Here is a 226,534-nt window from a genome sequence, read left to right on the forward strand (position 1 = left end):
GCGTTCTCGACGTAGTCGGCGTAGCGCTCCATGTCGTCGACGCCCTCGGGCAGGCGCAGCGTGCGCTTGGGCGCCTCGCCGTAGGGGTCGAGCTGTTCGGCGCTCCACGGGGCGCCGGAGAAGCAGGGGATGAAGACGAGGGTCGGGTTCTTCTCTGCAGTGTTCATATCGAATACATTACACGACATATATGCCGTGACATAAGTTATCTGGGTCACACTTGAATCCGCTCCGTGCGCTCGTCCGCCTCTCAGCGCCGCGTCGCCGGGCAGCGGCCACACCCGCGGTGCCGTAGGCGGTCGCGAGGGCGTCCCACCCGACGACGGCGAGCTCAGGGTCTACCGCTGGGGCGGTAACAGCCTCCGGGACGCTGTTACCGATCCCCCTCAGCGCCTGGGCCGTGAGCGACCACCCAGAGCCGAACCGCTGGACCAGGCGGTGGGAATCCAGGCGCGACAGCGTGCGGTAGAGACCAGGGGTGGTCCACTCCCCAAACTCCCCGTCGGGGGGCACTGACTGGGCTGATCACGAGACACACCATCCCGCCGCAGGTCTGCAGGGCCGTCCGCGAGGTACCAGGTCGAACCCTCGGTGCCGTAGCCGACCCGCAGCCGACGCAGCCAACCGCCTGGCTTCAGCACGAGCTCATGGGCCTGGCGCAGGGTCTGCCGGGAGATCCCGGCCTCCTCCGCCGCCTGCCGCTCGCTCGCGGGTCAGGAGCAGCCGTCCGACGCGCGGTGAGCCGAAGGATGCCGGGTCCGCGCCGGCCAGGGCCGGGATGGATGTGGCGACCTTCCCCCGTGCCGCAGTCGCCCGTACTGCCTGCTGCAGTCCGTCCAACACGGTCTGATACCGCACGACTTCCCCCGAACGACGCAATTGTCGCCGCCACGACAAGCTCCGCGACCTCACCGACCCCACCCTGCTCGGAACCGCGCACCGGCGCGCGCCCGAGGACTGGGAGATCCGCACCGCCCGGGACGCGCAACTCCCCTGCACCGCCGACCTGCTCCACGCCATCGCCCCGCTGCACCAGGCGCAGTGGCCCCCGTGCGACCAGCCCCCGGCGCCCATCACCTGAGCTGCCGGGCTCCGGGACGCGAGGCGGTCCGTCGTGCTCGGCGGGAGACCGGCCGGTGCGCAACTGTCGACCCGACGGCGGGCGGAGGACTGCCTTCCTGCCGCATCCAGGGGGCCACAGAGGGCTCCCCGGAGGAGTTGTCAGGCGTCCGGCGCCTGGCTGGTTCCGGTGAGGATCGCGCGGCCGAGGGTGTGCGGAATCATCAGGATGTTGAACATGGCGAGGCTGGCACCCTCGGGGACGTCCAGCGTCGGGACGTCGAGGGCGGTGGCGCAGATGTACAGGCGGTGGGTGCCGGTGCCGGGTGGCGGGTTGACTCCCGAGTAGCCGGCCTGGCCGAGGTCGTTGGGCAGCGGCGCTCCTGGGTGGGCGCCGCCGGGTCGGCCCGCGCCCCGGGACAGGCCGGGCAGGGATGCGGGGATGTCCTTGACGGCCCAGTGCCACAGGCCCCCTGGGATGGGCGCGTCGGCGTCGAAGGCGGCCACCGCGAGGCTACGGGTGCCCTCAGGGAGGTCCGTCCAGGCCAGTGCGGGTGATTCGTTCGCGCCGCCCTCGGTGTTGTAGGCCGAGCTCGGCAGTTCCCCTCTTGCGGGGAAGTCACTGCTGGTGAGCGTGAACGCCCGTGCGGGCACGGCGAGGTCGTACGGGTTGTAGGGCACAGGGGTCTCCTTCGCGAGAAATGTACAGCAGCGCTGTATAAAAAACGTACAGCGGTGCTGTACATTGAGCAAGTGGAAGAAGAAGACGGACAGGCAGAAGCCGAGGCCGAGCTGTTGCGAGTCTCGGTCGGGGAGTTCGTCCGCTGGGCCCGCGCCGGTGACGTCATGCCGGGCGGCCAGGCGGCGGTCCTGGGCCATCTGGCACGGGTCGGCGCTCTGTCGATCACCGACCTGGCCGCCCGCGAGAGTGTGCGCCACCAGTCCATGGCGCGCACGGTGGGGCTGCTGACAGATCAAGGGCTCGTCCAGGTCGAGACGGACCCCCTCGACCGCCGCCGAGTCCTGGTGCAGATCACCGGGGAGGGTCTCGCCCGGCTGGGCGACGAGCGTCGGCACCGGGCCGCCGGCATCGCGGCGGCCATGCAGGCCACCCTCGACGACGAGGAGCGGGCACTGTGCCGGCGCATCCCCGGCCTGCTGGACAAACTCAGGGGCCACCCTTGAGGCGACGCGCACTGACGCCGTCGAAGTGATCGCTGCAGCCCCGCCTCCTGCCGCGGGGGTGTGGATCTCGTCGTCCCCCATCGTTTCTCTTCCTCGTACGGGCGAAGTCCGGGCTGCCAGGCCAGGTCCCAGTTGCCCTCTGCGCCCAGGTTCGAGGAGGTGCCGACGTCGAAGCGGACGAACGCGGTCTTTGCCCGTCAGTCGTAGCTGACCGAGACCGTCGTGAAGCCCAGCGAGCGCAGCAGGCCCTGGAGCATCGTTGTGGTGTTCTGTTGCGCACGGGTCGTCAGACCGCTTGCCGCGGCGGCGGTCTGGATGTGACCGACCGCCAGCAGGTTGAGTTCCTGCTGGTCGCCCGGATTGCCGGAGAAGAACTGACCGATGCGGTCGAACAGGCCACGTTCCTGGGCGACGACGTAGGAGCGCTTCGCGTCCAGCGCCGCCGACGCGAGCTGCGCATGCGGCAGGGTGATGGTCGCGCTCAGACGGTCCGGCGAGACCGTGACCTTCGCCTTGGCGAGGTCGACGTACGAGTCGACGGTGCCGGCGGCGACGTAGAGGGTGCGGTTCCCGAGCAGGGCGGAGGGCAGGAAGGTCGCCTCCTTGTCGAGATCGACCACCACTTGGAAGTTGCCCGCCGCCGCGTCGTAACGGCTCATGTCCTGCACGGACTGCAGCACCGCCGGGCCACTGCGGTCAACGCTTCGCTCACCGAAGGGGTTGGGCAGTCCGGGAAACCAGTCGAAGTGGCCCGCGACCACGAACAGCGCCGTGATCAGCGCGACAGTTATCAGGATGCTCACGTACCAGGGCACTCGGCGGCGGACGGTGTCGCTCACTTGCTCCTCCTGCGAAGGACGGGAGTTGGGCGCTTCGGGGCAGCGCCGGAGCGCCCGCCCCGAAGGGTCTTGTACCCGGAGCCGAGGGGGCTCAGCGGCCTGATCAATCGACAAAGCGCGCGCGGCCGGGGTGGTATCGGGCCGCGGCGAAAGGCCGTACAGTCCGCAGTGGAATACCTTGGCGCGAGCGTCGGTAGCCGTTCTCATCGGCTGGCCCGACCGACCGAGAGGGCCGCTTCGGCGGCGATGGTTCCGGCTGCCCCAGACCCCGGCGGCGTCCCACAGGAGACGGCCGAGGAGACCTGGATGTCCACCAACGGCATCACCGCCCGATCGATGGCGGTCCGCCATCGCCCGCCACCCCAGCGCGGGGCCGGGAAACCGACAGCTACGCTCACCGTTGAGCGGCACGACTGGCACGGCCGGGCAGAGATCACATTGACCGGCGAGGTCGACCTGGACTCCGCGCCGCTCCTGCGCCGGGCGCTGACGCAGTGCCTGGCCGGCGGCGTGCGGACCATCGAGGTGGATCTCGCCCGGGTCACCTTCTGCGACTGCAGCGGCCTGAGCGCGCTCCTGCAGGCCCGCCACCGCGCCGCGATACTCGGAGCATCCCTACGGCTGCATCACCCCAGACCCACCATGGCCAAACTGATTGCGCTGGCCGGCACCGACACCGGCCTGCTGCCCCGGAACGGCGTGGGAGAGAGCCGCCCCTCTCTTCGCTCCCTGCCGGCTCGTGACACGGCAGTTGACTGCACCTTGACGGTGGGAGAGCGTCGGCTTCGGTGGTAGATCGAAACGGCATGGGCCGACCCTGGCCCGAGGGGTTCCGGCTTCGGGAGGACCTGTCCCCGTGCCCTTCGACACGGCTGAATGCGTCCCAGGTGATCGCGTACCTGGTGCAGGCTGTCCGGTGCGGCGATGCGCGGATGGTCCAGGAACTGCTGTGCCGGTTCAGCACGCTCGCCGACTTCGATGACCTGATGCAGTTGCGGGCGGCGCTGGAAGCGGACCTGTACGCGGACCGGACCAGCCCTCGCTCGGGGGATCCGGGGTCCAAGGCCGGTCTCGTGCCCGCGCCGATGGCCGTTGAAGCAGAGATGGCTGGTTGCGCGCCGCCGACGTCGTCACCGAGGCCGCCAGCCGCCGCACCCACGGTCAAGAGCCATTGACGGACCGCGGCCAGTGAGCTCAGGCTTCGGCGCTGAGCGAGTACAGGATCTGGGTGGGCCGGGTGGTGGTCTGCTCATGGAACTGGTCGAACCGGTCCGGTGGTTGGGGAGGTGTCGTGGTCGCGTCCGTCACGGGAACCCGGCGGGCGGCCAAGTCCCCACGTGCTCTTCAGGTCGGCCATCATCTGGCTCACCAGGGCGGGGACGTCCGGCTCGGGGAGGTAGGTGTCCACCGCGGTGGTGGTCGTGCGCTGCGCTGATTCGACGTACCGCCAGGTGCCCGCGTCGAGCCAGACGTCGAACTCGTGGTCGGCGTGGGTGAAGCGGACGGTCGAGGTGCCGGCCACGGTGAGCACCTGGCCGTTCAGGCGACGGGCGAGGTCCTCGTGCGCGGGCGGGCGCGGCTTGTCGGGCACCTGGTAGCTGACGGCGAGCAGTGATGACAGCGGCCCGGCGAAGGCCTCGCCGTCCGGTGTCCCGAACACGAAAGCCGCCGGCCACTCGACGACCGCGTCGTCCTTCTCCGCCGGCGCGTCGGAGGCGAACTGCACGGAGTCGAAGCGGAAGGTGCCGCGTTCGACGGCGTGCCAGCCGTCGGCGAGCTGCACAGCCCGCACCTGGTCGCACTGAACGCGCATCATGATCCTCCGTTGCGTCGGGCCTGCTTGGCTCGGGCGGCCTTGTCGGCTTTCGCGCGCTCTTCGGCCACGCGCTGGACCTCGCGGGCCCGCTCCGCCCGCACGGCCAGCTCGACCTCCTCCTCCGTCGGAAGGCCTGGCTCAGGTTCCCGCAGCGTGTACGGGGGCGGGGTGTAGTCGGTGAAGTGCTCGACCCTGTGTCGGCTGCGCTCGCCGCGTGGCATCCCGTACTTGCGCCGCCGCTCGTCACGCATCGCTTCGGCCAGCTGGGCCGCGTACCTCGGGGACGCCGAGGGGGCGTCGCGGTGGTCCTCACCGGTCATGTGGAACACGCTGGACGGCTTGCGACAGTGCGGGCAGGACCCGGAGTCGTCCCGCAGCCACCCGTCCTCGCATTCCGGGGCCGGGCAGTCGCCCGGGGCCACCAGGTCCCATGCGATCTGGTCCGCCCGCGCCTTGAGCTCGGGCTGCGTGAGGTTGGAGAAGAGCTTGAACCAGCGGCGCTCGATCCGGTCCCGGAGCTCGGCGGCGGTCCGGTACTGGAGCTGCTGGTCGACCAGCCGGAACACGTTGTGCGGCACCCCGCCGCGCTTGCCCAGGACCTCGGTCAGCGGGCCCGGCATCGCCTGCAGCACCCACACCGCCGGGGACTGCCCCGGGCGCTGGAAGGCGGTCACGGCTGCTCCTCCCCCGCGCGCTTGGCGCGTTCGTCGCGGACCTGCCGCCGAGCGAGGGGCGACGCCGCGTCAGGGAAGCCTACCTCCGCCCAGGCCGACTCCTCCTGACTCTCCAGAACCCCTGCCACCCGGCTCAACACCAGGTATACGGCACTGCTCGCACGCCGCACACAGGCCCGACGCCGGGCGGGTCCACTCGAACGAGCGACGGTGCCCCGAGCGGCGCCGGCGGCGCTCAGCTGCCGTGAACCGGACAGTGGTCCGGCTGGAGAAGGCCCCACGGTGTCGGCCGGTGCAGGAAGGCCGGGCGCGTCAGCGGGTCGGGCGGGTCGTAGTAGCGGTGGAAGACCGCGGTGGCCCCGCCGGAGAGCGGGGGCACGATCCAGCTCCAGTCCGCGGGGACGGCGCGACCGTGGCGGCGTTCCCGGTCGATGTGTGTGAGGAACCGCGTCGATTCGGTATGGTGGTCGGCCATCGTCACACCTGCCTGGGCGAACGAGTGCAGCACCGCGAGGTTCAGTTCCACCAGCGCGCGGTCGCGCCACAGTGTGCGCTCACTCGAGGTGTCGAGACCGAACAGCCTGGCCACGGCCGGTAGTCGGTCGTAGCGGTCGGCGTCGGCGAGGTTGCGTGAGCCTATCTCTGTGCCCATGTACCAGCCGTTGAAGGGCGCGGCCGGGTAGTGGACGCCGCCGATCTCCAAGGTCATGTCCGCGACGGCGGGCACGGCGTACCAGCGCAGGCCCAACGCCGCGAAGCCGGGGTGGTGAGGGTGTGTCAGTGGGACTTCGAGAACGGCGTCCTCGGGGAGTTCGTAGAACTCCGGGGCACGGTCGGGCGCCGCCTGGATCAGCAGCGGCAGAATCTCGAACGGCTCCTCACCGCCCTTCCAGCCTGCTTCCTTCGCGAGCGCGCGGCGTTCCGCGCTGCGCGGGTCGTCCGCATAGCGCACCAGCTGCTCGCCGAGGATCCGGGCCGCCGGGCGGCCGGGGGCGTCGGGGGCGAAGACGCTGATGACGGGTCGGATCCGGCCGTCGTTGGTGGCGATGCGCAGATGCTCGAAGCATTCGCGGGCTATGTCGTCGGGGTGGGTGAGGTGCCGCAGGTCCCGGACCGTCAGGTTGTTCCAGTAGAGCCGACCGATGCAGCGTGCGGCGTTGCGCCAGGCCACGCGGGCGCCGTAGCCGAGCTCTGCGGGGGTGTGCGTGTAGGTTCCTTCGGTGGCCACCGCGGCGGCTATCTCGCGCAGTCGGGCCTCGGGGTCGACGGCCCCGGGGTGTTCGCGGGCGAAGTCCCGGATGAAGGAGTCGGCGGCCGTCAGCAGCCTGGTGGTCTCTGCTTCTCGGGTCGTCATCGGCCGGCCTCCGGACGCAGCCGATCGGACAGCAGCGCGGCTTCGAGCACCGGGACGTCGAACGGGTCGTAGTGGATGTTCTGCTGAGGCACTCCCTGGCGCAGCAGTACCCGGGTTGAGCTGGTGACCATGTCGACCGGACCGGACAGGTAGACCTCGCGGCGGTAGAAGGGGCCGAACTCCTGCAGCGCTTCGGGCAGGGAGCCGCGCCAGCCGGGCACCTGCTGGTCCGAGAGCACGCCACGTACCTTGAGCCAGTGGTTCCGCTGTGCCAGTCGCAGCATGTCGTCCAGTCCGTAGAGTTCGTCGGCGGTCCGGGCTCCGACGAAGACGTCGACGAACCGCCGGCCGCCGTCCTGGACGGTCTGCTCGACCAGTGCCTGAATGGGGGCCAGACCGGTGCCTCCACCCACGCAGAGCAGGTCGCCCTCGTGGCGGGGGTCGAGGACCATGTCGCCCTGGGCCGAACCGAGCGTCAACTGGTCGCCGGGGCGTGCCCGGAACACGAGGTGGGGGCTGACCAGACCGCCCTCGACCGCGCGCACGTGGAAGGTCAGCGTGCCGTCCTCGCGCGGGGCGTTCGCGAGGGAGTAGTAGCGCCAGGAGCGGGGCTGCCAGGGCGTCTCCACGCTCGCGTACTGGCCCGCCCGGAACGGGTAGGGGCTGTGTGGCCGAAGGGTGATCTCGGCGATGCCCGGTCCGCGCAGGCGGTGGTGGACGATGTCGGCCTTCCAGACGGCGGGCCGCAGCGCCGCGTCCTCCTCGGCGGCGCGGATCATCACGTCGGACACGACGCCGTAGGCGCGCGTCCACACGTCGGCGAGCCGCGGTGTCCAGGCGTCCCCGGCGAATCGGGCGAGCGAGTCGAGCAGGGCGGCGCCGACGGCGGGGTAGTGTCCGTTCAGGGCCCCGAACTTGCGGTGATCGCGCCCGAGTCGGCTGCAGAAGTGCACGAGGTTCTCCGGGTCGTCGACGAGGTCGACGACCCGGAGCAGCCCGCGGAGCAGCCGGTCCCGCTGCACGTCCAGGCTTGCGGGGAAGAGTGGGCGCACCTCGGGATGCCGTTGGAAGAGGATCGCGTAGAAGTACACCGTCAGGTCGGGCGCGAGCGGGCCGACCAGCGCCACGCTCGCCCGCAGCAGCGCGATCTCCTCGGCGTCGAGCGCAGCCGGTGGAGGCGCGGCTGGTGACCCGGACTCAGCCCGGTTCGGACGCGGCGCGGCAGCCGGTGCGGAAAGCGGCGCGGAATCTGTCCCCGCGTCACTCGCCGGAGCTGCAGCGGACTGCCGACGTCCGAACCTCATCGGCCGCCTCGATTGTCTCCCGGCAAGGGATATATCACGCGACGTCCGATCCTTCGGGGGCAGATGACGGCTACAGCCGTGTTGCCCTCCGGGCTTGGGAAGGAAGGCGGTCGGCATTGGCCAGGCGTGCACGCTAGCCCTGATCGAGGCTGACGAACAACCAATGTCGGAGGTTGGTCAGCATCTCCCCGGACATGGAGGTCTAGCCCGACTCCCGGGGCAGCAGCCTGGAACGGAGTGGTTTGCCTACGTCCCGTTTCGACCCCTCCGCAGGACCCTCACAAGGTTCTTACCCTTACCAACTGGTAGGCAGACGCCCTCGACGACGACGTCGCCGACCTCAGGCCGGATGCGCCACCCGACGGGAGGCGGTTGGCCGATGTGCGGCCGCCTCTCCCGGTCGACGACGAAGGCCCTCTGTGCGATGTGCTCAGCCTCGTGGAGCTTATGGACCGCGTGCCTTTGTGGTGAGGGTGTCGGACCGGGTGTTCACGACTCCGGGCAGGTGCACCGTGAGCGGTCCATGGGGCCGAGCCGCTCGGCGAGGAAGTCGAGGGCGCCCTGGTCGTCGTCCGGCCCTCCCGCCTCGTGCCCGTTGTAGCGCCAGACGGTGATGTCCTTCGGGCCCGCGTAGGCGTGGTAGGCGGCGAAGACGGTGGAGGGTGGCACGATCGCGTCCATCAGGGCCGCCGAGAAGCGGGCCGGGACCGTGGCTCTGCGTGCGAAGTTGACGCCGTCGATGTAGGAGAGCGTGCGGTGCACGGTCTCTTCCTGGTCGCGGTGGATCGACAGGTAGTCCGCGATCTCGCGGAAGGGTGCGGCGTCAGTGACTTGAACGGCCCGGGGGAAGTCGCACAGGAAGGGCACGTGGGCGACTGCCGCCGCCAGGTCGGGGACCAGGGCGGCGACGGCGAGCGCGACGCCACCGCCCTGGCTCTGTCCGACCACGGCAACCCGGCCGGGGTCGACGCAGTCCAGCTCGCGGACGGCCTCGGCAGCTCGGACCGCGTCGGTGATGAGGCGCCGGTAGTAGTAGGTGTGCGGCGACCCGATGCCCCGGGTCATCACGCCCGGGACCTGCGGCCCGCAGGGGCCGGAGTCGGGGGTGGCCCCCCGACTCCAGCCCGAACCCTGCCCGCGGGTGTCCATCTGCAGGTGGGCGTATCCGGCGGACGCCCAGAGCAGGTTCTCCAGGACGTGTCCTCGGCCGCCGCCGTAGCCGACGTACTGGACGACGGCGGGGAGCGGGCCGGTGGTCGTACGGGGCAGGCGCAGCCACGCCTTGACCGGTTCCCCGCCGAAGCCCGGGAAGGTGACGTCGAAGGTGTCGACCGTGCTCAGTCCGGTGCTCACCGGAGTCAGCTCGACCGTGCCCCCGAGCGCCCGGGTCTCGGCGAGTGTCTCCCTCCAGAAGGCGTCGAAGTCGTCCGGTGCGGTCTGGCTGCTGCGGTAGCGCCGCAGTTCCGCCTCGGGCAGGTCGGTGTGCACGGGGTCCTTCCGCTGCGTCAGGGGTGTTCGACGGTGACGACGGGGTGAAGGCGGCGGGTGTGGTCGACCTGCCGGACGGGGCCGGTCAGGCGGAGCGGGACCGTCAACCGGTGGTCGGTGCTGCTGGCGGAGATCCGCAGTTCCAGCTCGCCCGGCTCGACCAGGCGTCGCCCGTCGCGTCCGGTGAACGAGGCGAGATCCGCGGGGAGTTCCAGCAGCACCCGGCAGCGTTCTCCGGCTTCCAGCGGGAGGCGTCGGTAGCCGACCAGGCGCTGCACCGGCTGGACCACGGAGGCGACGGGGTCGTGCAGGTAGAACTGCACGACTTCGGCGCCGGAGCGCTCGCCGGTGTTGCGGACCTCCAAGCCGATACGGAAGCTGCTGTCGGTGCCGGCCTCCGCGACGGTGGCGTCCAGGGCGGACCACTCGAACCGGGTGTAGCTGAGTCCGTGTCCGAACCCGTAGGCGGGGCTGGTGCTGGTGCTGGAGACGTCGCTGTCGTGCGCCAGCCGGGCGGCCAGGTAGGTGGAGGGCTGGACACCCTTGTGGCGCGGCACGCTGACGGGCAGTCGTCCGGAGGGGTTGACCCGTCCGGAGAGCACGCCGGCGATCGCCTCGGTGCCCGCCTCCCCGGGGAAGAACGACTGGACGATCGCGGCCGCCTCCTCCTGGGCGCGCCCCAGCCCGTACGGGCGGCCCGCCAGCATGACCAGCACCAGGGGCGTCCCCGCGTCCAGCAGCGCGTCCAGCAGCGCGTCCAGCAGTTGCTCCTGGACGCCCGGCAGTTGGAGCGACTCCGCGTCACAGCCCTCGCCGCTCGTCCCGCGTCCGAAGAGGCCGGCCCGGTCTCCCAGAGCGAGCACGACGACATCGGCGAGGCGGGCGGCAGCGATCGCCTCGGCGAAACCCGCTGTGCTGTCGCCGTCAACCGTCGCCCCCGCGGCACAGAGGATCTCGGCGTCGGGGAATTCGGCCGCCAGGGATTCCCGCAGCGTGGGCAGTTCGATGCCGGTCGGGACCTCAGGGTGCTGCGCGCCGACGTGCACGGGGAAGGAGTAGCAGCCCAGCACGGCGGTCGGGGTGTCGGCGTTGGGGCCGACGAGCGCGATCCGGCGGGGGCGGTCCAGCGGCAATCTGCCGTCGTTGCGAAGCAGCACGACGGCCTGCTCGGCCAGCTGTTTGGCCAGCAGGCGGTTGGCGGGGCGGTCCAGGTCCACGGTGCCGCGCAGTTCCTGGGCGGTGTCCAGGTCGGTGCCGCGGAGGGCGGGGGGCAGCGGGTCCCAGTCGGGGTCGAGCATTCCGAGCTGTGCCTTCTGGATCAGTATCCGGCGCAGGGCACGGTCGATCAGTTCCTCGGGGACGGCGCCGGTCTGGACGGCGTCGAGCAGCGGTTGCCCGAAGGTCTTGATGGTGGGGAGCTCGATGTCCACACCGCTGGCGAGCGCGAGCCCCGCGGCCTCGCCCCAGCTTCCGGCAACGCCGTGCAGCATCTTGAGGAAGGCGATGCCGAAGTAGTCCGCGACGACGGTTCCGTCGAAGCCCCAGGTGTCGCGGAGCAGGCCGGTCAGCAGCGCCTCGTCGGCGGCGGAGGGGATGCCGTCGGTGTCGGTGTAGGCGTGCATGACGGAGCGGGGGCCACCGTCGCGGATCGCCATCTCGAAGGGCGGCAGGATCACGTCGGCCCGTTCGCGCGCGCCCATCGTGACCGGGGCGAGGTTGCGTCCGGCCCGTGAGGCGGAGTAGCCGGCGAAGTGCTTGAGTGTCGCGACGATCCCGGCGGACTCCAGGCCCTGCACATAGGCGGTGGCGATGGTGCCGACGAGGTAGGGGTCCTCGCCGATGGTCTCCTCCACGCGTCCCCAGCGGGTGTCGCGTACCACGTCGAGCACCGGGGCGAGACCCTGGTGGATGCCGACGGAGCGCATGTCGGTGCCGATCGCGGCGGCCATGGTGCGCACCAGTTCGGGGTTGAAGGTCGCTCCCCACGACAGGGGAACGGGGTAGGCGGTCGCGCCCCAGGCGGCGAAGCCGGCGAGGCATTCCTCGTGGGCGAGCGCGGGGATGCCGAAGCGGTTCGCAGCCGTGATGCGTTGCTGGGATCGGGCGAGTGAGAGGGCGCCGACGGCCGCGTCCACCGGGACGGTGCCGAAGGGCCGGGTGAGCTGGCCCAGACCGTGTGGCAGCAGCTCGTCCAGGTCGGGAGGCTCCTCCAACTCGTGCTGGTGCGGTGCGACCTCGCCTCCCTCGTCGGAGGCGCCCACCCAGACGCCGACGAGTTGGGCCGTCTTCTCACGCAGCGTCATGGCCGCGATGAGGGCGTCCGCCCTGGCTCCGGGGTCGAGGGCGACGTCCCGCCACTGGGGGGTGGTGAGTTCGGCCCCGAGTGCGGGATTCATGTTGCCGGTCACTTTCCTCCGACCCCCATCAGCCCCTGGACCAGGGCACGGCGGGCGAACAGGTAGACGACGAAGATGGGGAGCATGGACAGCACCACGGCACTGAGCAGACCGGGGACATCGACGCCGTGCTCGGTCTGGAAGTTGTACAGACCGAGGGTGATGACTTTGGTCGAGTCCGACTGGGTGAGGATGAGGGGGAAGAGGAAGCCGTTCCAGGCCTGCAGGGCGGAGAAGACGACGATGGAGGAGAGTCCGGCCTTCGAGAGCGGCAGGACCAGCTGGAGGAAGACCCGCCCGGGTGAGGCACCGTCGATCGCCATCGCCTCGTAGAGGTCGGGGGTGATGTCGCGCATGGCGCCGGTCAGCACCAGGGTGCACACCGGGAGCGAGAACGCGGCGGTCGGCAGGATGACACCGATCAGGTGGTCGTACAGCCCGGCCTGGCTGATCACGTAGAACATCGGCACGATCACCGCCTGGGCGGGCACCGCGAGCCCGAGCAGGAAGACCCGGAACACCAGGCCGATGGTCCGCCCCCGGGCTCGCACGATGGCGTAGGCCAGTGGCGGGACCACGAGCAGGACGATCGCCACGACGCTGGCGGTGACGATCACCGTGTTGAGGAAGTCCTGTCCGAAACCGTTCGAGAAGGCGTTGGCGTAGTTGCTCAGGGTCAGCTGTGAGGGGAAGCTCAGCGGCCCTTGGGTGGAGTAGTCGGAAGTGGTGCGCAGCGTCGAGAGCAGCAGGACGTAGAGCGGCAGACCGACCAGGAACAGCCAGATCAGGGAGCCCAGTCCGGCGAGGTAGTTGGGCCTCCGTCTCATGAGATCCCCTCCGTCGTGCTGCGCATCTTGTCGTAGCCGGAGAGTCGGACCACGGCCAGGGAGATGAGGGTGGCGACGACGACCAGGACCAGCGCGATGGCCGAACCCGCGCCGAAGTCGAAGTTCTTGAAGCCCTGTTCGTACATGTAGTAGGCGCTGACCGTGGTGTCGGTGCCCGGTCCGCCCTGGGTGAGGATCAGCACCGTGTCGAAGGTGGTCAACCCGCCGACGACCATGAGGATCACCGAGGTGATCATGGTGTTGCGCAGCTGCGGCAGGGTGATGTGGAAGAACTGCCGCACCGTGCCGGCACCGTCGATCGCGGCTGCCTGGTAGAGGACCTGCGGTACGGCGCGCGCGCCGCCCTGGTAGAGCAGCGCGTGCAGGGGCGTGAACTGCCACATTCCGACGAAGGTCAGCACCGCGATCGAACCTGACTGGCTGCCCAGCAGGTTGCCGTTGCCGAAGAGCCACGGGAGCTGACCGGGGATGCCGAAGTTGGGGTCGAGCAGGGCGCGCCACAGCACGGAGACCGCGGTGGCCGACAGGAGCAGCGGGACGAAGAAGATGGCGGACAGCACGGCCCGGTTGCGCTGCGGTCCGGCGGCCCACACACCCAACAGGATGCTGATGGGCGTCTGGGTGACGACTCCCAGGACGGTGAGCAGCAAGGTGAGCCAGATGCTCTGGGTCATCACCGGGTCGTGGAACAGGGTGGTCCAGTTCGCCAGGCCGTTGAAGTGCGGCGAGGTGATGCCGTCCCAGCTGGTGAAGGACAGCACGGCGACCAGGACCAGCGGGAGGATGGCGAAGAGCAGGAAGAAGACGGTCGCGGGTGCCGCCCAGACAAAGCCTGGGCGGGTCACCCCGACGCCGACCCTGCGCGCCTTGAGGCGACGGCGGCCGAGCTCGACTGCGGAGGAGAGTGCGCTCATGGGTCCGGTACTCAGGAGGTGGCCAGGGACTGCATCGCCTGGATGAAGCCGTTGGTGTCGGTCTTGCCGTCGAAGAACTCCTGGACGGCCGTGTGGATCGTCGTGGTCGCCGCCGGCGGGTAGGCCTGGTCCCAGGAGAGCTGGAACGAGGGCGCCGCCTTGACCAGGTTGAACTGGAACTGGGAGTAGCCCGGGCTGGCCGAAGTGGACAGGAAGGTGGGCGTGTTGGTGGTGGTCGGCAGGTTGCCTATGGCCAGCTGGGCCTGGACGAACTCGTCCGAGTACATGAGCTTCAGGAACGCCGCGACCGCGTCGGGGTGCTGAGTCTTCTTCAGCACCGAGTAGAAGTTGTTGGTGTTGCCGACGATGTCGGCCGGGTCGCCCTTGCCGCCGGTGATGGCCGGGAACGCACTCCAACCGAGGCCGTTCTTGGCGAAGTCGGGGTCGCTGGACTGCTCGGTGGAGTACTCCCACGAGCCCATCAGCTCGAAAGCGGCCCTGCCCTTGGCCAGCAGCGCCGGGGAGCCGCCGTCGGTGAACTTCACCGAGTCGAAGTTGCTGCCGAAGGCGCCGGCGTCGACCAGCTGCTTGACCATCCCGAGGGCCTTCACACTGTCCGGGCTGGACCAGGCAGCCTTGTCACCGGCGAGCGCCTGCTCGAACAACCCCGGACCGGCGACCCGGTCGTAGATGTACTCGAACCACATCTGGGTGGGCCACTGGTCCCCGCCGCCCAGTGCGATCGGGATGATCCCCTTGGCCTTCAGCACCGCGACGTCGCCCAGCAGGTCGTTCCAGGTCTGCGGGACGCTGAGGCCTGCGCTCGCGAGGACCTGCTTGTTGTCGAAGAGCAGGACCGGCTGCGTACCGCGCATCGGGATGCCGTAGGACTTGCCGTCGACCACCGCGGTATTGAACACGGAGGGGAGGAAGTTGTCCTTCAGCCCGGGGTCCTTGGCGATCATGCTGTCCAGCGGAAGCAGCAGGTTGTCCTTGACGTACGGAGCGATGCTGCCGCCGCCCCAGTTGAAGAAGATGTCGGGGGCCTGCGGGGTGTTGATGATCGTGTTGAGCTTGGACTGGTAGTCAGCGCCGGGGATGGTGTACAGCACCGCCTTGACCTTCGAGGTCTTGTTGAACGTGTCGACGATCTGCTGCTCGACCGTGTTGCCCGAGTCGCCGTAGACCAGGACGTGGATCGTCCCGGAGTCGGCCGAGCCCGACGTGGACCCGCCGCTGGACCCGCAGGCCGCAGTCAGACCGAGCACCAGCGTGGTCGTAGCCGCGATCGCGGCGAATCTGTTCCGGGACGCACCGCTGCGTATGCGCACACGAAGAGAATCCATGGCCTGCCACTCCGTCGATTGTTTCGAAGAGATTGCCGAACGCTGCGGGAAACTTAGGCGCAACACCAGCCACCGTCAAGGTCCTGGAAGGTCTCGGTTCGGGCGTGCCAACAGGGCTTCCGACCAGCTAGCATCCGACCCATACCGTCGCAACGACTGCGTACTTCAGGCACCAGGGCAGCACAGGAGGGGCTCGTGACCAGAGCGGCGACACTCGCCGAGATCGCGCGCGAGGCAGGGGTGTCCACACCGACTGTTTCGAAGGTCCTGAACGGCCGCGCGGACGTGGCACCAGCGACCCGGGAGCGGGTGGAGGAGCTCCTGCACCAGCACGGCTACCAACGCCGACGCAGCAACAGCGCTCCTTCCAGTCCACTGCTGGAACTGGTCTTCCACGAGCTGGAGAGCGCGTGGGCGATGGAGGTGATCCGCGGGGTGGAGAACGTCGTCCGCGAGGAGGGCCTCAGCGTCGTCCTGTCGGAGTCCTCCGGCCGACTCAGCCTCGGGCAGTCGTGGATGGACGGAGTCCTCGCCCGCCGCCCCACCGGCGTGGTCCTGGTGCTGTCCGGGCTCGACAAAGCGCAGCAGGCACAGCTGACCAGCCGTGACATCCCGTTCGTGGTCATGGATCCGGCCGGGGACCCCGGCCAGGATGTGCCGGCGGTCGGCACGACCAACTGGAACGGCGGCCTCGCCGCCACCCGCCACCTCCTCGACCTCGGCCACCGGCGTATCGGGATGGTGGCCGGACCGCGTCGGATGATGTGCAGCCGCGCCCGCATCGACGGCTACCGGGCCGCACTGGAGACGGCCGGCGTCGCCTTCGACCCCGCGCTCGTTCATGAGGGCGACTTCCATCACGAGACCGGCTACCGGGTGGGTCTGGAGCTGCTGCGCCGCCGGGACCGGCCCACCGCCGTCTTCACCGGCAACGACCTCCAGGCGCTCGGACTCTACGAGGCGGCACGGGAACTGGGTCTGCGCATCCCGGAGGATCTGAGCATCGTCGGCTTCGACGACCTGCCCATCGCCCGGTGGGTCGGCCCGCCGCTGACCACCGTGCGCCAGCCGCTCACCGAGATGGCCGAGGTCGCGGCGCGCATGGTGATCGATCTCGCCCGCGGCAACAAGCCGTCCACGCTGCGCGTGGACCTGGCCACCAGCCTGGTCGAGCGCAGCAGCACCGCGCCGCCTCCAACTCGGACGCGCGTCTGAGGCTGCACCCGACTCCGCGCCCCGGTCTGACGCCGAGGTGCAGAGCCCTCCGCGCGCGAGGGCCACTCGCACCCAGCCGGACCGGCGGCGGCCGAACTTTCCTACGCCCTGTGGCAAGGCCGACGATCGATCCGGGGCACCGGGACGCTCGGCACTGACCTGACCCGCCTGCCGTCTGCGACGGCGGGCACTGAACGAGAGGCGCACACGTGCACAACTGGGCAGGCAACATCGCCTTCCGGGCGACACGGGTCCACCGACCCCGGACCGTCGACGAGACCCGTCATCTCGTCGCCGCCTCCGACCGGGTCAAGGTGCTGGGCAGCGGCCACTCCTTCAACCACATCGCGGACACCGCGGGCGAACTGGTGCTGCTGGACGGATTGCCGCGTGGGCTGGAGGTCGCCGCCGACCTGACCACCGTCACCCTCACCGGCACCATGCGCTACACCGAGCTCGCCAGGGAGTTGCAGGCACAGGGACTGGCTCTGGCCAATCTGGCGTCACTCCCCCACATCTCGGTCGCCGGATCGTGCGCCACCGGTACCCACGGCTCGGGAAACGGCCTGCCCGGTCTCGCCTCAGCGGTGACCGCGCTGCGGCTGATCACCTCGGACGGGGAACTGCTCGACATCGGACGCGCCGACGACCGCGACCGCTTCGCAGGAACGGTTGTCAGCCTGGGCGCCCTCGGCGTCGTCGTCGGCCTCACCCTCGCAGTCGAGCCCACCTTCGAGGTGGCCCAGTGGGTCTACGACGCCGTGCCGCTGGACCGCATCGCCGACCGGTTCGACGATGCGTTCGGCGCCGCCTACAGCGTCAGCGCCTTCACGGACTGGAGCGGAGACACCGCCAACGTGTGGGTCAAGCGACGAACCGATCACGAGGGCCCCGCTCACCTGGGAGACCGATGGCTGGACGGCCGCCTCGCCGACGGCCCCCGGCATCCGGTTCCGGGCGTCTCCCCACGGCACTGCACCGAGCAGCTCGGCGTTCCCGGCCCGTGGCACGAACGACTGCCGCACTTCCGGCCGGACTTCACCCCAAGCGCCGGCGAGGAACTCCAGTCGGAGATCCTGCTGCCGCGCGAAGCGGCACCCGCCGCCGTCGCGGCGATGCGCGCCCTGGGTCCGCGCATCGCGCCTCTGCTGCTGACCTCCGAGATCCGCACCGTGGCGGCGGACGACCTGTGGCTCAGTCCCGCAAACGGTCGGGACTCCATGGCGGCCCACTTCACCTGGCGCCCCGCCGAGGAAGCGGTGGATCAGGCGATCGCCCTGGTCGAGGCGGAGCTGCTGCCACTGGGTGGCCGTCCACACTGGGGCAAGCTCTTCGCGCTGCACCCCGAGGCCGCCGGAGCCCTGTACGAGCGGCGCGATGACTTCCACCGCCTGATGCGGGGCCTGGATCCACGCTCCGCCTTCCGCAACGACTTCATCGACGCGGTGTTCCCCCAGTCATAAGCTTCATGACGCTCTCCGGTGTCACCACCGAGAAAGGAAGAGCTCCGCCGAAAGTTTCGCTGATGCTTCCGTGCATGCCCTCACACAGCAGCACTCGACGCACCGTCAGCAGGGGCTCTGGAATGGTCCGAGACCTATCGGGAGTCTCCAGTCCCATCAGCTGGACCGCCCCACCAACTCGGCGTGCTCGTCCGGCGGCAAGGTGATCGACCGGCAGAAGGCCAAGGTGGCGACCCCGATGCTACGGCGGTCGCAGGGTTGCCCACGATACGTCACATAGTGCTCAGAGCAACCGAGTTCACCATCCGTCGGCTGCTCCAGGACATGCAGGAGAGGCCCGGTAGTCCCTGCGGCGAGCGGCGTCTTCCTCCGGTCCGGGAGCAGCTCGTCGGCGCGCCGGCCCCCTCGGCGGTGCGGCCGACGCTCATGTTCCCGAAAGTTTCACGCAGCCTTCCAGAGAAGAACTCCGCGGCGAAGCTGGGCAAGTCCGACATGGGCGTTGCTCCGCCACGGCCCGACCGGAAGGATAAGTGATCTCCTATGACCTTCCCCAAGGATCGCTTACATGCGCCATGCTGTCTCGTCGTCCGCTGCGCTGATCGCAAGCGGATCGCTCGCCCTGGCCGTCTTCGCCCTTGCCACCACGTCAACCGATGCACAGGCCGCGCCCAGTACCGGCCAATGCGGTAACCCACTTGGAGCGGCCGCGAGTTACACCGAGTTCGTCCACGGCGACTCCCAGCGCACCGCCGACGCGGAAGGCGCTGTCGCGGTGGGCGGCGACGCCGACTTCAGCCACAGCTTCAGCGTCGGAGCAAAGTTGACGTCCAGTCAGATCGCAGCCCTGCCGTCCGGGGCCGCGCTCGTGATCGGCGGCACCCTCGAACTGGGCTCTGCCGATGTCGAGGTCGAGCGCGGCAACGCCGTGTACGGCTCGTTGCACGGCAGCGGCCGTCTCTCGGAGGCGGCCGGAGCAGCACGGCAGGCCGCGACGCCGATCGACTTCGACCAGACGTTCGCGGCATTGCGCGCGGCCTCTGCCCAACTGGCCGCGCTCCCCGCGAACGGCTCCACCGCCGTGACCCATGACGGTGGCGAGAGCGTCCTCACCTTCACCGGCAAGGACGCGGCGACGAACGTCTTCTCGCTGACTGCCGACACCCTGCAGGCAGCGCAGGAGATCAGGATCGACGTACCGGCCGGTTCCCGAACCGTGGTCAACGTCTCCGGGGCCCGCTACGACATGAACGCGGGCGCGACGAGCTCCGTCTTCCTGAAGGACCCCCAGACCGGCGCCTGGCACGAAGAGGACTACACGGAGCCGGACACGGCCCTCTCCGGCATCCGAGGCGGCCTGCTGTGGAACTTCAGCCAGGCGGTGGCCGTCGTCAAGCGGGACGGGACCGCCTGGCCCGGGACACTGCTCGCTCCCGAGGCCGCCGTCCACCTCGGCAGCGGCAACCAGAACGGCCAGGTCATAGCCGCCTCACTGACCAGCTCCTCCGGCGCGGAGACCCACGACTTCCCGTTCACCGGATGCGTCGCCACCACACCGTCGCCCACGCCCTCCTCATCCAGCGCCTCCCCCTCGGCCAGCCCATCGGCATCCAGCCCGGCGGGGGTGCCGTCCGGCGCGCCGACCCCCACGCGACCGGCCACCACCAGCAGCGCAACGCCGAGTTCGCCCGGTGGCTCACTCGCCCACACCGGTGGCGGTGACGACACCGTGGCACTGCTCGGCGTGGGCACCGGCGTCGTCGCACTCGGAGCAGGCCTGGTCACGCTCTCCCGCCGGAAGCGCTCCAGCACCGGAGCTCACCGGTAACAGGTGGCACCGGCCACGTCGGGCTGCGAACCGGGGAACCAGACCGGAGAAGCCGCAGTCACCCGAGGGCTGAGGGGCGGCAACCCCTTGAGTAGCCGCCCCTCAGCCCTCGGCGAATACCTCCATGGCACCGTGTCAGCGCGTGCCGGTCGACGGCCGCACGCGGCGGCGAGGATGCTGACACGTCGAAGGTCCGGCGTGCGGCGCAGCGAGCTCCCCCACGCGAGCGCAGCGGCGTCTCCGGCCTACCGGTCGGGGCCGCGGCGGTGCTGCCGTGCTGCCCTGTCGTGGCGTGGATCACGTCGACCACGCGGCACCACGCCGGCCCGGGGCCACCTCCACGACTGCCCAGCCGCTGCTCCAGACCGCTCCGCACCCTGGAAGGCGCTTTCCCTGCAGCTCTTCGTGCCCTAACATTGGTACAGACCACTTCCTCGTCTCTCTCGGCCGCCCGGAACGTCAACTCCCCTATGACGGACTGGGCTTCCCCTCAAGCAAGGCCTGACCTGTGTCGGCAGAAGGGCGCACGTGTGAGCGGTAGTGACCGGGTCACCGTACTCGGCGCCGGGATGACCGGATTGACCGTGGCCGTGACTCTGGCGGAGCGGGGGCACCCGGTGGTCCTGAAGAGTGCCGAAGCCTCGCATGAGAGCTCCTCATGGAATGCCGCTGCACTGTGGCGCCCTGCCCGCAGATGTCCCGACTGGAACTACCTGCGGCGTGCCCTCGCCACACACGATCGACTGATGCGACTGGAGTCCGAAGTCTCATCAGGAGTGCGGTTGCAGAACCTGAACGAGGTGTGCGCTGAGCCCTCGGACGTGCCCTGGTGGATCAGCGCAACGCTCGACAGACCGTTCGCACCCAGCTCGACAGCACTGGCAGGTGGCGCCCGCGCCCATATGGTCAAGGTTCCTGTCGCAGACTCCGCGCACTATCTGAACCGGCTGGAACAACGCTTCCTCGAGATGGGCGGGAAACTCAAGCGCGGGCTGGCGACGAGCCTGGCGGCCGAGACCCGCGTTGCACGCTCTGTCGTCAACTGCACCGGCTTTGGAAGCTCCCGACTCGTCACCGACCCCTACCTGAGCCTGACGCGTTTTGTGGTGGTGCGCTGCGCCAAACCGCGACAGGCGATCGGATGCTGGGTCGAGGAGACAGATGGACGACCCTCCGTCCACATCGTCGAGCGTGATCGGGACCTCCTGCTCTACGGGCCAGGAATTCCGGGGCTGGTCTCCACGGTCGTCCCGCCGTCCCACATCACCGACACCGTGCGGCGCTGCTCCGCCCTGGTGCCTGAAATCCAAGGCGCGCGCGTCCTGGACGCCACTTTCGCGCTCCTGCCCGAGCGGCCCTGTCCCCGGGTGGAACGTGACCCGCTGCTGCCTGCGGTGATTCACAACTACGGCCACGGCTCCGCCGGCTTCACCCTCTCGTGGGGCTGCGCCAGCGAGGTGGCACGCTTGGTCGAAACAACTCCCGCTCCTGGCAGTCAGCGCCGTCGCAGGGGACCTGCGCCCTCTGCCCGGCAGCCGCACAGAGGCGCTCCCCCATATCCCGCCGAGTAGGCCTCGGCAGCCGAGGCTGATGCGTCCTTCGCTGGTCAGGGCCAAGGCTTGCGACAGGAGTTGGCGTCGTCGTGTCTCCTCGATCGAGGATCTGCGCGTGGAGAAGTGCCTGTCGGAGGGAGTGTCTGATCCTTTGTGGGTGGTCTGGTGTTCGGTCTGGTCTAGCGATCGGTGACACGTTCGCCGTAGTAGCCGGCGAGGCAGTTGATGGCCTGCTTCCAGGACTGGGTCCTGCCGGTGACGTTGGCGTGGTTCTTGATCAGGTTCTGGATCACGAGGTAGAGGACCTTGAGGGCCGCCTCGTCGTCGGGGAAGTGCCCGCGACGGCGTGAGGCCTGCCGGAACCGCGCGTTGAGGGACTCGATCATGTTCGTGGTGTAGACGACGCGGCGGATCGGGGCAGGGAACCGCATGAAGACGATCACGTGCTCCCAACTGCGGCGCCAGGTGTCGATCACCGCCGGGTAGCGCTCACCCCACTCCTCCTCGAAGCGGGCGAACCGCTGCTCGGCCTCGTCGGCAGTCTTGGCCGTGTAGACCTCCTTGAGCTGGCGGGCGATGGCACCCCAGTGCTGCTTGGCCGCGTAGCGCAGGCTGGTGCGGACCATGTGAACGACGCACAGTTGAACGTCGGCCTGGGGCCAGACGTCGTTGATCGAGTCCGGTAGGCCCTTCAACCCGTCGCAGCAGGCGATCAGGACGTCCTGGACACCGCGATTGCGCAGTTCCGTCAGCCAGGTCATCCACTGCTTGGCGCCCTCGCCGCCCGTGCCGACCCACATGCCCAGCACGTCGCGGTCGCCGTCGAGGTTGATGCCGACCGCGATGTAGACGGGCTTGTTCGCTACGGCGCCGTCGCGGATCTTGATGTAGATGCAGTCGATCAGCACGACCGCGTACACGCGGTCGAGCGGGCGGGTCCGCCAGGCGGCCAGATCCTGGGCGACCTGCGCGGTGGCGCGGGAGACCAGGTCGCGGGAGACGTCGATGTCGTAGACCTCGGCGAGGTGGGCCTGGATCTCACCGGTCGTCAGGCCCTTGGCGTAGAGGGAGATGATGGACTCGGAGAAGCCGTCGACGCGGCGGGCGTGCTTGGGGACGATCTGCGGGTTGAAGTTGCCGGCCCGGTCGCGGGGGATGTTGATCTGGACCGGGCCGACCTGGGAGAGGACGGTCTTGCGGCTGGTGCCGTTGCGGTGGTTGCCCGACCCAGCGGCGGCAGGGTCGCCCTTGTCGTAGCCGAGGTGTTCGGCCATCTCGGCCTCCAGGGCGCCTTCCAGGACCAGCTTCACCAGCCCGGTCAGCAGCCCGTTCTCGCCGACGAGCTGCAGGCCGTCGCGGCGGGCCCGCTCGATCAGGTCTTCGGCCAGTTCCCGGTTCTGCTCGGTCGCGATGCGTGCCAACTCCGCCCCCGTCTGCACATGGTGCTCGTTCTCGTGGGGGCTCTGCTCGTTCGTGGTGCCCATGGGTGATCCTTCCCGGCAGAGAGGTCATCTCATGCCATCTCGGGTCACACCAGACCAACCACAAAGTTCAGGACAGTCCCCGACCTGGTCATCGGCGAGGAGCTCGGCGGCCACGGGAACGCATCACGGCGATGGATCGTCGATCCGATCGACGGCACCGCCAACTTCTCGGTCGGCCGACCCCAGTGGAGCACTCTGGTCGCGGTCGAAGAGAACGGCGAGGTGGTCACCGGCATGATCTCCGCACCGGCGCTCCAGCGACGTTGATGGGCCACCCGTTCGAACGGTGCCTGGACCAGTTCATCCGCCAACACGGACCACGGGCGCCGCCAACCACTGATGGTCAGCCCCACCGCAACGCTCGACAAAGCGATGATCGCCGTCTGGCCGCTCAGCGCGTGGGTACCACCACAGCGGGCTGCGGCAGGCCGGCGCCTGATCGAACTCAGCGCGGACGGCGGCCCGCTGTCGAACTGGGCCGACACTTGCCACGGAGCCATGCTGGTGGCCGCCGGAACAGTCGACGCCTTCTTCCACATGAGCGCGAGCCCCTGGGACATCGCAGCCGCCGTCCCGATCGTCGAGGAGGCGGGAGGGGTGGTCACCGACCTGGACGGTGAGCGCGACATCTCGTCGGGCGCGGCCGTCTACAGCAACGGCCACATCCACCGCCAGGTTCTGGACGCGCTGCGATCCACCGCAGCGGCGACCTGACGCGAAACCACGACGAGGGGCAGGTTCCTGACGCGATGTGTCCGGCCCCGGCAGCCTCGCCCGCGGTCGGGCCGAGACAGGTGCCGCCGGTGACGTCGAAGATCTGGCCTCACACCCATCGACCCTGCGGACCCGCCAGAAACCCCACCACATCTGCGACCAGCTGCGGGCCGGGCAGTCCAGCGTCTACGACCACCTTCCCGTCACCGCGCGTACGGAGTTTCCGGCGCCGGAGGCCTTGGGCGTGTCGCAGTGCAGCAGGACACCCAGAGGCGTGAGCTGCGCCGCGTCGGCGCCCGTCGCCCCTTGGGTGTCCGAGGCGCCGACGAGCAGCACCCGCCAGGGACTCGTCGCGTCCTCGGTCTCGACGGTCAACGTGTCGCCCTCGCAGCGGGTGCGGAACGTGGCTGCCGTCGAGCCGTCCGGCGCTGGAACCGTCGTCACCGTCACGTCGCCGTCGGCCGGGGCGTGCACATGCAGCGTCACGCCGTCGGCCCAGTCGTACTCGGGCTGTTCCTGCTCGGCGCCGAACGGGATCACGGAGCCCGGCCTGGCCAGGAGCGGCAGGCTGTCGAAGCCGTGCCGCTCGCGTCGCCAGCCCGGGCCGGTGATCCGCTCACCGCTGAGCAGGTGCGTCCACGTGCCTTCGGGCAGGTAGTACTCGACCTTGCCGTTCTCGGTGAAGACCGGCGCCACCAGGAGATCGTCGCCCAGCATGTACTGCCGGTCCAGCTGCCGGCAGGCAGGGTCGTCGGGGAACTCGAGCACCATCGCCCGTAGCACCGGGGTGCCCGCATCACGCGCCTGCAGTGCAGCGCGGAACATGTACGGCATCAGACGGTGCTTGAGACGGGTGAAGGAGCGCACGACGGCGACCGCCTCGTCGTCGCCGTCTTCGTCGAACGCCCACGGCACTCGGTACGACTTGCTCCCGTGCAGCCTGCTGTGTGAGGACAGCAGCCCGAACTGTGCCCACCGCTTGAACACCGCGGGGGTCGGCGTCCCCTCGAAGCCGCCGATGTCATGGCTCCAGAAGCCGAAGCCGGACAAGCCCAACGACAGTCCGCCGCGCAGCGACTCGGCCATGGCGCCGAAGGACGACTCGCAGTCGCCACCCCAGTGGACGGGGAACTGCTGGCCGCCTGCGGTGGCGGAGCGCGCGAAGAGCACGGCTTCGCCCTCGCCCCGCTCCTGCTTCAGTGCCTCGAAGACGGTCTCGTTGTACAGCTGCGTGTAGTAGTTGTGCATCCGTTCCGGGTCGGAGCCGTCGTGCCACGCCACGTCGGTGGGGATGCGCTCACCGAAGTCGGTCTTGAAGCAGTCGACGCCCTGGCGCAGCAGCGTCCGCAGCTTGCCGGCGTACCAGCGGCGCGCCGCAGGGTTGGTGAAGTCCACCAGGCCCATGCCCGGCTGCCACCGGTCCCACTGCCACACGTCGCCGTTCGGCCGCTTGACCAGGTAGCCCTCCCGCATGCCTTCGGCGAACAGCGGCGACTTCTGCGCGATGTAGGGGTTGATCCAGACGCAGACGCGCAGTCCCCGCTCCTCCTTGAGGCGACTGAGCATGCCTTCAGGGTCGGGGAAGACCCGCTCGTCCCAGGCGAAGTCGCACCACTGGTACTCGCGCATCCAGAAGCAGTCGAAGTGGAAGACGCTCAGCGGGATGTCGCGCTCCGCCATGCCGTCGACGAAGCCGCGCACGGTCGCCTCGTCGTAGGAGGTGGTGAAGGACGTGGTGAGCCACAGGCCGAAGGACCAGGCTGGCGGCAGCGCGGGCCGTCCGGTGAGTGCCGTGTAGCGGGTGAGGATCTCCTTCGGTGACGGCCCGTGGACGACGTAGAACTCCAGCGACTGGTCCTCGACGCTGAACTGCACCTGTCCCACGGTCTCGGAGCCGACCTCGTAGCTCACTTTGCCCGGGTGGTTGACGAAGACGCCGTAGCCGCGGTTGGTGAGGTGGAACGGGATGTTCTTGTAGGCCTGTTCGCTGCTGGTTCCTCCGTCGTTCTGCCAGATCTCCACCGTCTGGCCGTTCTTGACGAACGGAGTGAACCTCTCGCCGAGTCCGTAGACCAGTTCTCCGATGTCGAGGCTGTGCTGGGCGATCATGTAGTGGCGCCCGGACCCTTCGGTGGCGAATCCTGTGCCGCGGGCGCCGAAGGAGGTGAGCGCGCGTCCCGCCGCGGAGAAGTCGAGTCGCCACGGCGCCGCAGTGTCCACCCGAAGCGCGAGTTCGCCGCTGACGAGCTCGAGGACGGAGCCGTCGCGGGAGGTCTTGCCCGACGGCTGGTCGCCTTCCCGCACCGAGAACCGTGGGCCGCGCTGCGCCGCCCCGGCGAGATGGGTGCATCGCACGCCGATCACGCCCTCCGCCGGGGACCAGCATTCCACGGCGATCAGCGGGCTGTTGAGCGTGTCACCCCGATGCGCGACATCGCGAACCGGCGCGAACAGGGTGATCCTGTCCTCGTCGACGGCGACGTCGGTGACCGACTTCGCGAAACGGGCGGTGACGCCCTCGCGCATGTGCCAGTAACCGTCAGTGAACTTCATCAGGTTCCTTAGGTGCTTGCCTACTTGACAGATCCGCCGGTGACGCCGGCGGCCACGTACTTCTGGGCGACGACGAGCAGCACGGCGGCGGGTACCGCGGCCATCACCGCTGTGGCCATCACCGCGCCCCAGTCGCTGACGTGTGCGCCGACGAACTCGTAGATGCCCACAGTGATCGGCTTGACGCCGTCGGTGGTGTTCAGCGTCAGCGCGAACATGAAGTCCGACCAGGAGAAGAGGAATGTGAACAGCCCCGCGGTGATCAGCGCGTTGCGGCTCATCGGGAGCACGATGCGGACGAAGGCGACGAAGCGGTTGGCGCCGTCGACCAGCGCCGCCTCCACCACCTCCGAGGGAAGCGCCACCATGAACGCGCGGAGCAGCACGATCGAGAACGGCAGTCCGAGGGAGGCGTCCGCGAGGATCAGCCCGAGGTAGGAGTTGATCAGATGTACGTCGACGTAGGCGCCGTACACGGCGTTGGCGATGACAATCCCCGGCACCATCTGCGTGATGAGCGTTCCGAAGACGATCGTGCGGGTACCGCGCAGCGAGAACTTCGCCAGTCCGTAGGCGGCCGGCGCCGCAAGGCAGAGGCAGACCACGACCGCCCCGAGAGCGACGACGAGGGAGGTCAGCAACGAGCCGCCCTCACTGCTCAGCGCCGTACGGAAGTTGCCCAGGCTCAGCGACGTGGGCAGCCATGACGTGGTCGCAAGCGACGGGCCCGGTTGGAGCGCGATGTTGACCATCCAGTACAAGGGGAAGAGCAGCACGATCAGGATGACGAGTGCGACGAGCGTGTTGCCCCAACGACCTATTCCGGTGAGATGCGCACGGGACATGTCGGTTCACCCCTCCTTTCCGAGGTCGGAGCGGCCGGCCCGCAGGTAGAACACGGCGAACACCGCGCTGATGAGAATGAGGACGTTGCCGACAACAGCCCCTTGTCCGAAGTTCAGCTGCAGGAAGGAGAGCTGGTAGGTCACGGTGCCGAGAGTCTGTGTGGCGTCGGCGGGGCCGCCGTCGGTCAGGGCCAGGATCAGGTCGAGGATCTTGACCGTCGACATGAATCCGAGGACCAGGACGACGGTGACCACCGGACGCAGCATCGGCAAGGTGATGCTGCGGAACGTACGCCAGGCGCTCGCACCGTCCAGCGACGCCGCCTCGTACAGATCACGTGGAATCTCCTGCAGCCCTCCGTAGAGGATCACCATGTTGAACGGGATACCGATCCAGATGTTGACCAGGATCGCCGAGGCCAGCGCCGCGTTCGGGCTGCTGAGCCAGGGCAGCGGGGCACCGATCAGATGCAGGTCCATCAGGAGGGAGTTGAGGATCCCACTTGCCGGGTCCAGCAGTTTGCGCCAGACCACGGCCGAGACGACCATCGGCACCAACCACGGCAGGAGCAGCACCGCGCGAGCGGTGCCCGACAGCGGGAACCGCCGTGAGAAGAACACCGCCAGCGCGAGGCCGATGGCGAACTGGCCCAGCAGCGATCCCGCCGTGAACACCAGCGTGTGCCACAGCGAATCGGTGAACAGCGGATCGTCGAAGACCGCACGCCAGTTGGCGAACCCGACGAAGGGGGCGTGACCGTCGAAGAACGTGGCCGGCGTGTACCGCTGAAAGCTCATCACCACGTTGCGGACCAACGGATATCCGAAGAACGCCAGCATGTAGGCGACAGCTGGGGCGATGAAACACCAGCGCAGCACGACGCTGCGCCGGTCCGGCCCGGTGCGCGGCCGTGAGCGTGTGGCGCCATCCGCTGGTGCGGATACGGCGACTGTCGGTGCAGTGCTCATGACCGGCTCCTCAACTCCCTGCCTTCACTTGTGCCTGTGCCTGTTGCAGCGCCTGCTGCGGCGTGGACTTGCCGGTGATGACGTCCTGGAAAGCCGACCCCAGGGCGGTCTCGACGGTCGGCCAGTTCTCTCCGACGCGCTCGACACGGGTGCGGGCTGTCGGGATCTCCGAGACGAATCCGGCGAGCTGCGGGTTGTCCTTCTCGTACTGAGCCGCGGCGTCGGCGCGGGTCGGGATGTAGTACTCGGACTCACCCCACGCCAGCTGGTTCCTCGCGGTGTTGAGACAGTCGAGCACCTTTGCTGCGGCCTTCTCCTTCGCGAGGTCCCCCGTACGCGGGATGGTCATCACGGTGCCGCCGAGCGGGGGTACGACCGGATCACCGGCCTTCGGCACGGGGATCGGTGCGACGGCCCAGTGGAGGGTCCTGACCGATCCGAGTACCGGCACCTGCCACGGCCCGTTGATCATCATCGCCGCATTCCCCGCGACGAACTGGTCGTTGATGTCCTGTTGGTTCCAGGTGACCACAGCGCCTGACGCCGAGCCGTCGTCGACCAGGTCCTTCCACAACTGGAGTGCGGGGGCACCTGCGCCGTCGCCCAGGTGGGCCTCGTTGCCCCCTGCGGACCAGAAGAAGGGGAGGAACTGGAAGACGCCGTCCGCGTTCGGCGTCGCACTGAACGCCATGCCATAGGTGTGGCCGTGGGTGAGCAGCTTCGCGTCCCGCTTCAGTTCGTCCCAGGTCGTGGGCGGAGCGATGCCCGCCTTCTCCAACAGGTCGGTGTTGTACATCAGGCCGAGCGAGTCGACGGCACGGGCGATCCCGTACTGGGTGCCCTGGTAGCTGCCCATCGCCAGCGCGCTCGCGGACTGGTCGGAGAAGGTGACTCCCAGTGGCTTGAGCGGTTGCAGCCCGCCGATGGCTGCGAATGTCGGCAGATCCGAGCCGTCGAGGTCGAGGATGTCGGGGAGGGAATGCGACGACGCCATCCGCAGCGCCTTGGACGGCACCTGGTCGGCCGGCACGCTCTCCTGGACGACCTTCAGGCCGAGCGGCCCGGCGCACTGGTCGAACAGCCGTTGCTGGTCTGCGGCTTCGTGGGGCTCGGTCGCGGAGTTGAGGATGATCAGGGTGTTCGGATCGGCGCTGCTCGCGCACCCGCTGAGTCCGAGTGACGCCGGAAGGGCGGCGAGAGCGAGCGCGAGCGCGGGCAGACGTATGCGCCCATGAAGGACATGCATGGTGGAGCTCTCCGTTCGGTTGCGGCTCTGGAACAGGCGGACGAAGAGAGATCGGAGGTAGCCGGGTCAGGTGGCGCGACCGGGGAGCAGCACGGGGGGAATCAACCGGTAGGGCACCTGGTCCCCGGAGGCGCCTTCGGTGATCGCCTGCACGGCCAGTCGGGTCACCTCTCCGGCCACCTCGGAGACGGGCAGTTCGATCCGGGGCAGTTCGTGCCCACCGACGTCGTCCGGGAGGTTCCCGACTGCGACGACCCACAGGTCCTCTGGGACACGGCGGCCGACCGCCGCACAGGCGGCGAGGATGTGCGGCAACACCGACACGTGCTGGACCACGAGCGCGGTGGGGGCGTCGGCGGCGGTCAGCAGGGCGCGGACCCGCAGGTTGAGTTGCGCCATGTCGGCGGTGGAGTGATGGACGGTGACGTGGGCGCCGGTTTCGCGCGAGCCCCGGCGGGCCCCTGCCACACCCCTCACTGCGTAGCCGCGGCGGGCCGTGATCTCGTCCTCAGTGGTGGCGAGGTAGGCGATGTTGCGGTGGCCGGCCGTGGCCGCCTCCTGGACTGCGAGCGCTGCGGCGGCCTCCCAGTCCAGGTCGGTCCACGGCAGCCCGGCCCCCTCCGACGTGCTGCCCAGCAACGCCGTCGGAAACCCGATCTCGCGCACCACGTCGATGCGCGGATCATCCATCTCCACCGCCATGAGGATCGCGCCGTCGGCGAGCCCGCTGCCGGCGACTCTGCGCAGGGCCGATACGCCGTCCTGGTCGGTCATCAGCAGGACACCGTAGCCAAGGGCACGTGCGGCGTCGCTGATCTCGATCGCGAACCGGCCGTCCACCGCCCGGTGGTAGCCACCGGGCGCGCGCGGCAGCGCGAGCGCCAGGACATTGGTGCGGCTGCTGCGCAGCGAGCGAGCGCTGGCGCGCGGGTGGTAGCCGAGCTCGTCGATCGCTGCCTGGACGGCCCGGCGTGTGTCGTCGGAGATCTTCCGGGAGCCGCTCAGCACGTACGAGACAGTGCTCGGCGCGACGCCTGCGCGGACGGCGACGTCCTTGATGGTGACCACGGTGTCCTCTTCCACGTCGAATCGATTCGTCGAATCGATTCACTGGTCGAGGATGCTAGATGCTCGACTACCGGCACGACAAGATCCCGCGCGAAGTCCGAGCCTGAAGCGGGCCGCATTCTGAGCCGTCCCAGAGCCTTGCCCGCCCTCGGCACCAGGACCGATCAGCCCCTGGAACCGCATCGGCCACGCCGGCCCCGGTGGCGCGCGATCGGGGCGGGCTGCGGAGTCGGCCCAGGCCTTCGTGAGCTCGCTCGCGCCGGGAACCCATCGCCTGACCGCCCGGTAGGGCCCGCGTCGCGCCACATCCATGACCGCGTGGGCGATCGCCTGGTTCGCGTCGCCCGAGAAGCGCTCGATGTTCCTGCGGGCGACCCGCACATCGTCGGCACCGGTCACCGGAGCGCCGGGGGAAGCCGACCGGCTACCGGGGTGATACGTTCCTATTTGACGGGAAATGCGCATCTTATTCGAGCGTCCGGAGGGCTTATGGCCACCGTGAGCGTCCGTTACATCGTTCACGACGTGGACGAAGCCATCGCCTTCTACACCGGAGAGCTCGGCTTCACCGAGGTGATGCATCCGGCACCGGCCTTCGCGATGCTCGCCCTTGGGGATCTGCGGCTCGTGCTCTCCTCCCCGGGTGCCGGCCCCGGCGGCGGGCAGGCCATGCCCGACGGCACCATGCCGACGCCGGGCGGCTGGAATCGGTTCGCCCTCGAAGTCGACCACCTTGAAGACCTCGTCGCCCGGCTGCGCGGTGCTGGGGTGCGGTTCCGCGGCGGGATCATCCACGGCGTGGGGGGCAACCAGGCGATCGCCGAAGACCCCTCGGGAAACCCGATCGAACTTTTCGAGCCCACCAGGGACGAGGCCAGACTCTGACACTCGCCCCACTGCCTACTGCGGGCCACTGACGCGCGGTCAGGGTCGAGGAGGCGCGCTGCCCGGGCCCAGATGCGAGGCACAGCCTCGACCGGGTGTCCGTCGTCTGAGCCCAATCCTGTGCGTACGCAGGGCGGCTCGCGGCCGAGCCTCCGCTGTCACCAGTCCTCGACCCGGCCTCCGGGCGGCGGGGTGGTGAAGGGGCCATCGGCGACCGAGTCCCGGTCAGGCCGAACACCCGGCGTCCCCCAGATCTCCGGCTCCGCCGACGATCTGCTGAGCGTGTCGCCCTGGACGGCCGGGTCCCCGTCGGCCGAGGGCCGAGTCGGCGCAGTGGTCCCTGCGGTGAAACTCGGCGCGTAGTCGAAGGAGATGAAGGTGAAGAAGACCAAGAGCCCGAAGCCAAGGAGCAGGGGAACGACGAACTCCGGGAGAGCAGCTCCCTGCGGAGCCATGGCGGCGCCACCGTCCGTCATCTTCACGCTGACCGCGGCCATGCCTGTGTAATGCATGGCACACACGGCCACGCCCATGATCAGGGCTGCGCCCACCACCGATGCCGTGCCCTGCACATTGACGGTGGCCCAGAGTGCGGCCGTGGCCGCGGCGACGGCAATGAGGACCGAGATGCCCACGGTCTGGCTGTTGTAGACCATCTGGGCCTGCATCCGGATCGCGTCCATGCCGAGGTAGTGCATACCCGCGACGCCAAGCCCGGTCGTCAGGCCACCGAGCACGATGCGCAGGCCGCGTCGTCGACCGTAGCCGACGACGAAGATGCCGACGGCGACCATCACGATGGCAACCAGCAGACTCAGTACGGTCTGTGACACCTCGTACCGGATGTCCATGCCCGACACGGCGAATCCCAGCATGGCCACGAAGTGCATGGTCCAGATGCCCGACCCCAGGGCGACAGACCCGACGGCCAACCAGTAGGGCCTGCGCCGGTGGTCACTTGCCAGGGCCCACCGCACGCTGCGCAGCGCGATGGCGGAGCCGGAGCAGGCGCTGATGTAGGCGATGACGGGAGTCACCCAGCCGTAGGCGAGCTGATTGATCTGTCCCACAAGATGTCTTTCTGTCATCAGTCGAATGCCAGGAACCGTCCTGCCATGCGGCTGAGAGTTCGGCTGCGCAAGGGTCCTGAGCCGCGCCGTCCGGACGCGAGGGTCGCACCGAACCCCTGACCCGTGCAGGTAAATTGGCCTCGCCCGATCCCGCCGGTCAAACCCTTCCCTGGGACTTCACTGGAAGTTTCCTGAGAACTGACCTCACGGAGAACGGACGGCGAACCTCGTCCCGAGGCCTGATAGAGCCTCTGGAGCCGCCCCCGGGCAGGAATGCAGGCATGCCCGGCCTCATAGAGAACTTCCATGACTACCCGGATGGTGAAGTCCACCGCGGCGCCCTCGCGAGCTCGTCCATCCGGCAGCCGCGTCGACCGGGCATCGCCGTCTCCCGACGGGGACTCACGCCCCGCACCGGTACGGGCGTCCGGACCGCCCCCGGAATCTGTGAATCCGCAGCAGTGGCACTGGATTGGTACAGACCAATGACTAGACTGAGGGGACACGACAAGTAGCGTCTCGACTACGACCTGTGGGGGGTCTCCTCGGCATGCTCACGTACCCGACCGATACAGCGGTCACCGCCCGCACCATCTCTCGCGACCTCAAGGAGAAGATCCGTGCTGGTCATCCGGCGCCCGGACTCGACCTACCCTCCGAACGCGACCTGGCCGGCGCCTACCAGGTCACACGCCAGACCGTCCGCGCCGCAGTCTCACTCCTCCAGAACGAGGGCTGGGTACAGCGTGACCGGCTGGGCACGTTCGTCCTCAAGCGCGCACCTGGCACAGTCCACAGGGTTGCCGACGAAAGGGACTTCCCCGGCAGGCTGCTGCGCGCCGAGGCCGTCGTCGACACGGCCGTCAGCGGGACGCTGCGCGAAGCGCTCCTGCCTGAGGAACCCGCCCAGGACCTCGGTGCCACCGCAGGCGTCACGACGCTGGTGCACGACCACCGCGTCCACGGCCCTCATGGAGAGATACTGCAGAACACGCGGACGTACCTCGCGCCCGACCTGCCGGAAGTGCTGCCACAGCTCTCCACCCTGCGGTCCGCGCTCCGCATGATGTGGACGCAGCACTGGCCCAGTGGACTGGGTGAACCCAGCACAACGGGCGAGCTGGGCATCGGAGTCGATCTCGTCGATCTCTACCGCTGGCTGCGGGGGCAAGGCCGGGTCGTCCGCTTCCTCGACCAGGCCCCGCGCTCGTCGTCGCATCCCGGGACGATCACGGTGCTGCGCCACATCGTCGACGACGACGGGCACTCACTCGCCCGGTCCTCCATGACCGTGGCCACCGGGAACGCGGACCCGTCCACACTCGCCCGCGGTGCGCACCCGACATCGGAGAATCGGCAGTCCCCTCCCTTCAGCTACTCGCTGAGCCCACAGGACCGGTCCTGGCTCGAAGCCTGGACGCTGTCCCGCCCCGCTGAGCGAGGGCTGGCGCTGCGGGCTCGGATCGTCCTCCTGGGCGAGACGCGCAGTCCGCATGCGGTGGCTTCGGCCCTGGGCATCTCCCCCCGCGTGGTCTGCGCCTGGCTGGACCGGTTCCGTGCCGGAGGCCTACCGGCTCTCCGAGCCCGGTCCCGCCGCGGGCGGCCCCGCCGAACGGAGCCGGCGGCACGGGACTCCGGGCTCGACCGCCGACCCGCTACGTGACCGACGCGACGTCCCTTTCTGCCCGGGCCAGTTGCCTGAGCATGGCTTCGGCATGGGGCAGCAGCACCGAGCCGGCTTCGGTGAGCTCCGCCCCACGTACGCCACGGTCCACCAGCCTCGCCCCGAAGTACCGTTCCATCCGGGCCAGGTGGTAGCTGATCGTCGGCTGGGAGTAGTGCAGTCGGCGCGCAGCGGCGGAGAGGGACCCTTCAGCCGCCACGGCCGGAAGGATCCGCAGATGGTGAAGCATGAGCACGAGGGGCTCCTTGCCGTCGACAACGGGGAACGTGTGACCGCCTTCCGAGCCTAGGCCGGGCCCGGGGGCGAGGGGATCGGCCGAAATGGCGGAAGGGATCGGCCGAAAAGCCGATCCCTTCCGCCCCAGGAGGGGCGGCAGGGAGTTCTGTCGCGGCACTTCCGCCGGGGCTCGACAAGGCCTCCGGAAGACGCCGCGGCGCTCGTCCGGCTCACGACGGATCGAGGCCGCACGGTCGATATCACGCCCGCCGGCGATCCACCTCTGCCTGATCCCCGTCCTTGACCCCAGGACCCGGGGACGCGCGACGGGCGGCCCGGCCTCCGTGGCCGGACCGCCTCGTGCGCGCGAGCTCGGTCAGCCCGTGTAGGCGGACATGGCCTGCCCGAACGCGCCGGGGCTCTGCAGGATCGAGGAGCAGCCCGGGTCCGTGTAGGTCACCGCGCCCGCCGAACACTGCCGGTCACGCCCCGCAGACCAGAAGGAGAGCCAGGCCAGGTGCTTGGACGCGGCGAAGTCGACCAGCGTCGTGGCATCGGCGACGGTGAAGGTCTCGCTGGTGTCGTCGTTGAGGCCGATCATGGGCGTGACGGCGACCTCCGACCAGGCCTGGGCGTCCGTCAACGTGGTCCACACGGACTTGATCTGCGCCTGGGTGGCGGTGGCGGCGTCCACGGCGTCCTGGCCCATGTCGCTGGAGAACGAGGGGCCGTAGTCCATAGCCATGATGTTGACCGCGGCGATGCTCGCGCCGTTGTTCTTCGCGCTGGTCAGTACGTTGACGCCTTCGGCGGTCAGACCGGTCGGGAGTACCGGCAGGGTGTAGGAGACCTTCAAGCCGGGGTTGTTCTGCTCCAGGATGGCGATGGCCCGGTTGCGTCGGTCGATGGACGCCGTGTCGCTGATGGCCGCGCCCTCGACGTCGAAGTCGACGTATTTGAGCGAGTACTGGTTGATCACCTGCTGGTAGGCCGCGGCGAGCGCGCTGGCGCTGCCGCAGTCGAGGGCCAGCTCCGTGCCGCTCTGACCGCCGAAGGAGACGCGCACGTCCCCGCCCAGCGCGCGCAGACCGGCGATGTTCGCGGTGGTGGCCGAGTCGGTGATCGCGGTGGTGCCTCCCCACTCGGGGGTACAGGAGCCGCCGTCGGTGATGAAGGCGAGGTTGAAGTACTTGGTGCCTTCGGTGGTCGCCCCGGAGGCCAGATCGAAGGTCGGCCATGCCGACAGGTCGGTGTACGGCGCGAAGGCACCGAGACTCCCGGAGGGCGATCCGGTACCGGTTGCAGTCGGTGAGGCGCTGGCCGACGCGGAGGCGCTGGCCGAGGCGGACGCCGAGGGTGAGGCCGAAGCTGAGGCGCTGCTGGTGGAGTTGACGCCTGCCGTCAGCGCGAGGTCATCCGCGTCGACGGTGCCCTCGCCGTACCAACCGTGCACGTAGATCTGGACCGAGGTGGTCGAGGCGCCGGTGGTGAAGGTGTCGGTCAGCTGGGTCCAGGAGGGGGCGGACGCCGTCCAGGAGCTGGTGTCCGTGGTCCCCGAGCCGGTGACGCCGAGGTAGGCGTACGCGCCCTCGACCCAGCCGGTGAGGCTGTAGGTGGTGCCGGGTTGCACCGCCACGGTCTGCGAACACTGGGCGTCGTCGGAGGAGGAAGCCGCCACCTTGAGCGCGTAGCTGCCGCTGTGCACGGGCGAGCTGACGACGCCGTCCAGGCTGCCGCAGGTCCAGCCGCTGAGACTGCCGGTCTCGAAGCCGGGGTTGCTGAGCAGGTTGGTGGTGGCCGCCGAGGCCCCGCCGGTGGTGGTGACAAGCGAGAGGGCTCCGGCCGCGACGAGGGTTGCGGCCGCGGTGAGCGCGGTGGCTCGGCGGCTGCGGACCGGCCTGGGTGCGGGGGCGGAACCGGTGGGGGTGACGCGCACGGACATGCACACTCCTGGGGGCGAGCGGGTCGTGTGGGGTGCGCATAATTTGGTCTGGACCAATACCGGGTGTCAACCCCCTGATCTGCATGGCCGACCCACAGCTGATCCCACATCAGTGCTTCCACGCAGCAGAATCACTCGACCGCCACCCACTCCCACCTGCGCGTACGGGCCCCGCCCGGCGACGTCGGCGCGTCGGAGCCCGGATCCCGGCACACGCCAGTCAATGGGTGCTACAGAACTCTTCTATGGCTCGTGACGGCCGGACCCCACGGCCGCGACGTCCCGCTCGGCCTTCCGCAGCGTCTCGAGCACGGCTTCGGCGTGCGGCAGCAGCACGACACCGGCCTCGGTCAGGGCGGCTCCGCGGGAGCCGCGTTCGACGAGTCGGACTTGGAAGTACCGCTCCAGGCCTGCCAGATGGTAGGTGATGGTGGGCTGGCTGTAGTGCAGCCGGCGCGCCGCGCCCGAGAGCGAACCCTCGTGAGCCACGGCCTGCAGGATGCGCAGATGCTGCAGGGCGAGCATGGAAGCACCTCCTGTCCTTACGTCGTCGACGTTGCGCGTCTCTCCAAGAGAGCCTAGGAGGGCCGCCACGGCCGGCCGATCGGCCGATCGGCCGGTTTCCCTCGGTCGATCGGCCGTTCGTCCCAGGCCTCAGCCGCCGAGCCGGTAGACGCGTGCGGCGTTGCCTCCGAACACGGCTGCGGACTCTGCGGGCGAGAGTGCCGCCGTCAGCTCCCTGGCGGCGCGCACCACGCGGGCGTAGTCGGCGGCGAGGACGCACACGGGCCAGTCGGAGCCGAACAGGAGCCGCTGCGGCCCGAAGGCATCCAGTGCGGTGTCCGTCCAAGGACGCAGCTGGGCAGTCGTCCAGGTGTTCCAGTCCGCCTCGGTGGGCAGGCCGGAGACCTTGGCGACGGTGTTCGGGAGCGCGGCGAACGCACGCAGTCGGCGGGCCCACGGCTCCGGTTCCGACTGTGCGATCGGCGGCTTGCCGAGGTGGTCGAGCACGAAGGTGACCGTGGGAAGCCCGGCTGCCGCCGCAGTCGCGGCAGGCAGCTGCTCGGGTCTGATCACCAGGTCGTAGGCCAGTCCCGCCGCCGAGACCGCGAGCAGACCGCGGCGGACGTCGGCGCGGAGCAGCCACTCCGGATCGGGCTCCCCCTGCACCTGGTGGCGGATGCCGACCAGGTGCGTGCCACCGGGGCCTTCGCGTAGCACGGCAAGCGCGTCCGCGACGTCCGGCGCGGTCAGATCGACCCACCCGACGACGCCCGCGACCAGCGGGTCGCCCGCGGCCAGGGCGAGGAGCTCGGGGGTCTCCTCGGGAACGCAGACGGTCTGGACCACGATCGTGGCGTCCACCCCGGCCGCCTGCGCCTGGGGCCGCAACTCGTCGAGGTCGAAGTTGCGTCGCAGCGGGGCGAGTTCGGGTCCGGTGATCCAGTCCTGGTCGCGGACGGTGAGGTCCCAGACGTGGTGGTGGGCGTCGATGACCCGCGACGCGGGCGTGGTCACAGCTGCCAGACCACGGGGAGGGGGGCGTCCGCCCCGCCTGCGGAGTAGTCGTGGGCGACCTCCAGCAGCTCGCCCATCCGGGCCTGCCAGGCGGTGTTGACGGGCAGTTTCCCCAGCTCGGCGATGAGTGCCGGATAGTCGTCGACCTCCAGCAGGTGGAAGAGGTCCGTGCCGCTGCGCCAGATGGTCCACTGGGTCGCCCCGGCCGCGCGGATGGCGGCGGTGAGCTCCTCCGGCACTTCCCGGTGGGCCTGTTCGTACTCGGCGATCCGGTCGGCGCGGACGCGGGTGTGCAGGGCGACTCTCACGCTTGCTCCTCGGTGATGACCAACACGTGCAGGGTGCGCGGTCCGTGCACGCCTTCGACGCGGTCGAGCTCGATGTCGCTGGTGGCGGATGGGCCGGAGACGAAGGTCAGCGGCCGGGCGGGGCCCAGCACGGTGATCGCGTCGGGGACGTCGCCGACGATCTGCTCGGCGCGGACGACGCAGAGGTGGTAGTCGGGCAGCAGGGTGAGCACCCGGCGGCCCTGGCCGAGACCGGCGTCCAGGACGATCGTGCCGGTGACCGCGATACCTGCCGCCGCCGTGGTCAGGACGGCGTCCGCGGCCTCCAACTCGGCGACGGACAAGGGCTCGTCGTCGCGGAGAAGCTGCCAGGAGCCGCCCTGCGGCAGCAGCTCCTCGGGGAAGCCGGGCGGTACGACGAGGCTGGTCACGCCGCGCTCACCCAGCAGCTCCGCGACCGTCCGGGCGGCGTCGGCCGCGGTGGCCCGGACGACGTGGGCGCGGTAGTCGGCGACCCGCTCGGCGAAGAGGGCGACCAGGTCGCCGTCGGCATGGCTGCGGCGGTAGGCCCGCTCCACCACGACGTCCTCGGGAGCCTCGCCGTCAGGGACATCGGCCAACGCGGTGCGGATGCGCTGCAGCACGGTGTCACGGGCGCTCATCGGGGTTGCCTCCCTGGTTCCTGGTCCGCTTCCACCAGCCGCGGAAGGACTCGGCGGGTGGTGCGGGGGTGTCGCGTGCGTCGGTCCAGCCGTGCAGCGGGCCCGGCAGGGGGCCGATGACGCCCTTGCGCCCGAGCACGCGACCGCCGAGCGAGGCGGCGCGCTGGGCCGCGGCGAGGCGGTCGGGGTTGGCCAGGACGGCGGTGGCGGCCTTCATGGCGAGGGCCTCGGCAGTGGGGGTGCGGCGCTTGGCGCGCTTGGTCTCGACGACCTCGGCGCGGAGGTGGGTGAGGACTTCGGGGATGTTGATCTTCACGGGGCACGCCTCGTAGCAGGCCCCGCAGAGGGTGGAGGCGAACGGAAGCGTCTCCACGTGGTCGACGCCGACCAGTTGCGGGGTGAGGATCGCGCCGATCGGGCCCGGGTAGACCGAGCCGTAGGCGTGGCCGCCGGTGCGCTCGTAGACCGGGCAGACGTTGAGGCAGGCGGAGCAGCGGATGCAGCCCAGCGCCTGGCGGCCGACGGTGTCGGCCAGCGTTGCGGTGCGGCCGTTGTCGAGCAGGACCAGGTGGAAGGTCTGCGGCCCGTCGCCGGGGGTGACGCCCCGCCAGGTGGACGTGTAGGGGTTCATCCGCTCGCCGGTGGAGGAGCGCGGAAGCAGCTGCAGGAACACCTCCAGGTCCTGCCACTTGGGCAGCACCTTCTCGATGCCCATCACCGTGATCAGCGTCTCGGGCAGGGTCAGGCACATCCGGCCGTTGCCCTCGGACTCGACCACGCCGACCGTCCCGGTCTCGGCGATGGCGAAGTTGGCGCCGGAGACGGCGACCTTGGCGCGCAGGAACTTCTCGCGCAGGTGCAGCCGGGCCGCCTCGGCCAGGGCGCGCGGGTCGTCGGTCAGGTCCTCGGGCGCGGGACGGCCCCATTTGGCCATCTGCTGCCGGAAGATCTCCCGGATCTCGGCCCGGTTGCGGTGGATGGCCGGGACCAGGATGTGCGAGGGACGGTCGTCACCGAGCTGGACGATCAACTCGGCCAGGTCGGTCTCGTAGGCACGGATCCCGGCCGACTCCAGTGCCTCGTTGAGGCCGATCTCCTGCGTGGCCATCGACTTGACCTTGACCACCTCCGACTGCCCGGTGGCGCGGACGAGTTCGGTGACGATCCGGTTGGCCTCGGCGGCGTCGGCCGCCCAGTGGACCACGCCGCCCGCCTTGCTGACGGACTCCTCCAACTGCAGCAGATAGGAGTCGAGATGACGCAGCGTTCGCAGCTTGAGCGCGGCACCGGCCTCGCGCAGCTGCTCCCAGTCGTCGAGTTCGGCGGTGACGGAGAGGCGCTTGTCGCGGATCGTCGTAGTGGCCTTGCGCAGGTTGCGGCGCAACTGCGGGTCGGCCAGGGCCGTGTGGGCCGCTTCGGGAAAGCCGGGACTGCCCAGCCAGACCACGTTCGTCCCGGTATCGGAGCTCACCGTGCGTCCCCTTCGGTCGAGGCGAGGATCTCGGCGAGGTGCAGCGTCCCGATGCCGGTCCGCAGCCGGGAGAGACCGCCGCCGATGTGCATCAGGCAGGAGTTGTCGGCCGCGCAGAGCACGTCCGCGCCCGTGCTGACGACGTTGCGCATCTTGTCGCCGAGCATCGCGGTCGACGTCTCGGCGTTCTTCAGCGCGAACGTGCCGCCGAAGCCGCAGCAGGAGTCGGCGGCCGGAAGCTCGACCAGGTCGATGCCGCGCACCGCCCGCAGCAGCCGCAGCGGCTTGTCACCCAGGTGCAGACCGCGCAGCGAGTGGCAGGTCGGGTGGTAGGTGACCCGGTGCGGGAAGAACGCGCCGACATCGGTCACCCCGAGCACGTCCACCAGGAACTCGGCGAACTCGTACACGCGCGGCGCGACTTCGGCCACCTGCGCACGAAGGGCACGGTCCCCGTACTGCTCGGCGAGCACCGGATGGTTCTCCCTGACCATCCCGGCGCAGGACGCCGAGGGGGTGATCACGGCGTCGTACTCGGCGAAGGCGTCGGCGAACCCGCGCACCAGCGGCATCGCCTCCGGGCGGTAGCCGGTGTTGAAGTGCATCTGGCCGCAGCAGGTCTGCGCGAACGGGAACTCGACCGTGTGGCCGAGCCGCTCCAGCACCGCGACGACGGCCTTGCCGGTCTCGGGGAACATCGTGTCGTTGAAGCAGGTGATGAAGAGCGCGACGCGCATCAGCTCGCCCCCTTCGTCCAGTCTGCGGTGGGCAGCGGCGCGTCCCAGGGCAGCAGGCCCGCCTCACGCAGCCGGTGCCACAGGTCCGCCGGGATGTCGTGGCGCGCCATGGCGGCGGCGTCGGCGGCCTCGGACGCACTGCGCGCGCCCACGAGCACGGACGCGACGGCCGGGTGCCCGAAGGGGAACTGGATCGCAGCCGCGCGCAGCGGCACGCCGAACTCCTGGCACTGCGCCTTGATCCGCAGCGCCCGGTCCAGCAGGTCCTGGGCGGCGGGCGCGTAGTCGAAGGTCGCCCCGGGTCTCGGGTCGGCCAGCAGGCCGGAGTTGAACACGCCGCCCACCACCACCGAGACGCCGCGCCGGGCGGCCTCGGGGAGCAGATACGTCAAGCCGGTCTGGTCCAGCAGCGAGTAGCGTCCCGCGAGCAGCACCACGTCGACGTCGGTCTCGCGCACGAAGCGGTCCAGCATCCGGGTCTGGTTCATGCCGGCGCCGATCGCGCCGATGATCCCCTCGCCCCGCAGCCGCTCCAGCTCCGGGTAGGCGGAGCCGAAGGCCTGCTTCTCGTGGTCGTCCGGGTCGTGCAGGTAGGCGATGTCGATCCGGTCCAGGCCCAGCCGGGTCAGGCTGTCCTCGATCGAGGACCGCACGCCGTAGGCGCTGAAGTCCCAGACCCGCCGGTGGGTGGCCGGAACGGCGAAGCCGTTGGCGAGGTCGTCGCCGGAGTTCGCGCCGGAGTTCTCGCCGACCGGGCGGAGCAGGCGGCCGATCTTGGTGGAGAGCGTGTACTCGTCGCGTGGCCGATTGCGCAGCGCCGCGCCCAGCCGGCGTTCGGACAGGCCGAGGCCGTAGTGGGGTGCGGTGTCGAAGTAGCGGACGCCCGACTCCCACGCCGCGTCGACCGTCTCCGCTGCCGCCTCGTCGGAGACCTCGGTGAAGAGGTTGCCGAGGGCCGCCGCGCCGAGGGAGAGGGTGGTGACCGGTACCGTCGAGCGGCCTAGGGTGCGCCGTTGCAGGGGGTTCACCTGGATCAGCCTTCCACAGGTCGCAGGCGCAGTCCGGCCATGCCGCCGTCGACGGCGATCGAGGTGCCGGTGGTCGACCCGGCCAGCGGGCTCGCCAGGTAGGCGATGGCGGCGGCGACCTCGTCGGCGGCCACGAGTCGGCCGTGCGGCTGACGGGCGTTCAGTGCGGCGCGCTCGGCTGCCGGGTCGGGCGCGGCGTCGAGCAGGCGGCCGACCCAAGGGGTGTCGACGGTGCCGGGGTTGACGCAGTTGACCCGGATTCCCTCACGGACGTGGTCGGCGGCCATGGCCAGGGTGAGTGAGAGCACCGCGCCCTTGCTCGCCGAGTAGAGCGCCCGCTGCGGCAGCCCGGCGGTGGCGGCGATGGAGCAGGTGTTGACGATCGCGGCATGGGCGGACAGCCGCAGGTGCGGCAGCGCGGCACGAGTGGTGCGGACGATCCCGAGGACGTTGACGTCGAGGACGCGGTGCCACTGCTCGTCCGGGTTGTCCTCGACGGTGCCGGCCGCGCCGATGCCGGCGTTGTTGACCAGGATGTCCAGGCCGCCCAGCGCCTCGACGGCCGCCGTGACGGCGGCGCGAACGGAGGTGTCGTCGCTGACGTCGGCGGCGAAGCCGTGCAGGGGCTTCGGGGCGGCGTCCGGGTCGAGGTCGAGCACGGCCACCTCGGCGCCGCGGTCGGCCAGCAGCCTGGCCGTGGCCAGGCCGATGCCGGAGGCGCCGCCCGTCACGATGGCCCGCAGGCCCTGAAGATCGCTCATGCGTTCACCGTCCCAGGTGTGATGGTGGCGAGGTCGGCGGCCCAGAAGGTGCCGTGCGGATAGGTGTAGGTGTCGATGGACGCCTGGTGCATCTGGGCGGAGAAGCCGGGAGCCAGCGGCGCCCGGTAGTGCCCTTCCTGGATGACCGTGGGTTCGAGGAAGTGGTCATGGAGATGGTCGACGTACTCGACGACCCGGTCCTCGGTGGTCCCGGAGAGAGCGACATAGTCGAACATCGACAGGTGCTGCACCAGTTCGCACAGGCCCACGCCGCCCGCGTGCGGGCAGACCGGGATGTCGAACTTGGCGGCCAGCAGCAGGATGGCCAGGTTCTCGTTGACCCCGCCGACGCGGGCCGCGTCCAGTTGGAGGACGTCGATCGCGCCGGCCTGGAGCAGTTGCTTGAAGACGATGCGGTTCTGCACGTGCTCGCCGGTGGCCACCTTGACCGGGGCCACGGCCTGGCGGATCGCGGCGTGGCCGAGTACGTCGTCCGGGCTGGTCGGTTCCTCGATCCAGTACGGGTCGAACTCGGCGAGCGCCCTGGTCCAGGCGATCGCCTCGGCCACGTCCCAGCGCTGGTTGGCGTCGATCGCCATCCGGACGTCGGGGCCGATCGCGGCACGGGCGGCGCGGCAGCGTCGGATGTCGTCGTCCAGGTTGGCGCCGACCTTCAGTTTGATCTGGGTGAAGCCGTCCGCGAGTGCCTCCTTGGCCAGCCGGGTCAGCTTCTGGTCGCTGTAGCCGAGCCAGCCGGGTGAGGTGGTGTAGGCGGGATAGCCGCGTTCCAGGAGGGTGTCCGTGCGCTCCGCGCGCCCGGTACGGGCGCGCGTCAGCAACTCCAGCGCCTCGGCCGGGGTGAGCGCGTCGGTGAGGTAGCGGAAGTCGATCTGGGAGACCAGCCACTCCGGCTCCGCCTCGGCCAGGAACCGCCACAGCGGCAGCCCCGCCCGCTTGGCGGCCAGGTCCCACACCGCGTTGACCACCGCGCCGATCGCCATGTGCATCACGCCCTTCTCGGGACCGAGCCAGCGCAGCTGGCTGTCGCCGATCAGCTCGCGACTGAGCGAACCCGGGTCCGCACACAGCTCGCTGACGGACTGTCCGATCACGTGGTCGCGCAGCGCGTCGATCGCGGCCACCTGGACGTCGTTGCCGCGGCCGATGGTGAAGGTGAAACCGTGGCCCTCCGGCCCGTCCTCCGCGTCGGTGCGCAGGACGAGGTAGGCGGCGGAGTAGTCGGGGTCGGGGTTCATCGCGTCCGACCCGTCCAGCTCACGCGAGGTCGGGAAGCGGATGTCGTAGGTGTCCACGGCGGTGATCCGCGCGGATGCTCCAGGCATGCTTGCTCTCTTCAGGCTCAGGATGGGGCCCTCGGGCTCAGGACGGGGCCCAGGCCGGGCAGGGGTTCAGGCTTGGCGGAAGGTCTGCCGCTGGCGGCCGAGCCGGTCGATCTCCAACTCCACGCTCTGCCCCGGTCGGAGGTAGGGGTGGTCGGGCAGGCCGAGGGCCACACCTGCCGGCGTGCCGGTGTTGACCACGTCGCCGGGCTCCAGCACCAGGTACTGGCTGAGGTAGCGGACGATCTCGGCGACGTCGAAGATCATGTTCTTGGTATGGCCGTCCTGGCGCTGCACGCCGTCGACGGAGAGCCGCAACCCGAGACCGGACGGGTCGCCGACCTCGTCCGGGGTGACCAGCCAGGGGCCGAGCGGGTTGAAGGTCTCGCAGGACTTGCCCAGGTCCCACTGTCCGGAGAACTCCAGCTGGAACTCGCGCTCGGAGACGTCGTTGCTGATCGCGTAACCCGCGACGCAGTCCATTGCCTCCTCGCGGGAGCCGAGGTAGCGGGCGCGGCGGCCGATCACGACGGCGAGTTCGACCTCCCAGTCGGTCTTCGTCGAGCGGCGCGGGATCAGCACGTCGTCGTAGGGGCCGACGACGGTGCCCGGGTCCTTCATGAAGACCACCGGCCGCTCCGGGATCGCCGCGCCCGTCTCGGCCGCGTGGTCACGGTAGTTGAGACCGATGCAGACGACCTTGCCGGGCCGGGCGACCGGCGCGCCCACCCGCCACTCGCGTGCGGCGGAGACGAGCACGGGCAGCTCGTCGGCCTCCATCGCGGCGCGGGCGCGGGCGATGCCGTCGGCGGCGAGGAAGCGGCCGTCGATGTCGTGGGTCAGCCCGGACAGGTCGAGCAGCCGGTCCCTCTCGTCCAGCACGGCCGGGCGCTCGGCCCCGGCGGGTCCTAGCCGCAGCAGTCTCATCGTGTGTCGGAGTCCTCTCGAAGGCCTCGGAAGCGGAACGAGGCGTGAACAGGGCGTACGGGCCCGGCAGTGAGGACGATACGAGCCCTGACGCGCATTCGGCAAGGAGTCATCGGACCTTTGATGCGCCAGCGTGATTTTGTTGCAACACGTAACCGCAGGTCGAACCCGATATACCAGGGATATTGCGTCAAAGGGATTGACCGCCATGATGAACATCCGCAGAGTCATCGGCAGAGTCATCCGATGAAACCCCTACCTGCCGACCTGGAGTGACCCTCATGACCCTCCGCGCCTCCCGAGTGACCTCGGTCCTCGCCGTGACCCTGCTCGTGGGCGGGCTCGCGACCGCCTGCAACCGCGGCAGCACCGTCAGCGGCTCCGCTGCCGGCAAGCCCGCCATAGGCATCGACCTGCCGCGCGCCGACTCGGACTTCTGGAACTCCTACGCGCAGTACGTCAAGAGCGACATCACCGCGGACGGGCTCAACGCCCTGCCGATCAGCAACTCGCAGAACGACATCACCAAGCTGGTCGCCAACGTCCAGGTCTTCGAGAGCACCGGCGCCAAGGCCGTGGTCATCGCCCCGCAGGACACCGGAGCCATCGTCAGCACGCTCAACCAGCTGGCGGCCAAGAACATCCCGGTGGTCAGCGTCGACACCCGCCCTGACGCGGGCAAGGTCTACATGGTCGTGCGCGCCGACAACCGCGCCTACGGCACCAAGGCCTGCCAGTACCTGGGCAAGGCGCTCAACGGCAAGGGCAGCGTCGCGGTCCTCGAAGGCGACCTGACCTCGATCAACGGTCGCGACCGCTCCGAGGCCTTCGCCTCGTGCATGCAGCAGCAGTTCCCCGGCGTCACCGTCTACCCACTGGCCACCAACTGGGACCCGGCCGTGGGCTCCAGCAAGCTGCAGACGCTGCTGGCCCAGCACCCGGACCTGAACGGCGTCTACATGCAGGCCAGCATCTACCTCCAGCCGACGCTCTCGCTGCTCCAGTCCAAGGGCCTGCTCAAGCCGCTCGGCACCCCGGGCCACATCGCCATCGTCTCCAACGACGGTGTGCCGCAGGAGTACGACGCGATCCGCAAGGGCGAGATCGACGCCACCGTCTCCCAGCCCGCCGACCTCTACGCCAAGTACGCGCTCTACTACGCCGAGGCGGCCGTCGAGGGCAAGACCTTCAAGCCCGGTCCGACCGACCACGGTTCGACCATCGTCCAACTACCCAACGGCCTGGAGGACCAGCTGCCCGCACCGTTGGTGACCAAGGCCAACGTGGACGACAAGAGCCTGTGGGGCAACCAGCTCAGCCAGTGACCGTCGGGGGCCGGACGTCACGCACCCCGTGACGTCCCGCCGTGAACCGGATCAACCTTCCCTGCTCAGTGCTCAGAAAGGACGGCACCATGGCGGACACCGCGAGCGCCGCTGCTGAGACTCCCCCGCGCGCGGTCCCCGTGGTCGAGGCGACCGGCATCTCCAAGCGGTTCGGTGCCACCGTAGCCCTCAGCCAGGCCTGGATCTCCATCGCCCCTGGCGAATCCCACGCCCTGGTGGGCCGCAACGGGGCCGGCAAGTCGACCCTGGTCTCCATCCTCACCGGCATGCAGCAAGCCGACACCGGCACCCTGCGCTTCGCCGGCGAGCCCGCACCCGCTCCTGGCGACACCGACGCATGGCGCGCGAAGGTCGCCTGTGTCTACCAGCGTTCCACCGTCATCAGCGAACTGACGGTCGCCGAGAACCTCTTCCTGAACCGTCAGAGCGGCCGGGCGCTCCGGCCGATCCGGTGGAAGTCGTTGCGCGCCCGCGCCGCGGCACTGCTCGCCGAGTACAACGTGGAGGTCGACCCCGCCGCGCGCATCGCGGAACTGACGGTCGAACAGCGGCAGTTCGTGGAGATCGCCCGCGCTCTCTCCTTCGGCGCCCGGTTCATCATCCTGGACGAGCCGACCGCGAAACTCGACGCCCGGGGCATCGACCGGCTCTTCGCCAAGCTGCGCCAACTGCAGGAGCAGGGCGTCGCCTTCCTCTTCATCTCGCACCACCTGCAGGAGGTCTACGACCTCTGCGCCACCGTCACCGTGTACCGCGACGCCCGCCACGTCCTGACAGCCCCGGTCGCCGAGCTCGGCCACGAAGCCCTGGTCGAGGCCATGACCGGGGAGAGTGGCGAGAGTGCCCCGGAGCATGCCACGGCCGTGGCCGCCGCGGAGCGCGGCGCGGCCGGGGACAGGCAGCTGCTGGACGTCTCCGGAATCAGCCTGCCGGGCTGCTACACCGACGTCTCGCTCCAGCTGCGCGCGGGCGAGGTGGTCGGCCTGGCCGGAGCCACCGCCAGCGGCAACGTCCAGGTCGGCGAGACCGTGGCGGGCCTGCACCGCCCCCGGACCGGGCGGATCGAGCTGTCGGGCGCGCCGCTGCGGCTGGGTGACATCCCCTCAGCGCTGGCCGCCGGCATCGGATTCGTCCCCGAGGACCGGCACCTGCAGGGCCTGGTCGCGGACCGCAGCGTCGCCGAGAACGCCACCCTGACGGTCACCGACCAACTCGGCCCCTACGGCACCGTGCTCCCGTCGCGGACCAGGGCCTTCGCCCAGCGGATGATCGAGGATCTGGACATCAAGACCCCCGACGCCACCACCGCGGTCTCCGCCTTGTCGGGCGGCAACCAGCAGAAGGTCGTCGTCGCCCGGGCCCTGGCCACCCGTCCCGACGTGGTGGTCGCCATCCGGCCCACCAACGGAGTGGACATCAAGTCCAAGGAGTTCCTCCTCGGCCGGTTCCGACAGGTGGCCGACGAGGGCCACGCCGCGCTGATCGTCTCCGACGAACTGGACGACCTGCGCGCCTGCGACCGCGTCGTCGCGATGTTCCACGGCCGGGTGGCGGCGGAGTTCGCCGCCGGCTGGCGCGACGAGCAACTCGTCGCCGCCATGGAGGGCATGGAGGGCACGGAGGGCATGCAGGACCCGACCGGCACGCACGACTCGTACGACATGCACGACACGAAGGGAAACCCCAGCCATGCCAGTCACGAGTGAGGCCGTCGCCACCGCGGCTCCCACCGAGCCGCCGGCGTCCCCCGCCGGTCGGCGCCGCCTGGACCTCGCCCGCTACCGCGACCTGTCCCTGGTCCCGGTACTGCTGGTACTGGGTCTGATCGGGTTCATCGTCTCCCCGGCGTTCCTGACCTCGGCCAACCTGATCGGGGTGGCCCAGCAGTCCACCGAGCTCAGCCTGCTGGTGCTGGGCGAGGCGCTGATCCTGATCGTCGGCCGGATGGACCTCTCGCTCGAGTCGACCATCGGCTTGGCCCCCTGCATCGCCATGTGGCTGGTCCTGCCCGCCGGCGGCGGCCGGTTCCCGGGGCTCGGCCTGCTGCCCACCTGGACCGCGATCCCGGTCTGCCTGCTGGTCGGCGCGCTGATCGGCGCCGTGAACGGCTTCCTGATCCTCAAGCTTCGCCTCAACGGCTTCATCGTCACGCTCGGCGGGCTGACCATGCTGCGCGGTCTGCAGGTGGCCATCTCGCAGGGCCAGTCGATCGTCGAGGTCCCCAACTCCTTCCTCTACCTGGGCGAGACCTCCTGGCTGGGCGTCCCGGCGTCGGTGTGGATCTGCCTGCTGCTGTTCGTCGGCGGCGGGCTGGCGCTGGCCTGGCTGCGCCACGGCCGGGCGCTGTACGCGATCGGCGGCAACGCGGAAGCGGCCCGGACCGCGGGCATCCGGGTGGACCGGATCACCTGGGTGGTGCTGATCCTCGGCAGCCTGCTGGCCGCCTTCGCGGGCGTCCTCTACACCGGCCACTACGGCTCGGTCTCCGCCGACCAGGGCAGCGGCTGGATCTTCCAGGTCTTCGCCGCCACCGTCATCGGCGGCGTCAGCCTGAACGGCGGCCGGGGCACCCTGTTCGGCGCGCTGACCGGCGTGCTGACGCTGCAACTCGTCGTCAACGTGATGACGCTGGCGGGCGTGCCGCCGCTGTGGAACCAGTTCCTCAACGGCGCGATCATCATCGTCGCGCTGATCATCTCCCGCTACGCCTCCGGCGAGAAGCAGGAGTAGCGACCTGATGCGCGACAGCCCGCTCGCTGTCGCGCAGCAGGTCGTCACCACCGAGCCCCGTGGCCCGAAGCACATCCCCCACGCTTCGGGCCACGGCTGTACGTGCACACGGTGCACGCGTGCACCACCGGATGCACCCCCACCCACCCCCTCAGGAGTGCCATGTCGATACATCGTCGTGTCGCCGCTCTGTCCGGTCTCCTCGCCGGAACCCTGCTCCTCGCCTTCGCCGGACCCCCGGGCACCGCCCAGGCGGCAACCGGCACCACGCTCTACGCCTCGCCGACCGGTTCGGGAAGCGCCTGCACGGTCAGCGCACCGTGCAGTCTGACCGGGGCACAGCGCACCGTCCGCGCCGTCGACGGCTCGATGAGTTCCGACATCACCGTCTACCTGCGCGGCGGCACCTACACCGAGACCACCCCGCTCTCCTTCGGCCCGCAGGACTCCGGCACGGGCGGACACACCGTCAACTGGGACGCCTACCCGGGCGAGGTCCCGGTGATCAGCGGCGGGAAGAAGGTCACCGGCTTCAGCCTCTACGACAGCTCGAAGAACATCTACCGCGCCGCCGTACCCGCTGGCACGCAGAGCCGCCAGCTGTTCGTCAACGGGGTCCGCGCACAGCGGGCGCGCGGTGCGCTCAACCCCTCCGGGTTCACCCTCTCCGGCTCCTCCTTCACCACCAGCGACGCGTCCTACACCTCGTTCACCAACCCGAGCCAGACCGAGATAGTGGACGACAACGACTGGAAGCAGATGCGCTGCCCGCTGCAGAGCATCACCGCGACCAGCAGCGGTGGCTCCAGCCTCAACGTCGACCCGACCTGCTTCGCGAACAACAACACCGACGTGCAGAACCCGGGCTACCCGTTCAACGGCGCCGGCGTGCTCAAGCTCACCGGCATCAGCTGGATCGAGAACGCCTACCAACTGCTCACCCAGCCCGGCCAGTTCTACCTCGACAGCAACGCGGGCTACCTCTACTACATCCCGCGCACCGGCGAGAACCTGGCCACCGCCGACGTCGAACTGCCCACCGCGCAGGAGCTGCTGGACCTCTCCGGCACACCCGGCCACCTGGCCCCGGTCAACGACACCGACCCGAACGCCGCCTACTCCGGCTCCTGGTCCACCTCCACCGGCCGCGCCTACGGCGACCTGGGCGGCGACGTCCACTACACCACCACCAACGGCGACTCCGTCAGCTACACCTTCACCGGAACCGGACTGCAGGTGCTCAGCGAGGTGGCCCCCGACGAGGGCGGCATCGACGTCTACGTCGACGGCGTCAAGACCCAGTCCGTGAACGCCGAGGCGGCCACCCGGCTGGCCCAGCAGGCCATCGTGTCGGTGACCGGCCTGGCCAAGGGTTCACACACCGTCAAGCTGGTCAAGACCTCGGGCACCTACATGCTGATCGACGGCTTCACCGTCATCCCCGACACGGTCACACCCGTGCAGCACATCGGCTTCCAGGGCGTCACCTTCGCCTACGACACCTGGAACCAGCCCACCACCTCCGGCTACGTGGACAACCAGGCCGGCGTGCTGTGGGACCCGGTCACCCACGCCCCGACCCGCATCCCCGCGGCCGTCCAGGTGCACCGCGGCAACGACATCAGCTTCACCCGCGACACCTTCACCCATCTCGGCGGTACCGGCCTCGACCTGGCCGACGGCACCCAGAACTCGAACGTCACGGGCAGCATCATCACCGACACCTCCGGCGGCGGCGTCTCGCTCGGCGAGGTCGACGACTACTACCAGACCCAGACCGACCTGATGACCACCGGCGACACCGTCGCGGACAACACCATCAGCTACGTCGGCCAGGACTACCACGACGCCGTCGGCGTCTGGGCCGGCTACACCCGCAACGCGTCGATCGCGAACAACGACATCGGCTACACCCCCTACTCCGGCATCTCCCTGGGCTGGGGCTGGGGTTGGGCCTCCTGCACGCTGAAGTACACCACCTGCCACCACGGCACGATCTACGCCGGCGGCAACCGGATCACCGGCAACTCCGTCCACAACGTGATGCGCACCCTCCACGACGGCGGACCCATCTACACCAACGGCGGCCAGGGCGGCGGCGACGGCTCGATGACCTCGGTCCTGTCCGGCAACGTGGTCGCCGAGGGCAACGACACCAACAACATGCTCTACCAGGACGAGGGCAGCTCGTACTGGGACACCTACGACAACGTCACCCGCTTCGGCGGCAGCAACTGGATCGGCATGTGGATCTCGACGATCCACGACATCGACATCCACGACAACTACTCGGACAACGCCAGCTACAACAACGCCGGAACCAACATCACCTTCAACCAGGCGACCATCGTCAGCAGCGGCGCCTGGCCCGCCGCCGCACAGGGCATCATCGCCGCGGCCCGGCCCAGCGGGCAGTACCGGCCACTGACCGGCCGGATCGACGACGACGAGCCGACCATCGCCTACACCGGCTCGTGGTCCGCCTCCGCGAACCGCGGCTACGGCGACTTCGACGACGGCGTGCACTACACCACCACGAACGGCGACTCCGCGAGCTACACCTTCGCCGGCACCGGCGTCCAGATCCTCGGCGAGAAGAGCCCCGACCAGGGCAACGTCGAGGTCTACCTCGACGGCGTCTCCCAGGGACAGGTCGACACCTCGGCCACCGCCAAGCAGGCCCAGCAGGTCGTCTACAGCGTCCAGGGCCTCACCCCCGGCAGCCACACCGTCCAGCTCGTCAAGCGCAGCGGCACCTACACCACCCTGGACGGCTTCGAGATCACCCGCACCGTCGACGACACCGACGCCGCCCTGCAGTACACCGGCTCCTGGACCGCGTCCACGAACCGCGGTGACGGCGACTACGGCGACGACGTCCACTACGCCGAGACGGACGGCGACTCGGTCACCGTCAGCTTCTACGGCACCGGCATCTCCTACGTCACGGAGACCAACACCGACGAAGGCACCGTCGACGTGTCCCTCGACGGCGCCTCGCAGGGAAGTGTCAGCGCGAACGCCTCCAGCCGTCACGCCCAGCAGACCCTCTACACGGCGAGCGGGTTGGGCCTCGGCTACCACACCCTCACCCTCACCAAGGCCGGCGGCACCTACCTCGTCGTCGACCGCTTCGACATCAGCTGAGGCTCCCGCCCCCACGCTGATCTGATGTGGTGTCCCTGGCGCCGCCACACCCTCGCCAGGGACACCACACCGCCACCACCCCCCGATGGAGCCCACCTTCATGGCCGTGACCGACGACGCGATCGACAAGATCAAGTCCATGATCGTCGCCGGCGAGTTCGCGCCCGGCACCCGCCTGCCGAAGGAGGACGACCTCGCCCAGCGCCTCGGCCTCTCCCGCAGTTCGCTGCGCGAGGCGGTCCGCGCACTGACGGCCATGCAGATCCTCATCACCAAGCAGGGCGACGGCACCTACGTGTCCAGCCTCGAACCCCATCTGCTGCTGCAGACCCTCTCCTTCGCCTCCGACGTCTCCAGTGGCGAGACCGCCCTCCAACTGCTCCAGGTCCGGCGTCTGCTCGAACCCCCCGCCACCGCCCTGGCCACCGCCCGCGTCACCGAGGACGACCTCGCCGCACTCCGCGAGATCCTCCAGCGCAGCCGTGCGGCGACCGGCGTGGAGGAGTTCATCCGCTGCGACATGGAGTTCCACCGCACCCTGGTGGCCCTGGTCGCCAACCCGGTCCTCTCCATGCTGCTGGAGATCCTCTCCACCCAGACCCAGCGCGTCCGCATCCTGCGCGGCACCCGCGTCGGCCGCGCCATCGAGCATGTCCACCGCGAACACGAGGCCATCCTCACCGCGCTGGAGTCACGCGACCCCCAGCTCGCCGCGTCCGCCTCCGCCGTGCACGTCGCCGCCGTGGAGCAGTGGCTCGCCGACAGCCTGCAGACCGTCCCCGAAGGGAAGAGCGACGCTCAGAACACGGACCGGGCGGACCGGAACGCCGGCTGAGCGCTCGGCCCTCCGGCCGGATCGGCTCGGCCGATCGGTCGACCTGAGCGCCGCCGTGACCCCACCCATCAGGGCGGGACGGACAATGGTCGACAGGACCCGTCCGCAACCGGGAGGAACAGAATGGCGATCACCGTGGTCGTCGCCGACGACCAGGAGATGGTGCGCGGCGGCTTCCGGGCCATCCTCGCCGCCCAGCCCGGGATCACCGTCCTCGCCGACGTCGCGGACGGGGTCGAGGCGCTGTCGGCCGTGGCCGAACTGCACCCGGACGTGCTGCTGCTCGACATCCGGATGCCGCGCCTGGACGGCCTGGAGGTGCTGGAGCGGCTCGGCTCCGCGAAGACGGAGGAGGAGCCCGGGCCCAGGGTCGTGGTGGTCACCACGTTCGACCAGGACGACTACGTCTGGACCGCGCTGCACCGGGGCGCCTGCGGCTTCCTCCTCAAGGACGCCGGACCCGGCCTGCTGATCGAGGCCGTGCGGGCCGCGGCTGCGGGCGACTGCCTGATTTCGCCCTCACTCACGGTGCGGCTGCTCTCCGGCCACCAGCCGTCCCCGCCGCAGCGCGAACGCGGTCGCTGGCTGACCGATCGGGAGTTGGACGTGGCCCGCGCGGTCGCCCAAGGGGCGACCAACCAGGAGATCGCGAGCCGGCTGTTCCTCTCCCTGTCCACGGTCAAGACGCACCTGAGCAAGATCCAGGAGAAGCTCCGGGCCCGCAACCGGGTGGAGGTGGCCGCCTGGGCCTGGGAGTCGGGCCTCATGCGCCAGTCCTGACCCGCCCGAGAGACGAGGCCACCACTCATGCCAGGACATCGGGCCACCCCGTCCTACGACCCACCCGCGCCGCAGGAGGACGCAGAGAACGCGCACCGCTTCTGGGCGATCTCCGACTGGCCCACCCGTACCGTCGCCGGACACTTCGCGCTCGCGGTCGTGCTCGCGCTGGCCGTCATCTTCGAAACGCTGCACTTCGCGACGCGCTTCGGCGCGGCGAACTTCACCATCCTGGCCTCGGGCCTGTTCGCCAGCGCGTGCGCCACACCGCTGCGGCGCCCCCCGCTCGCGGTCCGGGGACTGGCCGCCGCCGTCGTCTCGCTCGCCTGCACGGCGATCATGCTCGGGCTGCGACCGTCCATCTACCTCTGGGGGGTCGGGGAGTCGGTCGCGCTGCTGGTCCTGCTGTCCGGGGTGCTGCGCCGGGCTCCGACCTCGAAGGCGCTGTGGCTCGGTCCGGTGATCGCACTCGCCGCCGTGAGCACGCCGGCCCGCGACGCCCACCCCGGCCCGGTCACCGCCACCATCGGCATGACGACGGTGGCAACCGTCGCGCTCGCCCTCTACCTGCGCCACCAGGACGCCGAGCACAGCCTCGCCGTCGAGCAGGCGCGCGGCGCCGAACGCCTGGAACTGGCCCGGGAACTCCACGACTTCGTCGCCCACCACGTCACCGGCATTCTGGTCCAGGCGCAGACCGCCCGCGCGGTTCCCGACGACGAGCCGGGCAACCGTCTGCGCATGGCGCGGATCGAGGAGGCCGCCAACGAGGCGCTCACCGCGATGCGGCGCGTGGTTCGGGTCCTTCGCGACGAGAACAGCAGCACGGGCCCGCTGGCGGGGCTCGACGACATCGCCGCGCTCGCCGCCGAATTCCGGCTGGCCGGGCCCCCGGTCGACCTCGACATCGACCCGTCGCTGCGACGGCACCTGGCCCCGGACCTGGCGGCCTCCGCGCACCGCATCGTGCGCGAGGCGCTCACCAACATCCGCAAACACGCCCCCGCCACCACGCACGTGGAGATCACCCTGCATCGCACGGCGCGCGGACTGCGTGTCGAGGTGCGCAACCACGACGACGGATCACCGCGTGAGCCGACCCCGCCGCAACGACACGGCACCGCCCCGAGGTTCGGCCTGCTCGGCCTGTCCGAGCGGGCCGCCGCACTGGACGGCCGCTTCGACGCGGGCCCGACCGCCGACGGCTGGCAGGTCGTCGCCGAGTTCCCGGAGACAAGCGCCGAACACCGGGCCTGACCGGGCAGTCGGCAACCCCCGAGGACGAGACGGGCCGAGACCCGGCGCAGTCGCAGACCCCGCCATCGGTCGGACGGACATCCCGGATCGGCCGAAAGGCCCAGGTCAACTGACTCGTCCTTTCAGCCGATGCCCTCTGGACGCGCGGCCGATCCCGGGTGGGCGACCCCGAACCTACGGTTGTCTGTGGCGGGGGGCCGAGTCCGAAGGAGAGACCGCACATGCCCGCCCACCTGGCTGCGCAGCTGACGCTGTCCGCCTCGCTCACCCTGCCGGCGCTGGCCTGCTCCGTCAGCCGTGCGCGCCGCACGTTCACGGCGCTGTGCGCGGACCACGAGTCCGTCGACGACGGCCGGCTGCTGCTGTCGGAGGCGGTGGCCAACGCGGTCGAGCACACCGACACCGAAGAGGTGCGCGTGGTGATCCAGCACCACCCGCCGTCCGGTCGGCTCATCTGCGCGGTCCACGACAGCGACTGCGAGGTGCCCGCATCGCCCGCGCAGACCCCCGGCGCGGACGCGGACGCGGAGTCGGGCCGAGGCCTGCACCTGATCGAGTCCATGAGCGAGGAGTGGGGCCACCTGGTCCGACCCGACGGAAAGTGGACCTGGTTCAGCCTCCGCCCGGCCGACGCGGACAGCGCACCTCGAAGCGAAAGCACACCCGGAGAGAGACCATGACAGTGAAGAAGGCACCGACCCTCACGCCAACTGAGGGGTCCGTCGCGCAGCTCCTTGAGGCGATCGCGGATCCGGCACACCGGACCGACGCCGCCCAGCTCTGCGCCCTGATGCGCGCGATCACCGGCGAGGAGCCGACGGTGTGGGGCGGCGGCATCGTCGGCTTCGGCAGCTACGACTACCGCTACGCCTCCGGTCACGAGGGCACCGCGCCGCTGGCGGGGTTCGCTCCGCGCAGGCAGCACCTGGTGGTGTACCTGGCCCCGGGTTTCGTGGAGCGGCACCCGACAACGCTGGCACGGCTCGGACCGCACCAGGCGAGCAAGGGCTGCCTCTACCTCAGGACGCTCATCGACGTGAACTTCGCAGCGCTGCGGCAGCTGATCGCCGCCTCGGTGCAGGAACGCCGAACCCCCGTGGGCTGACGCTTCGGACGTCCCAGCCAGGGCCTGTCCGGGCCCTCGCCGTCAGGGCCAGATCTGGAAAGCGTCCACCTGGACGTAGGTGCCGCCGGTCTTCACCAGCTTGAGCGTGTGCGAGCCCGGGGCGAGGCCTCTGACCTGGTAGAGGAACTGCTGGGGGGTGTAGCTGCCGGAGTAGGCGGCGTCGGTGGTGCCGACCTGGGCGCCGTCGAGCAGGATGTTCGCGGTTCCGTCGGCGGCCTCCATCGGCGCGATGACGTCGATTCCGGTCCCGGTGAAGGTGATGGTGGCGCTGTCCCCGTTGGTGGACGTCCAGTGCACGTCGTCGCCGTAGTCACCCACGCCGCGGCCGGTGGAGTGGGTCCAGGTGCCGACGTAACTGACGGCGGCGTCCGCGTCGTTGACCATGGTCGGGTTCGGGACGGTGCGCAGCGCGTCGAGTTGCAGGTAGCCGCCGTCGACCTTGGTGACGGTGACCGTGTGCGTCCCGGGGTTCAGGTGCCGGGCGCCGTACAGGACGGCCTGCGGGGTGTAGCTCGCGGCGTACTGGCTGAACTGACCGATCGTCACCCCGTCGACGGCGACGCTGAAGTGCTGGCTGACGCTGCTCCTGGGTCCGATGACGTCGATTCCGGTGCCGGTGAAGGTGTAGGAGAAGGAGTCGCCGTCGGTGGACGTCCAGTGGACGTCGTCGCCCAAGTCTCCCGCGCCGCGGCCGGTGGAGTGCGTCCAACTTCCGGTGTAGGTGATGCCGGTGTCCGTGTCGTTGACCGTCGTCGTACCGGTGGGCACGGAGGGCGCGGTGCCGCGGACGGCCTGGCGGACGTCGCCGAGGATGCGCAGGTCGTTCGGGTTGACCGTGCCGTCCTGGTACATCATCAGGTCGAAGCTGATCGGCACGTTGCGGCTCACGGCGCCGGTGGCCCAGCCGATCGCGGCGGCGCTGGTGACGGTCGAGGCCGTGCTGACGGTCGTGTTCTGGGTGTGCACGCCCCAGTCGTCGTCCATGGTGAACATGCCGTGCTGGAGCAGGCCCTGGTACGGGCCGGAGGTGAAGACGCCGTTGCCGCCTGCTGCGGCGCTGCCGGTCTGCGCTCCTCCGGTGCTGCCCTCGCCGAACCAGACGTCCTGGAAGTCGGTGACGGCGGGCAGGATCCAGTTGTTCCAGGAGACAAGTCGCTTGCTGTTGCCGGCGCGGGCGGCCTTCTGCAACTGCTCGTAGGCGGCCGGGTAGTAGAGCACCATGCCGTCGTCGAAGAAGAAGCCGTCGAGGTTGCTGCCGTAGCGGTTGCCGATCTCGGTGACGACCTCGGTCCAGTTGGCGAAGAAGGTGCTGCGGTCGCCGGTGCCGTTGGTGGCGAAGGTGGCGGGCCAGTTCTGGTAGGGCCACCAGGCGGAGTCCTCGTCGCCGGTGTGGTAATAGAGCATGAAGCGGATCCCGGCGGCCTGGCAGGCGGCTGCGACGTCGCCGATCAGGTCGCGGGTGGAGGTGAGGCCGGGGCTCGCGGGTCCGCCCGCGGCGGTGACGATGGAGTCCGGGGAGCTGAGCGGCGCGTCCAGGTGGTAGCCCCACCAGCTGATCGACCAGACGACGTAGCCGGCACCGGTCTCCTGCACCATCTCCACGAAGGCGGGGACATCGAAGTCGGCGGCCTGCTGGTCCAGTGACTTGGCGGGGCCGACGTTGTGCGGGTAGCCCCAGGAGCCGTACTGGAACATCAGGCCGTAGCCCGCCTTGCTGAGCCAGGTGGTGTCGGCGCGTGCGGCCGTGATCCGGGTGTTGCGGGCGGCCACGTCGGAGGCGCGGATCAGCTCCAGTGACTTGACGTAGACGTCGTGGGTGAGCGAGCCGCGGGTGAGCCGGATGGTGCTGCTGCCCGTGGGCAGCGCGAGGTCGCCGACCAGGACGCGGTTCCAGCCGGCCGGGGCGGTGAAGGTGAACGAGGAGGAGGTGCCGTCCACGGAGAGGGTGAAGGTCTCGCCCGCGTCCGTGTCGACGAGCAGCGACGCCTGGTAGGAGGCTCCGGCGGCGACCTGCACGTCCCAGGTGAGGTAGTCCGACGAGGTCAGGAAGTTGTCGATGTAGAAGTTCTTCCTGGTGTCCCCGCCCTGGACGGACATGTCCGGCATCCGGCCCGCGGCGGTGGCAAGCAGCACGGTGACGTTGTCCGTGGTGGCGGTCTGGTCGATGACGACCGGATCGGCACCGGCCTGCGCGACGCCGGAGGCGGCGAAGGCCCGGGAGGGTACGGCGACACCGAGCGCCACCGCCCCGAGGGCCGTACCTGCGAGCATCCGCAGGGCTCCGCGTCGGGAGAGCTCCAGCCGGGATCCTTCTGCGGGCATGCGGGCATGCGGCATGGCGAGCCTCCTTGCTCGACGGGGTGGGCAGGTGCAGCCGAAGGCGCGACGCAGGCGGACTCCGGGCGTCCCGGCCCGGGCGGCCTGGCGGTTGTCGCGCTCGGCGCGGTCGCCTGGTTGAAGCGTGAACCTACGGCCCGCCCCACTGCCGGTCAAGAGTTTCGTCTATAGAAGAGATTAATTACCGGCGGGGAAGGTCCGCGCCCCGTCCGCATAGGAGAGCAGCACGGCCAGGGCGGCCCCTTCGACCGGTGCCCAGGCTCCGAGGGCCGAGACCTGGAGCTGCTCGCGGTCGTCACCGGGCAGCAGCAGCGACTGCCGGAACGCCTCCCGGGCAGGGTCCAGCAACCAGGGCGCGAGCCGCGCATAGTGGCCGCCGAGCACGACGGAGTGCGGGTCGAGCATCGCGCAGACGAGCGCCGCGCCCCGTCCGAGCCAGCGTCCCGCCTCGGCCAGCGCCTCGATGACGCCCTGGTCGCCCGCCTGGGCCAGGGCGGCGACCTGGTCCACCCCGGCCGACAGGGTGAGGGGCACCCGGCTGGGTCGGCGGATCCCCTTGGCCGCCGCGAGGGCGGTGTCCAGGATCGCGGACACGCCGGCCCGGGTGTCCAGGCAGCCGTTGCGACCGCAGACGCAGCGCAGTCCCCCGGCCTCCACGATCAGGTGACCGACCTCGCCGGCCATGCCGCGTTCGCCGCGCCACAGGTTGCCGCCTGCGACGATGCCCGCGCTGATGCCGTAGGTGCCGGTGAGGTAGACCAGGCTCGCCTCGGTCCCTCCGCTGCGGCGGCGCTGGCGGAGTTCGGCCAGGGCGGCGTAGTTGGCGGTGTTGTCGATGAGCACGGGAACCCGGCCGCCCAGCGCCTCGGCCACGCCCTCACGCAGGGCGATGTCGCGCCAGCCCAGGCTGGGTGCGTACTTGATGGTGCCGCTGGCGGCGTCGACCAGACCGGCGACGCTGACGCCGACGCCGAGCAGGTCGCGGTCGTCGTCCTCGACCAGGTCGAGCGTCTCCTGCAGCACCATCGCCGCGCGCCGGAGCAGGGCGCGCGGGTTGACCGCGTCGGCCTCGGCCGGGCGTTCGATGCGCAGCAGCTCGCGGCCCTGCAGCGTGTGCACCGAGGCGAGGATCTTGTCGAAGCCGATCTCGATCCCGGTGACGGCGTAGTGCGTGTCGTCCAGGTCCAGCAGCGTGACCGGTCGTCCGCGCTGGCCGCTGCGCGGGGTGTTGACCTCGGCGACCAGGTCACGTCGCATCAGGTCGTTGACCACGGCGGAGGTGGTGGCCCGGGCCAGTCCGGTGCCCTGCTGCAGGTCGGGGCGGCTGAGCGGCCCGTGGTCGACCAGGTGGCGCAGCACCTGCAGGGCGGTGGCGTCCGGGCCTGCGGCCATGGGGGGTCTCCTTCGACTCTGTCGATCATGTTGCTGCGCGGCCGTAAATCTAACAAGCCCGTAACGAGGGATTGTTTTTGTCGTCACCGTAGACATTAATGGGGCCCACTCCGGTCCACCCCCTGGATCCACCCCCTGGGAGGGAAAGCATGCGCAACGATGCGCAGGTCCGCCGCGGCCTCGCGGCGGCCGCCACCGCACTGGTCCTCAGCCTGTCCGTAGCCGCCTGCGGCAACAGCGGCGGCGTCGGCGGCAGCGCCAACGCCGGCCAGGCCAGTGTCGGCGCCGGCCAGAAGGTCACCCTCAACTACTGGACCTGGTTCCCGGCCCAGGCGACGCTGCAGAAGTCGATCGCCGCGTTCGAGGCCGCCAACCCGAACATCACGATCAACCTGCGCGAGTTCTCCAACACCGACTACCAGAAGGAACTGCCGCTCGCGCTCGACGGCGGGCAGTCCCTGGACATCGTCGGCGTGCAGGTGTCGGCCATGACCAACACCGTGCGCACCCAGCTCCGGCCGGTCAGCGACTGGACCGGTGACCTCCCGGCCGGCTGGCAGAGCAAGATCAACTCGACCATGCTCGACCAGACCCAGAACATCGCCAAGGACAAGACCCTCTACTCGATCCCGATGGGCTCGATCGGCAGCGCGGTCGTCTACTCCAACGCGGACGTGCTCAAGCGGCTGGGCCTGTCCTTCCCCAGGACCGAGGCCGACCTCACCGCCGACGTGATGAAGATCAAGGCGGCCGGCGGCGGCATCGCGCCCGTGGTCTTCAGCGGCGAGTCCTGGTGGCAGGACGAGATGTTCTTCACCGTCGCCGACCAGATCGACCCCAAGCTCTCCGACGAGCTCTACACCGGCAAGGTCGCCTGGAACAGCCCGCAGTTCGTGCAGGCTCTGGCGGCCTATCAGAACCTCTTCAAGAACGGCGTCCTGGACAAGGGCACGCTCAGCCTGAAGGAGGCGGACGCCGACAACGCGTTCAACTCCGGCAAGGCCGCCTTCCTGGTCGAAGGCTCCTGGAACAGCTCGGTGCTCTCCGCGGCCTACCGCAAGGCCAACGGCATCACCGTCGGCAACGTCGGCGCCGGCGCCTTCCCCGTCGTCGTCCCGGGCGGGCAGCCCGCCGCCCGCACCTTCGCCGAGGGCGGCCTGGCCATCCCGAAGAGCTCCAAGTACGCGGCGCAGGCGGCCAAGTTCATCCAGTTCATGACCATGGACCCGGCCGGCGTCAACACCTGGGCCTCCGACCTGGTGCTGGTCCCGTCCCTGAACGGCTACACCGTCGACCCCTCGGTGCTGACCACCCCCGAGGCCCAGTCCGGCTACGCGGCCGTCCAGTCGCTGATCAGCGCTCCCGGCTCCGGTCGCGGCCAGTACTCCACCACCTTCACCACCGACGTGCTGGACAACACGCTGCTCGACGTGGCCCGCGGCAACACCGCCCCGCAGGCCGCGGCAAGCAGCCTCCAGTCGGCCTGGACCAGCGGACGGTACCCGGTCCAGTGACGTCGCACCTCACCACGCCGTCGCCTGACGCACTCCCCCACGGGGCGCGGCAGGCGGCGCCGGATCCCACCGCGACGGCCGAAGCCGCCTCCGCCGCGCGTTCACGCGCACGGGCGCGTCGCCGCGCCCTGCTTCCCGCCGCAGTCTTCCTCGCGCCGCTGCTCGCCCTCTACGGCGTCTACTACCTCTACGCGTTCGTCTTCCTCGGGCAGACCAGCCGCCAGTCGGTGGACCTCTCGTTCACCGGCGCCACCGATGTCGGCTGGCGCAACTTCCAACTGGTGCTGACCGACCCCGTCTTCTGGCGGGACATCGGCAACAACCTGCTGTTCGCCGCCGTCTCCATCCTCGTCGCGCTCACCCTGGGCTTCTTCCTGGCCGTGAGCCTGGCCAGCGGGGTGCGGGCCCGCAAGTTCTTCTTCGTCGTGTTCCTGCTGCCCTCGCTGGTGCCGATGTCGCTGTTCGCCACGGTCTTCGGGCAGCTGATCCAGACCAACGGTGGTGCGATCAACCAGACGCTGCGCGCCGTCGGCCTCGGCGCGCTGGCCCAGGACTGGACCGGCAACACCACCTCGGCGTACGTGGCGGTCTTCATCCTGCTCACCTACCTCGTCGGCCTGCCGATCATGTACTACACCTCGGACCTGACGACCGCGAACACCGCCGTCCTCGAGGCCGCGATGATCGACGGCGCGGGCACGTGGCAGATGTACCGGCTGATCCTCTTCCCGATGCTGCGCGGCACCCACAGGACCGTGATCCTCTCTGTGCTACTGGGCAGCTTCCGCTGGTTCGAGCTGATCTACTTCTCCACCGACAGCCAACCCGCCGGCCGCACCGGCATCCCCGGCACCTACATCTACGACCAGATGTTCCCCTCCACCGGCGGCGGCCAGATCGGCTACGCCTCCGCCGCCTCGCTGGTGGTCCTGGTCGTCGCCGTCGCCGTGTCCGCCGTCAACGTTCTCGTCCAGCGGAGGCGCTGATGTCCGCAACCACCGGCTCCGAGCAACTCAACCCGTTGCACCGGCTGCGCCAGAAGCCCCGCGACAGTGTCATCGTCTACGCCACGCTCGCCATCGGCGCCGCCCTGTGGCTCTTCCCGCTGGTCTCCACGGTGCGTCAGTCGGTCCAGTACGGCGGCCTCGGCAACTACCTGACGGTGCTCACCACCGACTACAACGGGGTCAACCTGGTCCGTGCGTTCGGCAACAGCCTGCTCATCGCGGCCCTCACCGTCGTGCTCACCTGCGGCATCGCCGCACTGGCCGCCTACGCCTTCGCCAAGCTCGACTTCCCCGGCCGAGAGACGCTCTACCACGCGACGCTGCTGCTGCTCGCCGTCCCCGCGGTCGCGATCATGGTGCCGGTGTACTGGATCACCGGCAACCTCGGCCTGTTCAACTCCCCCGTCGGGGTGGCCCTGCCCGAGGTCGTTCTCACGCTGCCCTTCGCGGTGCTGCTGCTGCGCAACTACGCCGACGGCATCCCGAACGAGCTGATCGAGGCCGCCCGCGTCGACGGCGCCGGACACGCCCGCATCTTCCGGCACGTCTTCCTGCCGCTGTGCCGACCCGCGCTGATCAACCTCGCGGCGCTGTGCGTGGTCTGGTCCGTGCAGGACTTCCTCTTCCCCTCCATGCTGCTGAGCAGCGCGGACCAGACCACCGCCGCGCAGGCCGTGCAGACGATCAAGGGAGCGTTCGCACCGACGCCCTTGCAGACCTCGCAGTACTTCGCCGCACTCATGCTGCTGGCAGTGCCTGCCATCGTCATCGTGGTCGTCGGACTGAAGTTCATCACGCAGGGCATCACCGCAGGGGGAGTCAAGGAATGACCACCACACAGACACAACCGGACACGACCGGGAGCAGTACCGACACCTCGTGGTTCCGGGGCCTGGGCCTGGGCGTCTTCATCCACTGGGGACACGCCAGCACCCGTGGCTGGGAACTGTCCTGGCAGATGACCGGCGGCGTGCACCGGCAGGAGCCGGCCCTGGACCCGGTGAGCTGCAACGACTACTTCGACAACGCCGCCGGCTTCGCCCCGGAGCGCTTCGACCCGACCGTCTGGGCCGATCTCGCCTGGCGCGCGGGCGCCCGCTACATGGTGTTCACCGCCAAGCACCACGACGGCTTCGCCATGTTCGACACCGGCCTGTCCGACTACTCCGTCACCAGGCACGCCCCGCTCGGACGGGACGTCACCCGCGAGATCGTGGAGGCCTTCCGGGCCCGCGGCTTCCGGATCGGGCTCTACTTCTCCATCATCGACTGGCACCACCCCGACTACCCCCGCTACACCGACGAGACGATCACCAAGCCCTACGTCGTGGGCAGCTATCCCCGGGTCTCCCCCGCCAAGTGGGACCGGTACCGTGCCTTCATGCTCGGCCAGCTGGGCGAACTCCTCACCGGGTACGGCGACATCGACATCGTCTGGCTGGACGGCGAGTTCGAGCACACCGAGGAGGAGTGGCGCTTCGACGAGATCCGCGCCTTCATCCGCGAACGGCAGCCGCACGCCCTGGTCAACGACCGCTGCCTGGGCCACGGCGACTTCACCACCCCCGAGCAGCAACTGCCCATGGTCCCGCCGCAGCAGCCGTGGGAGACCTGCCTCACCATGAACAGCAGCTGGGGGCACCGGCCCCAGGACGACACCTGGAAGTCGCCGGCGTTGCTCCTGCACACGCTGATCGAGGCGGTGTCGATGGGCGGCAACCTGCTGCTCAACGTCGGCCCGACCGGCGACGGGGAGTTCCCGCACGAGGCCGTCGAACGGCTGGAGGCCCTTGCCGGGTGGCTGGAGCACAACGCCGAGAGCGTCCAGGGCACGGAGCCCGGCCTGACCCTCTGGCAGTTCCACGGCCCCTCCACCCGCCGCACCCGCCCCGACGGGACCACCCGCGTCTACCTGCACCTGGTCACCCGCCCCTACGAGCGCGTGACCGTGCGCGGACTCCGGGTCTCCCGAGTCGAACGGGTGACGCTCCTGGACGGGGATCGCGACCTCCCCTGGCGCGTCCAGCCCCGGCTCAAGGACGTCCACTCGGGCACGGACGACCCGACCGGCGAACTGCACATCGACATCCGCGGGACAGAGCTCGACCCGTTGTGCACGGTCCTCGCCGTCGATCTGCGCAGGTGACCCGCCCGGCGGCACGGCGCGTCGCCACCCCGACGGCCGGGTTCAGGCCTACCCCGACAGCGCGCTCGCCCGACAGGGCATAGCGTGGACAAAGGGGCTCGCCGATCCGAGGAGGCCCTTGTCCATGAGCGTTCGAACCCACATCGTCGCCGAGGTGCCGTTCGGCCGGGTGGCCGAGGCGGAGCTCTACCTCCGCCATTTGGCGCCGGGCGTGACACCCGCTCCCGTCCAGCGTCCGGGAACCGGCGTCACCTTCCTGGAGGCGGTGCTGCCGGTGGATTGCGTGAAGGAGACCGAGGCGACTCTGGGCAACATCAACACGCACGGGATCACGTTCACGGTGTCCACGACGACGTAGCGGCCGAGCTCCCGCCCGGCCCGCTCGGCGGCGCCGTCGTGCTGTCGGTGCGACTGGCGCGCGTCCTGCCCACCGCACTCACCCGGAGGCGGCCGATCGCGGCGGCCGGACCGGGCTGCACCATGGATCTGCCTCAACTCCGTTGGGAATCTGCACTATCGTGCTGAGATGGACCCGTTGACCGCCGGAGACCCGACCGTCATAGGCCCGTACCGACTGATCGCCCGGCTGGGCAACGGAGGCATGGGCCTGGTGTATCTGGGCCGCCACTCCGACAACGGACGGGCCGTGGCCGTGAAGGTCGTCAAGACCGAGTACGCGCGGCATCCGGAGTTCCGCAGACGCTTCGCGCGCGAGGTCGCCGCAGCCCGGAGGGTGGACGGGAGTTGGACGGCGGCCGTGCTCGACGCGGATGTCGCGGACTCGACCGAGGTCCCCTGGGTGGCAACCCAGCACATCGCCGGGCTGGACCTGCACACCATCGTCTCCGACCAGCACGGGGCACTGCCCGAGGACACGGTCCTGGTCCTGGCCAACAGGCTCGCACTCGCCCTGCAGGCCGTCCACGAGGCAGGGTTGATCCATCGTGACCTCAAGCCGTCCAACGTCGTGGTCACGGTCGACGGCCCACGCGTCATCGACTTCGGCATCGCCCGCGCCTTGGACAGCCTGACCGGAACGGCGGACAGCCGGCTGACCGGCACCGGCATGCTGATCGGCTCTCCCGGATTCATGTCACCCGAGCAAGTGCGCGGCAAGGAACTCACCTTCGCCAGCGACGTGTTCTGCCTCGGGGCGGTCCTCGTCTACGCCGCCACCGGACGCCTCCTCTTCGGGGCCGGCGAAAGCGGTCTGCAGGCCCACATCTTCAGCGTGTGGGAGGACGAACCGGACCTGACCGGGGTGCCGGACACACTCGTCGACCTCGTCCGGGCCTGCCTGCACAAGACCCCCTCCGAGCGACCCACATTGACGGAGCTGGCCGAGCGCACCAGCACCAACCACCCCGAGGCCTGGCTCCCCACCGCCGTATTGACGCAACTGGCCCGTCACGCCTCGGCGTTGCTGGACTACACCCCCGAGCCGCGCACCGGGCCTCCTCCAACGCCCAAGGCACCTCCGGCATACACCCCGACGACGCCGGTCAGCCCGGAGCAGGTACCGGTACAGGCACAGGAGTTCTCGTCCGCGCCGACGGCCCCGGCCTCGGTCCTGCAGCCGCCGCTCCCGCCTCGCCGGGAGGAGCAGGAAGCCTCTCCTCAGCGCGAGCCGCGTGCGTCCAGGCGCTGGCGGGGGCTGGTCGTGGCCGTTCTGGCGCAGTTGCTCGTCGCTGTGCAGGCCGGGGCCTTCATCGAGGAGACCCCCTGGGTCCTGCGCGACCTGCGCGACCTGCGCCGACTGGATACCGTCAGACACCGGTCGTTGCTGGACCTGACCTACACCGTCGCCTTCGTCGGGCTGTTGATCCTCGCTAGGCACGCCGTGGACCGGCTCGGGCGCCGGCTGACGCTTGTCGCCGGTCTTTTCGGCTTCGCCGCGGCGTCCTTGCTCGCTGTGCTGGCCGGTGACTTCCCACTCATCGTCAGTGCCCGTGCCCTGCAAGGGTTTGCCGCCGCGTTGGTGACCGTGTCCACCCTCTCCGTGACCGCCGGGTTCACCGAGCCGAGGGCCCGCAATCGCGCCTACGGGGTCTATGCGGTGACGCTCGGAGCCGGACCGGCGCTCGGGCTGCTCGTCGGCGGTTGGTTCGTGGAACTCCTGAACTGGCGGGTGGCCATGTTCGTGGTGGCCCTGATCGCCACCGTCATCGCTGTCAGCGCCCTCAGCCTGCTCGACAAGGACGCCAAGCACGGCAAGGGCGGCAATGTCGGCCAGGAAAACCAGAACACGGGAACGGCCCGCACCGGCGCCCCCGCCCGCTTCGACTTCGTCAGCGCTGAGCTGGGCCTCGGGGGGCTCCTCGCGCTCGCGTACGGCCTCTTCCAGGGCGCGACAGGTGGCGACGAGGCGACGCGGGCTCTGGTCGCCATCGGTGCCTGCCTGTTCGTCGCCTTTCTGTGGCGGCGGACCAGTGCGGCGATCGACGCCGACGACGCGCGGCCCGGCCTCGCGCCCAAGGACCGCCCGCGCCGCCTCCCGAGGCGCCACGATCTCTTCGGTGCGACCTTCGTCCTCCTGCTGGCCGGCACCGGCCTGGTCGTGCTCCTGGCGTCGCTGACCTACTTCCTGCAGGTGTTCCAACTCCAGTGGCCGCTGCGAGCCGGGGCTGCCTTGCTGCCTCTGGTCGTTGCACTGCTCGTGGGCTCCGTCCAGGTATCCACCCGGCTACTGGGCCGGGTCGCGCCCGTGGTCCTGCTCACCTGCGGCCTGGTCACTCTGGCGCTCGGGCTGTGGCTCCTCACTCGCCTCACTGTCGCCGCCGCCTACACGACCCAGGTGCTGCCCGCACTGCTGCTGACCGGCTTCGGCGTCGGGCTGGCTTTCATGCCGCTCCTCGTCACAGCCACGGCCGGGCTCACGCCACATCGAGTCGGAGCAGCCGCATCGACGGTCGCCACGGCCCTGCAACTCGGGGCGGCCGGCGGATACGCGCTCTTCACTCCCTGGTTCCTGTTCCCGAACGACCACAAGCTGGAGGGAATGATCGGCGTGGTCGATCAACTGGTGCAGCAGTGCACCACGTCACTGTGGTGGGGGTTCGGGTGCATCGCACTGGCTTGCCTGGTGGCGCTCTCGACGATCAGGGTCCGGCCCGCGGCGCCCGAGTGAGGTGTGCTCCGAGGGTGTCCTCGGCTCCGGTACGGGTGCCTCGTCGAGTGCCCGGTCGGGCATCCGGTCGAGTGCCCGGTCGGCGTCGTTGCCGCGGCTACCGGTGCGACCCATCAGCCGCCGGTCCAGGACCGTGAGCAGCAGGACCGCGACGCCGGTGCCGACCAGGACCAGGCCCAGGCCGTGCAGCCCGTGGTCGGTGACCCCGTGGTTGAACACGAGGCCGGTGATCACGGACGAGACGATGGTCCCCAGGTAGGAGAAGGTGCGGAACAGGCCCGAGGCGGTGCCGATCTGCTGCGGCGAGGCCTCCAGGTAGAGGGCGGTCTGGTTACCTACCGTGGTGGCGGCGCTGGTGACGCCGAAGACCAGGGTGACCAGCACGATCACCAGCGCCGAACTGCGCGAGGTGAGCAGCACCATCGCGGCCGACCCGACCAGCATGGTGACCGCCGAGACCACGAGCGGCCCGCGCACCAGATTGCGGCTGGACAGCGGTCGCGCGAGCAGTGCGGACACCCCGGCCATCGGCAGCAGGAGCAGCCCGGCAACGATGGCGGAGTAGCCGTGCGCCGCCTCCATCCACTCGGTCATGCCGTACATCACCGTGTAGACGCCGACCAACGTCAGCGCCTGGCGCAGATAGGTACGGGTCAGCGGGCCGTTGGCGGCAAGTCCGCGCAGGTCGAAGAAGGGCTCCGGGGCGCGCAGTTCCCACCGCACCGTCGGGACCGCGACGACGACGAAGGCGGCGAGGGCGATCCAGTCGACCGTCGGCAGGTTCATCAGGAAGATGATCAGCGCGGTCAGCGAGCCGGCGAAGCCGACGATCCCGGTCAGGTCGATCCGCTGGGCGACGTCCCGGAAACCGCCCGGCGCGCGCTCACTTGGCGCGCGCTCACCCGGCGCGCGCTCGGCCGGTTCGGGCGCCGGATCCTTCGGCACCCAACGGGTGGTCACCGCAAAGGCGATGGCGGTGACCGGGATGTTGATCAGGAAGGCCCAGTGCCACCCCGCAGCGCCCACCAGCAACCCGCCCAGCGGCGGGCCGACGGCGGCGGTGGCCATCCCGGCGATGGCGAGCCCGCCGAGGACCGACCCGGGCGGCGCCCCCAGCCCCGCCTGCGCCGACCGACGCCTGATCAGCACCATCGCGGACGGGTATCCGGCCGAGGTCCCGATGCCGATCAGCACCCGGGCCACGGTCAGCGTCGCCAGGTTCTGCCCGAACCCGCCGACCACGCCGCCGAGCAGCACCAGCAGGATGCCGCCCAGAAAGACCCGGCGCGGCCCCACGACCTCCGCCAGCTTGCCCGCGGTGGGCTGCGCGACGGCGCTGGCCAGATACAGGGAGGTGACCAGAACCGCGGTGCTGCCCGCCGAGACGTGCAGGCCCTCGGCGATCGGGACCAGCGCGGTCGCGATGATCGCGCTGTTGATCGGGTTCAGGCTGGAGCCCACGTACAGCGGGGCGGTGAAGCGCCACGGGAAGGGGTTCGGCCCAGCCGAGGAAGAGGAAGAGGAGGGGGACGAGGACGAGGACTCGCCGCTGACAGCGTGCTCGGCGCTCATATCCCGGCCCGCCACGGATCCGCGACGGCGAGTCGCTCCAGCAGCTCGATGGCCTTCTCTAGATCCGCGCGCTCCTCAGGAGCCACCATCTGCTCGATGGCCCGCTCCAGGAACGAGGAGCGGCCCTTCATCAGACGGTCGATCAGCTCGACTGCGGACGGGTCGGCGCTGACCAGCTTCTTGCGACCGTCCTGCGGGTCGGGCTCCTGGCGCACCAGCCCCTCGGCCTTCAGCGCCGCCAGGCTCTGCGAGATCGACTGGGGAGTGACATGCTCCAGCTCCGCGAGCCGGGCCGCCGTGATCGGCCCCTCATTCGAGATCGTCGCCAGCACGGTCAGCTGGCTCTGGGCCAGCCCCACCGAGTGCTGGCCGGACTCGGTGCGCAGCCGGGCACGCAGGCGTTTCATCGCACGCTGAAGCCGCTCCGCCGCCGACTCGTCCCGCCCAGAGCTGCGGCGCGGGTCCTCGCCGAGCTCCTCGTCCTTCGAACCGTTCATAGCGCCGTTCATAAACCCCATCGTAGAACTCGACAAGTAACTTTGCAAAGTTACTTGTCGAGTTGCGCGACGAGCGTCCAGGCGAGGACGCCCGCGCTGACGGCGATCCTGGCCCGTATGGGCGACCGTCCCAGCACGGGTCGAGCTCACATGACGCGACGGGCCGCCCGCCGTGCAGGCGGGCGGCCCTGACGTGTGGTCGGCGCAATGTCGACTACTACTGCTGCGGGCCAGGCAGTTCGACCAGGGCGGCCAGCCGGGCGCGGTGGGAACCGGCCGTGCCGAGGGCGATCTGGTCGGCCTTGGCGCGCTTGAGGTAGAGGTGGGCCGGGTGCTCCCAGGTCATGCCGATGCCGCCGTGCAGCTGGACGGCCTCCTCGGCAGCCAGCACCGCGAGGTCGCTGACGTAGGCCTGGGCCACGCTGCTCGCGACGGCCAGGTCCGCGTCGCCCGCCGCCAGGGTCGCGGCGGCGTAGCGGGCGGCGGCCGTGGCCGACTCGACGCCGGTGGCGAGGTCGGCGAGGCGGTGCTTGATCGCCTGGAAACCGCCGACGGAGCGCCCGAACTGCTTGCGCTCCTTCAGGTAGGCGACGGTCGTCTCCAGACACCACTGCGCGACGCCGACCTGCTCGGACGCCAGCAGCGCGGCACCCGCCACCAGCGCGTCCCGGACGGCCGGTTCAGCGTCGGCGAGGACGCGTGTGCCGACGGCGCCGTCCAGGCGGACGTCGGCGAGCTGCCGGGTCATGTCGAGCGAGACCACCGGGGTGACGGTGACGGTGGCGTCCGCTGCCGGGACGGCGTAGACGGCGAGGTCGCCGAATTGGCCGGACTCGCCGGACTCACCGGACTCGCGGGCGAGCACCAGCAGCACGTCCGCCTCGATCGCGCCCGCCACGCTGGTGACCGTGCCGGTCAGTCGGCCGTCGGCGCCGGAAACAGCAACGGAAACGGCAGGCAGCGCAGCGTGCGGCGCGGTGGACAGCGGCACGGCCAACGCCGCCGTCCGCTCCCCCGACGCGAGCTCGGCGAGCAATGCGCCGTCGCTGTCGCGCAGGACCAGGGTGGCGATGACCGCGCTGGTCAGGAACGGCACCGGAGCCGCCCCCCGGCCGAGCTCCTCCAACACCACGGCCGCCTCCAGCGCGGAAGCGCCCGCGCCGCCGTGCTCCTCCGCCACCAGTAGTCCGGCCAGGCCGAGTTCACCGGCCAGGGCCCGCCACAGGCCGTCGACGACCGACCGGTCCCCGTCGTAGAGGGCGGTGACGGCCACCGGGTCGCAGCGGTCGGTGAGCAGCTTGCGGACGGTGGCCCGCAGGTCGTCCTCGACCTCGGTGTAGAGCAGGCTGTGGTCCTTCAGGTTCGGGTCGCTCACTTGGCCAGGTCCTTCCAGGGCACGTCCTTGTCGACGCGGGGCTCGGACGGGAGACCGAGCACGCGCTCGGCCATGATGTTGCGCAGGATCTCCGAGGTGCCGCCCTCGATGGAGTTGCCCTTGGCGCGCAGATAGCGGTAGCCCGCGTCGCGGCCGGTGAAGTCGACGTGGTCGGGGCGGACCATGGTCCAGTCCGAGTAGCGCAGGCCGTCCTCGCCGAGCAGCTCCAGCTCCAGGCCGGACAGCTGCTGGGCGATCCGGGCGAAGGTGACCTTCAACGCGGCGCCCTCCGCCCCGGGCTGACCCTGTGCCAGCTTCTGGCGGACGCGCAGGCCGGTCAACCGGGAGACCTCCGCCTCGACCCACAGCCGCAGCAACCGGTCGTGCAGTTCCGACGTGCGCAGCTCGGGATGCTCGCGCCAGGTCTGCGCGACGACGCCGATCATGCCGCCCTCGCGCGTCGCGTTGCCGCCGATGGAGACGCGCTCGTTGCTCAGCGTCGCGTTGGCGACGGCCCAGCCCTGGCCGACCCCGCCGAGCCGCTGGGCGTCCGGGACGCGCACGTCGGTGAGGAAGACCTCGTTGAACTCGGCCTCGCCGGTGATCTGCCGCAGCGGGCGGACGTCGACACCGGGGTCGGTCATGTCGCAGAGGAAGTACGTGATGCCCTGGTGCTTGGGCAGGTCCGGATCGGTGCGCGCGACCAGGATCGCGAACCGGGCGTTGTGCGCGCCGGAGGTCCACACCTTCTGGCCGTTGACGATCCAGTCGCTGCCTTGGCCGTCCTGCACGGCGCGGGTGCCGAGCGCGGCGAGGTCCGAGCCGGCGCCGGGCTCACTGAACAGCTGGCACCACACCTCCTCGCCCGTCCACAGCGGACGCAGGAAGCGCTGCTTCTGCTCGTCGGTGCCGAAGCGGAGGATGGTCGGGGCGGCCATGCCCAGGCCGATGCCGTTCGCGCCCCGGTTGTTGTCCGGCGCGCCCGCCCCGTCGAACATCGCGTCCACAGCAGGCTGCCACGCTCGCGGCAGGCCGAGACCGCCGTGGCCCTCGGGGTAGTGCACCCACGCCAGACCGGCGTCGTAGCGGGCGCGCAGAAACTCCAGGCGCTCGGTGGTCTCCGGGTCGTGCGCGGCGAGGAACTCCTCGACCCGCCGCCGCAGCCCCTGTTCGTCGATGCTCATCCTGCCGCCTTCCCGTGGCTCAGCGCGTAACTAAGCGCTTGCTTAGGCACTCTCCTGGGTAGGACCCCCACTCGTCAAGAGACTCCCCCGCTCAACCGCCTCACGCCACCACACAGGGATACTCGTGCCACCTCACAGGGATAATCGACGCGTGAACCCCGACACGTCCGACCTGCCCCGCGCCGACGCGACACGTGCCCGCCTGCTGGAGGCGGCCGTCGCCGCTTTCGCCGAGAAGGGGTTCCGGGGCACCACCACGCGCGACATCGCCGCCGCCGCAGGCATGAGCCCGGCCGCCCTCTACGTGCACCACAAGTCCAAGGAGGAGCTGCTCTACCTGATCTCCAAGGCGGGGCACGAGTCGACGCTGCAACTGGTCCAGGACGCGATCGGCCCCGCCGACGACGAGCCCACCGCCGCACTGCGCCGGGTGATCCATGACTTCGCCGCGAGCCACGCCCGCGGACAGACCGTCGCCCGCATCGTGAACTACGAGCTCAACTCGCTCACCGACGAGCACCTCACGGAGATCAAGCAGATCCGCCACCGGACCGAGGCCGAGATCCGCGCACTCGTCGAACGCGGCGTCGCGGCCGGTGACTTCGACGCACCCGACCCGCGGATGGCCGCTGTCGCCCTGCTCTCGCTGGGCATCGACATCGCCCGCTGGTACCACGACGGCGGCCGGTGGAGCCCGGAGGACGTCGCCGACCAGTACGCCGCGATGGCGCTTCGGATCGTCGGTGCCCGTTCGCCGCGTTCGCCGCATTCACCGCGTTGACGCACGTGCGTTCGGTCACTGTCCGTGTAGGTGCTGGTCACTGGGCGTGGTAGCGTCGTCCGCGTACCAATCGAATAGTTGACCCCGGCGGTGCTACCAACACCCCGGGGTCCGGCACCAGGAGCAAGACCTCCGATGCACATTCATCGTAACCGTCATATGCGCGCGTTCTCGACATTGCCCAACTACTTGTTGCAGGACCACCGGATGTCGTACACGGCCCAGGGCGTCCTGACCTACCTCCTCTCGCTCGCGGACGGGACGCGTGAGGACGGCCGCAGGATGGCCGATGCCCGTCCGCAGGGACGCGGCGCGGTCGCCAAGGCGCTCCGCGAGCTCCAACGCCTCGGGTACTACCGGGTCGAGACGATCCGAAAGCCGGACGGCAAGCTGATCAGCGCGTCCCACGTCTACGACAGCCCGCAGCCGCCCCAGCCGCAGCCGAGTGCCAGGAAAGCGGGCTCCGGCGCGGCGACGAGCGGCGCGACTGACGGCCAATCAAAGAACCAGGGAAAGAACCACCCCTCCCTCCCCTCCCTCCCGGCCGAGCCCGCCGACGACGCCGTCGCCGACGGGGCGTCAGCAACCCCCGAACGTGCCGAGCCCGCCACACCTCCCGCTCCCGCCGAGCAAGTCCCGCCGGAAGTCCGGGTGGCAGTCGCCACGCTCTTCCGCGTGCTGCGCCCGGAGCCACGCCTACGGCTCGGAGAAGCCGAAGCGCTTGCTCTGGCGCCACTGGTCGCGGAGTGGTTGGAACACGGCGCGACCGAACACGACCTCGCCACCGCGCTACTCCCGGGCCTGCCGCAACGCGTCCACGCGCCGGTCGCGTTCCTCCGCAACCGCCTCACCCGCAAGCGCCCACCAGCGCCTTCCCGGCAACCAGCCGTCCCCGCGCAGCGCTGGCACGAATGCGCACAATGCGCCGACCCCGTCCCCCGACCCGGCATCTGCCGCACCTGCGCAGGCCTGCCCGCGCCTCCACCCACCAACAGCTTCGCCACAGCAGCCGCCGCACGCGGTGCAGCCCTGGTCAGAGCCGCCCTACGCGGCAGCATGCCCGGGACGGTGTCGACCGCCTGAGCCGAACTGGAGGCTCAGCTCGCCTGGCCGTCGTCCCAGTGGACGCTCTGCCAGGCGCCGGAGCCTTGACCGTCGAGGTGGCCGTCGAGGTTGGCCTGGTAGTGGGCGAAGGCCGCAGCGAGGTCCGCGTACGCCGGGATGTCGTCGACGGCGACCGGTGGGGCGACCAGTTCCAGGGCGCGGCGTTCGCCGTCCAGGGAGCGGGCGGCGGCGCTGACCGCGGCGGCGCCTTCGGTTGACCAGCCCTGCAGGCGGGTGCAGTCGACGAGCAGCGTGCGCTCGCCTCGGGCGAGGGCCCAGCCGATCGCGCCGTTGAACCGGGTGACGGCGTCGTCGCCGAGGAAGCCGCTGATCTGCAGGACATCGACATGCTGCCCGGTACTCAGGTGCCACTGGATCGTCATGGGGGCGAGGCTCCTTGCGAGGGTGTTCAGTGGTGCGTCAGTGGTGGTTCATGCCGCCGACGTAGAACAGCAGCATCACAAGACCGGCGAAGATGTGGAAGCCGATGACGTAGATGAACGCGCGCAACCACACACCCTTGTTGGCGCGGCGCCCGCCGCCCTCGCTGCCGTCGTCCACGGGTTCGGGCCGCGGCCCGGACGCAGGCAGGGGGGCGTTCTGGTCGGACACTGGGTCTCCCTGGGTGCTAGGAGCTGGAAGCGAAGCCAAGAGCTGGGCGGGTTCGGGGCTGCGGGGCGCGGGCTGCGGGCCGCGGGCGCGGGGGCGCGGGGGCGCGGACGGTCGCGTCAGGTCAGCGAGCTGTCGCTCCGGCGGTGTCGGCCTGGCGCAGCTCGGCAAGCAGGTCCTGCTGACCCGCGATCAGCTCGGTGAGGATCCGGCGGGCCGCCCGCAGCAACTCGGCCACGTCGGGACCGGCCAGGGAGTACACGACGGTGTCGGCCTCGCGCACGGACCTGACGATGCCGGAGCGGCGCAGCACGGCCAACTGCTGGGACAGGTTCGAGCGTTCGACCTCGATCTCCGCCAACAGCTCACGCACGGGCTTCGGCCCGTCCGACAGCAGCTCCAGGACCCGGATGCGGACGGGGTGTCCGAGCATGCGGAAGAACTCCGCCTTGGCCTGGTACAGCGGAACCGGCACCCCGCTCAACTCCCGTCCTCCTCGCCCTGGCCGCATGTCCCGACCGGGATCGACGCGGCTAGCACTATTGCAGGAATTGAAGAAATCTTCAATTCGCCACATGGGCACCCACCGCTGCCTCAGCGCGCAGCTCGCCCGGGCGGAGGCGGAGATCGCGCTGTCCCAGCTCCTGGCCCGCTTCCCCACTCTGCTCCTCGCCGTCCCGCGCGACCAACTCACCTGACAGCCGACGCGGTTGGTCCGCACGCTCACCTCACTGCCGCTGTCGGTGGGCGCACGTGTCAACTTTGGTTGACATCCGCTGCTCGTCAACCTAAATTGACAGACATGAGCGAGACCAAGACGCTCGCGGACGCCGCGAGCAGCAGAGACCCCGCTGTGGGCCTGAAGGCCGTGCACGCGCTGCGCGAACTGGCCGAGCGACTGGAGGACCTGCAGGTCGGCAACGCCCGGAGGCAAGGGTGGACCTGGCAGATGATCGCGGACTGCCTCGGCGTGAGCCGCCAGGCAGTGCACAAGAAGCACGGCAGCGGCAGCCGCTTCGGCCGCAGGAAGGAAGACTGATCATGTTCGAGCGGTTCACCGCCGACTGCCGGCGCACCGTCGTCCTCGCCCAGGAGGAGGCGCGGATGCTGCGCCACCCCATGACGGGCTCCGAGCACCTGCTCCTCGGCCTGCTCGGGCTGCCGGACGACGCGTCCGTGGCGCTCCTCGCCGACGGCGGCCTCGACCTACCGACCGCCCGCCAGTCGGTCCAGCGCCTGCACGACGCCACCGGCCCGGAGTTGGACGCCGAGGCGTTGGGCACCATCGGCATCGACCTCGACACCGTCCGGGAGAAGGTGGAGGCGGTCTTCGGCGTCGGCGCGCTCAGCGCGACCGCAGGGCCGGGCGACCGCCGGCGCGGGGGCCGGAGTGTCCCAGGCGGTCACCTGCCCTTCACCCCGGACGCCAAGAAGGCCCTCGAACTCTCCCTCCGCGAAGCGCTCGCCCTCAGCAGCCGGGAAATCCTCCCGGGCCACCTACTCCTCGGCCTCCTGCGCGACGAACAGGCCCCGGCCGCCCGCGTCGTGCGCGACCACGGCTTCGACCTCCCCACCCTGCGCGACCGCATCCGCACCACGCTCGCCTGACACAGCGTCAATGTGGCCAAGTACAGGCCGTGCAGCTCGCCGAAGACGACACCGTCGCCGCCGCACGCACTCTCGCCCTCGACCGGGCCCGCGCGGTGGATCGAGCCACTAGCCGGGCTCGGCCGGAGGTGGCGCGGGCACCCGGAAGGCGTTGAGCAGGGCCGAAGTCGCGAGGTATGCGCCGATCAGGTTGACCATGTCCAGGACGCCGGTCTGCCCCACCGCCTCGACCGCGAGGCGGTACGTGTCGTCGCAGACGGACCGCGTGCGTGCCAGTTCGTCGGTGAAGCGGTGGACGGCCGCCTCGGTGGACGAGAAGTCGACACTCGATCGCCCGGCCAGGACGGCCTCGATCACCGGCTCCGCGACGCCGGTGTGCCGGGCCATCGCGGTGTGGACGTAGATCTCGTACGCGCAGTTCCACACCGCCCCGACGGTGAGGATGACGATCTCACGCAGGGGCGCGGCCAGGGACGACTGGGCCTGGTCGGCGAGGACCCAGTCCAGGTAGGGCATGCCGACGGCGGGACGGTGCACGAACGCGTTGAACGGGCCGATCAGATCTCCCTCGGCCGTGGCCACGGCGACCCCCGCCTCCCGGGCCCACGGCACCACCTCGGCCCGTATGCGCCGCTGCGCGGCGAGCTGGTCCTCGGTGAGCGGACCACGGGAGGCCAGGGGCAGTCGCCCGCCCCAGTCCCCGTCCCCGTCCCCGCCCCAGTCCCCGTCCCTGTCTCCGTCTCCGGTCGACGGCTGGGCGGCGCGGGTCATGACCCGGCGAAAGCGGTGATGAGGTCGGACAGGGCCTGCGGGGCCTCCAGCGGCACCTGGTGGCCGGAGTCGATCGATACCATCGTGACGTTGGACAGGTAAGGCACCGTCAGCTTCTTCTGCATCTCCGTGCCCCAGACCGGGTCGTGGTCCGCCACGATCAGCAGGGTCTCGACGTCGATCGGCGCGGCGCGCTCGGTCCAGTCCTCGTAGATCCCCTTGTTCAGCCATGCGTCCCAGGCCTTGCGGTTCATCCGCGCGTAGTCCTCGCAGGTGCGGTCGAACACCTGCGGCGTCAGCGGCACGGCGGTGCGGTCCAGCACGAACTTCTCCGCGTCAGCGCGGTCCCTGCGGCTCTCGAACAGTTCGCGCGGCAGGTCCTCGCCGCCGACCTCCTGCCCGAGCGGCGTGGGAGTGACCAGCACCAGCTTCGCCGGGGGATGCCTGAGCCCCAGCTCCGCGCCCGCGCGGCTGGCGAGGATCTGCATGACCTTGCCGGTCATCGAGTGGCCGACCAGCACGTAGTCGGTCAGGCCGAGCTCGTTGATCGTGGCGGCGAACGCGGCGGCCATCTCGCCCATCGTGTAGCCGGGGATCTCGCGCGCCTCGCCGTGGCCGGGCGCGTCCACGGCGACGACCCGGAACTGCTCCGACAGCGGAGCGCTGGCTTCGATCCATTCGCGGCGGGCGAAACTGAACGAGTGCGAGGCCACGAGGGTGCGACCGGGGCGCTTCGCATGGGGCTGCTGAGGAGTGTCGGTGATGGGAAGCACGATCTAACCTCCGGTTGCCTTCGGTGGGAGGGACGGGGTGGTCGGTCGCGTGAGGATCAAGCCCTGTACGGCGGTGCGGGCCAGGTGGACGCAGGAGTCCACGTCGACGGGCTGGTGGCCGAGCAGCAGGCGGAACGCTGCCGGGCCGAAGAGCAGATCGATCGCCGCATCGGGCTCGACGTGCGGGTCGAGCTCACCGCGCGCGACCCCGCGTTCCCACAACTCGCGCAGCGCCGCGCGGCGCGGCTCGAAGAACCGGGAGTTGAGCAGGTCGGCGGTGCCGGGCTCCAGCACGGCGGCGGCGACCAGCTGGGCGAAGACGATGCCGTCGCGACCTTGGTAGTACTCAGCCAAACGGGCGACGGCCTGGACCAGGTCGTGCGCACTGTCCCCGGTCTCGACCAGCGGCACCAGGCGGCCGATGTGCGCGGCGAAGGCCTCGATCGCCAGCGCGGTGCGGTGCGGCCAACGCCGGTAGATCGTCGGCTTGCTCACACCGCTGCGGCGGCTGACCGCCTCGACCGTGCATGCGGCGACGCCGCCTTCCAGGAGCAGTTGCGTGGCGGCGGTGAGCACGAGCTCCTCGTACGCCTGCTCGCGAGGCCGACCCCGGCCTCGGGTGTGCGGGCCGGTCACGGCTGAGCCTGGGGTCGGACGGCCTGCAGCGGGCCGTGCGCGGTGTGGCGCATCGCCACCTCCTTTACGTTACGACACGTAAACTAATGCAGATTCCGCCGATCCACAACACCCGGGTTCCGGGACGCGGGCGGATGGCGCCGAACCGCCGTAGAAAGGTCCAGATCCGAGGCGTGGTCCAGGCAAATACCAGCGCCTGGTGACGGCGTCCGACGTGGCCGGTGCCGCGGCGATCGCATCGGCCGGAGGCAGTGGCCGTGGCTGCCCGGGGGTCCGCCAGGCGGATCGGATCGGACAGCCTGTCAGCTCCGGGACAGCTTCCCGATCCACGAGTGCCAGCGGACGTGACCGCGTTGGTCACCCGCCCCGAACTTCCCGCCGTCACGGCATGAACGGCCCCGCCAGCTGCGAGGGCATGAATCCGGATGCTGCCTCTCCGTGCTCGCGCTGCCTGTGCCTACGCGCCATCACTCGCACGTCGGTCCGCCGTGACCCGTCGCCGGCGAGGTAAGCCGCTCGTTCCTGCTCGTCCAACCGCGCGCACTCCGCGCATGCCTCATTCGGCTTCGTCGGTGGCTCACCCCACACGGCAGCGCTCATCTGGCCCTGCTCCCTTCCCGTCTTGTGCACTAGTTCACTCTGCGGGTGTGCACTACCTCACTTTCTAGCGGTTCTCGGTGCACTAGTGCAGACTTGACGGGACGTCACCCATGCGGAGGGGTACGAAATGACAAGGGCAACAACATCGGCCCGGCTGGCTGAGCACTACCGCCAGGAGATCCTCAGCGGTGCGCTGCTTCCCGGCTCGAAGCTCCCGAGCAACCGCGAACTGGCGGGCACCTGGCAGACGACGGCGGCGACAGTCACACGAGCACTCGGCGCGCTGCTGGTAGAGGGCTACATCGTGACCAGCCCGCGCGGCACGTTCGTCAGCGACGCACCACCGGCCACTCTCAGCCCGGCAAACCGGCTGGAGAGGGTTCAGCGGGTCAAGTCACTTCTCGCGGAGGGAGAGACGTCGCGGGTCACCTTCGCCGGTCTCGTGGTCCCGCCGCTGTACGTCGCGGAGTTGTTCGGCCTGAACCACGGCGATCAGGTAGTGCGCCGCGAGTGGACAGCGGGACGCGGACAGGTACGGACGGCGTTCGCGGTCACCTGGTATCCGGCTCAATTCACCGCGCTGGTGCCGGATCTGCTCAACACGGCACCGGGCCGGAACGACGGACTGACAGCGAAGGTGCTTGAGGCCACGGGGCGAACGATCACGCACGCGCGCGACGACATGCATGCACGGGAAGCCGACGCGCGGGAAGCCACAGCACTAGCGATCAAAGTCGGGTCGCCCACGCTGGCCATGGCGTGGCGCTGGTCGGACAAGGACGGCGTGATCGAGTACGGCGAAGCGTGTTTGACGCCCCGACTCACCATCGGATACGAGTACCTGCCGTGCTGAGCGGTGAGCATGCAGAAGCCCCGGGTTCCGCCTGATTCGGCGGAGCTCCGGGGCTTCCGATTCCATGATCCACACGAGCGCACAAGCCGCCCAACTGTACGTCGTCGCCCTACTGTCCCTTCTCACGGAAGCCAAGTCGCCGTCTCATCCAACTGAACCGCGCGGTTGAGGTCAGCCGGTCGCACCCTGCTAGTCGGTGTCTGTTCCCGCCAGTACGGCGATCCGGCGGCCGTCCGGGGAGAGGGCGGCGATGCCGTAGTCGTAGATTTCGTTGTGGAACCAGCTTGCGTCGCAATCGAAGTGGAACCACGTGGTCCGCCGGGCTTCGTGCTCCACCTCATCCGCGCTCGCATCCGCCGGGGCACCGCTGAGCCCCGCCATCGACTGCCAGGCCGCCAGCCGACCGTAGGCACCGCACGCGGCCAAGCCGTACATGCCGCCCATCGACGCAGTCGCGAAGAGCAGGCACCAGATCTCGTTGAGCGGACGGACGGCGATCTCGAAGCGGCCGGTTGGGCCGAGCCCCTCGACGCAGGCCATTGGGAGGGTGGGCAGCAGGGTCGGCACACGCCGCGGTTCGACGGCATCGTCCAGTAGGAAGACCCACGCCCCGGCGCCTCCCCAGCCGCCCGCCGCCACGGCGGACACGATCGCCTTGTGCACGTCCGCGGTGGCGACGTCGCGTAGTGCGGCCCGCTCCACCGTGCGTGGTGTCGACGGGTCGGCACGACCCTCCGCGGGGAAACCGATCGCCACCCCGCCCGCCTCGCCGCGTAGCGAGCGGCTTGGGAAGTCCACACCGAGCTCGAAGTCCCGCTGGTGCACCGGCAGCCAGCCCAGGTTGTGCGGACCGGGCCGCCCGAGCGGCCGGTAGCGCCGCTGCCGGAACGCGTCGGTGTCCACGCCGCGGAGCAGCAACTCATGGAAGAGGCAGGAGCGCAGTTCGTCGAGCCGGTCCCGCCCGCTGCGGTCGAAGACGGTCGCCAGGTCGGCGACGGACTGGCCCTCGGCGAGGAGGGAGGCGATGAAGCGGGGCCGCAGGCCCGGGTGTTCGGCGCCAGTGCGTTGCTCGTTGAGGAGCCGGACCAGTTGCACCACGTTCTCGCGGCCGGGGGTGAGAGCCAGCACCCGCACCACATGAGCCAGGCCGCGCTCGTACTCACGCACCTGCTCTACTGCGGCCGCGTGCCGGTCGGAGAGCAGCGAGCCCAACTCGCCTATGTACGAAGCATCGCCCTGCGCGGCGCGCCTTTCAGTGGCCTCCCAGTCGAGGCGTAGGAGATCGTCCTGCGTGTCCTTCACGGTCTGCCACCTTAGGGCGCGTATTTGGTCGTGATCAATCGGCAGCTCTGGTGAGGTCCTTGATCCAGATCATCGCGCCGCGAAGGTGGAGGCCGGCCCGCGAAAATCGCTGCTACCTCGCCGCCGCACAGTGATAGAAAACCCGGGTGACCAATACCTTGGACTTCCCTGAGCTGCTGCGCCTGATCGACGAGCGGTCGGCCGCCTTCCGGGCCGCGATCGCCGCCGCGCCCAGCCTCGACGTGCAGGTGCCGACCTGCCCCGAGTGGACGCTGCTCGACCTGGTGCACCACCTGGGCGGGGGGCGTCGCGCCTGGGCCGCCACGGTCGCGGCTGGGCCGGACGCCTCGGGCAAGTTGGCGGGAGAGGGCCTGGCCGCACCGCACGAGCGCGAGGCCCTGCTCGCCTGGCTGGCCGAGTCGACGCAGCAGATGCTGGACGCGTTGCGGGAGGCCGGCCCGGAGCGCGGTTGCTGGACGTGGTGGGGCTCGTCGCAGTCGCCGCGGACCTGCGGCGCCGTCGCCCGGCACCAGCTCCAGGAGATCGCAATGCACACCTATGACGCCCAGCTCACCGTGGGCGCCCCGGAGCCGCTGCCGGAGGAGGTGGCGCTTGATGGTGTCGAGGACTTCCTGTTCACCTGCTGCACCACGACGGTCGCTTGGCCGCACAAGCCCGCCGTCGTCGACTATCACGTCACCGAGGGCGGCACCTGGCGCCAATCGCTCTCCGCCGATGGTTCGCGGGCCTTCCGTCTGCCCGAATCCGGCCCCGCCGCCGGCGAGGACTCGGAGTCGGTCGACGTCTCCGTCCGGGGTACGGCGAGCGACCTGGTCCTGGCCTTCTACGGTCGCATCCCGCTGGACTCCCTGAAGCTCGAAGGCGACCGGCACCTCTTCGACCTGCTGGAAGAGTGGGACATGGAGTAGGACTGCCTGAAGTAGGACCGCGCACCCAGGGCGCCCTGGTGCGGCGCAACTCCGCACCCGGGGCAGGGGCGCAAGCCCGGGGTACGCCAGGCAGCGGGAAAGGACACGCGCTGCGCCAAGGCACGCCGCTACGGCTTTGCCGAGCGGGGCTGACTCGCTGGGATCCGCTGCGTGAAGAACATGGCGAGGAGAGCGGTGAGAGCAAGGACGGCGAGTGCGGCGCGGAGGCCGTCGAGCCTTGCTGCGGCGTTCGCGTCGAGCGCGGCGTTTGTCACCTCCGTGCTCGCGCCCGCCTTGTCGAGTGCGGTCCTGAGCTGGGTGTCCGACAGAAAGGGCACGCCGCCCTGGAGCTGGACGGTCGCTTGGGTCTTGACCCCGGTCGGGATCGCGGGATTCTGCTCGACGCTGGTCAGGAACGAAGTCGTCAGCGTGGCGATCAAGATCGACCCGGCGAGTGCTGTTCCCAGCGAGGCGCCGAGGTTGGTGACGGCGTTCTGGATGCCGCCGACCTCCGCGCTCTGCTCGTCCGGGACCGCGGACACGGTGACCGCCCCGAGCTGGGAGGCCAGCGCGCCCATGCCGAGCCCCATCAGAAGGAGAGGGATGACGACGATCTCCGCGCCTGAGTTCGCGTCGAGGGCGGCCAGCAGGACAACCGCTCCCGCGAGCAGGCAGAGGATCCCGAGCCGCACCACCCGCCGCGGGGAGATGTCCGGGAGAAGGCGAGGGATCAGGATCGCGGCAGCCAGCAAGGTCAGCGAGAGCGGCAGGATGCGGGCGCCGGTGGCGAGCGCGGACATCCCGAGCGCGACCGACAGGTAGAGCGGCACGACGAAGAACACGCCCATCTGGACGAGGTACTGGAAGAAGAACATCGTCAGGCCGCCGGTCAGCTGCCGGTTCCGCAGCAGGGCGGGGTCGACCAGCGGCTCCTTGCCCTGTTCCACAAGGCGGGCCTCCCAACGGAGGAAGAGCCAGACCAGCAGCAGGCCGGCCAGCACCAGCCACACCACCGGGGAGATGCCGAGCCATGCGGGCCCGCCGGGCTTCGGCCGGAACCAGCCCCATTCACTGGAGCGAAGTACCCCGAGGACGAAGACCCCGAGTCCGAGGGCCGAGAGCCCAGCGCCGAGGAGATCAATGCGCCGGCGTTCGCCGATCGGCGCCTGCGCGATCCTGCGAGCCAGCGCCAGAATGCCGAGCACGATCACGGACTCACCGGCGAAGACCCAGCGCCAGGAGAAGTACGTCGTCGCGATGCCACCGATGAGCGGCCCGAGCGCGATCGCGACAGCCCCTGCGGCGGCGACGAGTCCGTACGCGGCCGGCCGGCGTTCCGCTGGGAAGTTGCCGGCGACCAGTGCCACAATGGCCGGGAGGATGAGCGCAGCGCCAACCCCTTCGAGGAACGACCAGCCGACCAGAAGCGTGGGCAGGTTCTGGGCGAGCGCGGTGGTGAGGGATCCGCAGCCGTAGATGGCGCAGCCGATCATGAACGCGGGCTTGCGGCCGATGAGGGCGCCGATCTTGCCACCAGGGATCATGAACATCGCCATCACCAGTGTGTAGGCCGTGATCGCGCCCTGAATCCCCGTCACGGTCGTGCCCACGTCGTCGGCCACCGTCGCGATGGAGACGTTCATGACGGAGCTGTCGAGCGCCATCAGGAACTGTCCCGCCGCGAGCGTCAGCAGGACGAGTCCAGCCGTTGCCGAAGTTTCGCGAGTACCTGCTCTGGGTGCCATGGGGGGATCGTTCCAGTGGCCCCGGCGGGCGGAGTCTCGACCCGCCACGGATATCAGCCAGTTGGCGCCGGTGGAAACGCGCTGAAAGGTGGCTGACCGGCCTCTGGGCGGCGGCAGTGCCCGGAAGCGCGAACCGCAGGCAGCCGGACTCACGCGTCGAGCGCGTGCCCGGTCGTCGCGTCCACGTGTGCCGGAACCTCCTCGTGGCGGTCACCGACGGTCGGTGTGCCGGTCGGTTCGAACATGAGGATCGACGCGCCCGACGGGGCGGACGGTTTGTGCTCCGTTCCCCTCGGGACGGTGAAGACCGTGCCTTGGGGCAGGACGACCGTGCGCTCGCCGTCCGGCTCGCGCAGGGCGATGTGGAGCTCGCCGTGGAGCACCAGGAAGAACTCGTCGGTGTCCTCGTGGACGTGCCAGATGTGCTCGCCTTCGACCTTGGCGATCCGGACGTCGTAGTCGTTGACACGTGTGACGATACGCGGGCTCCACAGGGCGTCGAAGGAGGCCAGAGCGGCGTGGAGCGAGACGGGGAGGGTCGGTCGGTCGGTCATGGACTCATCCTGCGCCCCGCCATCCGCCCGCAGTGAGTGCTAGGAATTGCATATGACGCAAGGATCCTCGCACCACACCCGGAGGACGGGCACGCTGCACCGGGTGGTGGTGATCGTCGACGCGAACTCGAACCCCTTCGAACTCGGCTGCGTGACCGAGGTCTTCGGCCTTCGCCGACCCGAACTCGGCCACGACCTCTACGACTTCCGGCTCTGTTCGGCCGAGCCCCGCACCCGCATGCGGGACGGGTTCTTCACGCTCACCGGAGTCGCCGGACTGGACGCCACCGAGGACGCGGACACCGTGATCGTCCCCAACCGCCCCGACGTCGAGACGCCCCGCCACCCCGCCGTGCTGGACGCCGTCCGCCGGGCGCATGCGCGCGGCGCGCGGCTGATCGGTTTCTGCAGCGGGGCGTTCACGCTTGCCGAAGCCGGGGTGCTCGACGGCCGCCGAGCCACCGCGCACTGGCAGTGGGCGGATTCCTTCCGGGCCCGGTTCCCGGCCGTCCGCCTCGAATCGGACGTGCTCTTCGTGGACGACGGCGACATCCTCACAGCTGCGGGAAGCGCGGCCGCGCTCGATCTCGGACTGCACGTGGTCCGCCGCGACCACGGCGCGGAAGTCGCCAACTCCGTCAGCCGGCGACTGGTCTTCGCGGCCCACCGGGACGGCGGGCAACGGCAGTTCGTGGAACGGCCGTTGCCCGACCTGCCCGACGAGTCGCTGTCGCCGGTGCTGGCCTGGGCGCAGGAGCGGCTGGACCTGCCCCTCACGGTGGCGGACCTCGCAGGGCGCGCCGCGGTCAGCCCGGCGACGCTGCATCGCCGCTTCCGGGCGCAGTTGGGGACGACACCGTTGACGTGGCTCACCGGGGAACGGCTCGCCCTGGCCTGCCGACTGATCGAACGGGGCGAGAACCGCTTCGAGCTCGTCGCCCGCCGGAGCGGACTCGGCACCGCAGCCAACCTGCGCGCGTTGATGCGCCGCGAGACCGGCATCACCCCGTCCGCCTACCGGCGGCGGTTCGGCCCCGAGGCCACCTGACGGCGATGCACCTGACCGCGATGCACCTGACCGCGATGCACCTGACCGCGATGCACCTGACCGCGATGCGCCTGACCGCGATGCGCCTGACCGCGATGCGCCTGACCGCGGTGCGCCTGACCGCGGTGCGCCTGACCGCGGTGCGCCTGACGGCGGTGCACCTGACGGCGGTGCCTCAGGCTGCGGACTCCAGCGCGGTGAGGTCGTCCTGGGTGAGGCGGATGGCCCCGGCCGCGATGTTCGCCTCCAGGTGGGCCGGGTCGCCGGTGCCGGGGATGGCCAGGACGTGCGGTCCCTGCGCGAGGGTCCAGGCCAGCCGGATCTGCTGAGGCGTCGCCCCGTGGGCCTTCGCCACCGCCAGCACCTCGCTGCTCTCCTCCGCGTTCGTCGGATCCGGCGCGGCCCCGGAGGCCCGCGCCCCCGCGATCGCGAAGAAGGGCACGAACGCGATGCCCGCCTGCCCGCACGCGTCCAGCACCTCGACCGCGTCGCGGTGTCCCAGGCTGAACCGGTTCTGCACGGCCGCCACCGGCGCGATCGCCCGGGCTTCGGCCAGTTGAGCCGACGTCACATCCGAGACTCCGAGGTTCCGGACCAGCCCGGCCTCCCGCAGCTCGGCCAGCGCGCCGAAGTGCTCGGCGATCGACTCCCACCCCATCTTGCGCAGGTACACCAGGTCCAGGTGGTCGCGGCCGAGCTGGCGCAGGTTCTCCTCGACGTCGCCGCGCAGCTGGTCCGGTCGAGCCGCGGCGGACCACTCCCCGCCGCGGTCCCGGCGCGGACCCACCTTCGTCGCGACCAGCACCTCGTCGCCGAACGGGGCGAGCGCGGCGTTGACGATCTCGTTGGCCGAGCGCAGCGACGAGAAGTAGAAGGCGGCGGTGTCGACGTGGTTCACACCGAGCTCGACGGCACGGCGCACGACCGCGATCGAGGTCTCGCGATCGCGCGGCACCCCGCCGTGGAAGGCCTCGGTGCCGGTCAGGCGCATCGCGCCGAAGCCGAGGCGGTGCACGGTGTGCTCGCCGAGTCGGTAAGTCCCCGAGTCCGCGGCGGTCGGCGAGGGGGCAACGTGGGATTCGGAGTTCTTCGAAGTGGTCACGGGGACTTCTATCACCCCCTTCGGTCACGGACCAATACCGCGCACCGGAGCAGATCGTCCGTCGCTCCGCGTCGGGTCCTCAGCGCAGGTGCGGAAAGCGGAACTCGGTACTGCTGGTGAACCGTCCGCCGGGCCGTAGCACGGTGCTCGGGTACCCGGGCCGGTTGGGTGAGTCGGGGTAGTGCTGGGTCTCCAGGCAGACCGCTCCGTGCCGGGCGTAGGGCTTGCCCTCGACTCCGCTCAGGCTGCCGTCGAGGCCGTTGCCGGTGTAGACCTGGATGCCCGGCTCGGTGGTCCACACCTCAAGGCACCTGCCGCTGCCGGGGTCACTGAGCCGGGCGGCCCGGCTCAGGGCGCCGGGGGTGGACGGCGGTTCGAGGATCCAGCAGTGGTCGTACCCTTCGGCGTCCCGCAGCTGCGGGTCGTCCTCGGTGATGCGCCGACCGAGCGGGGTCGGCTCGGCGAAGTCGAAGGGCGTGCCGGCAGTGGGCGTGGAGGGGCCGTAGGGGATCGCGTCCGGTGAGACCGGCAGGTATGCGTCGGAGTCCAGCGCCAGCCAGTGGCCCAGGACATCGCCGGAGCCGGCCCCGGCGAGGTTGAAGTACGCGTGGTGCGTGAGGTTGAGCACCGTGGTGCGGTCGGTGCGGGCGGTGTAGTCGAGCCGCAGCGTCCCGGCGACGTCGAGGGTGTACCGGACGCCGACGTCCAGCGCGCCGGGGAAGCCCATATCGCCGTCCGGGCTGCGGAGTTCGAGCTGCAGCGAGACCTCGCCGGATTCGGTCCCGCCGGGACGGGCGTGCCGCACCCGGCGGTGGAAGCCCTCCGGCCCGCCGGGACGGGCGTGCCACACCCGGCGGTGGAAGCCCCCCGGCCCGCCGTGCAGGGCGTGTCCGCGGTCGTTGACGGGCACCTGGTGCTCGTGGCCGTCGAGGCTGAACCGGCCGTGCGCGATCCGGTTGGCGTAACGGCCCACCACCGCACCGAAGTACGGGCTGACCTCGGCGTACTGCGTGACCGTCGGGAGGTTGAGCACCACACTGGCGGGTCGGCCCTCCGCGTCCGGGACGGTCAGCTCGTGCAGGACCGCTCCATAACTGAGCACGGCAGCCCGCACACCCTGTCCCGAGTCCAGGATCCAGCGGGTCACGGGTGTGCCGTCCGGGGCGCTGCCGAACGGCGAACTGATCAGTGCGGGAGGCGACATGGGATCCTCGGTGGGCGTGAGGAGGGTGGGCGGACGACCGTGCTCACGTGCCAGCGGGGGGAACTGCGCGCCCGGCCACGACGTCGCCGCGCCCCTGGGTCGGGCCCCCGGTGGCGGGCGGGCCGCCCCCGCGGCCGGTCGTGGACTCCCGCACCACCAATCGATGGCTCGGCACGAAGCGGCGCGAGTGCCACGACTCCGCGTCCTTGCCCGCAGTGATCCGCTCGACCAGTCGGTCCACCGCGAACCGCGCGATCGCGGTCTTGTCCGGCGCGACCGTGGTCAGTGACACCGCTGCGTAGCGGCCCTCCTCGATATCGTCGAAGCCGACCACCGCGACGTCCTCCGGCACCCGCAGGCCGTGTTCGGACAGCACCCGCATCGCGCCCAGCGCGATCAGATCGTTGTAGCAGAAGAGCGCATCCGGCAGCTCTCCGCGTGCGAGCAGTTCGGATATCGCGGCGGCGCCGTCCCGGCGGTCGTAGCCCTCGGTCGCCACCACCATCGACTCCCGCGGGGCGCCGCCGGCCGCCCTGATCTCCTCGCGCCAGCCGCGCAGCCGCAGATGGGCCGGCTGGCGCGCGCTCTCGTGCCGGGCCCCGAGGAAGGCGATCCGGCGCCTGCCGAGGTCCAGCAGGTGCCGGACCGCGACGCGCGCGGCCTCCACGTTGTCGATGGCGACATGGTCGTAAGGGGCGGTGTACTCCCGTTCGCCCAGCAGCACCAGCGGAGGACCCTCCTGACGGTCCAGCAGGTCCTCGTTCTCCAGCTGGATCGGGCTCAGGATCAGCCCGTCGATGATGTGCGAGCGGAAGCCCCGGGAGACCAGCACCTCCTTCTCACGCAGGCCGGCGGTGTGGTCGAGAAGCACCGTGTGGTCGTGCTGTGCGGCCGCGTCGATCACGGCTCCGGCCAGATCGGCGAAGTAGGGATTGGCCAGCTCGGGGACGGCCAGCGTGATGATTCCGGTGCGCCCCTTGCGGAGATGACGGGCCGTCAGATTGGGCCGGTAGCCCAGCTCCTCGATGGCCTGCTGTACCCGGCTGCGGGTCTCCGGGCGGATGTGTGGATAGTCGTTGACGACATTGGACACGGTCTTGACTGAGACGCCGGCGCGCTGCGCCACGTCCTTGAGGCTGACGCCCACGGCGCTGTGTTCCTCTTTTTCCGACCACCCGGTCAGGGCAGTTGCTGGGTCCGGCTGAGCAGGGTCTGCAACAGCACCACCGCGGCGAGGAACCCGCCGTTGACGGTATCGGTGAACGCCGAGCCGTACTGGGAGAAGTGACTGTCGATCAGATTGTGTATGACGCCCAGCAGCAGGACGCCGCTGAGCGTGCCGCCGACGGAACCGCTGCCGCCGGTGAGCAGGGTACCGCCGATGACCACCGAGGCGATCGCGGTGAGTTCGTAGCCCACGCCGATGGTGGTCACCCCGGACTGGAGCCGGGCGGCGCCGAGTGCTCCGGCCGCCGCCGCCAGGGTGCCGGAGAGCAGGTAGACCAGCACCTTGGCGCGGACCACCGGGAGGCCCATCAGCACGGCGGCGTTCTCGTTCCCTCCCATGGCGGTGAGTGTCGCGCCGAAGCGGGTCCGGGCCAGCAGCAGCGCGCCCAGGGCGAAGAACACCGCGAGAATGACCAGGGGCACCCAGGTGCCCGCGCCCAAGCTCGCGAAGAACGAGTTCTTCGGCACGATATAGGTGGTGGCGCCCTCGTTGCTGAGCGCCTGCATCAGGCCGCGGGCACCGAGCAGTCCGGCCAGGGTGACGATGAACGGTGCCATCCGCGCGCGGGCCACCAGCAGCCCCTGCACCCCGCCCCAGGCCGCACCGACGACGAGCGGAAGGACGATCGCCAGGGCGCTGCCGCCGTGCTGAGCGCCGTAGGCACCGAGTACTCCGCCGAGCGCGTACATCGAGCCGACCGAGAGGTCGATTCCGCCGGTGATGATGACGAAGGTCATGCCCAGCGCGAGCAACCACACGAAGTTGTTGCCGACCAGAATGGTGCTGATATTGCCCCAGGTCGGAAAGGTGGAGGAGGTGATCGAAGCGATCGCGGCGACCAGCACGAGGACGGCCGGCGCCCCCCTGCGCTGGAGCTGGTAGGCGAGTTGCTCGCTCAGCGGTGTCGGAGCGGGCCCGGGCCCGGGCGCGGGTGAGGGCTCGGGCGGCAGCGCGGTGGGCTGCAGGGCGGTGGGACTCATCGGGTACCACGCTCCTGGGCGGCGTACACGGCGAAGCAGATGATGACCGCCTCGATGATCTGCTGGTAGGACTGATAGACGTTGTGCTGCTGCAGTACGGCCGCGATCAGCTGCATGAAGAGCGCCCCGGCCACCGTCCCCAGGACGCGCACCCGGCCGCCGGTGAGCGGGGTGCCGCCGACCACGACCGCGGTGATCGCGCTCAACTCGTAGTTGAGGCCCACGGTCGAGGGATCGGACTCCGCGGAGTAGCCGACCAGCATCAGCCCGGCGAGCGCGGCCAGCACACCCGAGATGACGTAGACCGTGACCAGCACCCTGCGCACCGGGAGCCCGGCCAGTCGGCTGGCCTGCCGGTTGTCCCCGATCGCGACCAGCTGCCGGCCGAAGGTGGTCCGCCGCACCAGCAGCGCGACCAGGGCGACACAGCCCGCGGCGACCCAGGTCATCACCGGGACGCCGAGAAAGTTCCCGATCCCGAGGGTGGCCACCGCGCCGTCGGTGACCGGCTTGCCCGAGTTGCCGTTGATGATGTTGGCAAGTCCGCGCAGACCGATCATCAGGGACAGGGTGGCCACGATCGGTTGGACCCGGACGAAGGCCACCATCGCGCCGCCCAGCGCACCCGAGACCGCTCCCACGAGCAGGACGACCGCCAGCATGCCGACGAAGCCGTAGCCGAGGTAGAGCGGGGCGACCGCGGCCGCCAGCGCGATCACCGCGCCGACCGAGAGGTCGATGCCCTCGGTGCCGATCACCAGGGCCATCCCCAGCGCGACGACCAGCACCGGGGTCACCTGGAGCAGTTGGGCGCGAATGTTGCCGATGCTGAGGAAGGAGGTGTTCAGCACCACGGCGACCGCGAAGAGCAGGACCAGCGCGGCGTAGACGCCGTATTCCTGGAGCAGATGGCGTGTCCGGGCGCGGTCCAGGGCCGCGCCGCCCCAAGTGATGCTGCTCATTCCCGGTGCTCCTTGCGGTCCTTGTGACCCTCGGGCCCTGACTGCTCCTCGGGCCCCGGCTGCTCCTCGTGCTCGGGAGCTGCGTACTCGGCGTACTCGGCGTCCTCTGGGTGGGAAGGCGCGGTGGCCAGCGCGTCGAGCAGGCGTTGTTCGCTGACCCCCTCGCCCTCCAACTCGCCGACCACCCGCCCGTCCTTGAGGACGACGACCCGGTTGGCGCCCTCGATCAGCTCCTCCAGATCGGAGGAGATCAGCAGCACCGCCAGTCCGTCCCGGGCCAACTCGTCGATCAGCGCCTGAACTTCGGCCTTGGCACCGACGTCGATGCCCCGGGTCGGCTCGTCCAGCAGCAGTACCTCGGGGTTGAGGCACAGCCAGCGCGCGAGCATCACCTTCTGCTGGTTGCCGCCGGAGAGGTCGCTGACCTTCTGGTCCGGTCCCGAGGTCTTGATCCGCAGCCGCTGTATGAAGAAGTCGACGATCTCGTCCTGCCTGGTCCGGGAGACCAGGCCGGCCCGCGACAGCCGGGGCAGCGCGGCCAGCGAAATGTTCTCGCGCACCGAGAGGTTGGGGATGATGCCCTCCACCTTGCGGTCTTCGGGGAGCATCACCACCCCGGCCCGGATGGCGGCGGCCGGACTGCGCCGACGCAGAGGACGTCCGGCCACCTCCACGGTTCCCGCCTCCGTCGGCAGCGCGCCGACCACGGCCTTGGCGGTCTCGCTGCGTCCAGCGCCGAGCAGACCGCCGAGTCCGACCACCTCGCCGGGGTGGATCTCCAGCGAGACGTCGTGCAGGCGGTGCCGGACCGCCAGGCCTTGGGCGCGTAGCGCCGGGACGCCCTCGCGCTGCCGGTGGCGGGCGGTGTCGAAGGCGGTACTGCCCTTGTCCCGGACGGAGGACATCTCGCGGCCCAGCATCAGCGAGATCAGCCTGAGCCGCTCCAGTCGGGCCATCTCGCCGATGTGCACGATCTCGCCGTCCCGCATCACCGTGACCCGGTCGCAGATCTCATAGAGCTCGTCCAGCCGGTGGCTGACGTAGACCACTGCGATCGACTGCCGCTTGAGCTCGCGGATGACCGAGAACAGCGTCGCCACCTCGCGCGGTTCCAGCGAGGAGGTCGGCTCGTCCATGATGACGACCCGGGCCTCGATCTGCACCGCACGGGCCAGCGCCACCATCTGCTGGGCGCCCAGGCCGAGCGTGCGCAGCGGCCGGGTGACGTCCACCTCGACGCCGTAGCGGGCCAGCGTCTCAGCGGCCTCCCGGTTCATCCGGCGCACGTCGACCAGCCCGAAGCGGCGCGGCTCGCGTCCCAGGTAGAGGTTGCGAGCCACCGACATCAGCGGGACGAGGTTGACCTCCTGGTAGATCGTGGAGAGTCCGGCCGCCTGCGCCTCCAGCGGGTTGCCGAAGTGCCGCTCCTCGCCCGCGAACCGGATCCGGCCGGCGTCCGGACGGTAGACGCCGGTGACCACCTTGATCAGGGTGGACTTCCCGGCGCCGTTCTCACCGATCAGCGCGTGCACCTCGCCGGGGCGCAGCTCGAAGTCCACCCCGCGCAGGGCGTGCACCCCGGCGAAGCTCTTGCTCACCCCGACGACCTCGAGCACGCGGTCGCTGCGGGCGGCGGGGTCCTGCTGGACCACGGTTCCTCCTCCTTGTGACGGCGGGTCAGTAGACGTTGCCGCTGGCCAGCGCCGTCCTGGCCAGGGAGGCGTTGTCGAAGTGCTGGTCCTTGATGATCACGTTCGCCGGGACCCCGATGCTGCTGTAGAAGTTCTGCAGCGACTGGAAGGCGAGCGGCCCGAACCGCGGGTTGGTCTCGATGTCGGCGGCCATGGTGCCGTCGGAGACGTCCTGGACGGCCTGCTGAATTCCGTCGATGGAGACGATCTTTATGTCCTTGCCGGGGACCTTCCCGGCCGCTTTGATCGCCTGGATCGCGCCGAGCGCCATCTCGTCGTTCTCCGCGTAGACCGCGCTGATGCCCGGGTGGGCCTGCAACAGCTGCGCCATGACCTGCTGTCCGGTCGTCTCCGCGAACTGGCCGGTCTGCTGCGCGACCACCTTCATGTCGGGGTACTTCTTGAGCTCGTCGGTGAAGCCGCTGGTGCGGTCGGTGGCGACGTTGTTGCCCGGGGTGCCGGTCAGGACGGCGATCTGGGCCGTACTGCCGGTGGCCGTGGCGAGGTCGTCAGCGGCAGCCCTCGCCTGCCCGCTGAAGTCCGAGCCGATGAACGAGATGACGTTGGAGCAGGCGGTGCCGGCCGTGCGGTCGATGGTGAGCACCGGGATCTTCTTGGACTGAGCCTCGGCGAGCGCGGGGGCGAGCCCGTCGGAGTTCTCCGGGGCCACGATCAGAGCCTGCGCACCTTGCGCGATCAGCGATTCGATCTGCGAGTTCTGCGCATTGACGTCGGCGTTCGCGTTGGTCTGCAGCAGGGTGACGCCGAGCTTGCCGGCCTCGGCCACGATGCTGTCGGTCTCGGTGGCCCGGAACGGGTTGGTGGTGGACTCCGACTGCGAGAAGCCGATCTTCGTGCCCTTGCCGATGGTCAGCTTCGGCACGCCGCTGCCGCCGTAGTTCTGGTAGGTGCAGGCGGGGCCTGCCGATCCCGTGGCGGCGACCGTCTGCTGGGCGTTGGCGGTGTTGTTGACGGTCGCACCTGAACCTGAACTCGCGGTCGACGAGCCTGCGTTGGTGCAGGCAGTGGCGATCAGGCAGAGGCCGGCGGTCAACGCCGCGGCGATGGCGGCTCTGGTGGGGCGCGGGACGGCGTTCATGTGCCGATCACATCCTCGTCCGTTGTGGGGCTGCGGGAGGAGCAGGGTGGGTACGGGAAGCGGCACGGCCCGGTCGCCGCCCGCAATTCCAACGATGTAGAGGACACTCGGGGATGGGAACCAGGACTGTCAAGGCTTGGGCACCGCTTCTGGTCGACGCCGGTCCGACGTGAGGAACCGTCCACCGGCCTCACGGCCGCCGCCAACTTTGGGTGTCATTGGCGGGAATGACATCGGGCCAGACATAACCTCGCAGGTAAACGCCTTGAGTTGACCGCACGTCACCTGATCCCACAGACAACGCCCGGGTCAGGAACGGGGGTTCGGAGGGGCTCGCCGAGCTCCACTGCGACGCGAGGGGTGGACAGAGCACCCCGGGCGTGCTGTCATTCCGGTGCTCCTTTTCCAACGTTGTGACCGCAGCGCCCACCGGGTGGCGAACTGTTCCCCGTCGGGCCGCAGGGGCCGAGCATCCGTCAGTGGCTGGATGCAACAAGCCAACTGACTGAGGATCAGCGCGCTGGGGTCGGCCGATCCCGCCCGTTATCGACGCCCGTCACTTCCGAGCTGTCCACAGACCTGTCCCACCCACAGTCCTGGAGGAAGCCATGACCAACCACACTGATCCGACTCCCGGGGATCAGACCGAGGGCGGCGTCAGCCGCCGCGGACTGTTCCGCTGGACGGGCGCGGCCGGGCTCGGGGTCAGCGCCGCGGCTCTGCTGCCGGGCTTCGCCCAACCCGCGGCAGCCGCAGCCGCGATCGGGGCAGCGGTTCCGGCAGCGGGCGAGGACGGTTCGCGTGCGCAACTCCCGGGCTTCGACCCGGTCAGGCCGCCGGCCGTGCCGCTGGCCACCCGCTCCCCGTACCTCAACACCTGGCTCACGTCGGGCAACACCAGCGGCTCCTGGCCCTCCTTCTGGACCGGGCACACCACCGCGATGGTCGGCATCGCCCTCGTCGACGGCACTCCCTTCCTCTTCCTGGGCTCCCCCAACGTCGCCGGCCTGGGACCGCGCGGCATGGTGCAGCAGGACCTGACGCTGACCGCCACCCGCTCGCAGTACGTCTTCGCGGCGGCCGGGGTGGAGCTCACACTGACCTTCCTCTCCCCGGTCGAGCCCGGCGACCTGCGCCGGCAGTCGATGCCGCTGTCCTACGTCACCGCGGGGGTGCGCAGCACCGACGGTGCCGGCCACCGGGTCTCGCTGTACTTCGACATCTCCGGCGAGTGGGTCCACAACGACACCGGCACGGAGATCGGGTGGGCTCAGAACCAGGTCCGGGGACCGGGCGGAACGGCCGTCACCTCGCTCTCCTGCACCCCGGCCACCCCCCAACCCCTGGCCGAGAACGGCGACATGGCCACCTGGGGCACCGTGGTGTTCAGCGCTGCCAACCAGTCCGGCCTGACCTGGCAGATCGGCGCGGACACCGCCGTCCGGGGCGCGGTGCTGGCCAACGGCAAGCTGGGCGACACCTCCGACACCAACCAGCCTCGCGCCATCAACGACAACTGGCCGGTCTTCGCCTTCAGCTTCGACCTGGGAACCGTGGGCGCGACCCCCGCGAGCGCCGCGCTCTCCCTCGGCCATGTACGCGAGCCCGCCGTCAGCTACCTCGGCACCCCGTTGCCCCCGCTGTGGCGCTCCTACTGGTCCACCTGGCAGGACATGGTGGGCTACTTCCACTCGGACCTGGCCGCGGCGCAGGATCGCACCGCCGCTCTGGACGGGAAGATCCGCAATGAGGCCACCGTGGTCGGCGGCCACCAGTACGCCGCGCTCTGCGCGCTGGCACTGCGTCAGGCCTATGCCGGTACGGAGCTGGTCAGCCGGAACGGCACGCCCTGGGCCTTCCTGAAGGAGATCTCCAGCGACGGCAATGTCTCCACCGTCGACGTCACCTACCCGGCACTGCCGGTGTTCTGCTATCTCGACCCGCAGTACCTGGGCCTGCTGCTGGCCCCGCTCCTGGAGTATCCCGAGCACGGCGGCTGGCCGAAGACCTTCGCCGAACACGACCTCGGGTCCCACTACCCGAACGCCGACGGGCACAACGACGGCAACGAGGAGGACATGCCGGTCGAGGAGTCGGCGAACATGCTCATCATGACCGCGGCCTACCTGGGCCGGGTCGACGCCGCCACTGCCTCGTCCTTCGCCACCACCCACTACACGATCCTCAAGCAGTGGGCGGACTACCTGGTCGCCAACGCCCTTGACCCGGGCTACCAGAACCAGACCGACGACTTCACCGGCTTCATCGGCCACAGCGTCAACCTCGCGCTCAAGGGGATCCTGGCGATCGGCGCCATGGCCCAGGTCTCCACGGCGGCCGGCAAGTCGGCGGACGCGACGAGCTACCGGGCCACCGCCACCTCGTACATCGGCCAGTGGGCGACCAAGGCCCAGGACCCGAACGCCGCCCACCTCAAGCTCGCCTACGACCAGCCGGGCACCTGGAGCCTGAAGTACAACGGCTACCCGGACGCACTGCTCGGCCTCGGGCTCATTCCGGAGTCGGTGGCCCGTCAGGAGGCGGCCTGGTACCTGAGCCAGAGCAACCAGTACGGGATACCGCTCGACATCCGGCACTCCTACACCAAGGCCGACTGGGAGATGTGGACCGCGGCATGGCTGCGCGACTACCCGGTGAAGGACTACCTCATCGGCGCCCTCTACGACTTCGTCGACACCTCCCCTTCGCGGGTGCCGTTCACCGACTGGTACGACACCATCTCCGACCAGCAGAACGGTTTCCAGGCCAGGCCGGTGGTCGGCGGGATCTTCGCGCTCCTGAGCCTGGGCCGCCAGGGCGCCACCGGGTGATCTCTTCCGTCGCCGACGATGTGACCTTGGAGGAAACGATCGTGCACAAATCTCGCATCCACGGAAAGCGCCTGCCGTTCACGGCCTCCGCGGCCGTACTCGCGCTTCTCGCCGCCTCGGCCCCGGCCGCCCAGGCTGCCCAGGCCGCCCAGGCCGCCCAGGCCGCCCAGGCCGCCCAGGCCGTGGGGAGCGCAACGTCCGCACCGCGCGCGGTCGTGGACGGCCACGCCCGGTTCGAGGTACTCAGCCCGACCCTGATCCGCCTGGAGTATGCGGGCGACAACGACTTCCAGGACGGCACCACCTTCAACGTCGTCAACCGCGACCAGCCACCGACCCCGTACCGGACCTGGACCAAGGACGGCTACCGCTACCTCGCGACCTCCGCGGAGACCCTCTCCTACAAGGAGGGGAGCGGCCCCTTCACCCAGGACAACACCGCGGTCCGGCTGCGCGTCGGGGACCAGGAGGCCACCGCCCACCCGCTGTTCGGCCAGACCGCGCCGGACTGCGCCTTCGGGGTGCTGTGCGAGGCGGAGGACGGACTGCTGGCCGGAGGCGCCACCGTGGCGGACGACCACACCGGCTATACCGGCGGCGGTTTCGTGGCGGGCATCGAGGGGACAGGGGCCTCGGTCAGCTACCGGATCACCGGCGTCCCGGCCGCCGGCGACTACTCGCTGGCCATGCGCTACGCCAACAACCAGGGCAGTGACGGCCAGACCACCACCCGCACGCTCACCGCCGACGTCGGCGCGGCGGCGCAGGCGCGCTTCAGCCTGCCGCCCACCGCGGACTGGAACACCTGGGCCACCGCCCAGGTCACCGTGCACCTCGCGGCCGGCGACAACACGGTGACCATCGCCGAGGCCGCGGGCGACTCCGGAAAGGTCAATATCGACAGCCTGGCCGCCACCCCGGTCGGCGCGGCCTATCCGTCGCCGGGCCCGACCCAGCCGTCCGCCGTGCTCGGCGGCTACCGGCGCGCGCTCGACGGCCAGTCGGGCTCCTCGCCGCTCGCCCCCGGCCTGCTCTCCCGCAATGGCTGGTACCTCCTCGACGACTCCACCACCGCGCTCTTCGACCAGGCGACCGACACGGTCACGCCGCGCCCCTCGCACGGCGGACTCCCGTACCAGGACGGCTACTTCTTCGGCTACGGACTCGACTACCAGCAGGCCCTGCGCGATCTGCGCTCCCTCACCGGACCGGACGTGATGCTTCCGGAGTCGGCGTTCGGCGTCTGGTTCTCCCGCTACTACCCCTACACCACCGCCGACTACCAGAACTCGCTGCTCCCCGCCTTCCGCGCACACAGCACTCCGATCGACAACCTGGTGGTGGACACCGACTGGAAGTCCCCCAACCAGTGGGACGGGTGGAACTGGAACCCCGCCCTCTTCTCCGACCCCCAGTCCTTCCTCAACTGGGCGCACGGCCAGGGCCTGACGGTGGCCATGAACATCCACCCCAGCATCAGCACCTCCGACCCGCAGTACGCCGAGGCGCAGGCGATCGCCAAGGGCAAGCTCGCCTGCTCCGGCGGCACCTGCACCTTCGACTGGTCCGACGCCGACCAGCTCAAGGCCTACTTCGCGCTCCACCAGCCCTTCGAGCAGCAGGGCGTGGACGAGTGGTGGCTGGACTGGTGCTGCGACAACAGTGGGGTCAGCACCCCCGGCGTCACCCCGGACACCTGGATCAACGCCCAGTACGCCGCCGACGGCGACGCCCGCGGCCAACGCGGCTACGCCTTCTCCCGGATGGGCAGTTCGCTGACCGCGTCCGGCTACTCCGGCTCGACGCCGCTGCCCACCGGCCCCTGGGCAGAGCACCGCTACACCCTTCAGTTCACCGGTGACACCTACGCCACCTGGAACATGCTGGCCTTCGAGGCAGAGTTCACCGCTGACGAGGGAGCGGCGATCGGGCTGCCGTACGTCTCCGACGACATCGGCAGCTTCCACGGTGGCCACGACCCGGACGACCTCTACGCCCGCTGGGTCCAACTCGGCGCCTTCCAGCCGGTGCTGCGGCTGCACTCCGACCACGGCGACCGACTGCCCTGGGAGTACGGCAGCGCCGCCGAGGCCTCCGCGGAGAAGTTCCTGCGGCTGCGCGAGGCACTCGTCCCCTACACCTACTCGCTGGCCGAGCAGTCCGTGCAGACCGGGCTGCCGATGGTGCGCGCGATGTACCTCGACTATCCCGCCCAGCCCGCCGCGTACACCCACCCCGACCAGTACCTCTACGGCGACGGCGTGCTGGTCGCCCCGGTCACCACCGCGGACGACGCGGCCGGCCAGGCCACCACCACCGTGTGGTTCCCGCCGGGATCCTCCTGGACCGACTACTTCACCGGTCAGACCTACCAGGGCGGAACCACCGCGCAGATCGCCACCGGACTGGACACCATGCCGGTCTTCCTCAAGTCCGGCGCGATCCTGCCGCAGCGCACCGACTACGTGGACGACAACGCCCAACATCCACTCGACCAGGTCACCCTGAACGTCGCGGCCGGCGGCAGCGGTTCCTTCAGCCTCTACGAGGACGCCGGCCAGGGGCACGGCTACCAGCACGGCGAGTACACCACCACCAGGCTGGCCACAGCCACCCACGGGGCCACCACCACCGTCACCATCGCCCCACGGCAGGGAAGTTACCCCGGGGTGGTGACCACCCGCCGCTACACCGTGCGGGTCTCCGGCCTCGCCGCCGCGCCCACCCGGGTGATGCTGGACGGCCGCCCGCTGACCGGCTGGACGTACGACCCGGCCACCCACTCGGCGACCATTCCGCTGCCCGCCCAGTCCACGTCGGTGGGTGCCACTCTCATGTTCTCCTGACCCTCCGAGGGCCCGTGGCGAGCGGCCGCCCGAGGGTTCCGAGGAACCGCCTCCCGAGGGTTCCGAGGACCCTGGGAGCCCTCGCCCGGCTCAGAGTTCCCGATCGCCGAGCGGGGCGAAGTGCCGTTCGACGGTGGCGGCGTCGACGTCCTGCAGTGCGGCGGGCTGCCAGTGCGGAGTACGGTCCTTGTCGATCACCTGGGCGCGGATGCCCTCGGCGACGTCCGGGTTGCGCAGCGCCTCGCAGGAGACGCGGTACTCCTGCGCGAGCACGTCCTCCAGCGTCCCGAGCTCCCGTGCCCGGCGCACGGACGCCAGGGTGACCTTGACGGCCGTGGGCGACTTGGCGGTGATCCGCTCGGCCGTCTCCTTCGCCTCCACGACACCGACGGCCAGCAGCCGCTCGACGATCGCCTCCGCCGTCGGCGCACCGTAGCAGTCGTCGATCCAGCCGCGGTGCTCGGCGAGCACCGCGACCGGGGCGTCGGCCGTGTGCCGGGCGAGCGCGGCGGGGACGTCCAGCACGGCCAGGTCGTCCAGCAGCGCGGCCAGCCGGTCGGCGGGGACGAAGTGGTCGGCGAGCCCGCACAGCAGCGCGTCCCCGGCGCCGACCGAGTCCGCCGTGAGCGCCAGATGGGTGCCGAGCTCACCGGGCGCGCGCGAGAGCAGGTAGGTGCCGCCGACGTCGGGGACGAAGCCGATGGCGGTCTCCGGCATGGCCAGCCGGGTCCGCTCGGTGACGATCCGGACGCCGCCGTGCGCGGAGACCCCGACACCGCCGCCCATCACGATGCCGTCCATCAGCGCGACGTAGGGCTTGGGGTAGCGGGCGATCCGGGCGTTCAGGTGGTACTCGTCGCGCCAGAAGTCCTCGGCGGCGCGCGGGTCACCGCTGGTCGCGGCCCGGTGGATGGCGACGATGTCGCCACCCGCGCACAGTCCCCGCTCCCCCGCGCCGGTGATCACGACGGTCGCGACGCTGTCGTCGTGCTCCCATGCGTCGAGCGCGGCGGCGATCTGCCGGACCATGCCGTGGGTGAGGGCGTTGATCGCCTTCGGCCGGTTGAGGACGATCAGTCCGACGTGCCCGCGCCGGTCGGTCAGGACCTCGCCGGTCAGGACCTGGTCGGTCGGAACCTCGCCGGGCAGAACCTCGCCGGTCTCCGGGGTGACGCTGACGCGCATGATCTCGTTGGTTCCTTCCAGGGCCGGTGCACCGTACCCGGCACGGTAGCCGCTGCCCGCGGCTGTCCGGCGTCCGGGGGCCGGTGGCCGGGGGGCCGGGGGCCGGGGGCCGGTCAACACTCCGTGCGCACCGGCCGCAGGTCAGGACCCCACGTACTCCACCGCGCTGTGGGCGTCCGGCCGGTGGTCCGCGCCCGGGCGCCCGAGGAAGCCCCAGGCGACCTCGTGGACGTGCGCCGGGTCGACCTGCACGTGGGCGATCCACTGGTTCAGCGGGATCGGACCGGTGCGGGAGAAGACCGGGTCGATGACCAGGACCCCGCTCGCGGTCGTCACCGAGGCCGCGACGTGGTGGTTCCACTGGTGGTCCGCGTGCAGCCGGGTGCCCGAGGATGTGGCCCACTGCTTGGCGAGGTGGTGGGCGGCCATTGCCGGGTGGTGTGCCGCGATCGCCCGGCAGATCGCGTGGGCCCGGTCCTCACAGCCGTCCTCGCCCACCTGCGCGCCCGCGGTGCCGAAGGCGGGCACGAGCTCGGACCACATGCCCTGGAGGGTCTGTGCGGTCGGCGGACCGTCCGAGGGGAAATCGTCCTCCAGGTAGTCGAGCTGATCCTGGAGCAGCTTCAGGTAACTCTTCCTGGCCGGGCTGTCGGGCTTCGTGTTGACCAGCCGGACGGCCTCGTGCGCGGTCCTGACGGACCGCAGGGGAAGCAGGTTCCGCACCAGGGAGATGATCGCCAGCCGGTCCTCGAGCATGTCCCGCCGGGGCCCGAAATAGCCGTCGTTGTCCATGTCCTCCAGCAGTTCGACCGTCTTGGCCTGCTGGCGGTCCATCGCGGCGACGACCTCCCCCGAGAGCGGTTCGCTGGTCTCTTCCTCCGACGACGAGAGCTCCTCGGACGACGACCCGGCCTCCCGGACGTGCTTCGCGGGCCCCTGCTCCTCGGGCGAGCCGGTCCTCCTGCGCTTGCCGCCGCCCTGCGCCTCCATGCGCTGGATCACCGCGGTGACAGCCGCGTTGCCCGCGCTGCCGTGCAGGGCCAACAGGGACGACTCAGAGGTCGACTGCGGCGCCGGGGCGCGCCTCGGCGCGCGGGCCGATCCCTGCGCGTGGGTCTCGTCAGGTGCCGACCGGCGCATCGCAACCACTCTCTTCCTCCGCAGACCGCGGGGTGACATCCCCTCATTGTCCCCGAACGGTCAAGGGTGTGTCCCGTCCGTGCGGGCAGACCTTCGGGCAGTCAGCGGCTGGGCCCCGGCGACGGGAGCGGGCGGGTGCGGGCCAGCAGGAGGGCGACGTCGTCGTGGCCGCCGTGGTGGGCGAGGGCGCTGAGGAGCAGGTCGCAGGTCTCCTCCAGGGAGGGGTGGGGCCGGTCGAGGAGGTCGGTGAGGGCGCGCAGCCGGGTGTCGATGTCGTGGTCGCGGGTCTCCACCAACCCGTCGGTGTACAGAAGCAGTTCGTCCCCGACGCCCAGCTTGACCCGGACGTCGTGGAAGGCCGGGACGCCGGCGCCCAGCGGTGTCCCCGTGGGGAGTTCGAGCAGCCGCGGTGGGTGTCCGACGCGGGTGTGGACCGGGGGCAGGTGTCCGGCGGTGGCCATCGTGCAGCTGGACCGGTGCGGGTCGTAGACGGCGTAGACGCAGGTGGCGATGGTCTCGTCCAGCCCGGAGACGGTGCGGTCGAGGTGGGTGAGCACGGCGGCGGGATCCAGCTCCAGGCCCGCCAGCGTGCGTGCAGCGGTGCGGAGTTGGCCCATGGTGGCGGCGGCGTTGATGCCGCTGCCCATGACGTCGCCGACCACCAGCGCGGTGCGGCCCCCGGTGAGCGGGATGACGTCGAACCAGTCACCGCCGACCTCACCGGCGATGGAGGCGGGCTGGTAGCGGTAGGCCACCTCCAGCCCCGGCGAGGGCGGGGGCCGACCCGGCAGCAGGTGCCGCTGGAGCGTGAGCGCCGCGTGGCGCTGACGCTGGTACCAGCGGGCGTTGTCGATGGCGACGGCCGCCCGGGCGGCGAGTTCGGTGGCGAGCACGCAGTCGTCCTCGGTGAACGGCTCCGGGTTGTGGGTGCGCTTGAGGTCGAGCGCGCCGAGGACCTGGCCCCGGGCGCGCAGCGGGACCGCGAGGTAGGAGTGGACGCCTGCCTGCTTCAGCAGGCCCACCGCGTCCTGGTCGCGGGCGATGCGCGGCAGGTCCCGGTCGGTGACGTGGGCCAGCAGGACTGGACGTCCGGTGCGGGCACAGCGACTGACCAGGCGGGTCGCGTCGTACCGGGCGATCCCGCCGACGGGGTCGGCGGCCAGGGTGGCCGGGGTGGGACTGGCCGCCTTGATGGCCAGGGCCCGGAAGACGGACGGGGTCTCCCCCGTCCTGCCGGTCGCCGTGGAGGTCGGGATGTCGGTCAGGACGGAGTCGAGCACGTCGACGGCGGCGATGTCGGCGAACTCCGGCACGAGGACGTCGGCGAGCTCGCGCGCGGTCTGGTCCAGGTCCAGGGTGGTGCCGATCCGCTCGGAGGCGTCGGCGAGCACCGTCAGCCTGCGGCGGGCCGCGGACGCGGCGGCGGCGGTGCGGTGCTGGTTGGTGACGTCCACGACCGTCACCGCGACGCCGATGACGTACCCCGCGGTGTCCTCCAGCCGGTAGTAAGATGCCGACCAGGCGTGCTCGCTGTCGTCGGCGGGGGTCCGGCCCGTGGTGAACCGGTCCAGGATCGGGGTGCCGGTGGCGAGGACCTCGCGCATCGCGGACTCGATCACGTCGGTGTCCACGAACGGCAGCGACTCGCGGACGGTCCGGCCCAGCGTCTCGGCGGCGGACAGGCCGTTGATCCGCTCCAGCGCCGGGTTGACCAGCACGTACCGCAGGTCGGTGTCGACCACCGCCAGGCCGATCGGGGACTGCTCCACCAGCCGCATCGACAGCGCCAGCCCCCGCTCCAGGTGCCGCAGCGTGGACCGGTCCGAGGCCAGGCCCAGCGCGTAGTGGCGGCCCTGCTCGTCCTCCAGCCGCATGTTGCGGAATTCCGCCAGCAGCGTGGAGCCGTCCTTGCGCCGGACCGGGAAGGCTCCCGCCCAGGCGCCCCCACCGCTCATCACCTGCGCGAACAGCGACGCGACCTCCTCCTGGTTCGGCTCGTCGACCAGGATCTGGAGGGCGGACCGACCGAGGGCCTCGGCGGCCGGGTATCCGTACAGTTGTTCGGCCTGTGGGCTCCACAGCACGATCCGGCCCTCGTCGTCCAGCACGACGGCGGCCACGCTCAGGACGTCGAGCAGGCCGCCGGGCTCCAGCAGCGACTCGCCGGGGCCCCCTGCCGGGCCTCGGCCCTGGCCCCCTCCCGGGCCTCCCGGGCTTGCCGGGCCTCCCGGGCCGGCATCGTGCTCGACACCCATCCGGCCACCTCCAGACCGCCGGACACTCCTACCCGCACCCGGCCTCACTTCCCCACCCCATCGTCCTCCGTCGAGCGCGCCGTGCCAGCTGCTGTGACGAAACGATCCGGCAAGCGGTCCGTCGAGGGACCTGGCAGGTGACCCGTCATTCGGACGCGGCTCCGCCGGGTTCTCGCAGGGCCTGGGTGACGGCCCAGACCACCGAGACGATGGGGACTGCGACGACAGCCCCGATGATCCCCTGCGCGATGGCCCCCGCGACGACCGAGATGGCCACCACGACCGGGTGCAGCCGGACGGCCCAGCTCATGATCAGCGGGTGCAGCAGATGCCCTTCGATCTGGCCGATCACCACGATCAGCGCGAGAACGATGACGGCCGTGACCGGGCCCCGGGTGGCCAGGGCGACGGCGCTGGCCACGGCGAGCGCGACGGGCGACCCGATCAGGGGGACGAAGGTCGCGGCGAACTCCAGCAAGGACAGCGGGAGGGCCAGGGGCACGCGCAGCACGAACAGCGCGATGCCGACCATGATCGCGTTGGTCGCGGACACCAGGATGATGCCGCGGATGTAGCCGGACAGCGTCTGCCAGGCCGCCCGGCCCGCCCGCTGCCAGCCGTCCCGCCGCGCGGGCGCGAGCTGCCCCTCGCCGAACGCCCACATCCGCTCCCCCGAGTGCACGAAGAACACCGAGCAGAACAGTCCCAGGGCGGTGACCGTGACCACCTCGACGGCCTGGCTCGCACCGCTGACCGCGCTCGCCAGCAGACTGCCGCGGTGGGAGCTGACCCAGCTGGAGACCTTGTGCTGAAGGCCGGTCAGCGCGCTGGGGTGCACGTGGAAGGGCGCGGCCTCGAGCCAGTGCTCCAGACGGGTGATGCCGGTGTCGAACTGCGCCGCGACCTGCGACGACTCGTCCGAGACCAGGAACCCGGTCGCGGTCAGCAGACCTGCCACCAGCAGCCCGCACAGCAGGTACGAGCCCAGCACGGCCGCAGCACGCGGCATCCACGCGCCGAGGCGGTCGGCGAGGGGACGCAGCACCGCTGTGATCACCAGCCCGAGGAACACCGCCACCGCGACCGACTGGAACCGCGTCAGCAGCAGGTACGCCGCGTACGCCACGACTCCCAGCACCAGCAGCCGCCACGCCCACCCGGCTGCGGTCTGCAGGAAGAGCGGCACCCCCGACGCACGTCGGGAGGTCTGGCCCACCACCGTCCGTTGCCGGTGTCCCAGGGTCGGCTGCCGGGGCCGACGCACGGCGGGCGGCTGCCCGTGCGCGCGCCGTCCGCCCGCGCGACGGCGCTCGGCCGCATCCGCGTCCCCGCCCGGGCCGTCGCCCGAGCCGTCTGCCGCGCCATCGCCACGCGCCTGCCACCACCGACCCACCCGCCACCTCCCTTCCCGCGACCCAGGCCACCCTTGTCACCCTTGTCACCCATGCCATCACGGACCTGACACGCCGACACTTCGGGCGTCCTCCACCACACCGGACGTATCGCCGCGCTTGTACACGAAGTCCCGCGCGCGGCAGCGGAAGGATCCCCGCTCCGGGCCCCGTCCTCCCGCGTCCGTCCGGGTGACGAGGCGACCGACGAGGGACCGACGCGGGGACGGGGGCGGGGACGGGGGCGGGGACCGAGGCGGGCAACGGTTGCCGAGCGGCGCCTGACGACCTGACAGGAAGACCGCAGCCCAGAAGCGTTGGGGCCAGCCGGTGGGGTTCGCCGTGTTTCGTGCGCGTCCTACTCCGGGCATATAAGCGCGGCTGATACACCCGGGGAGGGTCCCCTCGAGTTTCTGTGATTCCCGTGATCCCTGTGATTCCTGTGGAGGTGTGCGATGACCGAAGCCGCCAGATCGCTGTCCCGACGCGGCGCGCTGCTCGCCGGTGCCGGACTGGCTGCCGCTGCGGCGGGGCTCGCGTCCGCCGGACCGGCGTCCGCCGCGTCGCGTCCGGCTGCGCGGGGCGCGCTCACCCGCCTGACGCCGCGCCAGCAGGCCGCACAGCGCGTCGTCTTCTCGTACCCGGGCGCGGCCGTGCCGCAGTCCCTGCTCGACCTGATCGTGCAGGGACTCGCCGGAGGTGTCATCCTCTTCGGCGACAACGTCACCAGCCTCGCTCAGATCACCGCCGCGGTCACCGAGATGAAGGAGGCGCGCCGCCAGAGCCCGGTGCGCTCCCCGCTGCTGGTCATGACCGACCAGGAGGGCGGCGAGGTACGGCGGCTTCCGGGCGGGCCCACGCTGTCGCAGAAACAGATCGGCGAGTCCGCGAACCCGTCGGCCGCAGCCGCCGACGCGGGCCGCCAGGCCGGGGAGCTGCTGCGCGGCGCCGGTGTCAACGTCAACCTGGCACCCGTCCTGGACGTCTTCCGCACTCCCGGCGACTTCGACGACGAGTTCCAGCGCTCCTACAGCTCCGACCCCAGGGTCGCGGCACGCTGCGGCGCGGCGTTCATCCGCGCCCAGCAGGCGCACGGCGTCGCGGCCACCGCCAAGCACTTCCCCGGTCTGGGCAGCGCCACCAAGGAGCAGAACACCGACCTGGGCCCGGTCACCCTGACCGCCTCCCGCTCCGAGCTGCGCAGCATCGACGAGTACCCCTACCCGCCCGCCATCGACGCCGGGGTCCGGCTCGTCATGGTCTCCTGGGCGACGTACACCCACCTGGACCCGGACCGCCCGGCGGGCCTGTCCGAACGGATCGTCAAGGGCGAACTGCGCGGACGACTCGGCTTCGGCGGCGTGACGGTCACCGACGCGATCAACGCCGGAGCGCTCTCCCCCTTCGGGACCGAGCCGCAGAACGCGGTCTCGGCCGCCCAAGCCGGGATGGACCTGATCCTCGAGTGCTCGCGCACCGTGGCGGCGGGCCTGACCGTCGTCGACAACCTGGCGAAGGCGCTGACCGACGACCGCCTGGCCCACAGGGAGTTCGACGCCGCAGTGGCGAGGATCGACGCCCTGCGCTGGACGCTCTCCTGAGCGGGTGTTGACACGGGGTCGGAGGCACTGCCCGCATGGGCAGCGCCTCCGACCCCGGTATCTCGGTAACCTCGGTAATCCTCGGTAATCAGGTGCAGTTGTGCGCACCGCTGGTGCTGGATCCGACCACCACGTCGGCCAGGCCGCCGAGGGCGACGAGGTGGACCGCGTTGACGGTCAGGCCGGGGTCCGTGCCGGGTGTCGGCAGTTGCTCGTTGATGATCAGTTTGGCCCCGCCGGCCAGGTCGATCACGCTGTTCGGCGCGGTCGGCACGGTGACCGGCACGCCCGCGATGGTCAGCGTCAGCGTGGCGCTGCCGTGTGATCCCGTGCAGGTGCTGACCGACGTCGAGGTGACGCCGCCCAGTCCGATCACCGGCAGGCCCGGCAGACCGATCGTGGTCTGCTGCAGGGAGGCGGTCGTCGTCTCCGTGCCGGGGTTCAGGGTCGTGGTCCCGTTGGCGCACAGCGCTGCCGCGTTGATCATCAGGACGCTGACCGTCGCGGTGCACGAGGGCGCGACGCTCCCGGCCTGCGCGGTGCGGATCGGGCCGGTGTCCGGCGTCGGCGGAATCTGCAACGACAGAAGCAGCGCGTTGACCTGCACGGACAGACCGAACACCCGTCCGGTGAAATACTCCAGCCGGGCCGTCGCTGGGCCGCTGGACGCCAGGTAGAACCCGTCACCGGCGAACGTCGCGGTGACCGGCAAGGTCGCGGTGTCGTTCAGCGGCTGGTTGAGCGTCGGGACGGTGCAGGATACCGTGCCGGATCCGTCGGTGGTGCCGGTGCAGCTCTGCTGCGCGGAGCCACTCCCGATCGCGATGCTCACTGAGCGACCGGCGATCGGCGCCGCACCGTCCTCGCGCAGGACGCCGGACAGCGTCGCCGGGACGCCGTTGGCGAAGTGGGTCGGTCCGGTGTAGGTGAGGGTGGTCTCCTCGCGGGTGATGGTGAACGCAGTGCTGGCATGGCTCGGCAGCGTCTGCGCGGTGCCCGCGTAGTTGGCGGTCACCGTGGTGGAGCCTGCCACCTGACTTGGCATCAGTTGGCAGCTCGCCGAGCCGGTGGCGTCGGTGGTCGCCGAACACGTCTGGCCGGGCCCGCCGTTGCCGAGCGCGAACGAGACGGGCGCACCTGCGACGGGACTGCCGTCGCTGGTCAGGCTTGCGGACGCGGTGAAGGCGTCGTGGTAGTCGGCGGTCTTCGCGCCGGTGTACGTCAGCGTGGACGGCTTCGGACCGATCGGCACGGTGAAGCTGATGGGCGCCGAAGTACCGGTCACCCCTGCGGCGTTGGTCCCGTCAGCCGTGATCTGGTGCGTCCCTGGCGTCAGCAGGTTCGCCGGGATCGGCCAGGAGGCCACCTTGGCGCTGCTACCGGTGTGCTTCACCGGGTCGAGGCTCCAGGTGTATCCGGGCGCGCTCGACCCCGAAGGTGGTCCGGCGAGGCTCCCCTGACCGGGACCGTCGGTTCCGGCGACCACGGTGTTGTCGATGTAGTAGTGCTCGTGCGTCAGGTTCTGCGTCCCGGCACTGGTGTTGTTGTCCACGCTGACGGAGAGCGAGACCGGTCCGGTCAGGGACTGCCCGTTGCTGATGCCGTGAACCGTCAGCGACGGCCCTCCAGGCGGCGGCGGGGGGTTACCGGCCGGGTCGTGGAGCCAGTCGACGCCTTGCATGCCGGGCAACGGCTGGACCACACCTTTGGTGACGGTGATGGTATTGAGGCCGGTCGGGTTGTAGTTCTCGTCCATGACCGTGAGCTTCGCGGAGTGGCTCTGGTCGTAGTTCGCCGAAATGACGATGCCGACATGGCCATCTCCGTTGCGCGCCGTGACGTAGCCGGAGGCGATGACGTCGCCCACCTGGGGCAGTTCAGCGGCGGTGTAGGGCTGGTTGTACCCGTACATAACGAGCTTCTTGCCACTGTTCTTGTCGGTGAGGCCGTTGTACTTCTGAGGGAACCACTTGGCATGGACCACTGGCTGGACCGGGATGCCCCAGGCCAGGAGCGCATATCGAGTGGCAAGCTCCACGCATTGGAACTCGCTGACCAATGGACCACCACCGGGGAAGGACACCTGGGCCTTGGTCCCGACCGTGACACCGTTGATCCAGTCACCGCAGGCGATCAACCCGTCCCAGGAGGTCAGCTGGTACTCGCCCTGAGCGCGCCGGTTGTCACACATGCCCTCCCACCAGGACGGCGTGGGGAAGGTGCCGTGAACTCCCGCCTGCGTCGCCTGGGACGCGGCCGATGGTGCTCGGGTCGTTCTGGTCGCCGTCGGTGCCTTCGCCGCCGCAACGGCATGGCCGCCGCCCGCAGTTGCCACTGCGGCTGCCGTCGCGGCCTGGCTCGGCGAGCCGGCTAAGGCGATCGCGGCGGCGACGAGCCCGACCGCGAGTCTCGTGACGCGGGCTCTCGTTGCTGATGTCCTCACAGCTTCTCTTCCTCTTGTCAGCGTCCGTTTCGTGAACCAGCGGCGGTGACAAGGCAGGATGAGTCCACACCTCCGACCGTGCGCCCCCCGCAGTGCGCGGCCCGATTCCGGGCAGAGCAGAACATACGTCCGCCGCGAGCGCCACGGAAGGACCGATTTGCACCGTGAAGCGATGCTTCCGGTGTCGGACTGCACAGCGAGCCCACAGGATTTCTGACGGCGCGTCACCCACGCCCCAGGGCGCTCAGGGCAACCCTCACGCCCCGCCCCCACCAGGCATTCGGCCCGTTTCCTCACGCAGCCACCGTCATGACCGACCTCGGGGTCTCCTTGCTGCTCAGCACCCGGTACCTTGGGCGCTTCAGGTCGCCGTCCGTCTAGGCGGCCGACGTGCAAGGGGGGTTCCACCCATGTCAGTTTCCCGCATACGAAGAAGCCGCCTGGCCGCCCGCGCGGCCGGCACGGTCGGCGCCATGGCGCTCGTCCTGGGCGCCACCGTCGCACCCGCCGGGGCGGCCACGCCGCACAGCGGAACGCCGCACACCGGCGCGGGCCCCGGCACCGCCGTCCCGGACGCGCCGCTCGCCAACACGGCCGGCGGTCCCGTCAGCGGCCCGGTCGACGACGCGGCCGTCGCCAAGGCGCAGGCCGCCGCCAACGGCGGCAGCACACAGGTCGGTACGGCGGGCCTGCCGCAATCCCATGCGGGGCCGCACAGCAGCGCAGTACGGTCGGTCACGCCGGTGATCCCGGCCCCGACCGGCCCGTACCAGGTCGGCACGGTCAACCTGCACCTGGTCGACAAGACCCGCTACGACCCGTGGGTCCCGACCTTCCCGCCGCGCGAGCTGATGGTCCAGCTCTGGTATCCCACCGTGGCGGCCACCGGCCACCAACTCACGCCTTGGCTCCAGTCCCTGGCAGGAAGCCACTTCCTTGCGAGCTGGAACGTGAGGCCAGGCACCGTGAGCCTGCCGACGACCGCCGGGTACCTGGGCGCGCCGGTGGACACCAAGTTGGGCAAGCTGCCGGTGGTGCTCTACTCGACCGGCTTCCACTCGGACCGCTCGCAGGGCACGACGCTCGCCGAGGACCTGGCCAGCCGCGGCTTCCTGGTGGTCGAGATCGACAGCACCCACGACGCCGAAGAGGTGCAGTTCCCGGGCAACCGGCTGGAGTTGGAGACGGCTGCCAGCTCCAAGTACACGCTCACCGTCCGCTCGGCCGACTCCAGGTTCGTCGTCGACGAACTGGGCCTGATCGCCAAGGGCACCGACCCCGACGTCGACCACGCCCCGCTCCCCGCAGGCCTGGCGGGAGACGTCGACATGTCGCGGATCGGCATGTTCGGCTGGTCGCTCGGCGGCGCGACCGTGGCCACGTCGATGCAGCTCGACCCGCGGATCGTCGCGGGCGCGGACCTCGACGGCGAGCTCTACGGCTCGGTGGTGTCGCAGAACCTCAAGCGGCCGTTCCTCCTCTTCGGCGCCTCGTACCACGACCGTGTGGAGGACGGCAGCTGGGCGACCTTCTGGGCGCACCAGACGGGACCGCGTTACGAGTTGAAGCTGGCGGGCACCGAGCACCTGACTTTCAGCGACTACGCGATCATGTTCGGCCAGGCCGGTGCCCAGTTCGGCCTCAAGCCCGCCCAGATCGAGCAGGATCTCGGCACGCTCAACTTGAACCGGGCCTTCCTGATCGAGCGCACCTACCTGGCCGCGTACTTCGACGTGGCCCTGCACATCAACAACAACCCGCTGATGAACGGGCCGTCCAAGAGCTACCCGGAGATCTCGTTCATCCGCTGACGGTTCCGGTCGACTGACCCACCCGGTCGGCTGACGCCTCGTCCGGAACCGGCCTCCGGGCCGGACGGGGCGTCCCCGGGACGGGCGTCCCCGCAGCGGGGCGTCCGCCGAGCCGGGTGGTAGCCCAAGGTGGCTACGCATCGTCGCGGCGAGGGCGTTCGGCGAGCTGCATCCCCTACGGTCCCCTGTAGGAACACCGCAACAGGACACCGCAACGCGGGAGGGCGCCTCGCCATGATCGATCATGTCTACATCTCCGTCACGGACATCGAGAAGTCGCTGGCCTTCTACCTCGAGGCGCTGAAGCCCCTCGGCTGGCGCGCATTCGGGAACTACGACGCTGCGTCCGGCCCCGCCGACGTCCCCGACCTCTTCGGTCTCGGCGACGACGCCTACGTCTCCGGCACCGGCGTCGGATCGAGCATCTGGCTGCGCCGACGCAATCCCGGCGAGACGGGCCTGTACCTCGGCATTGTGTGCGACACCGACGAAGCCGTGGACGCCGCCTACACCGCCGCGATCAACGCCGGCGGCACCGACGAGGGACGACCGGCAGACCGCACGTACTTCGCCCCCGGCTACTACGCCGCCAACGTCGCCGACTTCGACGGCAACCGCCTGGAGTTCGTCCACAAGGCCTGGAATGCCGCGCGTTAGACCTGCCCGGAACCGGGCGCTCACGGAATGTCAGTGGCGTCCGATACCGTCCCCCGAATGATCGAGCTGGAGTCCCTCCCCGCCACCCGCGACGCCTACGACGCCGTCGCCGCGCGCTACGCGCAGCAGTTCGCCGACACCCTGCGCGACCGGCCGCTGGAGCGGGCGCTGCTCGCCGCGTTCGCCGAATCGGTGCGCGCCGGCGGTGCCGGCGAGGTCGCGGATCTGGGGTGTGGGCCGGGGTATGTCACCGCTCATCTGCGGGCGTTGGGGCTGCGCGCCTCCGGCGTCGACGCGTCGCCCGCGATGATCGGGCTGGCCCGGGAGGCCAACCCCGACATGCGGTTCGACGTCGGCTCGATGGCAGCGCTCGACATCGCAGACGGCGCGCTCGGCGGGGTGCTCTCGCGATTCTCGATCATCCACACTCCGCCGCAGGACCTCCCAGCGGTGGTCGCGGAGTTCGCCCGGGTCCTCACCCCCGGCGGCCAGTTGCTGATCAGCTGCTACGCCACCGACAACCCCGCGATCCGGACGCAGCCCTTCGACCACTCGGTGGTGACGGCCTACCGCTGGTCGCCCGACCATCTGACGGGGATGCTGCGCGACGTCGGGGTGAGCGAGGTCGCCCGGGTGCTGTGCGAGCCGAAGCCCGACGACAAGCGGCAGTTCCAGGAGCTGCAATTGCTGGCCGCCAAGAACTAGGGCCCGTCCGGAGCCTCGAAGGCGGTGGCTCTGCGTGCGGCATAGGAGCGGGTTTTGACCCGGTTTCCGCACACGCGCATGGAACACCACCTGCGGCTGTGGTTCTTCGACAGGTCCCAGAACACCAGCTCGCATGCATGCTCGGCGCAACGCTTGAGGCGGACCGAGTCGCCGGTCGTCCGAATCTGTGTCCAGGCGACGGCGAGGGCCGCCAGTGGCCGGAGCGAGGGCGATAGTTCCGCGCTCGGGGCGAGTGGGGCGGCTTGGATGCTTGCGTGCAGGGGCAGAGTGCGCAGGATTGCGTCGGCCGCGTCGACGAGGGCGACTGCCGGGCTGCCCCCCACGTGTGCGCCGAGCTGTTCGCGGATGCCGGCGCGCAGCACGAGATACTGCTCGTGCGCGTCGGAACTCAGGCGGCGGCGCTCCGTGAGCAGCCCCTGAGTGAGCAGCCAGTCGGTGGTGTGACCGGGCGTGTCCAGAGCGTCGGTGCCGTACTCGAGGTTGAGCGTGTTCGCGAACGCCTCGATCAGCAGCGCGGCCGGTGGCGGTTCGAGCACCCGACGCCTCCTTTCCCGATAGTGGCCGAGCGAGCCCACTCCAGGCGAGATTACACCAGCTATCCCGATTACCGGTTGTCCGTTCGAGGCCTGTCGTGCCAGACTCGCGGCCCGAGCGGTAACCGGTAAAACGGATAGATGGTGGGCGTTTCATGGGTGGGTCGTTGCTCGTCGCCTTCGCGGTCACACTGCAGGCAGTGTCGAACGGGCTGCTGTCCGGCAATCTCAACGGAGCGGAGAGCGTCCTGCTCTCGTTCATCGCCTTCGGCACCTCGGCCCTGGTGTTCGGCGTAACGGCCCGGCTGCGCACGGGCGGTGAGCGCGTACCGCTGCGCGGCCTCCGGCTGCGCATGATGGTGGCGCTCAACGTGGCCACCGCCGTGACGTTCCTCGGCTTCTACTGGTCTCTCTCCGTAGTCCCTGCCCCCTTGGCCGCTGCGGTCGAGACCGGTGTCGGTCCGCTTGCCATAGCCTGCTTCCGCATCCGTCACTCTCCGCCCACCCGCCGCGCGGCCGAACTCGGCCTCGGTGCAGTCGCGCTGACCCTGGCGTTGTCCGTGGGATCGCGCATGGTCTCGACCGGCCGGGGCGAATCCCCGACACTGCTTGTCGCCGGGGTGGGTATCGCCGCGATCGCCGGCTGCTCGGCGGCCGGAATCGCGACCCTCTCGCACCGTCTCGGACAACTCGGTGTCACCCCGGTACAGGTCACGGCGCACCGATTCCATCTCACCTATCTGCTCGCGGCAGTGGTGCTGGCCTTCGCGGGCCACCCCGCCGAGGGCTGGACCGCGTCACGCGTGACGTTCATCGCGTCGATCGCAGTAGTCGGCGCGGCCCTTCCGCTGTTCGTCCTGCAGATCGGCATGCAGCGCACCCCGCCACTGGCCGTAACGCTGATCGCCTCGGCAGTACCCGGTCTCACCTACCTCATGGCGTCACTCGTCGGGCAACAGAACTTCGATGTCCTCACGTTCATACTGATCAACGGAAGCCTCGCCGTCGCCTTCCTCGGCCCCGTCCTCACCGGACGGCTGCCGACTTCCACGGCTACGGCTCGAAGCGGGTCACCAGCTCGCGAACGTACATCAGCCGCCTGATTTGTCCTGAGATGCTCCCCGGTTCGCCCTGGCGAATCTGGCGAATGCCGCGCCACCCCCTCCCGAAGACGCCGGTCGGGGCGGACGCTGGGCGTATGAGCGCAAGCAACAGGTTCGAACACGAGGACGGGACCGAACGCACGGGGTCCGTCCACCTTCCCCGCTCCATCATCGACTGGCTGATCAGCGACGAGGACAGCGAAGCGGACAGCAACGAGGACGGCGACGACGAGCTCGCCTCCGCCGGTCCGTGTCCGGCCAAACCGTCGTCCACCTGACCGCGGCAGAACGCCACGACGCTCCACGCGCCTACGCACGTGCTCGGGACCGTCGCGCGTACCGGACCCAGCGGATGGCCCAGCCTCCGTCGCCGTGTCAGACCTGCCCGTTAGCGTTGTCCTGACAGATCGACATCGGGAGAGCGCATGCCGTACACCGTCGACTTCGTGAACGTGTCCACCACCGGCCTGGAGTCGTCCCCGGTCGCGGAGGCGCTGGCCGGGCTGCGTGCCAACGAGGCGCGTTACTACAAGAACAAGTACGACCACGTCTTCACCGTGACCCCCGCGAGCGAGGATCCGGAGACCCTCGACTGGGTGGACCGCGTCCTGGCCGACGAGCGCGACATCGTCATCGCCTCGCGCCCGCTCGAGGTGACGTCCTTCGAGGTGGACGGGCTGCGGATGGCCTACGTGTTCTACGAGTCCGGCCTGGCGATCAACGTCATGTACGGCGTCGAGCAGGGCGCGAAACGCGCCGTCGGATTCAAGCTCTCCCAGGGCATGGACGTTCCCGAAGAGCTGGCGACCCGCTTCAAGTTCGCCCGCCAGCGGTCCAAACTGGCCGGCGAGATCCGCGGCTCCTTCTTCGTCATCAAGGGCGAGTACTGAGCCCGGACGGCCCGGACGGCCCGGAGACCCCGGACCTGGACCGCCCGGAGCGCCTGGACAGACCGGGGCCTGGCGCCCCGGTCCGCGCCGTCGTGACCAGGGCGCGCCGGGATCCGCTCGTGGCGCAGACCCTGCGCGCGACGCTCGCGGCGACGCTCTCCTACGCCGTCGCCGAGCGGCTCAGCAACCAGCCCGCGCCGCTCACCGCGCCGCTGACGACGCTGCTGGTCGTCCAGGTCACGCTCTACTCGACGCTGACGACGGGCGTGCGACGGGTGGTGTCCGTCGTCGCGGGCGTGCTGCTGGCCATCGGCTTCAGCGCGGTCGTCGGCCTGTCCTGGTGGAGTCTCGGTCTGATCATCCTGGCCGCGCTGGTCCTCGGGCATCTCATCCGGGTGGACGAGTTCGTCAACGAGGTCGCCATCAGCGGCATGCTGGTCCTGGGCGTCACGCAGTTGGCCTCGCAGGCGTGGGACCGGGTGCTGGAGACGCTGATCGGCGCGGGTGTCGGGCTGGCCTTCAACCTTTTTCTCGCGCCGCCCGTGCTGGTGGAGCCCGCCAGCGAGTCGATCGAGGACCTGGCCCGTCGGGTCCGGCAGCTGCTGCTGGCCCTGAGCGAGGAGCTGGACGCCCCCATCCCGGTCGAGCGCGCCGCCGAACGCCTGCACGAGGCCCGCCGCCTGGACCAGTACATCGCCGAGGTCGACGCCGCCCTGCGCCAGGCCGAGGACAGCCTGCGGCTCAACCCCCGCATCAGCGAGGGCCTGCTCGCCCGGCTGATGCTGCGCACCGGCCTGGACACGCTGGAGATCTGCATCGTCGTGGTCCGCGTCATCGCCCGGACCCTCACCGACCTGGCCAAACGCCGCCGCCCGGACGAGCCTCTCTTCCCCGCCGAGATCGCCGCCCGGCTCCAGGACCTGCTGGGCCACCTGGGCGGCGCGCTGGTCAGCTTCGGGGTCCTGGTCACCACCCAGGTCAGCCGCGACGCGGAGGACGCCGAACTGCGACTGGCCGCCGAGCTCGACGCCGCCTGGGCCAGCCGCGAGCACGTCGCCTACCTGTTGCTGCGTCAGGTCCAGGAGCACCCGCTGGCCTGGCAACTCCACGGCGCGCTGCTCGCGGAGGTCGACCGCATCCTGGACGAGCTCGACCCCGAACACCGCTCCCGCCGCCTGATGGACGAACTGGACCGCGCAAGCGTCCAACGCCGCGCCCGCTTCGGCCGCTTCAACCCTGGCCGCCTCGCCCCGCTGCTGGCCTTCGCCACCGGCCGACGCTAGGGCCTGTGCTGCTCAGTCCGCGTGGTGGACGATGTTGACGACGTTCCCGTCCGGAGCCCGGACGAGGAACCGGTGGACGCCCCACGCCTCCGTGGCGAGCGGCTTCACGATCTCGTAGCCCCGCGCCTGCGCTTCCGCGTACGCCGCCCCGACGTCGTCCGTGTGGATGGAGACGACGGGCACCTCGGGCGCGGTCGCGTCCTGGGTGACGAGCTGGATACTGGCCCTCCCGTCGGGCGAGGTGAAGCGGGCCACCCAGCCCATGTTGAACTCCTCGGTGCTCAGGCCGAGGTAGTCGGCGTAGAAGCTCTTCGCCGACTCGATGTCCGCCACCCGCAGGTTGGCCATGATGCGCTTGGCTCTCATACGGTCCAGCGTGTGCAGACGAGCGCCCCGGCCACCGCATTCACGCCGCCAGCGGCGTGCCGCGCGCGTTCGCGCGGCGTCGTTGGAGCGCCGCCCGGCCAGCACCGAGAGACGGCTGAAGGCTCGGCATCGGCGGCCGGGCTCAGCCGCGATAGGTCTCCAGCAGGCGCAGCCACACCTCGCTGATCGTCGGGTAGGCCGGGACCGCGTGCCACAGACGCGCGATCGGGACCTCGCCGACGACGGCGACGGTGGCCGAGTGCAGCAGCTCGGCCACGCCCGGGCCGACGAAGGTCACGCCGACCAGGACCGCCCGGTCGAGGTCGACGACGGCCCTGGCTCGGCCCCGGTAGCCGTCGGCGTAGAGCGAGGCGCCCGCCACCTTGCCGATCTCGTAATCCACGGCGCGCACCCGCAGGCCCTGCTCCTCGGCCTCGGCGAGCGTGCGGCCGACCGAGGCGACCTCGGGGTCGGTGAAGACCACCTGCGGGACCGCCAGAAGGTCGGCGGTGGCCGCGCTGCGGCCCCACTCCCCGGTGTCCAGCTCCCGGCCCGCCGCGCGGTCGGCGATGGCCGCGCCGAAGATGCGGCCCTGGTACTTGCCCTGATGGGTGAGCAGCGCACGGTGGTTGACGTCCCCGGCGGCGTAGAGCCACGCGCCCGGAACGTCCACGGCCAAGCCCGTTTCGTCGACGCGGATCCAATCGCCCGGTTCCAGCCCGACGGTCTCCAGCCCCAGATCGGCGGTGGCGGGCTTGCGACCGGTCGCGAACAGCACCTGATCTGCCGTCAGCTTTCCCTCGCCATCGTCATCGCCCTCGCCGTCACCTCCGCCGAGGTCCAGCACGACCTCGCCGCCCGGCCTGCGGGAGACGCCGCTCACCGAGACGCCGAAGCGGACGTCGACGCCGGCCGCCTTGAGTCCCTCCGCCACCTGCTCCCCCGCGAACGGCTCCGTGCGCGGCAGCAGCGCAGCGCCGCGCACCAGCAGTGTCACCCGGCTGCCGAGCGCGGCCCAGGCGGTGGCCATCTCCACGGCCACGACTCCGCCGCCGACGACGGCTAGGCGCTCGGGCACCGAGTCCGCGCTGGTCGCCTCACGGCTGGTCCAGACGCCGACCTTCTCGATGCCGGGCAGGGCCGGCAACACCGCGCTCGTTCCCGTGCAGACCGCGACGGCATGACGCGCCGTCAGCACCCGCTCCGTCCCGTCCTCGGTCTCCACGACGACGCGGCGCTCTCCGGCCAACCGCCCGTGCCCGCGCACGAGGTCGACGTCGACGGAGTCGAGCCAGGACACCTGACCGTCGTCGTGCCAGTGCGACGCGAAGTCGTCGCGCCGCTTCAACACCGCGCCCGCGTCGAGGCTCCCGGTCACCGCCTCCCGGGTGCCGGCCAGCCGACGGGCGTCGGCCAGCGCGGCGGCGGGGCGCAGCAGCGCCTTGCTGGGCATGCAGGCCCAGTAGCTGCACTCGCCGCCGACCAGCTCGCGCTCGACGACCGCCACGCTGAGCCCGGCGGCCCTGGCCCGCTCCGCGAGGTTCTCCCCGGTCGGGCCCGCCCCCAGCACCACCACGTCGAAGGTGTCCACCGCACTCACCACTCCCGCTCGCCTCCCGGCTCGATGTCGCCGCGTCACTCCGACAACACTTTCCACAAATCTTCGATGTCGCTAGTCAACAGACAAATCATCAGGTCGTGTCGTGGAACCGGACATTGGGTGTCGCGAGCGGTCATAAATGATCAGAGATGGCTCTGAAAAATTGCATGTACGCAGACAAACACAAGCGGACCAGCGTACTCTCACCTACGTGCAGGACATCCACACCCCCCTCATCGAAGTCAGGAGCGCGCGCCGGGTCACCGGATACGCCGCTGTCTGCTCGGAAGACGATCTCGTGGCGCTGCTGCGGGACGGCAGCGGCACCGAGGCCGCCGACGGTCTCACCCTGGCCGTCTACTTCCCGCCCGACACGCCACGGAGCGTCCGCGACTCCTTGCACGACCAGATCGCCGACCTGCTCAGCCGAACCCGGCGCGCGCACGGCCCACAGCTCGTCTGGCAACCCGGCAATCCGCTGGACCTTCCAGGCTGACGTTCTGCACGCGCGCGACGCGGGTTCTAGCATCGGAAGCGGGGCCGCCCTGAAGTCGGGAGCCTGCCGTGATGCAGTACGAGCTCAGAGCCGAACACCGTCCGACCCCGGGCGGAGGCCGACGCGTGCACATGTGGCACGTGGTGAGGGCCGACGAGGAGGCTGGCCTGTGCGGGTACCACCTGGCCCCGAACGCCGAGAGCGGCCGGATCGCCGATCTGGAGGAGCTGCCCGGCCAGCGCTGTGAGACCTGCCGCACCGCGTACCGGTCGGCACTGCCCCCGCCGGACTGATCCCGTCAGCGACCGCTGGTGCGGACCGTCCGAGCGTTGGGGTGAGACCGGTGTCCGAGGCGTCCGAGCCGTCCGGGGTGTCCGAGCCGTCCGGGAATCCCGGGGTCTCCGGGAATTCCGGGGTGTCCGGAGGCTCCGCCGCGCCGCCGGACCCACCTCGCACGCCCGGCTCACCCGACGTGCCCCGCCCGAGGTGGCGTCGTTACCTGTGGTGGATCACCGTCGTCCTCGTCGCGGCCACCGCCGCCGTGCTGGCGGCCACACACCGGAGTGAGGTGCGCGCAGCGGCGCACCTCGTCGCGCGGGTCGACCTCGACCTCCTCGGTGTGGCGATCGGTCTGGAGGCGGCCTCGATCGTCGCGCTCGCGGCCCTCGAACTGTGGCTGCTGCGCGCCGGCGGGGCCGAGATCGGCCTGGGCAGCGTCACCGGCATCGTCGTGTCAGCCAACGCCGTGGCCGGGGCCATGCCCGCCGGAGGGGTCTTCGCACTCGGCTGGGCCATGCGGCAGTTCGGGCGGCGTGGCGTCGCCCTGACCGTCGTCGGCGCCTCGCTCGCCGCGGCCGGGGCGATGAGCATCACCGCGCTGAGCCTGCTGCTGACCGTCGGTGCGCTGGTGGCCTCGCCGTCGGGTCGGGCTCCCGGGCTGCGGGAAAGCGTGCTGATCGCGGCCGCCTCGTGCGCGGCGCTGCTGCTCGCCGTGCTGGCGCTGTCGCGCTCCGCGCAGGTTCGGGGTGTCAGCAGCCGGGCCTGGCACCGGATCGGTCGGGGGCGGCCACGGGTCGCCCGGCTCCAGGACTCCGTCGGCACCGTGGCGACCCAGGCGCTGTCGCTCCATCCGACCCTGCGCGGCTGGACCCGGCCACTGCTCTGGGCGCTGCTCAACTGGGTCTGCGACGCCGCCGTCCTGGTCGTCTGCATGGCGGCGCTGGGCATCGAGGTCCCGTGGCGCGGGCTGCTGATGGCGTACACGCTGACGCAGTTCCTCGGCAGCCTCCGGGTGACGCCGGGCAACCTCGGTATCGCGGAGGCTTCGCTGTCGGGGCTGCTCGTCCTCTACGGCCTGCGCGCGGACCAGGCGCTTGCGGCGACGCTGCTCTACCGGGGCGTCAGCTTCTGGCTGCTGCAGCCCGTCGGGTGGGCGACATGGCTCGTGGTGACGCTGCGCAAGCCGGACGCGCACCACCGACACCACAGGTGACCACGCAGGTTGTCACGCGCCGCCGATGTCGAGCACGGCCACGCCGGTGACCCGGTCAGCGGCAACGTCCGCCAGCGCCCGGTCGGCGGCCTCGAACGGGTAGCGGACGACCTGCACCCGCAGCGGCGACGGCAGGTCGGCGACCTCGGCGAGGAACGCGCGGCCGTCAGCACGGGTGTTCGCGGTGACGCTGCGCAGCGTGCGCTCCTGGAACAAGTGCCGCTCGTAGTTCAGCACCGGGATGTCGGTCAGGTGGATCCCCGCCACGGCCAGCGTGCCGCCCCGGTCCAGGGCCGCCAGCGCAACCGGGACCAGGTCGCCGACCGGCGCGAACAGGAGCGCCGCGTCCAACGGCTCCGGCGGGGCGGCGTAGGCGTCGCGGGCGGAGGTCGCGCCCAGGTCCAGGGCGAGTCTGCGGGCCTGTTCGGACCGGGTCAGCACGTGGACGGTCGCTCCCCGGGCGAGCGCGAGCTGCGCGGTGAGGTGGCCGGACGCGCCGAAGCCGTAGATGCCGAGCCGTCCGCCGGGCGGCAGTTCGGCCCGCTCCAGGGCCCGGTAGCCGATGATCCCCGCGCAGAGCAGCGGGGCGAGTTCGGCGTCGCTCAGCCGTCCCTCCGGGAGGGCGTAGACGTAGCGGGCGTCGGCCACCAGGTGCCGGGCGAAGCCGCCGTCGCGGTCCCAGCCGGTGTAGGTCGACGCCGGACAGAGGTTCTCCCGCCCGGCCGTGCAGTACGCACACCGGCCGCAGGTGCCCGCCAGCCAGGCGACGCCGACGCGGTCCCCCTCGGCAAAGCCCGCGGTCCTCGCCTCCGGCCCGAGTGCGAGGACGCGTCCGACTGCCTCGTGCCCGGGCGTGGTCTGCGGGCGGCGCGGCGGGAGATCGCCCTCGGCGAGGTGCAGATCGGTGCGGCAGACCCCGCACACGTCCACCCGGATCAGCAGTTCGCCGGGGCCGGGCGCGGGCACGCGCCGACGGGTGCGCACCAGCGGTCCGGTCGCCATCGGACCGGGTCGGTTCACCACCCAGGCGTCCGTCTCCGGTCCCGCACCCGAAAGTCCCGCAGCGTCCGGAGTCGCAGCCTCCGGTCCCGCAGTCCCCGGCCCTCCGGCCAGCTCGTCCATGCCCGCTCCCAGGTCGCGTGCGCCCCCTCTCGACGGTAGCGCCCGGGGGTCAGTTCCGGCCGAGCGCGGTCTCCTCCAGGTCCAGTTCATGCTGGAGGTGGCGGCGGGTGGTGTCGCTGATCTGGTGGTCCTCGTAGAGGCGGCGCAGCTCGGTGCTCTGGATCGCGATGACGTCGCGGCGCAGGTCGCGGTAGGCGACGAGGGTGGTCTGGCCGTCGGAGGCACCGTTCTCGTCCGCGTCGGTGTTGTGGTCGAGCTGTGCGTCCAGGCGGCGGCGCACCCGGTCGAGGGCGACCTCGGGGACGGCCTCCAGCTCGGCGATCTCGTCCAGGTGCACCAACCCGGCACGGGTCAGCGCGAGCCGGGTGCGGGACTCCTCGCGTGCGGTGTGCTCGGGCTCCAGCGCCAGCCCGGAGCGGTTGACGACGCCCGCGAGCGAGAGCCCCTGGACGACCAGGGTGAAGATGACGACGGCGGTGGTCAGTGTCAGCACCAACGCCCGTCCCGGCAGTGGGCTCCCGTTGGCGGCGACGAGCGGGATCGACAGGGCGGCGGCGAGCGGCATCACGCCACGGGTCCCGGCCCAGGAGGCGACGGCGGCGAGCCGCCAGGACGGACGGCCGGTGGTGGGCTTGAGCGCGGCGGACAGCGGGACCATCCACGCCAGCCGCAGCACGATCAGCGCCGCGGCGATGGCCAGCGCCTGCAACGGCCAGGCGCCGGTCCCGGCGGGCAGGTCGCGCACCAGGGTGGGCAGTTCGAGTCCGACGATCGCGAAGACGACGCTCTCCAGCAGGAACACGACCACCCCGTAGACGGCCTGGAGCTGCAGCCGTATCCGGGCGTCGGTCAGCCGGTGGCTGGAGCGGCCGAGCAGCACCCCGGCGACCACCACGCAGGTGACGCCGGAGGTGTGCAGCCCTTCCGCCAGCACGTAGGCGGCGTACGGGGTGACCAGCGCGATCACCGTCTCCAGGACGGGGTCGGTGGTCTGCCGCCGGATCAGCGCCACGACGCCCGCGACGACGGCGCCGACCAGGCTGCCGCCACCCGCGAGCAGGAAGAACTCGCCACCGGCACGCGTCCAGCTGACCGCGCTGGAGGAGACCGCGACGGCCACGGCGACCTTGAACATCACCAGCGAGGTGGCGTCGTTGAACAGGCTCTCGCCCTGCACCAGCACCTGGACCCGCCCCGGCAGCGCCAGCCGCCGCCCGAGCGCGGTCACCGCGACCGGGTCGGTGCTCGCCAGCACGGTGCCGAGCACGAAGGCCATGGCGCCGCTCAGCGGCGTCAGCCATGCGCCGAGGAGTCCGATGACGGCGGCGGACGCGAGCACCAGCCCGAAGGCGAGGACGATCACCGGCTTCCACACGGTGCGCAGGTCGCGCACCGACAGCTCCTCGGCGGAGGCGTAGAGCAGCGGCGGGAGGACGACCAGCCCGATCGTCTGCGGCGCGATGTGCAGCGCCGGGGCCCCGGGGATCAGTGCGATGCCCAGCCCCACCAGGACCAGCAGCGACGGAGCGGGGATGCGCCACCGTTTCGCGCCCGTCGCCACGGCGGTGGCCAGGACGACGAGGAGGAGGACGGTGCCTACGGCGCGCATCGGGACATCCTTCGTGACGCTCTCGTGGGAGGGCGCCATCACGCGGATGCGGACAGTCCACCCCTCCGAGCCGACCAGACTTCCCGGCACACCATGGTCGGATTTTATCAGTGGCTTAACGCCGCCGAACACGTCGGGTTGAGGACCCTGGCGGAGCGCCTGCCCCGGGTGTACAACCGTCAGCCATGCACATACCGCGGCCCGCTGGTGGGCTCTCCTCCCGTGACCTGCTGTGGGCCCGGCTCCGCGCCTGGCGCCTCGGACCCGTCGTGTTCGGGCTGATGTGCGCCGCCGTGCTTTCGTTCCAGGTCCTGGCGGCGGAGTCGCGCGCGCACTGGAGTGTGGCGCCGCTGTACTTCGTCCTGCCCGCGTTGGCCGGGGTCCTCGTACTGGTCTGGGCCTCCGGCCGGGCGGCCGAGCGACAGCCCCGCGCGCGGAAGCACTGTCCGGAGCTGGTCGAGATCGCCACCCGGGCCGCGCGTGAGAACGGGCTGCCGGTGCCCTCGGCGGTGAGCATCGTCGGACATCCCGTCATCAGGGTGACGGCGCACCGGTTCCCCCGCCGAACGGTGGTGGTCCAGGCAGGACTTCCGCTGCTCGCCACGCTCTCCGCTGACGAGTTGCGCATCGAGTTGGCACGCGGTCTCGCCGCGACGGCCGAGCCCAACCCCGCCGCCGCCCTCGCGGTGCTGCACAAACGGCTTCAGTTCTCCGGCGTCCCGGCCCTGGTCGAGGCCGGGCGGGACTCCCGCCTGATCCGCCGGGCCACAGCCTTCCTGGACCGCACCGCGCAGTTCGCCGCAGACATCGAGGAGCGCGCCGAGCAGGCTGCCGTCCAGTCCGCCGGATCCCGGCTGCGTGCGGCCGAAGCGATGCTGGCGTCGGGACGAACGCTCATTTCGTTCGACGAGTTCGCCTCCGTCTACCGCCACCTGATCGTCAGGCGCCGCCGTGTCCCGCGCATGCTGTTCAGCGGCTGGCTGGAATGCCGCGAGGCCGGCTACGTCCTGCCGGAGGACCGGCAGTCGTTCGTCAGCGCCGTCGCCGAGGACCTGCGCCGCCTCCACCCGTCCCTGGACGGCGAGTTCGCACACCTGGCAGAGCAGGAGCCGGCCGACGCCGCCGTGCCGGTGCTGATCACCGTCCCTCCCACCCTGGAGCGATCCTTGGCTCGGGCATACGCCAAGTCTTTCCTCTCCGGAAACGCGGCCCCCAAGCTGGTCGAGTGGGAGAACGTCGATCCGGCGAAGGTCTACGGGCAGGAAGCCGCCACCGAGCCTGTCATCGAGGCTGCGGCGACGGTGCTGAAGCGTCCCGCCACCGCCGTCGACGTGCTGGAGCTGCTCTCCACCGGTGACGGACGGCGAGAGCTCACCCGGACCCTCGTCGCAGAGTCCGACGTGACCGTCGTGGGCGATCCGGACGAGGCGCTGCGCCCGGGGGTCGCCGCGACCGGCGCGGTCGTCCACGAGCTCCTCACCCACGGGTACCGCAGGCTCGACGCACTCCACCACCACCGCCTCACGGCCCCGGACGGCTCGGTCCTCGACGCCAACACCGTGACCGCCGAGGCGCTCACCTCCCCGGAGGCCCTGGAGCACCTTTGCGGCCTGCTGCGTACCGCGTCCCAGCGCAGCGTGTGAAGGCCTCGTTCGGACCAACCACGGAACCGTCGGCGGGCCGACAGGCGTGTCAGCGCATAGGGTCGAGCAGGCTGCCCTCCGCGTCGGCCATCTGTCGGACCGGCGGCACGTCGTCGTCGTGAGAGCTACTGCGCGAGCGGCAGTGAGAGGAAGACCCGTGTTCACCCTGACCGGGACCTGGGACCTGGTGCGGACGATCGGCCGGCACACCGTGCGTGGACTGGCAGCTCTCGAACCCCGCGGGCTCAACCGGCGCGCGCAGCAGAACGCCGCCCGCGCCGCCGCGTGGACGAGCGCCCAGCGGCGGGAGGCCGGGGAGGCCGACCGCTGGCTCCCGGACCACTCGTCCGAACCCCTCGCCGCCCGTCAGGTCCAGGGCTGACCGCCACCGCCACACGCGGGCGGCGGCGTCAGAGGTTCGCCCCTGCGCGCACCGTCGCCGACTCCACCGTCTCGAACGCCCACGCCGACTCCATCGGCTCACCCCCGTCGGACCCGTCGCACCCGTCGGGCCCGTCGGGCCCGCCGGGTGCGGTGCCGAGGCGGCGGACGAAGTACGCCTCCTCCCCCACGCACAGCACCTCCAGGCGCCGCTCCGGCGCGCTCTTGTCCACCAGCACGTCGCCCTCGGCATAGCGGGGGACGTCGTCCGGGACGCCCTCGTCGGCGACGGTCGGCGGGGTGGGCCGGATGGTGATGACGTACTCCCGGTCGTCGACGCCCACCACGATCCGTCCGATCTGGGTGACGGTGGCGTCGGTGCGCGCACCGCGCATCAGGTCGTCGTCGAGGACCGCGTCAGCGATCAGCGTGCCCAGCGCGCGTACGTCCTCCAACGTGGTGGTGCCCATCGCCCGCTCCTGGTGGTTCCGTCCGGCCCCCGCGACCCCTCCATCGTCCGCCCGCCCGCCGCTCCCGTCGACGGACGACCGACGCGGGCGGCAAAGGCGCACCGGAACGGCCTCTCAGCGGACGGTGTCGAGCTCCGCCTCGTCCTCGAAGTCGCCGTCGCCGGGACGGTCGGCGGGGCCGCGCAGGTGCTCGACGTGGCCGAGGGCCTGGTCGAGCAGGTCGGCGACGTGGTTGTCGTAGAGCGAGTAGACGATGGAACGGCCACGGCGCTCGGCGTTGACCAGACCGAGGTTGCGCAGCAGGCGCAACTGGTGCGAGCAGGCCGAACGTTCCATCCCCACGGCGTCGGCAAGGTCGCTGGCCGCGCAGGGGCCCTCCTGGAGCTGGGCCAGGATCAGCAGCCGTGACGGGGTGGCCAGGGCCTGGAGCGTGGTGGCGACGGCGGTCGCGCCGACGGCGTCGAGGCGTTCACGCGCGCTGCTGCTGATGCGGTTCATCCCATGGCCCATGCGTCAATACTACCGAGAACGCGTGAACACTCATTCAATCGTTCCCTTATAGTGGTCTGTGCCGAAGCCTGCTCCTCCGCTTGGCTGCCCTCTCCCAGGAAGTACGCCAGATGTCGACCACCCTGCTCGAACGTCCCACCGCGCCCGCCGCCGTCGCGGTCGCGCCGAGACGGCGGACGCGCGTGCTCGCGCTCGCCGAGGCGCGCTGGGCGCTGGCCGCGCTGGCGTTCTTCGCGCTGGCGCTGCCGCTCCAACTGACCCACGTCTCCGCCTGGGCCTGGGGTCCGCTCTACGCCCTCTGCTACGCGGCGGGCGGCTGGGAGCCGGGCTGGGCGGGGCTGACCGCGCTGCGTGAGAAGACGCTCGACGTCGACCTGCTGATGATCGTGGCCGCCCTCGGCGCCGCCGCGATCGGGCAGGTGCTCGACGGGGCGCTGCTGATCGTCATCTTCGCCACCTCCGGCGCGCTGGAGGCGCTGGCCACCGCCCGCACCGCCGACTCCGTGCGCGGGCTGCTCGACCTGGCCCCGACCACGGCGACCCGCCTCCTCGACGACGGTACGGAGGAGTCCGTCGCCACCGAGGCACTGACCGTCGGTCAGGTGATCCTCGTCCGCCCCGGCGAGCGGATCGGCGCGGACGGCCGGGTGCTGGACGGGGCGAGCGAGGTCGACCAGGCCACCATCACCGGCGAGCCGCTCCCGGTCGCCAAGCAGGTCGGCGACGAGGTCTTCGCCGGGACGCTGAACGGCACCGGCGCGCTGCGGGTGCGGGTCGAGCGGGACGCGTCCGACTCCGTCGTCGCCCGGATCGTCGCCATGGTCGAGCAGGCCTCGGAGACCAAGGCGCCCACGCAGTTGTTCATCGAGAAGGTCGAACAGCGGTACTCCCTCGGCATGGTGACGGCGACCCTGCTCGTCTTCGCCGTCCCGCTGGCCTTCGGCGCGGCCCTGTCGGGCGCGCTGCTGCGGGCCATGACGTTCATGATCGTCGCCTCGCCCTGCGCCGTGGTGCTGGCCACGATGCCGCCGCTGCTGTCCGCGATCGCCAACGCGGGACGCCACGGCGTGCTGGTCAAGTCGGCCGTGGTGATGGAGCAGTTGGGTCAGGTCCAGGCCGTCGCGCTGGACAAGACCGGCACGCTGACCGAGGGCACGCCACGCGTCACCGAGCTCCGCCCGCTCGACGGCAGTGAACTGACGGACAGTCAACTCCTCTCCCTCGCTGCCGCCGCCGAGCACCCCAGCGAGCACCCGCTGGCCCGCGCGGTCGTCGACGCGGCCCGCACCCGTGGCCTGACCCTCCCGGCCGCCGAGGAGTTCAGCTCCACCCCCGGCGTCGGCGTGACCGCGCTCGTCGACGGCCGGACGATCACCGTCGGCACCCCCGCGCGGCTGCTCGGCGAGCAGGACGACGTCGACGTCACGAGCACGGTCCGTGGGAGGGTCCGTGAGACCGTCCGCGAGTTGGAGGACAGCGGTCGTACCGCCGTGCTCGTGCTGCGCGACGGCACGCCCGTCGGCCTGCTCGGGATCGCCGACCGCCTGCGCGCCGACGCCACCGCGACCGTCACCCGGCTGACGGCGCTGACCGGGCAGGCCCCGATCCTGCTCACCGGCGACAACCCCCGTGCCGCCGCACGGCTCGCGGCCGAGGTCGGCATCACCGACGTGCGTGCCGGGCTGCTGCCGCAGGACAAGGTCGCGGCCGTGACCGAGCAGGAGCGGGCGGGCCGCCGCACCATGGTCGTCGGCGACGGCGTCAACGACGCCCCGGCGCTGGCCGCCGCCCACACCGGAATCGCCATGGGCCGCGCCGGTTCCGACCTGGCTTTGGAGACCGCCGACGCCGTCGTCGTCCGCGACGAACTCGCCACCCTCCCCACGGTGGTGGGGCTCTCGCGCCGGGCGCGCCGGCTGGTGGTGCAGAACCTGGTCGTCGCCTCGGTGTTCATCACCGGCCTGGTCGTCTGGGACCTGGCTGGGCACCTGCCGCTGCCGCTGGGCGTCCTCGGGCACGAGGGCTCCACCGTCATCGTCGGCCTCAACGGCCTACGCCTGCTGCGCGATGCCGCGTGGCGTCGCGCCGGAGCGGAGTCGGGCGGTCGCTGACTCGCGGCGACCCGGCAGACCCGCGCGCGGGGGCCGGAAGGTCTGCAGCTCCAACGCGGGCGGCAGCGGCGCGAGTCCCGGGCCACCGGCGGCGACCCAGGCCAGCAGGTCGTCGGTGCAGCCCTGCGCGGTGCTCCAGCCGATCCAGACCGGTCGGCCGCCGCGCAGCCGTCCGGCCGTGGAGGGCTGGACCACGACGACGTCCGCGTGGTCGCACGGTCCGAGGCAGTCGGAGACGCGCAACTCGAACCGGGCGTCCCCCTCGCCCGCGGCGGCGCGCAGCAGCTCCGCCTGCTCGCGGGCCGCCGCGACGGCGTCGGCCCCACGCTTCGGGCTGCCGCAGCAGCAGCCCCGACAGACCGTCACCGTGCAGGGGCGGCCCGCCGCGCGGACGCTCGCCCCACCGCTGCTGCGACGGCTCACCTCGGCAGCGCCTCGGGCAGTCGGCTCGCCTGGACGCGGCCCTGCCAGTCGGCCGTGACGAGCAGGTCGGAACCGGCCCAGGTCAAGGCGGTGACGGCCTGGTCGAGTTCGCGGGCGTGGGCCGGGTGGAGGCGCGCCCCGGCGCTCCCGGAGGTGGCCCGCCACAGCGCCAACGTGCCCTCCGCGCCCGCGCTTGCCAGGATCCCGGCCCCGCCGGGACGCCACGCCAGGGCGGTGACGGTCTCGTGCGCGCGCAGCGTACGGGGACGGGTGCCCTCGGGGCCGCTGCCGGAGAAGTCCCAGACGGTGATGTCGGGCGCGCCGTCGGAGGCGAACCAGTAGCCGGTGTCGTCGAAGGCGATCCGGGCGATCTTGTCGGGATACCCGCTCATCGTCAGGTCGCCGCCGTCCCGGGTGCGCCAGATGTGGATCGAGGCGTCCTGGTTGCCACTGCAGATCCAGCGTCCGGTGGGGGCGACGGCGAGCGCGAGGTGCGAGCCGAGGTACGGGTACTCCACGACGGGCCTGGCGCTGTGGCGCTCGTAGCAGCGCACGCCGTTGTAGGCGGCGGTGGCCAGGCGGCGGCCCTCGCGGTACCAGACCAGGTCGGTGACGGTACTGGGCGCGGGCTCGATGGCCCACAACTCCCGGCCGTCAGGGGCCAGGACCACCGCGCGGCGGCCGGAGGCGATCGCGACCTTGTCCGGTCCCGCCCAGCGCACGGCCCCGGACCAGGCGCCGGTCTTCGCGATCACGGTGGTGTCGGTCGCCCGCTTCCACAGCGCGTGCCCGAAGGGACCGGCCAGGGCCAGATGCTCCGCATCCGGGGAGAGTTGGGCGGCGAAGATGCCGCCGGGCAGGGTGACCGTGCCCACCAGCTCTCCGGTCGAGCCGGTCAGCACCCAGCAGGTGCCGTCCGCACCCGCGACGGCGACGAGCCCTGCCGCCGCGTGCACGGCCACGGGCGCGTCGTCGACCACGGTCTCCCACGCCGTGTCGACGTCCAGGGCGGCGGCGATGCTCATGCGCTCACCGCCGCACGGGACTTGAGTGCGGGCGCGTTGACCAGGCAGGCCGCGAAGCCGGCGTCGAGCTCGTCGCGGTCGAGGTTGCGGCCGATGAAGACCAGCCGGTTGCGGCGCTCCTCGCCGGCCTCCCACTCACGGCCCGACTCGCCGTCGAGCAGCATGTGGACGCCCTGGAAGACGTACTGGCGGGGGTTTCCGGCCAGGGCCAGGATGCCCTTGGAGCGGAAGATGTCCACACCGCGCTCGCGCAGCAGCGTGCCGAGCCAGGCGTTGAGGCGGTCCTCGTCCACCTCTCCCTCCACGTCGATGCCGACCGAGGTGACGGTGGTGTCGTGCTGGTGCTCGGTGTCGATCAGGAACTGCGGGTCGGTCTCCAGGACCCGGTCGAGGTCGAAGGCGTGCACGTCGAGGACCTTGGCCAGCTCCACGTCCGCCTGCCGGGCCGGGAGGATCTCGGCCAGGGCGTTGACCGCCCGGATCCGGGAGACGACCTCGGCGATCTCGGACTCGCCCACCAGGTCGGTCTTGTTGAGCACGATCCGGTCGGCGAAGGCGATCTGCTCGACTGACTCGTTCTCCACGCCCTCCGGCTTGACCTCGTCCAGGTGCGCGCCGATGTGGGCCGCGTCGACGAGGGTGACGATGGCGTCCAGGCGCAGCTGGGAGGCGATCTCGTCGTCCATGAAGAAGGTCTGCGCGACCGGCGCAGGATCGGCCAGGCCGGTGGTCTCGATGACGACGCGGTCGAAGCGCTCCCGCCGTCGCATCAACGCGCCGAGGATGCGGATCAGGTCCCCGCGCACGGTGCAGCAGATGCAGCCGTTGTTCATCTCGAAGATCTCTTCCTCGGCGTCCACCACCAGGGCGTCGTCGATCCCGACCTCGCCGAACTCGTTCTCGATGACAGCGATCCGCAACCCGTGCTGCTCGGTGAGGATGCGGTTGAGCAGCGTGGTCTTGCCGGAGCCGAGGAAGCCGGTGAGCACGGTGACGGGGACGCGGGTGTCCACGACGTCCCGCTCTTCGGGGAGTTCGGCACTGGTGGAGTCAGTGGTCATGCGGGCTCCTCAGGGGGTATTGGTGGCAGGGCTGGTGGCGAGGGCCTCGGCCAGCCGCCGCGGGGTGATCTCGGTGACGGGGTGGTGCAGGGTCCACCGGCGGGTGGCGCCGCCGGCGCCCAGGACCGCGACGACGGTCTCGACCGGCGGGCATCCCGGTTCGGTGCAGTCGAGTTGGCGGACGACGACGGTGTCGCCGTCGTCGAGGTCGAGCTCGCGCCGGGTCTGGCCCTTGATGGCGTTGACCCGGGCGGTGTGCTCGGGCGACTGACGGCGCAACAGGCCCGAGATGGGGACGCCGGAGGACGGCATGGTGAAGTCTCCGTTCGCGAGGGGCTTCTGGAGGTCAGCCTAGATGAAAACGACTTCCATTTCACTATGACGGAGCGTCACAAAGTTGCCCGGCGTGAGCCGCCCGCAAATCCACCCAACACATGCAGACATCGCTATATGATGAATCCTGGTGCGAGAGCAGCCGGCGCACGCCGCCGGGCCGCTGCGCGCCCGCAGGTCATGTCGTTATGCCATCCGCACCCGAGAGGGAGACCGATGTCCGCACCCACGACCCACCCCACGCACCAGGACCATCCGCACGTCCACGGCGACGGCTGCGGCCATGTCGCCGTCCCGCACGGCGACCACGTCGACTACGCGCACGACAACCACCTGCACCGCGCCCACGAGGGCCATGTCGACGAGTGCGCCACCGCCGGGCACGTCGCCCACGCCGAGCACACCCACCAGCACGGCGACGGCTGCGGCCACGTGGCCGTCCCGCACGGCGACCACGTCGACTACGTCCACGACGGCCACCGCCACGCCAGCCACGAGGGCCACTGGGACGACCACTGACGGACGACCACTGCAAAACGCCGGGCGGCAGGAGCTGCTCAGCTCCGACCGCCCGGCGAATTGGGGCATTTGAGACGGGAATGGGAGTCATTCCCATGTCCTAAGGTATGCATATGGCGACCCGAGCCCCTGAGCCCTCCGACCCGAGCGCAGTTCCGCAGGCAGATCCGAACGCCGACCTCAACGCGGCGAGCGAACTGCTGCGCGTTCTGGCGTCACCGGTCCGGCTCGGGATCGTCCGCGAGCTCTCGTCGGGCAGCCGCCATGTCGGGGAGCTGGTCGACGTCCTGCAGGTGAGTCAGCCGCTGGTCTCCCAGCACCTGCGCCTGCTGCGCGCCTCCGGGATCGTCAGCGCCCGACGGCGCTCCCGCGAGGTCGTCTACTCGCTGGTGGACGAGCACATCGCGCACATCGTCCTGGACGCGATCAGGCACGCCAACGAGCCGAGCACCACCAATAACTGACTCAGCGTCATCATCTGGAAGCGCACGACGCGCAGGTCCCGGAGAGCTCCACGGTGTGGTCCACGCCGACGAACCCCGACTGCTCGGCGACCTCCGACGCCCAGGTCTCCACCGGGCGCGAGTCGAGCGGCAGGCTGAGGCCGCACTCGCGGCAGATCAGGTAGTGCCGGTGCTCGGCGTCCGGGCGGTAGCGGAACAGTCGCTCGCCGTTGGTGTCCCGCACCAGGTCGGCGCGGCCGGTGCCGACCAGGGCGGTGAGCGTCCGGTAGATGGTGCTCAGGCCCACCGTGGAGCCCGAGGCGTGCAGGGCCGCGTGCAGGTCCTGGGCGCTGACGAAGTCGGTGCACGCCATCAGCGCGCGCAGCACCTGGACCCGCTGCTGGGTGGGCCGCCCGAGCAGCGCGACGGCCTCCGGCTGGGGCAGTCTGTCCTGCCCCCGCCGTCCGGCTCCCCGCGCCGTCCCCCGCTCAGCGGCCCCGTTCGTCACGCGACACCACCCGCCGTCACGGCCGGGTTCGCGCCCGCCCCCGCGCGGACGAAACGTCGCCGCACCGTGCCGAGCCGGCGTCCGAGCTGGGCCACGACGTAGGCGGCGAAGGCGAATCCGGTCACGAAGAAGCCGATCGGCCAGTCGGTCTGGTAGGACGCGGCGATCGCACCCCACACCACGGCCAGCGCGATGGCCACCGACAGCGCCGTCGTCCCCAGCGGGTTTTTGACCAGGCAGCGTGCCGCGGCGGGCGGGCCGACCATCAGACTGAACATCAGCAGCGCACCCACCACCGGCACGGCGGCGGTCGTGGCCAGGGCGACGACGGCGAGAAAGGCCATCTCCACCCGGTGCCCGCGCACGCCGCGCGCCTCGGCCACCTCCGGCATCAACGAGGTGAGCAGCAGCGGACGGTGCAGCAGCGCCAGCGCCGCGAGCGAGATCGCGCCGAGCACGGCGGTGATGCCGATCTCGTTGCTGCTGACGCCCAGCACTTCGCCGAAGAGCAGCGAGTAGATCTCGGGCGCGTACTCCGAGCTCCAGCTCAGGAAGAGCGAGCCCATCCCGAGCATCAGCACCATGGCCAGTGCGGTCACCACGTCGTGACGACCGCGCCGACCGAACGCCCCGATGCCGAGCGAGGCACCGAGGGCGAAGATCCCCAACCCGAACAGGGTGTTCAGGCCGAGCAGGCTCGCTCCGGCCGCGCCGGCGAAGGCGGCCTCCGGCACCGCGTGGGCGACGAAGGAGGAGCCGCGCAGGACGACGTAGAAGCCGACGAGCGGGGCGACGACGGCGACGATCGTCGCCACCTCCCAAGCGTTGAGCATGTAGTTTGCAAACATCCCAGCGTCCGCGAACATCTCAGCGCAGCCTCGCCGGAGTCAGGGGCTCTCGTGGCCCGGAGGACGGTTGCTCACCGGCGCGGCCTGTGGGCCCGGCGCGGCCGGAGCCGCGCCGTGCCGCGGGGGCGAATCCGGCGAGCAGGTAGCAGAGCAGGATGACCGCGACCACGAAGAAGCTGACCGGCCAGCCCTTCCCGGCGGGCGGCCAGAGGTAGCTGTCGTAGGCCAGGACGACGCCGATCCAGGTGGAGACCACCCCGACCAGCCCCGCCAGCACCATCGCCCGCGCCGGACGCCGGGTCAGCCGCAGGGCGGTGGCGGCCGGTCCGATCAGCAGCGCGGTGCTGAGGATCGTGCCCACCGCCACGCTGCACAGCGCGGCGGCCAGGGCGAGCAGCAGCAGGAAGGCCAGGCCGAGCCACCGGACCCGGACGCCGCGCGCCGCAGCCAGTTCCGGACTGACGGAGCTCAGCAGCAGGGGCCGGTAGAGCAGCGCGAGCACCGCCAGGCAGACCAGCGCGAGAAGCGTCATCGCGGGCACGGTGATCCCGCTGAGCGCGAAGAGCGACCCGAAGAGCAACGTCACGGTCACCCCGGTGGTACTGCCGGACATGGTCACCAGGTAGAGCAGCAGCGCCGAGACGCCGAGTGCGGTGCTGAGCACCAGCCCTGTCGCGACGTCACGTCCGCGCCGCCGCTGCGTGCCGGCCAGCTCCATCACCCCGGCGACGGCGAACCCGCAGGTGAGGATGCCCCACAGCGGGGTGATCCCGAGCAGGAAGGCCCCGGAGCCACCGAGCGTGCCGAGCGCACTCAGCGAGTGCCCGGCGAAGGACTGCCCGCGCAGCACGGTGAAGACGCCGACCGCGCCCGCGACGATCGGGACCACTCCCCCGACCAGGACGGCCTGGCGCACGGGCTGGCTGGTGAAGAAACCGGGGGCGAAGAGCGCGTGCCAGAGTGCTTCCACGATCCGCTCACCGCCTTTCCGCTGCCGCCACGGACGCATCCACGCCCACGTCCATGCCCGCGCCCGTGTCCATGCCCGTGTCCATGCCCGCACCCGTGTCCATGACCGCACCCGCGTCCACGGTGACGTGGGAGCCGGAGACCACCAGCACTCGGCCGTCGACATGCAGGACGTTGACGGGGTGTCCGTAGAGGCGGCTGAGCACCTCGGTGCGGACCACCTCGTCCGTCGTCCCCGCCGCCACCCGGCCGCCCGCGACGTAGACGACGCGGTCCATCACCGGCAGCAGCGGGTTCATGTCGTGGGCGGAGAGCAGCACGGCGATCTGCTGCTCGGCGGCGATGCGCGCGAGCAGGTCCACGATCTCCTGGCCGCTGCGGATGTCGAGGTTGGCCAGTGGCTCGTCGGCCAGCAGCAGCCGCGGGCGGCCGACCAGCGCGTGCGCGATCAGCACCCGCTGCTGCTCGCCGCCGGACAGTTCGCCCACCCGCGCGTCGGCGAACCGGCTCGCGTCGACGGCCTCCAGCATCTCCTCGGTGCGGCGCTGCCGCTCCCGCGACGGCATCCGCCAGCCGACGCGGTGGCCGTCCAGCCCGAGCCCGACCAGGTCGCGTGCCCGGACCGGGGCGTCCGGGTCGATCAGCAGCTTCTGCGGGACGTAGCCGACGGACCGGTGACGGCGCGTCAGCGGTTTGCCCTCGACCAGGACCCGCCCCTGAGTCGGCGCGAGCAGACCCATGACGACGCGCAGGATCGTCGTCTTCCCGGCCCCGTTGGAGCCGATCAGGCCGGTGAACTCGCCCGGCTCCAGAGCGAACCCGATCTCGTCGAGGATCTGGCGTCCGCCGCGCCACACCGAGACGCCCTCGATGTCGAGGACGGCTCCGTGCTCGCTTGTTTCGCCGCTCGTCGACCCGCTCATCACAGGATCGGCGCCGACTGGCCGTGGCCGAGCGCGTTGCCGAGCGCGGTGACCTCGGCGTTCATCCAGGTCTGGTAGGTGTAGCCGGGCGTGGGCATGGTCTCGTAGACGCCCACGATCGGGATGTTGTTCTGCTTGGCCAGCCCGGCCAGCTCCTGCGTCAGCGAGTCGGTGACCTGCTGGTTGTAGACGAAGGCCTTGACCTTGTGGCCGGTGAAGAGCGCCTTCTCGGCCGCCACGTCCTGCGGGGACGGGTCGGTGCCGTTCATCACGTCCGCCTGGAACGCCCACGGGGTGAGGTTCTTGATGCCCGCCGCGTCCAGCAGGTAGTCGGCGACCGGCTCGGTCGTCGCCACGGCCGCGCCCGGGTAGGCGGCCTTCACCTTGGCGAGCGCCTGGGTCCAGGAGTTGAGGGAGGCGTCGAAGGTGGTGGCGTTGGCCTCGAAGGAGGACTTGTGGGCCGGGTCGATCGCCGACAGGTCGTCAGCTATGGCCTTGGCCACCACCGGCATCGTCGACGGCTTGTACCAGAGGTGCGGGTTGGGGGTGGAGTCCGGAAGGCCCAGCAACTGCTGGACGTTGATCACCTTGCGGCTCGAACTACCGGACGCCTGCTCGATCTTGCTCATGAAGTCGTCGTAGCCGACACCGTTCTGCACGATCAGCTGGGCGGCGCTGACGGTCTGCGCGACCTTGGGGTCCGCCTCGAAGGTGTGCGGGTCGGTGGCCGGGTTGCTCATGATGCCGGTGGCCGAGACGTACTGGCCGCCGATCTGGCCGATCACGTCCGCGTACTCGTTCTCGGCGCCGACGGCGACGATCTTCGTCCCGGTGCCGGAGCCGATGCCGGAGCCTGAGGAGTCGGTGCTGGACGCAGACCCACCGCTGTTGGCCGAGCTTGAACAACCCGAGGCCAGCAGCGCCGTACTCGCCACCAGCGCACCCACGGCCACTCGCGCACCGCGCGACCACTTGAACATGCCCATCCCCTGCTCTCACGTCAACTGGAAGTCACCGCCGCACACCGGGGCAGCGACTGGCGGAGCCCCGCCGACGCAAGAAAAGATAATCATGTTCAATAAGGCTGTCCAGGTGTTCTTGGAAACGATTATCAGGTTCTTGCCTGCATCCTTACTTCCGGTCAGTGGACCAGGCGCTCCGCCAGCAACAGCCCGCCGAGCACGATCATCGCCACGCCCGAGCAGCGCGACACCAGCGCGGCGGTCGTCGGCCGGGCCCGCAGCACCCGGCGCGCCGTGGTGCCCACGCCCGCGTAGACGACAGCGCAGTTGGCCGTGTGCACCAACCCCAGCACGGCTATCTGCGCCGCGAACGGCCAGCCGACGCCGCGCGCGGCGAACTGCGGCAGCAGGGCGACGAAGAGCAGCATCGCCTTGGGGTTCAGCCCACTGATGCCCGCACCCCGGACCGCCTGCCGCAGCCACGACTCGGCCCCCGGACCTTCGGGCGCGCCCTCCGCCACCCGGGGAGTGGAAGGCTGAAGCACCGTGCCCACGCCGAGCCGGACCAGGTACGCCGCACCGACGAGCGTGATGACGGTCAGCACCACCGACGTGCGTGCCACCAACGCGGCAACTCCGGCCGCGACCACGGCAGTCAGCACCACATAGCCCGCCAGCAGTCCGCCGACGGCGGGCAGCACGGTCCGCTCCCGGAGTCCGGCGGCGATCGCATAGGCCCAGTCCGCACCGGGAACCAGCACCAGCAGGAACGAGACCACCCAGAACGCGGCCAGAGCGCTGATCGCCATTGCTTCCACTCACCCTCTCGGTCGGGCTCGTGACACCTCGACCGCTCTTGCTGGCCTGCTGGCCGCTCTTGCTGACCGCTTAAGGGAAGGCTAGGCGGATATGTCCGAAAGGTGCTTCCAATCTTTTCCCCGATCCCGCCACCGAGTGGAAGAATCTTCTCCATGGATGACGTCGATCGGAATATTCTTGCCGAGCTGCAGCGCGACGGGCGGCTGACGCTCACCGAGCTCGCCGAGCGGGTCCGGCTCAGCGTCTCCCCCTGCCACCGCCGGCTGCGCGCCCTGGAGCGTTCCGGCGCGATCACCGGCTACCACGCCCAGCTCGACGCCGGAGCCCTCGGGCTGAGCTTCGAGGCGCTGGTCTTCGTCACCATGCGCTACGAGGACCGCGAGACCGTCGCCGCCTTCGAACGGGAGGTGGCCGGCATCCCCTACGTCGTCCAGGCGCAACGGCTGTTCGGCGACCCGGACTTCCTGCTGCGCATCGTCACCCACGACCTGGCCGCCTACCGACAGCTCTACGACGAGCGGTTGGCCACCCTGCCCGGGGTCCAGCGCCTCAGCTCCACGCTCGTCATGGCGAACGTCGTCGAGTCCCGCCCGCTCCCGCTGTGAGCGCCTGACGGTGGATCAGCTCTCGGACGGGCGAAGCAAGCCGGTCCGCTTGACCGTGCTGAGGATCGGCGTCACCTCCAATCCCCTGATGTCGCCCAGCGATCCGACCGTCCCGGTCAGGAAGTCGTAGAGCCCGCCGAGGTCGTGGGCCGCCACCGCCACCAGCAGGTTCGCCGACCCGGTCGTCGCCGCGGCGAACCGCACCTGGGGGTGACGGCTCAGCGCCAGGCCGGTCTCCTCCAGGCTGCCGGGGCCAGTGGAGATCCACAGCAGCGCCTCGCTGCCGACGCCGAGCAGCCCCAGGTCGACCTCGCAGGCCAGCCGCACCATGTGTGCGGAGAGCAGCAGGTCCAGCCGACGCCGCACGGTCGACGCCGAGGTCCCCAGCCGGTCGGCCAGCTCGCTGTGACCGGCGCGCGCGTCCGCCGTCAGCTGCTCGACCAACTCCTGGTCCAGCGGCTGGAGTTCGGGGGCGGCGGCGGGCTCGTGCGCGAACGGGGCGAGGGCGTCGAACTGGTCCTGCGGCAGCAGTCCCGCGCTCCACGCAAACCCCGCCGGAAAGACCTTCAGCAGGTCGCAGGCGTCCCAGGACTGCACGGCGGCCGTGGCGGGCAGGTCGCGCAGCAGCAGCGAGGTGCGGGCCTGGGGGCCGTCGAGGAAGAGGACGCTGCTGATCTCGTCGCCGCCGCCAAGGATGTCGACCCACACGGTGTCCTCGCGCCGCGCGAGCGCTGCGGCGAGCGTCCGGATCCGGCTCGGGCGACAGCGGATCCGCAGCGCCATCGGGATCAGTCCCGGAAAGCGGGCCGGGTTGCGCACCGCCGTCGGGCGCAGCGTTCCGTCGTGCAGCAGCGGCGTCGCCCGGCGCACCACCGTGCGCTCGGAGATCCCGAGCACACGGGCGACCGTACGCCACGACGCCCGGGGCGACGCCATCAGCACGGCGGCGATCCGCCGGTCCGTCTCGTCCAGTGCCTGCCTCATGCGTCCCACTGTCCCACTTCCGTCAGAAGTTGATGACTTGTGGCGCACATCGGGAAGTCCGAGGGGCAGTTCTCGCTGGTTTCCGCCGCCCAGCGATAGAACGGAGTCGTCAGGCAGGAGACGACACAGGAAACGGAACAGGAAAGGGAAGGTGGCAGCGATGATCGCGACGGAACGCCCGGTCGTGGGCACCGGTTCGGGGAGCGTCCTGGGGACGAGGGAGGACGGCGTCGCCGCGTTCCGGGGAATCCCGTATGCGGCCTCCCCCGTGGGGGAGCTGCGCTTTGCCGCCCCCGCGCCGCACCCGACCTGGTCCGGGGCGCGGGACGCCTCCCGCCCCGGACCGGCCGTGCCGCAGGGGCCCTCGCGTCTGGAGCTGGTCATGGGGGTGCGCGCCCCCGACTGGGACGAGGACGGCTCGCTCACGCTCAACGTCTGGACCCCGCGTCTGCCCGCCGACGGCGTCGCAAAGCCCGAACTCCCGGTGCTGGTCTGGTTCCACGGCGGCGGGTTCACCAGCGGGTCCGGTGGGTGGGACTGGTACGACGGCCGCAGGCTGGCCGCCGCCGGCGAGATCGTCGTCGTCACCGCCAACTACCGCGTGGGCCCGCTGGGTTACCTGCACCTTCCGGAGCTCGGCAGCGACAACCTCGGGACGCGGGACCAGGCCGCCGTCCTCGCCTGGGTGCGGGAGAACGTCGCCGCCTTCGGCGGGGATCCGGACCGGCTGACCGTCGGCGGCCAGTCCGCCGGAGCGTTCTCGACCCTCTACCTCGGACTCTCGCCGGTCACCGGCCCGCTGATCAGCCGGCTCATCACCCAGAGCGGCCCATTCGGGCTCCCCCCGCAGGCCCCCGAGGTCGCGGAGGACCACGCCCGACGCTTGCTCAAGATCCTGGCGGTGGACGGCAGCCAGGACGTCCTCACTGCCCTGCGAGCCCTTCCGGTCCAGCAACTGCTCGCGGCATACGGACAGTTGGCCCAGGACCTCGCCCGCCCCGGCGACGTCGCGCCGCCGATGTACCCCGTCCTCGGCGGGTTCGGGATGCCGCAGGCGTGGGAGCAGGCCGTGGCCGCCGGACGTCTCGACGGCAAGCAGCTGCTGGCCGGGACCACGCGGGACGAGATGACGGCCTTCTTCTCCTTCGATCCGCGCATACAAGCCGCCTCGACCGAGCAGGCGCGCGCCGTCGCGGCCCGGCAGATCGCCGACGGCGGCGAGCGTTTCGACCGCATGGCCGCGCAGCGTCCCGGCGCGACGGCGGCCGAGGTCGTCACCGCAGTCGTGACCGAGACCGTGTTCCGCGACGGGACCCTGGCCATCGCCGACCATCAGGCCACGACCGGCAACCCCGCGTACGTCTACCAGTTCGACTACGCCCCGGTGCCGGACCCCGCCCACCTGGGCGCGGCGCACTGCGGCGAGCTCCCCTTCTTCTTCGACACCTTGGACGCCTACGCCCGCCCCGGCAGCCCGATGCTCGGCGAGCCCACCGACGCGGTCCGCGCGCTCGGCCGCACCTTCTCGCGAGCTGCTGCGTCCTTCGTCGCCACCGGCCGACCGGACGCGGACGCCTGGTCGCCGTACCGGCCCGCCGCCCCGGAGACGGTGCGGCACTTCGCCTGACGCCCGGCTGGCTAACAGGCTCCGCGAGGTGCACCAGTTGCACTAGTTGATGCATCAACTATAAGCTGATCCACAACGGAGACCCGCCAGGGAGGCCAATCATGGACCAGCGCGTGACGGACAACGCCGAGCAGTCGCGTTTCGAGGTGTTCGAGGGCGACGAGCTCGCCGGATTCGCCCAGTACCACCGCTTTCGCGACGAGATCGCGTTCATCCACACCGAGATCGACCCGCGCTTCGAGGGACACGGCCTGGGCAGCCTGCTCGCCCGCAACGCGCTGGACGCCGTGCGCGAGCAGGGTCTCTCCGCCCTGCCCTACTGCCCCTTCATCCGCGCGTGGATCAAGAAGCACCCTGAGTACGTCGACCTGGTGCCCGCCACGCAGCGTGAGCGGTTCGGCCTGTGAGCGAGACGCCGCCTGCTGACGGCTACGTCCGCGCCGCCGCGGCGGTCGCGACCGGGCTGCCGACCGACTACGGGGTCGACCTTCACGTCGGCCGACACCGGATCGCCGTCGACGAACCGACCTCCCACGGCGGCGGCGACAGCGGCCCGACCCCCGTCGGACTGCTGATCTCCGCAGTCGCCTCCTGCACGGCGATCACGCTGCGGATGTACGCCGAGCGCAAGTCCTGGCCGCTGGAGGACATCCGGGTGCACGTCGCCTACGAGAAGGGCCCGGACGGCGCGAACCGGATCACCCGGCGCATCGACCTGATCGGCCCGCTCGACGACGCGCAGCGCGCCCGGCTGCTGGAGATCGCCGAGCGCACGCCCGTCACCCGGGCCGTCCGCGAGGGCACGCCGATCGTCACAGCGGCCGACCACCACCCCCTGCCCGCAGCTCCAGAAACCAAGGTGCAGCCATGAGCGTGCGTGACACCACCCCCGACCCCTCGGCGGCGGCCTTCCGCGAGCGCGGCGGACGCGAGCACGTCCCCGGAGCCCCGGTCCGGGACCTGCTCAGCGCCCGGGAGTTCACGCTCGGGGACTCCTCCGTCGTCCGCCGACTACTGCCCACCCTCGGCCGACGGATGGTCGGAGCGTGGGCCTTCGTCGACCACTACGGCCCCGACAACATCGCGGACCAGCCCGGCATGCAGGTCCCCCCGCACCCGCACATCGGCCTGCAGACCGTCAGTTGGCTGCACGCGGGCGAGGTGCTGCACCGCGACAGCGCGGGCCACGTCCAGACCATCCGTCCGCGTGAGCTCGGCCTGATGACGTCGGGACGCGGCATCTCGCACTCGGAGCAGAGCCCCGTCCCCCACCCCCGCCTGCTCCACGGCGCACAACTGTGGGTCGCGCTGCCCGACAGCGCCCGGCACGCCGCCCCTGCATTCGAGCACCACGCGCAGCTGCCGCAGGTCGGCGTCCCCGGCCTGGACGCGACGGTGATCCTCGGCGAGCTGGACGGCGCTGCCTCCCCCGGCACCGTCCACTCTCCCCTGATGGGGGCGGATCTGACTCTCCATCAGGGCACCGAGCTGCGGCTCCCCGTCGAGCCGGACTTCGAGTACGCCGTGCTGACCATGTCCGGCACCACCGAGGTCGACGGTGTCCGCCTCGACCCCGGTTCGATGCTGTACCTCGGCACCGGCCGCCGTGACCTGCCGCTGCGCGCTGTGGACGGGGAGTCGCAGTTCCTGCTGCTCGGCGGCGAGCCGTTCGCCGAGAAGCTCGTCATGTGGTGGAACTTCGTCGGCCGCACCCACGACGAGATCGCCACGGCCCGGCAGGACTGGGCGACCGGCGACCGCTTCGGCCACGTCCTCGGCTACGAGGGCGCGTCCACTCCGGCCCCGGCGCTCCCCACCCACCCGCTCCAGCCGCGCGGGCGGGAGCGCTGAGTCGGGCCGAAGGGCCAGTCCGCAGTACGTGAGGACCTGCGGACCAACCCGTCCAACCGATCGATCCCGTGCGGGTCAGACGGACCCGCCGTCGTGGTGCTCAATCGTCGTCGCCGAGGCGAGGGGCTCCTACTTGACGGTCACCCAGGCAGAGGCTGACACCGTCGCACCGCTGGTGGCGTCGCCGCCGTACACGTAGCGCCAGGAGCCGGAGCGGGAGTCGCGGACCGAAGTGCTGAGCGCGCCGGTGCTGCTGGTGCGGACCCAGCGGACGGTGGTCCAGGTGCTGGAGCCGGCCCTGCGGAACTGGAGGGCGACCCAGCGTCCGGCGTATCCGCGCCAGGCGAACTTCTCCCAGTCAGCGCGGTTGAGCTGGCCCTTGACGGCCAGGTAGGCGCCGTTGCGCACGGTGGCGGCCGAGGGCTTGACGGTGAGGGCGTCGGCGCGCGCGAACATGGTGAAAGTGCCGGCCTTCGGCGTGAACGTGGTCCTGCCGTCCTTGCCGTTCACGAGCACCGCGATGTCGAAGACCATTCCCGCCATGGCGTCGGGGATCTGCATCGTCTTGACGTTGTACGTCTCGGTGTCGGTCATGCCGGCGGTCTCGCCGGTCGAGGTGCGGCTGACGACCGGCAGCGCCGGGCTGGAGGCGAGATCGGCGGCGGTGATCGATTCGCCGCCGGCGGCGGCGTTGTCCGGCCACGGCAGGGCCTTGACGGACGCGATCCCGTCCGGGTCGGTGGCGCTGATCCGGATGACCTCGGACGCCTTGCCGGTCAGGCCCAGGACGAGAGTGGTCGCCGAGGCGTGGGTGATCACGGGCGACGGGGTGGTGGCGGACGCGGCGGTCGGGACCGCCAGCGTGCCGAGCGCAAGCGCGCCGACCAGGGTCGGCGCCGCTATGCGAATGCGCATCTGTGCTCCTTACAAAGACCCCGTCTCCATGACGGGGTCTTGAGAGAGCCGTTATACCAGCCGCTCCTGCCGCGTCTTCGCTGGTGGGGGCCGCATCGTCCCGCGAGGTTCCGGCCCGAGCTGAAGGTGGTTCAGACTCAACCGATGGCGGACGGGGCCATGGAGAGCCCGAAGCCGATGACCACCAGGCACAGCGTCGAGGCCCCGGCGAGCCAACCAGAGGCGCGGCGCTATGCCCGGTCGCCACCGATCCGCCCGTGCCACTCCGCCCAACTCGGCTGATTCCAGGCGTTGATCACGAGGCACCGCGCCTGGCTACCCTGTGGCCATGTCATCGCACGCGCCCGCCGAACTCTCCGGCTCTGACGCCACCACGAACGCCAAGGAAACAGCCGAGGAAACGGCCCAGGAAACGGCCGCCCAACTGGCCGCCCAACTGGCCGCCGACCCGTACGTCGCGTACGCCCGCCTGCGGGAGGCCGGACCGGTCCACCGGGTCGCCGGGACCGACGGGCGTCCCGCATGGCTGGTCACCCGCTACGAGGACGTCCGCCGCGGGCTGGCCGACCCCCGGCTCTCGCTGGACAAGCGGCACGCGCTGCCCGGCAACTACCAGGGCCTGTCACTCCCGGCCGCGCTGGACGCCAACCTGCTCAACATGGACGCCCCCGACCACACCCGGATCCGCCGGCTGGTGTCCCAGGCGTTCACCCCACAGCGCATCGAGCAACTGCGGCTACCGATCCGGCGCACCGCCGAATCCCTGCTGGACGCCTTCCCGGCCGAAGGCCCCGTGGACCTGGTCGCCGCCTACGCCGCGCCGCTGCCGATCACGGTGATCTGCGAGCTTCTCGGCGTGCCCACGGAGGAACGCCGCGACTTCCGCGGCTGGACGGACACCCTCGTCGCCCCCGACCCCTCCCGCCCGAACGAGGCCAGGACCGCGATCGCGGGCATGCTCGGCTACCTGACCCGGCTCATCGCGACCAAGCGCGAACACCCGGGCGACGACCTGCTGTCCGCGATGATCGAGGCCAGGGACGAGGACCGTGACGAAGGTCGGCGTCTCAGCGAGGACGAGTTGCTCTCGCTCGCCTTCCTGATCCTCTTCGCCGGGTACGAGAACACCGTCCAGCTCATCGGCAACGCGGTGCTTGCTCTCCTCGCCCACCCGGACGAACTGGCCGCCCTCCGCGCGGAGCCGGAGCGGATGGGGGCGGCGGTCGGGGAACTGATGCGCTTCGACGCTCCCGCGCCGCTCGCCATCCGGCGCTTCCCGGTCGAGGACGTCACCGTCGACGGCGTCACCATCCCGGCCGGGGAGACCGTCCTGCTCTCGCTCGCCTCCGCGAACCGCGACCCGGACCGCTTCCCGGAGCCGGACCGCCTTGCCCTCGACCGCGCGTCATCCGGCCACCTCGCGCTGGGTCACGGCGTCCACTACTGCCTCGGCGCACCCCTGGCCCGCCTGGAGACGGAGATCGCCCTCGACGCTCTCCTGACCCGCTTCCCCCACCTCACGCTCGCCGTCCCGGCGGCCGACCTCCGCCACCGCCCCTCCATCCGCACCCGCGGACTGGTCGCCCTGCCGGTCGCCTACTGACGCGTCCTGACGATCCCTCACCTGACCCCGACCTGACCCCGACCCTGACCCTGCCCCCGCGGCACGGTCAGCTCGTCCGCGCTCCCGCGCTGATGTTCGCGATGCGGCCCAGGGGGTCGAAGGTGACCTGGACCGTGCTGCCGTCCGGCAGGTGGGCGCGGGTGCCGTCGATGGTCTTCTCGGCGCGGATGCCGTGGTGGGCGAAGTAGCCCCGGACGACCTGGCGGGCGGAGCGGCTGAAGAGGGTCTGGCCGGTCATCAGGAAGCGTGGCATGGCGATCGGGTCCAGCGGGGCGAGCTGGATCTGCGGGTCGTCCGGAGTGAAGTAGACCCGGGTGTCCGAGCCGGCCGACTGGCCGATGTAGCCGGGCGCGCTGAGGACGCCCATCGCGACGAAGGCCAGCGCCTCGGCGGCCCAGCGGGGATCGTCGAAGCCGGACAGGTCCACGCCCGCCTCCCGCAGCTCGGGGATGCGATTGCGCTTCCCGAACTCGGCGACCCGCTCGCTCGCCACCACGACCGGCGTGCCGCGGAGGCTGGGATTGGCCCACGCCCACAGCCACGAGCGGCCGGTGACGTCGAAGGTGCCGAGCAGTCCGACGCGGACGGTGCGACCCGCTGCCCGGTACACCTGCTGCTCCAGGTCCGCCGTCCACTCCCCGCCAGCAGGCAACGCGCGCCCGAGCGCGTCGAGTTGCTCGGTCCCCCAGGCGGCGTGGTACTCCGCGTGACGGAGAAAGGCCTCGGAGAATATCGACTTCACGCGGCAATCCCTAACAACTCAAAGTCAGCAATGTGCAACCGTTGGTAGGGATATCAGACAGCCAGGACGATCCCCGCGTTGACCTGCAGGTTTTCACTGTGGCTTCACAAAAACCCCGGAACGGACAGCTCCGCACAAGCTGTCCCGGCCCCAGGCGGAATCCTGGACGGGCCGACGGACAGGTGATCTACGATCGGCGGCATGGAGAAGTCTGTGCGGAGTGTGCGTCTGGAGCCGTTCACCGAGGACGAGTTCGGTCCTTGGGAGGAGCGGCGGGTCGAGACGTACGCGCGGTCGAACGTCAACGCGGGGTTCTGGTCCGCGGCAGAGGGCTTGGCGAAGTCCCGGGAGGCGTTCGACCAGCTGCTACCGAAGGGACTCGCCACGCCCGACAACCACCTGTGGATGGCGCACGACGCGGAGACGGACGAGCAGGTCGGCACGCTGTGGATCGCGATGCGCGCCCTCGGGAAGAGCAATGAGGCCTACATCTGCTTCGTCGGCGTGGACGAGGCGCACCAAGGCAAAGGTTACGGCCGGGCACTCATGCACGCGGCGACGGACGCCGGGCGGCAGCTCGGGGCGACGTCGATGGGTCTGAACGTCTTCGGGGACAACACCAGGGCTCAGAACCTCTACCACAGCCTCGGGTACGTGGTGCAGGCCCAGAGCATGCGGCTGGACCTCTGACCGCTCGCGCCGTCGCGCGAGCGGTCAGAGCGGGCCTTAGGCGGAGAAGCTGCCGACGCCCGAGACGTGGGAGCCATAGCCCGCAGCCAGCGTGCCGACGCCGCCGGCGGAGCCGGGGAGGCTGGCCGGGATCATGCAGAACGGGTCCGCGTAGACGCGGATGGTGCTGTCGGTGAGGTTGTCCACCACGTGGGCCAGCGGCGGCAGCTTCTGGCAGCCGGTCGGGTTCTGGTAGATGTCCAGCGGCTGGAGCTCGGTCGAGAAGACGACCACTTGACCGGTCGCCGCCTGCGCGGGACCGGCGGCGAGGCCGACGACGGCCGTGAAGGCCGCCAGGGCCCCGGCGATGACGGTTGCGGTACGACGCATGAGACTTCCTCCAGTGAGGGTTAAGGGGTGAGCGGTCACCCGCGGATGCGGGCGCACAGGGGGGCCGCTGCGAGCGACCCGGCGACGCGGCGCACGGCCTGTTCGGCGGAGCGGACCGCGCCCTCGCTGTTGGGCCGCAGGAGGGTCCAATCGCCGACGTACTCGATTGGGCCGGCCGGACGCGCGGCGAACGCGCCGCGCAGGCGGAGCGCTGCGGGCGTTGCTTCCGGAAGGCCGTGGCGGAAGCGGTGCACCAACGTGCGGGTGGTGGCCGCGCCGAGGCCGGGCAGGAACCGTTCGGCCTCGGCGGCGACCACCCGCGTGAACTCCTCGTCGGGCGCGTCCAGCAGGTCCGGCCCGGCCCACGGTGAGGCGAACAGGGTGACCATCCCGCGCCCCGCCGGGACGCGGCCCTCGGCCTTGAGATGGTCCAACAGCAGCCCGGCGCAGATGCGGCTCTCCCGCTCCGGGATCGAGAGGGCGTAGCTGGGGGTGCGCGTCGGGCTGGGCAGCGGCCGGTCCAGGAGGCAGACGGCCTTGAGCATCGGCGCGAAGGTGCACGCTTCCAGGAAGGGGCGCTCCTCCGGCGTCGCGTCCACGTCCAGGGCCAGGGTGACCGGTGCCGGGACGGCGAGCACGAGCTGACGGGCCGTCAGTACGCGGCCGTCGACGAGGTGAAGGCGGGCGCGGTCCGACCCGGTCCGCTCGACCACCAGCGCGGGGCTGCCGAGTTGCACGGGCACCTGCCGTGCCAGAGCACGGGCGAGCGTGTCCATCCCGGTGCGGTACGTGGACCACCGCGCTCCCGCGCCGCCGACCGCGAGCAGCAACGCCAACATCGGGGCGACTGCGGAGCGTTCGGGACGCCAGCCGAAGCAGTGGCTGGAGAACGGCTGCAGCAGGCAGTCGAGCAGCTCGGGGTGGTAGGCGCCGGCGTACTCGGCGACGGTGGCCGCGCCGAGGGGCGAGACCTCGGGGCGGTCGGCGTCGAACTCCGCGCGGTTGCCGAGCAGGTGGGCGGTGGAGCGGAGCCAGGCGAGTCGGCCGCGCCAGGACATGCCCGCACCGGTCAGCAGGCCGAGCGGGTGGCCCAGCCGCGCATGGGCGCGCCCGTCGCGCCACAGCGCGAATCCTGCCCGGATCGGCACCAGGTCCTCGCGTGGAACGGCGAGTTCGCGGATGAGCCGCCACGTGGCCTCGTAGCCACGGTCGGCGATGGTCTCGGCGCCCTCGTCGATCAGGTATCCGTCGACGCGGGAACTGGCCATCCGCCCGCCGACGCGCGGCGCGGCCTCGAAGACCTGGACGGAGCGTCCCGCCTGCTGCAGCCGGTAGGCGGCGGTGAGTCCGCCGATGCCCGCGCCAACGACGGCGACGTCAAGGTCGAGACCCGAGGCGCCACCCGACTCCAGGCCGTTCATGTCCACCGTCCCGTGCCGTGGCCGACGCTTCCGGCCAGGTAGCGGTCGCGCAGCTCGTGGCGGCGGACCTTGCCGGTCCCGGTGCGCGGGACGTCGTCCCGGTCCAGCACGAGCGGCTCGGCCAGGGCCGGCAGGTCGCGCACGGCCTCCTTCCAACGCCCGGGCTCGATGGGCCCGTTGACGATGAGCACCGGTTGCGGTGTGCGGTCCACGCCGCCGAGGACGACGGCCTCCTCGACCTCGGGCAGACGGTCCTGGAGCACGTCCTCCAGCTCGACGCAGCTGACGCCGGGGATCATGTCGACCTCGCGGTCGAGCAGCAGCACCGCGCCGGAGCGCGTGCGGACGGCCAGGTCACCGGTGTTGAACCAGGGACCGCGCACCTTCTGCTGCCAGCGGTCCTGCTCGCCGAGATAGCCGAGGCAGCAGGCCTTCGTCCGGGTGAGGACCAGACCCACCTCGCCGCGCGCGACGGGCCGGAAGGTGTGCGGGTCGACCACCCGCAGGCCCACCCAACCCGGCAGCGGACGGCCGAGGTTGCGGGTGGTGGGGTGCCGCTGGGCACGCCGGGCGAGGGCGCGGCGGGTGAGGAACCGGAAGGTCAGCGGCCCGGTCTCGGTCTGGCCCCACCCCTGCATCCACAGCGGGACGCGGCGCCGGCTGGCGTGGAGGAAGGCGCGAACGGTCGGCGGGTGGACCGCGTCGAAGGTGGAGATGTAGAGCCGCACGTCGCGGAACGGGCTGCGCTGCGCGGCGGCCAGTCGGTGCCAGCGCACGTAGGTGGACGGCAGCGCCTCCACGATGGTGGGCGGGTGCGCGTCCAGCAGCCGACCGGCGGTGTCGGGGTCGGAGTCGGAGTCGGCGACGATGACGACCTCGCGTGGCTGGTGCCAGAACGTGCTCACCGTCCACGACAGCGCGCGGCCGTGGGCGAAGGACGTGGCGCTGGCGAAGACGTCCGCGCGGCCCGCGGTGAGGACGGGCCAGGGCATCGCCTCGAAGCCGGTCAGCCGACGGATCAGGGTCGTGGTGGAGTGGACGACCAGCTTGGGCGCGCCGGTGGTGCCGGAGGTGTGCAACACGGCCAGCGGCAGATCGTCCGCGCGGCGGTGGACCCGGGCGGGCGGCTCGTCGGGCAGGTCGTGCAGCGCGGTGACACCGGATCGGCGGCCGTCGCCGGGCGCGCCCCGGTCCAGCGTCACCGTCTGCCCGGCGTGCCGGGTCAGCTCCATCCCGGCGGCGGTCCCGGCGCGCAGCAGGCGCGTCTCGGTGACCAGGACGGCGGGCTGCAGCCGGTCGAGCAGGCTGTCCAGCACCTGCGGGTCGAGGTGGTCGGAGAGCAGCGCCGGGACCGCGCCGATCCGGGCGGCGGCGCAGGCGATCAGCGCGTAGTCCCAGTGGTTGCGCTTGACGACGGCGACATGGTCGCCGGGACGGGCTCCGGCGGCGGCCAGCCGTGCCGCGGTGGCACGGACCAGCCCGGCCACCTGCGGCACGGTCCACCGGGTGCCCGCCTCGGGGGCGAGGTCGAGCGGGCGGCTGAGATGGACGATGGTCGGCGAGCGCCGCCGGGCGAGCGCGTCGAAGACGACGCCGGGGTGGAGGGGCTTCACCGCTGCGTCACCGCCAGCAGCAGGTCGGCGGAGATCATCAGCGCGGTGGCGATCCGGTGCAGCCGGATGCCGAGCGTCCGCGCGCCGAACACGTTGCCGCGCAGGTTCCCCTTGACCCACTGCAGTGCGCGCAGCGCGATGACCGGCGACATCAGCAGCGGGAACCACCACGGGCCGATCCCGACGGACGAGGGGACGATGATCAGCAGGGCTTCGAACGCGGAGACCGCGCCGATGAACGCGGCGTTCCCGCGCACGGACGCGACGCAGGCGACCGTGAGACGGCCGACGGCGCGGTCCCCGTCGCGGTCGTTGATGTTGGAGTAGACGCCGAACAGTGCCGGACCGAGGCCGAAGACCAGGGCCTGGACGACGACGAACCCGGGGGCCTGCCCGGTCAGCAGGCCGAAGAGCGGCAGCACGTAACCCCAGCCGAGGGCGGCCAGGAAGAGCTCCTGGAAGCCCCGGTAGCTGAGCTTGAGCCACCACGAGTACTGGAACCCGAAGACCAGACAGGCCCCGGTCCCGAGCACCGCCCACAGCGGCCGGGCGGGCGCCAGCGCCACGCTCGCGCCCCAGAACCCGGCGCAGAGCGCGGTTGCGGCCGAGCCGAAGCGCAGTGCTTGACGCTCCGTCAGTGTCCCGGCGATCAGCGGCTTGCGGGCGAGGCGTCGCGCGGCGGCGTCGGGGCCGTAGTTGGCGGCGTCGCTGCCGTCCCGGTAGCCGGTGACGTCGTCGAAGGCCACCATCCCGGCGACCATGGTGAGTTCACCGAGGAAGAAGAGCAGCAGCACGAGGGCGGACCGGCCCACGTAGGCCAGGTCGGATGCCGCGCCGAAGGGGACCAGCATCGCCGCGACCAGCGGAATGCTCAGGTAGTAGTCGAGGATGTCGAGCTTGGCCAGCTTGGCGTAGGCGCGCCGGCTGCCGGGCGTGATCACCGGACCGTCGGCCGACCTTCCGGCCGGACGGACGGGAAGGGTCACGACCGTTGCCTGGCTGGGGGCTTGGGCTCCTGGCTGGGCCGCGGTGTCGAGTGCGGACGCGGGTTCCATCGGGCGGGTGCTCCTCCTGCATTGTGGTGCTGCTTTGCTGCGGTGCTGCGGTCGTGCGGTCGTGCGGTCGTGCGGTCTCCCGCTCAGGTGGTTGCCGGCGCCTCCCCCGGCTCCCCCGTGTGGGACGCGGCGGCTGCGGCGGTCAGGGCAGTGGCGGTCAGGGTGCGGCGGCAGACCTTGCCGGTGGCCGCGAGCGGCAACCGGTCCAGATGCAGGACGAGTTCGGGCAGCTTGCGGCGGGCCAGACCGCGTTCACCGCCCAGGTAGGCACCGAGGCTCGCGACGTCCAGCGGGGGCGTGCCGGGCCGCTGGACCAGGCAGGCGCAGAGACGCTCACCGAGGTCCGGGTCCGGGACGGCCACGCAGGCGGCCTCGGCGACGTCCGGGTGGGCGTGCACCTGCTCCTCGACCTCGGCCGGGCTGATGGTCCAACCGCCGCGGATGACCACCTGCTTGAGCCGGTCCAGCACGCGCAGCGTGCCGCCCGGCTCGATCACGCCCAGGTCGCCTGTGCGGACCCAGCCGTCGGTGGTCCGATAGCGGTGGTCCAGCTCGGGCGCGCCGACGTAGCAGAGCGGGCTCATCGGTCCGCGCGCCTGGATCTCGCCACTCCGGCCGGGCGGCAGCGGCCGGTCGTCCGGGCCGCAGACGCGCAGGTCGGTGACGCGCGGGTCGGGCGTCCCGACCCGGCTCACGTCCTGGTGCGGATCCGTCCACGTCGTACGGCAGTTGACGCCGTCGCTGGAGCCGTAGACGTTGATGACCGGGCAGCCGAACCGGTTCAGCGCGGCGGCCAGCACGGCTGAGGTCAGCTGCGCGCCGCTGGAGACGACCGCCCGCAGGGAGCTCAGGTCCTCGCCGGGCACCGGCGGGTGGTCGGCGATCCGGCGCAACATCGTCGGCACTCCGACGAGGTGCGTCGGCCGCCATGCGGTGACGGCGCGCAGGACCGCGTCGGGGTCGAACCGCTCCAGCAGGTGGAGCGTCGCCCCGCAGCGGGCCAGTGCCACGAGCCCGAGCGAGCCGTAGGAGGACGCGAGCGGGGCCAGGACGAGCGCGGCGGGGGCGTGCTCTGCTTCGGCGTCGGGTTCGAGGCCGAGGACGGCGGCGACGTAGGTGCCGCGTCCGCCCAGCAGCGCGTTGTGGCTGTAGGCGGTCATCTTCGGCGCAGCCTCCGAGCCTGAGGAGACCAGGATCCGGGCCGGGTCCTCGGGGTCGACGCGCGCAGGGCGGAACGCGTCGGGATCGCCGCGCAGGAGGCCATCGACCGTGACGACGTGCTCCAGGTGGGCGAGGGGCCCGTGCCCTCGTTCGAGGCCGGTGTCGGCGTTGGTGTCGGTGCCTGCCTCGGTGTCGGTGTCGGCGTCGGCGTCGGTGACCAGGAACCGGGCCCGGGACAGCTCCAGCAGCGCATGGCTCTCGCGACTGCCCTGACCTGCGGGCCACGGCAGGGCGACCGCGCCGACGGCGGCGACGGCGAGGTCCACGGCCAGGGCGCGCCAGCCGCTCGGAAGCCGGATGCCGACGATGTCGCCGGGGCCTGCACCCAGACCGCCGAGAGCTGCGGCCATGCTCCGTACGTGCGAGTTGAGTTGACGATACGTCAGACATGTGTCGGGCGTGCGGACGGCAAGGCGTTCGCCGTGGACGCGCACGCGCTCGGCGAAGGCCTGATAGAGGTCGGTGTCCGGGCAGTCGCCGCGCTGCACCCACTGCAGGCGCAGCCGCGCGGGGACGGTGTCGCGCAGGACCAGACCGTTGCCTGAGCGCCAGGTCCGCGTGGGCGAGGTCATCGGCATGGTCGTAGGCGTGGTCATCGGTGGAACTCCCAGGGGCTGCGGACCTGGGTGCAGGAACCGTCCCGGTCGAGGGCGGCGGCGAAGCGCGGGTTCGCCCCAAGGTCCGTCAGATCGGTGCAGACGGCTGCAGCGGGCTGGACGGCTGCCGATCGCAGCTCGGGCAGGCACAGCATCCGGGCGGCCGAGAGCAGCGAGGAGGTGATGGCCTGCCCGCGCCCGGTTAGCCCAGTCGCGAGCAGCCCCGCGACCACGCCCTCCGCGCAGACGACTCCGCCGAGCACGTCGGTGAGCGTGAACAGGGACGCCGTCGGCGGGAGACCGGGCGGCGTGACCAGCGCGGCCAGTCCGGACCAGGCCTGGACCGGAAAGTCCGTTCCCACGGGCGGCTGTTGACCGCGCGCCTCACCCCAGCCGGAGGCGGCGGCGTGGACCAGTCCCGGCTTCACCTCCGCCAGCGCGTCCGCGTCGAGGCCGAGCCGCAGGTCCTTGCCGGGAGCGAGGCTGTGCAGGAACACGTCGGCCCCGGTGGCGAGTTCGCGTACCGCCGCGCGTCCGGAGGCGCTTGCGAGATCCGCCTCCAGGTTCTCCTTGCCATGGTTCAGTGCCACGAAGCGCGCCGAGCAGTCGCCTGCCATCGGCGGCATCCCACGCATCGGGTCGCCGCCGGGCGGCTCGACGCGGACCACGCGTGCACCGAGCAGCTGCAACAGGTGACCGGCCAGCGGGCCTTGGACACGGCGACAGACCTCCACCACAGTCACCCCGGCCAGCGGTGCGCGGCCGACGGTCCACGCGCCTCCCGTCACCGGGCTGGCCACCGAACGTCCCGGCACCAGTCGCCAGGGCGATCCGTCGGGTTCCAGTTCCCCGCACCCGGTGGCTACCGGCGTCAGGTCCACTCCTGATTCGCGGGCCAGCCGTTCGAGGTCAGCGAACGTCAACCGTTTCGTCGCCTCCAGCAGACCGGCCGGGAGCAGGCAGACGGCGGTGCCGTAACGCTGCTGGAACGGCAGCCAACCGCGGCCGGCATCGGATCGGTCCGCACCCGCCGCCGCCCAGAACCCGCGCCACGTCTCGGGATCGAGCGTCTCCAGCTCGAACCGGACGCCGTCGGCAGCCTCGAACGGCGGACCGCCCGGGCCGGAGTGGGCGGGCCAGTCGTCGCCGTCGGTGGCCGTGGCGGCGGCCAGGTACTGGCCGACGGAGAGCAGCCCCGCCTGCGCCACCGACGTGCTGACGCAGGGCTCGTCGCCTCCGTGGCTACCGTCGCTTCCGTCGCGCCCCTGCCCGGTGGACCGGGCTTGGGCGACGAGCGCCGCCAGCGTCCCGGTCGCGGCGAGCGTGCCCGCGAGCGCGCTCGCATAGTCGATGCCGAGCGGGGTCGGGCGACCGTAGCGGCGGCCGTGGACGTGCATCAGCCCGCAGGCGGCCTGGACGTCGGCCTCGCTGCCGAGGGCAAGGTGGACCGGCCCGGCCCAGCTGAGCGTGCAGCGCGCCCTGAACGACCCGGCCTGCGCGGTGAACGCCCGGCTCCCGCCCGGCAGTTCCGGCCTGACGCGCCATCCGAGCGCCCGCAGCTGCGCGACGGCGAGCCGCGCGGCGACGCCCGGAGCGGCGTCCGGAGCGACGTCCGGAGCGACGTCCGGAGCGACGTCCGAAGCGGCGGTCCCGGCGCGAACCTGGGCCACTGCGGAGGTCGTCATGCCGGGCGCCTCGCCTGCACGCAGTACAGGACGCAGGAGGCGGCACGGAAGCCCGGATGCCCCATCGCCTCACGGGCCGCGAGCAGTTGATCCTCCGTCAACCCCTGCTCCAGCAACGCCTCGCGCAGGTGGAACGTGTGGTGCAGCTGGAGTTGCAGTCCAGGCGAGTCCGCCGTCCACGGCAGCAGATGCGGCACCGGTTCGACGTCCGTGAAACCCGCCGCCCGCAGGTCCTCCGCGCAGGTCCGTCCCCACGACGGGTCAGCTCCGGCGGCGCGCAGGGCGCGGCCCTTGGCGACCTGGAACGCCTCGTAGCCCTCGCGGGTGCGCCGGTCGGGGGCGAGCAGCACCGGCGCATAGTCGATGTCGAACTCCTCCAACTGCAGCCAACCGCCCGGCCGCAGGGCGCGCAGCAATCGACCCAGGACGGCCTGCCGTTGCGGCAGGTGGGTCAGCACCAGCCGGGAGTGGACCAGGTCGAAGGCCGCCTCGGGGAGCGGGTCCTGGACGACGTCGTGCCGGCGCACCGTCAGACCCGGACGGGCGGGGATGTGCTCGGGCTTGACGTCGGTGGCCAGCACGCTGCCGCCGGGCGCGGTGCGTTCGGCCAGCCACAGCGCGACGCTGCCGCCGCCCGCGCCCACCTCCAGGCAGTCCCAGCCCGGTCCGACGCCGCTCTCCGTCAGGCGCGCGGTGGTGATTCCGTCGTGCGCGGCGCCCAGACAGCGGTGCTGCTCGTCGGCGTGGGGGCTGTCGTTGTCGAAGGCGTAGGCGCCTTCTGGTACTTCGCCGGTGGCGGCCGTGGGCGTGGGCGTGTCAGGGCTGGCGACGGGCATGACTTCTCCGGGAACGACGGAGCGAACAACGGACGGTGACACGGCGGTGGGCCGCCGCCGCGGACGGCGGCCCACCTGGGTGGTGCGGACGCGTCAGGACGCGTCAGGAGGCGTCCCACGTGATGTCGTAGACCGCGAGGGAGCGGTTGTTGAAGTGGGCGGTGCCGGTGAGGCCCTTGTAGGCGCCGGTGCCACCCTCGATGACGCCGTCGAAGGCCTTCGGGTAGGTGGCGGTGACCGGGTTCTGGATCGGGAAGACCACCGAGAGGGCGACCTGGTCACCGGTGTTGAAGACGATGTCCGCGTGGCAGAAGGCGGTCACCGAGCTCGGGGTGATGGAGTCCTTGTCGCACAGGTCGTAGGCCTTGCCGACCGCGGCCCCGGTGGAGTCCTTGACCGCGGCGCCGCCGCCGAAGCCCGCGCCCACCGCGCTGGCGGCACCGGCCTCGTCGTTGTTGCCGCTGAAGTCCAGAGTCAGCGCGGGCGGCGCGACGGCACGCAGGTGAGCGGCACTGGCGCTCCCGGTCGAACCGGCGACCAGGGCGACAGCAGCGGCACCCGCCGCGGCGGCGACGAGCGCGGCACGCTTCACCGTGACAAAACGGGACATGAATACTCCTCGAACGGCCCGGGCCGTTTGCCCGGGTTCGCAGCACAGTGCACCACATGCTCCGTGCACGGAGCGACCCTTGCTGGGTCGACGTGTCGTCCACGAACCTGTCTCAAGTCGGCCTTGAAACCGGGGATTTGACGGCCCGCGCAAAGCCTTGGACACGAAGGGACCAAGGCTTTGGGGCCTCCAAGATCATCATCCGGCAGGGTGAAGAATTCACCCGCCTGGTGGTCGGTTCGGCAGCTCGCCGTGTATGGCGGGGCGGCCAGTTGGCAGGATCGCTGCGAGCGGACCCGAGTAAATTCCCGGGCTCGCCCTTTCGCTGTGCCCACTGTTCCAGGGGAGTTCGGTCATGTCATTTGATCTGCTGATCGTGGGCCTCGGTTATGTGGGGCTTCCGCTCGCTCGCGCCGCAAGCGACGCGGGGCTTTCCGTGGCCGGATACGACATCGCGCCAACCACCGTCGCGGCACTGCGCGCGGGCCGCTCCCCGGTCCGCGACGTCACCGACGCGGACGTGGCCCGGATGCTCGACGCCGGCTTCACCCCCGCTGACGATCCGGAGCTGCTGACGCAGGCACAGGCCGTGGCGCTCTGCGTCCCCACCGGCCTGTCGCCCGAAGGGCAACCGGACCTAGGCCCGCTCACCGCCGCCTGCCGCACGGTCGCCGAGCGGCTGCGGTCCGGGATGCTGGTCGTGCTCGAGTCGACCTCGTTCCCCGGCACCACCGAGGAGTTGGCGCGCCCGCTACTGGAGGCCTCCGGCCTGGTCGCGGGCGTCGACTTCCATCTCGGCTACTCCCCCGAGCGGGTCGACCCCGCCAACCGGCAGTTCGGCATCGGCAACACACCCAAGGTGGTCTCCGGCGTGACGCCGGTCTGCGCCAAGCAGTGCGCGGCGCTGTACGAGCGCTTCGTCGACACCGTGGTCGTGGCCCGCGGCACCCGCGAGGCGGAGCTGGCCAAGCTGCTGGAGAACACCTACCGCAGCGTCAACATCGCCCTGGTCAACGAGTTCGCCCGCTACTGCCACGCGGTCGGGGCGGACGTGTGGGACGTGGTGGCGTGCGCGGGGACGAAACCTTTCGGCTTCCAGTCCTTCCGCCCCGGCCCAGGGGTCGGCGGGCACTGCATCCCGGTCGACCCGGTCTACCTGCTGCACGGCGCGCCCGCCGACTCCTTCGCCGTCGTCCGGGCGGCCCTGCGCGCGAACCACGTCATGCCCGGTCATGTCGTGGCGCGCGCAGTCGAGTTGCTCGAAGCCGAAGGACTGCCTGCGGCGCGCGCCCGGGTCACGCTGCTGGGAGCGGCCTACAAGCCGGACACGGACGACGTGCGCGAGTCACCCACACTGGACGTCGCGCGCGGCCTGCTGGACCTGGGCGTCGAGGTCACCTGGCACGACCCGCACGCCGCGGCCCTGCCGCTCGCCGATCCCCGGCTGCGGCGCCACGCCGACCCCCTCACGGCCGCCACCGAGGCCGACCTGGTCGTGCTGCTCCAAGCCCACAGCGGCTACGACCTGCCGACGCTGGCCAAGGTATCCCGGCTGCTCTTCGACACCACGGGACGACTGAGCGGTGACCGCGTCGTCCGGCTGTGAGTCGGGCCCGGGGCTCGCGTCAGTTCGTGAAACCGCCGTTGCTCAGCAGCAACTGCCCGTTGATCCACCCGCCCTGCGGCGAGCAGAGGAACTCCACCAGGTGGGCGGTGTCCTGCGGCGTGCCCAGCCGACCGAGCGGGGTCCGACCCGTCAGGTGCTCCCTCACGTCGTCCGACATCCAGCCGGTGTCCACCGGGCCGGGGTTGATCACGTTGGCGCTGATCCCGAGGTGCGCGAGCTCGTGCGCGGCGGCCAGCGTGATCCGGTCGAGCGCGCCCTTGCTCGCGCCGTAGGGCAGGTTGCCGACGGTGTGGTCGCTGGTCAGCGCGATCACCCGGCCGGTACCAGGCACGCCCTGGAAGCGCCGTCCGTACGCGCGGATCAGTAGCCAGGTGGCCCGCGCGTTCACCGCGAAGTGACGGTCGAAGCTCTCGACGGACGTGTCGAGCAGGCCGGAGTCGACCGACTCGCAGTGGCACATCACCAGCGCCGTGACGCCGCCGAGACCTTCCTCCACCTCGTCGAAGATCCTCTCCGGCGTGGCTGGATCGGCCAGGTCCGCCTCCACAGCCAGCGTGTCGGCACCGCGCCCGGCCAACTCCGCGGCGATCTCGTCGGCCGCGCCGCGCTCCACGCCCCACGGCATCCGGGCGTCGTAGGGCGCCCAGTAGGTGAACGCGACGTCCCAGCCCGCCGCCGCCAATCGCCGGGCGATCCCGGCACCGATGCCGACCGTGCGGCCCACTCCGGTCACCAGCGCGACCGGGCGCGGTTCGGCGGATGCGGCGTTCCCGTCCTCAGTCCTCACAGCACACCATGCTTCGACCGACTGCGGCGGGCGGCAACCGGTTTTCGGGCTGCCGAACGGCTCTGCCGTCGTCACCGTTTCGGTCGAACGCCGACGCGTCGCCGGGTGTGTCGGCGCCTCGCCGCTCTCCCGCTCACTAGCCTTCCGAGCGCCCGGCAGACCGCGGCCATCGGCGGACATCCCGACACCGGCCGGCGGGCCACACCCATCTGGGCACGAGGAGACGCGTGTACGTACAACCCGCCACCAGCACCGACGAGGCGCTCGGTGAGACCAAGCCGGTGACGGCCGGTCAGACGATCATCAAGTGGATGACCACGACCGACCACAAGGAGATCGGCACGCTCTACACCGTGACCTCGTTCGCCTTCTTCCTGGTGGGCGGCGTCATGGCGCTGATGATCCGCGGTCAGCTGATCCAGCCGGACAACTCCCTGCTCTCCAACGAGCAGTTCAACCAGGCCTTCACCATCCACGGCACGATCATGCTGCTGATGTTCGCCACGCCGCTCTTCGCGGGCTTCGCGAACTGGATCATGCCTCTGCAGATCGGCGCGCCCGACGTCGCCTTTCCGCGCCTGAACGCCTTCGCCTACTGGCTCTACCTCTTCGGCTCGCTGATCGTCGTGGCGGGGTTCATCACCCCGCAGGGCGCGGCCGACTTCGGCTGGTTCGCCTACGCGCCGCTGAACTCCGCGATCCACAGTCCCGGTGTCGGCAGCGACATGTGGATCATGGGTCTGACCTTCTCCGGCTTCGGCACCATCCTCGGCTCGGTCAACTTCATCACCACCATCCTCTGCTTGCGGGCCCCTGGAATGACGATGTTCCGGATGCCGATCTTCGTCTGGAACGTCCTGCTCACCGCGGTGCTGGTGCTGCTCGCCTTCCCCGTACTGGCCGCCGCGCTGCTGGCACTGGAGGCGGACCGCAAGTTCGGCGCCCACGTCTACGACCCGGCCAACGGCGGGGCGATCCTGTGGCAGCACCTGTTCTGGTTCTTCGGGCACCCGGAGGTCTACATCATCGCGCTGCCGTTCTTCGGCATCGTCTCCGAGGTGATCCCGGTCTTCTCGCGCAAGCCGATGTTCGGCTACCAGTCGCTGATCGCGGCCACCATCGCCATCGCCGGCCTCTCGGTCACGGTGTGGGCGCACCACATGTACGTCACCGGCGCCGTACTGCTGCCGTTCTTCTCCTTCATGACGTTCCTGATCGCCGTCCCGACCGGGGTCAAGTTCTTCAACTGGATCGGCACGATGTGGCGCGGGTCGCTCAGCTTCGAGACGCCGATGCTGTGGACCGTCGGCTTCCTGGTGACCTTTCTCTTCGGCGGTCTCACCGGCGTCATTCTCGCGTCGCCGCCGCTGGACTTCCACGTGTCGGACTCGTACTTCGTGGTCGCCCACTTCCACTACGTGGTCTTCGGCACCGTCGTCTTCGCCATGTTCGCCGGGTTCTTCTTCTGGTGGCCCAAGTGGACCGGGAAGATGCTCGACGAGCGCCTGGGCAAGATCCAGTTCTGGATGCTCTTCATCGGCTTCCACACCACCTTCCTGGTCCAGCACTGGCTGGGCGCGGAGGGCATGCCGCGCCGCTACGCCACCTACCTGCCGCAGGACGGCTTCACCACGCTGAACGTCATCTCCTCTGCGGGCTCCTTCCTGCTCGGGCTGTCGGTCCTGCCGTTCCTCTACAACGTGTGGAAGACAGGCAAGTACGGAACCCGCGTCACCGAGGACGACCCGTGGGGCTACGGCCGCTCACTGGAGTGGGCGACCTCCTGCCCGCCGCCGCGCCACAACTTCCTCACCCTGCCGCGGATCCGCTCCGAATCCCCTGCCTTCGAGCTCCACAACCCGTCGATCGCGGCGCAGGACTACATGGAGAACGTCGGCGAGGTCCCGGCCTACCTGTCGTCCGCGATCGAGCGCGCGCGGAGGGACGAGGAGTAGGACGTCCGACGGAACTGAGAGAACCGGGAGAGAAACAGGAGGCCCCGCCGTGGCCGCCGACGACACCGGCCAGGCCCCCGACACCGCCGCCGGGCTGCGGATGTTGGAGGGCTACCTCTACTGGCAGGCGGAGACCGACCGCGCGCAGCAGGAGGCCGAGCGGTTCGCCGACCTGCTGCCCTGGCTGACGGCCGGTCAGCGCGAGGAGGTCGTCCGCCTCCACCGGCAGGAGCGCCTGGACAGCTCGCGCGCCTTCGTCGAACGCATGGCCCGCCGGGCCCGCCAGCTCCAACGCGAGTACACGACCCGGTACCAGCACCTGAGGATCCGCGTCGTGGCGGCCTGGTTCGCCGTCGCGGCCGGACTCGTCGCCGCCGACGCCTTCATTCACCCCAACGGGTGACACCTCGGCGAGCCACGCATGCAGGAGGCCCTCGACGGCCAGGAGTCACGCGCCCAGGGTGTCGAAGTCGGCGATGCGCCAGGTGCCGTTCTGAAGGATCGCGTCGACGGCAAGCATCGCCGCGCCGTCGTTGGAGGCGCCGTTCGAGGCGCCTGCGGCGGTGCTGACGCTGGTCTGGTCAGCGTAGACGAGCACGTGGGCGCGGTTGCCGGCGAGGACGTCGACGCCGCAGTCGGTGACCGTTGTACTCAACACAAGTTTCTCGCGCGGGCCCTGGGCGCGGACGGTGGCCATCAGCGTGGCGTACTGGTGGACCGCGCTGCCGGTCAGCAGGGTGTGGGCGGCCTGGTCGGTGCGGGTGGGGTCGGTCCAGGAGTAGGAGAAGAGCTGGTTGACCGCCTGCGAGACCGAGCCGGTGACCTGGCTGGTCCGGCCGGTGTCCGTCAGTGCGGTGTTGTCGGCGTCCGCGCCGGCGCGGTCGGCGGCGGCCTGGGTGCCCGACCAGGCGGCGAACGCGCCGAGCAGCACCGTCAGCACGGCGAAGAGGACGGGGAGGGGGAGGCGCAGCCGTCGCCTGGGGGTCGGAGCGGCCGTTGCAGAAGTGCGGGGACGGGCGCGTTCCGGCCGGTCCAGGGTGGCCGTCGTAGCCATCGTGCTCGTAGCGACGGCCGTGCCGCGTTCCTCCCGGGCGGCCAGTCGGCGGCGGCGGTTGACCGTGTGGCGGGACATCGACATGGCGGTTCCTCGATCTCTGCGGTTCGCGCGCGGTCCGTGTACGCGGTCAGTTCGCCGGGGTGGTCGCGGTGCCGACGGGCGCCTGTTCCAGCGCGCTGAGCTTCCAGCCCGAGGAGGTGCGGGTGAGCTGGCCGAGCATCCGGCTCTCCTTGACCGCGGGCGTGCCGCTCCCGGTCTGCACAGTGATCCGCAGCGCGACCATCACGCTCGCCGTGCCCGCCCGGTCGTCGAGCTGGGTGACCGCGCCGTCCAGCACGGACGCCGTGGTGACCGACTTGGCCTGCTGCACCTGGGAGGTGAACGTCGAACTGCCCTGGGTGAGTTGGGTGTGCAGGTCACCGGTCGTCGAGTCGAGCCAGACCTTCAGCCCGGAGGAGACGTTGCGGTAGTCCAGCGTGTTGAGGTTCTGCACCGCCTGCTCACCGGCCGCCAGGACCCGGTCGCGGCTCTGCCCGAACGCGGCGGACTGGTCGTGCGCCGCCGCGTACCAGCCGTAGCCGAACCAGGCTGCGAACCCGGTCGCGAGCAGGAGCAGCACGGCCGACGCGCGTCGGAGCCTTTGTTCCGTCATTCTGCGTCGTTCCCTTTCCGGTCGGCGAGCGGTGGTGCAAGCGGTGGTGCGCGCGGTCAGCGCACGTCGAGGGACGAGACCAGCCAACGGCCGCCGCGCTGGACGGCGGCCACCGCGAGCTGGGCCGGGACGGTGCTGGGCGCCGCGCCCTGGCGCTGGGCGGTCTGGTCGAGGAAGACGAGCAGCCGTGCCTGACGGCCCGTCAGTGACTCGACGCCGATCCGCGCCACGGTGGTGGTGAGGGTGAGCCGCTGCGCCTGTACGCGTGGGGCGACCTGCCTGAAGAGAGTCCGGTACTGGGACGCGGCCTGGCCGGTGAGCAGTTGGTTCGCCGCCTGCGCGGTGGCGTTGGTGTCGTCGGGGGTGTAGCTGAGGACCTGGTCGAGGGCACTGCCGACCTGGCTCTCCACCTGGGCGGTGGCGGCGGTGTCGGTCAGCGCCCGGTTGGCCAGCGACGCGGAGCCGGGGAGATGGGTGGCACGCCAGCCCACCAGCGCGGCGGCGACCAACGGCACGGCCACCGCCGCCGCGAGCACGCCGCGCGCGCGACTCCATCCGACCCACCGCCGCCGGGGGCCGGGCGGATCGTCAACGCCTGCGGGCGCCACCGTTACTGACGCTTCGTCAACCTGCATGTCGCTCCTCCCTGAACTCAACCGAGCCCGGTCACGCCACGGCCGTGAGCGAGGTGATCTTCCAGCCGGAGGCGGTGCCGGCGAGCGTCGCCTCCAGCCGCTTGCGTTGGGTGCCGACCGAGCTGCCCTGGTGGGTCACCTGGATCTGGACGGTGGCGATCAGCGTCGCCGTTCCGGCCCGGGTGTCGAGCGCGGTCAGCGCCGCGTCGGTCACCTGGGCCTGCGTGGACGTGCCGGCCTGAGTCACGGCGTGCTCGTCCGCTCCCGTCTCGGAGCGCAGCTGGTCGTGCAGCGTGCCGGTGGTGACGGTCAGCCATGCGGCCAGCGCCGCGGCCGGATGGGACACGTCGACGCTGCTCAGCGTGGCGACGTCGGTGCGCCCCTGGGCGAGGGCGGTGTCCCTGGCGGTCCCGAAGGCCAGGTCCGGGTTGCCGCTGGCGTGTAGGTACCAGCCGAGGCAGCCCGCACAGCACGCCAGGGCGAGCAGCACAGCCACGACGGGTGGGCGCAGTAGGCGTTCACGGAAGGTCATGGCGTCAGGTCTCCCATCCCGAGCAGCCCGGCCAGGTCCTTCGGCCCCGCGGCCGACGCGCCGAGCAGGGCCGCCGAACCGCCGGTCGCCGTGTGCGCCAGCTCGCCGGGGACGGTCGGCGCGGGGACGGCCGGGGCGGGTGCGTGGGCCGCGCCGCGGACGTCGATGCCGCTGGACGCGGGCTCGGTGCAGCTCGCCGCCGTGTTGAGCGGCGGAGCCTGACCGGTGTCGAGGCCGTTGCGGTACTCGGTACCGCCGTAGCCCGCCGTACAGGGCAGCGGTGCGAAGAAGGTCAGCGACAGGCCCATGTGCGCGCCGCTGGACGTGATCGCCGTGGAACCCGCCGCCACCGCCGGCGGGAGCTCGACCAGCAGCTCCTCGATGCCGTTCTGCCGGGTCATGGCGACGTCGGCCGTCGTGGTCAGGTTGGCCAGCAGCACGCTCAACTGCGGGTCCAGGTCCTGCAACAGGCCGGTGATCTGGGTGTCCGCCTCCGGCACGGCGGTGATCAGCCGCCGCAGGTCGGTGTCGGACGCGTCGAGCTGCGCGGCGAGCTGGTCGGCGGAGGTGGCGAAGCTGGTGATCGCTCCGCTCTCGGCCTGCTGCGTGGCCAGCACGCTCGACCCGTCCGTGATCAGCTGGGTGGTGGCCGGAGCGGCACGCTGCGCGGCGGTGAGGAACTCGTGGCTCGTGTCCAGCAGCGCCTGGAGGTTCGACCCCTGCCCGGCGAAGCCCTTGCCCAGCTCGTCGACGACGGTCTGCAAGGACTGCAGCGGCACGGACTGGGCCAGCGCGTTGACGCTGGTCAGCATGGTCGAGACCGGGGGCGGAGTCTGGGTGACGTCCTGCGGGACGACGGAGCCGTTGTGCAGGTACGGGCCGGTACCGGTGGTCGGTTGCAGGTCCAGGTACTGCTCCCCCACCGCCGACAGGCTGGCGACGACGGCGTGCAGGTGGTCGGGAATGTGCGGGGCGGAGTCGTTGATCCGCAGGTCCGCGTCCACGCCCTGCGGCGTGAGCGTGATCGGGCCGACCCGGCCGACGGAGACGCCCCGGTAGGTGACGTCCGCGTCCTGGAACAGCCCTCCCGTCTGCGCGAGTTGGACGTGGACGTCGTAGGTGCCGCTGAGCCCGACGGCGTGGCCGAGGTCGGCGTAGCGGATGCCGATGTCGCCGAGCGCCAGCACGGCGACGGCGACGAAGGCCAGGTTCTTGATCTTCGTGGCTGCGGTGAGCATCACTGCCCTCCCGTCGACGGCGCGGAGCCGGCTGCACCGCTGGGCACCGGCACGATCGGGCTGACCTGCGTGCCCTTGGCGGCGGTGACGCTGAGGTAGGTGTTGAGGTAGTCGCCCTTGATGCCCTGCAGCACCTGGTCGGTGAACGGATAGGTGGCCAGCACCTGGAGCGAGTTGGGCAGGGCGCTGCCCGCGTCCGCCAACTGCTGCAGCGTCGGCGCGAGCGACTTGAGGTCGGCGACGACGGCGTCCTTGCTGCGGTTGACCGTGTCGTCGGCCACGGTGGAAAGGGTGTCCAGGGACTGGAGCATGGTGACCAGTTGGCCGCGCTGCTGGCTGAGCACCTGGAGGCCGGGGCCGAGGTCGTTGAGCACGGTGCCGATCTGCTGGTCGCGGGCGGCGAGCGTGGTGGAGAGCCGGTCGACGCCGTCGAGCGCGGCGGTGAGGTCCTGCCGGTGCGCGTTCAGGGTGGAGACAAGGGTGTCGAGTTGGGGCAGCAGATCGCGGATCTGGGAGGTGTTGCCGGCCAACGCCTTGTTGAGCTCGACGGCGATCGTGTGGATCTGGTTCAGGCCACCGCCATTGAGCAGCAGCGACAGCGCCCCGAAGATCTCCTCGACCTCCGGCGCCCGGTCGGTGCGGGAGAGGGGGATCTGCGCACCGGTCTCCAGCGTGCCGGTGGCGGGGACGTCGGCGGGCGGGGCGGTGAGCTGGACGAACTTCTCGCCGAGCAGGCTGGACTGCTGCAGTTCGGCGTAGGCGTCGGCGGGCAGGTGGACATCGCCGTTGACCTCCATGGTGACCTCGGCGGTCCAGCCGTCCGGGGCCAGGGCGATGCCGGTGACGCGTCCGACGGCGACGTCGTTGACCTTGACGTCCGCCTGCGCGACCAGGTTGAGCGCGTCGGCGAACTGGGCGCGCACCTGGTAGGGATGGCTGCCGAGGGCCGCCCCGCCGGGCAGCGGCAGGTCCTGGATGGTCGTCATCGGCGCGGAGCAGCCCGCCAGCAGCAGCGACACGGTGGCGAGGACGCCCACCATGGGGAGGCGCGCGGGAAGCCGTGAGGGCTGTCTCATCCTGCGCCTCCGGTGTTCGGCAGCGGCAGCGGTGGGTCGACGCTGCCGCCGAGGCTCAGTTCGTTGAGGTCGCCGCGGCCGTCGAGGGTGCCGTGCTGCGGGTCGTAGGCACCCAGCAGATTGCCCGCCGCCAGCGGCGCGGTGTCCAGCAGTTCGGCCAGCGAGGAGCGCTGGTTGACCAGGGTCTGGGTGATCGGCACCAACGAGTCCACGGCGTTCTTGAGCTGGGCCCGGTTGCTCTGGATGAACTGCTGCACCTGCGCGAGCGCGGTGGCCAACTGCTGCAGGGCGGATCCGAGGTCCTGCCGGTCGGCGGCCAGGAAGCCGCTGACGCTGGAGAGTTGACCGAGTGCGGTGCGGACGTTGGTGTCGTTGGTCTTCAGCATGGAGGTGAAGGACTCGAGCGAGGTGAGGGTGGAGAACAGGTCGTTGCTGTCGCCGCCCAGGGTCTTCGACGCCTGGCCGAGCTGGTCGATGGTGTTACCGAGGTCGGTGCCGTTCCCGGCGAGGTTGGCCGCACCGACGTTGAGCAGGTTCGACAGCGCGCCGGTGGAGTTGGCGCCGCCCGGCCCGAGGTCCTGGCTGAGCTGGGTGATGCTCTGGTAGAGCTGGTCGATCTCGGTCGGCGTAGCGGTGCGGGACAGCGGGATGGTGGCGCCGTCCGCCAGCTGCGGCCCGCTCGTCCAGGCCGGGGTGAGCTGCACGTAGCGGTCGGCGACCAGCGTCGGCGCGACGACGACGGCCCCGGCGTTCGCCGGGATCCTGACGTTGCCGTCGACGCTGAGGCTGGCGACCACCATGGTCCCGTCGGGCCGGACGGCACTCACCGTGCCCACCTTGACGCCGAGGATCCGCACGTCGGAGCCGGGGTAGACGCCGACGGCACGGGTGAAGTCGACGCTCAGGTGCTGCTGCGGCGGACCGGACGCCTGGCTCACGCCCACGGTGACGCCCGCGGCGACCAGGACGAGCACGGCGCCCCAGGCGACGGCGAGGGAACCTCGTCGGTGACGCGGAAGGTTCATCGTCGGCTCCCGGTAGGCGTGGCCGACGCGGTGGTGCCACCGGCCTTGGGCGGCATGCAACCCGTGCTGGGCTGCGTCCCGGGCGGGAGGTAGTTCCTCGGGACCAGCCCGCAGAGGTAGGCGTCGAACCAGGGGCCGTTGCCGAGCGCGTTGGTGACCAGCCGGTAGTACGGGCCGGCCAGGGCCAGCACCTGGTTCAGCTGGCCCAGGTTGGCCTGGAGGACGCTCACCACCCGGTTCAGCGCGGTGAGTGTCGGGGTGAGCTGCGCCTGGTTGTCCTGGACGAGCCCGGTGAGCTGGGTGCCGAGCGCCGTCGTCCCGACCAGCAGCTGGTGGATCGCGTCGCGACGCTGCTGGATCTCGGCGAGCAGCAGGTTGCCGTCGCTGAGCAGCGTCTGCAGGCGGGAGTTCTGGTCCGCCAGGGTTCCCGTCAACGCGCTGGTGCCCTGGAGCAGTTGGGAGAGCTCCGCGTCCCGGCTGGCGATGGTCCGCGACAGCGAGGAGAGCCCGGTCAGCGCGGTCCGCACGGAGGCGGGGGTGTTGCGGAAGGTGTCGGAGAGCGCCTGGAAGCTCTGCGCCAGCTGCTTCTCGTCGAGCTGGCCGAGCGTCTGCCCGAGCCCGTTCAACGCGACCGCGACGTCGTAGGGCGAGGTGGTGCGGCTGCGCGGGATGGTGGCGGACGGGTTCTGCGCGGCAGTACCCAGCGGGTCGACGGCCAGGTACTTGGCGCCCAGCAGCGTCTTGATGGCGATGGAGAGCGTGCTGGTGTTGCCCACCCACGCGCCGCTGACCTGGAAGTCGACCCGGACCTGGGCCCCGTCCAGCGCCACACCGGTGACCTTGCCGACGGTGACCCCCGCGACGCGGACCTCGTCACCCGAGGTCAGCCCGGCTGCCTCGGTGAAGTCGGCGCTGTAGTGGGTGCCTCCGCCGACGAACGGCAGCGCGTCGGCGTTGTAGGCCAGCAGCCCGACCAGCAGCAGCACCACCAGCCCGACCACGCCCACGATCACGGGGTTGCGGTCGCGCAGCGGCCGGAACAGCGGACCTCGCTTCCACGAGCTTTGACGAGGAGTCATGAGCCGCACCTGGCCTGGCTGATGGAGACACCGGTCGGCGCCTTGCTGCCGTCGGTGGTGGTGACCCCGCCGACCGTGGCCTGGCACAGGTAGAGGTTGAGCCAGGACCCGTACGAGGCGGCGCGGCCGATCGCGGTCATCTTGGCGGGCGTCTGCTGCAGGAAGTCCTCCAACTGCGGTGTCCCGTTCGCGAGGTTGGTGGAGAGCCGGCCGAGCTGGGTCAGCGAGGCCTGCAGCGGCGCCCGGCCGTCGGTGAGCAACCCGGCCGTGCTGGTGGTCAGTTGGGAGAGGGCCGAGACCGAGTCGCCGATGGCGGTCCGGTCCTGGGCGAAGCCGCTGACCAGCTCCTGGAGGGTGGCGACCAGGGTGGTGAAGCCGCTGGTGTTGTCGTTGACGGTGGTGACGACCTGGTTGAGGTTGTCGATCACCTGGCCGACGACCTGGTCCTTGGCGGCCAGCGTGGTGGTCAACGAGCCGATGGTGGAGACCAGTTGGTCCACCGTTCCGCCCTCGCCCTGGAGCACCTGGACGATCTCACCCGTCAGCTGGTTGATCTCGTCCGGGGCCAGGCCCTGCAGCAGCGGCTGGAAGCCGTTGAACAGCTCGGTCAGGTCGACCGCCGGGGTGGTGTCCTGCTCCGGGATGGTGCCGCCGGGCGGGAGGCTTTGGTCGACCGGTCCGGTGCCCTGGCTGAGTTCCACATAGCGCTGGCCCACCAGGTTCTCGTACTTGATGGTCGCCTGCACCGACGCGGGCAGGGTCCTGCCGCGTTCCACGCTGAAGTGCACCTGGGCGACACGGCGTTGGACGAGCGTGACGTCCTGCACCTGGCCGACCTCGACGCCCGCGATCCGGACGGCGTCGCCGGGCGCGACGCCGGTGGCGTCGGTGAAGTCGGCGTAGTAGCTGACGGTGCTGCCGACCGTGGTGTTGGCGATGCTGAGCGCCAGGCCGGTCGTCGCCAGCGCGGTGACGGTGACGAAGACGAAGGACTTGGCCAGCGGTCCGGCCAGACTGCGGCGGCTCATCGCAGCGTCACCTCCGTTCCGCGCAGCAGCGGTCCGGCCAGCAGGCTGCTCCAGTCGGGCAGGCCGGCGTGTTGTGAAGCGCTGGGCAGGCCGGCGGTGAACAGCTCGGTGACCAGTTCGTTCTCCTGCGGGGAGTTCGCCAGGCCGAGCGTCGCGGCGCTCTGCGCGGTCGCGGAGACCGTGTGGCCGGTGTAGGGGAGGCCGTAGCAGGAGGGTCCGCTGTCCCCGTTGTAGACGGGCGTGTCCTTGCCCGGCACGTAGGCGGCGCGGGCGGGGACGACGGTGAGGTCGACGTGCAGTCCGGGCTCGTCGGTGCCCTTGCCGAGCGCCTTGTCCATCACCGGCACGAAGGCGGCCAGCGCCCGCAGCGTGCAGGGGAACTCGGGCGCGTAGCGGCTCAGCACGGCCAGCGTGCCGGTGCTGTCGACGGCCAGGCTGATCAGGTTCTGCCGGTTGGCCTGGAGCCACGAGGTCAGCTGGCCGGCGGTGGCGGTCGTGGTGCCGTAGAGGGTGTCGAGCTGGCTCTGCTGCTGGGCGATGGTGCTGCTGGTCTTGGTGAAGTCCGTGAGCGCCTGCACCAGGTCGGGTGCGGCCTGGTTGTAGGTGGCGCTGACCTGGACCAGCTGCTGCACGTCGTCGACCAGGGCGGGCAGTTGCGGGTTGAGCGTGTGCAGGTACGAGTCCAGCTGACGGAGTGTCGACCCGAGCTCCGCGCCACGGCCACTGAGCGCCTCGGCCACCGCGTTGAGCGTCGCGGCGAGCTTCTGCGGCTGGACGGCGGTCAGCAGCGGCATGAGGTTGCTGAAGACCTGCTCCAGCTCGACCGCGCTCGCCGACCGGTCCTGCGGGATGGTGGTGTCATCGGTCAGCGCCGTGGCCGATGCGTCGGCGGGCGCGACCAGGTCGACGTAGCGCTCGCCGAAGAGCGTGGTCGGCAGCATCTGCGCGGTGACGTCGGACGGAATCTGGGCCATCCGACCTGGGTCGATCGCCAGCGTCAGCCGCGCGCCCTGCCCGTCGGCGGTGATCTGCCGGACCTGGCCGATCACCACGCCGCGCAGTTTGACGTCCGCGCCCAGATGCATCTCGTTGCCCACGCTGTCGGTGAGCACGGTGACGGTGTCGTCGTGGGTGAAGTCCTTGTCGTAGACGGCGATCGCCAGCCACGCCAGCAACGCGGGCACCAGCACGAAGACCAGTCCTGCGGTGCGCCGCAGCAGCGGGGACGCGGACGCCGCCCGGCGGGGGCTCATCCGGTCACCCGCACGGTGGTGGTCGCACCCCAGAGCGCCAGGCTGACGAAGAAGTCGGTGACGCTGATGACCACGATGGCGTTGCGCACCGACCGCCCCACGGCGATGCCGACGCCCGCCGGACCTCCCTCGGCGTGGAAGCCGTAGTAGCAGTGGGCCAGGATCACCGCCACGCTGAAGATCAGCACCTTCAGCATGGAGAGCAGCACGTCCGTGGGCGAGAGGAAGAGGTTGAAGTAGTGGTCGTAGGTGCCTGCGGACTGGCCCTTGACGAAGACGGTGACGACGCGTGAGGCGAAGTAGGAGCTGAGCAGCCCGACGCCGTAGAGCGGGATGATGGCGACCACGCCCGCGACGATCCGGGTGGTGACCAGGTAGGGGACGCTGCGGATGCCCATCCCCTCCAGCGCGTCGACCTCCTCGTTGATCCGCATCGCGCCCAGCTGCGCGGTGAAGCCGGCGCCGACGGTGGCGGAGAGCGCGAGGCCCGCGACCAGTGGGGCGATCTCGCGGGTGTTGAAGTAGGCGGAGATGAAGCCGGTGAAGGCGGTGGTGCCGATCTGGTTCATCGCCGCGTAGCCCTGAAGGCCGACGACGGTGCCGGTGGCCAGCGTCATCCCGATCATCACGCCGACGGTGCCGCCGATGACGCTCAGCCCGCCGCTGCCGAAGGAGACCTCGGCCAGCAGCCGCAGTATCTCCTTGAAGTAGCGGCGTATCGCGCGCGGCAGCCAGAGCAGGGCACTGAGGTGGAAGATCAGCTGCTCGCCGGAGCGGTCGAGCCACCGGAGCGGAGCGAAGGTGCGGCGGGGACGTCCTTCGTGTGCCGCTGCCTGCCGGGTGCCTGAAGCGGCGGGTCCGGCGGGGTCCTTCTCGGTGAGTGCCATCGGTCAGACCCCCTTCGGCGGCACGAGCTGCAGGTAGACGGCGGTGAGCAGGACGTTGGTGACGAAGAGCAGCAGGAAGGTGATCACCACCGACTGGTTGACCGCGTCGCCGACGCCCTTCGGTCCACCGCGTGGATGCAGGCCCCGGTAGGCGGCGACGATGCCCGCGATGAAGCCGAAGACCACGGCCTTGATCTCGCTGATGTAGAGGTCGGGCAGCTGCGCCAGCGTGTTGAAGCTGGAGAGGTAGGAGCCGGGCGTGCCGTGCTGCATCACGACGTTGAAGTAGTAGCCACCGAGCACGCCGACCACCGACACCAGGCCGTTGAGCAGCACCGCGACCGACATGGTGGCCAGCACCCTGGGCACGATCAGCCGCTGCACCGGGGAGATGCCCATCACCTCCATCGCGTCCAGCTCCTCGCGGATCTTGCGCGAGCCCAGGTCCGCGCAGATCGCCGAGCCACCCGCACCGGCGATCAGCAGCGCCACGATCAGCGGGCTGGCCTGCTGGATCACGGCCAGCACGCTGGCGCCGCCGGTGAACGACTGCGCGCCCAACTGCTGGGTCAGCGACCCGACCTGAAGCGCGATCACCGCGCCGAAGGGGATGGAGACGAGAGCGGCCGGGAGAATGGTGACGCTGGCGACGAACCAGAACTGCTCGACGAACTCGCGCAGTTGGAACGGCCGCCGGAAGGTGTCCCGGACCGTCTGCGCGCCGAGCGCGAAGAGCTGCCCGCTCTCCCGCAGCGCCGCGACCGGTGCCTGCGCGATCCGGTCACGCGCTCTGGCGGCCGTCACGACGGCTCACCTGCCCGAAGATGCACGACCGGCAGCGTCGCCGTCGTAGCAGTCTCCAAGCCGTGGCCGCCCGCAGCGTCCGGCGGACGGCGACGCGGAAGTCCGGCCGAGGGCTGGAGCAGCGGCGGCAGCGCGGGAGGGGGCGGCAACGGATCGCCGGCGCCCGCAGCTTCGCTCGCCAGGTCGGCGGCGTCCTTCTCCTCCGACATGCCGATGGGACCCGTCACGCGGCCGGAGAGGAACTGCCGCACGGCCGGGTCCCGGCTGCCGAACAGCTGCTCTCTCGGCCCGAAACCCACCAACTCGCCCCGGTAGAGCATGCCGACGTGGTCGGGCACGGTCGAGGCGATGTCGAGGTTGTGGGTGACGATCAGCATCGTCGCGTCGATCTGAACGTTGAGGTCGACGAGCAGCTGGGAGAGGAACGAGGTGCGGACCGGGTCGAGTCCGGAGTCGGGCTCGTCGCAGAGGATGATCTGTGGGTCCAGCACCAACGCGCGGGCCAGCCCGGCGCGCTTGCGCATGCCGCCGGATATCTCCCCGGGCAGCTTGTCCCCGGCACCGCCGAGGCCGACCCGCTCCATCTGGTCCATGACGATCCGTCGGATGTCGCGCTCGCTGCGCCGGGTGTGCTCGCGCAGCGGGAAGGCGATGTTGTCGAAGAGGTTCATGGACCCGAACAGCGCACCGTCCTGGAACATCACCCCGAACAGCTTCCGAGCCCGGAAGACGTCCCGGTCCGGGCTGTTGACCATGTCGACCCCGTCGACCATCACCCGCCCGCGCTCGGGCTGGACCAACCCGATGACGGACTTGAGGAACACGGTCTTGCCGGTCCCCGACGGCCCGAGCAGTACGCTGATCCGCCCGGCGGGCAGAGTCAGGCTGACGTCGTGCCAGACCGTTTGGAGCCCGAAGGACTTGGTCAGTCCTTCGACGACGACCTCGATGCCCATGTCACCTCCTGGCCTTGGGCGTGATGCCGAGCTCGGTGCTGCTGGCGCTGATGCTGGGAAGGTTCGGCAGGCCGATCTCCGGCAGGCACTGGTAGTGGGACAGGGGGAGGCAGGCCGGACCCTGCTCGAAGTAGAGCGAGTTGTCCGAGCCGGAGACGGCCGCGGTGAACAGCGCGTCGTAGTTCTGGCCGTTGGAGGCGCATCCCGTGAACGGCGGGATGTAGAGGTCGGTCTGGTACAGCGGGCCTCCGGCGGTCACGGTGTAGTCGGGCAGACCGTCACCACCGCCGGACAGGTAACTGTCCGCCCGGCCGTGCAGCTCCAGGTGCACCGGTGCGGAGGTCCGACAGTCGGGGCCGACGTCCAGTGGCACCCCGTTGACCTTCACGTTCGAGATGCTGATCTCCTGGTAGCCGCTGATGGTCGTGTTGGAGGCCTGCTTGAGCGCCGGCCCCCACCCGGTTGCGACCACAGTCAGCGGTGAGACGGGCTGGAAGGTGAGCGTGGCCGACGTCGGCATGAAGCCGAAGGTCAGGAAGGTTGTCTGAGACGGAGGCAGGGTCAGGTTGCCGAGCGAGTCGATCTCGAAGTAGGGGTTCGGCTTGTTCGGCAGGACCAGGACCTCTCGGACCGTGGAGAGAGACGCCAACGCCGGGCGCTGGTAGGGGTCGTTGACGGCGGTCGCCTCGCCCTGCTTGCCGATGTTCGACCACCCCACCGCGAAGGCGCACTCCGGCACCTCCGGGAAGCTCCTCACTATCGCCCCTGGCGGCACCGGCGGCAGCTGTCGCGGGTCCAGCGACCCCGTCGGCAGCGGCGGGCAGGTGCTGACGTGGGAGTCGACCCCGGGCACGACCAGCTGCGCGGCCCGGCCGCCTCCCCCGCCGACGACGGGGACGGAACCGAGGATGCCCTGCTGGCCCGGGTCGAGCGCGCAGACCACGTGGGTAGTCACCGGCCCGGTCGGTGGTGTCGAGGCAGGAGGCGAGGCGGGCGGCGAACCCGGAGCAGACGCCGGGGCCGACACCGTCGCCGAGGGCGTCCCGGACGGTGAGGCCGATGCGCTCGTCGCGGCGCTTGCCGACATCGAAGGTGTCGCAGCAGCAGTCGACGGCGACACCGTGGCCGGGGCAGGCAGCATCGAGGCAGCGGGAGCCGGTGCACTGGCGGGTGTTGCCGCCGTGCCGGCCGAGGTCGATGCGGGCACACTGGTCACGTCGAGGCTGAGGGTCCCCGCAGTGAACAGCACGGTGCCGCCTTCCCCTGCGGTCACCGTGGGCGGACGCCCGGACAGCCCGAGCGTCACATCGCTGCTTCCCGCACCGACGTTCGCGGCCGGGCCGGTCAGCCCGCTCCACTGCATCTGGCTGCTGCCGCTCCCCTGGACCACGCTCACCGCGAGGTCCGCGTCGACAGCCACCACAGCGGCACCGCTCCCCGGTGCGACCGCCGACCGGGGCAGCGTCAACTCGACGTCGACGCTGTCCGGTTGCACCGCAGAACCCGGATGTCCCGGCTCCGGAAATTGCGGCCGGACAACGGCGGTGACCGGAACAACCCCCGTCGGAAAGCGACACGAATAACGCAAGGAAGTCACGTAATTCGCGGATCCGGCGGAGGAATTCATACTGGGCACGAGTCCGGCGACGAGCGCCGCCGCGGCAACTCCCGAGAGGCGCAGCATCCTCCGACCGCTCCCGCGTCCCGGTCGCCCTCGCATGCCGCCTCCCTCTCCGACGCCCTGGCTGATGACATGGTCCGTGACTTGGTCGATGACAGGTGATCAGCTCGGTGGCGCGGGACACTATGTCCCGCGCGCACCCCGCGACAAGGGAAGGGATCAGGAGACTCCGCGCGACGTCCCCCGCGTCCCGTCCCTTGTCATCGGGTGACAAGCGCCGTCACCGGCGTTTGTCACGACCTGCGTCGTGCGGTGGTGATCACGGCGAGGTGACCTGCAGCGTGGCCGGCGAGAGTGCGTAGTCGCCGGTGAAGGTGTTGGAGTCGCCGTTGTTGATCAGGCCCAGGCAGAGACCGCTGACGTTCTCGGCGATGAGGGTGCCGCCGGTGATGCTCAGCGTGTGGGTGGAGTTGTTGTAGGACCCGGTGAGGGTGGCCGGTCCGCCGCTGGTGGTGCCGCCGAACGTTGCGTTGCAGGCCCCGGAGATGCTGGCCTCGACGCCCGTCAGCGTGCCGGTGGTGACCCCGCTCGCGTAGCTGGTGGCATTGAAGGCCCACGGCAGGTTGCTCGCGCTGACGGTGAAGGTGATCCCCGCCGGTCCGGTGCAGCTGCTGAACGTCGCGCCGCTGACGGTGGCGATGTCGGTGCCGGACAGGCCGGTGCCGTTGGTCGCGCTGCCGCTCGCCGATGCGGTCGTACAGGTCAGCACAGTGCCCGTGGTGGTGTCCGTCAGCAGCGTGTCGGTCGACGTGCCGGTGAAGCTGCCGCCCCCGGTCACCGTGTAGGTGCCGGCCGCGCTCGCCTCGGTCGTCCCCAGACCGACGACGGCCGCCGCCACGGCTGCTGCAACGACGGTCCCCTTGGTGATTCTGTACACGATCTCTTCCCTTCCGAGCATACGGAAAAGGTGAACGAATTCATGCGCCGCCGCTGGGTGGGACGGCCGCGGACCAATTCCCGGATTCTCCCGCCGAATTCGTCGGGCGATTCCTCGTGCCGAGTGACGCTACGCACGGGTAACCGCCACCGCAACCGTCTGCGCCGAGATCTGCTCAGCCAGCTCGCCCCGCGGCCCCGTTCTTGTGCCCGGCGGCAGGAGGGCCGCCACAGAATTTGTCGGTAAGTGAGCATGACCGGCCAGTAAGCCTCGCTCCACACGAACTTCCGGGTTCCGAGGTGCTGCGCCGCACACACACGGTGGTCTATGTTTCAGTAGCCAACGAAGTCACCGGCGTTCCGCCTGCTCCCGCCCCACCCCAACCGGCGCGGCGGAACTGCGGCACGCCCCTGCCCACGCGAGGGAGAGGCATGACGGCGCCGGGTCAGCACTCCGCTCCACGCGTCTCCGCGCTCAGCGCGATCCCGCGCGAGCTCACCACCATCATGCGTCCCGAACTCCCCAGCCTACTCAAGGAGATGCTGGAGGAGATCGTCGGCGCCATACCGGAGTACGCCGACCTGCTGGACGGTCAGGGCGCCCGGGTGATCCGGCGCGGCATCGAGCAGAACGTCGTCGCCTTCGTCGAACAGGTCGGCCTGCCGCCACAACGCACCACCGGAACGATGCCGAGCCGGGACGAGATCTGCCGGCAGTTCGGCCGCTTCGAGGCCTACGAAGGCCGCAATCTGGACCGGCTGTTGGAGGCTTACCGGATCGCCTGCCAGGTCGCGCTGCGCCGGGTCCGCGTGGTCGGCCGCCGCTACAACCTGTCCGCCGCGCTGCTGATGACCTTCGCGGACGCGCTCTTCGCCTATATGGGCGAGATCGCCGAACTCTCCCGCGAGGGCTACCGCCAGGCCCTGGTCGAGCTCGGCGAGGAGCCCGACAACCGCAGACGCCGCCTGCTGCGCCGCATCCTGGCCGGTGCCCCGATGAGCCGGGCGACGCTCAAGGAGCTTGCGCAGCAGGCGAACTGGACGCTTCCCGAGGAAGTGACCATGGTGGCCCTGCATCCGGGCAGCCGGCCCAAGCGCTCCGAGCTGGACGGTGAGATACTCGCCGATCTGGCCGATCCCGAGCCGCACCTGCTCGTCCCCGGCCACCTCGACGACATGCGCCGGATCTCGCTCAGCCTGGTGCTGACCGGCTGCCGGGCCGCCGTCGGTCTGACCACGACGCTCAGCGAGGCGCCGGACTCGCTGCGCTGGGCGCGGCAGGCGCTGGCGCTCTCCGAGACCGGCGTCCTCACCGACCTGCCCGTGGTCTTCTGCGAGGACCACCTGCTGCAACTCTGGCTGCTGGGCGACCCGCCGCTGCTGCGGCAGTTCGGCAAGCGCTACCTGCGACCGCTCGAGAGTCTGACGCCCACTCAGCGCTCGCGCCTCAGCGACACGTTGCGCAGCTGGCTGTCCACCCGCGACACCGCACCGCAGATGGCCGAGGAACTCGGCGTCCACCCGCAGACGATCCGTTATCGGCTGCGCGTTCTGGAGCGGATTTTCGGTCCGCGCCTCAGCGATCCCGACGAGCGATTCGGTATTGAGGTCGCTCTTCGCGCACTGCGCCTGCAGTCGCGCAACCGGATCTGACCGCGAGCGGATCCGGCACGGAATCCGCGTTACATTTCACGGTGCGATTCCCAGACCTGGAACGCATTAATCCGGTTTGGTTTTCGCCCTTCGCGTCGTCAGATGCTCCGGGGAGGCTTCGGAAAGAGCCAGTTCCGGCCGGGCGCATGCGCTGACATAGTGCAGAGTCTGACAGAACATCATCACCCCGTCGAATGCCGCCCCGAGGGGAATTCCGTCGGCCGCTCACGGCCGCACCCCCCTGCGCGGGCCCTCGGCGCCCAGGCCCCGTGTTACGTGTTACCTCCGGGGGATTGACCTGACACGAACACGTCTGGTTCGCTACCACCACGACCAGTGGTGCACCGGTCGTTCACACTCCGGACACTTCCCCACGCACCGTTCCCGACACGCCTTTTGGCGAGCGAAGAGAGGATCGGACTCCCATGGGTCTCTCCGACAAGCGCGGCTCGCGCCGCAAGATCGTCACCGGGGTCGCTTCGTTGACCCTGATCACCGCCGGTGCGCTGGTCGCGGCGCAGTCCACGACGGCGGTGGCGGCGAGCAGCGCGCACCCGGCGCCGATGGCGAACCCGTACAACCCGCAGGCCGGCCACGCCTACCGGCACGGTGTGATACCCACGCGCACCGAGACCGCCAACATGAACGCCTGGGCGAAGGCCCACCCCGCCGCCACCACCGGCCCCGAGACGCTGTCCTACGGCGGCGGGGTCGACGGCATCGGCGTGCTGAGCGGCCACGCCAAGGTCTACCTGGTCTTCTACGGAACCCAGTGGGGCACCAAGACCACCGCCTCCAACGGTGACGCCGCCTTCTCCAAGGACCCCGACAAGGCCGCGTCCGCCGCGCAGCAGATGTTCAAGGGCATCGGCACCAACGGCGAGAAGTGGTCGGCCGACCTGACCCAGTGGTGTGACGGCCCGAACGTCAAGGCTGGGGCCACCAGCTGCCCGAGCAACGCCGCGTTCATCCCCTACCAGACCGGTGGCGTGCTGGCCGGCGTCTGGTACGACAACTCCAAGGCCGAGCCGACCAACGCGACCGGCCACCAGCTCGGCGTGGAGGCGGTCGCCGCCGCGGCCCACTTCGGCAACAAGACGGCCGCCGCCAACCGCGACACCTACTACGTCATCCTGTCGCCCCACGGCACCGACCCGGACGGCTACCAGAACCCGAGCACCGGGTACTGCGCCTGGCACGACTACAACGGCGACACCAGCCTGACCGGCGGACCGGTGTCCTCGCCCTACGGCGACATCGCGTTCTCCAACCAGCCCTACAACATGGACCTCGGCGCCAGCTGCGGTGTCGGCTTCATCAACTCCCCCGGCACGCTGGACGGGTACACCATGACCCTCGGCCACGAGTGGCACGAGATGATGTCCGACAAGAACCCGGCGGGCGGCTGGACCAACAACACGGGCAGCTCCTACAACGGCGAGGAGAACTCCGACGAGTGCGCCTGGCTCTCCCCCGGCACGGCGGGTGGCGCGGCGAACGTCAAGTTCGGCTCCTTCGGCACCTTCGCCGAGCAGGCCAGCTGGTCCAACGACACCAACTCCTGTGCCATCTCGCACGCGATCCTGCACTGACGCCGGATCAGACTGATCGCACTGATCGGACTGATCGCTGACAGGTGTTTCACCCCGGACCGGGGGTGGGCCGAGTGCCCGCCCCCGGTTCGCGGTACCGGTAGTACGCCAGGAACATCTCCACGCCGCTGCGGATCAGGTTCTCGGTGGTCGTCGCGCTGATCTCGTCGCCGCAGGCGCCCTGCACCAGGTGCGGGTAGAGCACCAGCGCGAGGAGCTGCGTCACCGCCAGTCCGGGGTCGGGCATCTCCAGGCGGCCCTCGTCGGCCAGCCGTCGGAACGCGGCGGCCAGGGCGGGGTGGGCACGGTCCGGGCCACTGCGCCGCCAGGCCGCGCCGAGCTCGGGAAAGGTGCGCACCTCGTCGGCGACGAGCCGACGCAGACCGACCACGTTCGGCGCGGTCACCCCCACGACCCACTCACGCGACGCGAGGACCAGCGCCTCACGCAGGTCCGCCGACGCGGCCAGCCTGGCCTCGGCGCCCGCGACGGCGGCACTGAGGGCATCGTCGAGCGCCCCGGTCACCGCCTCGACGAACAAGGTTTCCTTGCTGCGGAAGTGGTTGTAGACGGTCACCTTCGAGACACCCGCCTCGGCGGCGATCCGGTCCACCCCGGCGCCGTAGCCCTCGCGTACGAAGACGTCCGCGGCGGCCCGCACGATCGCCGCGCGCTTGCGCTCGGCCCGGTCACCCGCCGGCATCGCTCACCCCTTCCTTCGCCCTCTGCCGCTTCAGGCAGTTTCGGGCGGTTTCAGGCTAGCCGCGGCAGAAGTGAACCGTTGAGTTCATCTGAACGCGTCGGTACAGTTCCTTTCGCTTTCGCTCGTGAACGACCGATCCGTCCTGCGCCTCCCAGAAGGGCTGCACGATGTCCCTGCCGAACGACGCCGAACTCAACGCCATCAGCCCCTATCCGCCCATCCGGTACACCGGCGAGGGGGAGGTGTCCGCCGTGCACCGCTCCGGCGCGGAGACCCCCGAGCTGACCTATCCGAACGGCAACCAGGTCAGCTACCTGGCCAAGGGCTCGCTCACCGAGGGCAAGTTCGGCCTCTACCGCTGGGACTTCGGCGAGTCGCCGAGCGGTCCGGCCCCGCACATCCACCGGACCATCTCCGAGTCGTTCTTCATCCTCTCCGGCACGGTCCGGCTCTTCAACGGCGAGAAGTGGATCGACGCCACGGCCGGGGACTTCCTCTACGTGCCCGAGGGCGGCATCCACGCGTTCCGCAACGAGTCGGGCGAGGAGGCGTCGATGCTGCTGATGTTCTCGCCGGGCGCGCCGCGTGAGGAGTACTTCGAGATGCTGGTGGAGCGCGCCGCGCAGAACCGCCCGCCGATGTCCGAGCAGGAGCGGATGGAGTTCCTGCTCAAGCACGACAACATCTTCGTGTAGTCATCGCCCGGCGAGCTTCGCGTAGCGCCGACCGGCGGAACATTGCTCGGCACTCCGCCCACCCTCGGGATCACAATGGAGTCCTCGGGACCCGGAAGGAGCGAGCCGTGAGTGAAAGCTGGGGCGACGAGGTCTACCGGCCCGACGGGGACGAGCCGCCGGACTTCGAGGGGCTCCTGGACCCGGAGGACACCCTGGTCGGCGGGGAGAACCCGCTGGAGGAGGGCTACGTGCCGCGCGGGCGCCCGCTCGGGTCGCTGCGGGACGGGGTGACGGTCGGCGAGGGCCGGTCCGGCGAGAGCCTCGACGCGCGGCTGGCGCAGGAGCGTCCCGATCCCGCGCTGGGCGAGCCTCCCGAGGAGAGCGAGGAAGCCGAGGACGCGGAGGTGCCCTGAGCGCGACGGCAGAAGGCACAGCAGACGGCACGGCCGCAGGCCGGCCAAGTGCCGCTAAAGTGCTCCCCGTTGACCTTGATCGGCGGAGGGGGCACCGGGCCGTGGACAGCCCGAGCGCGGACAGCCGGAGCGTGGACCACTGGAGCCCGAGCGGCTGGATGAGCACCGCGGTGCAGCAGGAACCCGTCGAGCGCGTCGACCTGCACACCGACCGGCCGCAGTCGGCCCGGATGTACGAGTACCTGTTGGGTGGCAAGACCAACTTCGCCCCCGACCGGGAGGTCGCGGCCAAGGCGCTGGAAGGCTTCCCCGGCCTCAGTGACGTCGTCCGGGCGGGACGCTCCTTCCTCGGCCGCGCCGTCGAGTTCCTGGCCCGTGAGGGCGTCGACCAGTTCCTGGACATCGGCGCGGGCATCCCGACCAGCCCGAACGTCCACGAGATCGTGCAGCGGGTGAACCCGGCGGCACGGATCGTCTCCATCGACAACGACCCGATCGTGCACGCGCACACCCGCGCCCTGCTCACCAGCACGCCCGAGGGCCGGATCGACTTCCTCGCCGCCGACCTGCGCGGCCCGAAGGAGATCCTCGCCCACCGCTGCCTGGCCGGACCGGACGCGGCACTCGACCTCACCCGTCCGGTGGCGCTGGTCCTCAGCGCGGTGGTCCACTTCCTCGCCGACGAGGACGACCCGCGGGCTATCGTGCGCACGCTGCTGGACGCGCTCCCGTCCGGCAGCTGGCTGGTCCTGAGCCACGCGACCGCCGACGCCAGCCCGAACCAGGTGGGCCGGGCGGGCTCGACCTACCGCAGCGGCGGCGTCGGCATCCACCCGCGCAGCCGCGACGAGGTCGCCGTCCTGGCGCAGGGGCTGGACCTCGTCGAGCCCGGCATCGTCACCCCGGGCGGGTGGCGTCCGGAGCCGGACGCGGAAACCACCCTCGTCTCCCAGGACGGCTACGTGCTGGTGGCGCGCAAGCCCTGACTCACGACTTCCTCCGTGTTCCGGGCGTCACCTGCGAGCGCGCCGAGCCAGTACGCCGTCTCGGTCCGCTGCGGCTGGAAGCCGAGGGCGGCGGCCACGGCCAGGCTGGCGGAGTTGGAGGTCGGCGCGGTCCAGGTCGCGTCCCGGCCCCTGCCCCGGATCTCGGACGCGAGCTGCGCGGCGAGCGCGGCGGCCAGGCCTCGGCGTCGGTGGTCGGGAGCGGTCGCGACGGCGACGTCCTCGTGGTGCCGTCCGCGCAGGTAGGTGCAGGCCAGCGCGACCAGATCCGCGCCGAGGAAGGCACCCCGGGCCGCACCACTGCGCGTGAGCGCGGCGGGCGAACCCCAGGTCTCCCAGATCCAGTGCAGCGCCGGGTGCGCCCCGGCGAGCTCGGCCTGATCGGCGGGGCCGAGCGCGCGCAGCGTGTACGCCGAGCCGGGCCGCGGATGCGGCAGGCCGGGCCGCCACTGCACCAGCACCCTCCGCCGCCACGGCGTCACCGAGGCGAAACGCTGTCCCAGCACCGGCAGGAAGCGCGCCGGAACGCTGACCTGTCCACGCGCCAGCAGCGGGAACCATGCCTCCGGCATCCGGTCCGGGTCGCCGCGCAGCAGGCGCTGTCCACCCGCGCGGACCAGGACCACCCGGGGCGAGCGCAGGTCGTCGACCCGCCAGTCACCGCAGCCGGTGGTCAGTACGTGCTCAGCGAGTACCGATGGCCCCGGGATCTCCGGGACGAACCAACGCTCGAACCACGACTCGGCGGCCGAGGGCCGGACCGGAGTCGGAAGACGCGACAGAAGTGCCACGGCGCACAGCTCAGCGCCCCCACGCGTCCGCCGTCGAGCGTTTTGACGCCGATGTATCCGTTCGGCCCAGAAACCCGTACGCGCGCTTTGCGCGGCGCGCTCCGCATGTCGCTAAGGAAACGCATCGATCCCCCGCCGCGACGTCAGAGCATCGTCATGGGCTGCTCCGAGGCGTCGCGGCAGGCGCGAGAGTACGGTCCGGAGGGATACATCATGAGCAGTGGGCGCGCCCGGGCCGGACGCCGACGTCGGCGTCAACGCATGCTGGAGACCCCGGCGGCCTGGGGAGTGAGCTTCCTCGCCGCAGCCTGTGTCGGTCTGCTGGGCGCGTCGGCCGGTGGGAGCGGCGATCCGACGGCCATGCTGACGGTCTTCGCGGCGCTGGTGGCGGCATGCGCGGCTGCCGGACCGTTCGCGGCGGTGCCGTTGGTGGCCGGGACCAACTGGTGCTTCCTCGACGGCTTCTTCGTGCACCGCCATGCGCAGTTGGGCGGTCGTCCCGGGCCGGACCTGCTCCCGCTGGCCGTGCTTCTCGGCGCCGCGTTGCTCGGCCGAGTGCTGGCAGCGGCGGCGCGCCGTCGCGCCGATCAGGCGGCGGACGAGGCCGTGCGGGAGCTCAACCCGCTGCTGCGGCTCACCGATCGGGTCCGACGCCGACTGCGTCGTCTGCGGTCCTGCCTGCTGGCGCTGGCCGCGCTCGGCGCCGTCGCGGCCGGTGCCACGACCTGGGCCGGTGAGGCCGCCGCCGCACGCGAGCGCGTCGGCGGGCACGAGGTGCGGGCGACTACCCTGGTCGCCGCGGTGCCGCTCAAGCAGACCGCACTGCGCGGTGGTGTCGTCGCCTACGTCACCACCCCGGTGGGCTGGCAGGACCCGCCCGGCGTCCGGCACACCGGGGCTGCGAGTGTCCCGCGCGGGCGCGCCGCCGGGACGGCCGTCGAGGTCTGGGTGGACGCATCCGGCTCACCCGTCACGCCCCCTGCGGGCCCGGCCGACCTGGCGCTGCTCACCCTCCTGGTCGGGGTGGCCACCATGAGCGCGGGCGCGGGTCTGGTGCTGACGGGCACCTGGGTGGCGCGGCGTCGGGTGGACCGCCGCGACTTCCGCAGCTGGGGCGACGAGTGGGAGCAGGTCGAGCCGGTCTGGTCCGGCCGCCGCAGGAACCACGGCGTCGGCGGGCGCTGAACCTCCGTCACCCCACCGCCGCCGTCGCGTGACCAGCCGCCGTCGTCCTGCGCGATCGAAGACGACGGCGCACTCCAGGTCCAGCGCGCGGCGCAGGGCCGCGAGGAAGCGGTTCCGGTCGCCTGCGTGGTAGGGGTCGAGCAGGACCGTGTCGGCCGCGAGCCGGGCCGGGTTCTCCGTACCGGCGCGGTCCGCGGCTGCCGCCGCCCCCGCGCGGGTGAGGTGGTCGACGAGCAGTCCGGCGCCGGCCCGGCCGACCCGCGCCACCGGCTCGCCGGAGCGCGCCGGAGCGGGCCAGAGCGGCCCGGACGTGGAAAAGTGGCGAAAGTTCCGTCGAGCGATGTCAAGACGCGGGCGTCGGCTCCGACCACTGGTCGAGAGGGCCCGAACGGGACCCGCGAACCCACAGGGAGCACCTGATGAAGTTCCTGATCAGCCTGCACATCAACCCCGCCGTGCTGGATGCGCTGACCGACGACGAGAAGGCGGCCATCGGTGCCGGCCACGGCCGGTTCATCGAGGCGCTGAAGCAGTCCGGTGAGCTGATCACCACGCAGGCGCTGGTCGACCCGTCGCAGGCCGCGGTGGTGACCGTCCGGAACGACCAGCCGGTGGTGACCGACGGGCCGTTCCTGGAGTCGAAGGAGTTCCTGGGCGGCTTCTACCTGGTCGACTGCGAGAACAAGGAGCGCGCGGTCGAGTTGGCCGCGCAGATCCCGGACGCCGCGATCCAGGGTCTGGGTGTCGAGGTCCGGCAGGTCATGTTCTCCGACGGACAATTGGAGGCATGAGCGAAGCCGCTGAACACCCGGAGCGCCGGGGGAGCACCGTCGAGGACCTGCTGCGTGAACTGACGCCGCAGGTCCTCGGCGCGCTGGTGCGCCGCCACGGCGGTTTCGAGGACTGCGAGGACGCGGTGCAGGAGGCCGTCCTCGCCGCCGCCCTCCAGTGGCCGGAGCAGGGCGTGCCGGACAACCCGCGCGGCTGGCTGCTCACCGTGGCCTCCCGACGCTTCATCGACCAGCTCCGCAGCGACCACGCGCGCCGCGAACGGGAGTCGGCGAACGCCACCGAGGCGGTGCCGGAGGACGTGCCGGACACCGACGACACCCTCGTCCTGCTCTTCCTCTGCTGCCATCCCACGCTGACGCCCGCGTCGCAGACGGCACTGACCCTGCGCGCGGTCGGCGGCCTGACCACGGCCCAGATCGCCCGCGCGTTCCTGGTCCCGGAGGCGACCATGGCCGCCCGGATCAGCCGCGCCAAGCAGCGCATCAAGGCGGCGGGCGCCTCGTTCACCCTGCCGGAGGGCCCGGAAGGCTCCGAGCGCGAGGAGCGGCTCCGGGTCGTCCTGCACGTCCTCTACCTGATCTTCAACGAGGGCTACACCGCCTCCTCCGGCCGAGACCTGCAGCGCACCGACCTGGCCCAGGAGGCGATCCGGCTGGCCCGGTCGGTGCGCGTGCAGCTGCCCGAGGACGGCGAGGTGACCGGACTGCTCGCGCTGATGCTGCTCACCCACGCCCGCCGCGAGGCCCGGACGACCGCCGCGGGCGACCTCGTCCCGCTGGCCGATCAGGACCGCTCGCGGTGGGACCGCGGGTTGATCGACGAGGGCCTCGACCTGGTCAAGTCCGCGCTCGCCGGTCCGGCACTCGGGCCCTACCAACTCCAGGCCGCCATCGCCGCCACCCACGCCGCCGCGGACACGGCCGCGGAGACCGACTGGTCCCAGGTCCACGCCCTCTACCTGATCCTCGAACGGATCGCGCCCAACCCGATGGTCACCCTCAACCGCGCCATCGCCCTCGCCGAGACCGAGGGCCCGCAGGCCGGTCTCGACCTGCTCGCCACCCTGGACGACGACGCCCGTATGACCGGCCACCACCGCCTCCTCTCGGTCCGCGCCCACCTCCTGGAACGCTCGGGCGACACAACCGCCGCCCACGACCACTACCGCCGCGCCGCAAAGGCCACGGCCAGCCTCGCCGAACAGCGCTACCTGGAGTCCCGCGCGCGTCGCCTCACGGCAAGCTGACGGCGCGCATGAAAGCCCGTCATATCCACGCCTGCACAGGGGATCTCGCCCCACCATCCGTCGCAACGGCGGTACCGGCAGCAGGATCTGTCAGTGCGTCACCACCGGGTGCTCCGACGGCACGTCGCCGCGCTGCTCACCGTCCCTGCGCCGGGCGCGGCGCAGGGCGTAGGCGTAGTAGACCGCGCAGCCGAGGATCAGGGCCACGATCCAGGAGATGTCCGCGCCGCCCAGGGCCTTGGCCAGCGGGCCCTCGTAGACGGGGCTGTTGACGAACGGCACCTCCACCGCGATGCAGCCCAGGAAGATGACCACCGAGCCCCAGTCGACCCGTCCGTAGGGGCCGTCGATCCGGAAGAAGGACTCGACGTCGTAGTCGCCGTGCCGGACCAGGTAGTAGTCCGTCAGGTTGATCGCGGTCCAGGGCACCAGCAGGTAGAGCAGGATCAGGATGATGTTCTGGAACAGGTCCATCGTGTGCGAGTCGGCCAGGATCGCCAGGACCGTGGTCACCGAGACGAAGCAGATCGCGAACAGCATCCGGGCGCGTGGGCCGGCGCCCACGCGGCCGGTGGGCGAGATCGCGGTCAGTACGGTCAGGAACGCGCCGTACGGGCTCTGCGCGGAGCCGGGCACGCCGCCCAGGATCAGCGCGGCGACCAACAGCCAGGAGACGGCCGGGAACTGGTGCGCCAGGAACCCGATGGAGTCGTTGCCGAGCGCGTTGCCGCCGACCACGGCCGCGAACGCGCCGATCACCATGACCCACGAACCGCCGACCGCCGCGCCCAGGTAGGTCCACCAGAACGTCGCCTTCGGCGGGGTGTCCTCGGGCAGGTAGCGCGAGTAGTCCGAGACGTAGGGGGCCCAGGTGATCTGCCAGGAGGCGAAGATGGAGATCGCCAGCAGCACCGTCCCGACGTTGACCGAGGTGCCGTGGTAGTGCGCCGGAAGGTGCCGCGCCAGTTGGACGAAGAGGGCCAGGAAGACCACGCCCGACACCACGGACAGGTACTTGCTGACCGCGTGGATCAGCTTGTAACCGACCACCGCGACCACCAGGGTGGCCAGGTTGGTGGTGATCACGCCTGCGGCGTAAGGGAGATGGAGCCAGTCGGCCACCGCGTGCCCGTTGACGACGCTGCCTTCCAGCGAGAAGCCGAAGTACATCACCACCACGATCGCGACCGGCACGACCGCGCCGTAGAAGCCGAACTGGGCCCGGGACTGGATCATCTGCGGGATGCCCAACCGCGGCCCCTGCACGGAGTGGTAGGCCATGAAGAGACCGCCCACCAGGTTGCCGATCAGGATGGCGGCGATCGCCCACGGCAGGTCGAGCCCGACGGTGACGGCCAGCGCGCCGTTGACCAGGCCGGTGATCTGCACATTGCCGGCGAACCAGAGGGTGAACAGGTGCCAGGGCTTGCCGTGCCGCTCGTCCGGCGGCACGTAGTCGATCGCGTGCTGCTCGATGGCAGGGGCTCTGCGCGTTTCAGACGATCTGCGGGAAGTGTCGCTCATCGGTGGGAACCAGCCTTCCGTCAGGACGGCGAGGGGGTGGGGGTGCCGTCGGTGGCCGTGCAGGGAACGTCACGAGGTGCAGCGGACGGGGGGTTGTGCCCGGGCCAGGCGTTGCAGCGCCAGCCCGGCGTAGAGGGCCGCGCCGTCGGCGACGAGGGCGTCGTCGAAGACGACGTGCGGCGAGTGGTTTCCGGGAGCGGTCCGGTGGTCCTGTCCCTCCGGCGTCGCGCCGAGCTGGACGACCGTGCCGGGGACGCGGGCGAGGACGCGGGAGAAGTCCTCGGAGGCGGTGAGGGGTTGGCGCATCTCCTCGTACCGCTCCTCGCCGAACAGCTCGCGGGCGACGTCGGCGGCGAACGCGGACTCGGCGGCCGTGGCGATGGTCGGCGGGTACTCGCGGAGATAGCGCACCTCCGCCGCCACACCGTGGGCCTCCGCCACACCCCGGCACAACGCGGTGACAGCGGCGGCGAGTTGGGCCCCGGCGTCGCGGCTGAAGGTGCGGACGGTGGCCTCGAAGGAGGCGCTCTCGGGGATGATGTTGGCCGCCGTGCCCGCGTGGATCGCCCCGACACTGAAGGTGACCGGCTCCATCGGGTCGACGGCCCGCACCACGGCGCCCGACAGCTCCCCGACCATCGCGCAGGCGGCGGGGATGGGGTTGCGCGCGTGGTGCGGGGCGGAGCCGTGGCCGCCGGTCCCGTGGACAGTGACGACGAGCCGGTCCGAGGCCGCCATCACCGCCCCCGGCCGGGTGGCGAAGCGGCCCCGCGCCCAGTGACGCGAGCTGACGTGCAGCGCGTAGGCGGCCGTCGGCAGACTGCCCTCCGTGCCGTCTGCCTGCTGACCCGCCTCCAACACGCCCTCGTCGAGCATCAGCCGTGCCCCGTCCTGGCCCTCCTCCCCCGGCTGGAACATCAGCACCACCTTTCCGGCCAGCCGGTCCGCCCGGGCGGCGAGCAGGTGCGCGGCGCCGACGAGCATCGCCGTGTGCAGGTCGTGCCCGCAGGCGTGCATGGCCGAGTCGTCGCGCGAGCGGTAGGGGACGTCCGCCTGCTCGGTCAGCGGCAGCGCGTCCATGTCCGCGCGCAGCAGCACGGTCGGGCCGGGGCGGCTGCCGCGCAGCACGGCGGTCACCGAGGACAGGGCGCGCCCGGTCGTCACCGTGCCGGGCACACCCTGCAGACCTGCCAGGATCCGCTCCTGCGTGCGGGGCAGGTGCAGCCCCACCTCCGGCTCCCGGTGCACGGCGCGGCGCAGCGCGACCAGCTCCGGCGCCATCTCCCGCGCGTCGTCCAGCAGTCCCATCCGCACTCCCTATTCCTCGGCGTTCCTCGGCATTTCCGCGGCATCCCTCGGCGCGCTCTGCCGGATCCGGTGGGATCGATGATGCGAAGCCGGGCACAATAGGGATCCAGATGACAGGAATCCTTCACCAGGGCGTATTCCAGTGAACGAATCAAGCACCGTCGACGCGATCAACAGCGCCAGCAGCAGCGCGATCAGCGAGGACGAGCTGGCGCTGGTCCATGCGCTCCAGGTCCAGCCCCGGGCCACCTGGACGGACCTCGCCGACGTCCTCGGCTGCACGACCGTGACCGCGTCGCGCCGCTGGCAGCGGCTGCACGAAGAGGGGATCGCCTGGGTCACCGCGGTCCCCGGCGCGCGCTGCGCCGCGTTCACCGCCTTCGTCCGGCTGCGCTGCGCGGCCGGTCACCGCGAAGCGGTCGCCGCCCGCCTCGCACAGGACCCCGAGGCGGTGACCATCGAGCTCACCGCAGGCAGCTTCGACCTGTTCGTCGAGGTCATCACCGCGGACCTGGCCGCGTTCACGCAGTACCTGCTCGCACGCGTCGAGAAGCTCCCCGGCGTCACGCAGGCGTCGGTCGCGGTGGCCACCCATGTCGTCACCGAGGCCAGCCGCTGGCGTCTGGACGCCCTCGAGCCACGCGCGAGCTCCGCACTGGCCGACGCGGCACATCCGCGGACGACAAGGTCGTCGGAGCGCCCGACAGCCCGTCAGCTCTCCGAACTGGACCTGCGGTTGCTCACCGCGCTCGGCGCGGACGGACGTCAGCCGTGGGATCGGCTGGCAGGGACGACAGGAACCAGCGCGGCCACCGCCCGCCGCCGGGTCGAGCGCCTCCTCGCCACCGAGGAGGCCGCCCTGCGCTGCGACATCGCCGCCCCGCTCTTCGGACGGCCGGTCACCCTGTCGCTGCACGCCCAGGTCCCGGCGTCCGACCTCGCCGCGACGGCGCGCTCACTGACCGCCCTGACCAGCGTCCGGTTCGTCGCCACGCTCGCCGGACCGGACAACCTGCTGGCCACCTTCTGGCTCCGCTCGATCGAGGAGGTGCACCGCATCGAGTCCGAGCTGGTCGCCCGTCACCCCGCCGTCCGCGTCACCGACCGCGCGCTCGCGCTGCGCGCGGTCAAGCGCATGGGCCACCTGCTCGCCCCCTCCGGACGCAGCACCGCCTCGGTCCCCCTCGGCCCTTGGGCGGGGCAGAACCCGCTGAACTGACTTACGCCCAAACTCCCGTCTGCTCCCAGGACTTGAGGCTCAGTCATCTCCAGCTGGAGAACTTCGTGTGCACCCATGGTCAACGTCAGTGCCGCACAGCTAGGTTGATCACATGGGCCCACTGAATCCGAGCAAGGCCGAACTTGTCATCGCCCTGATCTGCTTTTTCACGATCTACGGAGTCCTGGGACGCGTCCTGCTCCCCCGCGCCCGGCGCGTACTGGACGAGCGCGCGGACGCGATCGAGGGCGGCATGGACCGCGCCGGGAACGCCCGCCAGGAGGCCGCCGCCCAGCTGGAGGAGTACCGCCTCCAGCTGAGCGGGGCCCGGCGCGAGGCCGCGCGGATCGTCCAGGAGGCGAAGGAGCAGGGCGCCCTGCTGATCGACGAGGCCCGGCAACAGGCCCTACAGGAACGCGCCCGCATGATCGCCGCCGCCGAGGCCGAGTTCGCCGCCGACCGCGCGCTCGTCGAAGCGTCGCTGCGCGTCGCCGTCGCAGACCTCTCCACCGAGCTGGCCTCCCGGATCGTCGGCGAACCACTCGCCGAGATCGCCACCGACAGCCCGGCGATCCAGCGGTACCTGGACGACCTGGGCGACTTCACCACCACCGACTAGATGATCAATGCCAAGGGGTGACCGCGCGCTCGTGATGCGGTTTCATTCCTGGCAGATCGGCCTGCGGGAGTGTGGCCGTGAGTGACGTCGTCATCCGTCGGGCCGGGCTCGACGACGCGCCTGCGCCGGCAGCCCCGCGCTGGCGGCTCAAATCCTGGCCCCGGTGATGCAGGGCGAAGTCGAAGATCTTGAACGCTGCCGTCGATGGCCGCCGCGGCGTGTGCTTCGGCGTGGTGGCGGCCATCGGTGGCAGTTCAGGAGGTCAGCGGTTGTCTGGGGACAGGAAGGCGAGCGCCTCTTGGAGGTTGTGCTCCACGATGCCCCTCATGAAGGCGCGGTCGGGGAAGTCGCCGTCGAGGAGCCGCAGTGGCCCGGCGACGAGGGACAGACGCATCGCCAGCGTGTAGAACGTCAGGCGCTGTTGGTCGAGGTCACTGCGGTCCAGCCACTGGTAGTGCTCACCGAAACGCAGTCGCAGGAACGCGTGCTCCCACTCGACGTCGAAGAACATCAGCCCCTCGATGTCGATGAGGACCGGTTGCCCGTCCCGGTCCACCAGCACGTGGTCCGGTCCGAGTTCCCCGTGGATGAGCCCGTGCTGCGAGCGCGGGCGCACGGCGGCGGCCAGTGCGCGAACTACGCTCTCAAGGTGGGTGCGAGAGCGCGTGATCCGCGGGTCGCGAGAAGCGGCTTCGGCCAGGTCATTGAGCGCACGGTCGAGGACGACCTGCTCGCATGAGCTGCCCTCGGAGGTGCCGCCCTTGTCGATCAGGGCGACTTTCCCGAAGCGCGGGCCCTGGTGCCGCTGCATCGCACCGAGTGCCTCAGCGAGCCGCGTCATCGTTGTTTCCAGCCTGCGCGGGTCTTGGCGGAGCAGAGTTTCGAGGTTCTCGCCCGGTACGTCCTCGACCACCGCGATGTCTGCCGGGTAGCGGCTCCGGCTTCGGTCAGCCAGGAGGATGCGGGGCGTGCGGATTCCCAACGTGTCCAGTTGCCGGTGCGCGGCTTCGAAGAGCTCGATGCCGGAGGCGGGCGAGAACGGGTCCGCATGGTTGTCGGCCTGGTCGGCCCGCATGGTGGGCCAGTAGTTCTCGGCGTCGTCCCAGACGTAGACGATGGCAGTGGAGTCATTGTCGAGGGTGAGGCGGTACACGCCCTTCTTGCTGCCGCCTCGGAGCCGGGAGACGCCCTCGAGGCGATGCTCGGTGCCAAGAGCCGCACGGGCGACGCCTGCCAGACGATCTCGTGTGGCAACCCTGCGTACCGCGTTCACGGCCTGCCTCCCCAAGCATCGACTGCGTGGTCCCGCTCGGAGCAGGGCATTGCCGCTCGGCATGCCATCGCAGAAGCGACTGATCTTAGGCGACAGCGGCGCACGGAGGAGGAGGGAGTCCAATGTCAGTGTGTGAAGACGGACGACCTGCTGACGGGTTCGCCGCAGCGTGAGGCGTACAACCGCCACCTGTACGAGGACCACGTCCAGGGGCCCAAGGTTCCGGGCGTTCCTGTGCGGGCGTGAGTGATCCGGCTTCAGCCGGCTGCCGACAGGGCGCGGGCAAGGCGGTTGAGGGCCGGATCGATGTCCTCCAGTGGGCCGAAGTCCTCGGACCCGGAGGGTAGTTCCGCGAGCTGTGGCCGGGAGCCGGAGGCCAGGCTGCGGCGCAGCGTCACGACGCTCGCGGCGACGACGGCTTCGGCTGACGCGGGTGCGTATGTCTCGCGGGCCAGCTCGCGCAGGGGCAGTCGGAACGCCCGGACCGGGGTCAGCTGCCAGGCGACGGAGATGGCCGGACCGGACGCCTCATGGAGCGCCTCGCCGAATCCCCGCCGCGCTGACAGCGCCGACGTCGACCTTCGCTGATCGGCCCGGGCTGGCCCGCCGTTGACAATAGGCAGGTGTTTGCCTGCATAATGAGGGCATGAGCATGGAAGCAAGAGCCATGGACTCGGTCTTCAAAGCGCTGGCCGATCCCACCCGGCGCCTGCTGCTCGACCGCCTGCGCGAGCAGAACGGCCAGACGCTGCGCGAGCTGTGCGACCGCCTGGAGATGGCGCGCCAGTCCGTGACCCAGCACCTGGACATCCTGGTGCAGGCCAACCTCGTCGCCGTCGTCCGCCGCGGACGCGAGCGGCTCCACTACCTCAACCCGGTCCCGATCCACGAGATCGAGGAACGCTGGATCTCCGGGTTCGACAGACCCCGCCTGCAGGCGCTCAGCGCGCTCAGGAGCCAGGCAGAGGAGTACGCCATGACCAACGAACCGGCCAACGAAACGGCCAACGGACCGGCCCCCGTGCCGACCTACGTCTACGTCACCTACATCCGCGCCAGTGCGAAGCAGGTCTGGCAGGCCCTGACCGACGCGGACCTCACCGCCCGCTACTGGGGCCACGCCAACGTCTCGGACTGGCAGCCGGGTTCACGCTGGGAGCACCGCCGGGCCGACGGTTCGGGCGCGGTCGACGTGGTCGGCCGCGTGCTCACCGCCGAGCCGCCGACCCGGCTGGTCATCACCTTCGAGGACAAGCCCGAGGCCGAACTCGAACGCGAGCCGTCCGTGGTCACCTTCCTCGTCGAGCCGCATCAGGACATCGTCCGGCTGACCGTGACCCACGAGAAGCTCCCCAACCTGGAGATGCTCGCCGGCATCTCCAGCGGCTGGCCGGCCGTGCTGGCCAACCTCAAGTCCCTGCTGGAGACCGGCGAGACACTGCCGCAGTCCCCGTGGGAGATGGACGCCGCGCACACCTGACGTCACGTCACCCGGGGTCCGGCTCCAGCGCATCCCGCACCCGCGCCGCCGTGGCCGCAGCTTCGGCGGCGTCGGCGTACCGCCCGCGCGGCCAGAAGAAGCCGCGCAGTCCGTCGCGCGGATTGCGCGGCACGACATGGACGTGCAGATGGGGCACGGACTGGCTGACGCGGTTGTTCTCCGCGACGAAGCTGCCGCGCGCGGCCATCCCCCGCTCGACGGCCCCGGTGATCCGCTGGACCTGCCGGAAGTACGGGCCGACCTCCTCCGGGGCGAGGTCCGTCAGCGTCTCGACGTGGCGGCGCGGGACCACCAGCACATGGCCGGGGAAGAGCGGCCGGTGGTCCAGGAAGGCGACCACCGCGTCGTCCTCGTAGACCCGGTGCACCTCGACGTCCCCGGCCACCACCGCGCAGAAGAGGCAGTCCACCGTCATCCAGCCACCCTGACACACCATCAGCCCGGCCTGGTGCCAAGGCGGCGGCGCGTCGTACGACGAGGCCCTCCGTCGGTCGCAGGCATCGCGACCGGCGGAGGGCCTCCTCACCGGATACGGCTCAGCCGCAGCTCAGCTGCAGTTGTGCGCGTCGCTGGTGGCCGAGCCGAGGACCACGTCCACCGTGTTCGCCCCGCCCAACAGGCCGGGGACGATCAGGTGGACGGCGTTGACCGTGGTGCCGAAGTCGGCGCCGGGAACCGGCGTCTGCTCGTTCACCACAAGCCGGGCGCCGCCCGGCAGACCGATCACGCTGTTGGGCGCGGTCGGCACGGTCACCGGCACGCCCGCGAGGGTGAGGGTCAGCGTGGCGGACCCGCTGGTACCGGTGCAGGAGCTGATCGAGGTCGCAGTGAGACCTGAGACGCCGATCACCGGCAGGCCGGGGATCCCGATCGTCGCGTCCTGAACCGTCGAGGTCGTGGTCGAGGTGCCCGGCGCCAACTTCGTGGTGTTGTTGACACAGAGCGCGTCGGCCGAGATGAGCAGCGTGCTGACGGTCGCCGTGCAGGGGACGTTCGTGCTGGACGCCTGCGCGGTGCGGATCGGGCCCGTGTCCGGCGTCGGCGGGATCGTCAGCTGTGCCAACGTGAGGTCGACGTTCGCGGAGAGCCCGTAGGCGCGTCCGGTGTAGTACTCCAGCCGGACCGTCGCCGAGGCGATGGACGGCAGGTAGTACCCGTCACCGGCGAAGGTGACCGCGACCGGCACGGTGGCCGTGTCGTTCAGTGGCTGGTCCACCGAGGCGATGGTGCAGCTGGCCGTGCCGTCCGCGCCGGTGGTGCCGGTGCAGATCTGCTGCGTCGTGCCGGTGCCGAGGGCGATCTGGACGCTGCGCCCGGCGATGGCCGTGGCACCGTCCTCCTTCAGCACGCCCGAGAGCGTCGCGGGCACGCCGTTGGCGACGTGCGCGGGACCGGTGTAGGCGAGAGTGGTCTCCTCCCTGGTGATGGTGAACGAGGTCGTCGTCGAGCTGGCCTCGTGCGTCGCGTCACCGGCGTAGGCGGCCTGCAGCGTCACCGTGCCCGCCGGGTCGACCGGGGTCAGCGAACAGGAGGCGTTGCCCGAACTGTCCGTGGTCCCGGTGCAACTCGCGCCGCCGAGCTTGAACGTGACCGAACCGCCGGAGACCGGCGAGCCCTGACCGCTGACGTTGCCACTCGCGGTGAAGGCGTCGTGGTAGTCGGCGGTGACGGCCCCGGTGTACTTCACCGAGGTCGGGATCTTGCCCGGCGTGGTGCCGCCGCACGGGCTGGACTCGACGGGCGACAGGGCGGTGCCCAGCAGGTCGCCGAACGAGACCGAGGAGCAGGCCGAGGCGGACTGCCCCACCTGGTTCGGCACGGTCGCCGTCACGGTGATGGTCTCGGACGAGTGGACCGGCAGCGTGTCGTAGCCGACGGTGAACGAACTCGACGTGTTGCTCGACGAGGTCGACCCCGGTGCCTGCAATCCGGTCACGACGTAACCGCTGGGCAGCGGACCGTTGACGTCGACGGCGGTCGCCGCCGCGGTGTCACTGGTGTTCTGCACCTTGACCGTGTAGGTGACGGTCGACCCGATCACGGGATTCGGGTTGTCCACCGACTCCACCGCCGAGACCTGCGGCGCGCAGACGGCGTCCTTGGCCACGCTGGTCGGGCAGTAGTCCATGGCGCAGGTGCGGGCGGCGTTGCTCCACTCCTGCTGGATGTAGTACGGGTCGCCGTGGAGGTAGACGTCGGCGCCCTGGGCGTTCTTGGGGGTGTAGTTGTACCCGCACTTGTCACCGATCTCACCGCCGGTGTCCTTCGTGGGGTCCGTCCACGATTCGTTGGGGATCGGATCGGTCACCGACTCCATGGTCTCGTGCGACACGATGCTCACCTGGGCGTCGGCGGTCGGGTCACCGCTGGGCGTCGGCGCGCTCTGCCTCCCGCAGACCGGGTTGGCGTCGGGGTCGTCGTAGAGGTACTCGAAGCGGATGTTGCCGTCGTTCCCGTGGTAGCCGCAGAACTGCTCGGAAGAGGTCGCCGGCGGCGAGGATGCGGGCGGCGGGGTGCACCCTCCGTTGTTGGGCATGCACTCCTGGATGCCGCTGGCAGTGAAGACGGCGTAGATGTGCGAACCGTCCACCGGCCAGCCGTTGACAGTGGCGGCATGCGTGATCTCGGCCGTGATGTCGGTCTGCTGCAGCGGGTCGGCGGCGGTCCCGGCCTGCGGGTAGGCCTGGGTGTCGACCCAGGAGCCGCCGTAGTCGAGCGAGTTGGCGATGTTGCCGCTGCCGTCGTAGTACTGCGTGGCGATGTTGAAGTACGGCGTTCCGCCGGCGTCCTTGACCCACTGCGTCAGCTCGTTCTCGTACGCGGTGTCGGAGGTGCCGTCGGTCGCGTAGTGCATCCCCTGCGGCAGCCAGAAGATCAGCGCGAGCGAGGGGTTGTGCATCACCGGCCCGGTGCCGCGCGGCAGGTTGTTCTCACTGCCCACCCCGGGTTGATGCGTGTAACCCGCGGTCGTTGTGGCGTGAACGGACGCGCCGCCTGGCGGAAGTGCCCAGGCAGCGCCGTACGTGCCGTTCGCGTCCGGGTGGGACGGCACCACCGGACCGATGGCGCCGCCCGATGTCTGCGGCATGTTCACCGCACGCACCGGAACCGCCGCCGAGCGCTTCGCCCCCGTGCGCACCATCGGCAGGTGCGGGACCACGGCGGCCGGTCTGTTCGCGCCCGAAGCCGCGGAGCCGCCCGAGACCGCAGAGCCGGCCGCGGAACCGGCCGGGGTCGTCGGCGCGGGAGCACCCTGAACGCCGAGCAGCAGCATCGCCGTCGACGCGAGCACCCCCACCGCGACCCGTGGTCGCGATAACCAGGTCTTTCCCATGAAGAAAGGTCCCCCTCCTCAACTGCGGTGCCGCGCTTGGCGGTTGCCGAGCAGAACGGCACAGCCGAGGTGACACGCTAGGGCAGCCCGGTCTTGTCGCCCAGAGGTCACGTCGTGAACGATTCGTCACCGGACCTCCACAATCAGGGCGCATCGGAACCCGAGTGGCACCGGCCCCGTCGGAGCAGAGAACAGTCGTCGACCGTCGTCGACGCTGGCGGCTCCGATCAGACAGGACGGTCCCTCCGTGGACAGAAAACTGCGCCTCCCCTTGCTCTGCTGCGCCCTCACGGCGACCCTGGCCATGGCCGGATGCAGTTCCACCGCCACACCCGGTCCGGGCCCGACCACCGCACCGTCGAACTCACCGTCCACGAGCGGCTCACCCAGCGCGCCCGGCACCACCTCGCCATCGGGTGGCGCGACCGGCCCGAGCAGCCCGGGCGGCGGCGGGTCGGCCGGCCCGGTGAAGGTGACCTTCGCCGCGAACGGCAAGTCCGTCGTCCTGCACGTGGGCCAGCAGCTCCACGTGGACCTGGCCACCCCCTTCTGGACCTTCCAGCCCGTGGGCGCACCGAAGTTGCTCCGGACGGACGCCACCGGCGTGGCGACGGCACAGGCCAGCTGCCCGCCTCCCATGGGCGCCGCTGGATGCGGCGACGCGACAGCGGACTACACGGCGGTGAGCGCCGGCCAGACCTCGGTCATCGCCACCCGCATCATCTGCGGCGAGGCGATGCGCTGCACCGGCGCGAACGGCCGCTTCGACCTACAGGTGTCCGTGACGCCCTGACGGAGCGTCAGCGCACCGGCTCCGACGGATGGTCAGCTTGCCGAGTCCGCCAACCGGGCCGCGCAGAGGCTCAGATGGTGCCGCTCCGGGAGGCTCGCCGTACGCCGCGCGGCGGCGCGGTAGTCGGCGATCGCGGCCTCGCGCTCCCCCGCGAGCTCGTGCAGGTGGGCGCGGACCGCGAAGAGCCGGTGGTGACCGGCCAATTCGGGCGGCGGGTCGGCCAGCAGGGCGAGCCCGGCCGCGGGGCCGTCCACCATCGCGGTCGCGACCGCGCGGTTCAGGGTGATCAGCGGGTTGTCGGAGATCCTCGCCAGCACGCCGTAGAGGGCCAGGATCTGCGGCCAGTCCGTCTCGTCGGCGCTGGGCACCTCGTCGTGGACCGCCGCGATCGCCGCCTGCACCTGGTACGGGCCGACCGGGCCGCGCGGCAGGGCGGCGGTGATCAGGGCGACGCCCTCGGCGATCGCCGCCGCGTCCCACCGGGCGCGGTCCTGCTCGGCCAGCGGGACCACCTCCCCGTCCGGGCCGGTGCGGGCCGGGCCACGGGCCTCGGTCAGCAGCATCAGCGCGAGCAGGCCCGCCACCTCGGCGTCGTCCGGCAGCAGCGCGTGGACGGCCCGGGTGAGCCGGATCGCCTCCCGGGAGAGCTCGACCCGGCGCAGTTCGGCGCCGGTGCTGCTGGCGTAGCCCTCGTTGAAGATCAGGTAGAGCACGTGCAGCACCGCGTCCAGCCGGGCCGGGAACTCGGCCGCGTCCGGCATCCGGAAGGTGCCGCCCGAGGCCTTGATGCCCCGCTTGGCACGCGAGATCCGCTGTCCCATGGTCGCCTCCGGAACCAGGAACGCGCGGGCGATCTCGCCCGTCGTCAGACCGCCGACCGAACGCAGCGTCAGCGCGATGGCGGACGCCGGGGAGAGGGCCGGGTGGCAGCAGAGGAAGAGCAGCGCGAGGGTGTCGTCCTGCGCGCCCTCCTCACCCGTTCCCTCGAATACCGCGTCCGCGCCGGGCGCGGAGCGGCGGTCGCCCGGCTCCCGGGCGGCCACCAGCTCCTCGCGCCGACGCCGTGCCTGCTCGCTCCGGACCTGCTCGGTCATCCGCCGGTTGGCCACCTGGACCAGCCAGCCGCGCGGGTTGTCCGGCAGCCCCTCCTTCGGCCACTGCGTCGCCGCCGCCAGCATCGCCTCCTGCACGGCGTCCTCGGCCGCGGCGAAGTCCCCGTAACGGCGGGTCAGCACGCCGACGACCTGCGGCGCGAGCGTGCGCAGCAGGTCGTCGACAGCATCGGCCAGGTCGGCCGGATCGGCAGGCTCGTGCGTGGTCACCCGGCCATGCTCACACCTCGGTGGGCGGCGCCGCCATCACCTGACGCACCTCGATCGGCATGTTGATCGGCCGCCCGCCCGGGCCGGGCGCGGCCGAGACCTCCGCGGCGATCTCGATGGCCCGCTGCTCGGTCTCGCAGTCGACGATCCACCAGCCGGCGACCCACTCCTTCGACTCCGGGAACGGGCCCTCGGTAACCACCGGCGCGCCGCCGCTGTGCGAGCGGACGATCCGCGCGGTGTCCGGCATGGCCAGTCCCTGCGCGTCGACCAGCTCGCCGGAGGCGGCCAGGGCGGTGTTGGTCTCCTTCATGAACCGGATGTGCGCCTGGATCTCCTCCGGCTTCCACTCGAAGATCGCGGGGAAGTCGACGTTCTTCTCGCTGAACTGCATCAGCAGCATGTACTTCATGGTCCCGCTCCTCGTCGTCGTGCCCGCCCCGACGGGGCTGGCTCTCACGGGTAGGTAGAAGCACGCCCCGTGCTTTCGACATCCTCGACGAGATTCCGCGAGAAATATTTCTACGCCGCGCCGCCGCTGCGCGGCCCCGCGCTGGACGCCTCGGCTACGCCTTGCGGCCGATGCCCGCGTAGGCCATGGTCTCGTCGTCCGGGAGGACCGTCTCGTCGTCGACGTCCGGGTGCCAGTGATTGATCAGTGCGACGCCCGGCTCGTCCAGCTCCAGACCCCTGAAGAAGCGCTCCACCTGGACGCGGGTGCGCAGGTGGTTCTCGATGCCCGCCTCGGTGTAGCGGCGCGAGGCGATCTCCGCCCGCTTCGGCGCGGCGTCGGCGGTACCGGCGGTCAGCGCGAGGAAGCTGCCCGGCGCGAGCGGGGCCAGGAGCCGGGGCACCAGCTCCTGGACGGCCTCGTCGGAGTAGAAGTGGACGAGGTTGATCAGGGTCAGCGCGACCGGCCGGGTGAAGTCCAGCGTGCCCCGCTTCTCCACGTCGGCCAGGATCGCGTCGGGATCGCGCAGGTCGCCCTCGACGTAGGCGGTGCGGCCCTCCGGCGTGCTGGAGAGCAGGGCGCGCGCGTGGGCGAGGACGATCGGGTCGTTGTCGACATAGACCACGCGGCTGCTCGGCTCGACGGCCTGGACGATCTCGTGGACGTTGGGCGCGGTCGGGATCCCGGTGCCGATGTCCAGGAACTGCCGGATGCCGTGCACCTCGGCGAGCCGGTGCACCATCCGGTGCATCACGGCGCGGGCCGCACGCGCCGAGTCCCGGGCCTCGGGCCACTCCGCGAGGATCCGGTCACCGGCCTCACGGTCGGCCGGGAAGTTGGTCTTGCCGCCCAGCATGTAGTCGTAGACCCGGGCCGAGTGCGCGATGTCGGTGCGCAGATCGACCTTGGGCATCGACTCCTGCTGCGAAGGGAGACTCCATGCCTCGACCTTGGGACTTTCCACCCGTACCCTCCCGTTGCCTTGCTGCCGACCCACACTGAACCACAAAGCGTGGTGGTGCGTCAGCTCGGCGTCCGGCGACCGGGATCGCGCCCGTTTTCCACACCCTTTGGGCACCGGATTTCCGCAGGTCGAGGCGACGCCCCACACTGGACGCATGCGTGGTCCGGAGGACGACTTCACCCCCGAGCAGATCGACCGCTCCCGCGCGCGCAAGCGCGCGGTGATGCCACTGCGCTACACCTCCGCGGCGCTCGGCCTGGTGGCGCCCTGCGTGCTGGGGTTCACCCCGCTCGGCGCCGGGCTCGTCCACGCCGCCGGGCAGCTCGCGGGCGGCAGTTGGATCGCCACCGCCGCGCTCGGCGCGGTCGCCCTGCAGCTGGTCTCCTGGCTGCTCGCGCTGCCGGTCTCCGCGCGGACGGAGCGGATCAACCGGCGCTGGTCGCTGTCCACGCGCTCCTGGCGGCTCTTCGCCGCCGACGCGGCCAAGTCCTTCGCGATCGGCGCGGTCCTCTTCGCCGGGATCGCGGTCGCCCTCTACGCGGCGATGCGGGCGCTGCCCGGGAGTTGGTGGATCCTGGCGGCGGTCGGCGCGGCCGTGCTGGTCCTCCTCTTCTCGTTCCTGCTGCCCGTGCTGGTCGAGCCGCTCTTCAACCGGTTCACGCCGCTGCCCGACGGCGAGCTGCGCCACCGCCTGACGACGCTGGTGGCGGCATCCGGGGTGCCGGTCCGGGACATTCTGGTCAGCGACGCCTCCCGCCGGACGACCGCGACCAACGCGTACGTCTCCGGCATCGGGCGCACCCGGCGCGTGGTGGTCTGGGACACCACCGTCGAGCAGGCGCCGCCGGAGGAGGTCGCCGCGGTGACCGCGCACGAACTCGGCCACGCCGCCCACCGTGACGTGCCGGCCGGGACCCTGCTCGGCGCCGTGCACGCCGCCGCCACCGTCGGCGTGGTCGCGGGCGCGCTGCACTGGCCCGCGCTGCTGGACGCGGCCGGTGTCGACCGGGCCGACGATCCCCGCTCGCTGGCCCTGGTGCTGGCCCTGGCCACGGTCTTCGGCACCCTGGTCGGGCCGCTCCACCTGGTCTTCAGCCGCCGCGTGGAGACCCGCGCCGACGGTTTCGCGCTGGACCTGACGCGCGAGCCGGGGACGGTCGTCGCGATGCAGCGCAGGCTCGCGGTGCTCAACCTGGCGGATTTGGAGCCGCATCGGCTGGCGGCGCTGCTCTTCGGCAGCCATCCGACCACCGTCGACCGCATCGCCCACGCCCGCGCCTGGGCCGTCGCCCACGGTCTGCCCGAGCCCCCGCCGCTGGTCACTCCCGACGGGGGCCCGGCGGCGGGCTGACCGTGTCCGCCCGAGGGCAGCCGGGCGGACACGGGGTCTGTGTTCACCAGCCCGCAGGCAGGTCCTCGCCCCCGAAACCGCTGCCGCCATGACCGTTGCCGCTGTGACGACCGCGAGAGCTCTGAGCACCCCCGGCGTACCCGGCGCCGCCCCCGCCGTACCCGGCCTCGCCACCGCCGTAGCCGACCTCGCCCCCGGGGTGCCCGGCGCCGCCCCCGCCGCCCGTGAACGGGCAGCCGTCGGGGCGGGCCGCCGCCCACGGCGTGGGCCGGCGCAGGAAGGCCGGGCGGGCCGTCGGGTCCGGCGGGTCGTAGTAGCGGTGGAAGACCGCGGTCGAGCCGCTCGACAGCGGCGGCACGATCCACGTCCAGTCGGCGGGCACCCGTCGTCCGTGGCGCTCCTCGCGCTCGATGTGGGCCAGGAACCGCTCGGACTCGCTGTGGTGGTCGGCCAGGGTCACCCCGGCCTCCTGGAACGAGTGCAGCACCGCCAGGTTCAGCTCCACCAGCGCGCGGTCGCGCCACAGGGTGCGCTCGTTGCGGGTGTCCAGGCCGAACAGCGCGGCGACGGTCGGCAGCAGGTTGTACCGGTCGGTGTCGGCGAGGTTCCGGGAGCCGATCTCGGTGCCCATGTACCAGCCGTTGAAGGGCGCGGCCGGATAGGTGATGCCGCCGATCTCCAGGGTCATGTCCGACACCGCGGGCACCGCGTACCAGCGCAGGCCCAGCTCGGCGAAGCCGAAGTGGTACGGGTGCGACAGCGGAACCTCAAGCGCCACGTCGTCGGGGAGTTCGTAGAACTCCGGAGCCCGGTCCGGCGAGGTCTGGATCAGCAGGGGCAGCACCTCGAACCGCTCCTCGCCGCCCTTCCAGCCCAAGTCCTTGGCCAGGGCCCGGCGTTCGGTGCTCGCCGGGTCGTCGGCGTAGCGGACGAGCTGCTCACCCAGGATGCGGGCGGCCGGGCGGTGCGGCAGGTCCGGTGCGAAGACGCTGATGACGGGTCTCACCCGGCCCCCGTTGGTGGCCATCCGCAGATGCTCGAAGCACTCGCGGGCGATCTCGTCGGGATGGCTGATATGGCGCAGGTCACGCACCATCAGGTTGTTCCAGTAGAGCCGTCCTATGCAGCGCGCGGAGTTGCGCCAGGCCACGCGAGCGCCGTGGGCGAGCTCCTCCGGCGTGTGGCTGTAGGTGCCGTAGGCGGTGACCGAGGCTTCGATCTCCCGCAGCCGCGCCCGGGGGTCGATCGCCCCCGGGTACTCGCGGTCGAAGTCGCGCACGAAGGAGGCGGCGGCCGTCAGCACGTCCCCGCCTGCCGCGGTGGTCGTCATGCGGGCACCCCCGCGTGGAGCCGACCGGGAAGCAGCGCGGCTTCCAACACGGGTACGTCGAACGGGTCGTGGTGGATCCGATCGCGCCGCACGCCCTGGCGGACGAGGGTCTGCGCCGCGGTGGTGACCATCTCGCTGGGCCCGGCCAGGTAGACCTCGTGCCGGTGGAACGGCCCGAACTGACGCAGCACTTCGGGCAGCGAGCCGTTGAGCCCGGCGATGGGCTCGTCCGAGACGGCGGCGCGCACCGACAGCCAGTGGTTGCGCTGCGCCAGCCTCAGCATGTCGTCGAACCCGTAGAGCTCCTCGGAGGTACGCGCGCCGATGAACACGTCGACGAAGCGCTCGCCGCCGTTCTTCGCGACCTGCTCGACCAGGGCCTTGACGGGGGCCAACCCGGTCCCTCCGGCGACGCAGAGAAGGTCGCGCTCCATCTGCGGGTCCAGCGTCAACTCACCCTGTGCCGCGCCGAGGTGCAGCACGTGGCCGGGCTGTGCCTGGTGCACCAGCGCCGGGCTGACCTGCCCGCCCTCCACGGCGCGCACGTGCAGCGTCAACGTGCCGTCGTCGCGCGGGGCGTTGGCGAGCGAGTAGTGCCGCCACATCCGCGGCTGCCACGGTGTCTCGACGGCGGCGTACTGCCCGGCGGCGAACGGGTAGGGCGCGCGCGGCAGCAGGGTGATCTCGGCGATGCCCGGTCCGCGCAGGCGGTGGGCGATGATGTCGGCCTCCCAGACGGCCGGGCCCAGCGCCGCGTCCTCCTCCGCCGCGTCGATCATCACCTGGGCGACCACGCCGTACGCGCGCGCCCAGATGTCGCCCAGCTGCAGCGTCCACCGGTCCCCGGCGAAGCGGGCCAGCGCGTCGAGCAACGCGTCGCCGACGGCCGGGAAGTGACCGGCCAGCGTGCCGAACTTGCGGTGGTCGCGGCCGAGTCGGGCGCAGAAGCGCACCAGGTTGTCCGGGTCGTCGACCAGGTCCACGATCCGCAGCAGGCCGCGCAGCAGCCGGTCCCGCTGGACGTCCATGTTGGCCGGGAAGAGCTGCCGGACCTCGGGGTGCCGCTGGAACAGGATCGCGTAGAAGTACACGGTCAGGTCGGACGCCAGCGGACTGACCAGCTCCAGGCTGGCGCGCAGCTGCGCGACCTCCCGGTCCGTCAGCGGCGGCGGGGTGGCCGGCTCCTCGAAGCCGTACTCGTACAGGGAGTCCGGGGTGTACTGCGCCGGAATCACGGGAGTCTCGGGGACCTCGGGCCGCATGCCCAGACCGAGCGGGTCCAACTCCTCGGAAGGGGACCAGTCGTCGACCTCTCCCGGCCTGGCCCTGCGCCGTCCGAATTTCACCGACGGCCCTCGACATTCCGGTTCCGGTGCACAGGACGAGATCCCACGCCGTGGGGGTGGAGCAACGAGACGTTCACGCCTGGAGGTCCTTAGGGAACAGACTGAAGGTTTGCCTCATGTGCCGAAGGCCGGTCGACACCTGAGGGGGTGAGCTGCGGGGGTCCGCTCACACTAGTTCAGGCCGTGAGGGCGTCAACGCGCCGTGGGCACATGTGTTCCCTTCTGCGAAATACCTTCACTTGGGGGCGAACGGCTGTCTTTTCCGTGGAGGTTCTGTGAAGTCAGCCCAACCGGGCCGCCGACTCCGCGACTTCAGCGGTCATGCGATTTCAGTGGCAATGGGGCCAAAGCGGCCTCAGCGGGGTGAATCGGGTCACACCCCCGGTCATACCCCGGTCACGCCCGCCCGACCAGCCGGGACAGGATGCGCGCGGCGGGCTCGTCCGTCGCATGGCGGTGGCCGGTGCCCGCCCAGAGGTTGATCCGCTCCGCGTCGCCCGCCGCGACCGCCGCCCGGCGAACCGGGCTGGTCAGGTGATGCAGCGCGGGATAGCCGTCCGGGGCGATCACGGTGTACCGGTCGGTGAACCGGTTGCGCAGCGCACGCGCCGGACGCCCGGTGAAGGCGCGGGTCACCAAGGTCTCCTGACGCGCCGGATCGGCCAGCGCCGCCCGGTACGGTGCGGAGGTCCCCGCCTCGTCCGAGCGCAGTAGCACCGTGCCGACCGCGACCGCCACCGCCCCGGCGGCCAGCGCCTCGGCCACCGTCTCCGGCGTCGCCACACCTCCGGCGGCGATCAGCGGCAGCCCGACCACCGCGCGCACCTGCCCGACCAGCTCCGTCAACGCCGTGGTGGCGGGCAGCAGTTCGGGCGTCAACGTGCCCGAGTGCCCGCCTGCCGCGGACGCCTGGACGACCAGCAGGTCCGCCCCGGCCGCCGCCGCGAGCTCCGCCTCCGACGCGGAGGTGACGGTCAGTACGACGACGCTGCCCGCCTTCCGCAGCGCGGCGACGACACCCGTCTCGGGAATCCCGAAGGTGAAGCTGACCACCGGCACCGGGTCGGAGAGCAGCAGGTCGATCTTCTCCGCCCACCGGTCGTCGTCCTCGACGATGCGCCCGGCGACCAGGGCTTCGGGCTCCAGCCCGACGGCGCGAGCCTCCGAGGCCAGCGCCTCGGCGTAGCGGCGGAACGAGGCCGGGTCGACGGGCACGGGGTTGGGCGCGAAGACGTTCACCCCGAACGGCACCCCCTCCGCGCGCACCTGTGCCACCTCCTCGGCGACCGCCTCCGGCGTCTTGTACCCGGCGGCCAGGAAGCCGAGGCCACCGGCCCGCGCCGCGGCGACGACCAGCCCCGGCGTGGTCGGACCGCCCGCCATGGGCGCCGCGACGATCGGCAGTGCGGCTCCGAGGGCTCCCAGAGCGGCGAGGGGCGAGGTCACGGCGGTCTCCTTCACAGTTCCGGTCCTGCCGGGCTGCGTCCGGCCAGGCTCGGCCAGACAGGTTCGGCCAGACAGGCTCGACCGGGCAAGCTCTACCGGACGCTGAGCACCATCCGGAACCGGGCCGCGCCCGAGAGCATCCGGTCGTAGGCCGCCTGTGCCTGGTCCAGCGGCATCAGCTCCACCATCGGCCGGATGCCGTGCAGGGCGCTGAACCGCATGGTGTCCTCCACGTCCTGCGCCGTGCCGGACGGGTGACCGCGCACGACCTTGCCGTGCAGCACCAGTTGGACCGGGGTGATGCCCAGCGGTTCGGTGTCCACCCCGACCACGATCAGCTCGCCGCGCGGGCCGAGCCCGTCCATCGCCGCCGCGATGGCCGCGGAGCTGGTCGCCGTCGCCAGCACCGCCCTGGCCCCGCCCAGCGCCTGCAGTGCCTCCGCGACCGGTGTGTCGCCCGTGCTGTCGACGTAGTGGTGCGCGCCCAACTGCCGGGCGAACGCCGCCTTGTCCCCGCCGCGGGCGATGGCCACGGTCTCGAAACCCATCGCCGCCGCGTACTGGACACCCAGGTGCCCAAGGCCGCCCAGGCCGAGCACCGCGACCAGGTCGCCCGGACGGGCCGGGCTGTGCCGCAGGGCGTTGAAGCTGGTCACCCCGGCGCAGGCCAGCGGTCCGGCCTCGGCGGCGCTCAGCTCGTCCGGGATCCGGGCCAGCGCGTCCACCGGCACGACCACCTCGTCGGCATAGCCGCCGTCGTAGGCCCAGCCGGGCACCTGAAGGCGGCTGCAGACGACGAAGTCGCCCCTCCGGCACGCCGGGCAGAAGCCGCAACTGCCACCGAACCAGCCGACCGCGACCCGGTCGCCGACGCGCCAGACCGTCTCCGTCCCGCGCGGACCCTGCGGACCGGCGGCTCCCTCGCCGAGCTCCTCGATCCGTCCGGCGATCTCGTGGCCGGGGACGAGAGGGAAGCGCAGGCCGGGAAAGCCGCCGCTGACGAAGCCGGCGTCGCTGTGGCAGATCCCGCACGCGTCGACGGCGACCCGGACCTGCCCCGATCCCAGCTGCCGCACCTCCCGCTCCACGAGCTCCAGCGGACCGCCCTGCTGTGCTGCCTGGGCGACTCGGTAGGTGGTCATCAGTGGTCCTCCTCAGGGTGGTTCCCGGCCGCAGGGTGGATCCCGGCCTCTGGATGGTTCTCGGCCGCAGGGTGGTTCCCGGCCAGGCCGGGGTCGTTGGGGTGCGACTCGAGCGGGGTGACCACGGCGGTCATCCAGGGCCGCAGCGGCAGCGTCCCGAGCACGCTCTCTTCCAGGTCGGCCTCGTCCTCCGCGCACCAGACGCCGATGCTGCGCGCTTCGCCGACCGGCCGCCAGAGCCGGAACAGGTGCCCGGTGGCGGCCAGCTCCCCGGCCCGCACCCGCTCGGCGGCCCGCCGCCGGTCCACCTCCTCCTGGGCGGTTCCCTCGGGGATCACGGTGGTCATCTCGACCAGAAACTCCCGCATCACGGCTCCCTCACTCGTCAGGCTCACGAACAGGGCTCACTGGTGGGGCTGATAGGGGTAGTGCTTGCTGTGGTCGCCCGCCTCCCAGGCGGCGCGGAGCTCCGGAAGGCTCGGGTCCCAGTCCGGGCGGATCTCGCTGGTCACGTGGCGCAGGTCGCGGCGCAGGTCCTCGATCGACGGACGTCCCCAGTACCAGTAGCCGTTGTAGACGCTGTGCACGACCAGGCCCGGCTTGAGCACCAGGGTGTGCGGGACCATCGGGTCGTGGTGGCTGTCGGTGTACTCCTGGATCTCCAGGTCCCGCTGCACCTTGCGCCCGATGTCGGAGAGGAAGGTCCACTGCGCGCCGACCGAGGCGCGGAACTCGTTGAGTTCGAAGAGGTTGTCGGTCGCGATGGTGACGACCTGCGTGTAGGCCACGGCGATCTCCGGGTAGTGCGCCGCCAACTGCAGGTGCTGCTGGTGGTCCTTGGGGCAGAAGTGGCCCCGGGACAGGATCAGGATCATCGGATCGATGCCCTGGATCTCGCTCAGCCGTCGACGGGCCTTGGTGTGGTCGGTCAGCTCGTAGTCGGGGAAGACCCCGCCGGGCACGATGTCGGCTCGCATGTCAGGATCCCTCGCGTCGTCGGGACGGGCCACTCGGCAGTCTGCCCGCCGGACGCGTCCGCCGCGCGGCGTGCGGGACATACGGCGTCTGGCCGCGCGGCCCGAATGAGCGGCCCAAATGAGTTGACCCGTTCCGCGCGCAAACGGTCGGATGGCCCCATGGCCGCCGAAAAGATGCACGCGCACGAGAGGGACATCGATCTGACCCTCGTCCGTCGGCTGGTCGCCGACCAGTTCCCGCAGTGGGCCGGGCTGCCCGTCGAGCAGGTCGACTCGGCGGGGACCTCCAACGCCATGTTCCGGCTGGGCGAGGAGATGGTCGTCCGGCTGCCGCGGATCGCCGGGGCCGCCGCCGACATCGACAAGGAGCAGGCCTGGCTGCGGCGGCTGGCATCGCAACTGCCGTGCGCGGTCCCGGCTCCGCTCGCCGTGGGGACGCCTGCCGAGGGCTATCCCTGGGCCTGGTCCGTCTACGGGTGGCTCGACGGCGTGAACCCGGCCGTCGGGCAGGCCGGCGGGCAGGTGGCCACCGACCTCGCCGCGTTCGTCACCAGCCTGCACCGGATCGACCCCGAGGGCGGCCCTGCCTCCTACCGCGCCGAACCCCTCTCCGCCCGCGACGCGGTCACCCGTGGCGCGATCGCGGACCTGCACGAGGTGGGCGAACTGCACCAACCGATCGACGTCGACGCGGCGACCGCCGTCTGGGAGACCGCGCTCGCCGCCCCCGAGTGGCCCGGCGCGAGGGTGTGGATCCACGCGGACCTGCAGCCGGGCAACGTCCTGGTGGCGAACGGACGCCTCAGCGCGGTCATCGACTTCGGCTGTCTCGGGCTGGGCGACCCCGCGGTCGACCTGATCACCGCCTGGTACGTGCTGCCCCGCCACGCGCGCCCCGCCTTCCGCTCCGCCGTCGCGGCCGTCTCCCCCGCCGAGGCGGACGACGCCAGCTGGGCGCGCGGACGCGGCTGGGCGCTGTCGACCGCGCTGCTGGAGCTGCGCTACTACCGGGTCACCAACCCGGTCATGGCCGCGATCGCCCGCCATGTGATCGCCGAGGTGACGGATGGCACGACGGCCCCATGAGCATCGTCTGTCCTACTAGGTTCACCATGAGAGCGGGTACAGGCTTCATGGCACCGCCCTCCTACGGTGCCCTAGCGTGGTGCCATGACGATTCCGGCGGGGGTGAGACGCTCGGCCCTTCGGGCACGGCGGGACACCGGCTTTCTGGCCGCCGGTGTGCCGCCGCACCTGGCGTTGGTGCCCGTGTGGGCCTGGGCGGCGACGACTACCGCCGAGACTGGGAACTGGCTCCTGACGGTGTCCGTGTCGGCCGCACTGATCCTGCTCGGCACCCCGGTACTGACGGCCGTTCAGCGGGCCCGCTATCGGGCGCTCATCGGTGTGGACGTCCCCCGGCTCACCCCCATCGCGCCGGAACAACGGACGTGGGCCTCGACCGCCCGGTGGCTCGCCGCGACGCGGCCTTGGCGCAAGATCGGCTACCACCTCCTGCTGGGCCCGCTGCTCGCGCTGCTGGAGCTGTTGGTCCTCGTGCTCGCGGCGGCGGGCCTGGCGGGCGTCAGCGTCTACGCCTGGACATGGGCGCTGCCAACCGGAATCCGCCAGGACTGGTTCGGCTACCTGACCGAGCTGCCGGTTTACACGGCGGCTGGACTCCTCCTCCTGTGCGCCCTGCCCTGGACCGCGCGGGCAGTAGCCCGGGCCGAGGCGCGGCTGGCGTTGGGCCTGCTCGGGCCCAGCCAGGCGCAGCGGCTCCAGGAGCGGGTCGATCAGCTGGCCGTGAGCCGGACCGACTTGATCGAGGCCGTCGACGCGGAGCGCCGCCGGATCGAGCGCGACCTGCACGACGGCACCCAGCAGCGGTTGGTGTCTCTCGCGGTCAACCTGGGTCTGGCCATCGCCACCCGCCCGGACCTGCCGAGTGACGCCCGCGAGGTGATCGCGAGAGCGCACCTGGAGGCGAAGGAGGCGATCGCCGAACTCAATGACCTGGTGCGGGGGCTGCACCCGGCCGTGCTCGAAGACCGAGGTCTGGACGCGGCGTTGTCCGGGCTGGCTGCCCGCACGCCCCTGCCGGTGCGGCTGCGGGTCGATCTGGAGGAGCGGGTGGCGCCCAAGGTGGAGTCAGTCGCGTACTTCGTGATCTCCGAGGCGCTGACCAATGCAACGAAGCACGCCAACGCGATGCGTGCAGAGGTGATAGTCCGTCAGGTCGGCGAGGTGCTGCGAGTCCGCGTAACCGACGACGGGCTGGGCGGTGCCGACGCCGCCGCCGGCACGGGGCTGACCGGGCTGGCCAAGCGGGTCGGCTCCCTCGACGGGGCCTTCCACGTCAGCAGCCCCGTTGGCGGGCCCACCACCATCACCGCGGAGCTGCCGTGCGCGCGGTGATCGCCGAGGACTCGGTGTTGTTGCGGGTCGGCCTGATCAAGGTGCTGGAGATGGGCGGGTTCCAGGTCGCCGCGGAAGCCGGCGACGCGGAGGGGCTGTTGGCGGCAGTGGAGGAGCACCGGCCCGAACTCGCCTTGATCGACGTCCGGATGCCGCCCGGCTTCACCGACGAGGGGGTGCGGGCGGCGATGGAGATCCGTCGGCGCTGGCCCGGGACGCCGGTGGTGCTGCTTTCGCAGTACGTGGAGGAGCGGTACGCGGCTGACCTGCTGTCTGCGAACACCAGCGGTGTGGGCTACCTGCTCAAGCAGCGGATTGCCGATGTCGCCGACTTCGTGGCGGCGGTCCGGCGAGTGGCGGACGGGGGCACGGCCCTGGACCCGCAGGTCGTCGCCCAGTTGCTGCTGCGGCGCGACAGCGACCCGCTCGCGCGGCTGACCCCCCGCGAACGGGAGGTGCTCGGCCTGATGGCCGAGGGGCGCTCCAATGCCGGCATCGCGCAGGCGCTGGTGGTCAGCGAGAGCGCCGTGGCGAAGCACATCAACAACATCTTCGCCAAGCTTGACCTGCCCGTGGTCGACGCGGACCACCGCCGCGTCCTGGCCGTGCTGCGGTTCCTCGGAGCGTCCCGGGCCTGACCTTCCCATCAGCCGGATACTGATCACCAGTGCCCACCGGTGTCGGCGGCCGCCGATCCAGTGCGCGGATGACGACGACCGAAGGGCCACCTGCTCCACCTGGCGACCGCCTACCGCGTTCGCCGACGCGATCAGCTGACCCCCTTGCCCGGAGCCGCCTAGCCCTCGTAGGCAGGGCCAACGCCGGCTGACCTGCCACGGCGACAGACGGCATCACCACAGGTGCAGGAAGCTCCGGACGTCGTCATACCCGTCCACGGCCCGACCGTCCACGTCCGTCGGGTCCGCCTCGGCCCGCGCCGCCAGTGACTGCGCCAGCGTCAGGGCCTCATCACTGAGACGCCCGAAGCGTCGAGCGACGTGCCCCAAGCACAGGCCAGCCAGCCCGAGCAACGGACTCCCCGGCACAGCCCGTTTCCCGACCTGCACGCACCAGTGCTCGACGAACTCCGCGTCGCCGTCGTTCAGCGCGGTCCCGACGAGGACTCCCGCCGCCTCGCCCTCCACCGATCGGTCACGCAGAGCCCGCTCCAACGCCTCGACCACCACTTCGCGGGGCAGTGCAGGAAGGTTCTCGAAGCTCAGATGAGAATGCACCCCGCGAGACTACGTGGACCGCGTCCAACAGCCACCTGCCGCCGCCCTGTCCGACGGAACAGGGCGCACGTTGCCTGAGCTTGTTCTTTATCTTCGCTGGTCTGTGGCTGGGCGCCGTTCCCGGCCGCCCACCGTCAGGGCCGCCCACCGTCAAGGGCGCTCGCCGCCGAGGCGCGCCGGCCGATCCGCAGGGGCGGCGGACACTGCCACCACCCTCCCATCCGTGGTCCTCCCCACTCTGGCGGCCCGAGCCCATCCAGGCGGATACTTAGTTCACGTGCGCTAACTACTTCGGGTCGGTGGGAGGCGGTGGCTGATGGGGACGGCGAGCGCGCCGGGACCGGCGCGGCAGCCCAGGGACCGGCAGCCGCCGTGGTCCGCGGCGGACCACCCCCGGTACAAGTGGATCGCCCTGTCCAACACCACCCTGGGCACGCTGCTCGCAACGATCAACGCCTCGATCGTGCTGATCTCCCTCCCCGCCATCTTCAACGGGATCCATCTCAACCCCCTCGGACCCGGCAACGTCAGCTACCTGCTGTGGATGCTGATGGGCTACATGCTGATCACCGCCGTGCTGGTGGTGACGCTCGGCCGGCTCGGCGACATGTGGGGCCGGGTGAGGATCTACAACTCCGGGTTCCTGATCTTCACCGTGGTTTCGGTGATCCTCTCGCTTGACCCGCTGCACGGCGCGGGCGGGGCCCTGTGGCTGATCGGCTGGCGGGTACTGCAGGCCATCGGTGGGGCCATGCTCATGGCCAACTCCGCCGCGATCATCACCGACGCGTTCCCTTCCAGTCAGCGCGGCATGGCGCTGGGCGTCAACATGGTGGCCGGTATCGCCGGCTCGTTCATCGGACTGGTGCTGGGCGGCCTGCTGGCGCAGTGGGACTGGCGCAGCATCTTCTGGGTCAACGTGCCGATCGGGCTGCTGGGCACGGTGTGGGCGTACCGCTCCCTGCATGAGACCGGCATCCGCAGGCCCGCGCGTATCGACTGGTGGGGCAACATCACCTTCGGCGTCGGCCTGACCGTGCTGCTGGCGGGCATCACCTACGGCATCCAGCCCTACGGCGGGAGCACCATGGGCTGGACCAACCCGCTGGTCCTGGGCGGACTGGTCGGCGGCGCCGCTCTGCTGGTCCTCTTCTGCCTGGTCGAGACCAGGGTCGTCGAGCCGATGTTCCCGCTGCGGCTCTTCCGTGACCGCGCCTTCGCCGGAGGCAACGCCGCCGCGCTGCTCGGCTCCGTCGCCCGCGGCGGCATGCAGTTCATGCTGATCATCTGGCTGCAGGGGATCTGGCTGCCGCTGCACGGCTACAACTACGCGGACACTCCGCTGTGGGCGGGCATCTACCTGATCCCGCTCACCATCGGCTTCCTGGCCTCGGGTCCGGTGGCCGGGCACCTGTCCGACCGGTTCGGGGCCCGACTGTTCGCCGCCTCCGGGTTCGTGGTCATGGCCGTGTCCTTCGCCGGATTGCTGCTGCTGCCCACGGACTTCAGCTACTGGGTCTTCGCGCTCCTGGTCTTCCTGAACGGGGTCGGTGGCGGGCTGTTCGCCGCCCCGAACACCTCCATCATCATGTCCAGCGTCCCGGCCGAGTCCCGGGGCGCGGCCTCCGGCATGCGCGCCACCTTCCAGAACGCCGGCATGGTGCTCTCGATCGGCGTGTTCTTCTCGCTCATGATCGCCGGCCTGGCCGGCTCACTCCCGCACACGCTCAGCTCCGGCCTCACCGCCCAGGGCGTGCCTGCCGCCGACGCCGCCCGGGTCGCCGCCCTGCCGCCGGTCGGCACCCTCTTCGCCGCGTTCCTCGGCTACAACCCGATCCAGCAACTGCTCGGACCGCACGTGCTCGGACAGCTCCCGGCGGCCAACCAGAGCCTGCTGACCGGACGCGCGTTCTTCCCGCACCTGATCTCCGGCCCGTTCCACAACGGCCTGGTCGTGGTGTTCACCCTCGCCATCGCCATGTCCCTGGTGGCAGCGGCCACTTCAATGATCCGGGGCCGGACCGCCCCGTCCCGAACCCCCGAAACCGGCACAGGAGGTCACACCGTCATGGTCCAGCCCGCGACCGGCCAGGACACCGAAACCACCCGGCTGCGCCTGGCCATCGCCCGGCTCTACCGGCAGATGGCCCAGGCGTCCCACAGCCAGGACCTCAACCTCTCCCAACTCTCGGCCCTGGCCCGGATCGAGGAACACGGCCCGCTGCGGCTGGGCGAACTGGCCAGCCGGGAGGGCGTCGCCGCCCCGTCGATGACCCGCACCCTGACCGCGCTCAGCTACGGCGGCCTGATCGAGCGCCGACCCGACCCCGACGACCGCCGCTCGTTCCTGGTCACAGCAACCCCGCAGGGCCTGGCCCTGCTGGCCAGGCTGCGTCAGGAGCGCTCGGAACTGCTCGCCGACCGCATCGGGCGGCTGACGGCCGAGCAGCGCGAAGCCCTGCGGTCGGCCCTGGACGTCCTGGAACTGCTCCTGGACCAGCCGGCCCAGGACGCTGCCGCCCCCGACGACCGGACCCCGATCGGCTAACGGATCGGCTGACGGATCAGCTAACGGTGGGCGGCGAGATCGTCCACCCACTGCGCCACCGAAACAACGTCGGCCTGCCGCGGGAACACCTTCTCGGTCAGCACCCGGTGCACCTCCGCGTCCCCGTCGGCGCAGGCGTCCGCCAGGACCGTCAGCTGGAAGTCACGGTCGGCGGCCTCCCGCAGGGTGGAGAGCACCACCCCGCTGGTGGCGATCCCGGTCAGCACCAAGTGGGACACGCCCAGCGACCGCAGCACCACGTCCAGGTCACTGCCGACGAAGGCACTCACCCTCTTCTTCAGCACGACCGGCTCGCCGGGAAGCGGCGCGACCGCCGGATGGATGCGGGTGCCGGGACTGTCCACACCAAAAGCGTCGCCGGCGGTCTCGACGAGCAGGCTGAAGGTGCGGTTGTTCGCGCTCACCTCGGGAAAGCCGGGCCGGAACGCCACCCGGACGAAGACGACCGGGATCCTCGCCCCGCGGGCGGCGGCGACAGCCCGCGCCAGACGGTCCAGCAGGACCTCGTCCCCGAACCGCTCCACCGTGCCCTGCTGCACGTCCATCACCAGAAGGGCAACGCCCATGGCTGTCCTCATTCCTGAGTATTCCTCAATCCTCTGTCTGATTCCTCCGCGCCGGCCCAGGTCCGACCGCGCCGCGCGGCAACGCTACGGCGGTGCCCGGACGGCCCGTCAGAGCCGTCGGCGCAACGCCGCGTTCAGCTCCGGGTGGCGAGGCGGCCCCTGCCTGATATGTCTGTTCCGCTGGGGTCGCGGGCGGGTTCACTGAGGTATTCGGCCGCCACGGCGCGGTTGTACCGGTCGAACATGGTGCCGAGGGTGTCCAGGTCCTCCTGGCTCCAGCCGGCGAGCAGAGCCGCCAGGCTCTCGGTGCGCCGCTCCCGGACCACCTCCATCCTGCGCAAGCCGTCGTCAGTGGGGGTGATGATGCTGCGCCGGCGGTCGGCAGGCGCGGGCGCGCGTTGGACCAGTCCGCCGCGCTGGAGGACGGAGACCTGGCGTCCCGCCGTCGAGGGGTCCAGGCCCAAACAGACCGCCAGGCTGTTGATGTCCATCGGGCCGTGCTGGTCCAGGGTGCGCAGGAGCAGGTACTCGGCCCGGTCGAGGTCGTCGTGGATGTCCGTGCGCCGGTGCAGCAGCTCGAAGTTGCGCGCCAGCACCGCCGTCTGCCGCTCGATGATTCCAAGGGCCGCGGACGTTTCGACCATGCCTGTCCTCACCTCTCCCCGGTATACCGGTACGATACATGTTATTGTCGGCATCATACCGGCTTTTCTGGGGGCCTCGCCCACGGCGGGCAGCCCCACCGGTGAAAGACGCGGGGGTGGAAATGGCCAACGGCTGGATATCCGAGACCTGGGACCGGGTGGTGGCCTCCGACCCGGGCCTGCACCGGTTGCGCATGGCCCTGTCGGCGGCCGTGGCGATGACCACCACTCTCGCCGTGGAGTACGGGTACGCGCGGTGGACCGACGCCGGCTACCAGAGCACCGTCATCGCCATGCTGCTGGGCACGGTCATGGCGATGATGGGCTCGATGGCCCTCACCGGCACCCGGACCTGGCCCAAGATCCGCACCGCCGCGTTCTTCCCGGTCGCCATCGGCGCCGGGATGCTCCCCGGTGCCGCCGTCGCCGGGCACACCGATGCCATGCTGGTGGTGTTCGTGGCGGTCATGTTCCTGGCGGTGCTGATCCGCCGCTTCGGCGTGGCGTACTTCTTCTACGGCTTCATGGTCTGGATGGGCTACTTCTTCGCGGCCTTCCTCGGTGCCCGTCTGACCCAACTGCCCACCCTGCTGAGCGACGTCGTGGTGGCCAGCGCCTGGGTGCTGCTGCTGTCGGTCACCGCGCTACGGACCCATCCGCGCCGCAACCTCGCCCGCCTCCAGCGCGCGTTCGGCGCCCGCGCCGGCGCCGTGGCCCGAGCGAGCGCGGACCTGCTCCTGTCCGATCCGGATGACCGGCGCGGCCGGGCCCGGCTGCACCGTAGGCTCCACTCGCGCCAGATGCGCCTGGCCGAGACCGCGTTGGTCATCGAGGGCTGGTCCGGCGACACGAGCGGGCTGCCACCGGGGTGGTCCGCACCCGCTCTGCGCCGACGCGTGCTCGACGCCCACCTGGCCATGGAGGAGGTCGCCACCGCCGCCGAGTCTCTGGCCCGCACCGGTGGACGCCTGGCCGGTGAGGCGGCCCACATCGCCGCGCACCTGGCCCGGCGCGAGGACCGCGACGCCGCCCAGCGCGCCCGCGCCCTGCTGGTCCTCGACCGGGTCGGCGACGAGCGGAACGGCCACGAGCGGAACGGCCACGCCGCCGAGACCGGCGGCCCCCGGCGCCGTGGCCCTTCCGGGGAGGGCGACTGCCTGGCCGGACACCTGGCCGCCGCCGCCCTGCGCTACACCGCGATCGCAGACCGGGCCGCTACGCCGCCCGAGATGGACGAGTCCGAGGAGTTCACCCCGGCGGTCACCCTCGCCCTGGGCGCCCTGCCAGGATCCGGCGCCGTTGCCGCCGACGTCCGCGCGCGAGGCAGCTGGAACCCGTTCCACCGCACCTCCCTGACCACCCGCCAGGCGATCCAGGTCGCCGTCGCCGCGACCCTGGCCATCATCGCCGGACGCGAAATCTCCCAGGCCCGCTACTACTGGGCCGTGCTCGCCGCCTTCATCGCCTTCGCCGGCACGGCCACCCGCTCCGAGACCTTCATCAAGGCCGGGAACCGGGTCCTGGGCACACTGCTGGGCCTGGGCTTCGGAGTGGCCCTGGCCCATCTGACCGCCGGACACACGCTGTGGGTCCTGGCCACCGTGGTGGCCAGCATAAGCTGCGGGTTCTACCTGGTGAACATCACCTACGCGGGCATGATCTTCTTCGTGACGATCATGGTCTCCCAGCTCTACAGCCAGCTGCACGAGTTCTCCGCGCATCTGCTCGTGCTCCGACTGGAGGAGACCGCGCTCGGGGCCGCGATCGGGATCGCGGTGGCCGTGCTGGTCCTGCCCACCAGCACCCGCGACACCGTTCAGGCCGCCCGCAGCCGCTACTTCACCGCCCTGGCGGAACTCCTCCGCGCCACCGCTGCGCACCTCGGCAGGCGGGAGGCCGTCCCCGAGACCGCCCCGGCCGCAAACCTGGACGCGCTCGCCCGCGCCGCCGACCTGCGCCTGCAGCAACTCGCCCTGGTCGCCCGCCCGCTCACCCGCACCCTCGGCCGGCCGGTGATATGGAACAACAACCCGGCCCAGGTACGTCACCGGATGACCGCGTACGCGGCCCTCACCCGACAGACCCGCGCCCTCGCCGCCAGCGCCCGTCCGACACCACAGACAGCCTCCGGCCCCGGCAACGCCCGAGCTGACCTCGCCCAGGCGGCCGCCGCCCTGGCCGAGGCGGCCGAGTTCCTTGCCGTCTCACTCCCCCGCCCCGGGCGCCCCGCTCCCGAGGTGGCCGGGCCGCTGGCCACCGCCGAGACACTGCTGCTGTCCCGCCCGCCCGCCGATCCCGCGGAACCGGAACCCACAGCAGAACAACCGCTGGCCCGACTGCGCCGACTCCTGTACGAACTCGCCATCCTCCCCCCGGTCGTCGCCATCCGCCCGGCGGCACAGGAAGGCCGTTCGGGGGCCTGGCCCGGGTCGAGCGCCACCACACCTCCCGCTCAGCGCGCTGCGGACCTCACCACCTCCGGTCCGGTCAACTCCGCCTGCCGACCGGGCGCGAACAGCACTCCGGAGTAGGCAGGTGGGGCAGTTCGTGGACGCTGCACTTGGGCAGGCCGGCTTTGCGGGCGAGGTAGTGGAAGCGGTGAGTGCCGGTTCGCCGGTTGTCTCCGGACCTGTCCTCATGAACTCTCGGACCGGTTCCTGACCGGTTCCTGACCGGTGCGAATTCGGGCAGATCGCCGACTTTGACATGCGCCGAAAGACCGACCCGGCTGGTTCGTGCACGAGTACCGACACGTCGCCTGAACTGCACAGACGGGTCGGCAGGACCAGTGTCCGAAAGTGAGCTCCGGTCGGTCTGGCGGCCTTGCGCAGCCCGCAGGACGCCCGCAAGCCTGGGTGAACCGGCTGACGGTTCCTGCCAGCCTCCGACCAGCCGCCGACCAGCGGCCACCGCCCGGCACCAGGCGACGTTGTGGCCGTTCACCGAGATATGACGCAGCGTCAATCCCTCACCGCCGCATGTCGGCTTCGTGAGCGTCACCGACCACCCTTGCGGCTGTCCGACGCGTAGCTCAGCGCCGCCCGGTAGCCGGCGCCCCCTCTTCACCGCCTGCAGGAAGGTCCCGCTCGTGCCGTCTTCCTCGACCGCCCCGCTGCTGAAGTACCGCACGTCCACCAGTCCGGCGCCGCTGCAGGCGGAGGCCGACGTCCCCACCCAGGCCACCGTCAACCTGGCCGTCCTGCCCGGGAGCCAGGCCGTTCACTGCTCCCGCATCGAGATCGCCGTCCCCGCCGACGACACCCGCGACCGGGCGTACTTCGCCAAAGCGCCGGTGCCTGCCAGCAGCAGCACTGACTGGACCTTCTCGGTCCGGAAGGACACCGGGCAGCAGTTGAACCTCCCCGGGGCTCCCACGGGCTCGTACTACCTCATCACCTTCGCGCTGCAGAACCCGCAGAGAGACCTGATCAACTACCCGCTGAACCTCGGTCTGAACGGCAGTCTCCTCTCCTCCGGCGGCCCACTCACCTACCGCATCCTGGAGCGCTCGAAGACCTCCGCGAGTGCCGGCTACACGCAGAAGTACAGCAGGCGGACCATGACGGTCGTCCAACCCGCCTTCTACTTGCACAGCTTCCTGGCCCGCGGCAGTCAGGCCGCGACGAGCGCGCCGCTCACGAGCTTCACCGCCGGCAGCCCCATCCACCTCAGCTGGGAGAGCAACGGCACCCACTTCCAGCTGTACGACGGCACATCCACCAGCCCCGTCCACCAGGGTTCCGCCACCTCCTTCAGCCTCCCGAACGGCATTGCCAGCGACACCACGTTCATCGTCGCGGCAACCGTGCTCTCCGGGACCCAGGGAGCCGCCAACGGCTTCACCCCGGTCCACCAGTACGCGACCCTCACGCTCACCGTCCCCAACCCCACCCTGGACTCACTGACCGTCCGCCAGGGCATCGCCGCCCAGTCCACGCTGATCGTGAGCGGACAGCTGTACGCCAACGACAACCTCGTCGTCAGTGAGGGCGGGAGCAGGAAGTTCACCACGGTCGGCGCCAACGGGCTCCACGTCCTGGGGGACCTCTCCGCCGACTCCCAGCTCAGTGTCGCGGGAACCCTCGTGGCGAACGGCTTCCTCGTCGCCAACAACAACGTCATCGTCAGTGAGGGCGGACGCACGAAGTTCTCCTCGGTCAACGTCACCGGCCTCCGCGTCGTGGGATCGCTCGCCGTCGAGTCGGGGCTCAGCGTCGACGGAGACCTGGTGGCACGCGGCGTACTCCACGCCGACAAGGACATCAACGTCGGCGACGGCGGCACCACGAAGTTCACCACAGTCGGGGTCAACGGCCTCCGCGTGACGGGAGAGCTCGCCGCCAAGTCCGGGCTCAGCGTCGACGGAGAGCTCGTGGCGCACGGCGTACTCCACGCCAACAAGGACATCAACGTCGGCGACGGCGGCACCACGAAGTTCACCACGGTCGGCGCCAACGGCCTCCGCGTGACCAAGGACCTCACCGCCGAGGGCATCGTCTACGCCAGGAAGGGCGTCAAGAAGTAGCCTCTCAGCCTGTCGGGACGACAGGACGTGAACCTGCGCCCCCTTGCTCCCCGGTCAGCCACGCGTCCGCCCGGCTGTCGTCCCGTCGCCCTTGACGCGCACGGCGGATAATGTCCCGAGGCCGGCAAACCGGCTGCGCCTGTGGCGCCGACCGACTGAGAGGCAGAGAACGGATGACCCTGGAGGAAGGCCGACGCGTCAGGTTGACGGAGGACCTCGGGATCGGTGAAGCAGTCGCCGGTGAGCCCGGAGCCGTCGTCGGATTCCTCTCGCTGGGAGCCGGGACCGAGGGCACCGTCGAGCGGGTGGACGGGGAACTCCCGGAGAGCGAGGAAGTCCTCGAGTACCAGCGACTCAAAGCGCTGTTCGATGCCTACGGGCACACCATGCCGCTCGCGAGTCTGGAGCGGTTGGAGGCGGAGATCGCAGCACTGGAGCCGGAGTGGGCCGCGTACCGGGAACGGGGAAGCCGGGTGACGGTCCGGGTCCGTTGGGACAACGGCTTCGTCCTCGACGGGGCGCACCAGGACATCCTCACGCCGCTGTGAGCGGGGCAGTCACGCACCGGACCGGCCTCGCACAGTGCACTCGGCGGCTTCCCGCGCACACCGCGTGCTCAGCCCATCGGCGCCGCTCCGGTGTTCACCACGGGAGACCCCACGGACGCTCGTGCCGCTCGCGACCTGCGCAGGTCCCGCGTCACAGCGATCCGCTTCAGCCAGCGGTCCCTACCGTCGTAGCGGGCCAGAAATGGTCGACGGCCGTGCACGGCCCGGTAGTTGTCCACGATCAGGAGCTCGCCGGGGGCGAGGGCGACGACGCTGCTGCAGCGCCGCAGTTCGTCCGTGAGTGCCTGCAACGCCGCCTGTGCCTCCTGGTCGTCCGGGTCGGTCCCGAGGAAGTACTCGTCGAAGGCCAGATAGGGTGCGGACGAGCTGCCGAAGAGTACTCCGGTGTGAAGTGGCGCGGGCGGTTGCTCGCCTCTCTCGGCGGCGCGGCGAAGATGCTCCTCGTCGGGAGTCAGCATGTACCGGGGTTGGGCGAGTACCCGGCGTTGCGCGGGGGTCAGCGCCAACTGGTCGACGGAGGCGTATTCGGTGGGTACCCGGTCGTCGTTGCGCAGGCAGAGCAGGCCGAGATAGTCGCAGCGCAGCGGGGAGAAGGCGTCCTCGGTGTGGAGATCGAGCACGCTGTCACTGCTGCCGGCGTTCTTCTCCTTCTCCTCCCCGCGGACCGGGCACAGGTCCTGTACGAGTTTGCCGTCCTGCACGGTGCTCCACGAGAACACCTCGCCCAGGCCCGAGGCGATCACCATGAGATAGAGCTCGTGGGCCAACGTGGTGTGCTCGACGCCTGCGGTCGTGCGCCAGTGGACGGGTGTCGGGCCCAGCGCCACGTCGTCGACGTTCCAGCCGCTGACGACGAATCCGCCGGCGGGCTCCTCGCGTCGAAACTCGTCCAGGAATCGGAGCAACCGTTCCGGCAGCAGCCGGACGGCCGCAGGCACGGCCCGGAGCAGTTCGGTGGGCTCGTCCGCAGCCTTCGGAGGAGCCGCCTCGGCCAGGGCGGCGACGGCCGCCCGCGCCTGGTCCGCCTCCTGGTCGGTGAGTCGGAAGCGCAACGGACCGCTGGAGGGTACTGGCTGGGAAGGGACTGGCAGGGAGGGGACTGCCTGGCCTGTTGCTCCGCTGGTGATCACTGGCTCTCCATTCCTGAGGAGGTGATGTCCTGAGGCCGGCTCAGCAGGTCTGTGGACGTCCTTCAGACCCGGGTTGCCAGGTAGTCGCCGATCGCGACAGCGTCGATGCGGGTTCCCAGGAAGGTCGCCAGCGCGTCCGCCGGCGAGCAGACGATGGGCTCGCTGTCGTTGAAGGAGGTATTGAGCACCATCGGAACGCCGGTGCGTTCGTGGAACTCGGAGATGAGCCGGTGGTAGCGCGGGTTCGCCTCGGCGGACACCGTCTGGATCCGGGAGGTACCGTCCACGTGCACCACCGCGGGTATCCGTGCCGCCAGTTCCGGGCGCACCGGGCAGGTGAAGAGCATGAACTGGAAGCTTGCCGAGTCCCGTCCCAGGTCGAACCAGTCCCGGGCCCGTTCGGCCAGTACGCTCGGGGCGAAGGGCCGGAAGGGCTCGCGGTGCTTGACCTTCTCGTTCAACATGTCGCGCATGCCGGGATCGCGCGGATCAGCCAACAGCGAGCGGTTGCCGAGGGCCCGTGGACCGAGCTCCATCCGGCCCTGGAACCAGCCGACCACCTCGCCTGCCGCGATCCGTCCGGCGACTTCTCCCGCGATGTCCGGGCACCGTCGCGGGGCGACGCCTGCCTGGGCGAATGCCGCGAGGATCTGCGCGTCGCTGTACTCCGGGCCCGTGTACTCGCATCCGTCGGTGGACGGCTGCGGCAGGACACCACTGGTCGCGTGCCAGACCGTGAGCGCGGCGCCGACGGCTGTTCCGGCGTCGTGCGGAGCGGAGGGGATGAAGACACGCGCGAACGGGCCCTCTTCCTTGAGCAGCCAGTTCGTGGTGCAGTTCAGTGCGACACCGCCGGAGAAACAGAGGGTGTCTGTCGGGTGGAGTCGGTACGCCTGTTCCGCGAGCCCGAGAACCGTCTGGTTGTTCCAACTTTGCAGCGTGGCCGCCAGATTGATGTGCCGCTGCTCGATCGGCTCGTCGGCACGGCGACGCGGCCCGAAGCGCTGCTCCAGCGCGTCGAAGCCGGGGAGTCGGAACTCGAAGGCGTCGTCGAGCACGTGTGGTTCGGGTCCCTCGCCGACGATCTCCGCCAGGGCGGCGCTGAAGGGACGAGGGTCGCCGTAGGAGGCCAGGCCCATGACTTTGGAGGCGTCGTAGGCGCTGAAGCCGAGGTAGGCGCTCAGCTTCTCCCAGACGAAGCCGACTGAATTGGGGTAGCGCAGGTCCGCCAGGGACTCGACGAGAGCCCCTTTGCCGGCTCCCAGCAGTGCTGTCGCCGACTCCCCGATCCCGTCGACGACCAGGACTGCGGCTTGCTCGTCCCCGCAGGGGAAGTATGCGGACGCGCCGTGGGCCACGTGATGCGGTATCCAGCGCACAGCTTCCGTGCAGTCGAAGCCGAGCAGGTCGGAAAGCCGATCGGGTATGCGTGCCAGTCCTGCCTGGAAGAGCGCCTCCCCGTCGGCGCTGCCCCAGTCGCCGGGGACGCTGAGCGGGTCCGCCCGAAAGGTGTCGCGACGTACCTCGGGATCGAAGGCGACGGCGACGAGGTCGATGTCCTCGCTCTCGAGCCCTGCCTGCTCCAGGCAGAACGCGATCGCCTCGACCGGCAGTGTGTCCGCGTTCGATACCAGAGCCGGCTTGCCGTGCTTGAGGCGATTGAAGCGTTCTTCTTCCGCGGCGGCGACCACCCGTCCGTCCATGACGAGGGCGGCGGATGACTCGTGGTAGACGCAGTTGATTCCCAGAACGCGCAACGGAGGGCCCTTCCGGAACGGGTTCCCGAATGGGCGTCACGACTCGGTTCCGCGCCCGTTCGAGGAGATCCTTTGATGACTCGGGAAGGCCATGTTCTGCGTAACTTCCGTGCTGTGGCAACACCTTGGCGACGGATCTTTCCCCGCGTCACGTCATCCAGCGCAGCCGATCCGACCTGCACGCTGTTGCCGACGGCACGTCACCATGGCCCCCTGGGCCGGCAACGCAGATGCCTTCCAGTTCGGACCGCCGGCCCGCATCCCGCTCAGGGAGCTGTCCAGCCCACTTGATCAGCCACTCCGCCGGCGTCATGATGGTCCTCCCATGAATCTTCATCTTCGCCATCTGCGCTGGCGCAGCGACGAGGACTTCCAGGCCTGGATGTCCGGCCCGATGCAGGCCGCCCCGAAGTCGGCCTGACCCCAAGGCGCGAACCCTCCCATGCCCCACGCGACCGCCCTCGACGGAACCCGTATCGCCTACCAGGTCCATGGGAAGGGCGAGGGCCCGGCCCTGGTCCTGCTCTCCGGCCAGGCGAACAACCACCACTGGTGGGACTCCGTCCGCGCCGACTTCCACGCCACCCGCCGTACGATCACGCTCGACTACCGTGGCACCGGCGACAGCGACAAGCCTGACGAGCCCTACACCACCCCCGGCTTCGCCGAGGACGTCGTCGCCGTCCTCGGCGCGCTCGGCATCGAGCGCGCCGACGTCTACGGCACCTCGATGGGCGGCCGGGTGGCCCAGTGGCTGGGCGCACGCCATCCGGAGCGGGTCCGCAGGCTGGTCCTCGGCTGCACCACCCCCGGCGGAGCCCACGGCATCGAACGCGACCGGACGATCTCGGCGGCGCTCGCGTCCACCGATCCGGCGACGGCCAAGGCCACGCTGCTCGACCTGATGTACACGCCCGCCTGGCTGGCGGACCACCCCCACGGCCCCTGGTACGTGCTGGGCGACCGCGACATGCCCGCCTACGCCCGACGCCGCCACCTGCTGGCCAGCCGCCGCCACGACGCCTGGGACGTGCTGCCCGACATCACCGCGCCGACGCTGGTCGTCCACGGCACCGCCGACCGGTTCAACCCCGCCGAGAACGCGCCCCTCCTCGCCGCCCGGGTCCCGGACGCCCGGCTGCACCTGATCCCGGACGCGCGGCACGCCTACTTCGAGGAGTTCCGCGAGGTCGCCTCACCGCTGGTGCTGGACTTCCTCGACGCGCCGTGACCTGCCAGACCCGGCCCGCCGCCCGGCCCGCCGCCCGGCCTGTCACCCGGCCCGCGCGTCACCCCGGCGGGACGATCTGTCCGGTGTTGTACTGGTTCCCATGGCCACCCCACAGAGCCGACACCCCCGGCGGAGCAGACGGCGCAGCCGGGCCGCCCGGGCGGAGACGGCCCGGCGGACTGCGACCCTGCGCACCCGGATCCGGCTGCTGATCGAGCTGACCGCCCGGGCCGGCGCCTACCGCCGGGGCCTGGTCGTCGCCGCGTCCAACCTCAGTCCGGAGGAGGCCGAGATCCTGGCCGACCTCGAGTCCCATGGTCTCCAGGTGCCGCAGCTCCACGACGTGCTCTGCGGCGGACACGTCCTGGTGGACGACCCCGCCCTCTACGAGGCGTGGCAGTTCCCCTGGGCCAGCCATCCGCGCATCTCCAGCCACCACAAGGACATCGACAAGAAGCTCTACCCGGACATCGGCATGCGCGGCCGAGTGGTCCGCGAGAAGCTGCACGGCCGCACCGCCACCGGCACCTGGATGCAGTTGGAGAAGACCCCGGCCGCCTTCGGCAAGAACAAGCTGCCGAGCGTGGACGACCTGCGGCACCTCATGGACTACGTGGTCTACCGGATCACTCGAAGCAACGTCGGCCCGTGGGGGCTCTCCCGGCTGACCGAGCGCCGTCCGCTCTACCTCACCCCGGCCCTGGCCCAGCCCACCGACCTCACCCCGCCCGTCGCCGAGGCCCTCACCGACGCGCTGCGACGGATCGAGGAGGAGGACGACGCCACCTCCGTCTCGCAGGACCTCACGCCGCGCTTCCCACCGCCCGAGCGCCCGGACCCCTCGGACGAGCTCGGCCTGGCGCTGACCGGCCGCGGCGGTCGCGGGCTCTTCGGCAACTCCGAGGTGTGGGTGAGCGAGGCGGCGCTGCCGACCACCGCGTCCGTCCTGTCCGCCGCCGCGACCGCCCGCCCGCAGCGCCTCACCGAATGGCTGACGGAAACGGAGGAGGAAGACTCCGCATGAGCGAACCGACCGCAAGCCCCGAACCCGATCCTGCACCACAGCCCGGCGACACCCAGGTCCCCGCCGGGCTGGTGTCGGCGGTGGTCCACCTGGTGGGCACCGGCGCGGTCGCGCTCGGCGCGTACACCATCGCCGAACTCACCGCCGTCGACGCGGTGGTGGACTTCCTCGCGGCCCGGCCCTCGGACGAGGTGCTGGCGGAGGCGGTCCGTTCGCTGGCCGCACGGCAGTTGCTGCTCGCCGGTGACGGACCGGGGAGGATCGAGGTGCGCGGTGACCTCGGCCTTGCCGTCACCTTCCAGCGCCGCGCCCGGCTCGTGCTGGACGCCCGCGTGGCCGGCACCGAGTCGGGCGAACCGTGGCGGATGCTGGTGCTGCCCCAGCCCGAGCGGATCTGCCTGATGGTGCGGATCGACGCGCTCGGCGTCCACGAACTCTCCCTGCACACACTGGAGGAGACACTGGGCATGGTCTCCGACTGGCTCCCGCGCGGCTCCTGGGCCGACGCGGACGGCCATACCGACCCGGACGCGGTACTGGCCGCGGCCGAGCGCTCCGCGCTGCTGACCGCCGTCCACTACAAGGCGGTGGGCTCCGCCGAGACCGCCGAGTCCAGCACCGACCTGGTCCTTGCCCGCCGCAACGGTCGGCTGCACGCCTTCATCCGCGACCCGCAGGACGCAACCCGCCTCGTCCCCAGCCCGCGCGCACGCGGCCGGGGCCTGCGCGAGATCGTCGCCGCGCTGCTGGACCAGACCGTGGCCAAATAGCCTTTGAGCACGGCGAGTTCAGGGCACGGTGAGTTCAGGGCGCGCTGAGTTCAGGAGGCAGTGGGTTCAGGACGCGCTGACGAGCTCCAGCGCCGCCAGCACCTCGGACCGGCTGGGCGCTCCGGCGGAGCGGCGGGCGACCCGGCCGTGCCGGTCGAGCACCAGCACCGTCGGGGTGCGCATCACGTCCGCCCGGCGGACCAGGTCCAGCCGCTCCTCGGCGTCGATCTCGACCAGCCGCACGCCCGGCCGGTCGGCCGCGACCTCGCCGAGCAGCCGCCTGGTCCCAGGGCAGTTGGCACAGAAGTCGGTGGAGAACTGCACCAACGTCGCCTGGCCGCCAAGCGGTTCGCCGAGGTCGGCGCCGGTCAGGCGCAGCGCCGCGCCCGGCTTGGCGCGCCGCATCCTCCCGTCACGCGCGGCCCGTACCAGGCCGAAGGCCGTCGCCGCAGCCAGGACGACGGCGAGGACGAGCAGTCCGGTGAGCTCACTCATGAGAGCCGGGCCCGGCTCCGGACGGCCAACAGGTAGACCTCGCAACCGAGGCAGTACCCGAAGACCGCGTTGAGGAAGGCCGCGGCGAGCGCCAGCGCCGTCGCGGCGACGCCCACCCACAGCGCGCCGGAGAGGTAGCCGACCGTGCCGACGAGCGCGAAGGCCAGGCCGACGGCCTGGGCGAACCGGGGCGGACGCTCGTCCTCCAGCTCGGTCGGCGGCCCGAGGCGCGGGCGCACCAGACGCCGGAAGAGGAAGCCGTACGGCGAGAAGCGCAGGCCGAGCACCGCGCCGAGCGCGAAGACCACGCCCTGCGCGGCGAGCAGCGCGCCGCTGCTGGTCACCAGAGCGAGGGCGAGGACCACGGTGGTCAGGGACGCGGCGAAACGCGGGCCGCGGGGATCGATACGGGACGTGCCGGAGCTGCCGAGAGGCATGCGGGGACTCCGAGAGGTTCGAGGGTGCCGGGGGTTCCTTGGGGAGGGGTAATCAGGAACGACGACACGCCGCAGACCACACCCGACCGAAGTCGATGTGGTCCCGGGTCACCAGGAACGTCGCTACAGGCACGCGTCCATTGGAACACCGCCCCCAGCTCAGGTCAACGCACCGCAGGTCAACGCACCGCAGGTCAACGCGCGTGCGACGGCGTCCGGCGGCGGGTGAGGTCCTCCAGCAGCGCCACCGCGTGGCTCGCCTGCCCGTAGGGGACGAAGAGGTGGTCGTGATGGAAGCCCGCGACGACGTTGCAGCTGAGCCCGGCCTCGGCCAGCACGTCCGCGACGGCGGCCGTCATGCCGACCGCCTCCAGCGCGGAGTGGACCCGCAGCGTGATCCAGCCCGCGACGTAGTGGTACGCGAGCCCGGCGGCGTCGGCCTCCTCCTGGGGCACGACCACGGTCAGACCCTCCGGCTCCTGCACCGTCACCACGGGCCGGACCTCAGCGGGCACCGGCCCCGACAGCGTGCAGAACACGTACGCGCCGGGGTGGAGCTCGGGCTTCATCTCGGCCAGCAGCTTGTCCAGCCTGATCTCACCGGTCATGGCTCAAGGCTAGGTGCGGACCCGGGTCCCCGCCTGCGGACGT

The 226,534-nt window shown here is 70.9% G+C and carries 210 protein-coding genes and 1 pseudogene; 85 read left to right on the forward strand and 126 right to left on the reverse strand.

Annotated features, from left to right (window positions below; translation table 11 throughout):
- Positions 1–1,221 precede the first annotated feature (1,221 nt).
- Positions 1,222–1,740, reverse strand: coding sequence for a YbhB/YbcL family Raf kinase inhibitor-like protein (locus ABH940_RS05785; RefSeq protein WP_370104547.1), 519 nt, complete (start codon positions 1,738–1,740; stop codon positions 1,222–1,224).
- A 72-nt stretch (positions 1,741–1,812) separates the two neighbouring features.
- Here ABH940_RS05785 and ABH940_RS05790 point away from each other — a divergent pair, with 72 nt between their 5' ends.
- On the forward strand, positions 1,813–2,244 hold the full coding sequence (locus ABH940_RS05790; RefSeq protein ID WP_370067033.1) for a MarR family winged helix-turn-helix transcriptional regulator: 432 nt from the start codon (positions 1,813–1,815) through the stop codon (positions 2,242–2,244).
- Between the two features lie 197 nt (positions 2,245–2,441).
- On the opposite strand, the gene ABH940_RS05795 is transcribed toward ABH940_RS05790, so the two are convergent.
- Positions 2,442–3,083: a DUF4230 domain-containing protein gene (locus ABH940_RS05795; protein WP_370067031.1), complete on the reverse strand. Its 642-nt coding sequence runs from the start codon at positions 3,081–3,083 to the stop codon at positions 2,442–2,444.
- Positions 3,084–3,389: 306 nt separating this feature from the next.
- On the opposite strand from ABH940_RS05795, the gene ABH940_RS05800 reads away from it, so the two are divergent.
- On the forward strand, positions 3,390–3,878 hold the full coding sequence (locus ABH940_RS05800; protein ID WP_370067029.1) for an STAS domain-containing protein: 489 nt from the start codon (positions 3,390–3,392) through the stop codon (positions 3,876–3,878).
- Between the two features lie 92 nt (positions 3,879–3,970).
- Positions 3,971–4,258 carry a hypothetical protein gene (locus ABH940_RS05805; protein WP_370067027.1) on the forward strand — a complete coding sequence of 96 codons (288 nt, stop codon included), beginning with the start codon at positions 3,971–3,973 and terminating at the stop codon, positions 4,256–4,258.
- 74 nt (positions 4,259–4,332) lie between these two features.
- On the opposite strand, the gene ABH940_RS05810 is transcribed toward ABH940_RS05805, so the two are convergent.
- The 9 genes from ABH940_RS05810 to ABH940_RS05850 form a co-directional block, all read right to left on the reverse strand.
- Positions 4,333–4,899, reverse strand: a complete 567-nt coding sequence (locus ABH940_RS05810; protein WP_370067025.1) for a hypothetical protein — start codon at positions 4,897–4,899, stop codon at positions 4,333–4,335.
- Complete coding sequence (locus ABH940_RS05815) at positions 4,896–5,573, reverse strand: hypothetical protein (RefSeq protein ID WP_370067023.1); 678 nt, start codon at positions 5,571–5,573, stop codon at positions 4,896–4,898. Before ABH940_RS05815 ends, ABH940_RS05810 begins: the two co-directional genes overlap by 4 nt.
- Positions 5,574–5,808: 235 nt before the next feature.
- Positions 5,809–6,927 (reverse strand): nitric oxide synthase oxygenase, encoded by a 1,119-nt coding sequence (locus ABH940_RS05820; RefSeq protein ID WP_370067021.1) that lies wholly within the window; start codon positions 6,925–6,927, stop codon positions 5,809–5,811.
- Positions 6,924–8,231: a globin domain-containing protein gene (locus tag ABH940_RS05825; RefSeq protein ID WP_370104549.1), complete on the reverse strand. Its 1,308-nt coding sequence runs from the start codon at positions 8,229–8,231 to the stop codon at positions 6,924–6,926. The genes ABH940_RS05820 and ABH940_RS05825 overlap by 4 nt, the downstream gene beginning before the upstream one ends.
- A gap of 489 nt (positions 8,232–8,720) precedes the next feature.
- Positions 8,721–9,719 carry an acetylxylan esterase gene (locus tag ABH940_RS05830; protein WP_370067017.1) on the reverse strand — a complete coding sequence of 333 codons (999 nt, stop codon included), beginning with the start codon at positions 9,717–9,719 and terminating at the stop codon, positions 8,721–8,723.
- A gap of 17 nt (positions 9,720–9,736) precedes the next feature.
- A complete protein-coding gene (locus tag ABH940_RS05835) occupies positions 9,737–12,115 on the reverse strand; it encodes a beta-glucosidase (protein ID WP_370104551.1) in 2,379 nt (792 codons plus the stop codon).
- 8 nt (positions 12,116–12,123) lie between these two features.
- Complete coding sequence (locus ABH940_RS05840; protein ID WP_370067013.1) at positions 12,124–12,942, reverse strand: carbohydrate ABC transporter permease; 819 nt, start codon at positions 12,940–12,942, stop codon at positions 12,124–12,126.
- Positions 12,939–13,877, reverse strand: coding sequence for a carbohydrate ABC transporter permease (locus ABH940_RS05845; RefSeq protein ID WP_370067011.1), 939 nt, complete (start codon positions 13,875–13,877; stop codon positions 12,939–12,941). Before ABH940_RS05845 ends, ABH940_RS05840 begins: the two co-directional genes overlap by 4 nt.
- 11 nt (positions 13,878–13,888) lie before the next feature.
- A complete protein-coding gene (locus tag ABH940_RS05850) occupies positions 13,889–15,223 on the reverse strand; it encodes an ABC transporter substrate-binding protein (protein WP_370104552.1) in 1,335 nt (444 codons plus the stop codon).
- A gap of 195 nt (positions 15,224–15,418) precedes the next feature.
- On the opposite strand from ABH940_RS05850, the gene ABH940_RS05855 reads away from it, so the two are divergent.
- From ABH940_RS05855 to ABH940_RS05870, 4 genes are all read left to right on the forward strand, one after another.
- Entirely contained in the window at positions 15,419–16,438 is a 1,020-nt protein-coding gene (locus tag ABH940_RS05855) for a LacI family DNA-binding transcriptional regulator (protein ID WP_370067006.1), read from the forward strand.
- A 209-nt stretch (positions 16,439–16,647) separates the two neighbouring features.
- Positions 16,648–17,901 (forward strand): D-arabinono-1,4-lactone oxidase, encoded by a 1,254-nt coding sequence (locus ABH940_RS05860; RefSeq protein WP_370104554.1) that lies wholly within the window; start codon positions 16,648–16,650, stop codon positions 17,899–17,901.
- Positions 17,902–18,466: 565 nt separating this feature from the next.
- Positions 18,467–19,726 carry a choice-of-anchor A family protein gene (locus tag ABH940_RS05865; RefSeq protein ID WP_370067002.1) on the forward strand — a complete coding sequence of 420 codons (1,260 nt, stop codon included), beginning with the start codon at positions 18,467–18,469 and terminating at the stop codon, positions 19,724–19,726.
- Positions 19,727–20,196: 470 nt separating this feature from the next.
- Positions 20,197–21,297 carry an FAD-dependent oxidoreductase gene (locus ABH940_RS05870; protein WP_370104556.1) on the forward strand — a complete coding sequence of 367 codons (1,101 nt, stop codon included), beginning with the start codon at positions 20,197–20,199 and terminating at the stop codon, positions 21,295–21,297.
- 161 nt (positions 21,298–21,458) lie between these two features.
- On the opposite strand, the gene ABH940_RS05875 is transcribed toward ABH940_RS05870, so the two are convergent.
- Positions 21,459–22,763 (reverse strand): IS256 family transposase, encoded by a 1,305-nt coding sequence (locus ABH940_RS05875; RefSeq protein WP_370066998.1) that lies wholly within the window; start codon positions 22,761–22,763, stop codon positions 21,459–21,461.
- Positions 22,764–22,898: 135 nt separating this feature from the next.
- On the opposite strand from ABH940_RS05875, the pseudogene ABH940_RS05880 reads away from it, so the two are divergent.
- A pseudogene (locus tag ABH940_RS05880) lies at positions 22,899–23,477 on the forward strand (inositol monophosphatase).
- A 186-nt stretch (positions 23,478–23,663) separates the two neighbouring features.
- Here the strand turns inward: ABH940_RS05880 and yicI are convergent.
- From yicI to ABH940_RS05905, 5 genes are all read right to left on the reverse strand, one after another.
- Entirely contained in the window at positions 23,664–26,030 is a 2,367-nt protein-coding gene (yicI, locus tag ABH940_RS05885) for an alpha-xylosidase (protein ID WP_370104558.1), read from the reverse strand.
- A 20-nt stretch (positions 26,031–26,050) separates the two neighbouring features.
- The gene (locus ABH940_RS05890) at positions 26,051–26,875 is read right to left on the reverse strand and encodes a carbohydrate ABC transporter permease (RefSeq protein WP_370066994.1); all 825 of its coding nucleotides are present in this window, start codon (positions 26,873–26,875) and stop codon (positions 26,051–26,053) included.
- A 6-nt stretch (positions 26,876–26,881) separates the two neighbouring features.
- Complete coding sequence (locus ABH940_RS05895; RefSeq protein ID WP_370104561.1) at positions 26,882–27,844, reverse strand: carbohydrate ABC transporter permease; 963 nt, start codon at positions 27,842–27,844, stop codon at positions 26,882–26,884.
- Positions 27,845–27,854: 10 nt separating this feature from the next.
- Positions 27,855–29,090 carry a sugar ABC transporter substrate-binding protein gene (locus ABH940_RS05900; protein ID WP_370066990.1) on the reverse strand — a complete coding sequence of 412 codons (1,236 nt, stop codon included), beginning with the start codon at positions 29,088–29,090 and terminating at the stop codon, positions 27,855–27,857.
- A 66-nt stretch (positions 29,091–29,156) separates the two neighbouring features.
- A complete protein-coding gene (locus ABH940_RS05905) occupies positions 29,157–30,173 on the reverse strand; it encodes a LacI family DNA-binding transcriptional regulator (RefSeq protein WP_370066988.1) in 1,017 nt (338 codons plus the stop codon).
- 474 nt (positions 30,174–30,647) lie between these two features.
- Between ABH940_RS05905 and ABH940_RS05910 the strand changes: the two genes are divergently transcribed.
- The gene (locus tag ABH940_RS05910; protein WP_370104564.1) at positions 30,648–31,043 is read left to right on the forward strand and encodes a VOC family protein; all 396 of its coding nucleotides are present in this window, start codon (positions 30,648–30,650) and stop codon (positions 31,041–31,043) included.
- A gap of 158 nt (positions 31,044–31,201) precedes the next feature.
- On the opposite strand, the gene ABH940_RS05915 is transcribed toward ABH940_RS05910, so the two are convergent.
- Positions 31,202–32,113: an MHYT domain-containing protein gene (locus ABH940_RS05915; protein WP_370104566.1), complete on the reverse strand. Its 912-nt coding sequence runs from the start codon at positions 32,111–32,113 to the stop codon at positions 31,202–31,204.
- A 550-nt stretch (positions 32,114–32,663) separates the two neighbouring features.
- Between ABH940_RS05915 and ABH940_RS05920 the strand changes: the two genes are divergently transcribed.
- Positions 32,664–33,776, forward strand: a complete 1,113-nt coding sequence (locus ABH940_RS05920; protein WP_370104568.1) for a GntR family transcriptional regulator — start codon at positions 32,664–32,666, stop codon at positions 33,774–33,776.
- On the opposite strand, the gene ABH940_RS05925 is transcribed toward ABH940_RS05920, so the two are convergent.
- The 12 genes from ABH940_RS05925 to ABH940_RS05980 form a co-directional block, all read right to left on the reverse strand.
- Positions 33,769–34,026 carry a LysR family transcriptional regulator gene (locus ABH940_RS05925; protein ID WP_370067123.1) on the reverse strand — a complete coding sequence of 86 codons (258 nt, stop codon included), beginning with the start codon at positions 34,024–34,026 and terminating at the stop codon, positions 33,769–33,771. The genes ABH940_RS05920 and ABH940_RS05925 overlap by 8 nt on opposite strands.
- A 363-nt stretch (positions 34,027–34,389) precedes the next feature.
- Positions 34,390–35,955, reverse strand: a complete 1,566-nt coding sequence (locus ABH940_RS05930; RefSeq protein ID WP_370104570.1) for a carbohydrate binding domain-containing protein — start codon at positions 35,953–35,955, stop codon at positions 34,390–34,392.
- A gap of 243 nt (positions 35,956–36,198) precedes the next feature.
- Entirely contained in the window at positions 36,199–36,480 is a 282-nt protein-coding gene (locus tag ABH940_RS05935) for a LysR family transcriptional regulator (protein WP_370066978.1), read from the reverse strand.
- A 129-nt stretch (positions 36,481–36,609) separates the two neighbouring features.
- Positions 36,610–37,473 (reverse strand): amidohydrolase, encoded by an 864-nt coding sequence (locus tag ABH940_RS05940; RefSeq protein ID WP_370066976.1) that lies wholly within the window; start codon positions 37,471–37,473, stop codon positions 36,610–36,612.
- Entirely contained in the window at positions 37,470–37,781 is a 312-nt protein-coding gene (locus ABH940_RS05945) for an L-rhamnose mutarotase (RefSeq protein ID WP_370066974.1), read from the reverse strand. The genes ABH940_RS05940 and ABH940_RS05945 overlap by 4 nt, the downstream gene beginning before the upstream one ends.
- The gene (locus ABH940_RS05950; RefSeq protein ID WP_370104572.1) at positions 37,778–38,422 is read right to left on the reverse strand and encodes a lactate utilization protein C; all 645 of its coding nucleotides are present in this window, start codon (positions 38,420–38,422) and stop codon (positions 37,778–37,780) included. Before ABH940_RS05950 ends, ABH940_RS05945 begins: the two co-directional genes overlap by 4 nt.
- Complete coding sequence (locus ABH940_RS05955; RefSeq protein ID WP_370104574.1) at positions 38,409–39,893, reverse strand: LutB/LldF family L-lactate oxidation iron-sulfur protein; 1,485 nt, start codon at positions 39,891–39,893, stop codon at positions 38,409–38,411. Before ABH940_RS05955 ends, ABH940_RS05950 begins: the two co-directional genes overlap by 14 nt.
- Positions 39,890–40,630, reverse strand: a complete 741-nt coding sequence (locus ABH940_RS05960) for a (Fe-S)-binding protein (RefSeq protein ID WP_370104576.1) — start codon at positions 40,628–40,630, stop codon at positions 39,890–39,892. Before ABH940_RS05960 ends, ABH940_RS05955 begins: the two co-directional genes overlap by 4 nt.
- Positions 40,630–41,649, reverse strand: coding sequence for an aldo/keto reductase (locus ABH940_RS05965; protein ID WP_370104871.1), 1,020 nt, complete (start codon positions 41,647–41,649; stop codon positions 40,630–40,632). Before ABH940_RS05965 ends, ABH940_RS05960 begins: the two co-directional genes overlap by 1 nt.
- Positions 41,650–41,663: 14 nt before the next feature.
- Positions 41,664–42,419, reverse strand: a complete 756-nt coding sequence (locus ABH940_RS05970) for an SDR family NAD(P)-dependent oxidoreductase (RefSeq protein WP_370066966.1) — start codon at positions 42,417–42,419, stop codon at positions 41,664–41,666.
- Positions 42,416–43,762: an L-fuconate dehydratase gene (locus ABH940_RS05975; RefSeq protein ID WP_370104578.1), complete on the reverse strand. Its 1,347-nt coding sequence runs from the start codon at positions 43,760–43,762 to the stop codon at positions 42,416–42,418. Before ABH940_RS05975 ends, ABH940_RS05970 begins: the two co-directional genes overlap by 4 nt.
- Before the next feature lie 66 nt (positions 43,763–43,828).
- Positions 43,829–44,686, reverse strand: coding sequence for a fumarylacetoacetate hydrolase family protein (locus ABH940_RS05980; RefSeq protein WP_370066962.1), 858 nt, complete (start codon positions 44,684–44,686; stop codon positions 43,829–43,831).
- A 281-nt stretch (positions 44,687–44,967) separates the two neighbouring features.
- On the opposite strand from ABH940_RS05980, the gene ABH940_RS05985 reads away from it, so the two are divergent.
- The 9 genes from ABH940_RS05985 (at position 44,968) to ABH940_RS06025 (ending at position 55,886) form a co-directional block, all read left to right on the forward strand.
- Positions 44,968–46,011 carry a sugar ABC transporter substrate-binding protein gene (locus ABH940_RS05985; protein ID WP_370066960.1) on the forward strand — a complete coding sequence of 348 codons (1,044 nt, stop codon included), beginning with the start codon at positions 44,968–44,970 and terminating at the stop codon, positions 46,009–46,011.
- 89 nt (positions 46,012–46,100) lie between these two features.
- Positions 46,101–47,738: a sugar ABC transporter ATP-binding protein gene (locus ABH940_RS05990; protein WP_370104580.1), complete on the forward strand. Its 1,638-nt coding sequence runs from the start codon at positions 46,101–46,103 to the stop codon at positions 47,736–47,738.
- Complete coding sequence (locus ABH940_RS05995) at positions 47,722–48,762, forward strand: ABC transporter permease (RefSeq protein WP_370104582.1); 1,041 nt, start codon at positions 47,722–47,724, stop codon at positions 48,760–48,762. The genes ABH940_RS05990 and ABH940_RS05995 overlap by 17 nt, the downstream gene beginning before the upstream one ends.
- 162 nt (positions 48,763–48,924) lie before the next feature.
- Positions 48,925–51,909, forward strand: a complete 2,985-nt coding sequence (locus tag ABH940_RS06000; RefSeq protein WP_370104583.1) for a hypothetical protein — start codon at positions 48,925–48,927, stop codon at positions 51,907–51,909.
- A 100-nt stretch (positions 51,910–52,009) separates the two neighbouring features.
- Positions 52,010–52,744, forward strand: a complete 735-nt coding sequence (locus ABH940_RS06005) for a FadR/GntR family transcriptional regulator (RefSeq protein WP_370104584.1) — start codon at positions 52,010–52,012, stop codon at positions 52,742–52,744.
- A gap of 123 nt (positions 52,745–52,867) precedes the next feature.
- Positions 52,868–53,524 (forward strand): response regulator, encoded by a 657-nt coding sequence (locus ABH940_RS06010; RefSeq protein WP_370066952.1) that lies wholly within the window; start codon positions 52,868–52,870, stop codon positions 53,522–53,524.
- Positions 53,525–53,551: 27 nt separating this feature from the next.
- Positions 53,552–54,781, forward strand: coding sequence for a sensor histidine kinase (locus ABH940_RS06015; RefSeq protein WP_370066950.1), 1,230 nt, complete (start codon positions 53,552–53,554; stop codon positions 54,779–54,781).
- Between the two features lie 221 nt (positions 54,782–55,002).
- Positions 55,003–55,461: an ATP-binding protein gene (locus ABH940_RS06020; RefSeq protein ID WP_370066948.1), complete on the forward strand. Its 459-nt coding sequence runs from the start codon at positions 55,003–55,005 to the stop codon at positions 55,459–55,461.
- Positions 55,458–55,886 carry a DUF1801 domain-containing protein gene (locus ABH940_RS06025; protein ID WP_370066946.1) on the forward strand — a complete coding sequence of 143 codons (429 nt, stop codon included), beginning with the start codon at positions 55,458–55,460 and terminating at the stop codon, positions 55,884–55,886. The genes ABH940_RS06020 and ABH940_RS06025 overlap by 4 nt, the downstream gene beginning before the upstream one ends.
- Before the next feature lie 42 nt (positions 55,887–55,928).
- Here ABH940_RS06025 and ABH940_RS06030 read toward each other — a convergent pair whose 3' ends face one another.
- Together ABH940_RS06030 and ABH940_RS06035 are read right to left on the reverse strand one after the other, a co-directional pair.
- Positions 55,929–58,229, reverse strand: coding sequence for an alpha-L-fucosidase (locus tag ABH940_RS06030; protein WP_370104585.1), 2,301 nt, complete (start codon positions 58,227–58,229; stop codon positions 55,929–55,931).
- A gap of 192 nt (positions 58,230–58,421) precedes the next feature.
- Positions 58,422–59,636 carry an ROK family protein gene (locus ABH940_RS06035; protein WP_370066942.1) on the reverse strand — a complete coding sequence of 405 codons (1,215 nt, stop codon included), beginning with the start codon at positions 59,634–59,636 and terminating at the stop codon, positions 58,422–58,424.
- A 149-nt stretch (positions 59,637–59,785) separates the two neighbouring features.
- On the opposite strand from ABH940_RS06035, the gene ABH940_RS06040 reads away from it, so the two are divergent.
- The 6 genes from ABH940_RS06040 to ABH940_RS06065 all read left to right on the forward strand — a co-directional run bounded on the left by ABH940_RS06040 (position 59,786) and on the right by ABH940_RS06065 (position 67,430).
- The gene (locus ABH940_RS06040) at positions 59,786–61,150 is read left to right on the forward strand and encodes an ABC transporter substrate-binding protein (RefSeq protein ID WP_370066940.1); all 1,365 of its coding nucleotides are present in this window, start codon (positions 59,786–59,788) and stop codon (positions 61,148–61,150) included.
- Entirely contained in the window at positions 61,147–62,136 is a 990-nt protein-coding gene (locus tag ABH940_RS06045; RefSeq protein ID WP_370104586.1) for a carbohydrate ABC transporter permease, read from the forward strand. Before ABH940_RS06040 ends, ABH940_RS06045 begins: the two co-directional genes overlap by 4 nt.
- A complete protein-coding gene (locus ABH940_RS06050) occupies positions 62,136–62,987 on the forward strand; it encodes a carbohydrate ABC transporter permease (protein WP_370066936.1) in 852 nt (283 codons plus the stop codon). Before ABH940_RS06045 ends, ABH940_RS06050 begins: the two co-directional genes overlap by 1 nt.
- Positions 62,984–64,303, forward strand: a complete 1,320-nt coding sequence (locus ABH940_RS06055; RefSeq protein ID WP_370066934.1) for an alpha-L-fucosidase — start codon at positions 62,984–62,986, stop codon at positions 64,301–64,303. The genes ABH940_RS06050 and ABH940_RS06055 overlap by 4 nt, the downstream gene beginning before the upstream one ends.
- Before the next feature lie 124 nt (positions 64,304–64,427).
- On the forward strand, positions 64,428–64,661 hold the full coding sequence (locus ABH940_RS06060) for a hypothetical protein (protein WP_370066932.1): 234 nt from the start codon (positions 64,428–64,430) through the stop codon (positions 64,659–64,661).
- Between the two features lie 168 nt (positions 64,662–64,829).
- Positions 64,830–67,430, forward strand: a complete 2,601-nt coding sequence (locus ABH940_RS06065; RefSeq protein ID WP_370066930.1) for an MFS transporter — start codon at positions 64,830–64,832, stop codon at positions 67,428–67,430.
- Here the strand turns inward: ABH940_RS06065 and ABH940_RS06070 are convergent.
- The 4 genes from ABH940_RS06070 to ABH940_RS06085 form a co-directional block, all read right to left on the reverse strand.
- Positions 67,344–69,002 (reverse strand): MFS transporter, encoded by a 1,659-nt coding sequence (locus tag ABH940_RS06070; protein ID WP_370066928.1) that lies wholly within the window; start codon positions 69,000–69,002, stop codon positions 67,344–67,346. The two genes, ABH940_RS06065 and ABH940_RS06070, sit on opposite strands and share 87 nt — an antisense overlap.
- Positions 68,999–69,409, reverse strand: coding sequence for a MarR family winged helix-turn-helix transcriptional regulator (locus tag ABH940_RS06075; RefSeq protein ID WP_370067117.1), 411 nt, complete (start codon positions 69,407–69,409; stop codon positions 68,999–69,001). Before ABH940_RS06075 ends, ABH940_RS06070 begins: the two co-directional genes overlap by 4 nt.
- Positions 69,410–69,716: 307 nt before the next feature.
- On the reverse strand, positions 69,717–70,874 hold the full coding sequence (locus tag ABH940_RS06080; protein WP_370066926.1) for an acyl-CoA dehydrogenase family protein: 1,158 nt from the start codon (positions 70,872–70,874) through the stop codon (positions 69,717–69,719).
- Positions 70,871–72,058 carry an acyl-CoA dehydrogenase family protein gene (locus tag ABH940_RS06085; protein WP_370066924.1) on the reverse strand — a complete coding sequence of 396 codons (1,188 nt, stop codon included), beginning with the start codon at positions 72,056–72,058 and terminating at the stop codon, positions 70,871–70,873. The genes ABH940_RS06080 and ABH940_RS06085 overlap by 4 nt, the downstream gene beginning before the upstream one ends.
- Positions 72,059–72,209: 151 nt before the next feature.
- Between ABH940_RS06085 and ABH940_RS06090 the strand changes: the two genes are divergently transcribed.
- Positions 72,210–72,839 (forward strand): TetR family transcriptional regulator, encoded by a 630-nt coding sequence (locus ABH940_RS06090; RefSeq protein WP_370104587.1) that lies wholly within the window; start codon positions 72,210–72,212, stop codon positions 72,837–72,839.
- Between the two features lie 135 nt (positions 72,840–72,974).
- Complete coding sequence (locus ABH940_RS06095; RefSeq protein WP_370104589.1) at positions 72,975–73,922, forward strand: hypothetical protein; 948 nt, start codon at positions 72,975–72,977, stop codon at positions 73,920–73,922.
- Positions 73,923–73,936: 14 nt separating this feature from the next.
- On the opposite strand, the gene ABH940_RS06100 is transcribed toward ABH940_RS06095, so the two are convergent.
- The 3 genes from ABH940_RS06100 to ABH940_RS06110 form a co-directional block, all read right to left on the reverse strand.
- On the reverse strand, positions 73,937–74,326 hold the full coding sequence (locus tag ABH940_RS06100) for an anti-sigma factor antagonist (RefSeq protein WP_370066918.1): 390 nt from the start codon (positions 74,324–74,326) through the stop codon (positions 73,937–73,939).
- 37 nt (positions 74,327–74,363) lie between these two features.
- Entirely contained in the window at positions 74,364–74,555 is a 192-nt protein-coding gene (locus ABH940_RS06105) for a DUF6126 family protein (protein ID WP_370066916.1), read from the reverse strand.
- A gap of 121 nt (positions 74,556–74,676) precedes the next feature.
- Entirely contained in the window at positions 74,677–75,027 is a 351-nt protein-coding gene (locus tag ABH940_RS06110; protein ID WP_370067115.1) for an ArsR/SmtB family transcription factor, read from the reverse strand.
- A gap of 100 nt (positions 75,028–75,127) precedes the next feature.
- On the opposite strand from ABH940_RS06110, the gene ABH940_RS06115 reads away from it, so the two are divergent.
- The 3 genes from ABH940_RS06115 (at position 75,128) to ABH940_RS06125 (ending at position 76,160) form a co-directional block, all read left to right on the forward strand.
- Positions 75,128–75,250, forward strand: coding sequence for a hypothetical protein (locus ABH940_RS06115; RefSeq protein ID WP_370104591.1), 123 nt, complete (start codon positions 75,128–75,130; stop codon positions 75,248–75,250).
- A 104-nt stretch (positions 75,251–75,354) separates the two neighbouring features.
- Positions 75,355–75,591: an RNA polymerase subunit sigma-70 gene (locus ABH940_RS06120; RefSeq protein WP_370066912.1), complete on the forward strand. Its 237-nt coding sequence runs from the start codon at positions 75,355–75,357 to the stop codon at positions 75,589–75,591.
- Between the two features lie 2 nt (positions 75,592–75,593).
- A complete protein-coding gene (locus tag ABH940_RS06125; protein WP_370066910.1) occupies positions 75,594–76,160 on the forward strand; it encodes a Clp protease N-terminal domain-containing protein in 567 nt (188 codons plus the stop codon).
- Positions 76,161–76,268: 108 nt separating this feature from the next.
- On the opposite strand, the gene ABH940_RS06130 is transcribed toward ABH940_RS06125, so the two are convergent.
- From ABH940_RS06130 to ABH940_RS06140, 3 genes are read right to left on the reverse strand one after another with little or no spacing between them, the layout of a single operon-like run.
- Positions 76,269–76,931 (reverse strand): carboxymuconolactone decarboxylase family protein, encoded by a 663-nt coding sequence (locus ABH940_RS06130; protein ID WP_370066908.1) that lies wholly within the window; start codon positions 76,929–76,931, stop codon positions 76,269–76,271.
- Positions 76,928–77,704: an alpha/beta fold hydrolase gene (locus ABH940_RS06135; protein ID WP_370066906.1), complete on the reverse strand. Its 777-nt coding sequence runs from the start codon at positions 77,702–77,704 to the stop codon at positions 76,928–76,930. Before ABH940_RS06135 ends, ABH940_RS06130 begins: the two co-directional genes overlap by 4 nt.
- 3 nt (positions 77,705–77,707) lie before the next feature.
- Positions 77,708–78,340 (reverse strand): TetR/AcrR family transcriptional regulator, encoded by a 633-nt coding sequence (locus tag ABH940_RS06140; RefSeq protein ID WP_370104593.1) that lies wholly within the window; start codon positions 78,338–78,340, stop codon positions 77,708–77,710.
- Positions 78,341–79,067: 727 nt separating this feature from the next.
- Here ABH940_RS06140 and ABH940_RS06145 point away from each other — a divergent pair.
- Entirely contained in the window at positions 79,068–79,793 is a 726-nt protein-coding gene (locus ABH940_RS06145; protein WP_370104595.1) for a GntR family transcriptional regulator, read from the forward strand.
- A gap of 189 nt (positions 79,794–79,982) precedes the next feature.
- Here ABH940_RS06145 and ABH940_RS06150 read toward each other — a convergent pair whose 3' ends face one another.
- Positions 79,983–81,095: a DUF6183 family protein gene (locus ABH940_RS06150; RefSeq protein ID WP_370104597.1), complete on the reverse strand. Its 1,113-nt coding sequence runs from the start codon at positions 81,093–81,095 to the stop codon at positions 79,983–79,985.
- A gap of 146 nt (positions 81,096–81,241) precedes the next feature.
- Between ABH940_RS06150 and ABH940_RS06155 the strand changes: the two genes are divergently transcribed.
- Positions 81,242–82,024: a maleylpyruvate isomerase family mycothiol-dependent enzyme gene (locus tag ABH940_RS06155; protein WP_370066890.1), complete on the forward strand. Its 783-nt coding sequence runs from the start codon at positions 81,242–81,244 to the stop codon at positions 82,022–82,024.
- A 128-nt stretch (positions 82,025–82,152) separates the two neighbouring features.
- Here ABH940_RS06155 and ABH940_RS06160 read toward each other — a convergent pair whose 3' ends face one another.
- Together ABH940_RS06160 and ABH940_RS06165 are read right to left on the reverse strand one after the other, a co-directional pair.
- The gene (locus ABH940_RS06160; protein ID WP_370066888.1) at positions 82,153–83,769 is read right to left on the reverse strand and encodes an MFS transporter; all 1,617 of its coding nucleotides are present in this window, start codon (positions 83,767–83,769) and stop codon (positions 82,153–82,155) included.
- Positions 83,770–83,918: 149 nt separating this feature from the next.
- The gene (locus ABH940_RS06165; protein ID WP_370104599.1) at positions 83,919–84,323 is read right to left on the reverse strand and encodes a cupin domain-containing protein; all 405 of its coding nucleotides are present in this window, start codon (positions 84,321–84,323) and stop codon (positions 83,919–83,921) included.
- A gap of 52 nt (positions 84,324–84,375) precedes the next feature.
- On the opposite strand from ABH940_RS06165, the gene ABH940_RS06170 reads away from it, so the two are divergent.
- Positions 84,376–85,371 (forward strand): GlxA family transcriptional regulator, encoded by a 996-nt coding sequence (locus ABH940_RS06170; RefSeq protein ID WP_370066884.1) that lies wholly within the window; start codon positions 84,376–84,378, stop codon positions 85,369–85,371.
- A 175-nt stretch (positions 85,372–85,546) separates the two neighbouring features.
- Here the strand turns inward: ABH940_RS06170 and ABH940_RS06175 are convergent, their stop codons facing one another.
- The 7 genes from ABH940_RS06175 to ABH940_RS06205 form a co-directional block, all read right to left on the reverse strand.
- Entirely contained in the window at positions 85,547–86,473 is a 927-nt protein-coding gene (locus tag ABH940_RS06175; protein WP_370104601.1) for an aldo/keto reductase, read from the reverse strand.
- Positions 86,474–86,552: 79 nt separating this feature from the next.
- Complete coding sequence (locus ABH940_RS06180) at positions 86,553–87,677, reverse strand: aldose epimerase family protein (RefSeq protein WP_370066880.1); 1,125 nt, start codon at positions 87,675–87,677, stop codon at positions 86,553–86,555.
- A gap of 43 nt (positions 87,678–87,720) precedes the next feature.
- Positions 87,721–88,824 carry a LacI family DNA-binding transcriptional regulator gene (locus ABH940_RS06185; RefSeq protein ID WP_370104603.1) on the reverse strand — a complete coding sequence of 368 codons (1,104 nt, stop codon included), beginning with the start codon at positions 88,822–88,824 and terminating at the stop codon, positions 87,721–87,723.
- A 32-nt stretch (positions 88,825–88,856) separates the two neighbouring features.
- Positions 88,857–89,885, reverse strand: a complete 1,029-nt coding sequence (locus tag ABH940_RS06190; protein ID WP_370104605.1) for an ABC transporter permease — start codon at positions 89,883–89,885, stop codon at positions 88,857–88,859.
- The gene (locus tag ABH940_RS06195; RefSeq protein ID WP_370066874.1) at positions 89,882–90,847 is read right to left on the reverse strand and encodes an ABC transporter permease; all 966 of its coding nucleotides are present in this window, start codon (positions 90,845–90,847) and stop codon (positions 89,882–89,884) included. The genes ABH940_RS06190 and ABH940_RS06195 overlap by 4 nt, the downstream gene beginning before the upstream one ends.
- Complete coding sequence (locus tag ABH940_RS06200) at positions 90,844–92,499, reverse strand: sugar ABC transporter ATP-binding protein (protein WP_370104607.1); 1,656 nt, start codon at positions 92,497–92,499, stop codon at positions 90,844–90,846. The genes ABH940_RS06195 and ABH940_RS06200 overlap by 4 nt, the downstream gene beginning before the upstream one ends.
- Before the next feature lie 25 nt (positions 92,500–92,524).
- Positions 92,525–93,637 (reverse strand): ABC transporter substrate-binding protein, encoded by a 1,113-nt coding sequence (locus ABH940_RS06205; protein ID WP_370104609.1) that lies wholly within the window; start codon positions 93,635–93,637, stop codon positions 92,525–92,527.
- Positions 93,638–94,245: 608 nt separating this feature from the next.
- On the opposite strand from ABH940_RS06205, the gene ABH940_RS06210 reads away from it, so the two are divergent.
- Positions 94,246–96,468, forward strand: coding sequence for a DUF5127 domain-containing protein (locus ABH940_RS06210; RefSeq protein ID WP_370104611.1), 2,223 nt, complete (start codon positions 94,246–94,248; stop codon positions 96,466–96,468).
- A 41-nt stretch (positions 96,469–96,509) separates the two neighbouring features.
- Positions 96,510–99,314, forward strand: coding sequence for a TIM-barrel domain-containing protein (locus tag ABH940_RS06215; RefSeq protein WP_370104613.1), 2,805 nt, complete (start codon positions 96,510–96,512; stop codon positions 99,312–99,314).
- A gap of 90 nt (positions 99,315–99,404) precedes the next feature.
- On the opposite strand, the gene ABH940_RS06220 is transcribed toward ABH940_RS06215, so the two are convergent.
- The 4 genes from ABH940_RS06220 to ABH940_RS06235 form a co-directional block, all read right to left on the reverse strand.
- Positions 99,405–100,499: an enoyl-CoA hydratase/isomerase family protein gene (locus ABH940_RS06220; protein ID WP_370104614.1), complete on the reverse strand. Its 1,095-nt coding sequence runs from the start codon at positions 100,497–100,499 to the stop codon at positions 99,405–99,407.
- Between the two features lie 141 nt (positions 100,500–100,640).
- Entirely contained in the window at positions 100,641–101,639 is a 999-nt protein-coding gene (locus ABH940_RS06225; protein WP_370104616.1) for a protein-glutamine glutaminase family protein, read from the reverse strand.
- A gap of 101 nt (positions 101,640–101,740) precedes the next feature.
- Positions 101,741–103,894 (reverse strand): SpoIIE family protein phosphatase, encoded by a 2,154-nt coding sequence (locus ABH940_RS06230; RefSeq protein WP_370104618.1) that lies wholly within the window; start codon positions 103,892–103,894, stop codon positions 101,741–101,743.
- Positions 103,895–104,039: 145 nt separating this feature from the next.
- A complete protein-coding gene (locus tag ABH940_RS06235; RefSeq protein ID WP_370066858.1) occupies positions 104,040–105,287 on the reverse strand; it encodes an AI-2E family transporter in 1,248 nt (415 codons plus the stop codon).
- A 453-nt stretch (positions 105,288–105,740) separates the two neighbouring features.
- Between ABH940_RS06235 and ABH940_RS06240 the strand changes: the two genes are divergently transcribed.
- Positions 105,741–106,886 carry a glycoside hydrolase family 3 N-terminal domain-containing protein gene (locus ABH940_RS06240; RefSeq protein ID WP_370066857.1) on the forward strand — a complete coding sequence of 382 codons (1,146 nt, stop codon included), beginning with the start codon at positions 105,741–105,743 and terminating at the stop codon, positions 106,884–106,886.
- A gap of 88 nt (positions 106,887–106,974) precedes the next feature.
- On the opposite strand, the gene ABH940_RS06245 is transcribed toward ABH940_RS06240, so the two are convergent.
- Positions 106,975–109,077, reverse strand: coding sequence for a choice-of-anchor P family protein (locus ABH940_RS06245; protein WP_370104619.1), 2,103 nt, complete (start codon positions 109,075–109,077; stop codon positions 106,975–106,977).
- Between the two features lie 662 nt (positions 109,078–109,739).
- Here ABH940_RS06245 and ABH940_RS06250 point away from each other — a divergent pair.
- The 3 genes from ABH940_RS06250 to ABH940_RS06260 all read left to right on the forward strand — a co-directional run bounded on the left by ABH940_RS06250 (position 109,740) and on the right by ABH940_RS06260 (position 112,502).
- Positions 109,740–111,140 (forward strand): alpha/beta hydrolase family protein, encoded by a 1,401-nt coding sequence (locus tag ABH940_RS06250; protein WP_370104621.1) that lies wholly within the window; start codon positions 109,740–109,742, stop codon positions 111,138–111,140.
- A gap of 234 nt (positions 111,141–111,374) precedes the next feature.
- A complete protein-coding gene (locus tag ABH940_RS06255; protein ID WP_370066852.1) occupies positions 111,375–111,797 on the forward strand; it encodes a VOC family protein in 423 nt (140 codons plus the stop codon).
- A 57-nt stretch (positions 111,798–111,854) separates the two neighbouring features.
- Positions 111,855–112,502: a class I SAM-dependent methyltransferase gene (locus ABH940_RS06260; protein WP_370104623.1), complete on the forward strand. Its 648-nt coding sequence runs from the start codon at positions 111,855–111,857 to the stop codon at positions 112,500–112,502.
- Here ABH940_RS06260 and ABH940_RS06265 read toward each other — a convergent pair.
- On the reverse strand, positions 112,499–113,059 hold the full coding sequence (locus tag ABH940_RS06265) for a CGNR zinc finger domain-containing protein (protein ID WP_370066848.1): 561 nt from the start codon (positions 113,057–113,059) through the stop codon (positions 112,499–112,501). The genes ABH940_RS06260 and ABH940_RS06265 overlap by 4 nt on opposite strands.
- 152 nt (positions 113,060–113,211) lie before the next feature.
- On the opposite strand from ABH940_RS06265, the gene ABH940_RS06270 reads away from it, so the two are divergent.
- The 4 genes from ABH940_RS06270 (at position 113,212) to ABH940_RS06285 (ending at position 116,332) form a co-directional block, all read left to right on the forward strand.
- A complete protein-coding gene (locus ABH940_RS06270) occupies positions 113,212–114,159 on the forward strand; it encodes an EamA family transporter (RefSeq protein WP_370104626.1) in 948 nt (315 codons plus the stop codon).
- 95 nt (positions 114,160–114,254) lie between these two features.
- Entirely contained in the window at positions 114,255–114,437 is a 183-nt protein-coding gene (locus ABH940_RS06275; RefSeq protein WP_370066844.1) for a hypothetical protein, read from the forward strand.
- 147 nt (positions 114,438–114,584) lie between these two features.
- Positions 114,585–115,049, forward strand: a complete 465-nt coding sequence (locus ABH940_RS06280) for a phage tail protein (protein WP_370066842.1) — start codon at positions 114,585–114,587, stop codon at positions 115,047–115,049.
- A gap of 119 nt (positions 115,050–115,168) precedes the next feature.
- Complete coding sequence (locus tag ABH940_RS06285) at positions 115,169–116,332, forward strand: aromatic acid exporter family protein (RefSeq protein WP_370066840.1); 1,164 nt, start codon at positions 115,169–115,171, stop codon at positions 116,330–116,332.
- Positions 116,333–116,344: 12 nt separating this feature from the next.
- On the opposite strand, the gene ABH940_RS06290 is transcribed toward ABH940_RS06285, so the two are convergent.
- Both ABH940_RS06290 and ABH940_RS06295 read right to left on the reverse strand, forming a co-directional pair.
- Positions 116,345–116,698 carry a VOC family protein gene (locus ABH940_RS06290; protein ID WP_370066838.1) on the reverse strand — a complete coding sequence of 118 codons (354 nt, stop codon included), beginning with the start codon at positions 116,696–116,698 and terminating at the stop codon, positions 116,345–116,347.
- Between the two features lie 142 nt (positions 116,699–116,840).
- Positions 116,841–118,289, reverse strand: a complete 1,449-nt coding sequence (locus ABH940_RS06295) for an NAD(P)/FAD-dependent oxidoreductase (protein ID WP_370104628.1) — start codon at positions 118,287–118,289, stop codon at positions 116,841–116,843.
- A 220-nt stretch (positions 118,290–118,509) separates the two neighbouring features.
- On the opposite strand from ABH940_RS06295, the gene ABH940_RS06300 reads away from it, so the two are divergent.
- From ABH940_RS06300 to ABH940_RS06310, 3 genes are all read left to right on the forward strand, one after another.
- Positions 118,510–118,794 (forward strand): hypothetical protein, encoded by a 285-nt coding sequence (locus ABH940_RS06300; RefSeq protein ID WP_370066834.1) that lies wholly within the window; start codon positions 118,510–118,512, stop codon positions 118,792–118,794.
- A 71-nt stretch (positions 118,795–118,865) separates the two neighbouring features.
- On the forward strand, positions 118,866–119,087 hold the full coding sequence (locus ABH940_RS06305) for a hypothetical protein (protein WP_370066832.1): 222 nt from the start codon (positions 118,866–118,868) through the stop codon (positions 119,085–119,087).
- 179 nt (positions 119,088–119,266) lie between these two features.
- Entirely contained in the window at positions 119,267–120,286 is a 1,020-nt protein-coding gene (locus tag ABH940_RS06310) for a YbhN family protein (protein ID WP_370104629.1), read from the forward strand.
- Between the two features lie 12 nt (positions 120,287–120,298).
- Here the strand turns inward: ABH940_RS06310 and ABH940_RS06315 are convergent, their stop codons facing one another.
- The gene (locus ABH940_RS06315) at positions 120,299–121,309 is read right to left on the reverse strand and encodes a zinc-dependent alcohol dehydrogenase family protein (protein ID WP_370104631.1); all 1,011 of its coding nucleotides are present in this window, start codon (positions 121,307–121,309) and stop codon (positions 120,299–120,301) included.
- A gap of 148 nt (positions 121,310–121,457) precedes the next feature.
- Complete coding sequence (locus ABH940_RS06320; RefSeq protein ID WP_370066826.1) at positions 121,458–123,017, reverse strand: Na+/H+ antiporter; 1,560 nt, start codon at positions 123,015–123,017, stop codon at positions 121,458–121,460.
- 185 nt (positions 123,018–123,202) lie between these two features.
- On the opposite strand from ABH940_RS06320, the gene ABH940_RS06325 reads away from it, so the two are divergent.
- Entirely contained in the window at positions 123,203–124,660 is a 1,458-nt protein-coding gene (locus ABH940_RS06325; protein WP_370066824.1) for a hypothetical protein, read from the forward strand.
- Positions 124,661–124,817: 157 nt separating this feature from the next.
- A complete protein-coding gene (locus ABH940_RS06330; RefSeq protein ID WP_370066822.1) occupies positions 124,818–125,042 on the forward strand; it encodes a hypothetical protein in 225 nt (74 codons plus the stop codon).
- A gap of 28 nt (positions 125,043–125,070) precedes the next feature.
- Here the strand turns inward: ABH940_RS06330 and ABH940_RS06335 are convergent, their stop codons facing one another.
- Both ABH940_RS06335 and ABH940_RS06340 read right to left on the reverse strand, forming a co-directional pair.
- Positions 125,071–125,511: a hypothetical protein gene (locus tag ABH940_RS06335; protein WP_370104633.1), complete on the reverse strand. Its 441-nt coding sequence runs from the start codon at positions 125,509–125,511 to the stop codon at positions 125,071–125,073.
- A 114-nt stretch (positions 125,512–125,625) separates the two neighbouring features.
- Positions 125,626–126,021, reverse strand: a complete 396-nt coding sequence (locus ABH940_RS06340) for an ArsR/SmtB family transcription factor (RefSeq protein ID WP_370066818.1) — start codon at positions 126,019–126,021, stop codon at positions 125,626–125,628.
- A gap of 110 nt (positions 126,022–126,131) precedes the next feature.
- Between ABH940_RS06340 and ABH940_RS06345 the strand changes: the two genes are divergently transcribed.
- The gene (locus ABH940_RS06345; RefSeq protein WP_370066816.1) at positions 126,132–128,132 is read left to right on the forward strand and encodes a heavy metal translocating P-type ATPase; all 2,001 of its coding nucleotides are present in this window, start codon (positions 126,132–126,134) and stop codon (positions 128,130–128,132) included.
- Here ABH940_RS06345 and ABH940_RS06350 read toward each other — a convergent pair.
- From ABH940_RS06350 to ABH940_RS06365, 4 genes are read right to left on the reverse strand one after another with little or no spacing between them, the layout of a single operon-like run.
- Entirely contained in the window at positions 128,073–128,555 is a 483-nt protein-coding gene (locus ABH940_RS06350; protein ID WP_370066814.1) for a (2Fe-2S) ferredoxin domain-containing protein, read from the reverse strand. The two genes, ABH940_RS06345 and ABH940_RS06350, sit on opposite strands and share 60 nt — an antisense overlap.
- The gene (locus ABH940_RS06355; RefSeq protein ID WP_370104635.1) at positions 128,552–129,580 is read right to left on the reverse strand and encodes a WD40 repeat domain-containing protein; all 1,029 of its coding nucleotides are present in this window, start codon (positions 129,578–129,580) and stop codon (positions 128,552–128,554) included. The genes ABH940_RS06350 and ABH940_RS06355 overlap by 4 nt, the downstream gene beginning before the upstream one ends.
- Positions 129,577–130,641, reverse strand: coding sequence for a GTP-binding protein (locus ABH940_RS06360; protein ID WP_370104637.1), 1,065 nt, complete (start codon positions 130,639–130,641; stop codon positions 129,577–129,579). The genes ABH940_RS06355 and ABH940_RS06360 overlap by 4 nt, the downstream gene beginning before the upstream one ends.
- 9 nt (positions 130,642–130,650) lie before the next feature.
- On the reverse strand, positions 130,651–130,953 hold the full coding sequence (locus ABH940_RS06365; protein ID WP_370104639.1) for a hypothetical protein: 303 nt from the start codon (positions 130,951–130,953) through the stop codon (positions 130,651–130,653).
- A gap of 237 nt (positions 130,954–131,190) precedes the next feature.
- Here ABH940_RS06365 and ABH940_RS06370 point away from each other — a divergent pair, with 237 nt between their 5' ends.
- A complete protein-coding gene (locus tag ABH940_RS06370; protein ID WP_370066806.1) occupies positions 131,191–131,493 on the forward strand; it encodes a hypothetical protein in 303 nt (100 codons plus the stop codon).
- A 113-nt stretch (positions 131,494–131,606) separates the two neighbouring features.
- Positions 131,607–131,957 (forward strand): ArsR/SmtB family transcription factor, encoded by a 351-nt coding sequence (locus ABH940_RS06375; RefSeq protein WP_370066804.1) that lies wholly within the window; start codon positions 131,607–131,609, stop codon positions 131,955–131,957.
- Between the two features lie 10 nt (positions 131,958–131,967).
- Here ABH940_RS06375 and ABH940_RS06380 read toward each other — a convergent pair whose 3' ends face one another.
- The 6 genes from ABH940_RS06380 to ABH940_RS06405 all read right to left on the reverse strand — a co-directional run bounded on the left by ABH940_RS06380 (position 131,968) and on the right by ABH940_RS06405 (position 136,955).
- Entirely contained in the window at positions 131,968–132,444 is a 477-nt protein-coding gene (locus ABH940_RS06380) for a Fur family transcriptional regulator (RefSeq protein ID WP_370066802.1), read from the reverse strand.
- Positions 132,441–133,277 (reverse strand): metal ABC transporter permease, encoded by an 837-nt coding sequence (locus tag ABH940_RS06385; protein WP_370066800.1) that lies wholly within the window; start codon positions 133,275–133,277, stop codon positions 132,441–132,443. The genes ABH940_RS06380 and ABH940_RS06385 overlap by 4 nt, the downstream gene beginning before the upstream one ends.
- Before the next feature lie 34 nt (positions 133,278–133,311).
- Positions 133,312–134,262, reverse strand: a complete 951-nt coding sequence (locus ABH940_RS06390; protein WP_370066798.1) for a metal ABC transporter permease — start codon at positions 134,260–134,262, stop codon at positions 133,312–133,314.
- A 7-nt stretch (positions 134,263–134,269) separates the two neighbouring features.
- Complete coding sequence (locus ABH940_RS06395; RefSeq protein WP_370066796.1) at positions 134,270–135,184, reverse strand: metal ABC transporter ATP-binding protein; 915 nt, start codon at positions 135,182–135,184, stop codon at positions 134,270–134,272.
- A complete protein-coding gene (locus tag ABH940_RS06400; protein WP_370066794.1) occupies positions 135,184–136,164 on the reverse strand; it encodes a metal ABC transporter solute-binding protein, Zn/Mn family in 981 nt (326 codons plus the stop codon). Before ABH940_RS06400 ends, ABH940_RS06395 begins: the two co-directional genes overlap by 1 nt.
- Before the next feature lie 161 nt (positions 136,165–136,325).
- Positions 136,326–136,955: a LysE family translocator gene (locus ABH940_RS06405; protein WP_370066791.1), complete on the reverse strand. Its 630-nt coding sequence runs from the start codon at positions 136,953–136,955 to the stop codon at positions 136,326–136,328.
- A gap of 162 nt (positions 136,956–137,117) precedes the next feature.
- Between ABH940_RS06405 and ABH940_RS06410 the strand changes: the two genes are divergently transcribed.
- Positions 137,118–137,570, forward strand: a complete 453-nt coding sequence (locus tag ABH940_RS06410; RefSeq protein ID WP_370066789.1) for an Lrp/AsnC family transcriptional regulator — start codon at positions 137,118–137,120, stop codon at positions 137,568–137,570.
- A gap of 15 nt (positions 137,571–137,585) precedes the next feature.
- On the opposite strand, the gene ABH940_RS06415 is transcribed toward ABH940_RS06410, so the two are convergent.
- Entirely contained in the window at positions 137,586–138,554 is a 969-nt protein-coding gene (locus ABH940_RS06415; protein WP_370066787.1) for an Lrp/AsnC family transcriptional regulator, read from the reverse strand.
- 160 nt (positions 138,555–138,714) lie between these two features.
- On the opposite strand from ABH940_RS06415, the gene ABH940_RS06420 reads away from it, so the two are divergent.
- The 4 genes from ABH940_RS06420 (at position 138,715) to ABH940_RS06435 (ending at position 142,032) form a co-directional block, all read left to right on the forward strand.
- Positions 138,715–140,181 carry a carboxylesterase/lipase family protein gene (locus ABH940_RS06420; protein WP_370066785.1) on the forward strand — a complete coding sequence of 489 codons (1,467 nt, stop codon included), beginning with the start codon at positions 138,715–138,717 and terminating at the stop codon, positions 140,179–140,181.
- 101 nt (positions 140,182–140,282) lie between these two features.
- A complete protein-coding gene (locus ABH940_RS06425) occupies positions 140,283–140,588 on the forward strand; it encodes a GNAT family N-acetyltransferase (RefSeq protein ID WP_370066783.1) in 306 nt (101 codons plus the stop codon).
- Complete coding sequence (locus ABH940_RS06430) at positions 140,585–141,052, forward strand: OsmC family protein (RefSeq protein ID WP_370066781.1); 468 nt, start codon at positions 140,585–140,587, stop codon at positions 141,050–141,052. Before ABH940_RS06425 ends, ABH940_RS06430 begins: the two co-directional genes overlap by 4 nt.
- Positions 141,049–142,032 (forward strand): pirin family protein, encoded by a 984-nt coding sequence (locus tag ABH940_RS06435; RefSeq protein ID WP_370104641.1) that lies wholly within the window; start codon positions 141,049–141,051, stop codon positions 142,030–142,032. The genes ABH940_RS06430 and ABH940_RS06435 overlap by 4 nt, the downstream gene beginning before the upstream one ends.
- Before the next feature lie 129 nt (positions 142,033–142,161).
- Here ABH940_RS06435 and ABH940_RS06440 read toward each other — a convergent pair whose 3' ends face one another.
- On the reverse strand, positions 142,162–142,947 hold the full coding sequence (locus ABH940_RS06440; protein WP_370066777.1) for a hypothetical protein: 786 nt from the start codon (positions 142,945–142,947) through the stop codon (positions 142,162–142,164).
- A 328-nt stretch (positions 142,948–143,275) separates the two neighbouring features.
- Here ABH940_RS06440 and ABH940_RS06445 point away from each other — a divergent pair, with 328 nt between their 5' ends.
- Positions 143,276–144,550 (forward strand): cytochrome P450, encoded by a 1,275-nt coding sequence (locus tag ABH940_RS06445; RefSeq protein WP_370066775.1) that lies wholly within the window; start codon positions 143,276–143,278, stop codon positions 144,548–144,550.
- Between the two features lie 67 nt (positions 144,551–144,617).
- Here the strand turns inward: ABH940_RS06445 and ABH940_RS06450 are convergent, their stop codons facing one another.
- The gene (locus ABH940_RS06450) at positions 144,618–145,313 is read right to left on the reverse strand and encodes a DUF6882 domain-containing protein (protein ID WP_370066773.1); all 696 of its coding nucleotides are present in this window, start codon (positions 145,311–145,313) and stop codon (positions 144,618–144,620) included.
- Between the two features lie 201 nt (positions 145,314–145,514).
- On the opposite strand from ABH940_RS06450, the gene ABH940_RS06455 reads away from it, so the two are divergent.
- Positions 145,515–146,003 carry a GNAT family N-acetyltransferase gene (locus ABH940_RS06455; RefSeq protein ID WP_370066771.1) on the forward strand — a complete coding sequence of 163 codons (489 nt, stop codon included), beginning with the start codon at positions 145,515–145,517 and terminating at the stop codon, positions 146,001–146,003.
- 36 nt (positions 146,004–146,039) lie between these two features.
- Here the strand turns inward: ABH940_RS06455 and ABH940_RS06460 are convergent, their stop codons facing one another.
- From ABH940_RS06460 to ABH940_RS06495, 8 genes are all read right to left on the reverse strand, one after another.
- Positions 146,040–146,372, reverse strand: a complete 333-nt coding sequence (locus tag ABH940_RS06460; RefSeq protein ID WP_370066769.1) for a hypothetical protein — start codon at positions 146,370–146,372, stop codon at positions 146,040–146,042.
- Positions 146,373–146,407: 35 nt separating this feature from the next.
- A complete protein-coding gene (locus ABH940_RS06465; protein ID WP_370066767.1) occupies positions 146,408–147,793 on the reverse strand; it encodes an NAD(P)/FAD-dependent oxidoreductase in 1,386 nt (461 codons plus the stop codon).
- Positions 147,790–149,406: a class I adenylate-forming enzyme family protein gene (locus ABH940_RS06470; protein ID WP_370066765.1), complete on the reverse strand. Its 1,617-nt coding sequence runs from the start codon at positions 149,404–149,406 to the stop codon at positions 147,790–147,792. The genes ABH940_RS06465 and ABH940_RS06470 overlap by 4 nt, the downstream gene beginning before the upstream one ends.
- Complete coding sequence (locus ABH940_RS06475; RefSeq protein ID WP_370066763.1) at positions 149,403–150,461, reverse strand: UbiA family prenyltransferase; 1,059 nt, start codon at positions 150,459–150,461, stop codon at positions 149,403–149,405. Before ABH940_RS06475 ends, ABH940_RS06470 begins: the two co-directional genes overlap by 4 nt.
- An 83-nt stretch (positions 150,462–150,544) precedes the next feature.
- Entirely contained in the window at positions 150,545–152,278 is a 1,734-nt protein-coding gene (locus ABH940_RS06480) for a class I adenylate-forming enzyme family protein (RefSeq protein WP_370066761.1), read from the reverse strand.
- Positions 152,275–153,963: a CoA transferase gene (locus tag ABH940_RS06485; RefSeq protein WP_370066759.1), complete on the reverse strand. Its 1,689-nt coding sequence runs from the start codon at positions 153,961–153,963 to the stop codon at positions 152,275–152,277. Before ABH940_RS06485 ends, ABH940_RS06480 begins: the two co-directional genes overlap by 4 nt.
- Positions 153,960–154,799, reverse strand: coding sequence for a class I SAM-dependent methyltransferase (locus tag ABH940_RS06490; protein WP_370066757.1), 840 nt, complete (start codon positions 154,797–154,799; stop codon positions 153,960–153,962). Before ABH940_RS06490 ends, ABH940_RS06485 begins: the two co-directional genes overlap by 4 nt.
- Before the next feature lie 103 nt (positions 154,800–154,902).
- On the reverse strand, positions 154,903–155,409 hold the full coding sequence (locus tag ABH940_RS06495; RefSeq protein WP_370066755.1) for a hypothetical protein: 507 nt from the start codon (positions 155,407–155,409) through the stop codon (positions 154,903–154,905).
- A gap of 355 nt (positions 155,410–155,764) precedes the next feature.
- On the opposite strand from ABH940_RS06495, the gene ABH940_RS06500 reads away from it, so the two are divergent.
- Positions 155,765–157,015 (forward strand): nucleotide sugar dehydrogenase, encoded by a 1,251-nt coding sequence (locus tag ABH940_RS06500; RefSeq protein WP_370066753.1) that lies wholly within the window; start codon positions 155,765–155,767, stop codon positions 157,013–157,015.
- A gap of 19 nt (positions 157,016–157,034) precedes the next feature.
- Here ABH940_RS06500 and ABH940_RS06505 read toward each other — a convergent pair whose 3' ends face one another.
- On the reverse strand, positions 157,035–157,823 hold the full coding sequence (locus tag ABH940_RS06505) for an SDR family oxidoreductase (protein WP_370066751.1): 789 nt from the start codon (positions 157,821–157,823) through the stop codon (positions 157,035–157,037).
- 281 nt (positions 157,824–158,104) lie between these two features.
- On the opposite strand from ABH940_RS06505, the gene ctaD reads away from it, so the two are divergent.
- The gene (gene ctaD, locus ABH940_RS06510; RefSeq protein ID WP_370067113.1) at positions 158,105–159,778 is read left to right on the forward strand and encodes a cytochrome c oxidase subunit I; all 1,674 of its coding nucleotides are present in this window, start codon (positions 158,105–158,107) and stop codon (positions 159,776–159,778) included.
- A 49-nt stretch (positions 159,779–159,827) separates the two neighbouring features.
- Positions 159,828–160,181, forward strand: coding sequence for a hypothetical protein (locus ABH940_RS06515; RefSeq protein ID WP_370066749.1), 354 nt, complete (start codon positions 159,828–159,830; stop codon positions 160,179–160,181).
- Positions 160,182–160,226: 45 nt separating this feature from the next.
- On the opposite strand, the gene ABH940_RS06520 is transcribed toward ABH940_RS06515, so the two are convergent.
- From ABH940_RS06520 to ABH940_RS06590, 15 genes are all read right to left on the reverse strand, one after another.
- Entirely contained in the window at positions 160,227–160,916 is a 690-nt protein-coding gene (locus tag ABH940_RS06520; protein WP_370066747.1) for a hypothetical protein, read from the reverse strand.
- A gap of 46 nt (positions 160,917–160,962) precedes the next feature.
- Positions 160,963–161,487, reverse strand: a complete 525-nt coding sequence (locus tag ABH940_RS06525) for a hypothetical protein (protein ID WP_370066745.1) — start codon at positions 161,485–161,487, stop codon at positions 160,963–160,965.
- 56 nt (positions 161,488–161,543) lie between these two features.
- Entirely contained in the window at positions 161,544–162,122 is a 579-nt protein-coding gene (locus tag ABH940_RS06530) for a hypothetical protein (RefSeq protein WP_370066743.1), read from the reverse strand.
- A 31-nt stretch (positions 162,123–162,153) separates the two neighbouring features.
- Positions 162,154–162,654, reverse strand: a complete 501-nt coding sequence (locus tag ABH940_RS06535; RefSeq protein ID WP_370066741.1) for a hypothetical protein — start codon at positions 162,652–162,654, stop codon at positions 162,154–162,156.
- On the reverse strand, positions 162,651–163,892 hold the full coding sequence (locus ABH940_RS06540; RefSeq protein WP_370066739.1) for an MlaD family protein: 1,242 nt from the start codon (positions 163,890–163,892) through the stop codon (positions 162,651–162,653). The genes ABH940_RS06535 and ABH940_RS06540 overlap by 4 nt, the downstream gene beginning before the upstream one ends.
- The gene (locus tag ABH940_RS06545) at positions 163,892–164,968 is read right to left on the reverse strand and encodes an MCE family protein (protein WP_370066737.1); all 1,077 of its coding nucleotides are present in this window, start codon (positions 164,966–164,968) and stop codon (positions 163,892–163,894) included. Before ABH940_RS06545 ends, ABH940_RS06540 begins: the two co-directional genes overlap by 1 nt.
- Positions 164,965–165,993, reverse strand: coding sequence for an MCE family protein (locus tag ABH940_RS06550; RefSeq protein ID WP_370104643.1), 1,029 nt, complete (start codon positions 165,991–165,993; stop codon positions 164,965–164,967). The genes ABH940_RS06545 and ABH940_RS06550 overlap by 4 nt, the downstream gene beginning before the upstream one ends.
- A complete protein-coding gene (locus tag ABH940_RS06555) occupies positions 165,990–167,072 on the reverse strand; it encodes an MCE family protein (protein WP_370104645.1) in 1,083 nt (360 codons plus the stop codon). The genes ABH940_RS06550 and ABH940_RS06555 overlap by 4 nt, the downstream gene beginning before the upstream one ends.
- Complete coding sequence (locus tag ABH940_RS06560) at positions 167,069–168,100, reverse strand: MCE family protein (RefSeq protein WP_370066731.1); 1,032 nt, start codon at positions 168,098–168,100, stop codon at positions 167,069–167,071. The genes ABH940_RS06555 and ABH940_RS06560 overlap by 4 nt, the downstream gene beginning before the upstream one ends.
- Positions 168,097–169,353, reverse strand: a complete 1,257-nt coding sequence (locus tag ABH940_RS06565) for an MCE family protein (RefSeq protein WP_370104647.1) — start codon at positions 169,351–169,353, stop codon at positions 168,097–168,099. Before ABH940_RS06565 ends, ABH940_RS06560 begins: the two co-directional genes overlap by 4 nt.
- On the reverse strand, positions 169,350–170,240 hold the full coding sequence (locus ABH940_RS06570; RefSeq protein WP_370104648.1) for an MlaE family ABC transporter permease: 891 nt from the start codon (positions 170,238–170,240) through the stop codon (positions 169,350–169,352). Before ABH940_RS06570 ends, ABH940_RS06565 begins: the two co-directional genes overlap by 4 nt.
- 3 nt (positions 170,241–170,243) lie before the next feature.
- The gene (locus tag ABH940_RS06575) at positions 170,244–171,044 is read right to left on the reverse strand and encodes an MlaE family ABC transporter permease (RefSeq protein WP_370104650.1); all 801 of its coding nucleotides are present in this window, start codon (positions 171,042–171,044) and stop codon (positions 170,244–170,246) included.
- Entirely contained in the window at positions 171,041–172,000 is a 960-nt protein-coding gene (locus ABH940_RS06580) for an ABC transporter ATP-binding protein (protein WP_370066723.1), read from the reverse strand. The genes ABH940_RS06575 and ABH940_RS06580 overlap by 4 nt, the downstream gene beginning before the upstream one ends.
- Position 172,001: 1 nt before the next feature.
- Positions 172,002–173,720, reverse strand: a complete 1,719-nt coding sequence (locus tag ABH940_RS06585) for a DUF6801 domain-containing protein (RefSeq protein ID WP_370104652.1) — start codon at positions 173,718–173,720, stop codon at positions 172,002–172,004.
- 220 nt (positions 173,721–173,940) lie between these two features.
- Complete coding sequence (locus ABH940_RS06590) at positions 173,941–174,558, reverse strand: hypothetical protein (RefSeq protein WP_370066721.1); 618 nt, start codon at positions 174,556–174,558, stop codon at positions 173,941–173,943.
- A gap of 431 nt (positions 174,559–174,989) precedes the next feature.
- Between ABH940_RS06590 and ABH940_RS06595 the strand changes: the two genes are divergently transcribed.
- The gene (locus ABH940_RS06595) at positions 174,990–176,210 is read left to right on the forward strand and encodes a helix-turn-helix domain-containing protein (RefSeq protein WP_370104654.1); all 1,221 of its coding nucleotides are present in this window, start codon (positions 174,990–174,992) and stop codon (positions 176,208–176,210) included.
- A gap of 425 nt (positions 176,211–176,635) precedes the next feature.
- Complete coding sequence (locus tag ABH940_RS06600) at positions 176,636–177,802, forward strand: hypothetical protein (protein WP_370104656.1); 1,167 nt, start codon at positions 176,636–176,638, stop codon at positions 177,800–177,802.
- A gap of 49 nt (positions 177,803–177,851) precedes the next feature.
- On the opposite strand, the gene ABH940_RS06605 is transcribed toward ABH940_RS06600, so the two are convergent.
- A complete protein-coding gene (locus ABH940_RS06605; protein WP_370104657.1) occupies positions 177,852–178,505 on the reverse strand; it encodes a TetR/AcrR family transcriptional regulator in 654 nt (217 codons plus the stop codon).
- Between the two features lie 167 nt (positions 178,506–178,672).
- On the opposite strand from ABH940_RS06605, the gene ABH940_RS06610 reads away from it, so the two are divergent.
- The 3 genes from ABH940_RS06610 to ABH940_RS06620 all read left to right on the forward strand — a co-directional run bounded on the left by ABH940_RS06610 (position 178,673) and on the right by ABH940_RS06620 (position 180,581).
- On the forward strand, positions 178,673–179,200 hold the full coding sequence (locus tag ABH940_RS06610) for a cupin domain-containing protein (RefSeq protein ID WP_370066713.1): 528 nt from the start codon (positions 178,673–178,675) through the stop codon (positions 179,198–179,200).
- A 107-nt stretch (positions 179,201–179,307) separates the two neighbouring features.
- Entirely contained in the window at positions 179,308–179,595 is a 288-nt protein-coding gene (locus ABH940_RS06615) for a hypothetical protein (protein ID WP_370066711.1), read from the forward strand.
- A 101-nt stretch (positions 179,596–179,696) separates the two neighbouring features.
- Positions 179,697–180,581, forward strand: a complete 885-nt coding sequence (locus ABH940_RS06620; protein WP_370104659.1) for an SAM-dependent methyltransferase — start codon at positions 179,697–179,699, stop codon at positions 180,579–180,581.
- Here ABH940_RS06620 and ABH940_RS06625 read toward each other — a convergent pair.
- Positions 180,554–181,390: a GNAT family N-acetyltransferase gene (locus ABH940_RS06625; protein WP_370066707.1), complete on the reverse strand. Its 837-nt coding sequence runs from the start codon at positions 181,388–181,390 to the stop codon at positions 180,554–180,556. The genes ABH940_RS06620 and ABH940_RS06625 overlap by 28 nt on opposite strands.
- Positions 181,391–181,603: 213 nt before the next feature.
- Here ABH940_RS06625 and ABH940_RS06630 point away from each other — a divergent pair, with 213 nt between their 5' ends.
- The 3 genes from ABH940_RS06630 (at position 181,604) to ABH940_RS06640 (ending at position 184,613) form a co-directional block, all read left to right on the forward strand.
- The gene (locus tag ABH940_RS06630) at positions 181,604–182,575 is read left to right on the forward strand and encodes a hypothetical protein (protein WP_370104661.1); all 972 of its coding nucleotides are present in this window, start codon (positions 181,604–181,606) and stop codon (positions 182,573–182,575) included.
- A 419-nt stretch (positions 182,576–182,994) separates the two neighbouring features.
- Complete coding sequence (locus tag ABH940_RS06635; RefSeq protein WP_370066703.1) at positions 182,995–183,366, forward strand: YciI family protein; 372 nt, start codon at positions 182,995–182,997, stop codon at positions 183,364–183,366.
- On the forward strand, positions 183,363–184,613 hold the full coding sequence (locus tag ABH940_RS06640) for an RNA polymerase sigma factor (protein ID WP_370104663.1): 1,251 nt from the start codon (positions 183,363–183,365) through the stop codon (positions 184,611–184,613). Before ABH940_RS06635 ends, ABH940_RS06640 begins: the two co-directional genes overlap by 4 nt.
- A gap of 90 nt (positions 184,614–184,703) precedes the next feature.
- Here ABH940_RS06640 and ABH940_RS06645 read toward each other — a convergent pair whose 3' ends face one another.
- Both ABH940_RS06645 and ABH940_RS06650 read right to left on the reverse strand, forming a co-directional pair.
- On the reverse strand, positions 184,704–186,137 hold the full coding sequence (locus tag ABH940_RS06645; RefSeq protein WP_370066699.1) for a cytosine permease: 1,434 nt from the start codon (positions 186,135–186,137) through the stop codon (positions 184,704–184,706).
- 69 nt (positions 186,138–186,206) lie between these two features.
- Positions 186,207–187,445 (reverse strand): M20 family metallopeptidase, encoded by a 1,239-nt coding sequence (locus ABH940_RS06650; protein ID WP_370066697.1) that lies wholly within the window; start codon positions 187,443–187,445, stop codon positions 186,207–186,209.
- Positions 187,446–187,587: 142 nt separating this feature from the next.
- Between ABH940_RS06650 and ABH940_RS06655 the strand changes: the two genes are divergently transcribed.
- Positions 187,588–188,664 (forward strand): Lrp/AsnC family transcriptional regulator, encoded by a 1,077-nt coding sequence (locus ABH940_RS06655; RefSeq protein WP_370104665.1) that lies wholly within the window; start codon positions 187,588–187,590, stop codon positions 188,662–188,664.
- Positions 188,665–188,776: 112 nt separating this feature from the next.
- Positions 188,777–189,283 carry a F0F1 ATP synthase subunit B gene (atpF, locus tag ABH940_RS06660; protein ID WP_370104667.1) on the forward strand — a complete coding sequence of 169 codons (507 nt, stop codon included), beginning with the start codon at positions 188,777–188,779 and terminating at the stop codon, positions 189,281–189,283.
- A gap of 4 nt (positions 189,284–189,287) precedes the next feature.
- Here atpF and ABH940_RS06665 read toward each other — a convergent pair whose 3' ends face one another.
- On the reverse strand, positions 189,288–189,527 hold the full coding sequence (locus ABH940_RS06665; RefSeq protein WP_370066691.1) for a hypothetical protein: 240 nt from the start codon (positions 189,525–189,527) through the stop codon (positions 189,288–189,290).
- 18 nt (positions 189,528–189,545) lie between these two features.
- Entirely contained in the window at positions 189,546–190,556 is a 1,011-nt protein-coding gene (locus ABH940_RS06670) for a phosphotransferase family protein (RefSeq protein ID WP_370066688.1), read from the reverse strand.
- Positions 190,557–191,223: 667 nt separating this feature from the next.
- Here ABH940_RS06670 and ABH940_RS06675 point away from each other — a divergent pair.
- Positions 191,224–192,036: an ArsR/SmtB family transcription factor gene (locus ABH940_RS06675; protein ID WP_370104873.1), complete on the forward strand. Its 813-nt coding sequence runs from the start codon at positions 191,224–191,226 to the stop codon at positions 192,034–192,036.
- Between the two features lie 7 nt (positions 192,037–192,043).
- Here ABH940_RS06675 and ABH940_RS06680 read toward each other — a convergent pair whose 3' ends face one another.
- Both ABH940_RS06680 and ABH940_RS06685 read right to left on the reverse strand, forming a co-directional pair.
- Positions 192,044–192,472 carry an HIT family protein gene (locus ABH940_RS06680; protein WP_370104669.1) on the reverse strand — a complete coding sequence of 143 codons (429 nt, stop codon included), beginning with the start codon at positions 192,470–192,472 and terminating at the stop codon, positions 192,044–192,046.
- A 132-nt stretch (positions 192,473–192,604) separates the two neighbouring features.
- Complete coding sequence (locus ABH940_RS06685; RefSeq protein ID WP_370104671.1) at positions 192,605–194,998, reverse strand: choice-of-anchor P family protein; 2,394 nt, start codon at positions 194,996–194,998, stop codon at positions 192,605–192,607.
- A gap of 82 nt (positions 194,999–195,080) precedes the next feature.
- Here ABH940_RS06685 and ABH940_RS06690 point away from each other — a divergent pair, with 82 nt between their 5' ends.
- Both ABH940_RS06690 and ABH940_RS06695 read left to right on the forward strand, forming a co-directional pair.
- Positions 195,081–195,314 (forward strand): hypothetical protein, encoded by a 234-nt coding sequence (locus ABH940_RS06690; RefSeq protein ID WP_370104673.1) that lies wholly within the window; start codon positions 195,081–195,083, stop codon positions 195,312–195,314.
- A 324-nt stretch (positions 195,315–195,638) separates the two neighbouring features.
- Positions 195,639–196,184, forward strand: a complete 546-nt coding sequence (locus ABH940_RS06695; protein WP_370104675.1) for a hypothetical protein — start codon at positions 195,639–195,641, stop codon at positions 196,182–196,184.
- A 32-nt stretch (positions 196,185–196,216) separates the two neighbouring features.
- Here the strand turns inward: ABH940_RS06695 and ABH940_RS06700 are convergent, their stop codons facing one another.
- From ABH940_RS06700 to ABH940_RS06710, 3 genes are all read right to left on the reverse strand, one after another.
- Positions 196,217–197,506, reverse strand: coding sequence for an RNA polymerase sigma factor (locus tag ABH940_RS06700; protein WP_370104677.1), 1,290 nt, complete (start codon positions 197,504–197,506; stop codon positions 196,217–196,219).
- A gap of 10 nt (positions 197,507–197,516) precedes the next feature.
- A complete protein-coding gene (locus tag ABH940_RS06705; protein ID WP_370066676.1) occupies positions 197,517–197,918 on the reverse strand; it encodes a YciI family protein in 402 nt (133 codons plus the stop codon).
- Positions 197,919–198,072: 154 nt separating this feature from the next.
- Entirely contained in the window at positions 198,073–198,921 is an 849-nt protein-coding gene (locus ABH940_RS06710; protein ID WP_370104679.1) for an SAM-dependent methyltransferase, read from the reverse strand.
- A 154-nt stretch (positions 198,922–199,075) separates the two neighbouring features.
- On the opposite strand from ABH940_RS06710, the gene ABH940_RS06715 reads away from it, so the two are divergent.
- Positions 199,076–200,272: a M48 family metallopeptidase gene (locus tag ABH940_RS06715; RefSeq protein ID WP_370104681.1), complete on the forward strand. Its 1,197-nt coding sequence runs from the start codon at positions 199,076–199,078 to the stop codon at positions 200,270–200,272.
- A 43-nt stretch (positions 200,273–200,315) separates the two neighbouring features.
- Here the strand turns inward: ABH940_RS06715 and ABH940_RS06720 are convergent, their stop codons facing one another.
- The 6 genes from ABH940_RS06720 to ABH940_RS06745 form a co-directional block, all read right to left on the reverse strand.
- Positions 200,316–201,602 (reverse strand): nitric oxide synthase oxygenase, encoded by a 1,287-nt coding sequence (locus ABH940_RS06720; protein ID WP_370104683.1) that lies wholly within the window; start codon positions 201,600–201,602, stop codon positions 200,316–200,318.
- Complete coding sequence (locus ABH940_RS06725; protein ID WP_370066670.1) at positions 201,599–202,948, reverse strand: globin domain-containing protein; 1,350 nt, start codon at positions 202,946–202,948, stop codon at positions 201,599–201,601. Before ABH940_RS06725 ends, ABH940_RS06720 begins: the two co-directional genes overlap by 4 nt.
- Before the next feature lie 396 nt (positions 202,949–203,344).
- Entirely contained in the window at positions 203,345–204,394 is a 1,050-nt protein-coding gene (locus ABH940_RS06730) for a nitronate monooxygenase (RefSeq protein ID WP_370104685.1), read from the reverse strand.
- 92 nt (positions 204,395–204,486) lie between these two features.
- Positions 204,487–205,536, reverse strand: a complete 1,050-nt coding sequence (locus tag ABH940_RS06735) for an alcohol dehydrogenase catalytic domain-containing protein (protein ID WP_370066666.1) — start codon at positions 205,534–205,536, stop codon at positions 204,487–204,489.
- Positions 205,536–205,904 carry a muconolactone Delta-isomerase family protein gene (locus tag ABH940_RS06740; protein WP_370067105.1) on the reverse strand — a complete coding sequence of 123 codons (369 nt, stop codon included), beginning with the start codon at positions 205,902–205,904 and terminating at the stop codon, positions 205,536–205,538. The genes ABH940_RS06735 and ABH940_RS06740 overlap by 1 nt, the downstream gene beginning before the upstream one ends.
- A 36-nt stretch (positions 205,905–205,940) precedes the next feature.
- Complete coding sequence (locus ABH940_RS06745; protein WP_370066664.1) at positions 205,941–206,513, reverse strand: redoxin domain-containing protein; 573 nt, start codon at positions 206,511–206,513, stop codon at positions 205,941–205,943.
- Positions 206,514–206,672: 159 nt separating this feature from the next.
- Here ABH940_RS06745 and ABH940_RS06750 point away from each other — a divergent pair, with 159 nt between their 5' ends.
- From ABH940_RS06750 to ABH940_RS06760, 3 genes are all read left to right on the forward strand, one after another.
- Positions 206,673–207,599 (forward strand): aminoglycoside phosphotransferase family protein, encoded by a 927-nt coding sequence (locus tag ABH940_RS06750; RefSeq protein ID WP_370104687.1) that lies wholly within the window; start codon positions 206,673–206,675, stop codon positions 207,597–207,599.
- A gap of 84 nt (positions 207,600–207,683) precedes the next feature.
- Complete coding sequence (locus ABH940_RS06755) at positions 207,684–208,931, forward strand: sensor histidine kinase (protein ID WP_370104689.1); 1,248 nt, start codon at positions 207,684–207,686, stop codon at positions 208,929–208,931.
- Positions 208,919–209,569, forward strand: coding sequence for a response regulator (locus ABH940_RS06760; protein WP_370069345.1), 651 nt, complete (start codon positions 208,919–208,921; stop codon positions 209,567–209,569). Before ABH940_RS06755 ends, ABH940_RS06760 begins: the two co-directional genes overlap by 13 nt.
- Positions 209,570–209,782: 213 nt before the next feature.
- Here the strand turns inward: ABH940_RS06760 and ABH940_RS06765 are convergent, their stop codons facing one another.
- Positions 209,783–210,166, reverse strand: a complete 384-nt coding sequence (locus ABH940_RS06765) for a hypothetical protein (RefSeq protein ID WP_370069343.1) — start codon at positions 210,164–210,166, stop codon at positions 209,783–209,785.
- Between the two features lie 316 nt (positions 210,167–210,482).
- Here ABH940_RS06765 and ABH940_RS06770 point away from each other — a divergent pair, with 316 nt between their 5' ends.
- The gene (locus ABH940_RS06770; RefSeq protein ID WP_370104691.1) at positions 210,483–212,714 is read left to right on the forward strand and encodes an MFS transporter; all 2,232 of its coding nucleotides are present in this window, start codon (positions 210,483–210,485) and stop codon (positions 212,712–212,714) included.
- A 20-nt stretch (positions 212,715–212,734) separates the two neighbouring features.
- Here ABH940_RS06770 and ABH940_RS06775 read toward each other — a convergent pair whose 3' ends face one another.
- Positions 212,735–213,301 carry a cysteine hydrolase family protein gene (locus ABH940_RS06775; protein WP_370104693.1) on the reverse strand — a complete coding sequence of 189 codons (567 nt, stop codon included), beginning with the start codon at positions 213,299–213,301 and terminating at the stop codon, positions 212,735–212,737.
- A gap of 134 nt (positions 213,302–213,435) precedes the next feature.
- Positions 213,436–213,945 carry a MarR family winged helix-turn-helix transcriptional regulator gene (locus ABH940_RS06780; RefSeq protein WP_370104695.1) on the reverse strand — a complete coding sequence of 170 codons (510 nt, stop codon included), beginning with the start codon at positions 213,943–213,945 and terminating at the stop codon, positions 213,436–213,438.
- A 122-nt stretch (positions 213,946–214,067) separates the two neighbouring features.
- Between ABH940_RS06780 and ABH940_RS06785 the strand changes: the two genes are divergently transcribed.
- The 3 genes from ABH940_RS06785 to ABH940_RS06795 all read left to right on the forward strand — a co-directional run bounded on the left by ABH940_RS06785 (position 214,068) and on the right by ABH940_RS06795 (position 219,018).
- Positions 214,068–216,476 carry an FUSC family protein gene (locus ABH940_RS06785; RefSeq protein WP_370104875.1) on the forward strand — a complete coding sequence of 803 codons (2,409 nt, stop codon included), beginning with the start codon at positions 214,068–214,070 and terminating at the stop codon, positions 216,474–216,476.
- Positions 216,477–217,033: 557 nt separating this feature from the next.
- Positions 217,034–218,470 carry a hypothetical protein gene (locus ABH940_RS06790; protein ID WP_370104696.1) on the forward strand — a complete coding sequence of 479 codons (1,437 nt, stop codon included), beginning with the start codon at positions 217,034–217,036 and terminating at the stop codon, positions 218,468–218,470.
- 173 nt (positions 218,471–218,643) lie between these two features.
- The gene (locus tag ABH940_RS06795) at positions 218,644–219,018 is read left to right on the forward strand and encodes a hypothetical protein (RefSeq protein WP_370104698.1); all 375 of its coding nucleotides are present in this window, start codon (positions 218,644–218,646) and stop codon (positions 219,016–219,018) included.
- A 68-nt stretch (positions 219,019–219,086) separates the two neighbouring features.
- Here the strand turns inward: ABH940_RS06795 and gntD are convergent, their stop codons facing one another.
- Both gntD and ABH940_RS06805 read right to left on the reverse strand, forming a co-directional pair.
- On the reverse strand, positions 219,087–220,091 hold the full coding sequence (gene gntD / locus ABH940_RS06800) for a guanitoxin biosynthesis L-enduracididine beta-hydroxylase GntD (protein WP_370104700.1): 1,005 nt from the start codon (positions 220,089–220,091) through the stop codon (positions 219,087–219,089).
- 140 nt (positions 220,092–220,231) lie between these two features.
- The gene (locus ABH940_RS06805) at positions 220,232–221,926 is read right to left on the reverse strand and encodes a carbamoyltransferase (RefSeq protein ID WP_370104702.1); all 1,695 of its coding nucleotides are present in this window, start codon (positions 221,924–221,926) and stop codon (positions 220,232–220,234) included.
- Between the two features lie 442 nt (positions 221,927–222,368).
- Between ABH940_RS06805 and ABH940_RS06810 the strand changes: the two genes are divergently transcribed.
- From ABH940_RS06810 to ABH940_RS06820, 3 genes are all read left to right on the forward strand, one after another.
- Positions 222,369–223,157 (forward strand): alpha/beta fold hydrolase, encoded by a 789-nt coding sequence (locus ABH940_RS06810; protein ID WP_370069327.1) that lies wholly within the window; start codon positions 222,369–222,371, stop codon positions 223,155–223,157.
- 100 nt (positions 223,158–223,257) lie between these two features.
- Positions 223,258–224,181, forward strand: coding sequence for a hypothetical protein (locus ABH940_RS06815; RefSeq protein WP_370069325.1), 924 nt, complete (start codon positions 223,258–223,260; stop codon positions 224,179–224,181).
- A complete protein-coding gene (locus ABH940_RS06820) occupies positions 224,178–224,951 on the forward strand; it encodes a hypothetical protein (protein ID WP_370069323.1) in 774 nt (257 codons plus the stop codon). The genes ABH940_RS06815 and ABH940_RS06820 overlap by 4 nt, the downstream gene beginning before the upstream one ends.
- 66 nt (positions 224,952–225,017) lie before the next feature.
- Here the strand turns inward: ABH940_RS06820 and ABH940_RS06825 are convergent, their stop codons facing one another.
- The 3 genes from ABH940_RS06825 to ABH940_RS06835 all read right to left on the reverse strand — a co-directional run bounded on the left by ABH940_RS06825 (position 225,018) and on the right by ABH940_RS06835 (position 226,491).
- Complete coding sequence (locus tag ABH940_RS06825) at positions 225,018–225,446, reverse strand: TlpA family protein disulfide reductase (protein ID WP_370069321.1); 429 nt, start codon at positions 225,444–225,446, stop codon at positions 225,018–225,020.
- Positions 225,443–225,883 (reverse strand): DUF4395 domain-containing protein, encoded by a 441-nt coding sequence (locus ABH940_RS06830; RefSeq protein WP_370069319.1) that lies wholly within the window; start codon positions 225,881–225,883, stop codon positions 225,443–225,445. The genes ABH940_RS06825 and ABH940_RS06830 overlap by 4 nt, the downstream gene beginning before the upstream one ends.
- 194 nt (positions 225,884–226,077) lie before the next feature.
- Positions 226,078–226,491, reverse strand: coding sequence for an ACT domain-containing protein (locus tag ABH940_RS06835; RefSeq protein ID WP_370069317.1), 414 nt, complete (start codon positions 226,489–226,491; stop codon positions 226,078–226,080).
- Positions 226,492–226,534: the final 43 nt, after the last annotated feature.

The sequence above is a fragment of the Streptacidiphilus sp. BW17 genome (assembly GCF_041262485.1).
In the GTDB taxonomy this organism is placed as follows: Bacteria; Actinomycetota; Actinomycetes; order Streptomycetales; family Streptomycetaceae; genus Streptacidiphilus.

Coding starts and splice junctions, on each gene's coding strand:
- ABH940_RS06305 (WP_370066832.1), top strand. CDS start 118,866: ATGCAGTACGAGCTCAGAGCCGAACACCGTCCGACCCCGGGCGGAGGC.
- ABH940_RS06750 (WP_370104687.1), top strand. CDS start 206,673: ATGGCCGCCGAAAAGATGCACGCGCACGAGAGGGACATCGATCTGACC.
- ABH940_RS06810 (WP_370069327.1), top strand. CDS start 222,369: ATGCCCCACGCGACCGCCCTCGACGGAACCCGTATCGCCTACCAGGTC.
- ABH940_RS06835 (WP_370069317.1), bottom strand. CDS start 226,491: ATGACCGGTGAGATCAGGCTGGACAAGCTGCTGGCCGAGATGAAGCCC.
- ABH940_RS06820 (WP_370069323.1), top strand. CDS start 224,178: ATGAGCGAACCGACCGCAAGCCCCGAACCCGATCCTGCACCACAGCCC.
- ABH940_RS05800 (WP_370067029.1), top strand. CDS start 3,390: ATGTCCACCAACGGCATCACCGCCCGATCGATGGCGGTCCGCCATCGC.
- ABH940_RS06340 (WP_370066818.1), bottom strand. CDS start 126,021: ATGGGCCATGGGATGAACCGCATCAGCAGCAGCGCGCGTGAACGCCTC.
- ABH940_RS06035 (WP_370066942.1), bottom strand. CDS start 59,636: ATGGCCGCAGGCCCGGACGCCACCGCCCTGCAGGTGCTGCGCCACCTG.
- ABH940_RS06560 (WP_370066731.1), bottom strand. CDS start 168,100: ATGAGCCGCCGCAGTCTGGCCGGACCGCTGGCCAAGTCCTTCGTCTTC.
- ABH940_RS06230 (WP_370104618.1), bottom strand. CDS start 103,894: ATGGGTGTCGAGCACGATGCCGGCCCGGGAGGCCCGGCAAGCCCGGGA.
- ABH940_RS06345 (WP_370066816.1), top strand. CDS start 126,132: ATGTCGACCACCCTGCTCGAACGTCCCACCGCGCCCGCCGCCGTCGCG.
- ABH940_RS06005 (WP_370104584.1), top strand. CDS start 52,010: ATGGCCGTGACCGACGACGCGATCGACAAGATCAAGTCCATGATCGTC.
- ABH940_RS06025 (WP_370066946.1), top strand. CDS start 55,458: ATGACAGTGAAGAAGGCACCGACCCTCACGCCAACTGAGGGGTCCGTC.
- ABH940_RS06370 (WP_370066806.1), top strand. CDS start 131,191: ATGTCCGCACCCACGACCCACCCCACGCACCAGGACCATCCGCACGTC.
- ABH940_RS06415 (WP_370066787.1), bottom strand. CDS start 138,554: ATGAGGCAGGCACTGGACGAGACGGACCGGCGGATCGCCGCCGTGCTG.
- ABH940_RS06120 (WP_370066912.1), top strand. CDS start 75,355: ATGAGCGAGACCAAGACGCTCGCGGACGCCGCGAGCAGCAGAGACCCC.
- ABH940_RS05910 (WP_370104564.1), top strand. CDS start 30,648: ATGGCCACCGTGAGCGTCCGTTACATCGTTCACGACGTGGACGAAGCC.
- ABH940_RS06460 (WP_370066769.1), bottom strand. CDS start 146,372: ATGCGTCGTACCGCAACCGTCATCGCCGGGGCCCTGGCGGCCTTCACG.
- ABH940_RS06795 (WP_370104698.1), top strand. CDS start 218,644: ATGACCCTGGAGGAAGGCCGACGCGTCAGGTTGACGGAGGACCTCGGG.
- ABH940_RS06000 (WP_370104583.1), top strand. CDS start 48,925: ATGTCGATACATCGTCGTGTCGCCGCTCTGTCCGGTCTCCTCGCCGGA.
- ABH940_RS06325 (WP_370066824.1), top strand. CDS start 123,203: ATGCACATACCGCGGCCCGCTGGTGGGCTCTCCTCCCGTGACCTGCTG.
- ABH940_RS06375 (WP_370066804.1), top strand. CDS start 131,607: ATGGCGACCCGAGCCCCTGAGCCCTCCGACCCGAGCGCAGTTCCGCAG.
- ABH940_RS06440 (WP_370066777.1), bottom strand. CDS start 142,947: ATGCGCATTCGCATAGCGGCGCCGACCCTGGTCGGCGCGCTTGCGCTC.
- ABH940_RS06170 (WP_370066884.1), top strand. CDS start 84,376: ATGACGCAAGGATCCTCGCACCACACCCGGAGGACGGGCACGCTGCAC.
- ABH940_RS06335 (WP_370104633.1), bottom strand. CDS start 125,511: ATGGGCACCACCACGTTGGAGGACGTACGCGCGCTGGGCACGCTGATC.
- ABH940_RS06070 (WP_370066928.1), bottom strand. CDS start 69,002: ATGAGCGCCGAGCACGCTGTCAGCGGCGAGTCCTCGTCCTCGTCCCCC.
- ABH940_RS06825 (WP_370069321.1), bottom strand. CDS start 225,446: ATGAGTGAGCTCACCGGACTGCTCGTCCTCGCCGTCGTCCTGGCTGCG.
- ABH940_RS06545 (WP_370066737.1), bottom strand. CDS start 164,968: ATGAGACAGCCCTCACGGCTTCCCGCGCGCCTCCCCATGGTGGGCGTC.
- ABH940_RS05980 (WP_370066962.1), bottom strand. CDS start 44,686: ATGAGACTGCTGCGGCTAGGACCCGCCGGGGCCGAGCGCCCGGCCGTG.
- ABH940_RS05960 (WP_370104576.1), bottom strand. CDS start 40,630: ATGCGCGTCGCGCTCTTCATCACCTGCTTCAACGACACGATGTTCCCC.
- ABH940_RS05970 (WP_370066966.1), bottom strand. CDS start 42,419: ATGAGCGATCTTCAGGGCCTGCGGGCCATCGTGACGGGCGGCGCCTCC.
- ABH940_RS05840 (WP_370067013.1), bottom strand. CDS start 12,942: ATGAGACGGAGGCCCAACTACCTCGCCGGACTGGGCTCCCTGATCTGG.
- ABH940_RS06745 (WP_370066664.1), bottom strand. CDS start 206,513: ATGCGAGCCGACATCGTGCCCGGCGGGGTCTTCCCCGACTACGAGCTG.
- ABH940_RS06030 (WP_370104585.1), bottom strand. CDS start 58,229: ATGCCCGCAGAAGGATCCCGGCTGGAGCTCTCCCGACGCGGAGCCCTG.
- ABH940_RS06270 (WP_370104626.1), top strand. CDS start 113,212: ATGGGTGGGTCGTTGCTCGTCGCCTTCGCGGTCACACTGCAGGCAGTG.
- ABH940_RS06785 (WP_370104875.1), top strand. CDS start 214,068: ATGGCCAACGGCTGGATATCCGAGACCTGGGACCGGGTGGTGGCCTCC.
- ABH940_RS06085 (WP_370066924.1), bottom strand. CDS start 72,058: ATGAGCATCGACGAACAGGGGCTGCGGCGGCGGGTCGAGGAGTTCCTC.
- ABH940_RS06680 (WP_370104669.1), bottom strand. CDS start 192,472: ATGACGGTGGACTGCCTCTTCTGCGCGGTGGTGGCCGGGGACGTCGAG.
- ABH940_RS06455 (WP_370066771.1), top strand. CDS start 145,515: ATGGAGAAGTCTGTGCGGAGTGTGCGTCTGGAGCCGTTCACCGAGGAC.
- ABH940_RS05890 (WP_370066994.1), bottom strand. CDS start 26,875: ATGTCCCGTGCGCATCTCACCGGAATAGGTCGTTGGGGCAACACGCTC.
- ABH940_RS06075 (WP_370067117.1), bottom strand. CDS start 69,409: ATGAAACGCCTGCGTGCCCGGCTGCGCACCGAGTCCGGCCAGCACTCG.
- ABH940_RS06195 (WP_370066874.1), bottom strand. CDS start 90,847: ATGAGCAGCATCACTTGGGGCGGCGCGGCCCTGGACCGCGCCCGGACA.
- ABH940_RS06050 (WP_370066936.1), top strand. CDS start 62,136: ATGTCCGCAACCACCGGCTCCGAGCAACTCAACCCGTTGCACCGGCTG.
- ABH940_RS06490 (WP_370066757.1), bottom strand. CDS start 154,799: ATGCCCGTCGCCAGCCCTGACACGCCCACGCCCACGGCCGCCACCGGC.
- ABH940_RS06240 (WP_370066857.1), top strand. CDS start 105,741: ATGACCGAAGCCGCCAGATCGCTGTCCCGACGCGGCGCGCTGCTCGCC.
- ABH940_RS06585 (WP_370104652.1), bottom strand. CDS start 173,720: ATGCGAGGGCGACCGGGACGCGGGAGCGGTCGGAGGATGCTGCGCCTC.
- ABH940_RS06280 (WP_370066842.1), top strand. CDS start 114,585: ATGCCGTACACCGTCGACTTCGTGAACGTGTCCACCACCGGCCTGGAG.
- ABH940_RS05985 (WP_370066960.1), top strand. CDS start 44,968: ATGACCCTCCGCGCCTCCCGAGTGACCTCGGTCCTCGCCGTGACCCTG.
- ABH940_RS05825 (WP_370104549.1), bottom strand. CDS start 8,231: ATGAGGTTCGGACGTCGGCAGTCCGCTGCAGCTCCGGCGAGTGACGCG.
- yicI (WP_370104558.1), bottom strand. CDS start 26,030: ATGAAGTTCACTGACGGTTACTGGCACATGCGCGAGGGCGTCACCGCC.
- ABH940_RS06720 (WP_370104683.1), bottom strand. CDS start 201,602: ATGACGACCACCGCGGCAGGCGGGGACGTGCTGACGGCCGCCGCCTCC.
- ABH940_RS06260 (WP_370104623.1), top strand. CDS start 111,855: ATGATCGAGCTGGAGTCCCTCCCCGCCACCCGCGACGCCTACGACGCC.
- ABH940_RS06495 (WP_370066755.1), bottom strand. CDS start 155,409: ATGTCCCGTTTTGTCACGGTGAAGCGTGCCGCGCTCGTCGCCGCCGCG.
- ABH940_RS06475 (WP_370066763.1), bottom strand. CDS start 150,461: ATGGAACCCGCGTCCGCACTCGACACCGCGGCCCAGCCAGGAGCCCAA.
- ABH940_RS06555 (WP_370104645.1), bottom strand. CDS start 167,072: ATGACTCCTCGTCAAAGCTCGTGGAAGCGAGGTCCGCTGTTCCGGCCG.
- ABH940_RS06580 (WP_370066723.1), bottom strand. CDS start 172,000: ATGGGCATCGAGGTCGTCGTCGAAGGACTGACCAAGTCCTTCGGGCTC.
- ABH940_RS06395 (WP_370066796.1), bottom strand. CDS start 135,184: ATGAGCGGGTCGACGAGCGGCGAAACAAGCGAGCACGGAGCCGTCCTC.
- ABH940_RS06715 (WP_370104681.1), top strand. CDS start 199,076: ATGCGTGGTCCGGAGGACGACTTCACCCCCGAGCAGATCGACCGCTCC.
- ABH940_RS06780 (WP_370104695.1), bottom strand. CDS start 213,945: ATGGTCGAAACGTCCGCGGCCCTTGGAATCATCGAGCGGCAGACGGCG.
- ABH940_RS05835 (WP_370104551.1), bottom strand. CDS start 12,115: ATGAATCCCGCACTCGGGGCCGAACTCACCACCCCCCAGTGGCGGGAC.
- ABH940_RS06130 (WP_370066908.1), bottom strand. CDS start 76,931: ATGACCCGCGCCGCCCAGCCGTCGACCGGAGACGGAGACAGGGACGGG.
- ABH940_RS06630 (WP_370104661.1), top strand. CDS start 181,604: ATGAGCAGTGGGCGCGCCCGGGCCGGACGCCGACGTCGGCGTCAACGC.
- ABH940_RS06355 (WP_370104635.1), bottom strand. CDS start 129,580: ATGAGCATCGCCGCCGCCCTGGACGTCGACACGGCGTGGGAGACCGTG.
- ABH940_RS06645 (WP_370066699.1), bottom strand. CDS start 186,137: ATGAGCGACACTTCCCGCAGATCGTCTGAAACGCGCAGAGCCCCTGCC.
- ABH940_RS06605 (WP_370104657.1), bottom strand. CDS start 178,505: ATGCCGGCGGGTGACCGGGCCGAGCGCAAGCGCGCGGCGATCGTGCGG.
- ABH940_RS06485 (WP_370066759.1), bottom strand. CDS start 153,963: ATGACGACCTCCGCAGTGGCCCAGGTTCGCGCCGGGACCGCCGCTTCG.
- ABH940_RS06210 (WP_370104611.1), top strand. CDS start 94,246: ATGACCAACCACACTGATCCGACTCCCGGGGATCAGACCGAGGGCGGC.
- ABH940_RS06600 (WP_370104656.1), top strand. CDS start 176,636: ATGGGTCTCTCCGACAAGCGCGGCTCGCGCCGCAAGATCGTCACCGGG.
- ABH940_RS06060 (WP_370066932.1), top strand. CDS start 64,428: ATGAGCGTTCGAACCCACATCGTCGCCGAGGTGCCGTTCGGCCGGGTG.
- ABH940_RS06420 (WP_370066785.1), top strand. CDS start 138,715: ATGATCGCGACGGAACGCCCGGTCGTGGGCACCGGTTCGGGGAGCGTC.
- ABH940_RS06425 (WP_370066783.1), top strand. CDS start 140,283: ATGGACCAGCGCGTGACGGACAACGCCGAGCAGTCGCGTTTCGAGGTG.
- ABH940_RS06465 (WP_370066767.1), bottom strand. CDS start 147,793: ATGAACGGCCTGGAGTCGGGTGGCGCCTCGGGTCTCGACCTTGACGTC.
- ABH940_RS05850 (WP_370104552.1), bottom strand. CDS start 15,223: ATGGATTCTCTTCGTGTGCGCATACGCAGCGGTGCGTCCCGGAACAGA.
- ABH940_RS05990 (WP_370104580.1), top strand. CDS start 46,101: ATGGCGGACACCGCGAGCGCCGCTGCTGAGACTCCCCCGCGCGCGGTC.
- ABH940_RS06775 (WP_370104693.1), bottom strand. CDS start 213,301: ATGGGCGTTGCCCTTCTGGTGATGGACGTGCAGCAGGGCACGGTGGAG.
- ABH940_RS05875 (WP_370066998.1), bottom strand. CDS start 22,763: ATGGGCACCACGAACGAGCAGAGCCCCCACGAGAACGAGCACCATGTG.
- ABH940_RS06500 (WP_370066753.1), top strand. CDS start 155,765: ATGTCATTTGATCTGCTGATCGTGGGCCTCGGTTATGTGGGGCTTCCG.
- ABH940_RS06405 (WP_370066791.1), bottom strand. CDS start 136,955: ATGGCGATCAGCGCTCTGGCCGCGTTCTGGGTGGTCTCGTTCCTGCTG.
- ABH940_RS06445 (WP_370066775.1), top strand. CDS start 143,276: ATGTCATCGCACGCGCCCGCCGAACTCTCCGGCTCTGACGCCACCACG.
- atpF (WP_370104667.1), top strand. CDS start 188,777: ATGGGCCCACTGAATCCGAGCAAGGCCGAACTTGTCATCGCCCTGATC.
- ABH940_RS06410 (WP_370066789.1), top strand. CDS start 137,118: ATGGATGACGTCGATCGGAATATTCTTGCCGAGCTGCAGCGCGACGGG.
- ABH940_RS06250 (WP_370104621.1), top strand. CDS start 109,740: ATGTCAGTTTCCCGCATACGAAGAAGCCGCCTGGCCGCCCGCGCGGCC.
- ABH940_RS06020 (WP_370066948.1), top strand. CDS start 55,003: ATGCCCGCCCACCTGGCTGCGCAGCTGACGCTGTCCGCCTCGCTCACC.
- ABH940_RS06815 (WP_370069325.1), top strand. CDS start 223,258: ATGGCCACCCCACAGAGCCGACACCCCCGGCGGAGCAGACGGCGCAGC.
- ABH940_RS06525 (WP_370066745.1), bottom strand. CDS start 161,487: ATGACGGAACAAAGGCTCCGACGCGCGTCGGCCGTGCTGCTCCTGCTC.
- ABH940_RS06595 (WP_370104654.1), top strand. CDS start 174,990: ATGACGGCGCCGGGTCAGCACTCCGCTCCACGCGTCTCCGCGCTCAGC.
- ABH940_RS06145 (WP_370104595.1), top strand. CDS start 79,068: ATGACAAGGGCAACAACATCGGCCCGGCTGGCTGAGCACTACCGCCAG.
- ABH940_RS06650 (WP_370066697.1), bottom strand. CDS start 187,445: ATGGGACTGCTGGACGACGCGCGGGAGATGGCGCCGGAGCTGGTCGCG.
- ABH940_RS06755 (WP_370104689.1), top strand. CDS start 207,684: ATGACGATTCCGGCGGGGGTGAGACGCTCGGCCCTTCGGGCACGGCGG.
- ABH940_RS06770 (WP_370104691.1), top strand. CDS start 210,483: ATGGGGACGGCGAGCGCGCCGGGACCGGCGCGGCAGCCCAGGGACCGG.
- ABH940_RS06055 (WP_370066934.1), top strand. CDS start 62,984: ATGACCACCACACAGACACAACCGGACACGACCGGGAGCAGTACCGAC.
- ABH940_RS06705 (WP_370066676.1), bottom strand. CDS start 197,918: ATGAAGTACATGCTGCTGATGCAGTTCAGCGAGAAGAACGTCGACTTC.
- ABH940_RS06565 (WP_370104647.1), bottom strand. CDS start 169,353: ATGAGCCCCCGCCGGGCGGCGTCCGCGTCCCCGCTGCTGCGGCGCACC.
- ABH940_RS06480 (WP_370066761.1), bottom strand. CDS start 152,278: ATGACCACGCCTACGACCATGCCGATGACCTCGCCCACGCGGACCTGG.
- ABH940_RS06190 (WP_370104605.1), bottom strand. CDS start 89,885: ATGAGTCCCACCGCCCTGCAGCCCACCGCGCTGCCGCCCGAGCCCTCA.
- ABH940_RS05925 (WP_370067123.1), bottom strand. CDS start 34,026: ATGCTTCACCATCTGCGGATCCTTCCGGCCGTGGCGGCTGAAGGGTCC.
- ABH940_RS05895 (WP_370104561.1), bottom strand. CDS start 27,844: ATGAGCACTGCACCGACAGTCGCCGTATCCGCACCAGCGGATGGCGCC.
- ABH940_RS06360 (WP_370104637.1), bottom strand. CDS start 130,641: ATGACCACTGACTCCACCAGTGCCGAACTCCCCGAAGAGCGGGACGTC.
- ABH940_RS05975 (WP_370104578.1), bottom strand. CDS start 43,762: ATGCCTGGAGCATCCGCGCGGATCACCGCCGTGGACACCTACGACATC.
- ABH940_RS06735 (WP_370066666.1), bottom strand. CDS start 205,536: ATGACCACCTACCGAGTCGCCCAGGCAGCACAGCAGGGCGGTCCGCTG.
- ABH940_RS05995 (WP_370104582.1), top strand. CDS start 47,722: ATGCCAGTCACGAGTGAGGCCGTCGCCACCGCGGCTCCCACCGAGCCG.
- ABH940_RS06635 (WP_370066703.1), top strand. CDS start 182,995: ATGAAGTTCCTGATCAGCCTGCACATCAACCCCGCCGTGCTGGATGCG.
- ABH940_RS06320 (WP_370066826.1), bottom strand. CDS start 123,017: ATGCGCGCCGTAGGCACCGTCCTCCTCCTCGTCGTCCTGGCCACCGCC.
- ABH940_RS06540 (WP_370066739.1), bottom strand. CDS start 163,892: ATGCTCACCGCAGCCACGAAGATCAAGAACCTGGCCTTCGTCGCCGTC.
- ABH940_RS05845 (WP_370067011.1), bottom strand. CDS start 13,877: ATGAGCGCACTCTCCTCCGCAGTCGAGCTCGGCCGCCGTCGCCTCAAG.
- ABH940_RS05810 (WP_370067025.1), bottom strand. CDS start 4,899: ATGATGCGCGTTCAGTGCGACCAGGTGCGGGCTGTGCAGCTCGCCGAC.
- ABH940_RS06365 (WP_370104639.1), bottom strand. CDS start 130,953: ATGCCGTCCTCCGGCGTCCCCATCTCGGGCCTGTTGCGCCGTCAGTCG.
- ABH940_RS06100 (WP_370066918.1), bottom strand. CDS start 74,326: ATGACGATCCAGTGGCACCTGAGTACCGGGCAGCATGTCGATGTCCTG.
- ABH940_RS06225 (WP_370104616.1), bottom strand. CDS start 101,639: ATGCGCCGGTCGGCACCTGACGAGACCCACGCGCAGGGATCGGCCCGC.
- ABH940_RS06640 (WP_370104663.1), top strand. CDS start 183,363: ATGAGCGAAGCCGCTGAACACCCGGAGCGCCGGGGGAGCACCGTCGAG.
- ABH940_RS06570 (WP_370104648.1), bottom strand. CDS start 170,240: ATGGCACTCACCGAGAAGGACCCCGCCGGACCCGCCGCTTCAGGCACC.
- ABH940_RS05870 (WP_370104556.1), top strand. CDS start 20,197: ATGACGGACTGGGCTTCCCCTCAAGCAAGGCCTGACCTGTGTCGGCAG.
- ABH940_RS06115 (WP_370104591.1), top strand. CDS start 75,128: ATGGGCACCCACCGCTGCCTCAGCGCGCAGCTCGCCCGGGCGGAGGCG.
- ABH940_RS06205 (WP_370104609.1), bottom strand. CDS start 93,637: ATGAACGCCGTCCCGCGCCCCACCAGAGCCGCCATCGCCGCGGCGTTG.
- ABH940_RS06675 (WP_370104873.1), top strand. CDS start 191,224: ATGGACTCGGTCTTCAAAGCGCTGGCCGATCCCACCCGGCGCCTGCTG.
- ABH940_RS06830 (WP_370069319.1), bottom strand. CDS start 225,883: ATGCCTCTCGGCAGCTCCGGCACGTCCCGTATCGATCCCCGCGGCCCG.
- ABH940_RS06160 (WP_370066888.1), bottom strand. CDS start 83,769: ATGGCACCCAGAGCAGGTACTCGCGAAACTTCGGCAACGGCTGGACTC.
- ABH940_RS06400 (WP_370066794.1), bottom strand. CDS start 136,164: ATGTTCAAGTGGTCGCGCGGTGCGCGAGTGGCCGTGGGTGCGCTGGTG.
- ABH940_RS06220 (WP_370104614.1), bottom strand. CDS start 100,499: ATGCGCGTCAGCGTCACCCCGGAGACCGGCGAGGTTCTGCCCGGCGAG.
- ABH940_RS06165 (WP_370104599.1), bottom strand. CDS start 84,323: ATGACCGACCGACCGACCCTCCCCGTCTCGCTCCACGCCGCTCTGGCC.
- ABH940_RS05865 (WP_370067002.1), top strand. CDS start 18,467: ATGCGCCATGCTGTCTCGTCGTCCGCTGCGCTGATCGCAAGCGGATCG.
- ABH940_RS05935 (WP_370066978.1), bottom strand. CDS start 36,480: ATGCTCGCCCTGCAGCATCTGCGCATCCTGCAGGCCGTGGCTCACGAG.
- ABH940_RS06010 (WP_370066952.1), top strand. CDS start 52,868: ATGGCGATCACCGTGGTCGTCGCCGACGACCAGGAGATGGTGCGCGGC.
- ABH940_RS06125 (WP_370066910.1), top strand. CDS start 75,594: ATGTTCGAGCGGTTCACCGCCGACTGCCGGCGCACCGTCGTCCTCGCC.
- ABH940_RS06290 (WP_370066838.1), bottom strand. CDS start 116,698: ATGAGAGCCAAGCGCATCATGGCCAACCTGCGGGTGGCGGACATCGAG.
- ABH940_RS06065 (WP_370066930.1), top strand. CDS start 64,830: ATGGACCCGTTGACCGCCGGAGACCCGACCGTCATAGGCCCGTACCGA.
- ABH940_RS05930 (WP_370104570.1), bottom strand. CDS start 35,955: ATGTCCGTGCGCGTCACCCCCACCGGTTCCGCCCCCGCACCCAGGCCG.
- ABH940_RS06245 (WP_370104619.1), bottom strand. CDS start 109,077: ATGTGTGACAACCGGCGCGCTCAGGGCGAGTACCAGCTGACCTCCTGG.
- ABH940_RS06255 (WP_370066852.1), top strand. CDS start 111,375: ATGATCGATCATGTCTACATCTCCGTCACGGACATCGAGAAGTCGCTG.
- ABH940_RS06435 (WP_370104641.1), top strand. CDS start 141,049: ATGAGCGTGCGTGACACCACCCCCGACCCCTCGGCGGCGGCCTTCCGC.
- ABH940_RS05900 (WP_370066990.1), bottom strand. CDS start 29,090: ATGCATGTCCTTCATGGGCGCATACGTCTGCCCGCGCTCGCGCTCGCT.
- ABH940_RS06535 (WP_370066741.1), bottom strand. CDS start 162,654: ATGACCTTCCGTGAACGCCTACTGCGCCCACCCGTCGTGGCTGTGCTG.
- ABH940_RS06740 (WP_370067105.1), bottom strand. CDS start 205,904: ATGCGGGAGTTTCTGGTCGAGATGACCACCGTGATCCCCGAGGGAACC.
- ABH940_RS06180 (WP_370066880.1), bottom strand. CDS start 87,677: ATGTCGCCTCCCGCACTGATCAGTTCGCCGTTCGGCAGCGCCCCGGAC.
- ABH940_RS06275 (WP_370066844.1), top strand. CDS start 114,255: ATGAGCGCAAGCAACAGGTTCGAACACGAGGACGGGACCGAACGCACG.
- ABH940_RS06040 (WP_370066940.1), top strand. CDS start 59,786: ATGCGCAACGATGCGCAGGTCCGCCGCGGCCTCGCGGCGGCCGCCACC.
- ABH940_RS06015 (WP_370066950.1), top strand. CDS start 53,552: ATGCCAGGACATCGGGCCACCCCGTCCTACGACCCACCCGCGCCGCAG.
- ABH940_RS06550 (WP_370104643.1), bottom strand. CDS start 165,993: ATGAACCTTCCGCGTCACCGACGAGGTTCCCTCGCCGTCGCCTGGGGC.
- ABH940_RS06095 (WP_370104589.1), top strand. CDS start 72,975: ATGCACATTCATCGTAACCGTCATATGCGCGCGTTCTCGACATTGCCC.
- ABH940_RS05920 (WP_370104568.1), top strand. CDS start 32,664: ATGCTCACGTACCCGACCGATACAGCGGTCACCGCCCGCACCATCTCT.
- ABH940_RS05820 (WP_370067021.1), bottom strand. CDS start 6,927: ATGACGACCCGAGAAGCAGAGACCACCAGGCTGCTGACGGCCGCCGAC.
- ABH940_RS05950 (WP_370104572.1), bottom strand. CDS start 38,422: ATGAGCGCCCGTGACACCGTGCTGCAGCGCATCCGCACCGCGTTGGCC.
- ABH940_RS06520 (WP_370066747.1), bottom strand. CDS start 160,916: ATGTCGATGTCCCGCCACACGGTCAACCGCCGCCGCCGACTGGCCGCC.
- ABH940_RS06665 (WP_370066691.1), bottom strand. CDS start 189,527: ATGGCCGCCACCACGCCGAAGCACACGCCGCGGCGGCCATCGACGGCA.
- ABH940_RS06385 (WP_370066800.1), bottom strand. CDS start 133,277: ATGCTCAACGCTTGGGAGGTGGCGACGATCGTCGCCGTCGTCGCCCCG.
- ABH940_RS06610 (WP_370066713.1), top strand. CDS start 178,673: ATGTCCCTGCCGAACGACGCCGAACTCAACGCCATCAGCCCCTATCCG.
- ABH940_RS06530 (WP_370066743.1), bottom strand. CDS start 162,122: ATGCAGGTTGACGAAGCGTCAGTAACGGTGGCGCCCGCAGGCGTTGAC.